The organism is Herbaspirillum huttiense (assembly GCF_047300815.1).
In the GTDB taxonomy this organism is placed as follows: domain Bacteria; phylum Pseudomonadota; class Gammaproteobacteria; order Burkholderiales; family Burkholderiaceae_D; genus Herbaspirillum; species Herbaspirillum huttiense_A.
Genome location: NZ_CP178608.1, coordinates 4,496,617 through 4,724,219, shown reverse-complemented (window position 1 = coordinate 4,724,219; position 227,603 = coordinate 4,496,617). Strand labels below are relative to the sequence as shown.

At 61.2% G+C, this 227,603-nt stretch carries 213 protein-coding genes, 2 tRNA genes and 2 pseudogenes (2 of these 217 only partly in view); 118 read left to right on the top strand and 99 right to left on the bottom strand.

The genetic code is table 11. The features are described from left to right. The 5 genes from ctaD to ACLRDN_RS21635 all read left to right on the top strand — a co-directional run. A protein-coding gene (ctaD, locus tag ACLRDN_RS21655) for a cytochrome c oxidase subunit I (RefSeq protein ID WP_034332709.1) crosses the window boundary here: on the top strand, window positions 1-275 show its final stretch. The gene continues 1,345 nt to the left of window position 1, outside the view; the window shows 275 of its 1,620 coding nt (coding positions 1,346-1,620); its start codon lies beyond the left edge, outside the window; its stop codon occupies window positions 273-275. A 49-nt stretch (window positions 276-324) separates the two neighbouring features. Further along, window positions 325-435 (top strand): cytochrome oxidase small assembly protein, encoded by a 111-nt coding sequence (locus ACLRDN_RS21650; RefSeq protein WP_413457946.1) that lies wholly within the window; start codon window positions 325-327, stop codon window positions 433-435. Beyond that, complete coding sequence (locus ACLRDN_RS21645) at window positions 432-1,004, top strand: cytochrome c oxidase assembly protein (protein ID WP_034332707.1); 573 nt, start codon at window positions 432-434, stop codon at window positions 1,002-1,004. Before ACLRDN_RS21650 ends, ACLRDN_RS21645 begins: the two co-directional genes overlap by 4 nt. A 19-nt stretch (window positions 1,005-1,023) precedes the next feature. After that, complete coding sequence (locus ACLRDN_RS21640; protein WP_413457945.1) at window positions 1,024-1,254, top strand: DUF2970 domain-containing protein; 231 nt, start codon at window positions 1,024-1,026, stop codon at window positions 1,252-1,254. Between the two features lie 138 nt (window positions 1,255-1,392). Next, the gene (locus ACLRDN_RS21635) at window positions 1,393-2,253 is read left to right on the top strand and encodes a cytochrome c oxidase subunit 3 (protein WP_413457944.1); all 861 of its coding nucleotides are present in this window, start codon (window positions 1,393-1,395) and stop codon (window positions 2,251-2,253) included. Between the two features lie 72 nt (window positions 2,254-2,325). Here the strand turns inward: ACLRDN_RS21635 and ACLRDN_RS21630 are convergent, their stop codons facing one another. Then, entirely contained in the window at window positions 2,326-2,526 is a 201-nt protein-coding gene (locus ACLRDN_RS21630) for a twin transmembrane helix small protein (protein WP_006461519.1), read from the bottom strand. Window positions 2,527-2,634: 108 nt separating this feature from the next. Here ACLRDN_RS21630 and ACLRDN_RS21625 point away from each other — a divergent pair, with 108 nt between their 5' ends. Genes ACLRDN_RS21625 through ACLRDN_RS21605 form a run of 5 tightly spaced genes read left to right on the top strand, consistent with a single transcriptional unit; the run spans window position 2,635 to window position 6,662 of the window. After that, window positions 2,635-3,351 (top strand): SURF1 family protein, encoded by a 717-nt coding sequence (locus ACLRDN_RS21625; protein ID WP_413457943.1) that lies wholly within the window; start codon window positions 2,635-2,637, stop codon window positions 3,349-3,351. Beyond that, on the top strand, window positions 3,338-3,988 hold the full coding sequence (locus ACLRDN_RS21620) for an SCO family protein (RefSeq protein ID WP_413457942.1): 651 nt from the start codon (window positions 3,338-3,340) through the stop codon (window positions 3,986-3,988). The genes ACLRDN_RS21625 and ACLRDN_RS21620 overlap by 14 nt, the downstream gene beginning before the upstream one ends. Before the next feature lie 44 nt (window positions 3,989-4,032). Beyond that, window positions 4,033-5,169, top strand: a complete 1,137-nt coding sequence (locus tag ACLRDN_RS21615; RefSeq protein WP_209569341.1) for a COX15/CtaA family protein — start codon at window positions 4,033-4,035, stop codon at window positions 5,167-5,169. Continuing rightward, window positions 5,166-6,059 carry a heme o synthase gene (cyoE, locus tag ACLRDN_RS21610; RefSeq protein WP_134223499.1) on the top strand — a complete coding sequence of 298 codons (894 nt, stop codon included), beginning with the start codon at window positions 5,166-5,168 and terminating at the stop codon, window positions 6,057-6,059. The genes ACLRDN_RS21615 and cyoE overlap by 4 nt, the downstream gene beginning before the upstream one ends. Before the next feature lie 12 nt (window positions 6,060-6,071). After that, on the top strand, window positions 6,072-6,662 hold the full coding sequence (locus ACLRDN_RS21605) for an SCO family protein (RefSeq protein ID WP_413457941.1): 591 nt from the start codon (window positions 6,072-6,074) through the stop codon (window positions 6,660-6,662). An 88-nt stretch (window positions 6,663-6,750) separates the two neighbouring features. Here the strand turns inward: ACLRDN_RS21605 and rpoH are convergent, their stop codons facing one another. The 4 genes from rpoH to ftsY all read right to left on the bottom strand — a co-directional run bounded on the left by rpoH (window position 6,751) and on the right by ftsY (window position 10,972). Then, entirely contained in the window at window positions 6,751-7,650 is a 900-nt protein-coding gene (rpoH, locus tag ACLRDN_RS21600) for an RNA polymerase sigma factor RpoH (protein ID WP_145604896.1), read from the bottom strand. Between the two features lie 556 nt (window positions 7,651-8,206). Continuing rightward, window positions 8,207-9,130: a permease-like cell division protein FtsX gene (ftsX, locus tag ACLRDN_RS21595; RefSeq protein ID WP_413457940.1), complete on the bottom strand. Its 924-nt coding sequence runs from the start codon at window positions 9,128-9,130 to the stop codon at window positions 8,207-8,209. Then, window positions 9,127-9,819: a cell division ATP-binding protein FtsE gene (locus tag ACLRDN_RS21590; RefSeq protein WP_413457939.1), complete on the bottom strand. Its 693-nt coding sequence runs from the start codon at window positions 9,817-9,819 to the stop codon at window positions 9,127-9,129. Before ACLRDN_RS21590 ends, ftsX begins: the two co-directional genes overlap by 4 nt. A 4-nt stretch (window positions 9,820-9,823) precedes the next feature. Beyond that, complete coding sequence (ftsY, locus tag ACLRDN_RS21585) at window positions 9,824-10,972, bottom strand: signal recognition particle-docking protein FtsY (protein WP_413457938.1); 1,149 nt, start codon at window positions 10,970-10,972, stop codon at window positions 9,824-9,826. Between the two features lie 169 nt (window positions 10,973-11,141). Between ftsY and ACLRDN_RS21580 the strand changes: the two genes are divergently transcribed. The 7 genes from ACLRDN_RS21580 (at window position 11,142) to ACLRDN_RS21550 (ending at window position 17,360) form a co-directional block, all read left to right on the top strand. Next, window positions 11,142-12,521: a M16 family metallopeptidase gene (locus ACLRDN_RS21580; RefSeq protein WP_413457937.1), complete on the top strand. Its 1,380-nt coding sequence runs from the start codon at window positions 11,142-11,144 to the stop codon at window positions 12,519-12,521. A 131-nt stretch (window positions 12,522-12,652) separates the two neighbouring features. After that, window positions 12,653-13,312 (top strand): AAA family ATPase, encoded by a 660-nt coding sequence (locus ACLRDN_RS21575; protein ID WP_413457936.1) that lies wholly within the window; start codon window positions 12,653-12,655, stop codon window positions 13,310-13,312. 37 nt (window positions 13,313-13,349) lie between these two features. Beyond that, a complete protein-coding gene (locus ACLRDN_RS21570; RefSeq protein WP_413457935.1) occupies window positions 13,350-14,672 on the top strand; it encodes a M16 family metallopeptidase in 1,323 nt (440 codons plus the stop codon). Between the two features lie 55 nt (window positions 14,673-14,727). Then, on the top strand, window positions 14,728-15,396 hold the full coding sequence (rsmD, locus tag ACLRDN_RS21565) for a 16S rRNA (guanine(966)-N(2))-methyltransferase RsmD (RefSeq protein WP_413457934.1): 669 nt from the start codon (window positions 14,728-14,730) through the stop codon (window positions 15,394-15,396). Window positions 15,397-15,432: 36 nt separating this feature from the next. Continuing rightward, entirely contained in the window at window positions 15,433-15,915 is a 483-nt protein-coding gene (coaD, locus tag ACLRDN_RS21560) for a pantetheine-phosphate adenylyltransferase (RefSeq protein WP_006461533.1), read from the top strand. 94 nt (window positions 15,916-16,009) lie between these two features. Further along, complete coding sequence (locus tag ACLRDN_RS21555; RefSeq protein ID WP_034330680.1) at window positions 16,010-16,270, top strand: YfhL family 4Fe-4S dicluster ferredoxin; 261 nt, start codon at window positions 16,010-16,012, stop codon at window positions 16,268-16,270. Between the two features lie 202 nt (window positions 16,271-16,472). Further along, on the top strand, window positions 16,473-17,360 hold the full coding sequence (locus ACLRDN_RS21550) for a DMT family transporter (RefSeq protein WP_286865930.1): 888 nt from the start codon (window positions 16,473-16,475) through the stop codon (window positions 17,358-17,360). A gap of 8 nt (window positions 17,361-17,368) precedes the next feature. Here the strand turns inward: ACLRDN_RS21550 and ACLRDN_RS21545 are convergent, their stop codons facing one another. From ACLRDN_RS21545 to ACLRDN_RS21485, 13 genes are all read right to left on the bottom strand, one after another. Beyond that, window positions 17,369-18,487 (bottom strand): diguanylate cyclase, encoded by a 1,119-nt coding sequence (locus ACLRDN_RS21545; protein WP_413457933.1) that lies wholly within the window; start codon window positions 18,485-18,487, stop codon window positions 17,369-17,371. Between the two features lie 216 nt (window positions 18,488-18,703). After that, window positions 18,704-19,603 carry a class I SAM-dependent methyltransferase gene (locus ACLRDN_RS21540; RefSeq protein WP_413457932.1) on the bottom strand — a complete coding sequence of 300 codons (900 nt, stop codon included), beginning with the start codon at window positions 19,601-19,603 and terminating at the stop codon, window positions 18,704-18,706. A 198-nt stretch (window positions 19,604-19,801) separates the two neighbouring features. Beyond that, window positions 19,802-21,004 carry a 3-oxoadipyl-CoA thiolase gene (pcaF, locus tag ACLRDN_RS21535; RefSeq protein ID WP_413457931.1) on the bottom strand — a complete coding sequence of 401 codons (1,203 nt, stop codon included), beginning with the start codon at window positions 21,002-21,004 and terminating at the stop codon, window positions 19,802-19,804. 41 nt (window positions 21,005-21,045) lie between these two features. Beyond that, on the bottom strand, window positions 21,046-22,386 hold the full coding sequence (paaK, locus tag ACLRDN_RS21530; RefSeq protein WP_121040464.1) for a phenylacetate--CoA ligase PaaK: 1,341 nt from the start codon (window positions 22,384-22,386) through the stop codon (window positions 21,046-21,048). Between the two features lie 35 nt (window positions 22,387-22,421). Then, a complete protein-coding gene (gene paaI / locus ACLRDN_RS21525) occupies window positions 22,422-22,910 on the bottom strand; it encodes a hydroxyphenylacetyl-CoA thioesterase PaaI (protein WP_413457930.1) in 489 nt (162 codons plus the stop codon). Then, entirely contained in the window at window positions 22,903-24,441 is a 1,539-nt protein-coding gene (locus tag ACLRDN_RS21520) for a 3-hydroxyacyl-CoA dehydrogenase (protein WP_413457929.1), read from the bottom strand. Before ACLRDN_RS21520 ends, paaI begins: the two co-directional genes overlap by 8 nt. A 1-nt stretch (window position 24,442) precedes the next feature. After that, on the bottom strand, window positions 24,443-25,234 hold the full coding sequence (gene paaG / locus ACLRDN_RS21515; RefSeq protein WP_413457928.1) for a 2-(1,2-epoxy-1,2-dihydrophenyl)acetyl-CoA isomerase PaaG: 792 nt from the start codon (window positions 25,232-25,234) through the stop codon (window positions 24,443-24,445). A 61-nt stretch (window positions 25,235-25,295) separates the two neighbouring features. Further along, on the bottom strand, window positions 25,296-26,366 hold the full coding sequence (gene paaE, locus ACLRDN_RS21510; protein WP_121040456.1) for a 1,2-phenylacetyl-CoA epoxidase subunit PaaE: 1,071 nt from the start codon (window positions 26,364-26,366) through the stop codon (window positions 25,296-25,298). Window positions 26,367-26,402: 36 nt separating this feature from the next. After that, window positions 26,403-26,936 (bottom strand): 1,2-phenylacetyl-CoA epoxidase subunit PaaD, encoded by a 534-nt coding sequence (gene paaD / locus ACLRDN_RS21505; protein WP_413457927.1) that lies wholly within the window; start codon window positions 26,934-26,936, stop codon window positions 26,403-26,405. After that, on the bottom strand, window positions 26,933-27,685 hold the full coding sequence (gene paaC / locus ACLRDN_RS21500; RefSeq protein WP_413457926.1) for a 1,2-phenylacetyl-CoA epoxidase subunit PaaC: 753 nt from the start codon (window positions 27,683-27,685) through the stop codon (window positions 26,933-26,935). The genes paaD and paaC overlap by 4 nt, the downstream gene beginning before the upstream one ends. A gap of 12 nt (window positions 27,686-27,697) precedes the next feature. After that, window positions 27,698-27,982 carry a 1,2-phenylacetyl-CoA epoxidase subunit PaaB gene (gene paaB, locus ACLRDN_RS21495; RefSeq protein WP_008332574.1) on the bottom strand — a complete coding sequence of 95 codons (285 nt, stop codon included), beginning with the start codon at window positions 27,980-27,982 and terminating at the stop codon, window positions 27,698-27,700. 93 nt (window positions 27,983-28,075) lie between these two features. Next, window positions 28,076-29,062: a 1,2-phenylacetyl-CoA epoxidase subunit PaaA gene (paaA, locus tag ACLRDN_RS21490; protein WP_039786318.1), complete on the bottom strand. Its 987-nt coding sequence runs from the start codon at window positions 29,060-29,062 to the stop codon at window positions 28,076-28,078. A 127-nt stretch (window positions 29,063-29,189) separates the two neighbouring features. Further along, window positions 29,190-29,792, bottom strand: a complete 603-nt coding sequence (locus tag ACLRDN_RS21485) for a phenylacetic acid degradation protein PaaY (RefSeq protein ID WP_413457925.1) — start codon at window positions 29,790-29,792, stop codon at window positions 29,190-29,192. A 318-nt stretch (window positions 29,793-30,110) separates the two neighbouring features. Between ACLRDN_RS21485 and ACLRDN_RS21480 the strand changes: the two genes are divergently transcribed. The 6 genes from ACLRDN_RS21480 (at window position 30,111) to ACLRDN_RS21455 (ending at window position 37,896) form a co-directional block, all read left to right on the top strand. Further along, window positions 30,111-30,731 (top strand): TetR/AcrR family transcriptional regulator, encoded by a 621-nt coding sequence (locus ACLRDN_RS21480; RefSeq protein ID WP_039786324.1) that lies wholly within the window; start codon window positions 30,111-30,113, stop codon window positions 30,729-30,731. 72 nt (window positions 30,732-30,803) lie between these two features. Next, window positions 30,804-31,949, top strand: coding sequence for an ABC transporter substrate-binding protein (locus ACLRDN_RS21475; RefSeq protein WP_413457924.1), 1,146 nt, complete (start codon window positions 30,804-30,806; stop codon window positions 31,947-31,949). 72 nt (window positions 31,950-32,021) lie between these two features. After that, entirely contained in the window at window positions 32,022-34,082 is a 2,061-nt protein-coding gene (gene paaZ, locus ACLRDN_RS21470) for a phenylacetic acid degradation bifunctional protein PaaZ (protein ID WP_413457923.1), read from the top strand. Between the two features lie 157 nt (window positions 34,083-34,239). Next, window positions 34,240-35,292: a branched-chain amino acid ABC transporter permease gene (locus ACLRDN_RS21465; RefSeq protein ID WP_413457922.1), complete on the top strand. Its 1,053-nt coding sequence runs from the start codon at window positions 34,240-34,242 to the stop codon at window positions 35,290-35,292. 10 nt (window positions 35,293-35,302) lie between these two features. Continuing rightward, on the top strand, window positions 35,303-37,093 hold the full coding sequence (locus ACLRDN_RS21460; RefSeq protein WP_413457921.1) for an ABC transporter permease subunit: 1,791 nt from the start codon (window positions 35,303-35,305) through the stop codon (window positions 37,091-37,093). Continuing rightward, a complete protein-coding gene (locus tag ACLRDN_RS21455) occupies window positions 37,090-37,896 on the top strand; it encodes an ABC transporter ATP-binding protein (protein ID WP_413457920.1) in 807 nt (268 codons plus the stop codon). The genes ACLRDN_RS21460 and ACLRDN_RS21455 overlap by 4 nt, the downstream gene beginning before the upstream one ends. Window positions 37,897-38,018: 122 nt before the next feature. Here ACLRDN_RS21455 and ACLRDN_RS21450 read toward each other — a convergent pair whose 3' ends face one another. From ACLRDN_RS21450 to ychF, 4 genes are all read right to left on the bottom strand, one after another. Next, the gene (locus ACLRDN_RS21450) at window positions 38,019-39,212 is read right to left on the bottom strand and encodes a type VI immunity family protein (RefSeq protein WP_413457919.1); all 1,194 of its coding nucleotides are present in this window, start codon (window positions 39,210-39,212) and stop codon (window positions 38,019-38,021) included. Beyond that, window positions 39,212-40,129, bottom strand: coding sequence for a VRR-NUC domain-containing protein (locus tag ACLRDN_RS21445; RefSeq protein WP_413457918.1), 918 nt, complete (start codon window positions 40,127-40,129; stop codon window positions 39,212-39,214). The genes ACLRDN_RS21450 and ACLRDN_RS21445 overlap by 1 nt, the downstream gene beginning before the upstream one ends. A gap of 71 nt (window positions 40,130-40,200) precedes the next feature. Continuing rightward, window positions 40,201-40,770 carry a PAAR domain-containing protein gene (locus ACLRDN_RS21440; RefSeq protein ID WP_413457917.1) on the bottom strand — a complete coding sequence of 190 codons (570 nt, stop codon included), beginning with the start codon at window positions 40,768-40,770 and terminating at the stop codon, window positions 40,201-40,203. A gap of 494 nt (window positions 40,771-41,264) precedes the next feature. Continuing rightward, window positions 41,265-42,356, bottom strand: coding sequence for a redox-regulated ATPase YchF (ychF, locus tag ACLRDN_RS21435; protein WP_034330723.1), 1,092 nt, complete (start codon window positions 42,354-42,356; stop codon window positions 41,265-41,267). 409 nt (window positions 42,357-42,765) lie between these two features. Between ychF and ACLRDN_RS21430 the strand changes: the two genes are divergently transcribed. The 24 genes and pseudogenes from ACLRDN_RS21430 to tatC all read left to right on the top strand — a co-directional run bounded on the left by ACLRDN_RS21430 (window position 42,766) and on the right by tatC (window position 60,439). Beyond that, on the top strand, window positions 42,766-43,569 hold the full coding sequence (locus ACLRDN_RS21430) for an ABC transporter ATP-binding protein (RefSeq protein ID WP_413460432.1): 804 nt from the start codon (window positions 42,766-42,768) through the stop codon (window positions 43,567-43,569). After that, on the top strand, window positions 43,566-44,345 hold the full coding sequence (mlaE, locus tag ACLRDN_RS21425) for a lipid asymmetry maintenance ABC transporter permease subunit MlaE (protein ID WP_145604865.1): 780 nt from the start codon (window positions 43,566-43,568) through the stop codon (window positions 44,343-44,345). Before ACLRDN_RS21430 ends, mlaE begins: the two co-directional genes overlap by 4 nt. Window positions 44,346-44,419: 74 nt before the next feature. Further along, window positions 44,420-44,896: an outer membrane lipid asymmetry maintenance protein MlaD gene (gene mlaD, locus ACLRDN_RS21420; protein WP_145604864.1), complete on the top strand. Its 477-nt coding sequence runs from the start codon at window positions 44,420-44,422 to the stop codon at window positions 44,894-44,896. 5 nt (window positions 44,897-44,901) lie between these two features. Then, a complete protein-coding gene (locus tag ACLRDN_RS21415; RefSeq protein ID WP_413457916.1) occupies window positions 44,902-45,639 on the top strand; it encodes a VacJ family lipoprotein in 738 nt (245 codons plus the stop codon). Window positions 45,640-45,924: 285 nt separating this feature from the next. Then, window positions 45,925-46,566, top strand: coding sequence for a phospholipid-binding protein MlaC (locus ACLRDN_RS21410; protein WP_413457915.1), 642 nt, complete (start codon window positions 45,925-45,927; stop codon window positions 46,564-46,566). Between the two features lie 46 nt (window positions 46,567-46,612). Beyond that, on the top strand, window positions 46,613-46,906 hold the full coding sequence (locus ACLRDN_RS21405; protein ID WP_413457914.1) for a lipid asymmetry maintenance protein MlaB: 294 nt from the start codon (window positions 46,613-46,615) through the stop codon (window positions 46,904-46,906). Between the two features lie 329 nt (window positions 46,907-47,235). Beyond that, the gene (locus ACLRDN_RS21400) at window positions 47,236-48,156 is read left to right on the top strand and encodes an ABC transporter ATP-binding protein (RefSeq protein ID WP_413457913.1); all 921 of its coding nucleotides are present in this window, start codon (window positions 47,236-47,238) and stop codon (window positions 48,154-48,156) included. Next, entirely contained in the window at window positions 48,153-48,917 is a 765-nt protein-coding gene (locus ACLRDN_RS21395) for an ABC transporter permease (protein WP_413457912.1), read from the top strand. The genes ACLRDN_RS21400 and ACLRDN_RS21395 overlap by 4 nt, the downstream gene beginning before the upstream one ends. Window positions 48,918-48,964: 47 nt before the next feature. Further along, window positions 48,965-49,201: a BolA family protein gene (locus tag ACLRDN_RS21390; RefSeq protein WP_413457911.1), complete on the top strand. Its 237-nt coding sequence runs from the start codon at window positions 48,965-48,967 to the stop codon at window positions 49,199-49,201. Between the two features lie 9 nt (window positions 49,202-49,210). Continuing rightward, complete coding sequence (gene murA, locus ACLRDN_RS21385; RefSeq protein ID WP_413457910.1) at window positions 49,211-50,461, top strand: UDP-N-acetylglucosamine 1-carboxyvinyltransferase; 1,251 nt, start codon at window positions 49,211-49,213, stop codon at window positions 50,459-50,461. Window positions 50,462-50,491: 30 nt separating this feature from the next. Further along, window positions 50,492-51,142 (top strand): ATP phosphoribosyltransferase, encoded by a 651-nt coding sequence (gene hisG, locus ACLRDN_RS21380; RefSeq protein ID WP_413457909.1) that lies wholly within the window; start codon window positions 50,492-50,494, stop codon window positions 51,140-51,142. 39 nt (window positions 51,143-51,181) lie between these two features. Then, entirely contained in the window at window positions 51,182-52,498 is a 1,317-nt protein-coding gene (gene hisD, locus ACLRDN_RS21375) for a histidinol dehydrogenase (RefSeq protein WP_034330743.1), read from the top strand. Window positions 52,499-52,502: 4 nt separating this feature from the next. Continuing rightward, window positions 52,503-53,336 carry a DNA-methyltransferase gene (locus ACLRDN_RS21370; RefSeq protein ID WP_413457908.1) on the top strand — a complete coding sequence of 278 codons (834 nt, stop codon included), beginning with the start codon at window positions 52,503-52,505 and terminating at the stop codon, window positions 53,334-53,336. Then, complete coding sequence (hisC, locus tag ACLRDN_RS21365; protein ID WP_413460431.1) at window positions 53,317-54,423, top strand: histidinol-phosphate transaminase; 1,107 nt, start codon at window positions 53,317-53,319, stop codon at window positions 54,421-54,423. The genes ACLRDN_RS21370 and hisC overlap by 20 nt, the downstream gene beginning before the upstream one ends. Before the next feature lie 72 nt (window positions 54,424-54,495). Next, window positions 54,496-55,092, top strand: coding sequence for an imidazoleglycerol-phosphate dehydratase HisB (gene hisB / locus ACLRDN_RS21360; protein WP_013235995.1), 597 nt, complete (start codon window positions 54,496-54,498; stop codon window positions 55,090-55,092). 61 nt (window positions 55,093-55,153) lie between these two features. Next, window positions 55,154-55,792 (top strand): imidazole glycerol phosphate synthase subunit HisH, encoded by a 639-nt coding sequence (hisH, locus tag ACLRDN_RS21355; protein WP_413457907.1) that lies wholly within the window; start codon window positions 55,154-55,156, stop codon window positions 55,790-55,792. Window positions 55,793-55,870: 78 nt separating this feature from the next. After that, a complete protein-coding gene (gene hisA, locus ACLRDN_RS21350) occupies window positions 55,871-56,668 on the top strand; it encodes a 1-(5-phosphoribosyl)-5-[(5-phosphoribosylamino)methylideneamino]imidazole-4-carboxamide isomerase (protein WP_034330777.1) in 798 nt (265 codons plus the stop codon). A 1-nt stretch (window position 56,669) separates the two neighbouring features. Beyond that, a complete protein-coding gene (gene hisF / locus ACLRDN_RS21345; RefSeq protein ID WP_034330780.1) occupies window positions 56,670-57,434 on the top strand; it encodes an imidazole glycerol phosphate synthase subunit HisF in 765 nt (254 codons plus the stop codon). After that, window positions 57,431-57,814, top strand: a pseudogene (gene hisI, locus ACLRDN_RS21340) (phosphoribosyl-AMP cyclohydrolase); the annotation flags it as partial. The gene hisF and the pseudogene hisI, both read left to right, overlap by 4 nt. A 116-nt stretch (window positions 57,815-57,930) precedes the next feature. Next, window positions 57,931-58,269, top strand: a complete 339-nt coding sequence (locus ACLRDN_RS21335; RefSeq protein ID WP_069374928.1) for a phosphoribosyl-ATP diphosphatase — start codon at window positions 57,931-57,933, stop codon at window positions 58,267-58,269. Between the two features lie 46 nt (window positions 58,270-58,315). Continuing rightward, entirely contained in the window at window positions 58,316-58,696 is a 381-nt protein-coding gene (locus ACLRDN_RS21330; protein WP_034330788.1) for a histidine triad nucleotide-binding protein, read from the top strand. Between the two features lie 71 nt (window positions 58,697-58,767). Beyond that, window positions 58,768-58,977, top strand: coding sequence for a Sec-independent protein translocase subunit TatA (gene tatA / locus ACLRDN_RS21325; RefSeq protein ID WP_039783860.1), 210 nt, complete (start codon window positions 58,768-58,770; stop codon window positions 58,975-58,977). Window positions 58,978-59,099: 122 nt separating this feature from the next. Then, the gene (gene tatB / locus ACLRDN_RS21320; RefSeq protein ID WP_413457906.1) at window positions 59,100-59,624 is read left to right on the top strand and encodes a Sec-independent protein translocase protein TatB; all 525 of its coding nucleotides are present in this window, start codon (window positions 59,100-59,102) and stop codon (window positions 59,622-59,624) included. Between the two features lie 41 nt (window positions 59,625-59,665). Further along, on the top strand, window positions 59,666-60,439 hold the full coding sequence (gene tatC, locus ACLRDN_RS21315) for a twin-arginine translocase subunit TatC (protein WP_329802454.1): 774 nt from the start codon (window positions 59,666-59,668) through the stop codon (window positions 60,437-60,439). Between the two features lie 89 nt (window positions 60,440-60,528). Here the strand turns inward: tatC and ACLRDN_RS21310 are convergent, their stop codons facing one another. Beyond that, complete coding sequence (locus ACLRDN_RS21310) at window positions 60,529-61,218, bottom strand: DUF2461 domain-containing protein (RefSeq protein WP_413457905.1); 690 nt, start codon at window positions 61,216-61,218, stop codon at window positions 60,529-60,531. Window positions 61,219-61,236: 18 nt separating this feature from the next. Then, entirely contained in the window at window positions 61,237-62,418 is a 1,182-nt protein-coding gene (locus ACLRDN_RS21305; protein ID WP_413457904.1) for a Do family serine endopeptidase, read from the bottom strand. Window positions 62,419-62,467: 49 nt separating this feature from the next. Between ACLRDN_RS21305 and ACLRDN_RS21300 the strand changes: the two genes are divergently transcribed. Next, window positions 62,468-63,232, top strand: a complete 765-nt coding sequence (locus tag ACLRDN_RS21300) for a Nif3-like dinuclear metal center hexameric protein (RefSeq protein ID WP_413457903.1) — start codon at window positions 62,468-62,470, stop codon at window positions 63,230-63,232. A 71-nt stretch (window positions 63,233-63,303) separates the two neighbouring features. On the opposite strand, the gene mscL is transcribed toward ACLRDN_RS21300, so the two are convergent. Further along, on the bottom strand, window positions 63,304-63,741 hold the full coding sequence (gene mscL, locus ACLRDN_RS21295; RefSeq protein ID WP_134223459.1) for a large conductance mechanosensitive channel protein MscL: 438 nt from the start codon (window positions 63,739-63,741) through the stop codon (window positions 63,304-63,306). Window positions 63,742-64,033: 292 nt separating this feature from the next. Between mscL and petA the strand changes: the two genes are divergently transcribed. The 7 genes from petA (at window position 64,034) to ACLRDN_RS21260 (ending at window position 70,737) form a co-directional block, all read left to right on the top strand. Beyond that, window positions 64,034-64,642 (top strand): ubiquinol-cytochrome c reductase iron-sulfur subunit, encoded by a 609-nt coding sequence (gene petA / locus ACLRDN_RS21290; RefSeq protein WP_034330802.1) that lies wholly within the window; start codon window positions 64,034-64,036, stop codon window positions 64,640-64,642. A gap of 2 nt (window positions 64,643-64,644) precedes the next feature. Further along, window positions 64,645-66,051: a cytochrome b gene (locus tag ACLRDN_RS21285; RefSeq protein WP_034330803.1), complete on the top strand. Its 1,407-nt coding sequence runs from the start codon at window positions 64,645-64,647 to the stop codon at window positions 66,049-66,051. A gap of 23 nt (window positions 66,052-66,074) precedes the next feature. Continuing rightward, entirely contained in the window at window positions 66,075-66,839 is a 765-nt protein-coding gene (locus tag ACLRDN_RS21280; protein ID WP_413457902.1) for a cytochrome c1, read from the top strand. 98 nt (window positions 66,840-66,937) lie between these two features. After that, window positions 66,938-67,549 (top strand): glutathione S-transferase N-terminal domain-containing protein, encoded by a 612-nt coding sequence (locus tag ACLRDN_RS21275; RefSeq protein ID WP_017453790.1) that lies wholly within the window; start codon window positions 66,938-66,940, stop codon window positions 67,547-67,549. Window positions 67,550-67,670: 121 nt separating this feature from the next. Then, window positions 67,671-68,159: a ClpXP protease specificity-enhancing factor gene (locus ACLRDN_RS21270; protein ID WP_413457901.1), complete on the top strand. Its 489-nt coding sequence runs from the start codon at window positions 67,671-67,673 to the stop codon at window positions 68,157-68,159. Window positions 68,160-68,184: 25 nt separating this feature from the next. After that, a tRNA-Thr gene (locus tag ACLRDN_RS21265) sits at window positions 68,185-68,260 on the top strand. A gap of 260 nt (window positions 68,261-68,520) precedes the next feature. Continuing rightward, window positions 68,521-70,737, top strand: coding sequence for an OsmC domain/YcaO domain-containing protein (locus ACLRDN_RS21260; protein ID WP_413457900.1), 2,217 nt, complete (start codon window positions 68,521-68,523; stop codon window positions 70,735-70,737). 232 nt (window positions 70,738-70,969) lie between these two features. Here ACLRDN_RS21260 and ACLRDN_RS21255 read toward each other — a convergent pair whose 3' ends face one another. The 9 genes from ACLRDN_RS21255 to tssJ form a co-directional block, all read right to left on the bottom strand. Continuing rightward, window positions 70,970-71,797: a hypothetical protein gene (locus ACLRDN_RS21255; RefSeq protein ID WP_413457899.1), complete on the bottom strand. Its 828-nt coding sequence runs from the start codon at window positions 71,795-71,797 to the stop codon at window positions 70,970-70,972. Window positions 71,798-71,891: 94 nt separating this feature from the next. Continuing rightward, window positions 71,892-72,991, bottom strand: a protein-coding gene (locus ACLRDN_RS21250) for an IS3 family transposase (protein WP_413457468.1) whose coding sequence is annotated in 2 segments (ribosomal slippage) — window positions 71,892-72,739 and window positions 72,739-72,991 — 1,101 coding nt in all. Because the reading frame shifts where the segments join, the coding sequence is not laid out codon by codon here. A 138-nt stretch (window positions 72,992-73,129) separates the two neighbouring features. Then, window positions 73,130-73,432, bottom strand: a complete 303-nt coding sequence (locus tag ACLRDN_RS21245) for a hypothetical protein (protein WP_413457898.1) — start codon at window positions 73,430-73,432, stop codon at window positions 73,130-73,132. 275 nt (window positions 73,433-73,707) lie between these two features. Beyond that, window positions 73,708-74,142, bottom strand: a complete 435-nt coding sequence (locus ACLRDN_RS21240; RefSeq protein ID WP_413457897.1) for a hypothetical protein — start codon at window positions 74,140-74,142, stop codon at window positions 73,708-73,710. Next, a complete protein-coding gene (locus ACLRDN_RS21235) occupies window positions 74,139-74,831 on the bottom strand; it encodes a hypothetical protein (RefSeq protein WP_413457896.1) in 693 nt (230 codons plus the stop codon). The genes ACLRDN_RS21240 and ACLRDN_RS21235 overlap by 4 nt, the downstream gene beginning before the upstream one ends. Further along, entirely contained in the window at window positions 74,824-77,721 is a 2,898-nt protein-coding gene (locus ACLRDN_RS21230; RefSeq protein WP_413457895.1) for a type VI secretion system Vgr family protein, read from the bottom strand. Before ACLRDN_RS21230 ends, ACLRDN_RS21235 begins: the two co-directional genes overlap by 8 nt. A gap of 39 nt (window positions 77,722-77,760) precedes the next feature. Further along, window positions 77,761-78,534, bottom strand: a complete 774-nt coding sequence (gene icmH / locus ACLRDN_RS21225; protein ID WP_413457894.1) for a type IVB secretion system protein IcmH/DotU — start codon at window positions 78,532-78,534, stop codon at window positions 77,761-77,763. Between the two features lie 2 nt (window positions 78,535-78,536). Continuing rightward, window positions 78,537-79,883 (bottom strand): type VI secretion system baseplate subunit TssK, encoded by a 1,347-nt coding sequence (gene tssK, locus ACLRDN_RS21220; protein WP_413457893.1) that lies wholly within the window; start codon window positions 79,881-79,883, stop codon window positions 78,537-78,539. Window positions 79,884-79,944: 61 nt separating this feature from the next. After that, window positions 79,945-80,574 (bottom strand): type VI secretion system lipoprotein TssJ, encoded by a 630-nt coding sequence (gene tssJ, locus ACLRDN_RS21215; protein ID WP_413457892.1) that lies wholly within the window; start codon window positions 80,572-80,574, stop codon window positions 79,945-79,947. Between the two features lie 367 nt (window positions 80,575-80,941). Between tssJ and ACLRDN_RS21210 the strand changes: the two genes are divergently transcribed. The 12 genes from ACLRDN_RS21210 (at window position 80,942) to ACLRDN_RS21155 (ending at window position 95,946) form a co-directional block, all read left to right on the top strand. After that, window positions 80,942-81,553, top strand: a complete 612-nt coding sequence (locus ACLRDN_RS21210) for a hypothetical protein (protein ID WP_413457891.1) — start codon at window positions 80,942-80,944, stop codon at window positions 81,551-81,553. Window positions 81,554-81,651: 98 nt separating this feature from the next. Next, window positions 81,652-82,152: a type VI secretion system contractile sheath small subunit gene (gene tssB / locus ACLRDN_RS21205; protein ID WP_145607240.1), complete on the top strand. Its 501-nt coding sequence runs from the start codon at window positions 81,652-81,654 to the stop codon at window positions 82,150-82,152. A gap of 11 nt (window positions 82,153-82,163) precedes the next feature. Next, on the top strand, window positions 82,164-83,657 hold the full coding sequence (gene tssC, locus ACLRDN_RS21200) for a type VI secretion system contractile sheath large subunit (protein ID WP_220406516.1): 1,494 nt from the start codon (window positions 82,164-82,166) through the stop codon (window positions 83,655-83,657). Between the two features lie 34 nt (window positions 83,658-83,691). Next, window positions 83,692-84,183 carry an Hcp family type VI secretion system effector gene (locus ACLRDN_RS21195; RefSeq protein WP_034330822.1) on the top strand — a complete coding sequence of 164 codons (492 nt, stop codon included), beginning with the start codon at window positions 83,692-83,694 and terminating at the stop codon, window positions 84,181-84,183. Window positions 84,184-84,340: 157 nt separating this feature from the next. Then, window positions 84,341-84,829: a type VI secretion system baseplate subunit TssE gene (gene tssE, locus ACLRDN_RS21190; protein ID WP_413457890.1), complete on the top strand. Its 489-nt coding sequence runs from the start codon at window positions 84,341-84,343 to the stop codon at window positions 84,827-84,829. After that, on the top strand, window positions 84,830-86,674 hold the full coding sequence (gene tssF, locus ACLRDN_RS21185) for a type VI secretion system baseplate subunit TssF (RefSeq protein WP_413457889.1): 1,845 nt from the start codon (window positions 84,830-84,832) through the stop codon (window positions 86,672-86,674). Further along, window positions 86,638-87,726, top strand: a complete 1,089-nt coding sequence (gene tssG / locus ACLRDN_RS21180; protein WP_413457888.1) for a type VI secretion system baseplate subunit TssG — start codon at window positions 86,638-86,640, stop codon at window positions 87,724-87,726. The genes tssF and tssG overlap by 37 nt, the downstream gene beginning before the upstream one ends. 71 nt (window positions 87,727-87,797) lie before the next feature. Then, a complete protein-coding gene (tssH, locus tag ACLRDN_RS21175) occupies window positions 87,798-90,473 on the top strand; it encodes a type VI secretion system ATPase TssH (protein ID WP_413457887.1) in 2,676 nt (891 codons plus the stop codon). Between the two features lie 95 nt (window positions 90,474-90,568). Beyond that, a complete protein-coding gene (locus ACLRDN_RS21170) occupies window positions 90,569-93,715 on the top strand; it encodes a type VI secretion system Vgr family protein (RefSeq protein ID WP_413457886.1) in 3,147 nt (1,048 codons plus the stop codon). Next, on the top strand, window positions 93,712-94,857 hold the full coding sequence (locus ACLRDN_RS21165) for a hypothetical protein (protein WP_413457885.1): 1,146 nt from the start codon (window positions 93,712-93,714) through the stop codon (window positions 94,855-94,857). The genes ACLRDN_RS21170 and ACLRDN_RS21165 overlap by 4 nt, the downstream gene beginning before the upstream one ends. A 1-nt stretch (window position 94,858) precedes the next feature. Next, window positions 94,859-95,584: a hypothetical protein gene (locus ACLRDN_RS21160; protein WP_413457884.1), complete on the top strand. Its 726-nt coding sequence runs from the start codon at window positions 94,859-94,861 to the stop codon at window positions 95,582-95,584. Window positions 95,585-95,643: 59 nt separating this feature from the next. Then, window positions 95,644-95,946: a hypothetical protein gene (locus ACLRDN_RS21155; RefSeq protein ID WP_413457883.1), complete on the top strand. Its 303-nt coding sequence runs from the start codon at window positions 95,644-95,646 to the stop codon at window positions 95,944-95,946. A gap of 49 nt (window positions 95,947-95,995) precedes the next feature. On the opposite strand, the gene ACLRDN_RS21150 is transcribed toward ACLRDN_RS21155, so the two are convergent. After that, on the bottom strand, window positions 95,996-96,814 hold the full coding sequence (locus ACLRDN_RS21150) for an IS3 family transposase (protein WP_413460389.1): 819 nt from the start codon (window positions 96,812-96,814) through the stop codon (window positions 95,996-95,998). After that, window positions 96,793-97,155, bottom strand: a complete 363-nt coding sequence (locus ACLRDN_RS21145) for a transposase (RefSeq protein ID WP_209568292.1) — start codon at window positions 97,153-97,155, stop codon at window positions 96,793-96,795. The genes ACLRDN_RS21150 and ACLRDN_RS21145 overlap by 22 nt, the downstream gene beginning before the upstream one ends. Window positions 97,156-97,481: 326 nt before the next feature. Between ACLRDN_RS21145 and tssA the strand changes: the two genes are divergently transcribed. Further along, window positions 97,482-98,609, top strand: coding sequence for a type VI secretion system protein TssA (gene tssA, locus ACLRDN_RS21140; RefSeq protein WP_413457882.1), 1,128 nt, complete (start codon window positions 97,482-97,484; stop codon window positions 98,607-98,609). 91 nt (window positions 98,610-98,700) lie between these two features. Here the strand turns inward: tssA and ACLRDN_RS21135 are convergent, their stop codons facing one another. The 6 genes from ACLRDN_RS21135 to ACLRDN_RS21110 all read right to left on the bottom strand — a co-directional run bounded on the left by ACLRDN_RS21135 (window position 98,701) and on the right by ACLRDN_RS21110 (window position 107,091). Then, the gene (locus ACLRDN_RS21135; RefSeq protein WP_413457881.1) at window positions 98,701-99,507 is read right to left on the bottom strand and encodes an OmpA family protein; all 807 of its coding nucleotides are present in this window, start codon (window positions 99,505-99,507) and stop codon (window positions 98,701-98,703) included. Between the two features lie 3 nt (window positions 99,508-99,510). Next, window positions 99,511-100,497, bottom strand: a complete 987-nt coding sequence (gene tagF / locus ACLRDN_RS21130) for a type VI secretion system-associated protein TagF (RefSeq protein ID WP_413457880.1) — start codon at window positions 100,495-100,497, stop codon at window positions 99,511-99,513. After that, a complete protein-coding gene (gene tssM, locus ACLRDN_RS21125; protein WP_413457879.1) occupies window positions 100,494-104,315 on the bottom strand; it encodes a type VI secretion system membrane subunit TssM in 3,822 nt (1,273 codons plus the stop codon). Before tssM ends, tagF begins: the two co-directional genes overlap by 4 nt. A 29-nt stretch (window positions 104,316-104,344) precedes the next feature. Then, window positions 104,345-105,796, bottom strand: a complete 1,452-nt coding sequence (locus ACLRDN_RS21120) for a hypothetical protein (protein WP_413457878.1) — start codon at window positions 105,794-105,796, stop codon at window positions 104,345-104,347. Window positions 105,797-105,923: 127 nt separating this feature from the next. Continuing rightward, window positions 105,924-106,181, bottom strand: a complete 258-nt coding sequence (locus ACLRDN_RS21115; protein WP_413457877.1) for a PAAR domain-containing protein — start codon at window positions 106,179-106,181, stop codon at window positions 105,924-105,926. A gap of 70 nt (window positions 106,182-106,251) precedes the next feature. Beyond that, window positions 106,252-107,091 carry a M15 family metallopeptidase gene (locus ACLRDN_RS21110; RefSeq protein WP_413460430.1) on the bottom strand — a complete coding sequence of 280 codons (840 nt, stop codon included), beginning with the start codon at window positions 107,089-107,091 and terminating at the stop codon, window positions 106,252-106,254. A gap of 222 nt (window positions 107,092-107,313) precedes the next feature. On the opposite strand from ACLRDN_RS21110, the gene ACLRDN_RS21105 reads away from it, so the two are divergent. The 10 genes from ACLRDN_RS21105 to ACLRDN_RS21060 all read left to right on the top strand — a co-directional run bounded on the left by ACLRDN_RS21105 (window position 107,314) and on the right by ACLRDN_RS21060 (window position 120,212). Next, entirely contained in the window at window positions 107,314-108,210 is an 897-nt protein-coding gene (locus ACLRDN_RS21105) for a hypothetical protein (RefSeq protein WP_413457876.1), read from the top strand. 84 nt (window positions 108,211-108,294) lie between these two features. Then, window positions 108,295-111,240, top strand: coding sequence for a type VI secretion system Vgr family protein (locus ACLRDN_RS21100; RefSeq protein WP_413457875.1), 2,946 nt, complete (start codon window positions 108,295-108,297; stop codon window positions 111,238-111,240). Next, the gene (locus ACLRDN_RS21095) at window positions 111,237-112,187 is read left to right on the top strand and encodes a DUF4123 domain-containing protein (RefSeq protein ID WP_413457874.1); all 951 of its coding nucleotides are present in this window, start codon (window positions 111,237-111,239) and stop codon (window positions 112,185-112,187) included. The genes ACLRDN_RS21100 and ACLRDN_RS21095 overlap by 4 nt, the downstream gene beginning before the upstream one ends. Next, a complete protein-coding gene (locus tag ACLRDN_RS21090; RefSeq protein ID WP_413457873.1) occupies window positions 112,184-112,951 on the top strand; it encodes a hypothetical protein in 768 nt (255 codons plus the stop codon). Before ACLRDN_RS21095 ends, ACLRDN_RS21090 begins: the two co-directional genes overlap by 4 nt. 79 nt (window positions 112,952-113,030) lie before the next feature. After that, window positions 113,031-113,825 carry a hypothetical protein gene (locus ACLRDN_RS21085; RefSeq protein ID WP_413457872.1) on the top strand — a complete coding sequence of 265 codons (795 nt, stop codon included), beginning with the start codon at window positions 113,031-113,033 and terminating at the stop codon, window positions 113,823-113,825. Beyond that, the gene (locus tag ACLRDN_RS21080; protein WP_413457871.1) at window positions 113,822-116,062 is read left to right on the top strand and encodes a hypothetical protein; all 2,241 of its coding nucleotides are present in this window, start codon (window positions 113,822-113,824) and stop codon (window positions 116,060-116,062) included. The genes ACLRDN_RS21085 and ACLRDN_RS21080 overlap by 4 nt, the downstream gene beginning before the upstream one ends. 18 nt (window positions 116,063-116,080) lie before the next feature. After that, complete coding sequence (locus ACLRDN_RS21075) at window positions 116,081-117,010, top strand: DUF4123 domain-containing protein (RefSeq protein ID WP_413457870.1); 930 nt, start codon at window positions 116,081-116,083, stop codon at window positions 117,008-117,010. Then, window positions 117,000-117,434 carry a hypothetical protein gene (locus ACLRDN_RS21070; RefSeq protein ID WP_413457869.1) on the top strand — a complete coding sequence of 145 codons (435 nt, stop codon included), beginning with the start codon at window positions 117,000-117,002 and terminating at the stop codon, window positions 117,432-117,434. Before ACLRDN_RS21075 ends, ACLRDN_RS21070 begins: the two co-directional genes overlap by 11 nt. Window positions 117,435-117,582: 148 nt before the next feature. Next, on the top strand, window positions 117,583-118,035 hold the full coding sequence (locus ACLRDN_RS21065; protein WP_413457868.1) for a DUF3304 domain-containing protein: 453 nt from the start codon (window positions 117,583-117,585) through the stop codon (window positions 118,033-118,035). 20 nt (window positions 118,036-118,055) lie between these two features. Further along, window positions 118,056-120,212 (top strand): phospholipase effector Tle1 domain-containing protein, encoded by a 2,157-nt coding sequence (locus ACLRDN_RS21060; RefSeq protein WP_413460429.1) that lies wholly within the window; start codon window positions 118,056-118,058, stop codon window positions 120,210-120,212. Window positions 120,213-120,305: 93 nt separating this feature from the next. Here the strand turns inward: ACLRDN_RS21060 and ACLRDN_RS21055 are convergent, their stop codons facing one another. Continuing rightward, window positions 120,306-121,829 (bottom strand): methyl-accepting chemotaxis protein, encoded by a 1,524-nt coding sequence (locus ACLRDN_RS21055; protein WP_413457867.1) that lies wholly within the window; start codon window positions 121,827-121,829, stop codon window positions 120,306-120,308. A gap of 287 nt (window positions 121,830-122,116) precedes the next feature. Here ACLRDN_RS21055 and ACLRDN_RS21050 point away from each other — a divergent pair, with 287 nt between their 5' ends. Continuing rightward, entirely contained in the window at window positions 122,117-122,380 is a 264-nt protein-coding gene (locus ACLRDN_RS21050) for a hypothetical protein (RefSeq protein WP_413457866.1), read from the top strand. A 19-nt stretch (window positions 122,381-122,399) separates the two neighbouring features. Here ACLRDN_RS21050 and ACLRDN_RS21045 read toward each other — a convergent pair whose 3' ends face one another. From ACLRDN_RS21045 to ACLRDN_RS20985, 13 genes are all read right to left on the bottom strand, one after another. Beyond that, window positions 122,400-122,885 (bottom strand): MarR family winged helix-turn-helix transcriptional regulator, encoded by a 486-nt coding sequence (locus ACLRDN_RS21045; RefSeq protein ID WP_413457865.1) that lies wholly within the window; start codon window positions 122,883-122,885, stop codon window positions 122,400-122,402. Beyond that, a complete protein-coding gene (locus ACLRDN_RS21040; protein WP_413457864.1) occupies window positions 122,863-124,638 on the bottom strand; it encodes an acyl-CoA dehydrogenase family protein in 1,776 nt (591 codons plus the stop codon). The genes ACLRDN_RS21045 and ACLRDN_RS21040 overlap by 23 nt, the downstream gene beginning before the upstream one ends. 14 nt (window positions 124,639-124,652) lie before the next feature. Then, window positions 124,653-125,204, bottom strand: a complete 552-nt coding sequence (locus tag ACLRDN_RS21035) for a DUF3237 domain-containing protein (RefSeq protein WP_413457863.1) — start codon at window positions 125,202-125,204, stop codon at window positions 124,653-124,655. A gap of 55 nt (window positions 125,205-125,259) precedes the next feature. After that, complete coding sequence (locus ACLRDN_RS21030) at window positions 125,260-126,015, bottom strand: ABC transporter ATP-binding protein (protein WP_413457862.1); 756 nt, start codon at window positions 126,013-126,015, stop codon at window positions 125,260-125,262. Then, window positions 126,012-127,805 (bottom strand): ABC transporter permease subunit, encoded by a 1,794-nt coding sequence (locus ACLRDN_RS21025; protein ID WP_413457861.1) that lies wholly within the window; start codon window positions 127,803-127,805, stop codon window positions 126,012-126,014. Before ACLRDN_RS21025 ends, ACLRDN_RS21030 begins: the two co-directional genes overlap by 4 nt. Further along, on the bottom strand, window positions 127,802-128,842 hold the full coding sequence (locus ACLRDN_RS21020) for a branched-chain amino acid ABC transporter permease (RefSeq protein WP_413457860.1): 1,041 nt from the start codon (window positions 128,840-128,842) through the stop codon (window positions 127,802-127,804). Before ACLRDN_RS21020 ends, ACLRDN_RS21025 begins: the two co-directional genes overlap by 4 nt. Window positions 128,843-128,931: 89 nt before the next feature. Beyond that, a complete protein-coding gene (locus tag ACLRDN_RS21015; RefSeq protein WP_413457859.1) occupies window positions 128,932-130,077 on the bottom strand; it encodes an ABC transporter substrate-binding protein in 1,146 nt (381 codons plus the stop codon). An 84-nt stretch (window positions 130,078-130,161) separates the two neighbouring features. After that, window positions 130,162-130,581 carry an acyl-CoA thioesterase gene (locus tag ACLRDN_RS21010; protein ID WP_039783928.1) on the bottom strand — a complete coding sequence of 140 codons (420 nt, stop codon included), beginning with the start codon at window positions 130,579-130,581 and terminating at the stop codon, window positions 130,162-130,164. Window positions 130,582-130,597: 16 nt separating this feature from the next. After that, window positions 130,598-131,362: an SDR family NAD(P)-dependent oxidoreductase gene (locus ACLRDN_RS21005; protein ID WP_413457858.1), complete on the bottom strand. Its 765-nt coding sequence runs from the start codon at window positions 131,360-131,362 to the stop codon at window positions 130,598-130,600. A gap of 27 nt (window positions 131,363-131,389) precedes the next feature. After that, window positions 131,390-132,643, bottom strand: a complete 1,254-nt coding sequence (locus ACLRDN_RS21000) for a thiolase family protein (protein ID WP_413457857.1) — start codon at window positions 132,641-132,643, stop codon at window positions 131,390-131,392. A gap of 13 nt (window positions 132,644-132,656) precedes the next feature. Further along, on the bottom strand, window positions 132,657-134,519 hold the full coding sequence (locus ACLRDN_RS20995; protein ID WP_413457856.1) for a feruloyl-CoA synthase: 1,863 nt from the start codon (window positions 134,517-134,519) through the stop codon (window positions 132,657-132,659). Window positions 134,520-134,682: 163 nt separating this feature from the next. Beyond that, on the bottom strand, window positions 134,683-135,462 hold the full coding sequence (locus ACLRDN_RS20990; protein ID WP_413457855.1) for a crotonase/enoyl-CoA hydratase family protein: 780 nt from the start codon (window positions 135,460-135,462) through the stop codon (window positions 134,683-134,685). A gap of 304 nt (window positions 135,463-135,766) precedes the next feature. Then, window positions 135,767-136,942 carry an ABC transporter substrate-binding protein gene (locus ACLRDN_RS20985; protein WP_413457854.1) on the bottom strand — a complete coding sequence of 392 codons (1,176 nt, stop codon included), beginning with the start codon at window positions 136,940-136,942 and terminating at the stop codon, window positions 135,767-135,769. Between the two features lie 560 nt (window positions 136,943-137,502). Between ACLRDN_RS20985 and ACLRDN_RS20980 the strand changes: the two genes are divergently transcribed. Further along, the gene (locus tag ACLRDN_RS20980) at window positions 137,503-138,618 is read left to right on the top strand and encodes a porin (RefSeq protein WP_413457853.1); all 1,116 of its coding nucleotides are present in this window, start codon (window positions 137,503-137,505) and stop codon (window positions 138,616-138,618) included. A 144-nt stretch (window positions 138,619-138,762) separates the two neighbouring features. Here the strand turns inward: ACLRDN_RS20980 and ACLRDN_RS20975 are convergent, their stop codons facing one another. Next, window positions 138,763-139,704, bottom strand: coding sequence for an IclR family transcriptional regulator C-terminal domain-containing protein (locus ACLRDN_RS20975; protein WP_413457852.1), 942 nt, complete (start codon window positions 139,702-139,704; stop codon window positions 138,763-138,765). A 360-nt stretch (window positions 139,705-140,064) separates the two neighbouring features. On the opposite strand from ACLRDN_RS20975, the gene ACLRDN_RS20970 reads away from it, so the two are divergent. The 7 genes from ACLRDN_RS20970 to ACLRDN_RS20940 all read left to right on the top strand — a co-directional run bounded on the left by ACLRDN_RS20970 (window position 140,065) and on the right by ACLRDN_RS20940 (window position 146,194). Next, window positions 140,065-140,739 (top strand): 3-oxoacid CoA-transferase subunit A, encoded by a 675-nt coding sequence (locus tag ACLRDN_RS20970; RefSeq protein ID WP_034336231.1) that lies wholly within the window; start codon window positions 140,065-140,067, stop codon window positions 140,737-140,739. Further along, window positions 140,736-141,377, top strand: coding sequence for a CoA transferase subunit B (locus tag ACLRDN_RS20965; protein ID WP_088756063.1), 642 nt, complete (start codon window positions 140,736-140,738; stop codon window positions 141,375-141,377). Before ACLRDN_RS20970 ends, ACLRDN_RS20965 begins: the two co-directional genes overlap by 4 nt. A gap of 36 nt (window positions 141,378-141,413) precedes the next feature. Then, window positions 141,414-142,616, top strand: coding sequence for a 3-oxoadipyl-CoA thiolase (pcaF, locus tag ACLRDN_RS20960; RefSeq protein ID WP_413457851.1), 1,203 nt, complete (start codon window positions 141,414-141,416; stop codon window positions 142,614-142,616). Window positions 142,617-142,865: 249 nt separating this feature from the next. Continuing rightward, window positions 142,866-143,732, top strand: coding sequence for a branched-chain amino acid ABC transporter permease (locus tag ACLRDN_RS20955; protein WP_413457850.1), 867 nt, complete (start codon window positions 142,866-142,868; stop codon window positions 143,730-143,732). Further along, window positions 143,729-144,736, top strand: a complete 1,008-nt coding sequence (locus tag ACLRDN_RS20950; RefSeq protein WP_413457849.1) for a branched-chain amino acid ABC transporter permease — start codon at window positions 143,729-143,731, stop codon at window positions 144,734-144,736. Before ACLRDN_RS20955 ends, ACLRDN_RS20950 begins: the two co-directional genes overlap by 4 nt. After that, window positions 144,733-145,500 (top strand): ABC transporter ATP-binding protein, encoded by a 768-nt coding sequence (locus ACLRDN_RS20945; protein WP_413457848.1) that lies wholly within the window; start codon window positions 144,733-144,735, stop codon window positions 145,498-145,500. Before ACLRDN_RS20950 ends, ACLRDN_RS20945 begins: the two co-directional genes overlap by 4 nt. Then, on the top strand, window positions 145,493-146,194 hold the full coding sequence (locus tag ACLRDN_RS20940; protein WP_413457847.1) for an ABC transporter ATP-binding protein: 702 nt from the start codon (window positions 145,493-145,495) through the stop codon (window positions 146,192-146,194). Before ACLRDN_RS20945 ends, ACLRDN_RS20940 begins: the two co-directional genes overlap by 8 nt. A gap of 3 nt (window positions 146,195-146,197) precedes the next feature. Here ACLRDN_RS20940 and ACLRDN_RS20935 read toward each other — a convergent pair whose 3' ends face one another. After that, window positions 146,198-146,707 carry a MarR family winged helix-turn-helix transcriptional regulator gene (locus tag ACLRDN_RS20935; protein ID WP_413457846.1) on the bottom strand — a complete coding sequence of 170 codons (510 nt, stop codon included), beginning with the start codon at window positions 146,705-146,707 and terminating at the stop codon, window positions 146,198-146,200. Between the two features lie 326 nt (window positions 146,708-147,033). On the opposite strand from ACLRDN_RS20935, the pseudogene ACLRDN_RS20930 reads away from it, so the two are divergent. The 4 genes and pseudogenes from ACLRDN_RS20930 (at window position 147,034) to ACLRDN_RS20915 (ending at window position 151,254) form a co-directional block, all read left to right on the top strand. Then, window positions 147,034-148,083: pseudogene (locus ACLRDN_RS20930) on the top strand (Rieske 2Fe-2S domain-containing protein). Window positions 148,084-148,092: 9 nt separating this feature from the next. Further along, a complete protein-coding gene (locus ACLRDN_RS20925) occupies window positions 148,093-149,049 on the top strand; it encodes a PDR/VanB family oxidoreductase (RefSeq protein ID WP_413457845.1) in 957 nt (318 codons plus the stop codon). A 62-nt stretch (window positions 149,050-149,111) separates the two neighbouring features. Beyond that, on the top strand, window positions 149,112-150,299 hold the full coding sequence (locus ACLRDN_RS20920; RefSeq protein WP_413457844.1) for an ABC transporter substrate-binding protein: 1,188 nt from the start codon (window positions 149,112-149,114) through the stop codon (window positions 150,297-150,299). A gap of 337 nt (window positions 150,300-150,636) precedes the next feature. Next, entirely contained in the window at window positions 150,637-151,254 is a 618-nt protein-coding gene (locus ACLRDN_RS20915; protein ID WP_413457843.1) for a hypothetical protein, read from the top strand. A 352-nt stretch (window positions 151,255-151,606) separates the two neighbouring features. Here ACLRDN_RS20915 and pcaD read toward each other — a convergent pair whose 3' ends face one another. The 4 genes from pcaD to pcaH all read right to left on the bottom strand — a co-directional run bounded on the left by pcaD (window position 151,607) and on the right by pcaH (window position 155,603). Further along, a complete protein-coding gene (gene pcaD / locus ACLRDN_RS20910) occupies window positions 151,607-152,869 on the bottom strand; it encodes a 3-oxoadipate enol-lactonase (RefSeq protein ID WP_413457842.1) in 1,263 nt (420 codons plus the stop codon). Window positions 152,870-152,914: 45 nt separating this feature from the next. Beyond that, a complete protein-coding gene (gene pcaB, locus ACLRDN_RS20905; RefSeq protein ID WP_413457841.1) occupies window positions 152,915-154,279 on the bottom strand; it encodes a 3-carboxy-cis,cis-muconate cycloisomerase in 1,365 nt (454 codons plus the stop codon). A 99-nt stretch (window positions 154,280-154,378) separates the two neighbouring features. Continuing rightward, window positions 154,379-154,891: a protocatechuate 3,4-dioxygenase gene (locus ACLRDN_RS20900; protein ID WP_034336162.1), complete on the bottom strand. Its 513-nt coding sequence runs from the start codon at window positions 154,889-154,891 to the stop codon at window positions 154,379-154,381. Between the two features lie 19 nt (window positions 154,892-154,910). Continuing rightward, window positions 154,911-155,603: a protocatechuate 3,4-dioxygenase subunit beta gene (gene pcaH / locus ACLRDN_RS20895; RefSeq protein WP_134223414.1), complete on the bottom strand. Its 693-nt coding sequence runs from the start codon at window positions 155,601-155,603 to the stop codon at window positions 154,911-154,913. Window positions 155,604-155,855: 252 nt separating this feature from the next. On the opposite strand from pcaH, the gene ACLRDN_RS20890 reads away from it, so the two are divergent. Further along, on the top strand, window positions 155,856-156,653 hold the full coding sequence (locus tag ACLRDN_RS20890; RefSeq protein WP_134223413.1) for an IclR family transcriptional regulator C-terminal domain-containing protein: 798 nt from the start codon (window positions 155,856-155,858) through the stop codon (window positions 156,651-156,653). A gap of 75 nt (window positions 156,654-156,728) precedes the next feature. Here ACLRDN_RS20890 and ACLRDN_RS20885 read toward each other — a convergent pair whose 3' ends face one another. Beyond that, window positions 156,729-157,640 carry a helix-turn-helix domain-containing protein gene (locus ACLRDN_RS20885; protein WP_413457840.1) on the bottom strand — a complete coding sequence of 304 codons (912 nt, stop codon included), beginning with the start codon at window positions 157,638-157,640 and terminating at the stop codon, window positions 156,729-156,731. A gap of 220 nt (window positions 157,641-157,860) precedes the next feature. Here ACLRDN_RS20885 and ACLRDN_RS20880 point away from each other — a divergent pair, with 220 nt between their 5' ends. Then, window positions 157,861-159,027, top strand: coding sequence for a 4-hydroxybenzoate 3-monooxygenase (locus ACLRDN_RS20880; protein WP_413457839.1), 1,167 nt, complete (start codon window positions 157,861-157,863; stop codon window positions 159,025-159,027). 46 nt (window positions 159,028-159,073) lie between these two features. Here the strand turns inward: ACLRDN_RS20880 and ACLRDN_RS20875 are convergent, their stop codons facing one another. Beyond that, on the bottom strand, window positions 159,074-159,394 hold the full coding sequence (locus ACLRDN_RS20875) for a hypothetical protein (RefSeq protein ID WP_413457838.1): 321 nt from the start codon (window positions 159,392-159,394) through the stop codon (window positions 159,074-159,076). 213 nt (window positions 159,395-159,607) lie between these two features. On the opposite strand from ACLRDN_RS20875, the gene ACLRDN_RS20870 reads away from it, so the two are divergent. After that, window positions 159,608-160,174 carry a pyridoxamine 5'-phosphate oxidase family protein gene (locus ACLRDN_RS20870; protein ID WP_413457837.1) on the top strand — a complete coding sequence of 189 codons (567 nt, stop codon included), beginning with the start codon at window positions 159,608-159,610 and terminating at the stop codon, window positions 160,172-160,174. A 12-nt stretch (window positions 160,175-160,186) separates the two neighbouring features. On the opposite strand, the gene ACLRDN_RS20865 is transcribed toward ACLRDN_RS20870, so the two are convergent. Further along, complete coding sequence (locus tag ACLRDN_RS20865; protein WP_413457836.1) at window positions 160,187-161,056, bottom strand: CPBP family intramembrane glutamic endopeptidase; 870 nt, start codon at window positions 161,054-161,056, stop codon at window positions 160,187-160,189. Window positions 161,057-161,203: 147 nt separating this feature from the next. On the opposite strand from ACLRDN_RS20865, the gene ACLRDN_RS20860 reads away from it, so the two are divergent. Beyond that, entirely contained in the window at window positions 161,204-162,082 is an 879-nt protein-coding gene (locus ACLRDN_RS20860) for an AraC family transcriptional regulator (protein WP_413457835.1), read from the top strand. A 26-nt stretch (window positions 162,083-162,108) separates the two neighbouring features. Here ACLRDN_RS20860 and ACLRDN_RS20855 read toward each other — a convergent pair whose 3' ends face one another. After that, the gene (locus tag ACLRDN_RS20855; protein ID WP_413457834.1) at window positions 162,109-162,540 is read right to left on the bottom strand and encodes a hypothetical protein; all 432 of its coding nucleotides are present in this window, start codon (window positions 162,538-162,540) and stop codon (window positions 162,109-162,111) included. Window positions 162,541-162,770: 230 nt separating this feature from the next. On the opposite strand from ACLRDN_RS20855, the gene ACLRDN_RS20850 reads away from it, so the two are divergent. Further along, on the top strand, window positions 162,771-163,292 hold the full coding sequence (locus ACLRDN_RS20850; protein WP_413457833.1) for a response regulator: 522 nt from the start codon (window positions 162,771-162,773) through the stop codon (window positions 163,290-163,292). Window positions 163,293-163,371: 79 nt separating this feature from the next. Here ACLRDN_RS20850 and ACLRDN_RS20845 read toward each other — a convergent pair whose 3' ends face one another. Next, window positions 163,372-163,851: an Lrp/AsnC family transcriptional regulator gene (locus ACLRDN_RS20845; protein WP_006461679.1), complete on the bottom strand. Its 480-nt coding sequence runs from the start codon at window positions 163,849-163,851 to the stop codon at window positions 163,372-163,374. A 308-nt stretch (window positions 163,852-164,159) separates the two neighbouring features. Here ACLRDN_RS20845 and mdeB point away from each other — a divergent pair, with 308 nt between their 5' ends. Together mdeB and ACLRDN_RS20835 are read left to right on the top strand one after the other, a co-directional pair. Beyond that, window positions 164,160-166,841: an alpha-ketoglutarate dehydrogenase gene (gene mdeB / locus ACLRDN_RS20840; RefSeq protein ID WP_413457832.1), complete on the top strand. Its 2,682-nt coding sequence runs from the start codon at window positions 164,160-164,162 to the stop codon at window positions 166,839-166,841. Between the two features lie 161 nt (window positions 166,842-167,002). Continuing rightward, on the top strand, window positions 167,003-167,761 hold the full coding sequence (locus tag ACLRDN_RS20835) for an SDR family oxidoreductase (RefSeq protein WP_088756088.1): 759 nt from the start codon (window positions 167,003-167,005) through the stop codon (window positions 167,759-167,761). An 84-nt stretch (window positions 167,762-167,845) separates the two neighbouring features. Here the strand turns inward: ACLRDN_RS20835 and ACLRDN_RS20830 are convergent, their stop codons facing one another. From ACLRDN_RS20830 to ACLRDN_RS20780, 11 genes are all read right to left on the bottom strand, one after another. Continuing rightward, the gene (locus ACLRDN_RS20830; protein WP_209535180.1) at window positions 167,846-168,271 is read right to left on the bottom strand and encodes a helix-turn-helix domain-containing protein; all 426 of its coding nucleotides are present in this window, start codon (window positions 168,269-168,271) and stop codon (window positions 167,846-167,848) included. Next, window positions 168,259-168,549, bottom strand: a complete 291-nt coding sequence (locus ACLRDN_RS20825; RefSeq protein ID WP_329801841.1) for a type II toxin-antitoxin system HigB family toxin — start codon at window positions 168,547-168,549, stop codon at window positions 168,259-168,261. Before ACLRDN_RS20825 ends, ACLRDN_RS20830 begins: the two co-directional genes overlap by 13 nt. Before the next feature lie 64 nt (window positions 168,550-168,613). Further along, entirely contained in the window at window positions 168,614-169,216 is a 603-nt protein-coding gene (locus tag ACLRDN_RS20820) for a UbiX family flavin prenyltransferase (RefSeq protein WP_413457831.1), read from the bottom strand. Between the two features lie 22 nt (window positions 169,217-169,238). Continuing rightward, window positions 169,239-169,550: a Grx4 family monothiol glutaredoxin gene (gene grxD / locus ACLRDN_RS20815; protein WP_039784040.1), complete on the bottom strand. Its 312-nt coding sequence runs from the start codon at window positions 169,548-169,550 to the stop codon at window positions 169,239-169,241. A gap of 371 nt (window positions 169,551-169,921) precedes the next feature. After that, entirely contained in the window at window positions 169,922-170,284 is a 363-nt protein-coding gene (gene hpf / locus ACLRDN_RS20810; protein ID WP_034331451.1) for a ribosome hibernation-promoting factor, HPF/YfiA family, read from the bottom strand. Between the two features lie 152 nt (window positions 170,285-170,436). Then, entirely contained in the window at window positions 170,437-171,927 is a 1,491-nt protein-coding gene (locus tag ACLRDN_RS20805) for an RNA polymerase factor sigma-54 (protein WP_413457830.1), read from the bottom strand. 68 nt (window positions 171,928-171,995) lie between these two features. After that, window positions 171,996-172,739, bottom strand: a complete 744-nt coding sequence (gene lptB / locus ACLRDN_RS20800) for an LPS export ABC transporter ATP-binding protein (protein ID WP_413457829.1) — start codon at window positions 172,737-172,739, stop codon at window positions 171,996-171,998. A 2-nt stretch (window positions 172,740-172,741) separates the two neighbouring features. Continuing rightward, a complete protein-coding gene (lptA, locus tag ACLRDN_RS20795; protein WP_413457828.1) occupies window positions 172,742-173,380 on the bottom strand; it encodes a lipopolysaccharide transport periplasmic protein LptA in 639 nt (212 codons plus the stop codon). A gap of 51 nt (window positions 173,381-173,431) precedes the next feature. Then, on the bottom strand, window positions 173,432-174,040 hold the full coding sequence (lptC, locus tag ACLRDN_RS20790) for an LPS export ABC transporter periplasmic protein LptC (RefSeq protein WP_413457827.1): 609 nt from the start codon (window positions 174,038-174,040) through the stop codon (window positions 173,432-173,434). After that, window positions 174,037-174,591 carry a KdsC family phosphatase gene (locus ACLRDN_RS20785; protein WP_413457826.1) on the bottom strand — a complete coding sequence of 185 codons (555 nt, stop codon included), beginning with the start codon at window positions 174,589-174,591 and terminating at the stop codon, window positions 174,037-174,039. The genes lptC and ACLRDN_RS20785 overlap by 4 nt, the downstream gene beginning before the upstream one ends. Next, window positions 174,591-175,619: a KpsF/GutQ family sugar-phosphate isomerase gene (locus ACLRDN_RS20780; RefSeq protein ID WP_413457825.1), complete on the bottom strand. Its 1,029-nt coding sequence runs from the start codon at window positions 175,617-175,619 to the stop codon at window positions 174,591-174,593. The genes ACLRDN_RS20785 and ACLRDN_RS20780 overlap by 1 nt, the downstream gene beginning before the upstream one ends. A 361-nt stretch (window positions 175,620-175,980) precedes the next feature. Here ACLRDN_RS20780 and ACLRDN_RS20775 point away from each other — a divergent pair, with 361 nt between their 5' ends. Then, entirely contained in the window at window positions 175,981-177,972 is a 1,992-nt protein-coding gene (locus tag ACLRDN_RS20775; protein ID WP_413457824.1) for a cation:proton antiporter, read from the top strand. Window positions 177,973-178,225: 253 nt separating this feature from the next. After that, complete coding sequence (locus ACLRDN_RS20770; RefSeq protein ID WP_413457823.1) at window positions 178,226-179,857, top strand: methyl-accepting chemotaxis protein; 1,632 nt, start codon at window positions 178,226-178,228, stop codon at window positions 179,855-179,857. Between the two features lie 127 nt (window positions 179,858-179,984). Here ACLRDN_RS20770 and ACLRDN_RS20765 read toward each other — a convergent pair whose 3' ends face one another. The 4 genes from ACLRDN_RS20765 to ACLRDN_RS20750 form a co-directional block, all read right to left on the bottom strand. Then, complete coding sequence (locus tag ACLRDN_RS20765) at window positions 179,985-180,752, bottom strand: phytanoyl-CoA dioxygenase family protein (protein WP_413457822.1); 768 nt, start codon at window positions 180,750-180,752, stop codon at window positions 179,985-179,987. Between the two features lie 163 nt (window positions 180,753-180,915). After that, window positions 180,916-183,783 carry an excinuclease ABC subunit UvrA gene (gene uvrA, locus ACLRDN_RS20760; protein ID WP_209535167.1) on the bottom strand — a complete coding sequence of 956 codons (2,868 nt, stop codon included), beginning with the start codon at window positions 183,781-183,783 and terminating at the stop codon, window positions 180,916-180,918. A 327-nt stretch (window positions 183,784-184,110) separates the two neighbouring features. Then, entirely contained in the window at window positions 184,111-185,865 is a 1,755-nt protein-coding gene (locus ACLRDN_RS20755; RefSeq protein WP_413457821.1) for an ArnT family glycosyltransferase, read from the bottom strand. Beyond that, entirely contained in the window at window positions 185,840-185,998 is a 159-nt protein-coding gene (locus ACLRDN_RS20750) for a hypothetical protein (protein ID WP_413457820.1), read from the bottom strand. The genes ACLRDN_RS20755 and ACLRDN_RS20750 overlap by 26 nt, the downstream gene beginning before the upstream one ends. A gap of 400 nt (window positions 185,999-186,398) precedes the next feature. On the opposite strand from ACLRDN_RS20750, the gene ACLRDN_RS20745 reads away from it, so the two are divergent. From ACLRDN_RS20745 to ACLRDN_RS20715, 7 genes are all read left to right on the top strand, one after another. Beyond that, on the top strand, window positions 186,399-187,640 hold the full coding sequence (locus ACLRDN_RS20745; RefSeq protein WP_413457819.1) for an MFS transporter: 1,242 nt from the start codon (window positions 186,399-186,401) through the stop codon (window positions 187,638-187,640). Window positions 187,641-187,658: 18 nt separating this feature from the next. Beyond that, window positions 187,659-188,186, top strand: coding sequence for a single-stranded DNA-binding protein (gene ssb, locus ACLRDN_RS20740; protein WP_413457818.1), 528 nt, complete (start codon window positions 187,659-187,661; stop codon window positions 188,184-188,186). Between the two features lie 347 nt (window positions 188,187-188,533). Beyond that, window positions 188,534-188,890 (top strand): helix-turn-helix domain-containing protein, encoded by a 357-nt coding sequence (locus ACLRDN_RS20735; protein WP_413457817.1) that lies wholly within the window; start codon window positions 188,534-188,536, stop codon window positions 188,888-188,890. 163 nt (window positions 188,891-189,053) lie between these two features. Next, window positions 189,054-190,379: a tyrosine-type recombinase/integrase gene (locus ACLRDN_RS20730; RefSeq protein WP_413457816.1), complete on the top strand. Its 1,326-nt coding sequence runs from the start codon at window positions 189,054-189,056 to the stop codon at window positions 190,377-190,379. Continuing rightward, window positions 190,376-191,914 (top strand): site-specific integrase, encoded by a 1,539-nt coding sequence (locus ACLRDN_RS20725; protein WP_413457815.1) that lies wholly within the window; start codon window positions 190,376-190,378, stop codon window positions 191,912-191,914. The genes ACLRDN_RS20730 and ACLRDN_RS20725 overlap by 4 nt, the downstream gene beginning before the upstream one ends. Further along, window positions 191,889-193,892: an integrase gene (locus tag ACLRDN_RS20720; RefSeq protein WP_413457814.1), complete on the top strand. Its 2,004-nt coding sequence runs from the start codon at window positions 191,889-191,891 to the stop codon at window positions 193,890-193,892. The genes ACLRDN_RS20725 and ACLRDN_RS20720 overlap by 26 nt, the downstream gene beginning before the upstream one ends. Beyond that, entirely contained in the window at window positions 193,882-194,298 is a 417-nt protein-coding gene (locus tag ACLRDN_RS20715; protein WP_413457813.1) for a hypothetical protein, read from the top strand. Before ACLRDN_RS20720 ends, ACLRDN_RS20715 begins: the two co-directional genes overlap by 11 nt. 385 nt (window positions 194,299-194,683) lie before the next feature. Here ACLRDN_RS20715 and ACLRDN_RS20710 read toward each other — a convergent pair whose 3' ends face one another. Then, window positions 194,684-195,007: a helix-turn-helix domain-containing protein gene (locus ACLRDN_RS20710; protein ID WP_413457812.1), complete on the bottom strand. Its 324-nt coding sequence runs from the start codon at window positions 195,005-195,007 to the stop codon at window positions 194,684-194,686. Between the two features lie 124 nt (window positions 195,008-195,131). Here ACLRDN_RS20710 and ACLRDN_RS20705 point away from each other — a divergent pair, with 124 nt between their 5' ends. Together ACLRDN_RS20705 and ACLRDN_RS20700 are read left to right on the top strand one after the other, a co-directional pair. Then, window positions 195,132-195,596: a hypothetical protein gene (locus ACLRDN_RS20705; protein ID WP_413457811.1), complete on the top strand. Its 465-nt coding sequence runs from the start codon at window positions 195,132-195,134 to the stop codon at window positions 195,594-195,596. A 482-nt stretch (window positions 195,597-196,078) separates the two neighbouring features. After that, on the top strand, window positions 196,079-196,648 hold the full coding sequence (locus ACLRDN_RS20700) for a hypothetical protein (protein ID WP_413457810.1): 570 nt from the start codon (window positions 196,079-196,081) through the stop codon (window positions 196,646-196,648). A 451-nt stretch (window positions 196,649-197,099) separates the two neighbouring features. Here ACLRDN_RS20700 and ACLRDN_RS20695 read toward each other — a convergent pair whose 3' ends face one another. Then, window positions 197,100-198,389: a restriction endonuclease gene (locus ACLRDN_RS20695; protein ID WP_413457809.1), complete on the bottom strand. Its 1,290-nt coding sequence runs from the start codon at window positions 198,387-198,389 to the stop codon at window positions 197,100-197,102. Between ACLRDN_RS20695 and ACLRDN_RS20690 the strand changes: the two genes are divergently transcribed. Continuing rightward, window positions 198,389-199,297: a DUF2971 domain-containing protein gene (locus ACLRDN_RS20690; protein WP_413457808.1), complete on the top strand. Its 909-nt coding sequence runs from the start codon at window positions 198,389-198,391 to the stop codon at window positions 199,295-199,297. The genes ACLRDN_RS20695 and ACLRDN_RS20690 overlap by 1 nt on opposite strands. 14 nt (window positions 199,298-199,311) lie before the next feature. On the opposite strand, the gene ACLRDN_RS20685 is transcribed toward ACLRDN_RS20690, so the two are convergent. The 9 genes from ACLRDN_RS20685 to ACLRDN_RS20645 all read right to left on the bottom strand — a co-directional run bounded on the left by ACLRDN_RS20685 (window position 199,312) and on the right by ACLRDN_RS20645 (window position 210,221). Then, window positions 199,312-199,737: a very short patch repair endonuclease gene (locus tag ACLRDN_RS20685; RefSeq protein ID WP_413457807.1), complete on the bottom strand. Its 426-nt coding sequence runs from the start codon at window positions 199,735-199,737 to the stop codon at window positions 199,312-199,314. 26 nt (window positions 199,738-199,763) lie between these two features. Next, window positions 199,764-202,682, bottom strand: a complete 2,919-nt coding sequence (locus ACLRDN_RS20680) for an ATP-dependent helicase (RefSeq protein ID WP_413457806.1) — start codon at window positions 202,680-202,682, stop codon at window positions 199,764-199,766. 28 nt (window positions 202,683-202,710) lie between these two features. Continuing rightward, a complete protein-coding gene (locus tag ACLRDN_RS20675; RefSeq protein ID WP_413457805.1) occupies window positions 202,711-203,760 on the bottom strand; it encodes a DNA cytosine methyltransferase in 1,050 nt (349 codons plus the stop codon). Between the two features lie 71 nt (window positions 203,761-203,831). Further along, a complete protein-coding gene (locus ACLRDN_RS20670) occupies window positions 203,832-205,643 on the bottom strand; it encodes an ATP-dependent nuclease (RefSeq protein WP_413457804.1) in 1,812 nt (603 codons plus the stop codon). A 96-nt stretch (window positions 205,644-205,739) separates the two neighbouring features. Beyond that, entirely contained in the window at window positions 205,740-206,126 is a 387-nt protein-coding gene (locus ACLRDN_RS20665; RefSeq protein ID WP_413460428.1) for a helix-turn-helix domain-containing protein, read from the bottom strand. A gap of 154 nt (window positions 206,127-206,280) precedes the next feature. Then, a complete protein-coding gene (locus ACLRDN_RS20660; RefSeq protein WP_413457803.1) occupies window positions 206,281-206,757 on the bottom strand; it encodes a hypothetical protein in 477 nt (158 codons plus the stop codon). A 385-nt stretch (window positions 206,758-207,142) separates the two neighbouring features. After that, window positions 207,143-208,294, bottom strand: coding sequence for a branched-chain amino acid ABC transporter substrate-binding protein (locus ACLRDN_RS20655; RefSeq protein WP_413457802.1), 1,152 nt, complete (start codon window positions 208,292-208,294; stop codon window positions 207,143-207,145). Window positions 208,295-208,368: 74 nt separating this feature from the next. Beyond that, window positions 208,369-209,457 carry an ATP-binding protein gene (locus ACLRDN_RS20650; RefSeq protein WP_413457801.1) on the bottom strand — a complete coding sequence of 363 codons (1,089 nt, stop codon included), beginning with the start codon at window positions 209,455-209,457 and terminating at the stop codon, window positions 208,369-208,371. A gap of 23 nt (window positions 209,458-209,480) precedes the next feature. Beyond that, window positions 209,481-210,221, bottom strand: coding sequence for a response regulator (locus ACLRDN_RS20645; protein ID WP_413457800.1), 741 nt, complete (start codon window positions 210,219-210,221; stop codon window positions 209,481-209,483). A 170-nt stretch (window positions 210,222-210,391) separates the two neighbouring features. On the opposite strand from ACLRDN_RS20645, the gene ACLRDN_RS20640 reads away from it, so the two are divergent. Both ACLRDN_RS20640 and ACLRDN_RS20635 read left to right on the top strand, forming a co-directional pair. Then, window positions 210,392-213,502: a multidrug efflux RND transporter permease subunit gene (locus ACLRDN_RS20640; protein WP_413457799.1), complete on the top strand. Its 3,111-nt coding sequence runs from the start codon at window positions 210,392-210,394 to the stop codon at window positions 213,500-213,502. Beyond that, a complete protein-coding gene (locus tag ACLRDN_RS20635; protein WP_413457798.1) occupies window positions 213,499-213,771 on the top strand; it encodes a hypothetical protein in 273 nt (90 codons plus the stop codon). Before ACLRDN_RS20640 ends, ACLRDN_RS20635 begins: the two co-directional genes overlap by 4 nt. Window positions 213,772-213,815: 44 nt before the next feature. Here the strand turns inward: ACLRDN_RS20635 and ACLRDN_RS20630 are convergent, their stop codons facing one another. From ACLRDN_RS20630 to ACLRDN_RS20615, 4 genes are all read right to left on the bottom strand, one after another. Next, on the bottom strand, window positions 213,816-214,121 hold the full coding sequence (locus tag ACLRDN_RS20630; RefSeq protein ID WP_413457797.1) for a hypothetical protein: 306 nt from the start codon (window positions 214,119-214,121) through the stop codon (window positions 213,816-213,818). 207 nt (window positions 214,122-214,328) lie between these two features. Continuing rightward, window positions 214,329-214,405, bottom strand: a tRNA-Arg gene (locus ACLRDN_RS20625). Between the two features lie 82 nt (window positions 214,406-214,487). After that, window positions 214,488-216,116: a glucan biosynthesis protein gene (locus tag ACLRDN_RS20620; protein ID WP_413457796.1), complete on the bottom strand. Its 1,629-nt coding sequence runs from the start codon at window positions 216,114-216,116 to the stop codon at window positions 214,488-214,490. 152 nt (window positions 216,117-216,268) lie between these two features. After that, window positions 216,269-217,336, bottom strand: coding sequence for a type II asparaginase (locus ACLRDN_RS20615; RefSeq protein ID WP_413457795.1), 1,068 nt, complete (start codon window positions 217,334-217,336; stop codon window positions 216,269-216,271). A gap of 566 nt (window positions 217,337-217,902) precedes the next feature. Between ACLRDN_RS20615 and ACLRDN_RS20610 the strand changes: the two genes are divergently transcribed. Further along, the gene (locus ACLRDN_RS20610) at window positions 217,903-219,405 is read left to right on the top strand and encodes an AMP nucleosidase (RefSeq protein ID WP_413457794.1); all 1,503 of its coding nucleotides are present in this window, start codon (window positions 217,903-217,905) and stop codon (window positions 219,403-219,405) included. Window positions 219,406-219,486: 81 nt separating this feature from the next. Here ACLRDN_RS20610 and ACLRDN_RS20605 read toward each other — a convergent pair whose 3' ends face one another. Beyond that, a complete protein-coding gene (locus ACLRDN_RS20605; RefSeq protein ID WP_413457793.1) occupies window positions 219,487-220,710 on the bottom strand; it encodes an MFS transporter in 1,224 nt (407 codons plus the stop codon). Window positions 220,711-220,827: 117 nt separating this feature from the next. On the opposite strand from ACLRDN_RS20605, the gene ACLRDN_RS20600 reads away from it, so the two are divergent. Continuing rightward, complete coding sequence (locus ACLRDN_RS20600; protein ID WP_413457792.1) at window positions 220,828-221,691, top strand: LysR substrate-binding domain-containing protein; 864 nt, start codon at window positions 220,828-220,830, stop codon at window positions 221,689-221,691. A 387-nt stretch (window positions 221,692-222,078) separates the two neighbouring features. Here the strand turns inward: ACLRDN_RS20600 and nhaR are convergent, their stop codons facing one another. Next, window positions 222,079-223,020 (bottom strand): transcriptional activator NhaR, encoded by a 942-nt coding sequence (nhaR, locus tag ACLRDN_RS20595; protein ID WP_413457791.1) that lies wholly within the window; start codon window positions 223,018-223,020, stop codon window positions 222,079-222,081. 166 nt (window positions 223,021-223,186) lie between these two features. Here nhaR and ACLRDN_RS20590 point away from each other — a divergent pair, with 166 nt between their 5' ends. The 4 genes from ACLRDN_RS20590 to ACLRDN_RS20575 all read left to right on the top strand — a co-directional run. Beyond that, a complete protein-coding gene (locus ACLRDN_RS20590) occupies window positions 223,187-223,483 on the top strand; it encodes a zf-TFIIB domain-containing protein (RefSeq protein ID WP_413457790.1) in 297 nt (98 codons plus the stop codon). A 68-nt stretch (window positions 223,484-223,551) separates the two neighbouring features. Beyond that, complete coding sequence (locus tag ACLRDN_RS20585; protein ID WP_413457789.1) at window positions 223,552-224,529, top strand: TerC family protein; 978 nt, start codon at window positions 223,552-223,554, stop codon at window positions 224,527-224,529. Window positions 224,530-224,712: 183 nt separating this feature from the next. Then, complete coding sequence (locus ACLRDN_RS20580; protein ID WP_413457788.1) at window positions 224,713-225,444, top strand: transposase; 732 nt, start codon at window positions 224,713-224,715, stop codon at window positions 225,442-225,444. A 185-nt stretch (window positions 225,445-225,629) separates the two neighbouring features. After that, a protein-coding gene (locus ACLRDN_RS20575; RefSeq protein WP_413457787.1) for a glutamate synthase-related protein crosses the window boundary here: on the top strand, window positions 225,630-227,603 show its start. The gene runs 2,703 nt beyond the window's last position; the window shows 1,974 of its 4,677 coding nt (coding positions 1-1,974); the start codon lies at window positions 225,630-225,632; its stop codon lies beyond the right edge, outside the window.

Sequence of the window (227,603 nt, the reverse complement as noted above, 5' to 3'; positions counted from 1 at the left end):
CCTTCTTCCCGATGCACTTCCTGGGACTGGCGGGCATGCCGCGCCGCTATGCGGATTACCCGGCGCAGTTCACCGACTTCAACATGATCGCCTCCATCGGTGCCTTCGGGTTCGGGCTGTCGCAGGTGTACTTCCTGTTCTTCGTGGTGATCCCCTCGATCAAGGGTGGCAAGAAGGCCGAAGCCAAGCCCTGGGAAGGTGCAGAGGGCCTGGAATGGACCGTGCCCAGCCCGGCCCCTTTCCACACCTTCGAAGAACCGCCGGTGGTGAAGTAAGCGCCTGTGGATAACACAAGTCGTCGCCCCTAATGCAAAGGCAAAGCTCATGACCGAACGCAAGAAACCCAACAACCTGCGCACCGGCCTGCTGCTGGGGATGGTGGCGCTGGCCTTCTTCGTCGGCATCTTCATCAACCGTATCTGGTTCGCCAAATGAGCAGGGATGACGATCAGGCAGAAGAGACGACATCACGCGGCCTGAACCGCGTGATGTTCAGGAAGCTGCTGGTGGTGGCGGTGCTGATGTTCGGATTCGGCTATGCGCTCATCCCGGTCTATCGCAAGATCTGCGAAGTGACCGGCGTGAATTTCCTCACGCCCAAGGATGTGACGGTGGAAGCGCCGGCCAATACGCAGATCGACAAGACGCGCACCATCACCGTGGAGTTCGATGGCAATGCCCAGGGACCGTGGCGCTTCCGTCCAACGGTGGCCAGCATGCAGGTGCATCCCGGCGAGATGACGCAGGTCACCTACGAAGTGGTCAACACCCAGCCGCGCAACGTGGATGCCCAGGCCATCCCGAGCTATGCACCGCTGCAGTCGGCGGCCTTCTTCAAGAAGGTGGAGTGCTTCTGTTTCACGCAGCAGACATTGGGACCGAACCAGGCCAAGCAGATGCCGGTGGTGTTCTACATCGATCCCAAACTGCCCAAGGAAGTGACCACGATCACGCTGTCCTATACCTTCTTCGAGATCAACGGCAAGGCCAAGACGGCGGGCTGACCAGCCCCGGGGAGCGGGTGTGAACGATGAGCTGAAACAGGCGGCGCAGCGCAAGGCCTCCTTCGGCGCGACGATGAAGGCGGTGTTCTGGTCCTTCTTCGGCGTGCGCAAGCGCAAGGATTACGAGTCGGATGCAGCCCGCCTCAATCCGGTCCACGTGATCATCGCCGGCATTCTCGGTGCGGCGATCTTCGTGGCCGTGCTGGTGAGCATCGTCAAGCTGGTGGTGCGCAGCGCGGCAGGCGGATGAGTCTTGCTGAGACTGACCGAAAAAGAGCATTAAGGAAACGTAAACCCTGTATCGCAAGAGCATTCAACGCAGCTTAATGCCCATCTTTGCTGCTCTTGCCCAGGCCAGGACAATCGGATTTCGTACCGGGAGAAGAACATGAGTTCTCAACAAGCCAAGGCACCCCATTATTTCGTTCCAGGCCCGTCGCGCTGGCCGATGATGGCGGGCATTTCCATGCTCATCACCATGATCGGGGCCTCGGCCTGGGTCAATGGCGTCTCGTGGGCGCCCTACGTCAATATCCTCGGCATCCTGATGGTGCTGGTGGTGCTGTACTACTGGTTCGGGGATGCGATCCGCGAATCGGAGTCGGGCCTCTACAGCGAGCGCATTGACCTGTCCTATCGCTGGAGCATGAGCTGGTTCATCTTCTCGGAGGTGATGTTCTTCGCCGCCTTCTTCGGTGCGCTGTTCTATGCGCGCAGCGTCACCATGCCGTGGCTGGCCGATCTGGATCACAAGGTGATCTGGCCCGACTTCGCCGGGCAGTGGGGCAATGTCGGCCCGGCCGGCACGGTGGAGAATTTCACCACCATGGGTCCGTTCCCGATCCCGACCATCAACACCTTGCTGCTGCTGACCTCGGGCGTGACGCTGACCATCTCGCACCACGCCATGCGCGCCGGCCATCGCGCGCAGACGGCTATATGGCTGTTCCTGACCATCCTGCTGGGCGCGGTCTTCATGGGCTTCCAGGCTTATGAATACATCCACGCCTACAGCGAGCTCAACCTCAAGCTCACCTCCGGCATCTACGGCTCGACCTTCTTCATGCTGACCGGCTTCCACGGCTTCCACGTGACCATGGGCGCGATCATGCTGTCGGTGGTGCTCTATCGCGTGCTGCGCGGGCACTTCACGCCCACGCATCACTTCGCCTTCGAAGGCGCGGCGTGGTACTGGCACTTCGTGGACGTGGTGTGGCTGGGCCTGTATGTGGTGGTGTACTGGCTGTAAGGCGGGCACCGTCTGCACAATGACAAAGCCGCACTTCGGTGCGGCTTTTTTGTGGGGTGCGTGCGGATGACATCAGCGGATGCCGGTCGGCTGTATCCAGCCCAGCTTGTAGCTCAGCAGGATGAAGAGGAACAGCGCCACCGAGAAGCCGACCCGCAGCGTCAGCGCCTGGACCGTGCGATTGCTCTTGCCCTTGTCGCGCATCAGGAAGATCAATGCCGAGGCCAGGCTGGCCAGGATCAGGATGAAGGCGATGGCGACGATGATTTTCATGAGGATGGAACCCTGTCTCCGAAGGCGTGCATGCGGTATGCTGCGACGCTGATGTGCAAGATTTTTTCTTGTCCTGTGTGCGCTTCATTGTAAGGCCAAACTTCATCGATGCCGACCCGATTCGTTTTTCGCCTCATCCCGTTTTGCGCCACGCTGGTCGTGGCTGCCGCCGGTATTGCACTGGGCCAGTGGCAGACGCATCGTGCCGAGGAGAAGCTGGCCTTGCAGCAGCGCATGCAGGCGCGGGGCGGCGAGGCTCCTCTGAGTGGGCTGCCAGGTGATGCGAGCGATGCGGAGTTCCGGCATATCCGCCTGCGCGGCCACTATCTTGCGCAGTGGACGCTGTTTCTGGAGAACCGCCCCTACAACGGCGTAGTCGGTTTCCATGTCCTCACGCTGTTCCAGCCCGAGGGCAGTGGACCGGCCGTGGTCGTGGCACGTGGCTGGGCTCCGCGCGATGCTGCCGATCGCACGCGTGTGCCGCAGGTGGCGCCGCCATCGGGTATCACCGAGGTGGAAGGCCTCCTGCGCCGCGATGCCGGGAATGTGCTGCAACTGGGGACGGCCGATGCACCGCGTCCGCAAGCCATCCTGCAGAATCTGGATGTGCCGGCACTGGCCAAGGCCAGCGGCGTGCCGCTGGCACCGCTGGTGATCGAGCAGGGCGGGACGGCGGCCGATACCCTGGTGCGCGACTGGCCCGCGCCTTCATTGGGCATCGATCGTCATCGCGGCTATGCCGTGCAGTGGTATGCACTGGCGGGCATGGCCCTTCTTTTTTTCATCGTGACAGGATTCAAACGTGGTCGTCATGACAAAGCCTGAAGCAGCGCAATCCGCACAATCCGCACAAGCCGCGCAATCCGCATCCGTGGACGAGGCGCGCCGCCGCCGCATCGGCCGCTGGAAGATGCTGGCGGTGGTGGCCGTGTGTGCCGCACCGCTCATTGCTTCCTACCTCACCTATTACGTGATCAAGCCGCAGAGCCGCAACAACTATGGTGCGCTGATCGATCCGCGCCAGTATCCGATTCCGGATCTCGGCAGCAGTGCCATCGATGGCGGTCCGGCCAAGCTGCAGGATTACAAGGGCAAGTGGGTGATGCTGCAGGTCGATCGCGGCGACTGTGGCGAACCCTGCCAGAAGAAACTGCTGACCATGCGCCAGCTGCGGCTGATGCAAGGCAAGGAAATGGAGCGCATCGAGCGCGTGTGGCTGGTCACGGATCGCGCGCCGATTGCGACCTTGCTCCTGCGCGAATTCGACGGAACCGATATCCTTCGGGTTGACGCTGGCAAATTGCAGTCCTGGTTGCCGGCCGATGCCGGCACCTCGGCCGAAGACCACATCTACCTGATCGACCCGCTGGGCAACCTGATGATGCGCTTCCCCAAGGACCCCGACCCCGGCAAGATGAAGAAGGACATTTCCAAATTGCTGCGCGCTTCCTCCATCGGCTGATGCCGATGGATCCCCTGCGCGCAGTGACGCACGTTTGACTCAAGATGAATGCAACGACGCTGATACAACTGGGCCTGACCGGGCTCGTGGTGGCCCTGATTCCCCTGGCGCTGGTGTGGCGCGCACAGGGCGTGGCCAACAAATACCGCAAGCTGGTGTGGGTGACGCTGTTCTTTACCTTCGACCTGATCATGTTCGGGGCCTTCACGCGCCTGACCGATTCGGGCCTTGGCTGTCCGGACTGGCCGGGCTGCTACAGCCACGCCAACCCGCTGCTGGCGCATGAGCACATCAATGCGGCGCAGGAGGCCATGCCGTTTGGTCCGGTGACCTGGGCCAAGGCCTGGATCGAAATGATCCACCGCTATTTCGCCATGGCCGTGGGCTTCCTCATCATCGTGCTGATGGTGGCCGCCTGGCGGCGCTGGATCAAGTCGGGCAAGACCGAACTGCAGTTCCGTCCCTGGTTCCCGACGGCGCTGCTGGGCTTCGTCTGCCTGCAGGGCGCCTTCGGTGCGTGGACCGTGACCATGAAGCTGCAACCGATCATCGTCACCATCCACCTGCTGCTGGGCCTGACGCTCCTGGCCATGCTGGCCTGGCTGGGGGCGCGGCAGGAAGAGCATGTGCCGGTCTCGCCCGCAGGCCGCGCGCTGGTCGTGCCGGCCACCATCGGCGCGGCCTTGCTGGGCTTGCAGATCGCGCTGGGCGGCTGGGTCAGCACCAATTACGCGGCGCTGGCCTGTTCCGACTTCCCGCTGTGCAACGGCAAGCTGGTGCCGGAGATGGACTTCGAACATGGCTTCACGCTCTGGCGCCACCTCGGCATGACCTCCTCGGGCGACTACCTGCCGGTGGAAGCGCTGACCGCGATCCACTGGGTGCATCGCAGTTTTGCCTTTGTCGTCATCTTGTATGTTGTATGGCTGGCACACCGCGCACTGCGTGATGAAGGCTTGCGCAAGACCGCCCGCTGGATGCTGACGGTGCTGGGTTTGCAGCTCTGTACTGGCCTGGCGACCATCTATCTGAACTGGCCGCTGGCCATTGCGGTGATCCACAACGGCGGCGCGGCGCTGCTGGTCATCCTGATGGTCATGTTAAACTACAAGGTCCGTTACGCACCCTCCGGCCTGGCCGCCGCTGCTCCACCAGCATCCGCCCGGCCCGTCACGCCATGACCACATTGACCGCCCAACCCAACCGCATCGCCCAGTACTGGGCACTGACCAAGCCGCGCGTGACGCAGCTGGCAGTGTTCTGTGCCGTGATCGGCATGTTTCTCTCCACGCCTGACCTGCCGGACTGGCACAAGGTCATCTTCGGCACGCTGGGCATCTGGCTGCTGGCCGGCGCGGCCTTCGCCATCAATTGCCTGGTCGAGCGCGAGATCGATTCGCGCATGGCCCGCACCGCCCGCCGTCCGATGGCGCGCGGCGAAATCACGGTAGGCCAGACGCTGGTGTTCTCGGGCGTGCTGGGTGGCCTGGGCATGTGGGTGCTGTACAACCTGGTCAATCCGCTGACCATGTGGCTGACCTTCGCTACCTTCGTCGGCTACGCCATCATCTACACCATCATCCTGAAACCGGCGACCTCGCAGAACATCGTCATCGGCGGCCTGGCCGGCGCCATGCCGCCCGCGCTGGGCTGGGCGGCCATGGCCAATGACGTGCCGATGCAGGCTTGGGTGCTGGTGATGATCATCTTCATCTGGACCCCGCCGCATTTCTGGGCGCTGGCCATGTACCGCCGCGACGACTACGCCAAGTCCGGCCTGCCGATGCTGCCCATCACGCATGGCATGGATGTCACCAAACTGCACATCCTGATGTACACCATTGCGCTCCTGGCGGTGAGCATGCTGCCCTTCGCCATCGGCATGAGCGGCCTGATCTACTTGGGCACGGCCATCGTGCTGGGCGCGATCTTCTTCTGGTATTCGTGGCAGATCTATCGCCACTACACCGACCTGATCGCGCGCAAGGCCTTTGCTTATTCGATCGTCTACCTGTCCATCCTGTTTGCGGTGTTGCTGGTGGACCATTACTTCCTGTTCCGCAGTTTCTGATTCCTTGAACGCATGAAACGATTCCTCTCGGCGCTGCTGCTGGCCGGCTGCGCAACGCTGCTGGCGGCCTGCGGGCCGTCCAAGCCTGAACTGAAATTCAACAATACCGATGTCACCGGGCTGGACTATGCCAAGGACTTTGCGCTGACCGACCACACCGGCAAGCCGCGCACCCTGGGCGATTTCAAGGGCAAGGCGGTGGTGATCTTCTTCGGCTATACCCAATGCCCGGACGTGTGCCCGACCACCATGGTCGAGATGTCCAACGTCATGAAGGAACTGGGGCCGGACGCCGACCGGGTGCAGGTGCTCTTCGTGACCGTCGATCCGGAGCGGGATACCCAGGAAGTGCTGGCGCAATACGTGCCGGCCTTCGACAAGCGCTTCCTCGGCTTGCGCGGCGACCTGCAGCAGACCGAGAAGGTGGCCAAGGAATTCAAGGTGTTCTACCAGAAGGTGCCGGGCAAGCAGCCGGGCAGCTATACGATGGATCACACTGCGGGCAGCTACGTGTTCGATCCGCAGGGTCACATCCGCCTGTTCGTCAAGCACGGACAAGGGCCGCAGACGCTGGCGCATGACATCAAGTTGCTGCTGTCGTGATGGCTTGAAACGATATAAATCGTTTGGATAAAAAGAAAGGCACCCGAGGGTGCCTTTTTCATTGCTGCTGATCTGAACGAGATCTGGATCAGGAATAAGCCTGCAGCGAGGTCTTCATCTTCTTCAGCGCGACTGCTTCGATCTGGCGGATACGCTCGGCCGACACGCCGAACTCGTCAGCCAGCTCATGCAGGGTCGCACCCGAGCCGTCGTCATTGGCCAGCCAGCGGGCTTCGACGATGCGGCGCGAACGGTCGTCCAGCTTGGACAGTGCAGCTTCCAGGCCTTCGGACTGCAGGCGGTCGTACTGCTTGGCTTCGATCACGCGGGTCGGTTCCGAATTGTCGGAGGACAGGTAGGCGATGGGCGCGAACTTGTCATCTTCATCATCGGTGGGCGACTCCAGGGCGATGTCGCGACCGGACAGACGGGTTTCCATCTCGATCACTTCTTCGCGCTTGACGTCCAGGGTCTTGGCCAGGGCTTCGACCTGGGCCGGCGTCATCGCGTCCAGGCCTTCCTTGTGGCTGCGCAGGTTGAAGAACAGCTTGCGCTGGGCCTTGGTGGTCGCGACCTTCACGAGACGCCAGTTCTTCAGGATGTACTCGTGGATCTCGGCCTTGATCCAGTGCATGGCATAGGACACCAGGCGCACGTTCTGGCCCGGGTCGAAGCGCTTGACGGCCTTCATCAGGCCGATATTGCCTTCCTGGATCAGGTCGGCGTGCGGCAGGCCGTAGCCGAGATAGCCACGGGCGATCGACACCACCAGGCGCAGGTGCGACAACACCATCTTCTGGGCGGCGCCCAGGTCGTTCTTTTCACGCAGGTCGCGCGCCAGCTTGACCTCTTCTTCGTGGGTCAGCATGGGCAGGCGGTTCACTGCCGAGATGTACGCGTCGATATTGCCCAGGCTGCCGGAAAAACCCAGCGCGAGTGCATTGGACTCGGCAGGCATGAGTGCAGTGTGTGCAGACGCAGTTTTCATGGATTCTCCTTGGTTCCTTTGCGGAAACAGTATGAAACGGTAGGAAGCAAATGCTTCGGATGCCAGGGGCAATGTTCCCAACTTCCCTGGCGCGGCCTCGGGGCCGCTGCTGTTTGATGCGGTGCTCCGGAAAACTGGAGCAATTCGATAAGGTATTCTAGCACTCGTCACCCGGGAGTGCTAATAGCATGATAGTGAGGGAGTAATAGCGTTAATCTATTGCTGTTCAGCCAATCATTGCATCCCATTCCCTTCATATTAGTCGCCTTTGGGCGACAAAAGTTGCGACAGGGGTCAAAAGGGGGCCAGAAACTTGTAACACTTTTTTGCAGCGCGCCAAGCAAGTGCAAGGCACAGGAAAACGCGGGCACACCGGGTAAAGGGCGAGGGTCCAAGGGCCGGAAAACCTGTCAAATGAAGCAAGATTCCAGTTGAAGACGAACTGACGCCGCTCTTATTGTGTGGGCATCAGGATCAAGTGAATGTTCCTGCCCAAAAAGGAAAGCCCGCATCAGCGGGCTTTCTTGCCTGGAGGAATGATTTGCCGGGCGGGCGCTCAGGCCTTCCTCGCCAACTGCCTGCGCACCGACAGCATCGCCCCGAACAAGCCCAACAAGCCGCTGATGGCCAGCAGCAGGCCGATGGCCATGGGGCTGGGCAGGGCCAGCTGGAATTCCGAGGCATACAGGTGGGCGAAATCCAGGATGGCTTCATTGAGCGGCTGCTGCGCCGCCACCACCAGCCCCAGTGCCACCGCGCCGGCACACAGGCCCAGCAGCGCGCCGGTGTAATAGAACGGACGATAGATGAAGGAATTGGTCGCCCCGAACAGGCGCGAGACCTCGATCTCATCGCGCTGCGTCATTACCTGCAGCCGAATCGTGTTGAAAACGACCGCCACCACCACCGCCCCCAGCGTGATCCCCAGGAACAGCAGCACCAGCCGCAGGATGCGCAGCAGCGCCGCCAGACGCTTGACCCATTCGGAATCGATCTGCACCGTATCCACACCCGGCTGTTTCTTGAGCTGCCCGGCGATGTCGTCCACCCGGCTGGCATTCATGGCGTTCTCGAAGCCGGGCAGGCGCACCACGTAGCTGTCTGGCAGCGGATTGCTGCCCAGCGTGGCCAGCACGTCGGCCAGGCCGGTCTTGCTCTTCATCGCATCGAAGGCCTTCTCGCGCGGGATGAACTCGACCTTGCCGTTGGTGTTGCTGTCCTTCAACACCTGGCTGATGGTCTTGCCCACGGCCTGCGCGGCTTCGCGGCTGGCATCGGGCTTCATGAAGATGCTGATCTCCGGTTCTACCGACATCTGCTCCGAGATCGGACGCACGTTTTCCAGCGCCGAGAGGCCGGCAAAGGGCAGCGCCAGCGCAATCGAGACCACCAGCACGTTCAACAGGAAATTGCCCGGCGAGCGCAGCAGGTGGCGCAGGGCGTCCGCAATGGCGGCGAAATGCTGTCGGAGCCAGTTCATGGCGACACCTCCACGGGATTGGCCACGCCGTTGTGCCAGCCATCGACGATGCGGCCACGGTCCAGGTAGATGATTCGGTCGGCACCGGTGAGGTAATTCTCGTCGTGGGTCGAGATCAGGCAGGTCACGCCCACGCCATGGAAGGATTTCAACGCCGCCAGCACCTTGTTGGCATTGGCCCGGTCCAGGTTGGCCGTCGGTTCGTCGGCCAGGATGATCTGCGGACGGTTGACGATGGCGCGCGCAATGGCCACGCGTTGCTGCTCACCCCCGGACAGTTCCAGCGGCTCGCACATGGACTTTTCCAGCAGGTCGACCTTGTCCAGCGCCGCACGGGCGCGCTTTTCCGCATCCTGGCGGGAAGAGCCGGTCACGATCAGCGGCAGCATCACGTTGGCCAGCAGATTGCGGTCCAGCAACAGCTTCTGCTGCTGGAAGATCAGCCCCAGGTTGCGCCGCAGGTAGGGCAGGCCGGAAGGTTTCAAGCCCGCGATGTCGGTGCCGCTGACGGTGAGCTTGCCCGAAGTGGGCCGCTCGATGGCCGCGATCATCTTCAGCAGCGTGGACTTGCCGGCACCGGAAGGGCCGGCCAAAAAGATCAATTCGCCCTTCTTCACCGACAACGTAATGTCGCGCAGGGCATAGACCTCGCGCGCGTATTGCTTGGAAACCCGGGTAAATTCAATCATCGGTTCAACTCAGGAGGGCATCGACGAATTCGGTGGCGTTGAAGGGCTGCAGGTCTTCGATCTTCTCGCCCACGCCGATGAAATACAGCGGCACCGGGCGGGTCTTGGCGATGGCGGCCAGGATGCCGCCCTTGGCCGTGCCATCGAGCTTGGTCACGACCAACCCGGTCAGCCCCAGCGCATCATCGAAGGCCTTGACCTGGGCCAGCGCATTCTGGCCGGTGTTGCCGTCGATGACCAGCAGCACTTCGTGCGGCGCCGAGTTCATCGCCTTGGCAATGACCCGCTTGATCTTCTTGAGTTCATCCATCAGGTGCAATTGCGTCGGCAGGCGGCCGGCGGTATCGACCATCACCACATGGGTGCCGCGCGCCTGTGCCGAATGCACCGAGTCATAGGCCACGGCGGCCGGATCGCCGGATTCCTGGGCGATCACCTGGACGTTGTTGCGCTCGCCCCAGACCGCCAGCTGCTCGCGGGCGGCCGCGCGGAAGGTGTCGCCGGCGGCCAGCAGCACCGACTGGCCGTGCGCCTGCAGATGCAGGGCCAGCTTGCCGATGGTGGTGGTCTTGCCGGCACCGTTGACGCCGGCAATCATCATCACCATCGGCTTGTCGCGGCCCAGCACCAGCGGGCGCTGCAGCGGCTGCAGCAGGTCGATGAGCAGGGTGCGCAGGGCGGTGCGCACCTGGGCGGCTTCGGTCAGGCGCTCGTTTTTGACTTTTTTCTTCAGTTCAGCCAGCAGCCACTGGGTGGCTTCCACGCCGGCGTCCGATACCAGCAGGGCCGATTCCAGCTCCTCGTACAAGTCTTCATCAATGCGCGCACCGACGAAGAGCGTGGTCAGGTTGCTGGAGGTCTTGGACAGCCCGGCCTTCAGGCGCGAGAGCCAGGAACGCTTGGCCTCGGGCGCAGGTTCCGGCGCGGCGACGATCTCGACTTCTTCAGCCGCAGGCGCTTCGGTGGCGACTGGTTCCGGTTCCGGCGCAGACACCGGCTCCACCGGCGCTATCGGTGCGGGCGCAGGAACAGGCGCCTCAACGGCAGCAGGGGCAACGGAGGGAGCAGGAGCAGGCTGGGGCGCCGGTTCGGCCTGGGGCGGCAGCGCGGGTTGCGCTTCCGGTTTGGGTTTTCTTTTGAAAAAACTGAACATCGGATGGCGGATAGGCTGGATGGTAGCTGCGGCCGGGGCGGGGGAGGGCGGGAAGGCAGGCGCGTGGCTGCCCTGACAACCGCAGTGGACAGGTTACAATTGCCCTTCCACAAGACCCGCGCCTGGCCGCCAGGGTCAATGAATCCAGCATTTTATCAGAGCACAGCCCATGAAATCGAAGATCACAGCCCTCCTGGCCACCGCCCTGCTGAGCCTGCTCGCCACCACGGCGGCGCAGGTGCGGGCCGAGCCGGCGCGCGAATTCGTGCTGGCCAACGGCATGAAAGTGGTCGTCAAGGAAGACCGGCGCGCCCCCACGGCGGTGCAGATGGTCTGGTACAAGGTCGGCAGCATCGATGAACTCAACGGCACCACCGGGGTATCGCACGCGCTGGAACACATGATGTTCAAGGGCACGAAAAACCACAAGGTCGGCGAATTCAGCCGCCTGGTGGCCGAGCTGGGCGGGCAGGGAAACGCCTTTACCGCCAATGACTTCACCGCCTACTTCCAGCAGATCGAAAAGAGCCTCCTGGAAAAGGTGATGGCACTCGAAGCCGACCGCATGGCCAACCTGCAATTCGACGCCAAGGAATTCGCCAAGGAAATCCGCGTCATCATGGAAGAGCGCCGCTGGCGCACCGATGACCAGCCCATGGGGCTGTTGAACGAAGCCCTGAACGTCGCCGCCTGGACCGCCCACCCCTATCACCACCCCGTGGTCGGCTGGATGGACGACCTGCAGCACATGACGGTGCAGGACATCGCCAGCTGGTACCGCCAATGGTACGCCCCCAACAACGCCACGCTGGTGGTGGCCGGCGACGTCGATGCCCAGCGCGTGCTGGCCCTGGCCAAGAAATATTTCGGCAAGATCCCGTCCCACCCCGTGCCCCAGGGCAAGCCGCAGAACGAGCCCGAGCAGCTGGGCTTGCGCCGCGTCACCGTCAAGGCACCGGCCGAGAATCCCTACGTGGTGATGGCGTGGAAGGTCCCGGCACTGCGCAACGTGGAAGCCGACCAGGAAGCCTACGCCCTCGACGTGCTCTCCGCCGTGCTGGATGGCTATGACAATGCCCGCCTGACGGCCAACCTGGTGCGCACCGCCAGCCAGGCCACTGCAGTGGGCGCCAGCTACAGCGGCGTAGCGCGCGGCCCGGTGCTGTTCACGCTGGAAGGCAGCCCGGCCAATGGCGTGACCACCGAACAGCTGGAAGGCCTGCTGCGCGCCGAAGTGCAGCGCATCGCCAGCGAAGGCGTCTCCGAGCAGGAACTGCAGCGCGTGAAGACGCAGCTGATCGCCTCCCAGGTCTACAAGCGCGATTCCGTTTTCGGCCAGGCCATGGAGATCGGCATGATGGAAACCACCGGCCTGGGCCAGAAGAACATCGACCGCATCATCGACCGCTTGAAAAGCGTGACCGCCGCCCAGGTGCAAGCGGTCGCCCGGAAATACTTCAAGGACGATACGCTCACGGTGGCCACGCTGGTCCCGCTGCCGCTGGAGGGCAAGAAGCCCGCCGCACCGCCGCCGGGCCTGTTGCATTGAAGATTGACGTTTTTTGCACCATTAAGCCGGGATGAATGCTGTATCGAACGGCATTAACGCAGGCTTAATGGGTTGTCCAAGTCGCTGAGCTCTTCCTGATCGATCGGCTTCTGTTCTTTACGGAGAAAACCATGCCCGTCATCGTCGTCGCCAATCCCAAGGGAGGCGTAGGCAAGACCACCCTGGCCACCAACCTGGCCGGTTATTTCGCAAGCCTCGGCCATGCCGTCATGCTGGGCGACATCGACCGCCAGCAGTCTTCGCGCGCCTGGCTGTCCATTCGGCCGGAGCAGGCGCGCCCCATCAGCACCTGGGACATCAACGAGGACTACGTCGCCAAGCCCCCCAAGGGCAGCACCCACGTGGTGCTGGACACGCCCGCCGGGCTGCATGGCTGGCGTCTCAACGATACCCTCAAGCTGGCCGACAAGATCCTGGTGCCGCTGCAGCCCTCGATCTTCGACATCCTGGCCACCCAGGATTTCCTGCGCCGCCTGGCCAATGAAAAGGCGGTACGCGATGGCGAGATCGATGTCGGCATCGTCGGCATGCGAGTCGATGCCCGCACTCGCTCGGCCGAGCAGTTGCAGCGCTTCATCGAAGGCCTGAAGCTGCCGGTGCTGGGCCATCTGCGCGATACCCAGAACTATGTGCAACTGGCCGCGCACGGCCTGACCCTGTGGGATATCGCGCCCTCGCGCGTGCAGCGCGATCTCGACCAGTGGCAGCCCATCCTGCGGTGGCTGGGCGGGCAGTCGGCCGCTGAGCCCGACCCTGAACAGAACGCCTGACATCACGCTTGCCCCGTCGCTTTCGATTTCCGTTTCCATGAAAAAAATTCTTCCTCTCCTGCTGCTCCCGCTGGCCTTGCTCTGCAGCGCACCCGCCGCGGCGGCCCTGGCCATCCAGTCCTGGACCCAGCCCGATGGCGCACGCGTGCTGTTCGTGGCCAACCACTCCATTCCCATGCTGGATGTGAGCGTGCAGTTCGATGCCGGCCAGCGCCGTGATCCCGCCGTCAAGGCCGGCCTGGCCGAGCTCACCGTGGCCAGCCTCACGCGCGGCGTGGAGGCGGCCAACGGCGCGCCGGCGCTGACCGAAGCCCAGGTCCTCGACGGCTTTGCCGATGTGGCCGCCCAGCAGCATGGCGGCGCCGGGCAGGACCGCGCCGGCGTGAGCCTGCGCAGCCTGTCCTCGCCCGCTGAACGCGATGCCGCGCTGGGTTTGCTGGGCCGCATGCTGGCCCATCCGGCCTTCCCGCAAGCGGGCCTGGAGCGTGACCGCGCGCTGGCCATCGCCAACCTGAAGGAAGAACTGACCAAGCCTGAAACCATCGCCGAGAAGGCCTTCAAGCAAGCCGCCTACGGCAGCCATCCCTATGCCGTCGAGGCCAGCGAAGCCAGCCTGCAGGCCATCACCCGCGAGGACCTGCTGGCCTTCCATCGCGCCCACTACGTGGCCAACCGCTGCGTCATCGCGATGATCGGCGACATCACCGAAGCGCAGGCCCGCAGCATCGCCAGCGCCCTCACGCGCGATCTGCCGCAGGGCAGCCCCTTGCCGGTCCTGCCGCAGGTGGCCGCACCCAAGGGCGTGGAGCGCCGCATCGCCCATCCGGCTTCGCAATCGCACATCCTCATCGGCGCCCCGGCGATCCAGCGCGGCGACAACGATTTCTTTGCGCTCACGGTCGGCAACTATGTGCTGGGCGGTGGCGGTTTCGTCTCACGCCTGACCGATGAAGTGCGTGAAAAGCGTGGCCTCAGCTACAGCGTCTACAGTTATTTCTCGCCGCTGGCGCAGCCGGGTCCCTTCCAGATCGGCCTGCAGACCAAGAAGGAGCAAACCGCCGAAGCCCTGCGCGTGACCCGCGCCACGCTGGACAAATTCCTGCAGGAAGGCCCGACCGCTGCCGAACTGAAGGCTGCCAAGGACAACCTCGCCGGTGGCTTCGCCCTGCGCATCGACAGCAATGCCAAGCTGCTGGAGAACCTCTCGGTGATCGGCTTCTACGGCCTGCCGCTGGATTACCTGGACCACTGGATCGAGCGCATCCGCGCAGTGAGCGTGCAGGATGTGCGGGCGGCCTTCCGCAAGCATGTGCATCCGGAAGAATTGTCCACCGTCATCGTCGGTGAAGCCGCCGAGTAAATCATTTATCCCATTTGACATCGGCGGCCCCGTGCCGCCCGCAGCAAGGAAAGTCATGCGCAAGAGCAGTCCCCCGCGAACCGGCGCCGTCCACGGTGGCAAGCCGGCCAAGCCCGTCAATCGTGGCCCGCACCAGGTACGCATCATCGGCGGCCAGTGGAAGCGCACGCCGCTGCCGGTGCTGGACGCCGAAGGCCTGCGTCCCACGCCCGACCGCGTGCGCGAGACCGTCTTCAACTGGATCACCCATCTCATCGATGGCGCCTGGGAACAGGTGGCCTGCCTGGATCTCTTCGCCGGCTCCGGCGCCCTAGGTTTTGAAGCTGCCAGCCGTGGCGCGCGCCGTGTGGTGATGGTGGAAAACAGCAGCCCGGCGGTGCGCCAGCTGGAAGCCAACCGCGACAAGCTCAAGGCCGACAAGCTGGCCATCGTCCGTGGCGATGCCCTGGCCGCCGTGCAGAGCGCGGCCCAGCGCGAGCCCGGGGGCTACGGCCTGGTCTTCATCGATCCGCCCTATCACCAGGGCTGGCTGGAAAAAGTGTTGCCGGCGTGCATGCCTTTGCTCACGCCCTCCGGGCTGGTCTATGCCGAAGCCGAATACCCGCTCGATGGCGAGCAGGCTCCCGAATGGATGCAGGACTGGGAAGTGGTCCGCGCCGACAAGGCCGGCATGGTCTTCTATCATTTATTGCAACGCAAAAGCGGCACCCAAATTGAGGCATAATGCGCCTTCTGATTCAATAGCCGGAGAGGAGACACCATGGTCACAGCTGTATATCCGGGGACATTCGATCCGTTGACGCGCGGCCATGAGGACCTGGTCCGCCGCGCTTCCGGACTGTTCGACAAGCTGGTCGTGGGCGTAGCCGACAGCAAGAACAAGAAGCCCTTCTTTTCGCTCGAAGAGCGCCTGTCGATTGCCAACGAAGTGCTGGGGCATTATCCCAATGTGCAGGTGGAGAGCTTCTCGGGCCTGTTGAAGGACTTCGTGCGCCAGAACAATGCGCGCGTCATCGTGCGCGGCCTGCGTGCGGTCTCGGACTTCGAATACGAATTCCAGATGGCCGGCATGAACCGCTACCTGCTGCCGGACGTGGAAACGCTGTTCCTGACCCCGTCTGACCAGTACCAGTTCATCTCCGGCACCATCGTGCGCGAGATTGCGCAACTGGGCGGGGATGTGTCCAAGTTCGTGTTCCCGTCGGTAGAGAAGTGGCTCAAGGAAAAGATCGCCAAGCAATGATGCCGGCGATGCTCAGGATTCAAGCCAGGCAACAGGCAAGCAACAGGCAAGCAAAAGGTAGTGCAATGATGTTTCAAGCAAGCGAGGTGCGGCAATGGCACTGATGATTACCGACGATTGCATCAACTGCGACGTCTGCGAACCGGAATGCCCCAACGAGGCCATCTACATGGGGCCGCAGATCTACGAGATCGATCCGGACAAATGTACCGAATGCGTGGGTCATTTCGAGGAACCGCAGTGCCAGCAGGTCTGCCCGGTGGCCTGCATCCCGTTCAATCCGGCCTGGCGCGAAAGCCGCGAGCAGTTGATGGACAAGTATGAACGCCTGCAGGCCGAGGCCAAGCGCAGCTGATGTTCCGGCTGCGGCCGTGCTGCAATTCAATGCCGTTCAGTGCTGCACTGAACGGCATTTTGATTTTGTTAATGCTCCTTGCTGCGAGCATTAAGCCTGGATTAATACCCGCTATCAGCGCCGGCCACCCATCCGTCTGCGGCTACGCAAGTACATTGGCGTACCTGCCGGATTGACTGACGCGCACCCTCCTGAACAAGACATGCACCCCCTGCCCAAATCCGCCGTCGCCGCCTTGCTGCTCAACACCTTCATCTGGGGCCTGTCCTGGACCGGCACGCGCGCGCTGGAAGGCATGGGCCTGCATCCGGTCTGGGCCACGGCGGCCATCTTCAGCGGCTGTGCGCTCTTGCTGCTGACCCTGCGCCATCGTGAACTGCCGCTGCTGTGGCGCCATCCGGCCCTGCTGGGCGTGGGGCTGGCCACGGGGCTGACCAATGCTTCCTTCAACATGGCGGTGGCCTATGGCGACGTGGTGCGGGTGATCCTGCTGTTCTACCTGATGCCGGTATGGACCGTGATCCTGGCGCGCCTGGTGCTGCATGAAGCCATCACCCCGCGTTCGCTGGCACGCGTGGCCCTGGGATTGGGCGGCGCCTTCATCGTGCTGTACCAGCCGCGCCTGGGCCTGCCGCTGCCGCAGAGCCTGCCGGACTGGATGGCGGTGGCCTCGGGCCTGCTCTTTGCGGTGACCAACGTGCTGCTGCGCCGCCTGCACGGTTTCTCCGATGGCACGCGGGCGGTGGCGATGCTGGTGGGGAGCGGCGTCTTTGCCAGCCTCCTGGGCGTGGTGCTGTCGGCGGCCGGCGTGGTGGCCTGGCCGCTGCCCCTGCCGATGGCGGCTGCGCCCGTGGTGGCGCTGTGGGCGGTGCTGTTCCTGGTATCGAACCTGAGCCTGCAATATGGCGTGGCGCGGCTGCCGGCCAACATCGCGGCCGTCATCATGCTGGCCGAAATCCTGGTGGCAACCTTCTCGGCCTGGATGCTGGGCGCGGCCGAGCTGCGGCCGCAGGATCTCATCGGCGGCGTGCTCATCATCGCCGCACCCTGGATCGTGCGCGATCGCCGGGTGGCGGTGCAGCCGGCCTGATCAGCCTCTTATTCGGCCGGCGCCAGCATGACCCGGTTGCGCCCGGCTTCCTTGGCCTGGTAGAGCGCCTGGTCGGCGGCCTTGAGCATGGCCTGCTTGACCTCGGCGGCGGGACGGCTGCGCTCGGGCGGTGACAGCGAGGCCGCGCCGATGGAGGCGCTGATGCGCAGCGGATCGCGCGAGCCTTCGATCATCACGCCACGGCTGCAGATGCCGGCGCGGATACGTTCGGCGATGCGGGCTGCATCGTCGCGCGTGGCGTGGGTGAGCAGCACCACGAATTCTTCCCCGCCGAAGCGCCCCAGCGCATCCGACAGGCGCAGTTCCTTCTTGATGCGCGCGGCCACTTCCCGCAATACATCGTCTCCGCTCTGGTGGCCGAACTGGTCGTTGACGCGCTTGAAATGGTCGATGTCGATGAACAGGCAAGACAGCGCCGAGCGGTCACGCTGGCTGCGCGCCACTTCTTCCTGCATGCGCTGCTCGATGTAGCGGCGGTTGTTCACGCCCGTGAGCGGATCGGTGAGGCCGATGTGCTTGAGGCGTTCGTTGTTGATGACGTTTTCCAGGCAGATGGCCGCGACAGTGGCCAGGCGCTGGATGAAGTCGGTAGCCAGGCTGCGCGTAAAACGCTCGCCATAGGCGCTGCCCAGCGACAAGTAGCCCAGCAAGCGATGCTGGCGCACCAGCGGCAGCACTGCCACGCTCACCGGCTGGTAATGCGGGAACAGCGCGCCGTGCAGGGCCGGCGCGTACTGGCCCAGGCGCGGTTTTTCATCGTCCAGCGGGCCGTCTTCGTCGATGAAGTGCAGCGGGGCCTTCAGGAACAGCAGCTTGGGGAATTCGTTCACGCCGATCTGCAGGTCGCGCAGGATGCGCTGGATCGCATAATCCCCGTCGATGAGCGACAGCGTCACCGTCTCCAGGCTGAAGACGCCCGGCATGACCGTCAGGATGACGTCGATCAGTTCGCGGAATTCGCTGGCGCCGATCAGTTTCAGGTCGAAGGCCTGGTGGCGTTCGATGATGGACTGGTTGATGTGCGCCTGCTGCAGCAGCTCCTGCAGTTCGCTCCTCAGTTGCTCGTTGTCGGCGATCAGCGATTCCATATCCAAGGTGGCTCTCATGTGCTCATCTGCATTTTCCGGCGTCCGGCCGGCCCCTTGCCCAATCCGGTTGCCCGGTCTCCCTGCGGCCGCGATGTCGCGCGTGCGGCCTGACTGCCTGTGTTGCGATTACCGTGATCCGACGTTATCGGCAGGGACGGCGGCAAATGAAGCCCGTTCTCGCTCCATTCCTGTGCAGCAAGAAGCGTTCCCGTCCGCCTGCCTGCTGGCGCCGGCTCAGGCGGCCAGGGGAGCGAAGAAGCGCTCGCCCATCTCTTCCAGCCCCAGCGTGCGCAGCACTTCCTGCAGGCGCTCGGCCGGACGGCGGCGCGGCAGGTCGCGGTATTGCGCAATGATCAACTCGTTCTTCATCGAATGTTCCCAGCCCACCAGTTCGGTCACGCTGACCTTGTAGCCATGCGCTTCCAGCTGCAGGCAGCGCAGCACGTTGGTGACCTGGCTGCCGAATTCGCGCGTGTGCAGCGGATGGCGCCAGATCTCGGTAAGCGAATTGGCGAGCGACTTGCCCTTGTTGCGATTGAGTACCGAGGCCACCTCGGCCTGGCAGCACGGCACCAGCACCATGAAGCGCGCCTGTTTGGCCAGCGCGAAATGGATGGCGTCATCGGTGGCGGTGTCGCAGGCGTGCAGGGCGGTGACGACGTCAATCTTTTCCGGCAGGCTGGGCGTGGTGATGGAATCGGCCACCGACAGGTTCAGGAAGGACATGCCGCCAAAGCCCAGCCGTGCGGCCAGTTCTTCGGACTTGCGCACCAGCTCTTGGCGCGTTTCGATGCCATAGATGCGCGGTGCACCTTGCAGGCTTTTGAAGAACAGGTCGTAGAGGATGAAACCGAGATAGGACTTGCCCGCGCCATGGTCGACCAGGCTCACGTCGGCATGATCGTCCAGCACTTCCTGCAGCAGCGGTTCGATGAACTGGTAGAGGTGGTAGACCTGTTTCAGCTTGCGGCGGCTGTCCTGGTTCAGCTTGCCGTCGCGCGTCAGGATATGGAGTTCCTTGAGCAGTTCGATGGACTGGCCGGGGCGGATCTCATGCGCCTGCGGGGCGCTCTCGGCGGCGGTTTTGGCCCGGTTCGGCTGGCGGCCGGGGGCGCTGTTGGCTTGCTTGCTCATGGTGCTGCACTGGCGAAGGGCCGGCGCGCAGGCCGGCGGGGTGGATTCGGGGGCAGGGCGGCGAGCTCCGGAGCTCGGCAAAGGCCTGCCGTGGCCGGGCATTTTACCCGATCCCGATGTCAACTTCGTGAAGTGCCGCTGCCGTGCGCGGCATGTTGCAAGCGAGCAAACATGCGCACACGGGCCAGTCTCAAGGGTTCACACCCGTTCGATCACCAGCGCGATGCCCTGGCCCACGCCGATGCACATGGTGCACAGCGCGTAGCGGCCACCGGTGCGCTCCAGCTGGTTCAGGGCGGTCGTCACCAGCCGCGCGCCGGACGCCCCCAGCGGATGGCCGATGGCAATGGCGCCGCCATTCGGATTGACGTGCGCGGCATCGTCGGGCAAGCCCAGGTCGCGCGTCACCGCCAGACCCTGCGCGGCAAAGGCTTCGTTCAGTTCGATCACATCCATCTGCGCCAGCGTCAGCCCGACTTGCGCCAATACCTTGCGTGCTGCCGGGGCCGGGCCGAAGCCCATGATGCGCGGCGCGACACCGGCGGTGGCCATGCCCAGCACGCGCGCACGGGGCTTGAGGCGATACAGGTCGGCCGCCTTGGGCGAGGCCAGCAGCAGCGCGCAGGCCCCGTCGTTGACGCCGGAGGCGTTGCCCGCCGTGACGGTGCCATCCGGACGCACCACGCCCTTGAGTTTGGCCAGCGTGGCCAGGGTGGTGTCCGGGCGCGGATGTTCGTCGGTGCTGACGATGAGCGGATCGCCCTTCTTCTGCGGGATGGCCAGCGGTGCGATTTCGCCCGCGAAGAAACCGGCCTCTTGTGCTGCGGCCCAGCGTTGCTGGCTGCGCAGCGCAAAGGCGTCCTGGTCGGCACGGTTGATGTTGAAATCCGTGGCGACGTTTTCGGCCGTCTCGGGCATGGAGTCGATGCCGTACTGCGCCTTCATCAGCGGATTGACGAAGCGCCAGCCGATGGTGGTATCGAAGATCGCGGCACTGCGCGAGAAGGCCGAGTCCGCCTTGCCCATCACGAAGGGCGCGCGCGTCATGCTCTCCACGCCGCCGGCGATCATCAGCTGCACCTCGCCCGACTTGATGGCGCGTGCGGCCATGCCCACGGCGTCCAGGCTGGAGCCGCACAGACGATTGAGCGTCGTGCCCGGTACCTCGATGGGCAGGCCGGCCAGCAAACCGGCCATGCGGGCCACGTTGCGGTTGTCTTCGCCGGCCTGGTTGGCGCAGCCATAGAGGATGTCGTCGACGCAGCGCCAGTCCACGCCGGGGTTGCGCTCCATGAGGCTGCGAATGGGCGCGGCCGCCAGGTCGTCGGCGCGGACCGCGCCGAGAGCGCCACTGTAGCGGCCGAAGGGCGTGCGGATGGCGTCACAGATCAATGCTTCCATAAGTTCTTTTCTTCCTGGATCAAGGGTTGCAGGGCCGGGCATCAGGCCGGAACGGCCGACGTGGCGGCGGCTTCGGCCTTCTTGCGGTGGTCGATCACGCGTTTGGCCTTGCCCACCGAAGTGCGCTCGATCATGCCGGCCGGCACCACCGTCACCTTGGTCGAAATGCCGACATAGGTCTTGATGCTGTGCTGCAGTTCCTTCTCCAGCGCCTCCACGTGTTCGTTGGAGGCATCCTCGCGCAGCTCGGCGAAGACGCACATGCTGTCCATGTGGCCGTGGCGTTCGATTTGCAACTGGTACTGCGGGGCCAGTTGCGGCAGCTTCAGGATCAGTTCCTCGATCTGGGTCGGGAACACGTTCACCCCACGGATGATGAGCATGTCGTCCGAACGTCCGGTGATCTTGCCGATGCGGCGCATCGCGCGCGAGGTCGGCGGCAACAGGCGCGTGAGGTCGCGGGTGCGGTAGCGGATCATCGGCAGCGCTTCCTTGGTCAGCGAGGTAAAGACCAGTTCGCCTTCAGAGCCATCGGGCAGCACTTCGCCGGTATCCGGGTCGATGATCTCGGGATAGAAGTGGTCTTCCCAGATCACCGGACCATCCTTGCTCTCGATGCATTCGCTGGCCACGCCCGGGCCCATCACTTCGGACAGGCCGTAGATGTCCACCGCATCGATGCCGGCGCGCTGCTGGATCTCGCGGCGCATGGCATCGGTCCAGGGTTCGGCGCCGAAGATGCCGACCTTCAGCGAACTGGCCGCCGCATCCAGTCCCTGGCGCTGGAATTCCTCGATCACGTTGAGCATGTAGGAGGGCGTGACCATGATGATGCTGGGTTTGAAATCACGAATGAGCTGCACCTGCTTCTCGGTCTGGCCGCCCGACATGGGGATGACGGTGCAGCCCAGTTTTTCCGCACCATAGTGCGCGCCCAGGCCGCCGGTGAAGAGGCCATAGCCATAGGAAATCTGCACGATGTCGCCGCGCCGGCCACCGGCGGCGCGAATGGAGCGCGCCACCACGGTGGCCCAGGTATCGATGTCGTTCTGCGTATAGCCCACCACGGTGGGCTTGCCGGTGGTGCCGCTGGAGGCGTGCACCCGCACCACCTGTTCGCGCGGCACGGCAAACATGCCGAAGGGATAGTGGTCGCGCAGGTCCTGCTTGGTGGTGAAGGGGAATTTGGACAGATCCGACAGGCTCTTGAGGTCGTCCGGATGGACCCCGGCCTGGTCGAAGGCATTGCGGTAGTGCGCCACATTGTCATAGGCGTGCTGCAAGGACCATTTCAGGCGTTGCAGCTGCAGCGCCTGCAGTTCGTCGCGGCTGGCCGTTTCGATGGGTTCCAGATCGCCGGGCTGTGGAGTGCGGGTGGTCATGGTGGTCTCCTGTCTCTGTTGGTATTGGTGTTTTTTTATGCGTGGTCCTGTCGTGCCGCCGGCAGTCCGGTGATCACCTCGCCCTTGATGCGATAGGACTTGCCCCGGAACAGCGCGATGATCTTGCCGTCCTGGTTGCTCACGGTGATGTCGTAGACGCCGGTGCGGCCGGCCAGCGTGCGCTCCTGCGCGTCTGCGGTCAGCACGTCGTCGCGCAGGGCCGGTGCCACGTAATCGATGCTGCACCCCGATGCCACGGTGTTGAGATTACGGCTGTTGCAGGCAAATGCAAAGCTGCTGTCGGCCAGCGCGAAGATGAAGCCGCCATGGCAGGTGGCATGGCCGTTGAGCATGTCGCTGCGCACCAGCATGCTCAGGCGCGCGCGGCCGGGTCCGACCTCCAGCACCTTCATCCCCAGGGACTGGGAAGCGTTGTCGCGCGGGTACATGGCACGCACCGTGGCCTCGGCCAGGGCTTGCGGATCCATCTCGGTGGATGGGAATGACAAGACGGTCTCACTCATGGAATTTCCTCCCGGAAGCTTGCAGTCGTTGGAGCAGGGGCGAGACCCGGTAGCGGTCTTCGCCATAGGTGGCACTGAGCTGGCGCAGCACGTTGGCCACCGTGTCCAGGCCGATGGCATCGGCCCAGGCCAATGGGCCGCGCGGATAATTGACGCCCTTCTGCATGGCCATGTCGGCGTCACTCCTGCTGCAGACGCCCTGGTTGACGGCGTCGGCGGCTTCGTTGACGAGCATGCAGACGGTCCGCATGACGGCCATGCCCGGCACGTCCTGCACGGGCGAGAGCGCGAAGCCGCAGCTTTGCAGCACGCCCGCCACGGCCTGGTAGGCGCGGTCGCGGCACTGGTCGGCGCGCGCCAGGCCCAGGCGCGGGGCCTTGGCATAGTCCAGGGCCAGGTCCACCAGCACCACGTCGGGCATGTTGTAGTCATGCGATTGCTGGGTGGCGGTGCGGCCCTCGGTGACGTAGAGGCGCCCGGGCCCGCCCTTCAACAGCAAATTGTCCGCGCGCGGCGCGCAGTATTCCACCCGTCCCTTGTAGCGTGCGCGGACCACTTCCACCAGGGGATGCGTGCCGAACAATTGCAGCGGCACCGTGGGGACGTCGAACACCGGTTCTGTTGCGGGCTGCGGTGTTTCGGCCGCGTCGTCATAGCGATAGAAACCGCGCCCGCTCTTGCGGCCCAGGTAACCGGCGTGCACCAGCTCCTGCTGGATCAGCGAAGGCGTAAAGCGCGGATCGTTGAAGTAGGCCTGGAACACCGATTGCGTGACGGCGAAATTGACGTCATGCCCGATCAGGTCCATCAGCTCGAAGGGGCCCATGCGGAAGCCGCCCGCTTCCCTCAGGAGGGCATCGATGGTGGCCGGCTGCGCACCGCATTCGTTGAGCACGCGCAGGGCTTCGGCGTAGTAGGGGCGCGCCAGGCGATTGACGATGAAGCCCGGCGTGGAACTGGCCAGCACCGGCACCTTGCCCCAGGCGCGCGCGGTGTCCTGCACGCAGCGCGCCACGGCGGCATCGCTGGCCAGGCCCCGGATGATTTCCACCAGCGCCATCTGCGGCACCGGGTTGAAGAAATGCATGCCCACCAGCCGCTCGGGATGGCGCAGCGTGGCGCCAATGTGGGTGATCGAGATCGAAGACGTATTGCTGGCCAGGATGCACTGCGCATCGACGATGGCTTCCAGCTTGCCGAACAGTTCCTGCTTGGCTGCGAGTTGTTCGATGATGGCCTCCACCACCAGGCGTGCGCTGCGCATCTCCTGCAGCGAGCCCGCTACTGCCAGGCGCTCGCTGGCGCCCTCGGCCTGGCCGGCGGTGATCTTGCCCTTGTTGGCCAGGCGGTCGAGGGAGGCGCGGATCTCGGCGATGGCCTTGGCGGCGGCACCGTCGCGGCTGTCGTAGAGCTGCACCGGATGGCCGGCCATGGCCGCCACCTGGGCGATCCCGGCGCCCATGGTGCCGCTGCCGATGACGGCCACCGCTGCCGTGGCGGGCAGGGCGCAAGTGTTCTCTGCTGCGCTCATGTCATTGCCCCGTGAATTGTGGTGCGCGCTTTTCCAGGAAGGCGCTCACGCCCTCGCGGTAATCGCGGCTGTGGCCGAGGGCGCGCATGGTGTCGCGTTCCAGGTCCAGCTGCTGCGGCAGCGTGTTGGCCGGGCTGGCATACAGGGTCGCCTTGGTGGCAGCCAGGCCCTTGGTCGGGGCGCGGGCGAAGTGGGTGGCCATGGCATAGGCTTCTTCCATGAGCTTGTCGTCGTCCACGCACTTCCAGATCAAGCCCCAGCGTTCGGCCTGTTCGGCGCTGATCTTTTCGCCCAGCAGTGCCATGCCCATGGCGCGCGCCGTGCCCACCAGGCGCGGCAGGAAATAGGTGCCGCCGGTATCGGGGATCAGTCCCAGCTTGCAGAACACTTCCACGAAACTGGCCGAACGCGCGGCCAGCACGATGTCGCAGGCCAGCGGCAGGTTGGCGCCAGCACCGGCGGCCACGCCGTTGACGGCACAGATCACCGGGAAGGGCAGCGCACGCAGCGACTTCACCAGCGGCCCGTAGTACTTGTCGATGGACTCGCCCAGGTCGACGGCACCGTCGCCGGGTTTGACGGCGCGGTCGCCCAGGTCCTGGCCGGCGCAGAAGCCGCGTCCGGCACCGGTGAGCAGCAGCACCCGCACGCTGGGGTCGGCCTGCAGCGTGGCGATGGCCTCGCGCAATTCCAGGTGCATGGCCACCGTGAAGCTGTTGAGCTTGTCGGGGCGGTTCAGGGTGATGACGGCGATGCCGTCATGGTTCTCGAAGAGGATGGTGGAGTCGCTCATGGGCTCAGGAAAGTTCAGGGGCTGATCAAAGTGGGGGCCGCATCGTGCGGGCGTGGCCGGCTCAGTTGTCCTGGTCAAAATCCAGCAGCAGCTTGTCGCTGACCGGGAAGGATTGGCAGCTCAGGACGAAGCCGCGCGCGATCTCGTAATCTTCGAGTGCGTAGTTGGCATCCATGTCGACCTTGCCCTCGACCACCTTGCAGCGGCAGGTGGCGCACACGCCGCCCTTGCAGGAGTAGCGCAGGTCGATGCCGTGCTTGAGGCCGGCGTCGAGCACCGATTCCTTTTCCTTGTCCATGGTGAAGACGTTGTGATAACCGTCGACGATCACCGTGACTTCGCATTCCTTCTTGCCCACGACCGGGCGCGAGGCGTGTGCACGCGTGGGCGCGCTGGCGGCGAACAGTTCGGTCTTGATCTGCGCCTTGGGCAGGCCATGCGCCTGCAGCGAATCGGAGACGGCCTGCACCATTTCTTCCGGGCCGCAGAGGAAGGCGGCGTCCACGTCCTTGAGATCGATCCAGGAGGCGAAGAAGGCATCGCACTTGCTGCGGTCGATGCGGCCGTTGAACAATTCCACGTCCTGCTGTTCGCGGCTCATCACCCAGATCACGTTGAGGCGTTCGAGGTAGGCATCCTTGAGGTCGGTGATGTCTTCCTTGAAGATCACCGAGGAGGAAGCGCGATTGGCATAGACCAAGGTGAAGCGGCTGTGCGGCTCGGCCAGCAGGGTGGTCTTGATGATGGAAATCATCGGCGTGATGCCGCTGCCGGCCGCGAAGGCCAGGTAGTGCTTGCGGTTGGCCGCGTCCAGCGGGACGTTGAAGTGGCCCATGGGCGGCATCACTTCGATGCTTTGTCCCGGGACAAAGGATTCATTGGCCCAGTTCGAGAACAGCCCGCCCGGCACGCGCTTGATGGCCACGCGCAGCTGCTTTTCCTGGGTGGCCGCGCAGATCGAATAGGAGCGGCGCAATTCCTCGCCCTCGATGTGCGAGCGCAGCGTCAGGTGCTGGCCTTGCTGGTAGGAAAACGTGTCCTGCAATTCGGGCGGGACGGCGAAGGAGACCACGATGGTATCGCGCGTTTCCTGTTTCACGCCCGAGATGGTCAGTGGATAGAATTTGCTCATGATCTTGTGCCTTGGTTCTGGGACATTGAGCGCGGCTCAATGCGCCTTGAAGTAATCGAACGGCTCGCGGCAGTCCTTGCACTGGTACAGCGCCTTGCAGGAGGTGGAGCCGAACTGGCTCACGCAGACCGTCTGCATGGAACCGCAATGCGGGCATTGCACCTGCGGTGCTGCCTGCCGCCGGAGGCTGATGCCACGGATGTCGACCACCTGCTGCGCCGGGGGCGCGATGCCGTATTGCTGCAGGTTGCGGCGGCCTTTCTCGCTCATCCAGTCGGTGTTCCAGGCCGGTGCCAGCTGCGTGCGGATGGCCACCTCGGCCAGCCCGTGCTGCCTCAGTGCTGCGCTGATGTCCTGCGCGATCACGCCCATGGCCGGGCAGCCGGAGTAGGTTGGGGTGATGACCACGGTGCAGCGTGCCGCTTCGGCATCCGCATCGGAGACCTCGACGGCGCGCACGATGCCCAGGTCCACCACCGAGATGACCGGGATCTCCGGATCGGGAATGGCCTCCAGCCATTCCCAGATGCTCGCCTGCAGCGTCTGCGCGCGGGAGGCCAGCTCGTTCACCAGCTCGCTCCCGGATAGGTGCGCTGCAGGAACTGCATCTCCGCCAGCAGGTAGCCCAGGTGTTCCGTATGCCGTCCCTGTTTGCCGCCGCCCTGCATCCACAGTCCGGCCGCAGGCAGCTGCAGCGTGGCTTCGCGCATCACCTCGGTGACGTGCTGCTGCCACTTCTGCTGAAGTTGTGTGAGATCCGGTGCGATGCCATCGGCCTGCATGGCCTGGTCCAGCGCGTCGGTGGTGAACAGTTCGCCGGTGTACATCCACAGCGCATCGACGGCGTCCTGCATGCGGCGGTGGCTTTCCTCGCTGCCATCGCCCAGGCGGATCATCAGGTCGGTGCTGCGGCGTACGTGATAGGTGACTTCCTTGAAGCACTTCTGCGCGATCTCGGCGATGCGCGCATCGCTGCTTTCACAGAGTCCCTCGAGCAGGAAGTAATGCCACACGTCGAAGAGGAACTGGCGTGCCAGCGTATCGGCATAGCTGCCATTGGGCAGCTCCACCAGCAGCAGGTTGTGGAACTGGTGGGCATCGCGCAGGAAGGCCAGCTGGTCTTCGTTGCGTCCTGCACCTTCCAGTTCGGCGGCGTAGGCCAGCCACAAACGCGCCTGGCCGATCAGGTCCAGCGAGACGTTGATCAGGGCCATGTCTTCTTCCAGGGCCGGGCCCTTGCCGCACCATTCGGAGAGGCGCTGCGAGAGCACCAGGACGTTGTCGCCCAGGCGTCGCACGTAATCGGTTTTGTGGGTCATGATGCGCGCCTCTTACAGGTTCTTCAGTTCAGCCGGCATGGGGAAGAAGGTCGGGTGGCGATACACCTTGCTGTTGGCCGGTTCGAACAGCGGGGCCTTGTCGCCGGGGCTGGAGGAGACGATGTCGGCGGCGCGCACCACCCAGATGCCCACGCCTTCGTTGCGGCGGGTGTAGACGTCGCGCGCATTGTTGATGGCCATCTCGCCATCGGGGGCATGCAGGCTGCCGACGTGTTTATGGGCCAGACCGTGCTGGCTGCGGATGAAGACTTCCCAGAGAGGCCATTCCTTGCTCATGATGCGTTTCCTTGTTGGCGGGCCGCCCGGTGATGTCGGGCGGCCACTGGCAGGTTGTGAGATGAAGCGATTCAGAAACAGACGATGGGCGAATCACGCCGCCTTGCGCGCGGCACGCTTGTCGGCGTGCGCCACCAGCGCATCGCGGAACCAGGCACCGTCGTCATAGGCTTTCTTGCGGGTGGCCAGGCGTTCGCGGTTGCAGGGGCCGTTGCCGCGCAGGACGTTGTGGAATTCGTCCCAGTTGATTTCACCGAAGTCGTAGCGGCCACGTTCTTCGTTCCACTTGAGATCGGGGTCGGGCACGGTCAGGCCCAGGTACTCGATCTGCGGGATGGTCTGGTCGACCATGCGCTGGCGCAGTTCGTCATTGGAGAAGAGCTTGATGCGCCATTGCATCGATTGCGCGCTGTTGACCGATTCCGCATCGGAGGGGCCGAACATCATCAGCGCCGGCCACCACCAGCGGTTCAGTGCATCCTGCGCCATCTGCTTCTGCTCGGGCGTGCCACGGCACAGCGCCAGCATGATGTCGTAGCCCTGGCGGGCGTGGAAGGATTCCTCCTTGCACACGCGCACCATGGCGCGCGAATAGGGCCCATAGGAACAGCGGCACAGCGGGATCTGGTTGATGATGGCCGAGCCATCCACCAGCCAGCCGATGGCCCCCATGTCGGCCCAGCTCAGGGTCGGATAGTTGAAAATGCTGGAGTACTTGGCCTTGCCGGAATGCAGGTCCCCCAGCAGCGCATCGCGCGACACGCCCAGGGTTTCTGCCGCGCTGTAGAGGTAGAGGCCGTGACCGGCTTCGTCCTGGATCTTGGCCAGAAGGATGGCCTTGCGCTCCAGGGTCGGGGCGCGCGTGACCCAGTTGGCCTCGGGCAGCTGGCCGACGATTTCCGAGTGGGCGTGCTGCGAGATCTGGCGCACCAGGGTCTTGCGATAGGCCTCGGGCATCCAGTCCTTGGGCTCGATCTTGACGCCCGCATCGATGCGCGCCTGGAAAGCCTGTTCTTCGGGGGACATGTCATCGGCGCTGCGCACCTTGGCCAGTCCGGTTTCTACGAGTTGTGCATACATGCTGCTTCTCCATGAAGGTGGATCACGCGGAGGCTGGACGAGCGCGGTCCTTGCCGCAGGGACCGGCCCTGCGTCTGCGTGAGGTGTAAGCGTGAATCTTGAAACTGAAAAAATGTGCTGCCGTCTGCTAAGCCCGTCTGGCCGCGATCAGCGGTTCGACGAAGGGCGCGGCCAGGCGCGGCCGGTTCTCTTCGATCTGCGCCAGGGGGCTGACCTCCCGCAGGCTCTTCAGGCTGCGCTTGGCAAGGTCGTGATACGTCTCGGTACCGGCCCGTTTCCAGGCCATCTCTTCTTCCGTCAGGTCGCGCACCACCTTGGCCGGCAAACCGGCCACCAGGGTGCGCGGGGGAATCTGCATGCCGGCGCGCACGAAGGCGCAGGCTGCCACGATGGACTGTGCGCCCACCACTGCCTCATCCATCACCACCGCATTCATGCCCACCAGCGCATCGCGTTCGACGGTGCAGCTGTGCAGCACCGCACCGTGGCCGATGTGGCCGTTCTCGCCCACCACCGTGGCATGGCCGGGGAAGCCGTGGACCACGCAGGTGTCCTGCACGTTGGCACCACGTTCCAGCACGATGCGGCCGAAGTCGCCGCGCAGGCAGGCGGCCGGACCGACGTAGCAATCAGGGCCGACGATGACGTCGCCGATCAGCACCGCCGTGGGATGGACATAGGCGGCCGGGTCGACCACCGGGATCACGCCTTCGATCGAGTAACAGGGCACAGCGTCTCCTTGGCCAGCGCTTTCACTGCAGGCGCCAGCAGCTTGTGGTTGCAGCGTGCCGAACTTTGCTTGTCTTTCCCGGTTGAAACGCGTGGAAAAAAGCATTTGCCTGCCGCTGTTTTTTGAGGAATAATAATTTCGACCGACCGGTTGGTCAATAATGTTTTGAAGATTTTTTCTGACCGTGATCAGGGCGCAGGGAAGTTGAGGCAGGGCAGGGAGGCTGGCAGAGCGGGATGTCTCCGATAAGATGTTTCGTAAGAGTTTTGATTTACGGCACAATCATGACTTTGCGGAAATATCGACGAGGAAGCATTTATGCCACGCAAGCGAGCAGCGGGATACGACAACCAGCGCGAGACCATCATCGAGCAGGCGGCAGCCTTGTTTGCGCGCAATGGGTTCGTGGGCACATCGATGAATGAGGTGGCGCTGGCGTGTGGCCTGTCCAAGGCGTCGCTGTATCACTACTTTGCCGACAAGCACCAGTTGCTGATGCACATCTGCGAAGACCACATCGATCGCCTCTGTGCGCTGGTCGATGAAGTCGCGCAGCAGGAGCTGGACCCTGAGCCGCGCTTGCGCCTCTTGATCCAGCGCTTCGTGGAGGAATACCGCGATGCCCAGAACGAGCATCGCGTGCTGACCGAGGACGTGCGTTTCCTGGAACCGGGAGACCAGAAGCGCATCCTCACCGGCGAGCGCAAGGTGGTCAAGGCGGTGGCCGAGGCCATGTGCGCGGTACGGCCGGAACTGGATCGCAGCCGCATGGCCAAGCCGCTGGCCATGCTGTTGTTCGGCATGATCAACTGGATGTTCATGTGGTTGAAGCCCGATGGCGAACTGACCCATGAACGCATGGCCGTGGTCGTGTCCGATTTGTTGTTTGGCGGAATCGGTGCCGTCAGCCTGGAAGGCACCGGGAAGAAGAAACGATGACGTGAGCCCTTGATCGGTAGCGTCATTGCAGGCATGTAGCACCACAATGACAAAATCATCAAGGAGACCTCCATGCAGTTTGCTCGCCCTTTGCTGGCGCTGGCTTTGGCCGGCTGCGCGCTCGTCGCACACGCCGACATCAACGTCGGTGTCACCGTATCCACCACCGGCCCGGCCGCTTCGCTGGGCATCCCCGAAAAGAACACCATCGCGCTGCTGCCCGCGACCATCGGCGGGCAGAAGATCAACTACATCGTCCTCGATGACGCCTCCGACACCACGCAGGCGGTCAAGAACGCACGCCGCTTCGTCTCCGAAAACAATGTGGATGTGATCGTCGGCTCGTCGGTGAGCCCGAACTCGATCTCGATGATCGAAGTGGCCGCCGAAGCGCAGACGCCGATGATCTCGCTGGCCGCCGCCGCGCGCATCGTCGAGCCCATGGACGCCAAGAAGAAGTGGGTCTTCAAGACCCCGCAGAACGACATCATGATGTCGCTGGCCATCGCCAAGGACATGGTGGCGCGCGGCTACCAGCGCATCGCCTTCATCGGTTATTCCAACGCCTATGGCGAAGGCTGGTACGAAGAATTCAAGAAGGCCGCCGGCCTCAAGAAACTGGAACTGGTGGCCAATGAACGCTTCGCCCCCAACGATACCTCGGCCACCGCGCAAGCCCTGAAGCTGGTGGCGGCCAAGCCGGATGCCATCCTCATCGCGGCCTCCGGCACCCCGGCCGTGGTGCCGCAGCGTGCCTTGAAGGAGCGCGGCTTCAAGGGCCAGATTTACCAGACCCACGGCGTGGCCAATGCCGACTTCCTGCGCGTGGGCGGCAAGATGCTCGACGGCACCCTGCTGCCGGGCGGTCCCGTGCTGGTAGCGGCGCAACTGCCTGCGGCCAACCCCATCCGCAAGGTGGCGCTGGAGTACACCGCCAAGTATGAAGCGGCGCACGGCAAGGACAGCGTCTCGCTCTTCGGCGGCTATGCCTGGGATGCGGGCGTGCTGCTGCAGTCGGCCATTCCGGTGGCATTGAAGCGCGGCAAGCCGGGTACGCCGGAATTCCGCGCCGCCCTGCGCGATGCGCTCGAAGCCACCAAGGAAGTCACCGGTGTGCACGGCGTCTACAACATGTCGGCCACCGATCACCAGGGCCTGGACCAGCGGGCTTCGGTGATGGTCAAGATCGTTGATGGCGCCTGGCAGTACCAGCCCTGATCCACCTTTGTCCGGCGCTGCGCGGCTGCATTGCCCGCAGCGCAGCGTTCACCCTGCCTACAGGAGTTTTCGATGTCCGCCCGTCCCCCTCTGCTCCAGAGTTTCATCGCCGGCCGCTGGTTCGGTGAAAGCCCGGCCCAGGCACTGCACAGCGCAGTCAATGGCCACACCGTTGCCAGCACCCACCAGGAATCCATCGACTTCGGCGAAGCGCTGGAGCACGCCCGCAGGAAGGGCCTGCCGGCGCTGATGCAGCTGGACTTCCAGCAGCGTGCAGCGATCCTCAAGGCACTGGCCAAGTACCTGGTCGAGCACAAGGAAACGCTCTACGCGGTTTCCGCCCATACGGGCGCGACCCGCACCGACAGCTGGATCGACATCGAAGGCGGCAGCGGCACGCTGTTCACCTATGCCAGCATCGGCACCAATGAATTCCCCTCGTCCAACCTGGTCCACGAAGGTCCGGCCATGTCGCTGGGCAAGCAGGGCCGCTTCGCCGGGACGCACATCCTGGTACCGCGTGGCGGCGTGGCGGTGCACATCAATGCCTTCAACTTCCCGGTCTGGGGCATGCTGGAAAAATTCGCCCCCACCTTCCTGGCCGGCATGCCCTGCATCGTCAAGCCGGCCACCGCCACGAGCTATCTGGCTGAAGCGGCAGTGCGCCTGATCCAGCAGTCGGGCCTGTTGCCCGAAGGCAGCCTGCAACTGGTCATCGGCAGCACCGGCGACCTGCTCGACCGCCTGCAGGCGCAGGACGTGGTGACCTTTACCGGCTCGGCCGATACGGCGGCCAAGTTGCGTGCGCATCCCAACCTGATTGCGAATTCGATTCCCTTCAATGCCGAAGCCGATTCGCTGAACTGCGCGATTCTTGGCCCTGACGTCAATGCCGACGATGAAGAATTCGATCTCTTCGTCAAGGAAGTGGCGCGCGAGATGACCACCAAGGCCGGCCAGAAATGTACCGCCATCCGCCGCGCCATCGTGCCGCGCCAGCACTTAGATGCAATTTCGGAAAAACTCGTCGCGCGCCTGTCGAAGACCGTGATCGGCGACCCCGCACTGGAGTCGGTGCGCATGGGGCCGTTGGCCTCACGCGCACAGCAGCGCGATGTGGAAGCGCGCGTGGCCTTGCTGAAACAAAGTGCCGAGCTGATCCTGGGGGCCGGCAGCAGCTTCCAGCCGCAAGGCGACGGCGTGGGCGAGGGTGCGTTCTTCGCGCCGACCCTGCTGCTGGCGCGCGATACCTCCGCTGGCAGCCCGGTGCATGAAGTGGAAGCCTTCGGTCCGGTCAGCACGCTCATGCCCTATGACGATCTCGATGAAGCCCTGGCGCTGGCTGCACGCGGACGCGGCAGCCTGGTGGCCAGCCTGGTCACGCGCAGCCCATCGGTGGCGGCGCGCGCCATTCCTGTAGCGGCTGCATGGCATGGCCGCCTGCTGGTGCTCGATCGCGAAGCGGCACCGGAATCCACCGGCCACGGTTCGCCCCTGCCGCAGCTCAAGCACGGTGGTCCTGGCCGCGCCGGTGGCGGTGAGGAACTGGGCGGCTCGCGCGCCGTGAAGCATTACCTGCAACGCACGGCGGTGCAGGGTTCACCGACCATGCTGGCCGCAGTCGTGGGCGAACACGTGCGGGGTGCGAAGGTGCGCGAATCGGATATCCATCCCTTCCGCCACTACTTCGAGGACCTGCAGATTGGTGATTCGCTGGCTACGCACCGCCGTACCGTCACCGAAGCCGACATCGTCAATTTCGGCTGCCTCTCGGGCGACCATTTCTACATGCACTTCGACGACATCTCGGCACGCCAGTCGCCGTTCGGCAAGCGCATCGCGCATGGCTACTTCGTGCTGTCGGCGGCCGCCGGCCTGTTCGTCTCGCCGGCGCCGGGTCCGGTGCTGGCCAACTACGGGCTCGATACGCTGCGCTTCGTCAAGCCGGTGGGCATCGGCGACACCATCTCGGCGCGCCTGACCTGCAAGCGCAAGATCGACCGCAACAAGAAGGATGCCAACGGCCAGGGGCAGGGCGTGGTGGCCTGGGATGTGGAGGTGAGCAACCAGGAGGGCGAGCTGGTGGCGTCCTACGACATCCTGACCCTGGTGGCCAAGAAGCCGCAGGCTTGAGCCATCGGCCGGTTTGCAGAAAGCTTCATGCCCCATCCGGTAATCCGCGCCACACACAAGAAAGCAGCCCCAAAGGTTCATCCCTGACAAGAACCGGGCCTATCCCGGCCAGTCGCAGCCCCGATCTGCGGCGGCCGGCATCAACAGGAGGAGACAAGTGGATACCAGCATTCTGACCGTGCTGATCCAGGACGGCATCACGACCGGCGCGATCTATGCGCTGCTGTCGCTGGCGCTGGTCCTGGTGTTTTCAGTGACACGGGTGATTTTCCTGCCGCAGGGCGAGTTCGTCGCCTTCGGCGCATTGACCCTGGCGGCCATCCAGAACGGCCATGCCCCCGGCACGGCCTTGCTGCTGGTGGCGCTTGGTGGCGTGACGCTGGCCGTTGAAGGCGGCACCGCGCTGCGCCTGGCCGCGACGCGCGCGCGTTTTCTGCGCCGCCTGCCGTCGCTGCTGGCCATGCACCTCGGCCTGCCGCTGGTGCTCTACGCACTGACGCGCTACGTGGACCTGCAAGCGCTGGCCATGCCCTGGCAGATCCTGCTGACGCTGCTGATCGTGGTGCCGATGGGGCCGATGATCTATCGCGTGGCTTACCAGCCGCTGGCGCATTCGAGCGTGCTGGTGTTGCTGATCGTCTCACTCGGTGTGCATCTGGCCATGGTCGGATTGGGACTGCTGATGTTCGGCCCCGAGGGGACCAACACCAAGCCTTTCACGGAGATGCAATTCAACCTGGGCGAGAGCCCGGTCTCGGGCCAGAGCGTGATCGTGCTGGTGACGGTGGCGGCCCTGATCGCCGTGATCTATGTCTTCTTCGAACGCACGCTGACCGGCAAGGCCCTGCGTGCCACTGCCGTCAATCGTCTCGGTGCGCGGCTGGTGGGGGTGGGGATCAATCAGGCGGGCAAGCTGTCCTTTGCGATGTCAGCCGGGATCGGTGCGCTGTGCGGGATCCTGATTGCGCCCTTCACCATCGTCAACTATGAGTCCGGTTTCATCATCGCCCTGAAAGGCTTTGTGGGAGCCATCTTCGGCGGGCTGGCCAGTTATCCGATTGCGGCATTGGGATCGGTGTCGGTCGGGCTGATCGAGAGTTTTTCTTCCTTCTGGGCCAGTGCCTTCAAGGAGCTGATCGTCTTCACGGTGATCATTCCCATCCTGCTGTGGCGCTCGCTGACCAGCCACCACGTCGACGAAGAAGCCTGAGGACGCCGCCATGACTGCATTCACATCGCATCGCGCCGCCTTGCCGGTGCTGTTCTTCGCCATCGTGCTGGTGCTGCCGCAACTGGGACTGTCGCCGTTCTGGGTCACGCTGCTGTCCTATGTGGGGCTGTATGCCATCGTCGCGCTGGGGCTGGTGTTGCTGACCGGCGTGGCGGGATTGATCTCGTTCGGGCAGGCGGCGTTTGTCGGTATCGGTGCCTACACCACCGCCTATCTCACGACGCAGTTCGGACTCTCGCCCTGGGTCGGTTTGCTGGCGGGGATCGGGCTGACCGGCTTGTCGGCTTTCCTGATCGGCACGCTTACCATGCGCATCTCCGGCCACTACCTGCCGCTGTCCACGATTGCCTGGGGCCTGTCGCTGTACTACCTGTTTGGCAACCTGGAGATGCTGGGCAAGCATGACGGTATCAATGGCATCCCGCCGATTGCCATCGGCCAGTTCACCTTCGGCAATGGGGCCTCGATGTACCTGCTGATCTGGGCCGTGGTGATCCTGGCGCTGGTATCGGTGGTCAATTTCCTCGATTCGCGGGCCGGGCGTGCGGTGCGTGCGCTCAAGTTCGGCACCGTCATGCCGGAGGCAATGGGCGTTGATACGGCCCGGCTGAAGATCGTCATCTTCGTCTACGCGGCCGTGCTGGCGGGCATTTCCGGATGGCTCTACGCGCACCTGCAACAGGCCGTCAATCCCACGCCCTTCGGCTTGAAATACGGCATCGACTACCTGCTGATGGTGGTGGTCGGTGGTGCCGGCCATGTGTGGGGAGCGATCCTCGGTGCGGGCCTGCTGGCGGTGCTGAGCAATTTCCTGCAGGAGTGGTTGCCGGGGGTGCTGGGCACTGGCGGCAATTTCGAGGCCATCGTCTTTGGCATCGCGCTGGTGATCTTTTTGCAGTTCGCCAACGAGGGCTTGTGGCCGCGTCTGCAGGCGCGTTTCGGACGCCGCCTGCCGCGCCAGCTGCCAGCGGATGCGGCGCCCTTGGCGCAGATTCCCAAGCCGGCGCGGGGCGACGTGATCCTCGAAGTGGAGGCGGCGCGCAAGCAGTTCGGTGGACTGGTGGCGGTCAATGATGTGAGCTTTTCGGTGAAGGCCGGGGAGATCGTGGGACTGATCGGGCCCAATGGCGCGGGCAAGTCGACGACCTTCAACCTGGTGACCGGTGTGCTCTCCATCACCAGTGGCAAGCTCAATTACCGCGGGCAGTCGCTGGCGGGCTTGTCCTCGCGCGAGATTTCCAGCCGTGGCATTGCGCGCACTTTCCAGCATGTGCGGCTGGTGCCGGGGATGAGCGTGCTGGAGAACGCGGCCATGGGCGCGTTCCGGCGCGGCGAATTCGCGCCCCAGCGCGGCATCCTGGCTAGCCTGGCGCGGGCCAATCGCAAGGAGGAAGCGCGCATTCTCAGTGAGGCGCGGCGACAGCTGGAGCGTGTCGGCCTGGGTGATCTGATTGACCGGCCTGCGGGCAGCCTGGCGCTGGGCCAGCAGCGCATCCTGGAGATTGCGCGGGCGCTGTGCTGTGATCCGGCGCTGTTGTTGCTGGATGAGCCGGCGGCGGGTCTGCGCCTGAAAGAGAAGCAGGCGCTGGCGGCATTGCTGGACAAGCTGCGCGGCGAGGGCATGGCGGTGCTGCTGGTGGAGCACGACATGGACTTCGTGATGCAATTGACGGACCACATCGTGGTCATGGAATTCGGCACCAAGATTGCCGAGGGCACGCCGGCCCAGATTCAGGTCCACCCGGCGGTGCTGGAAGCTTATCTGGGAGGAGCCCAATGATGACCGCCGCGACCATGATGAACCCTGCCAGTGTGGAATCTGAAGTGCGTGCGGCGAGTGCGCCGCTGTTGCTGGAAGTCAGCGGGCTCGCGGCGCGCTATGGCAAGGTGGCGGCATTGACCGAGGCGGCGCTGTCGCTGCGGGCCGGACAGATCGTCACCGTCATCGGGCCCAATGGCGCGGGCAAGTCGACCTTGCTCAACGCCATGATGGGCGCGATGCCGGCGGGTGCGGCGGCCAGTGGACGGATCGCCTTCCAGGGTGAGGATGTGAGCCAGATGGAGGTGGAGGAGCGCGTGGCGCGCGGGCTGTCGCTGGTGCCGGAAAAGCGTGAATTGTTTACGTCCATGAGCGTGGAGGACAATCTGCTGCTGGGTGCGTACAAGCGGCGGCGCAACGGCGAATCCGGTTATCTGGATCAGCAGGAGTTTGTCTATGCCTTGTTCCCGCGTTTGAAGGAGCGGCGCAAGCAGGCGGCCGGGACGCTGTCCGGTGGGGAGCGCCAGATGCTGGCCGTGGGGCGCGCCTTGATGGCCAAGCCGCAGGTGTTGATGCTGGATGAACCCAGTTTGGGGCTGGCGCCGTTGATTACCAAGGAAATTCTTTCCATCATCAGCCAGTTGCGCAGCACCGGCGTGGCCACCTTGCTGGTGGAGCAGAATGCGCGGGCGGCTTTGCAGGTGGCTGATTACGGGTATGTGCTGGAGATGGGGGAGATCGTTTGTGAAGGGCCGGCGGGGGTGTTGGCGGCGGATAGGAAGATTGTAGAGAGTTATTTGGGGGTGGCGCGGGAGCCGGTGTAGCTGATTCAGCGCAGCCCCAGTCCCACATCGGCCAGCCGGCCCAGCAGTAGGCACTGCACATGACTCACCTCGGCCAGTGGCCGGGCAGGTTTTTTGAGGGCCGCGCTCAGGTTGCCAAGTGTTTAGAGTTCGGCGAGCAGTTCCCATGTGATGGCCTCGCGTCCGAGGAATTCGCCGTGCGGTCCCAGGTTCAGCCAGTAGGGGGCAATGTCGCCGGGCATGAGGATTACGCCGAATTTCTCTGTGCCGGGGCGATGGAAGCGGCCATGGCAGGGGCTGGGCTCGCCTGTTTTCAATCTGATTTTCTTTTTTGAAGTGTTCCCTGCAAGCAGGGACGCTGGATCGAGGGGGAAGACAGGCGGCCATGCATCGCCTTGATCAAAGCGGCGAATCCAAAGATCAGAGGTGAAACGATTGAAGCGCAGCTCGCCCGAATTGGATGCGCTGCCCATGGAATTGTAGGCACCGTCGCGCAAGGGGCGCAGTGCAGCATTGACTCTGGCATAGTCCTCCGATATTGCCTCGTCGACTGGTCCGATTTCCGGCGTCTCTCTTGCGCGCAATACCAGTGAATTTCCGTGACGAATGGATGTGATGCCAAGCTGGCGGCAATACTCTGCGCAGGTGTTGATGCCACCGCAACGCTCGGCCAGAACGTCACCGATGATCGTGATCCAGTCAACGCTCTTTGGGCCGTAGGGCGCTCGCATGAAGTCACCGGCACCGGGAATGTAGAGCGTGCGGTAGCGCGTCGCCAGATCAAAAGCTTCCGGCTCGTAGGGAATACTTTGCTCGGGAAGGACGGCGGCCAGTCCCACTCGGCCATGGAAGGGATTGAGCGTTTCGACCCCGCGCAAAAGCAAGCTGTCAAGTGTCTTGCGATGATGGGGATCGAAAGCGTGACTGCGTGGCAGCTGGAAGTAAAGTTCTGATATGCGGCCCTTGTGCCAGCCTCGTTCGGTCAGGCAGAAGATCGCATATTCCGTGGCCTGCTCGCGATGCTCCCCGGAAGAGAGGTACCACTGGATGCAATCATCTTCATCGAGTTTGGCGGCGTAGTCGCGTAGCTTGGGAAACTTTTTGCCGGCAAGTTTTCTGGTCTGCCAGCTCTCGGGATCGCAACCCCACTTCAATTCGCTTCCGTAGGCTTCTTCGTACACCTCGAACAATTCAATGATTGCTTGGCGTTTCTCCAGTGTATGGCCGCCCCAGAAATAAAGAGAGGCAGTCAGGCCGACGCTTGTGATGATCCGGTCATCGTCCACATACTGAAAATCCGGAAGCAGGGCTTCGATTTTCTCCAAACCATGTTTCATCAGTGTTTATCCTTTTCGTCATTTTGATTCGCATTGGCCGTTCTTGAACCGGCTACCAGTACGACCAACGCCGCGGCGGCAGCACCGGCGGCCTCGAGAGGAAGCGCAGCAATGGCAATGGCACCCACCAGAATCGTGCCGCCGACCACTGCGGCACCTTTGAGATAGTCGGCAAGCGGTATACCTTCGTCTTGCGATGCGACGGGACCGTAGCGGGGCTTGACCGGTTGTGGGGGTGGTATGGGAGCGGGGAGAGGTGGCGTCCGGCTATACCAGTGATCTTTTGCCTTGCGTTCCTGTTCCATTGGTGTGGTGACCGGGGCACGTATGGGATCTTTCACAGGCGCAGATGTATCGCGTTGACAATCGCACTCTGCGATCATGAGCAAGCGAAACTTATCCGGATCCCCTGCGATCGTTTGATAGTCGCTCATTTGTTCTCTGCTCAGTTTGTCGCCCTCAAATTTGATCTCTACCACCCGCTCAATATTCGCCTGCACCGGCATCAGCCGCTTCCAATCAATCTTTCCCGAGGTCCGCATGGCGGCCAGCTCTTCGCCTGTAGTCGCAAGAATGATGCAGTCTGGAATCCTCAATAACCCCTTCTGCGGCTTGCCATCCAGCTGCCATTTGAGCAGCCCATCGGCCATGGCCCGTCCGAGCGGAAACCGGCTGGGACGATTGGGTTGTTCTCGACTCATCAGCGGCGCAGGCGGATGGCTTGCCATGCTGTATCCGACTTCGGCCTTGTAGCGCCAGACCAGCTGGTTGCGCTCTTCGTCATTCCAGATGCTGGCGGTGGTACAGCGCTGCTTCAATGCCCGCCCGAGGCTGTCCCTGAGTTTGGTCCCCTGATTGCACATGCACATCACCGCGCACAGGTAACTCCGATCCATGGGATTGTCGAGCGACAGCACGCGGCCTCTCGGTCCCTGGTGTGTTCCTGATCGCCCGATGGGCCGGGACGATGACGAGATACCTTCTCCCATCAGATATCCTCGCTACGCCACTCCGGCACATGGTAGGGATCAGCGCCACCCATCGGTTTGGGACGCGCGATCACTTGCAGCGGCAGCGGCGAATCAGTCCAGACCACATCGGTGCGGCCTTGGGCATCGGTCTCGCCTTCCACTGTCCGGCCGTCGCCCGTCTTGATCAGGTAGGGCACTCCCGCGAGCGGTTCGCCGGTGGTGTTGTTGCGCAGGACGAAGTGTTCCTGGAAACGCGGTGCCTGGCGGGGGACGTATTGTTCCGGTGGCGTGTTGGTGATCCTGTCGTCATCTGGCGAACCCCATCCAGCGTGATTGTTGTGCCGTGAGTAGAGGATTGCGCCGCAGTCGGTGACGTCCTGGTCATAGACCACCGGCTGGCCGTCATCCATGATCGTCGGGAAGCGGCTGCTGATGATGGTCGCCACGCGCTTGCAACGCGGACAGCTCACCTTGTCGCCGATGCGGGCGATGGGCTGGCCGTCCACTGTCCAGGTCGGATCGCCCGACATCACTACCCCGCCGTGTGAGGTGCGGTCGCCCATCACGATGAAACCGATGATTGCCATGCCTGACTCCTGATCGCTGTCAAAGCGATCGAGGCTAACAATATCGTTTTGGCGGGATAAGCCGTCCCTTCGGGCAAACCTGGCTGGTTGACCTTGAAGCTTTGCGATTCTCGAAAATGTTTCGCGGAATTTGTGGCGGAGGGATTGAACTATGTGGTCCGCTGATGAAAGAAATGGAGAGCAAGCCCAGCGTCATTTCTCGTACCGCTTCCATCCAAGCGGTACGAGCGCATTTCATCCGGCCGGCTTTGACGCGGCGATCGAAAAATGATGGGAGAGCAGAAGGCCGCTCTCATGGACTACGCGTGGCTGCCAGTTGACGTGGCCCCTGCGTTTGCAATCGAATGAGGAAATGATTTAGAGAGTTTCTTCCTGGGGGGCAACCATCCACAAGCGTTTGAGCGGGAGATGGTTGGCCCGCATCTGTGATGCCCAATAAAAAACCCCGAGCTTGGTCGGGGTTCAGGTCATACCAGAATGGGATGAATCGATGTTCAAACATTGAACAAGAAATTCATCACATCCCCATCCTTGACCACATACTCCTTGCCTTCCGCGCGCATCTTGCCCGCTTCCTTGGCACCGGCCTCACCCTTGAAGGCAATGAAGTCCTCAAAGGCAATGGTCTGCGCACGGATGAAGCCGCGTTCAAAGTCGGTGTGGATCACGCCGGCCGCCTGCGGGCCAGTTGCGCCCACCGGCACCGTCCATGCGCGCACTTCCTTGACGCCGGCGGTGAAGTAAGTCTGCAGGCCCAGCAGCTTGAAAGCCGCGCGGATCAGGCGATCCAGGCCCGGCTCTTCCATGCCCATGTCGGCCAGGAAGTCGGCCTTGTCGGCGTCGTCCAGGTCGGCGATCTCGGCTTCGATGGCCGCGCAGATGGCCACGATGGGCGCGTTCTGTTCCTGCGCATAGGCGGTCAACTGGTCCAGCAGCGGGTTGTCGGTGAAGCCGCTGTCGGACACGTTGGCCACATACATCGCCGGCTTGGCCGTGATCAGGCACAGCGGCTTGATCAGCAGCATCTCTTCGGCATCCAGGCCCAGTGCACGCACCGGCTTGGCTTCGTCCAGCGCCGGCATGATGCGTTCCAGCAGGGCCACCAGCTTGGCGGCATCCTTGTCACCGGAACGGGCCTTCTTCTGCTCGCGATGGATGGCCTTCTCGACCGTACCCATGTCGGCCAGCGCCAGTTCGGTCTGGATCACGGCGATGTCGTCCAGCGGGCTCACGCGGCCAGCCACGTGGATCACGTTCGGATCTTCGAAGCAACGCACCACGTTGACGATGGCGTCGGTCTCGCGAATGTGCGACAGGAACTGGTTGCCTAAACCTTCACCCTTGGAGGCACCCGCCACCAGGCCGGCGATGTCCACGAATTCGACCGTCGCCGGCAGGATGCGCTCGGGCTTGACGATCTCGGCCAGCGCCTTCAGACGCGGATCGGGCACTTCCACGATGCCGACATTGGGCTCGATGGTGCAGAACGGATAGTTCTCGGCGGCGATGCCCGCCTTGGTCAGCGCGTTGAAAAGAGTGGACTTACCGACGTTGGGCAGACCCACGATGCCGCATTTGAGGCTCATGACAGATTCTTCCGAAAGCAAAACCGACATTGTAGCAAGCCGCACGCCCCAAGCCCCAGCTTTGCGACGCAGCATCCTTCCGCACCCCCGCGCTGTGGTATCTCCCCATCACTGTCGCCATGCGAGCCTTGATTCGCATCCCGGGAATTGCTTGCAATGCAGCATTCCGTTGCAGGGACGCCACGCAATGAGAATTTATTTTCATATGCAATATTTAAATGACTCATTCGTCATCTAGTTGGCCGCAGGAAATAGTGGTTATTTGTAGTGAACTTGCCGCTAACTTGTAAAGAACGGGGCTTTTCGGCGGCGGTGATTTACAGGCTGTATTGCCTTCTTGAAAGCGATTTGTAAAATTTGCTCTACAATGTCGGTTTTCCCAAATCCTCAACGAATCCCTTTGCCTGCTTTGTCTAATATCGTCGAAATCCGCGATCTGCATTTCCGTTATGGCGACCGGCCTATCCTGACTGGTCTGCAGATGGACTTCCCGCGCGGCAAGGTGGTGGCGGTAATGGGCGGCTCCGGCTCCGGCAAGACCACCATCCTGCGCCTGATCGGCGGGCAGCTGCAGCCACAGGAGGGCAGGGTGGAAGTCGATGGCGAGAACGTGCCATCGCTGGCGACCAGACAACTGTATGTGCTGCGCCGCAAGATGGGCATGCTGTTCCAGAACGGCGCGCTCTTCACCGACATGACGGTGTTCGACAATGTGGCCTTCCCGCTGCGCGAGCATACCGACCTGGATGAAACGCTCATCCGCGACCTGGTGCTCATGAAGTTGAACGCCGTGGGCCTGCGCAATGCCGCGTCCTTGAAGCCGGCCGAGATCTCCGGCGGCATGGCACGCCGGGTGGCGCTGGCACGCGCCATCGCGCTCGATCCGGCCCTGATCATGTATGACGAACCCTTCGCCGGGCTCGATCCGATTTCCATGGGCGTGACCGCCAACCTGATTCGCCGACTCAACGATGCCCTGGGCTCGACCTCGATCCTGGTGTCGCACGACGTCAACGAATCCTTTGCCATTGCCGACTATGTGTATTTCCTGTCGGCCGGCAAGATCGTGGCACAGGGGACACCGCAAGAAATGCGCGAATCCACCGATCCCTATGTGAAGCAATTTGTCCATGCCCAGGCCGATGGTCCGGTGCCCTTCCACTATCCCGGCAAGTCGCTGGCCGAGGACCTGGGCCTGGGAGGTGCGGCATGATCGCCGGTTTCGTCAGCGGCCTGGGCCGCAGCGTGCGCGAGTTCGTGGTCGGCGTGGGTTTTGCTGCGCGCATGTTCATCAACATGCTGGGCGCGTCCCTGGGCCTGCTGCGCCGTCCGCGCCTCATCACCGACCAGATTCACTTCATCGGCAACTATTCGCTGGTGATCATTACGGTATCGGGCCTGTTCGTGGGATTCGTGCTGGGTCTGCAGGGTTATTACACGCTCAACAAGTATGGTTCGGAACAGGCCCTCGGCCTGCTGGTGGCCCTGTCGCTGACCCGAGAACTGGGTCCGGTGGTGACGGCCCTGCTCTTTGCCGGCCGCGCCGGCACCTCGCTGACCGCCGAAATCGGCCTGATGAAGGCCGGCGAGCAACTCTCGGCCATGGAAATGATGGCGGTGAACCCGCTGCAACGCGTGGTGGCCCCGCGCTTCTGGGCTGGCGTGATCGCCATGCCGGTGCTGGCGGCCATCTTCAGCGCCGTCGGTGTGCTGGGCGGCTACGTGGTCGGCGTGCTGCTGATCGGTGTGGATGAAGGTGCTTTCTGGTCGCAGATGCAGGGCGGCGTGGATGTGTGGAATGACATCGCCAATGGCGTGTTGAAGAGCATCGTCTTCGGTATTGCCGTGACCTTCGTGGCACTGTTCCAGGGTTATGAAGCCCAGCCGACGCCCGAAGGCGTGGCACGGGCCACGACCCGGACCGTGGTGATCGCCTCGCTGACCGTGCTGGGCCTGGATTTCCTGCTGACGGCACTGATGTTCAGCTGAGCCGCCGCAGTGCTTGGACAAGCGCCCGGTCGGGGCGCAATGATGTGAATAAAAGGGTAGAAAAAGGGTTCAATATGCAACGTAAATCTCTGGATGCCTGGGTAGGAATCTTCGTGCTGGCCGGCGTGGCCGCGCTGGCGTTCCTGGCGCTGAAGGTCGGCAACATGAGCTCGATGTCCTTCGGCCAGAAGACCTATGCCCTCAAGGCCAATTTTGACAACATCGGCGGCCTGAAGTCGCGCGCGGCCGTCAAGAGCGCCGGTGTGGTGGTGGGTCGGGTCGATTCGATCCGCTTCGATGACCAGACCTTCCGCGCGGTGGTCACGCTGAACATGGAAGAGGGCTACAAATTCCCCAAGGACAGCTCGGCCAAGATCCTCACCTCCGGTCTGTTGGGTGAACAATACATCGGCATCGAGCCAGGCGGCGATACTGCTAACCTGGCCTCGGGCGATACGATTAAGATGACACAATCCGCCATCGTGCTGGAAAACCTGATCGGTCAATTCCTGTACAGCAAGGCGGCAGAGGGAAAGGATGATTCCAAATGAATCAAATGAATAAAAAAACCATCAACACCGCCTACGCAGGTCGCCTCGGCGCCTTCGCCCTGGCGGCCGCCGCCCTGACTGGCTGCGCCAGCACCGCCAACAATGCGAACGATCCGCTGGAAGGCTTCAACCGCACCATGTTCAGCTTCAACGACACGGTCGACCAGGTAGCCCTGAAGCCGGCCGCCCAAGCTTATGACACCGTGGTGCCGACCCCGATCCAGCATGGCGTGGGCAACTTCTTCGGCAACATCGGCGATGTCTGGTCGTCCATCAACCAGCTGCTGCAGGGCCGTATCGAGCAGGGTGTCTCGACCTTCATGCGCGTGGCCATCAACACCACCTTCGGCCTGGGTGGCGTGCTGGACGTGGCGACCGAAGCCCGCCTGCCGCGTGAGAAATCCGATTTCGGCCAGACCCTGGGCAAGTGGGGCGTAGGCTCCGGTCCCTACGTGGTGCTGCCGTTCTTCGGCCCCTCCACGCTGCGCGACACCGCCGGCATGCCGGTGGACCTGTACGGCGACCTGTGGACCTACAAGCGTCCGGCCCGCTGGCGCAACGTCGGTGCGGTGGTGCGCATCGTCGACCGCCGCGCCCAGTTGCTGGATGCCTCGACCCTGCTGGAAGATGCCGCGCTGGACAAGTACGACTTCGTGCGCGATGCCTACCTGCAACGCCGCCAGAGCCAGATCAACGGCGCCTCCGGCGGCCGCGAGCAGAAGGAAGAAGCCATCAAGCCTTGATGGCCGATGGCCTCCCCCTCCGTGCGGCGGGGGAGGCCGCGGTTGCGCTTGCGGCGCCGCAGTCTGGTCTTGAAATGCGGGCCAACTGCCCAATCTGCGCTGTCTGCCCAAGTTTCTCTGTCCTCCTCGGGCAATCTGTAACATCCGTGCCGAACTGTGACGGCGCGGGAACCCCGCTCCCGGGCGGGTTTCGAAGGACTTGCCGGCTGCTGTCGGCGCGCTGCACTACGTGGCGCCCCCAGGCAGCTTTGGCACCTCCTGCTGACTCGAATGGAAAACCGACTTATGAAGATGCTTACCAAACTTTTCGCCATTGCCGCCCTGGCCGTTCCCGCGCTGTCCTTCTCGGGCGCAGCGTCCGCCCAGGAAGCCCCGGATGCGCTGGTCAAGCGCATCAGCTCGGAAGTGCTGGATACCGCCAAGACCGACAAGGACATCCAGGCCGGCAACAACGCCCGCATCATGCAGCTGGTGGAACAGAAGATCCTGCCCTACGTGGACTTCGAGCGCATGACCCAGCTGGCCGCCGGCCGCTACTGGCGCCAGGCCACCCCGGAGCAGCAGAAGGCGTTGATCACCCAGTTCCGCAGCCTGCTGGTGTTCACCTACTCTGGCGCCCTGTCGCAGGTGCGCGACCAGAAGATCGAATTCAAGCCGCTGCGCGCTGCCCCTACCGATACCGAAGTGGAAGTGAACTCGCAGGTGATCTCCTCGCGCGGTGGCGAGCCGATCCAGCTGAGCTATCGCCTGGAAAAGAAGGCCGACGGCTGGAAACTCTATGACGTCAACGTGCTGGGCGCCTGGCTGGTGGAAGCCTACCGCGGCACCTTCTCCAACGAGATCAGCAAGGGTGGCATCGACGGCCTGATCAAGGCGCTGACCGACAAGAACCAGCAGCTGGCCGCACGCGGCAACGGCAAGAAGTAAGCCGTTACCGTTCATCGACCCATTTCCTGAACCGAAAGAACGCATCATGTTCAAGCCCGGCGCCTCGCTGACCTTCTCCAATGCCAGTTCCGTCCTGCGCGAAGGCCTCTCGGCCATCGCTGCCGGCCAGGCCAGCATTGACGTCAGCGAGGTGGCCGTGGTCGATTCCTCGGCCGTGGCAACCCTCCTGGCCTGGCGGCGTGCTGCTGCCGGCCGTGGTGCCGCACTGGACTTCGGTCCCTTGCCGGCCAACCTGCAGAGCCTGGCCGACCTCTACGGCGTGACCGCCCTGCTGCAAGGTGCAGCCGCACCGACCTCCGCTACCGATCGACATCACTGATCGCATTTTTCCCTCGCGGCCCGTGCTCCCGGGTGCCGGGAAGCCCGTGCTACGGCGGCCCGGAATATCGAATTCCCCTATAATCGAAGGTTTTGCAGGCGCGCTGGCGGCGTTGGCAGCGGATCACGTTTCCGCCAGGCACTCTCCCGCCCGTCGGCATCGGCAAAACATTCCGGCTATTTCATAGCGCAACGACAACATGACTGCGTCATACGCTTCCCCCTTTGGGAGGATGGCGCGGCCAAGGCGAGGCGGACAGCGGATTCCCCTGGTGGAACTCCTGGCTCCTTATTTCTTTCTGACAAGTAACGTATTGAACGGGCGAGGCAATGGCCGCTCTCCAAATCACAGACATCAAGAAGCGCTACCAGTCCCTGCAGGCGCTGGGTGGCGTGTCGCTGGCAATCGAAGAAGGTGAATTCTTTGGTCTGCTCGGTCCCAACGGTGCCGGCAAGACCACATTGATTTCCATCATCGCCGGCCTGAACCGGGCCGATTCGGGCTCGGTCACCATCCACGGGCATGACGTGGTCAGCGACTATCGCGGCGCGCGCATGAACCTGGGCGTGGTACCGCAGGAACTGGTCTTCGATCCCTTCTTCACCGTGCGCGAGACCTTGCGCATGCAGTCCGGCTATTTCGGCCTGACCAACAATGACAAGTGGATCGACGAGGTCATGGAAAACCTCGACCTCACCAACAAGGCCGATACCAACATGCGCGCGCTCTCCGGCGGCATGAAGCGGCGCGTGCTGGTGGCCCAGGCGCTGGTGCACAAGCCACCGGTCATCGTGCTCGATGAGCCGACCGCCGGGGTGGACGTGGAACTGCGCCAGACCCTGTGGCAGTTCATCGGCCGCCTCAACCGCGAGGGGCATACCATCGTGCTGACCACGCACTACCTGGAAGAAGCCCAGGCCCTGTGCAATCGCATTGCCATGCTCAAGTTTGGCCGTGTGGTGGCTCTGGATTCAACCGATGCCCTGATCCGCCGCATCTCCGGTTCGCAGATGCTGCTGCGCCTGAAGCGCGGCAGCCTGCCCGATGGCTTGAAGGCGCTGGTCACCCATCCCGAAGAGCTGCTGGCCGGCAATGCCGCCAACAAGTACACGCTGCGCGTGAATGATTACAAGGAAGTCGAACCCATCCTGGCCACGCTGCGCGCCTCTGGCGCGGAGATCGACGACCTGCAATTGCAGCAGGCCGACCTGGAAGACGTCTTCATCCAGATCATGGGAGATGAAAAATGATCGGTTTCCGTACCCTGTTCTACAAGGAAATTCTGCGTTTCTGGAAGGTCGCCACCCAGACCGTCACTGCGCCCATCGTCACGGCCCTGCTGTACCTGCTGATCTTCGGCCACGTGCTGCAGGATCGCGTGCAGGTCTATCCGGGCGTGAACTACACCGGCTTCCTCGTGCCGGGCCTGGTGATGATGAGTGTGCTGCAGAATGCCTTTGCCAACAGCTCATCCTCGCTGATCCAGTCCAAGATTACCGGCAACCTGGTGTTCGTGCTGCTGACCCCGCTATCGCACTGGGAGCTGTTCGGCGGCTATGTGCTGGCGGCCGTGGTGCGTGGCCTGATGGTAGGCGCGGGCGTGTTCGTGGTGACCGTCTGGTTCGGTCACCTGGACTTCGTGGCACCGCTATGGATCCTGGTGTTCGCCCTTCTGGGTGCGGGCATCTTGGGCACCATGGGCCTCATTGCCGGGATCTGGGCAGAGAAATTCGACCAGCTGGCGGCGTTCCAGAATTTCCTGATCGTGCCGCTGACCTTCCTGGCCGGCGTGTTCTATTCGATACACTCGCTGCCCCCGTTCTGGCAGGCGGTATCGCATTTCAACCCGTTTTTTTATATGATCGACGGTTTTCGCTACGGCTTCTTCGGCCAGTCCGACATTCCCCCCATGACCAGCCTCGGTATCGTAGCCGTGTTCTTCGTGGCGCTGTCGACCCTGGCCGTGCGCATGCTCAAGAGCGGCTACAAGCTGCGCGCGGGTTCGCATTGAACATCCTGCGCCCCGCCATCTCCCCCATTCCCGTGAAGAGCCTCAACATGCTACCCACACCTGAACTCGTCAAAAGCTACATCGCCGCCGGCCTCGACTGCCAGCACCTGGAAGTGGAGGGCGATGGCCAGCACTTCACCGCCGTCATCGTCGCCGACGCCTTCGCCGGCAAGCGCCTGATCCAGCGCCACCAGCTGGTCTATGCTGCCCTGGGCGACCGCATGCGTGAAGAAATCCACGCGCTGTCGATGAAGACCCTGACCCCCGAAGAATTCCAGAAATAAGGCAACACGATGGACAAGCTTTTGATCCGTGGCGGCAAGCGCCTCTCCGGTGACGTCACCATTTCCGGTGCCAAGAACGCCGCCCTGCCCATCCTGTGCGCGGGCCTGCTCACCGATGGCGACCTGGTGCTCTCCAATGTGCCGCACCTGCAGGACGTGGTCACCATTACCAAGCTGATGAGCCAGATGGGCCTGCGCGTGCGCGAGAACGGCGAGCAGCTGGTCTTGAACGGCAACGACATCACCCGCCCGGAAGCGCCGTATGAACTGGTCAAGACCATGCGTGCCTCGATCCTGGTGCTGGGCCCCTTGCTGGCGCGCTTCGGCCAGGCCAAGGTGTCGCTGCCCGGCGGTTGTGCCATCGGTTCACGTCCGGTGGACCAGCACATCAAGGGACTGCAGGCGATGGGCGCGGAAATTCATATCGAGGCCGGATACATCCATGCCAAGGCCAAGCGCCTCAAGGGCGCGCGCATCGTCACCGACATGATCACCGTGACCGGCACCGAGAACCTCCTGATGGCCGCCGCCCTGGCCGATGGCGAGACCGTGCTGGAAAACGCCGCGCGCGAGCCGGAAGTGGGCGACCTGGCTCACCTGCTGGTGAAGATGGGCGCCAAGATCGAGGGCATCGGAACCGACCGCCTGGTGATCCAGGGGGTGGAGAAGCTGCACGGTGCCGAGCACGAAGTCATCGCGGACCGCATCGAGACCGGCACCTTCCTGTGCGCTGTCGCGGCCACCGGTGGCGACGTGACCCTGCACCGTACCCGCGCCGGTTTGCTGGATGCCGCACTGGACAAGCTGCGTGACGCCGGTGCCATCCTCACTTCGGGTGAAGACTGGATCCGCATCCAGATGGCGCGCCGTCCCAAGGCGGTGAGCTTCCGCACCACCGAATATCCGGGCTTCCCGACTGACATGCAGGCGCAGTTCATGGCCTTGAACTGCCTGGCCGAAGGCACCAGCCACGTCACCGAGACCATCTTCGAGAACCGTTTCATGCACGTGCAGGAATTGAATCGCCTCGGTGCGGCCATCGATGTGGAAGGCAATACCGCCATCGTCACCGGCGTGGAAAGATTCCTCGGTGCGCCGGTGATGGCAACCGACCTGCGCGCTTCGGCCTCGCTGGTCATTGCCGGGCTGGCCGCGCAAGGCGAGACCGTGGTGGAACGCATCTACCACCTCGACCGCGGCTATGACCGCATGGAAGCCAAGCTGTCGGCCATCGGTGCCGATATCGAACGCATCAAGTAAATTGACGGACCCCAGAAAACGCACACCATCATGACCCAACAACTGACGCTGGCGCTGTCCAAGGGCCGTATCTTCGAAGAGACCCTGCCGCTGCTCAAGGCCGCCGGCATCACCGTGGCCGAGGATCCCGAATCTTCGCGCAAGCTGATCCTGCCGACCAATGACCTCGACGTGCGCGTCATCATCGTGCGCGCCTCGGATGTGCCGACCTACGTGCAATACGGTGCGGCCGATTTCGGCGTGGCCGGCAAGGACGTGCTGATGGAGCACGGCGGTGAAGGCTTGTACCAGCCCATCGACCTGAACATCGCCAAGTGCCGCCTGTCGGTGGCGGTGCAGGAAGGTTTCGACTACGCCAATGCGGTGCGCCAGGGCGCGCGCCTGCGTGTGGTGACCAAGTACGTCAATACCGCGCGCGAGCACTTCGCCGCCAAGGGCGTGCACGTGGACCTGATCAAGCTGTATGGCTCGATGGAACTGGGCCCGCTGGTGGGCCTGTCGGACGCCATCGTCGACCTGGTCAGCACCGGTGGCACGCTGCGCGCCAACAAGCTGGTGGAAGTCGAGCACATCATCGACATCTCCTCGCGCCTGGTGGTGAACCAGGCCGCGCTGAAGTTGAAGCGCGAGCGCCTGCAGCCGATTCTCGATGCCTTCGAGAAGGCTTCCAAGGCCAAGTAATCCCACGACCCCAGATATCTTCGCAGAGCAGGTGAGACCATGAGCATTGCCATCCGAAAACTCGATTCCGCCGAAGCCGGCTTCCGTGACAAGCTGTCGGCCGTGCTGGCCTTCGAAGCCAGCGAAGACGAGGCCATCGACCGCGCTGCAGCGACCATCCTGGCCGATGTGAAGGCGCGCGGCGATGTGGCCGTGCTGGAATACACCCAGCGCTTCGACCGCCTGCAGGCCGCTTCCGTGGCCGGCCTGGAAATCGGCAAGGATGCGCTGCAAGCCGCACTGGCAGGCCTGCCCGAGGCGCGCCGCCATGCGCTGCAGACCGCCGCCGACCGCGTGCGCGCTTATCACGAGCGCCAGAAGAAGGAATGCGGCTCGGATGGTTTCCTGTATCGCGAAGCCGATGGCACCGAACTGGGCCAGAAGGTCACGCCGCTGGATCGCGTGGGCATCTACGTGCCGGGCGGCAAGGCTGCCTATCCTTCGTCGGTACTGATGAATGCGATTCCGGCCAAGGTGGCCGGCGTGCAGGAAGTCATCATGGTCGTGCCGACCCCGGATGGCGTGAAGAATGAACTGGTGCTGGCCGCAGCCGCCATTGCCGGCGTGGACCGTGTCTTCACCATCGGTGGTGCGCAAGCCGTGGGCGCGCTGGCCTATGGCACCGCCACCATCCCGCAGGTGGACAAGATCGTTGGTCCCGGCAATGCCTATGTGGCCGCCGCCAAGCGCCGCGTGTTCGGCGTGGTCGGCATCGACATGATCGCCGGTCCTTCGGAGATCCTGGTGATCTGCGATGGCGCGACCGATCCCGACTGGATCGCCATGGACCTGTTCTCGCAAGCCGAGCACGACGAGCTGGCGCAATCCATCCTGCTGTGCCCGGATGCGGACTACATCGCCAAGGTGGAAGCCTCGATCAACCGCCTGCTGGAAGACATGCCGCGCAAGGACGTGATCCGCACTTCGCTCACCGACCGTGGCGCCCTGGTCAAGGTGCGCGACATGGAAGAAGCCTGCGAGATCGCCAACATGATCGCCGCCGAGCACCTGGAGATTTCCGCCCAGGAGCCGCAGCAGTGGGCGGACCAGATCCGGCACGCCGGCGCCATGTTCCTGGGACGCTTCTCCTCCGAGTCCCTGGGCGACTACTGCGCCGGTCCCAACCACGTGCTGCCGACGTCGCGTACTGCTCGCTTCTCCTCGCCGCTGGGGGTGTATGACTTCCAGAAGCGTTCGAGCATCATCCGTGTCTCGGAAGAGGGCGCGCAGACGCTGGGCAAAATCGCCGCCGAACTGGCTTACGGTGAAGGCTTGCAGGCGCACGCCCGCTCGGCCGAACTGCGGCTCAGGAAGTGACAGGATGACCTCCGCCACCGACTCCCTCGTAGGTGCCGGCTGGCTGGATCGCGTATTCTGCGAGGATGCGCTCTCGGCCACCGTTGGCCTGGCGCGCATTCCCGATGGCAGCGTCGACCTGATGATCGCCGATCCGCCGTATGGGCTGGGCAAGGATTACGGCAACGATTCCGACAAGCTCGATACGGCGGCTTATCTGTGCTGGACCGAACAGTGGATCGATGCCGCGCTGCCCAAGTTGAAGCCCAATGGCAGCCTCTACATCTTCCTGACCTGGCGCAATTCGCCGGAAATCTTCGTGATGCTCAAGCAGCGCATGACCATGGTCAACGAGATCATCTGGGATCGCCGCGTGCCCTCCATGGGCGGCAGCACCCGGCGTTATTCCTCGGTGCATGACACCATCGGGTTCTTCGCGCGGGCCAAGGATTATTTCTTCGACCTCGATGCCATCCGCATCCCCTACGATGCCCAGACCAAGAAGGCACGTTCACGCTCCATCTTCGTCGGGGCCAAGTGGCTGGAAATGGGCTACAACCCCAAGGATGTATGGAGTGTGTCGCGCCTGCATCGTGAACATAAAGAGCGCGCCGACCATCCCACGCAGAAACCCCTGGAAGTGGTTGAGCGCATGGTCAAGGCTTCTTGCCCGCCGGGCGGCGTGGTGCTCGATCCCTTCATGGGCAGCGGCACGACCGCCGTGGCTGCGCGCCGTTGCGGGCGCCACTTCACCGGCTTTGAACTCAATCCCGATTATTGCGAACTGATCCGCCAGCGTCTCGACGCGCTCGATGCGCCGGCACCTGCGAGCCAAGATGATGAATCCCTCCAAGCCTGAGACCGTGGACGACCTGGTAGCCAACGTGATCCGCCCGCTGGTGCGCGGCTGGCAGTCCTATCACGTGCCCTCGGCCGAAGGGATGGTCAAGCTCGATGCAATGGAAAATCCCTACCTGCTGCCGCCGGCCTTGCGTGAGGAACTGGCGCAGCGGCTGGCTGCGCTGGAGTTGAACCGTTATCCGGTGCCGTCCTATACCCGCCTGAAAGCGGCCATCTGCGCGCAACTGGGTGTGCCTGCGGGCTATGACGTCCTGCTGGGCAATGGTTCGGATGAGCTCATCACCATGCTTTCAGTCGCCTGTGCCATTCCGGGGCGGACCATCCTGGCACCGGAACCGGGGTTCGTCATGTATGGTGTCTCGGCAAAAATGGCCGGGCTGGATTATGTGGGCGTACCACTGCGCGCGGACCTGACGCTGGACCTGCCCGCGATGCTGGCGGCCATCGAGCAACACAAGCCCGTCGTCACCTGGCTGGGCTATCCCAACAATCCGACCGGCACGCTTTATCCGATGGCCGACGTGCTGCGCATCATCGAAGCCGCCGCGCCCTATGGGCTGGTGGTGGTGGACGAGGCTTACCAGCCTTTCGCCGCCTCCACGCTCATGCCGGCATTGCCGCAGCACAACAACCTGGTGGTGATGCGCACCGTCTCCAAGCTGGGGCTGGCGGGCATCCGCCTGGGCTACCTGTCGGCGGCCCCGGCGCTGTTGCGCGAATTGGACAAGGTGCGACCGCCCTACAACGTCAACATGCTCACCGAAGCGGCTGCGCTGTTCGTGCTGGAACACCTGCAGGTGCTGGAGGCGCAGGCGGCGCAGCTGCGTGAGGCGCGCAGCGTGCTGGCGGCCGGACTGGCGGCGCTGGAGGGGGTGGAGGTGTTTCCTTCGGCGGCCAATTTCATCCTGATCCGCGTCCCGGACGCCGATAAAGTCTGTGGCGCCTTGCTGGCGCGCAGGGTACTTGTCAAAAATGCCGGTAGAATGCACGTATTGCTGCAAAACTGTTTGCGCATTACCGTCAGTACGGATGAAGAAAACGCCATCTTCCTGACGGCCCTGAAAGATGCACTGCGCGAGCAGTGAAGGTTTGAAGGTCCACCGCAGGCAAGCAGGCATCACGCATTACCAACGATAGAACCCCGTCCAACCCCGACCATGTCTACACCGAGAACCGCCGAAGTCGTCCGCAATACCAACGAGACGCAGATCCGCGTTGCGATCAACCTGGATGGCACCGGCCAGCAGAAGCTGGATACCGGCGTGCCCTTCCTGGATCACATGCTGGACCAGATCGCCCGCCATGGCCTGATCGACCTGGACATCCACGCCAAGGGCGACCTGCACATCGACGCGCACCATACGGTGGAAGATGTGGGAATCACCCTGGGCATGGCCTTTGCCAAGGCCATCGGCGACAAGAAGGGCATCCGCCGCTACGGCCACGCCTACGTGCCGCTGGACGAAGCCCTGTCGCGCGTGGTGATCGATTTCTCCGGCCGTCCCGGCCTGGAATACCACATTCCCTTTACCCGCTCGATGATCGGTTCCTTCGATGTGGACCTGACCAGCGAGTTCTTCCACGGTTTCGTCAATCATGCGCAGGTGACCCTGCACGTGGACAACCTGCGTGGCGTGAATGCCCACCACCAGGCCGAAACCGTGTTCAAGGCCTTCGGCCGCGCGCTGCGCATGGCCGTGGAACTTGATCCGCGCGCTGCGGGTACGATTCCGTCCACCAAGGGCAGCCTGTAAAACGCAGGGTATCGCTAACTCATCTGGGTTTCCCGGCGCGCGAGCGCCGTTCAATGTCGCCATGAATAAAATTGTTGTAGTCGATTACGGCATGGGCAACCTGCGCTCGGTGGCGCAGGCGCTGCGCCATGTCGCGCCTGAAGCCGATGTGCGCATCTCCGGCGAAGTCGCCGATATCCGCGCCGCCGACCGCGTGGTCCTGCCCGGCCAGGGCGCCATGCCCGATTGCATGCGCAGCCTGCGCGAATCGGGCGTGCAGGATGCGGTCCTTGAAGCGTCACGCACCAAGCCGCTGTTCGGCGTATGCGTGGGCGAGCAGATGCTGTTCGACTGGAGTGAAGAAGGCGACACCACCGGCCTGGGCCTGCTGCCCGGCAAGGTCGTGCGCTTCGAGCTCGAAGGCGTGCGCCAGGACGATGGATCGCTGTTCAAGGTGCCGCAGATGGGCTGGAACCATGTGCACCAGACCAGCGCCCATCCGCTGTGGGAAGGCATTGCCGATAACGCCTTCTTCTATTTTGTCCACAGCTATTACGCCGTCCCGGCCGAATCGTCGCAGATCGTTGGCCAAACGCCGTATGGCCGTGACTTCGCCTGTGCCGTGGCCCGCGATAATATCTTTGCAACCCAGTTCCACCCGGAAAAAAGTGCCTCGGCGGGTTTGCAGCTGTATCGGAATTTCGTACACTGGAAACCTTGATTTTTTGCCTTTCAGGCAAGAACCTCGCCGCAGACCGTCGCCAACCCTTCTTTTTTACTGACTAGTCATCCCCTAGCCATGCTGCTCATACCCGCCATCGACCTGAAAGACGGTCATTGCGTACGCCTCAAACAAGGTGATATGGACCAAGCCACCGTTTTCTCCGAAGATCCGGCGGAAATGGCCCTGCACTGGCTCAAGCAGGGCGCGCGCCGCCTGCACCTGGTGGACCTCAACGGTGCCTTCGCCGGCAAGCCCAAGAACGAGGCGGCGGTCAAAGCCATCCTCAAGGCGGTCGCCAGCTTCGCCGAAGAGAACGACGTCGAGGAAATCCCGGTGCAACTCGGTGGCGGCATCCGCGACCTGGACACCATCGAACGCTACCTGGACGATGGCCTCTCCTACATCATCATCGGCACCGCCGCGGTGAAGAATCCCGGCTTCCTGCATGACGCCTGCAGCGCCTTCCCCGGCCAGATCATCGTGGGCCTGGATGCCAAGGACGGCAAGGTTGCCACCGATGGCTGGAGCAAGCTGTCCGGCCACGAAGTGGTGGACCTGGCGCAGAAGTTCGAAGGCTATGGCTGCGAAGCCATCGTCTACACCGACATCGGCCGCGACGGCATGATGGGCGGCGTCAACATCGAGGCCACGGTGCGCCTGGCGCAGGCCGTGACCATTCCCATCATCGCCTCGGGCGGCGTGCACCACGTGGGCGACGTCGAGGCGCTGTGCCGGGTCGAGGATGAAGGCATCGAAGCCGTCATCTGCGGCCGTTCCATCTACGAAGGGACGCTGGACCTGCGCAGCGGCCAGGATCGTGCGGATGAACTGACGCGCGAACTGGAAGCCAACCGCCTCTCCGGCAGCAAATAACATGGCCCTTGCAAAACGCATCATCCCTTGCCTGGACGTGACCGCTGGTCGCGTGGTCAAGGGCGTCAATTTCCTGGAGCTGCGCGATGCCGGCGATCCGGTCGAGATCGCGCGCCGTTACGACGAGCAGGGTGCCGATGAGCTGACCTTCCTCGACATCACCGCGTCCTCCGATGGCCGCGACCTGATCCTGGACATCATCGAGGCCGTGGCCTCGCAGGTCTTCATTCCCCTGACGGTGGGTGGCGGCGTGCGCGCGGTGGAAGATGTGCGCCGCCTGCTCAACGCCGGGGCCGACAAGGTCGGCATCAACACCTCGGCGGTGACCAATCCGCAGCTGGTGGCCGATGCCGCCAACAAATACGGCTCCCAATGCATCGTGGTGGCCATCGACGCCAAGCGCGCCGGCGACGGCAAGTGGGAGGTCTATACCCACGGCGGACGCAAGGCCACCGGCCTGGATGCGGTCGAATGGGCGCGCAAGATGGCGCAGCTGGGTGCGGGCGAGATCCTGCTGACCAGCATGGACCGTGACGGCACCAAGAGCGGTTTCGACCTCGACCTGACGCGTTCGGTCTCGGAAGCCGTGAGCATTCCCGTGATCGCTTCCGGTGGCGTGGGCGGCCTGCAGGACCTGGCTGACGGCATCACCAAGGGCAAGGCTGATGCGGTGCTGGCCGCCAGCATCTTCCACTATGGCCAGCACACCGTGCAGGAAGCCAAGCGCTTCATGGCCGACCAGAACATTTCCATGAGGCTGGCATGAGCATCAGCGCCAAATGGCTCAACAAGGTCAAATGGGACGAAGTCGGCCTGGTGCCGGTGATCGCCCAGGAAGTCGGATCCAATGATGTGCTGATGTTCGCCTGGATGAACCGCGAGGCGCTGGCGCGCACCGTGGAGATCGGCCAGGCGGTCTACTGGAGCCGCTCGCGCAAGAAGCTCTGGCACAAAGGTGAAGAATCAGGTCATTTCCAGAAAGTGCACGAAATCCGCCTGGACTGCGACGAAGACGTGGTGCTGCTCAAGGTCGAGCAGGTGGCCGGCATTGCCTGCCATACCGGCCGTCATTCCTGCTTCTTCCAGAAATTCGAAGGCAGTGCCGACAGCGGCGAATGGGTCACGGTAGAGCCGGTCCTGAAGGACCTGCCACCCGGTGCCGGTGGTGGCCCCGTGGCCGCGGCGGCTGCTGAGCCGGCAGCCAAGCCCAAGCGCGTGCGCAAGACCATCCCCAAGCCCGTGGACAGCGACAAGACCCCATCATGAGTGAAACCCTGAAGCGACTGGCCGAAGTCATCGAGTCGCGCAAGCTGGCCAACGGCGGCAACCCGGAGAAATCCTACGTCGCCAAGCTGTTCTCCAAGGGCGATGACGCCATCCTCAAGAAGATCGGCGAGGAAGCCACCGAAACGGTGATGGCCGCCAAGGATGCCCGCGTCTCGGGCGACAAGTCCAAGGTGCTTTATGAATGCGCCGACCTGTGGTTCCATTCCATGGTCCTGCTGGCGCAGTTCGATCTGAGCCCGCAGGATGTGCTCAACGAACTGGCGCGCCGCGAAGGCCTCTCTGGCCTGGAAGAAAAGGCTGCCCGCAAGGACTGAGCGTCCTGCGCACTTTCCCATCCCCTTGTTTCCCAGGAGTACGGCGTTGGATAATTGTATTTTCTGCAAGATCGCAGCAGGCCAGATTCCCTCGAAGAAGATCTACGAGGACGAGGACCTGATCGCCTTCCACGACATCAATCCGGCCGCGCCGGTGCATTTCCTGATTGTGCCGCGCCAGCATGTGGCAACGCTGGCCGATTGCGGTGAGCAGCATGCTGCCTTGCTGGGCAAGATGCTGGCCCTGGCACCGCGCCTGGCGGCCGAGCAGGGCTGCGGTTATGGCGTCGATGCCGAAGGCAAGCCCACCGGCGGTTTCAAGACCCTGGTCAACACCGGACCGGATGGCGGCCAGGAGGTGTACCATCTGCACATGCACGTGATTGGCGGCCCGCATCCCTGGCGGGTACGGTTCGTGCAACAATAAGGATTCGCCGGCCCGGGGGCTGGCAGGTTTCACTTGTACACAGGGCAGGGATGTCCGCTTAGGAGAAGAGAATGGGTTCGTTCAGTATTTGGCATTGGCTGATTGTTCTGGTGATCGTGATGCTGGTCTTCGGCACCAAGAAGCTCGGCAACATGGGTTCCGACCTGGGCAAGGCAGTCAAGGGCTTCAAGGATGGCGTCAAGGGCGGCGAGGAAGATCCGGCCAAGAAGGACCCGGCCATCGACGTGCAGGCCAAGGAAAAGGACAAGTCCGGCAGCTGATCAGGCCGCCCGCCAGCCCTCCTGGCGGGCATGCAGGGGCCCGCATCGTGATTTGCAGCGGGCACTCCCGTCTTCAAGCGCATGGCGCGCCCGCGTTGTCCTCTTAATGTCCACACAGACTCATGATTGATATCGGCCTTACCAAGCTGGCCTTGATCGGCGTGGTCGCGCTGGTCGTGATCGGCCCCGAGCGCCTGCCCAAGGTGGCGCGCATGGCCGGCACCCTGTTCGGCCGTGCCCAGCGCTACATCAACGACGTCAAGTCCGAAGTCAGCCGCGAGATGGAACTCGACGAGCTGCGCAAGATGCACAAGGATGTGCAGGACGCCGCCAGCGACGTCAGTAACAGCATTCATCAAAGCATGTCCGATACGGAAGCGTCGATCAATGACGCTTGGAACGGCGGCGACGATTCCTCCGTGTCCGACAGCAGCAGTGCCGGCAGCAGCTGGACCCGCACGCCCGACCCCTCCCTGCATGCGATCAAGGCCAAGGCTTTCCGCCGCAAGAAGCTCTCGCGCACCACCGGCGTGCCGTCCTGGTACAAGCACCAGAGCGGTCACAAGACCCGCGTGATCTCGGCCTCGGCCCGCGTGGCCAAGTACCGCCGTCCGGTCGGTGTGGGCAAGTCGGCTGGTTTCTTCTAAATTTGGCGCAGCGCGTCTCACTTCATCAGAATTCCGACCCCATGGCTGAAGAAAACACCCAGGCCGAAGACACCTTCATCTCGCACCTGATCGAATTGCGCAGCCGTATCGTCAAGGCGGCTGCGGTGGTGCTGGTGGTGTTCCTCTGCCTGATGCCGTTCGCGGCCCACATCTTCGACGTGCTGGCCGCGCCGATGATCCATGCGCTGCCCGCCGGCAGCAAGATGATCGCCACCGGCGTGATCACTCCCTTCCTGATCCCCATCAAGGTCACCATGCTGGTGGCCGTGCTGATCGCGCTGCCCTGGGTGCTGTACCAGCTGTGGGCCTTCGTCGCGCCCGGCCTGTATGCGCACGAGAAGCGCCTGATCGCGCCGCTGGTGATCTCGTCCTCGCTGCTGTTTGTGGCCGGGGTGGCATTCTGCTACTTCTTCGTCTTTGGCGTGGTCTTCCCGTTCATCAACAACTTCGCCCCCAAGTCAGTCTCGGTGGCACCGGATATCGACAGCTACGTCGACTTCGTGCTGACCATGTTCGTGGCCTTCGGCGTGACCTTTGAGGTGCCGGTGATCGTGATCGTGCTGGTGCGCATGGGCCTGGTGCCGCTGGCCAAGTTGAAGCAGATCCGTCCCTACGTGATCGTCGGTGCCTTCATCGTTGCCGCCGTCGTCACGCCGCCGGACGTGATGAGCCAGCTGATGCTGGCCGTACCGCTGGTGCTGCTCTACGAAGTGGGCCTGCTGGTGGCACCGATCTTCGAGCGTGCCACGCGTTCGCCGGAGGCGGAACCTGGCAGTTCCGTGCCCACCGAATAAGCCTGGCAATTCACCAAAAAACAAAGCCCGCTCGATGATGAGCGGGCTTTGTCGTTTCTGGCTTCAGGAGAACGTGCCTGATAGACCGTTCACTCTTCGATGGTCACCAGCGGAATCTCGCGCAGCCATTGCACCAGCGGATAGGCATCCTTGAAGCCTTCCAGCACCTGCTTGCCAAGGTCAGCCGGAATCTTCTTGCGGATGTCTTCTTCGGTCCAGACGATGAAACTCTTGAGCTTCACGTACTCGATATTGGGGGTGTCCGGATCGAAGCCCTTGGGCGGGCGCTGCAGCTTTCCTTCGTCCTGCAGGTCGCCATATGTCGCAACAAGCTTCTTGTTCTTGCGCATTTTGGTGAAGCCCGCTGCATCCTCCACCACGCGGTTGCGGATGGCGCGCAGGCGCGGCGTCGGCGGCAGGTATTCACCACCGGCAATGAGCAGTTGTCCCGCTTCATTGATGTGGAAGTAGTAGGCCGGACCGCCGCCCTGGCTGGGCTTCTTGAGCCCGCTGGCCGTGATGGCGGCCGAGAAGTGCGTCTTGTACGGGCGCTTGTCATGGGAGAAGCGCATGTCACGGTTGATGCGGAACAGCGCCTTCTTCGGGTTGCAGCCGGCGATGGCCGGATCGAACTTGCTGATCTCGGCGATGAGCTTGATGGTCAGCGCCAGGAATTCCTCGCGCAGGATGTCATAGCGCGGCTTGTTCATGACGAACCAGGCGCGGTTGTTGTTTTCGGACAGTTCCCCGAGGAACTGGATCAGGTCACGCAGGTGCATGGATCAGATTCTCCTGGCTCATTCTTCGTCGGCATCATCGTTCTTGGGCGGCGGCGGACGCTTGCCCACGGTGATGTTCAGCTTGGTTTCCTGCGCCTTGCGCAGCACCGTCATGGCGATCTGCTGGCCCGGCGTCAATTGCGCGATGACGTTGAGCATCTCGGTGGTATCGGCCACCGGCTTGTCGTCGATGCTCACCAGGATGTCGCCCGGACGCATGCCCGCGCGGTCAGCCGGACCGCCCTTGAGCACGCCGGCGATGATGGCACCGGTTTTCTTGCCCAGGCCGAAGCTCTCGGCCAGTTCCGGCGTGATGTCCTGCGGCTCCACGCCGATCCAGCCGCGCACCACCTGGCCGTGGCTGATGATGGCTTCCATCACCGTCTTGGCGGTGGACATCGGTATCGCAAAGCCGATCCCCAGGTTGCCGCCGGTGCGCGAATAGATGGCCGTGTTGATGCCCAGCAGGTTGCCGTTGGTATCGACCAGCGCACCGCCCGAGTTGCCGGGATTGATGGCGGCATCGGTCTGGATGAAGTTCTCGAAGGTATTGATGCCCAGGTGGTTGCGGCCCAGCGCCGAGACGATGCCCATGGTCACCGTCTGGCCCACGCCGAAGGGGTTGCCGATGGCCAGCACGACGTCGCCCACCGAGCTGTTCTCCGGATGGCCCAGGGTGATGGCGGGCAGGTTGGGCAGGTCGATCTTGATGACGGCGAGGTCGGTCTCGGGATCGATGCCGACCACCTTGGCGCTGCCCTTGCGGCCGTCGGCCAGGGCCACTTCGATCTTGTCGGCGGCTTCCACCACGTGGTTGTTGGTGAGGATGTAGCCCTGCGGGCTGACGATCACGCCCGAACCGAGGCTGGATTGCTTGTCATCCTGCTGCTGTTCATCGAACTGGTCGCCGAAGAACTTGCGGAAGAACGGATCGTTCTGGAAGGGGCTCTTCTGTGGGCGCGCTTCGGTCGTGGTGAAGATATTGACCACCGAGGGCATGGCCTGGCGCGCCGCATGGCGATAGGAGTCCAGGGCGGGCGCGGCGGGTGTGGCTTCCTGCATCTGGATGGTGGACTGGGCAGGGCGTGCACGCGAAGTGAAGGATCCGGACAGCCAGTCCGGCTTCAAGGTCGCTACAATGAACCACACCGCCAGACCCACTGTCACGGTCTGGGCAAACAACAGCCATAAACGTCGCATAAAAGAATTTTTGGTATTTGGATTGAAAATCTGATCGGATGAGGAAGAGATGACCCGCCACATTAGCAGAAACGAGTTCGCAGTCTATCTGGGGCAGACGCTTAACGCGGCGCAATATCGCGATTATTGCCCAAACGGCTTGCAGGTGGAAGGGCGCGCCACCATTGGGCGCGTGGTCAGCGGCGTCACGGCCAGCCTGGCCCTGATCGAGGCGGCAGTGGAATGGCAGGCCGATGCCATCCTGGTCCATCACGGTTACTTCTGGCGCGGTGAAGACATGCGCGTGATCGGGCAGAAGCAGCGGCGGCTGAAGCTGCTGCTGGGGCATGACATCAATCTGTTCGGCTATCACTTGCCGCTGGATTCGCATCCGGAGCTGGGCAACAACGCGCAACTGGCCAAACGACTCGACTTTGACGCCACTGGCCGCTTCGGCGAGAACGACATCGGCTGGATCGGGCGCTGCCATGCGCCTTCCGTCAAGACGGCCGCGGACCTGGCGATGCTGATCGAAAAACGCCTGGGCCGCATGCCGCTGCTCATCGGTGATCCGCAGCAGGCCATCGGACAGGTGGCCTGGTGTACCGGTGCGGCGCAGGGCATGCTGGGCGAAGCCATCGAAGCCGGTGCCACCGCCTACATCAGCGGCGAGATTTCAGAACCGACCGTGCACCTCGCACGCGAAACCGGCACTGTCTATCTCGCTGCCGGCCATCACGCCACCGAGCGCTATGGCATCCAAGCGCTGGGGGAACATGTGGCCAGGCACTTCGGTATCGAGCATCGCTTCATCGATATCGACAATCCCGTTTGAGGCGGGGCCGCGATACGTGTTGCTTCACTTTCCGTGGCGGGTAAGTGAAGCTTTCTGGGGCAGGATGCGCCTCAGCCCTGCTTCTTGAGCGAATCGCGGATTTCGCGCAGCAACAGCACGTCTTCCGGCGTCGGTGCCGGAGCGGCCGGGGTGGCTTCTTCATGCTTGGAGGCCAGGTCGCGCGCCTTGTTGATGGCACGCACCATCTGGAAGATGATGAACGCCAGGATCAGGAAGTTGATGAAGATGGTGAGGAAGTTGCCGTAGGCGAAGACGGCACCGGCCTTCTTGGCTTCGGCCAGCGGCAGGCCATAGGCTTGGCCGTTCAGGGGCAGGTAGTAGTTGGCGAAATCCAGGCCGCCAAAGATCTTGCCGACGATGGGCATGATGATATCCTCGACCAGGGAGCTGACGATCTTGCCGAAGGCCCCGCCGATGATGACACCGACAGCCAGGTCGACCACGTTTCCCTTGATCGCGAAGGCGCGAAAATCCTTGAGCATGCTCATCCCTGGTTTCTCCTTTGAAAGTTGCTGTTTAAACATGAGGCGGGCTTACAACGGGTTATATCCTGCCCGGCAGCAAAAGTAAATCGGACAAGCACTGACGCCGCACTGCAAAAAAACTGAGAACGAGAGCAGATTGACAAGGGGTTGCGCTGCGTCAAATGTTCATTTTCGCAAGCCTGTACCATACCGGCCGTTAGCTACAAAACCCTATTCAGCTTATATATAATCGAAAAGTTGCATGAGGGTCACTTAGAAGGTCCACGCTAACTTACATTTGGAGATTGGGGTCTTTATGACTGACGAGAATCAGGTCGACGCAAGTCGACGAGGTTTGCTTGTTGCGACTTGTGCGGCCGGAGGTGTAGCGGGTTTGGCCACCGCTGGAGCATTCGTCTCCACCCTGCAACCTTCAGAACGCGCCAAGGCAGCAGGCGCACCGGTGGAAGTGGATATTTCTTCACTGGCTCCCGGTGAAATGCGCACCGTTGAGTGGCGCGGCAAGCCGGTCTGGATTCTCAAGCGTACCCCCGAGATGATCGAGTCCCTCAAGAAGACCGATGGCGAGGTGGCCGATCCCAACTCCAAGCGCACCGATTTCTCCGAAACGCCTGATTACGCGCTCAATGAGTGGCGTTCGCTGCGCAAGGACATCCTGGTCGTGGTCGGCATCTGCCCGCACCTCGGCTGCTCCCCGAGTTCCCGCTTCCAGAGCGGCCCGCAGCCTTCGCTGCCGGACGACTGGCATGGCGGCTTCCTGTGCCCCTGCCACGGCTCGACCTTCGACCTGGCCGGCCGCGTGTACAAGAACAAGCCGGCGCCGGACAACCTGCAAGTCCCGCGCTACATGTTTGAAGGCGACAACAAGCTCGTCATCGGCAAGGACGAGAAAGGGGAGGCCTGATCATGGGAGCATTTCACGAAAAGAAGCTGCCGGATGATGCACCGGTAGCAGCCAAGGCCCTGAACTGGGTCGATTCGCGCTTTCCGCTGACGGCCACCTGGAAAGCCCACCTCTCCGAATACTACGCGCCGAAGAACTTCAACTTCTGGTACATCTTCGGCTCGCTGGCACTGCTGGTGCTGGTGATCCAGATCGTCACCGGCATCTTCCTGGTGATGCACTACAAGCCGGACGCCAACCTGGCCTTCGCCTCGGTCGAATACATCATGCGCGATGTGCCCTGGGGCTGGCTGGTGCGCTATATGCACTCCACCGGCGCTTCGGCCTTCTTCATCGTCGTTTATCTTCACATGGTGCGGGGCCTGCTCTACGGCTCCTACCGCAAGCCGCGCGAACTGGTGTGGCTGTTCGGGGTGGGGATCTTCCTCTGCCTGATGGGTGAAGCTTTCTTCGGTTACCTGCTGCCCTGGGGGCAGATGTCCTATTGGGGCGCACAGGTGATCGTGAACCTTTTCGGCGCCATCCCCTTCATCGGCCCGGACCTGTCGCTGCTCATTCGCGGCGACTACGTCGTTTCCGACGCCACGCTGAACCGCTTCTTCTCCTTCCACGTGATCGCCATTCCGCTGGTGCTCATCGGGCTGGTGGCGGCGCACATCATCGCGCTGCACGAAGTGGGTTCCAACAACCCGGATGGGGTGGAAATCAAGGAAAAGACCGACGAACGTGGCGTACCGCTGGATGGGGTTCCTTTCCATCCGTATTACACGGTGCATGACATCTTCGGTGTCTCGATCTTCCTGCTGGTGTTCTCGGCCGTGGTGTTCTTCGCCCCGGAAATGGGCGGTTACTTCCTGGAGTACAACAACTTCATCCCGGCCGATTCGCTCAAGACCCCGCCGCACATCGCACCGGTCTGGTACTTCACGCCGTTCTACTCGATTCTTCGCGCAACGACTGCGGACTTCATGGGCTGGTTGATTGCCGGCGTGGCAGGCTATGTGCTGCTGCTGGTGTTCAAGTCGCGCCTGACGGCCAAGCTGAAGATCGTGGCCATCGTGATCGGCCTGGCCATCATCGCCGGCATGCTGGTGTTCGATGCCAAGTTCTGGGGCGTGGTCCTGATGGGCCTGTCGGTGGTGATCCTGGGCGGCCTGCCGTGGCTGGATCATTCGCAGGTCAAGTCCATCCGCTATCGTCCCAGCTGGCACAAGTATGTGTACCTGGTCTTTGCCATCGCCTTCGTCATCCTTGGCTACCTCGGCGTGCAACCGCCGACGGCCATCGGCACCACCGTCTCGCAGGTGTGCAGCTTCATTTACCTCGGCTTCTTCCTGCTGATGCCGTGGTGGAGTGCTGCCGGTACCTTCAAGCCGGTGCCCGAGCGCGTCGTCTACCATCCGCACTAAGCCAGCCGCCAAAGGACAAGAACATGACATTGCTCAAGAAAGTGATTGCCGCGCTGGCCTTGCTGCCGGCGCTGGCCTGCGCCAACGAAGGGGGCTTCCCGCTGGATCATGCCCCGGACCGTACCAAGGATGTTTCCTCGCTGCAAAACGGGGCCAAGCTGTTCGTCAACTATTGCCTGAACTGCCACTCGGCCTCGGCCATGCGTTACAACCGGCTGCGCGATATCGGCCTGACCGAAGACCAGATCAAGAACAACCTCTTGTTCAGCGGGGAAAAGGTCGGCGACCTGATGAAGATCTCGATGTCGCCGCAGGACGCCAAGGCCTGGTTTGGCGCAACGCCGCCGGACCTGTCGGTGATCGCCCGGGCCAAGGCCTCGGAGGCTGGCAGCGGTCCGGACTGGATTTATACCTACCTGCGCAGTTATTATACGGACGACAGCCGCCCCACCGGCTGGAACAACATGCTCTTCCCCAACGTCGGCATGCCGCACGTGTTGTGGGAATTGCAAGGTATTCGCAAGGCCAAGTTCGTGGAAGAGAAGGATCCTCACGACGCGAACAAGACCATCCACAAGTTTGCCGGCTTCGAGCAAGTCAAGCCGGGCAAGATGAGCACGGCGGAGTATGACAACAATGTCGCCGATCTCGTTGCCTATTTGCAATGGATGGGCGAGCCGGCGCAGAATACGCGCAAGCGGCTGGGTGTCTGGGTACTGTTGTTCCTGGGAATCTTCTCGGTATTGGCGTGGCGTTTGAACGCGTCCTATTGGAAGAACATCAAGTAAAAACGTACAATCACGTATCCGCGCAGTTTTTGCGGAATTGCGTATCGGGGTGAGCGTTATGCGTCTCGCCCCCCTTTTGTTTTTAGGGCTCTGAAAAAATGATGGTTCTCTACTCGGGCACGACCTGCCCATTTTCGCAACGTTGCCGCCTTGTCCTGTTCGAAAAGGGCATGGATTTCGAGATCCGCGACGTTGACCTCTTCAACAAGCCGGAAGACATTTCGGTCATGAACCCGTATGGCCAGGTGCCCATCCTGGTTGAACGCGACCTGGTCCTGTATGAATCGAACATCATCAATGAATACATCGATGAGCGCTTCCCGCATCCCCAACTGATGCCGGCTGACCCGCTCATGCGTGCGCGTGCGCGCCTGATGCTGTTCAACTTCGAGAAGGAACTGTTCGTTCACGTGCACACCCTGGAAAATGAAAAGTCCAAGGCTGCCGAGAAGAACCAGGAAAAGGCCCGCCACGAGATCCGTGACCGCCTGACCCAACTGGCACCGCTGTTCCTGAAGAACAAGTACATGCTGGGCGATGAGTTCTCGATGCTCGACGTGGCCTTGGCCCCGTTGCTGTGGCGTCTGGATCACTATGGCATCGAACTGTCCAAGACGGCGGCACCGCTGATGAAGTATGCCGAGCGCATCTTCTCGCGTCCTGCCTACATCGAAGCACTGACCCCGTCTGAAAAGGTCATGCGCCGTTAAGCTGGTCCGGCTGCACTGCCGCCTGGGCGGCGGTGCAGTTCACAGAAGTTCATATTGCTTTCCACCCCGGCCTTGCCGGCAGATGCGGTCTTTTACCGGCGCATCGCACATCACACCAGTCATGCCAGAAGTCTCCACCAAGCCTTATCTGCTGCGCGCCATTTACGAGTGGTGCACCGACAATGGCTACACGCCGCACATTGCCGTGGTCGTCGACAGCAGCACCCGCGTGCCGATGCAATTCGTCAAGAATGGCGAAATCGTCCTCAACATCAGCTTCGAGGCTACCAGCGGCCTGAAGATGGAGAACGACAACATTCACTTCAGCGCCCGCTTTGGTGGTGTTTCGCGCGATATTCTGATCCCTGTGGAAAACGTGATCGCCATCTACGCCCGTGAAAACGGCCAGGGCATGGCGTTTGAAGCGCCTGCGCCGGCCACGGCCGACGAGGCGCAGCAGCCTCCTGAGCAGGAAAGCAGTGCGCCTGTGCTGTCCTCGGTACCTGTTTCCGAACCGGAAAAGAAGCCGGCTGAAAGTAGCGACAAGGGCGATGATGATCCGGAACCACCGAAAAAGGGTGGCCGTCCTGTACTGACACGCATCAAGTAGGCTATAATCGCCGGCTGAAGTTTTTGCTGGCTTAGCTCATCTGGTAGAGCACCTGACTTGTAATCAGGGGGTGGCGGGTTCAAGTCCTGCAGCCAGCACCAAATACCGAAGCGGCTCACAGCGATGTGAGCCGTTTTTCTTTGGGTCTGCAATCTTGCCTGCCCGTCGTGATGAAGCGCGCTGCGTGCTCAACATGGGCCGGCCACGCTGGTGCAAGCGCACTAGGCTATCATCGAAGCTCTTTTGCGCAACGACTGCCAGACCCGCCCCACGGCCATCGCCGTCGTCGCGACAAACCTGTGGGCCGCTGTCGCTCACACGCCTTACCGCCATCTCTTCGGTTCATTCTCGGAATCTCGCCATGGAAATCAAAGTCAACTTCCTCGACAAGCTGCGTCTTGAAGCCAAGTTCGACGACTTTACCGTCATCGCCGACCAGCCCATCCGCTACAAGGGAGACGGCTCCGCGCCGGGTCCCTTTGATTACTTCCTGGCGTCATCGGCCCTGTGCGCAGCGTATTTCGTGAAGCTGTACTGCAATACGCGCAATATCTCCACCGAGAATATCCGCCTGTCGCAGAACAACATCGTCGATCCGGAAAACCGCTACCAGCAGACGTTCAAGATCCAGGTCGAACTGCCGCCCGACATCGAGGAAGCAGACCGCCGCGGCATCCTGCGTTCCATCGAGCGCTGTACGGTCAAGAAGGTGGTGCAGCAGGGACCGGAATTCATCATCGAGGAAGTGGAGAGCCTGGACGCCGATGCGCAGTCCCTGCTCACGCTCAAGCCCGAGGCTGGCACGAGCACGCATATCCTGGGCAAGGACCTGCCGCTGGAGCAGACCATCGCCAACATGTCCGGCTTGCTGGCTGAGCTGGGCATCAAGATCGAGATCGCTTCGTGGCGCAACATCATTCCCAATGTGTGGTCGCTGCACATCCGCGATGCGCACTCGCCGATGTGCTTCACCAACGGCAAGGGCGCTACCAAGGAAAGTGCACTGGCTTCGGCGCTGGGCGAGTACATCGAGCGCATCAGCAACAACCACTTCTATGCAGGTTCCTACTGGGGCGAGGAGATCGCCAATGCCGAGTTCGTGCATTACCCCAACGAGCGCTGGTTCAAGCCCGGCCGCGGGGACAAATTGCCGAAGGAGATCCTGGACACGTATTGCCTGGAGATCTACAACCCCGATGGCGAGCTGCGTGCCTCGCATCTGGTCGATACCAATTCCGGCAACGCAAAGCGCGGTATCTGCTCGCTGCCTTACGTGCGCCAGTCCGATGGCGAGGTGGTGTATTTCCCCTCCAACCTGGTCGAAAATCTCTTCGTCAGCAATGGCATGAGTGCCGGCAATACCTTGCCTGAGGCGCAGGTGCAGTGCCTGTCGGAGATCTTCGAGCGTGCGGTCAAGCGTGAAATCCTGGAAGGCGAGATTTGCCTGCCCGATGTTCCTCAGGAGGTCCTGGCAAAGTATCCCGGCATCGTGGCCGGTATCAAGGGACTGGAAGAGCAAGGTTTCCCGGTCCTGGTCAAGGACGCCTCGCTGGGCGGCGTCTATCCGGTGATGTGCGTGACCTTGATGAACCCGCGCACCGGCGGCGTGTTTGCTTCTTTCGGCGCACACCCAAGCTTTGAAGTGGCGTTGGAGCGCAGCCTGACGGAACTGCTGCAAGGGCGCAGCTTCGAAGGGCTCAACGATCTGCCGCAGCCGACTTTTGAGAGCAATGCCGTCACGGAACCCAACAACTTCGTGGAGCACTTCATCGATTCGTCCGGCATCGTGTCGTGGCGCTTCTTCAGTGCCAAGGCGGACTACGAATTCGTGGAATGGGATTTTTCCGGCCAGGGCGAAGATTCCAACGCGGAGGAGGCCGCTACGCTGTTCGGCATTCTCGAGGAGATGGGCAAGGAGGCCTATGTCGCTGTCTACGACCAGCTGGGAGCGACCGCTTGCCGCATCCTGGTGCCGGGTTATTCCGAGGTCTATCCGGTCGAGGATCTGATCTGGGACAACACCAACAAGGCGCTGCTGTTCCGCGAGGATGTCCTGAACCTGCATCGTTTGGACGACAAGGCCTTGGCTGCCTTGCTCGATCGTCTGGAAAACAACGAGCTGGATGATTACTCCGACATCGCTACCCTGATCGGTATCGACTTCGATGAGAACACCGAGTGGGGCCAGCTGACCGTCCTCGAGCTGAAGCTGCTGATCAATCTGGCCCTGCAGCAGTTTGAAGAAGCGCATGACCTGGTCGGTGCCTTCCTGCAATACAACGACAACTCGGTGGAACGTGGCCTGTTCTACCAGGCGTTGAATGTCGTGCTGGAAGTGGAGCTGGATGATGAGCTGGAGCTATCCAACTATGAGACCAACTTCCGCCGCATGTTCGGCCACGCGCGCATGGATGCGGCCATCGGATCGGTCAACGGCAGCGTGCGTTTCTTTGGCTTGACGCCGACCAGCATGAAGCTCGAAGGGCTGGATCGCCATCAGCGCTTGCTGGATAGCTATCGCAAGCTGCACAAGGCGCGTGCCTTGTTTGCGCAGGCGGATTCTGCTTCAGCGGCTTGATGTAGTTGTCTGTGGCTGATGATGACGGCTTGGTCGCGTGGGTGATCAGGCCGTTTTTTCTGCGCATCGAAACTGGTTGTTGTCGAAACGAAGGCTGATCACTGAGGTTTCGCCTTATCTCAACTCATGGTTGGAAGGCTGGCTGTTCAGCCATTTGAAATTCTCCCCAACATCCAGGTAATGGATATCGATACCGTTGAGCACATGTCAGCTTTGGAGCCCCCGTTTGTCTTCATTCTTGATTGGAGTCCCATTGCCAGATGGTGGCACCATATTGAGAATGCAGGGTTGGCATGGTCTCTCCGCGCTTGAACTTGCGTCGGGAATCCAGTTGGGCAGGCGTGAAATAATATCCATCCTCCGGGCACAGTTCTCCGCTTGCAACGCGTCGCTGGAAATCCTGCGGTGCGTTTAGTGATATTTTCTTCCGTTGATGGGCGACCTTCTTGACCAGCGTCCATGTACATGGAGCGGTCTGATGCAGAGCTTCTTCGCCGTATTTTTCCGAGGTGCCAGGAATGTAGAGAGATTGGATTCCCAAGAAAATGCTGCATTCGGGTGCCTCATCAATGTCCGGGCCCAGGAACTGAGCACTGGAATTGGATTGGTCCGGAACATAGATGCCTGGTCTTGGTGGTGGCTGTCCTGTTCGCGCGGTGGTCGAAGGATCAAGCGCGTAGCCAGGCCAGGCTTCCGGCGCATCGAGTGGCCCGCGATCCTCCGGCGTATAGCCGGATGACAAGGTTCCGGCCGACCAGTACGCACCGAGAGTAGAAGTGATGTTGCTCGCCCGGACGAGCGCCTGACTCAGCAGGTACCGATACGTACGTACGCTTCCCTCGCCCATCCACTCGGCGGAAAATTCGAGCTGCCCCTTGAAGTCCGACCGCACTCCATGCACGCTGTTAAGTCCACCGAGGTCTCCATGAGACAACTTGATATAGCCGCTGCAGAGGCCGTCGAATGTATCTCGGAAGTTGGGAAGCACCTGCTCTCCCCAAACGATATCAGGCTGTTCAGGTAAAGCACGATTGCGGTAATCGGGAGGCAAGTTTTGCATGAACTGACTCAGCCGTGATTCCACAAATTCAAGTAGCTCTTGCCAGTTGTCTCGCAATTGGCCCAGGTGACCTGCGTCGGTAATTTGTAGCCAGTCAGGCAGTGAGTCGGTTGTCGATCATATTCGATTCCAGCCAAGTTCGACGGACCGTAGCTGGAGGTTGGTAGTTATGTGCGCTATGCGGCCTGCGCTCGTTGTAGAACTGACGCCATCTTTCAATCAGCACTTTCGCCTCTGCCCGGCTGCGGAACCACTCCCGGTTAAGCAGTTCGTCACGCAGTTTGCCATTGAAGCTTTCGACGAATCCGTTCTGCCATGGACTGCCTGGCGCAATGAAGGCGGGACCAACGGAGGCATCCCGCAGCCAGCGCATGACCTTGGCCGCTGTGAACTCGGCTCCATTGTCCGACCGAACGTAGGCCGGCTTTCCATGTAACCGCATCAAGCGCGAGAGCGTCAGGATGACGTCCTGAGAACGCAAATTGGCAGCAACTTCGATGGCCAGGCATTCCCTGGTGTATTCATCGATCACGCACAGCATCTTCAATGAGCGTCCATCCACCATCTGGTCATGAACAAAGTCGTAGCTCCAGACCGAATTGGGCTTGGTTGCTCCAGGTAGCCGAATGTCGTTGCCGCATCGACGCCTGCGAGGCCGCTTTCGGGGGATGCCTAGTTTGAGCGCGCTCCAGAGTCGCCGCACTCGGGACTCGCCCAAGGCCAGCCAGGCAGACATACGCCGATAGCCGAATCGAGGGACCTCTTGCGACGCCGCGATGAGCTGCTGCGTCAGGCTCCGATCCTTTTCTGGTTGTAGCAACTGATAACCCGCTATCCGCCGGCTCAGATCCAGATAGCGACATGCCTTGCGTTGCGACAGCCCCCGACGAGTAAGGACTTCCAGCGCTTCGCGCCGGCCCGCGGAGGTCATCATTTTTTTCGGCTTAACTCCTTCAAGCCATCAATCACCAGCAACTGTTCCGCCACCATGCGTTTGAGCTTGTCGTTCTCGGACTCAAGCTCTCTGAGCCGCCGGGCATCCGAGACATCCATACCGCCAAACTTGTTTCTCCAGCGGTAAAAGGTCTGCTCAGTAATGTTGTGGCGCTTGCACAGATCTACCGTCGCAATCTCCTTGCTCTCTGCTTCTCGCAAGATGCTGATGATCTGTTCGTCCGTAAATCGCTTCTTCATTGAGTTCTCCTTGGCGTTAGCATAAAGAACTCACTTATCCGGTGGCTACAAAATTCGTCTCAGGTCACAGGTATTCAAGAGATGTGTAACGTTCCAAGAGAAAAATCTCTTGTGGATCGAGAGGGCCAGGAGAGTTAATCATTTCTTTTTCGACTCGTACCAATTGTTAGTGAGAACCGGGACACCAACCAGATCGGTCTTTTGACCGAATTCATCATAGCCCCAATGGGCAGGTTGTCGCTTGCTCACCAAGGCGTTCTTCAGGTCATCCTGATTGACCACAATTGGTCTCGTTCCACGTTCAATCCTGATCTGCATCCCATTGTCAGATGGTCGCGCCATACTCGCTATTGAGATCAGGCTTGGTTTCTCCGTTGTTGAAATACTTGCGGGAATCGATCTTGGAGGGCGTGAAGTAATGTCCTGAGCGGCTACAGCCATTATTTGCCCAGTTCTCTGAGGTGTCACGTGCTCCCCAGCGGCTGTTGGTCAGAAGTGGCTCGCGGCCTTGAACCAAGTGTTTACGCCATGCTGCACGTGGATCGGCTGCTGCTTGTCACTGCTTGAAAATATCATCGGTAACCCAGCATTTACTTATGATTCGGCTGTTTGGGGCGAGGACTCCATAGAGCCGAGCCATGGCTGGACTAGCCTTGCGCCGTAGCTCGGACGAAGCGGGTTGCGAGGGAAGGTAGCGATCTTCTTGCATGTAGGTATCATTTCCCACTCGTGAATTCAGAGAGGACTTCCTTGATTTCGTCCTTGGAGAGATAGCCTGAATTGATGATCGCGCGGAGGTCCTCCTTGGAAAGAGGATGATTCCTGAGTAACTTCAGCAGGGCCCCTTGGCTGAAAGCAGTTGCATCTACCGGATCGATCATGCTGGGATCCCGCAGGGTCTCCAGTTCCAATGGCATTCGATCAATGTTGACGTAGATCTTGTAGCGGGAAAATCCTTCGGGGAAGGATGTGTCGTAATAAAGGGTTGTGCCGACTGGCAGCATGCCGTTGGACGCTTGTTCGGTACTGAGCTGCAAAGGTGTGGTGAGGCGGTGAATTTTTGTCATGTTGGATTTCCAGACAAGATGGCCATAAAAAAACAAACTCGCTGTGAAGGTCCCTGCAAGGAAAAAAAGAATCTTGCTTTTCATTTTCCAGATCCGTAAGTATCAATCCGGATGGCTTTATGCGCGGCGCCATCACTCAGAAAGTGTTGCAAATTGGCGGGTAAAAATAGCCGTGATGATCCCCCTGCGGCCTTCAGAGCTATTCGCTCACCAAAACTGAGTGCCTCCTCGGGCCGTATGTACTTATCGCTTCCTCTGTCGAAATCGGTAATTGCAACCTTGGCACCGTCAACGCTGAGGGTCGTGCAATTGGGTCCAAGCGCATGGTAGTCACTCTTCAATTTGAAGGTCTTTTTCACGCCATTGCTTTTATCAGGTAGCGCTTGGCCAGCTGCTATCTGCTTGTCGAAATAGCTGTTGATTGCATCTGCTTGGTACTGAAAGATGGCATAAACAAAGCCGGTCGTTTTGCGATGGAGGCTATTCTCGCCCCTTATGTAGTGATCAAAGGCGATCCACTTGCGAAGGATGCCCTCTCCCGATTCTCCGAAGGTGCCGCTGGTCCTGCCATACCGCCCGAAATCATAAGTAATGTCGGATTGTCGGGTCTTCACGCGAAGGGCCGTATGACCGTAGCGATGCTCTTCCCCATCAGGAGAGGTATAGGGTCCGCCAACCAACACATGCATTTCAGCATCAGGTTTGAGTTTGCTATCAACTACCGACTGCTTGGCTTGAACGGTTCTTGTATTGAATTCGGCATCCTTAGGCATCTGACCGCTGCCTTTCTGAATCAGGCGGCTTTACGCCCCATCTGACAACCACTTCTTCGGGCTGCGCTGTGGCGACTCTAACGGTCTTGCCTTCTTGGTCGGTCACACCATAGTACTGGTTACCTTCACTTGTTACCAGTTCATAAGGAAGTCCAACGATAGGCTCATTGCTTATTTCGTTAACGGCGCGAATTTGCTGGTCAAAAAGCTTCACCTGAGTATCGGGCAAGTTGGAAAAAATTGCCTTGAGCGCGGCCCCACCCGGAAACGCATGCGTCGCCCCCTTCACCGAAAATGTCCCCGGGCAGGCGAACGTGATATTGCCACCCTCCAGCGTCACCGAAGCCTGCCCCGCCTGCAGCACGATCTTCTGGCGCGCCTTGATCTCAATGCCTTCATTGACGCTGATGACGCTCACATCCTTGTCAGCCAGGATCTCCAGCGCATCGGTATGCGCCTGCAAGGAAACCGGGCCATTGCCTGCGAAGGCCTGGATGCCGCCGTCGTGCGCAAAGAACGTGGCCGCCTTGCCGGCCGCGAGGCTGGCGGTATCGGCGGCGGTCCAGTGGGTATCCCCCTGCGTGGTCCAGTGAAGGTTTTCGCCCGCATAGAGCACGGTAGAAGCCGCGCTAGCCCAGTTGACGTTGCTTGGTGACTCCATCAGCACAGCGGCCTTGCTGAACTTTTCGACCGGTTGCGCGCTGTCGCTCTCGCGGGAACCCGCCTGGCTCTTGAATGCGTCCTGTCCATTGACGCTGGCCGGATGCTTGCCCTGATCCTGCGGGTCGATGACGGAGATGAAATCAGTCTTGGCCTGGTAGGCGTCCGCACTGTGCAGCGCCTGCTGCTGTGTGGCGGTCTCGCCCATGGTCTGCGCAAGTTGCCGCGCACCCTTCAATTGCGCCACGGCTTCGTGGGCATCCATCTGCGTGCTGGTGACGCTGGCACCGGCGACAGGACGCGCCGTCGAGGAGATCAGCAAGCCTTCGGCACCGCGCACCACGCCCCAGGCGTCCGTGCGCAGTTCAAAGCCCTGGCCGCGATAGCTGCCACGCTGGGCTCCGGTATCTGCCTGTTCGATCAGATGGCCGAGATTGAGCTGGGATTTGCCCTGGCTTGTGGCCAGACGCATGCGCAGTTGCGACTGCGTGTCGTCCACCACCCATTGATTGAAACCGCTGCCATCGTGCGCCGTGCTGTGCCAACCCGAAATCGTGCCGGCATGGTTGGCGTCAGACTCGGCTCCTGCCGGGAAGGGCGGCACATCATTACCGTTGTAAAGTTGTGCGACCACGACGGGGCGATCAATGTCACCCTCGATGAAATCGACCAGCACTTCGCTGCCGATGCGCGGCGTGAACTGGCTGCCCCAGTTGGGGCCGGACTGCGCTTCTGCCACGCGCACCCAGGTGCCGGAGGCATCGTTGCCGGGGGCATTGCCGTCCTTGTCATCGAGATTGCCGGTCTCGCGCAAGCCGCCTGGATTGGGTGACTTGCCGCGCTGCCAGTGGAACTGGACCTTGACGCGGTGATTGCGGTCGGTGGTAACGGCCGCATCCGGCAGGCCGGTCACCAGCGCAGTCTGGGTGCCACGCGCCGTTGGCTTGAGGCGCTCCGTGATTGCAGCTGGAACGATGGGGACTACCTCACGCACGGCGACGAAGCTGTTGCGGTAGGTCCCTGCCTTCAGGTCGTCATTAGATACGCCGCCCGAGGAGGGCGTCTTGCCGAACAGATTTGCCAGCGAAGCAGGGATGAGCTGCTCGAGGATCTGTGCGATGTTGCTGTCGAAATTGTTGCGGGCGCTGTGGCGCACCGAGAGCAGCTTGAAGCGGTTCTCGCCTTCGGGATAGCGCTCATGCTGGCTCAGCGTGAACTGCGCACCGGCACTGAGCTGGCGTGCCGCCCCCGCGCCTTCAAAACGTTTGTTCTGCATTTCCAAAGCCTGCAGCATCAACTGCGCATGGGCCGCGGCCGCCTGCTGGTCTGCAAAGTCCTGCTGGCCTGTGCCGTCGTAGACCGGTAGGGCAGGGACTTCACCGGCATCCAGGCTGGAGCTCTCTTCAGCCGAAGGTGAAGAAATCTTCTCGGGATGCCAACTGGCCAGCGCCACGGCGTTGGAACGCACGCTGCGCATGGCGCTGAAGTCGGTGATGGCATCGCTGGCCTCGGTGGCGGCGATGCGGTGAAAGCGGATGCGCGTATCGCCGCCCGGCAGATCCGGTGCCTTGGCCTCGCGGTCGAAGATGACCAGCTTGTGTCGCGCCTGTTGCTGGCCGGAGGCCTGGCCTTGCTCACCCTCCTGCTGATGCTCGAAGCGGAAGTTCAGGCCCTCGCTGGCCAGGATGCGGCGCAGGAAGGCGAAATCGCTTTCGCGGTATTGGGTGCAGATGTCTCGCCTGGTGAGCGTCTGGGTGACATCCAGAGCGAAATTGGCTTGCGGGTATTCCTTCAGGACGGCACTGGCGATGTCGGTGACGCTCATGTCCTGAAACAGGAAGCTGTCCCGGCGGCGGTCGAGGAAGGAGAGGAAAGATTCCAGCCTTAGCCGGTAACGTGCCAGCCCGCCATCAGCACCCAGCCATGAAGCCTGCGTGCAGTAGCCATGCCAGGCACGTCGGCTGCCGTCGGCCTGAAGCAGACGCAGGGTCAGCTCGGTCCCGATGAATTGCTTCAGCTCGAGATCGGTGGAAACCGAAAGCGCATCGATGTCGAACTGGAAGTTGTCATTGACACTTTCCTGGCCGTGGAAGCGCTCCACGACCAGGGATTCCGGAAGACCGGCTTCCTGCGCGCTGGCCAGCGTGATCAGGCGCGCGTGTTGCGACAGGCCGGGGCCGAAGAGTTGATTGATGACGCTGGAAAGTGAATCGGGAAAAGGCAGATTCATCTGGGTGGCCTTCCAAGACTATCAAGTGAAAGATCGCGCTCAGGGCAGGGTAATGGTCAGGTTGGCCGTACGTGGCGCCAATTTGACGATATCGGAATAGCCTGCCAGTCCATTTTCGGTGCCGCTGGTCAGCATCCAGTTCAAGCCCAGGTAGGCGAACAGGGCGATGAAGGCAAACAGTGAAGCCACCACCCACAGCGGCACGTCATTGCGCAGCTTGTTGACGATGGCGTCGGGTCTTGCCCAATGCGGCGCGAAGCCGGCGCTCTTGCCCTTGAGATGGGCGATTTCATCCCCCAGCCGTGCGGTCAGATAATTCAGTTTTTCCGGACCTTCCAGCGCGTACTTGCCCTGGAACCCCAGCAACAGGCACATGTGAAACACCTCCAGCGCCTGGATGTGCGCATTGCCACGCACCCGCAAGTCTTCCAGCTGCTTGAAGAAATTTTCACCTGCCAGCTGATCGCCGAACATGGTCAGCTGCAGCGGACGGCGCTCCCAGGCATCGCGGATGCCGAAGCTGGAGCGCAGGATGATTTCATCGACCGAGGCGCAGAAAGCATATTTGGCGGCGTAGACATCTTCGGGCGAGACATCGAGCTTCTTGGCATTGCGCTCCACATCCCCCAGGAACTTTTGCATCTTCACTGCGAAGGAAGCTTCATCCACCGGCGCGCTGCCGTTCTTGAGCATGAAGAGCGCGTAGAAACCGTCATACATCAGATCCAGCAGCGAGCGCGCATTGACCGGTGCGGCCGCCATCTGGGCCGGTGGAAGATGGTCCTGATCGAGCAGGGAGGGGGCTGAAGTCATGTTCATTGCGTCACCGCCAGGAGTTCGAGTTTGAGGTCACGGATGCCGGAAGGTACATAAATGCAGATCGACTGCGCCTGCAGCATCCGCTCGTACATGGCGCCCTTGCTTTCCAGCGTGAAGTAATAGGTATCAGGGCGTACCGGCAGGGCGGCCGGCACTTGCGGCGAGTGCACCAGCTTCACGCCGGGCAGTGCGGCCAGCACGAATTTTTCTACATCGTCTGGGGCGCCGATCTTGAAGCGCAGGGGCACCACGTCCACCAGCTCGATGGCCGGCAGGTCGGCATTGACGGCAAGGTAGAAGCTGGTCTTCTCGTCGATCTTGCCGGAGTCCAGCATCCCCAGGTGGTAAGAGGGTTTGCTCTCGTGCAGGGCGATGGCGAAGTAACGCGAGGAGATGACGGTATCGAGCAGCTCGCGAATGATGCCGTCAAGCCGCGCAAACGGCGGGCCGGGGTCGCGATGATCATAAGGCGGCAGGTCCGCCAGCGCCAGGCTGCGCGAGAAGGTCATCAGCGAGCCGGCCAGTCCGAGCAATTGTTCATACAGGCGCTCGGGATGCAGCTGGGGATTGTTCAGGTAATGCGAGAGGCTGGCATAAGCGGTGCTGGCCGTATGCAGCAGCCAGAAGGAGGTGATGTCGCCGGAACGGAATTCCACCACGCTCTTGCTGGGCTCGCGATGATGACCGTAGAGCGCGCTGACCTTGGCCTGCAAGGCATCCAGCAGGCGGCGCAGGCGCAGGAACAGCAGGGGAGCTGCATGCACCGACAGGCTGGGCGCGACGAAATCAGGATCCAGTTCGAATCCTGATGAGCTTGCCCGGCGCAGGCGCACGATCGGAATGCACACCAGGGAGTCGCGCGGTTCATTCTCCGACACCAGCCTGACCGCTTTCTTCAGGTAGCTCATCTCCGCCTTGGCAGCATCGGTGAAGAGATCGGGTGTCTCGACATTGTCTTGAATATAACGGCTCGACTGATGATTGCCGGTGCCGGAAGCGAAATTGCTGCCGAAGCTCTTCAGTGCCGGCAGGGCCGCATAGAAGGTGACGGATTGCTGCGCCAGCGGGATCTCGGTCAGTTCGATGGGGTCCGGCAGATCGTCGCCATCGGGCGCCTTGTAGATTTCCCCGTCCTGGAAGATGGCCGACAGTTCCAGGATGCGCAGCGTATTGTTGTTCAGTGCATCGCGATCCACCTGAAGCGATGACACGCCCCAGCAATACGGATTGAGTGCCAGCGCCGTCTGGTGCAGGCGCGTTTCATGATAGTGATCCTGGCGCTGGAAATGTTGCGGCCGGAGGAAGAGGCCTTCGCCCCAGAGGACTTTGTTGGAGTGATTCACTTGGATTGCCCCGTCGTGATGATGGTCATGTCGCGATGTCCTGCGAATTGTTGTTTGAGTTTCAATGACACTGAACCGGTGCCAGCATCAGATTTTTTTCTTGCGGCTTTCCCTGCGTATCGATGGCCACGGCACCCGCGCCCACGGTCAGTGAACAGGACTGCAGGCCGACGGTAATGCCGTTCTTCTCCGCCTCATCGGCCTTGAAGGCGACACGCCAGCGCTGCGGCGCCGGATTGACGAACAGCGCCACCACGCCGATGTAGCCGGCTTCATAACTGACCTTTTCGGAAATCTCGTAGCGCTGGCCCGGTACCAGCGTGACCTCCTTGACCTCCAGGAGATCGGTTCCCAAGGCTTCCTTTTCTTTTTGCGCACTCAGGAACGTGTCGTATGACGCCTGTTGGAAACTAATGTTCTGCTTGAGCTTATAAATTTTTACGACCAAGGCCAGCGGGCGCTGCTGCGAATCGACGTTGAGCGCCTTGGAGGCATGCAGCTTGATGGGAACATTGCGCGGCTGTTTCATCGCATCGGGGACCTCCGGGGTGTCCGGCTTTTTCAGGCCCAGCGCCTCCAGCGTCGACTTGGCGGCCTGTGCCACCCCGGATGCCGCGCCGACGGCGGCGCAGCCTGATAGAGAAAAGATGACAACGCCGGTTGTCATGTGACTGATCAATCGTTTATTCAACTTCGCCCCGCGCGGTCTATTGGATTTCTGATGTGCGATTTCTCGCATGCCGAAAAAATTTTAGGAAGTCCTTACAGATTGTGGAACTGCATTTTCCCTTGAAGGTCTATGCGATACATTTGGACGAGCTTAAGTTCAAATTACCTAAAACTATTAAGTCGGGCAACAACCTGATAGTCGTAATTGGAACGTGGCGTGGTTAAAAAGTGCGGTTTTCAAAAGCATCAATTTCGCCCGAAAACTGCCGTCGCATCTCATTCGCAGCCTAAAAATCAGGAATTTCCGGAATTTTTCGGTCCCGACAAACTTGCTTGCGCGATCTCGTGCAAGGCTTTCTCAATGTCAAAAATATAAGGAGTGGTTTCCAATGCGTGCGAGCCAATTGAAGTCAGGTCTGATCATTCCGGCGCTGCTGGCGGTGATGTTGGCGGGTTGCGCCAATACCCAGACCAAGCCCAACCCCGAGGATGAGGCCAAGAACACGCTGGAAAGCGGCGTGGCCCAGGCCAACACCGCGCAGGCTGAAGGCAAGACTGACGAGGCGGTCTCGGTACTGAAGGTCGTAGCAAGCCGCTTCCCTGCCGACAAGACCCCGTGGGTGCGTATCGCCCAGATCCGCTTCGATGCCGGTGACTACAGCGACGCCATCGTCAACGCCCAGGAAGCCCTCAAGCGCGATCCGGCCGACAAGGTCGCCAACAGCATCGTGACCGTATCCGGCCTGCGCCTGGCCACCAAGTCGCTGGGTGACCTGCGCTCGCAGAATGCCCTGAACGGTTCGGTCAAGACCGAAGCCCAGGACCTGACCAAGATCCTGCGCGAGAGCCTCGGCGAGAACACCCTGGTGCCGCCGCCGGCCAAGCCCGTCGCCGCAGCGCGCCAGCGCGGCAAGGTAGTGCGCAAGGCCGCACCGGCGGCGGATGCCGATGCCGGCAGCGGCGGTGGCAGCGGTCCCAATCCGTTTGGCAATCTGAAGTAAGGCGAGCAGCGGGGGCGCTCCGGCTGCTCCCGCCCTTCATGCCGCCTCAGGCGATGGGGCGAGTCACTCAAGTCACTCAATACAGCAGCGGAGCAAACATGGCCAAAAGAGAAAGCATCCAGAAAAAACTGCAGAAAGTGCGTCCCCCACGCGTGCAGATGACCTATGACGTCGAGATCGGTGACGCCATCGAGAAGAAGGAACTGGCCTTCGTCACCGGCGTGGTCGGTGATTTCGGCGGCAACTCGGAGGTGCCGCAGCCGCGCCTGAAGGACCGCAAGTTCATCAATATCGATCCCGACAACTTCGATGAAGTGATGAAGGGCATCGAACCACGCGCCGTCTATCGCGTGCCCAACGAACTCTCGGACAAGGGCGGCGAATTCGCGGTGGAACTGAAGTTCCGCTCGATGGAAGATTTCCGCCCCGAGTCCGTGGTGCAGCAGGTGGAGCCGCTGCGCAAGCTGCTGGAGGCGCGTACCAAGCTGGCCGATCTGCGCAACAAGATCGCCGGCAACGACAAGCTCGAAGACATCCTCAGCGACGTGCTCAATAGCACCGAGAAGCTGGCCGAACTCAGCAAGCAAACCACCAAGTAAAAGAGATCCCCATGTCCGCTCAAGCCAATACCGAAGCTGCCGCAAGTGCTGCGCCTGCCGCCGCCTCCAGCAACCTTCTGGATGACATCGTCGAACAAAGCAAGGTTGCCAAGTCCTCGTCCGAGCATGACCGCGCCAAGGATCTGATTACCGAACTGGTGAGCCAGGTCATGGAAGGGACGGTAGTAGTCTCAGACAACCTGTCTGCCACGCTGGATGCCCGGATCGCCGAACTGGACCATCTGATTTCGAATCAGGTCAGCGCCATCATGCATGCCCCCGAATTCCAGAAGCTCGAAGGCAGCTGGACCGGCCTGAACTACCTGGTGCGCAACACCACCGTGGGCGAAAACCAGAAGATCAAGATCCTCAACGCCACCAAGAAAGAACTGGTCAAGGACTTCAACTCGGCGCTGGAGTTCGACCAGAGTGCCATGTTCAAGAAGGTATATGAAGAAGAATTCGGTACCTTCGGCGGTGCGCCTTTTGGTGCCTTGCTGGGCGATTTCGAGATCACGCGCCAGCCTGAAGACATGTACTTCATCGAGCAGATGTCGCGCATCGCAGCAGCGTCCCATGCCCCCTTCATTACCGCAGCGTCGCCTGAACTGTTTGGCCTGGAGAGCTTCTCTGACCTGGGCAAGCCGCGCGACCTCTCCAAGGTCTTCGATACGGTGGAATACGCCAAGTGGAAGTCCTTCCGCGAATCCGAGGATTCGCGCTACGTCGGCCTGACCCTGCCGCGTTTCCTCGGTCGCCTGCCCTTCAATCCCAAGGATGGCACGACGGTCGAAGGCTTCAACTTCGTCGAGGATGTGGATGGGACGGATCACTCCAAGTACCTCTGGTGCAACGCCGCCTATGCCTTTGGCAGCAAGCTGACCAAGGCCTTCGAGGACTTCGGCTGGTGCGCGGCCATTCGTGGCGTGGAAGGCGGTGGCCTGGTGGAAGACCTGCCCACCCACACCTTCAAGACCGACGAAGGCGAAGTCGCCCTGAAGTGCCCCACCGAAATCGCCATTACGGACCGTCGCGAAAAAGAGCTGTCGGACCTCGGCTTCATCTCGCTGGTTCACTGCAAGAACACGGACTATGCCGCCTTCTTTGGCGCGCAGTCCGCCCAGAAACCCAAGAAATACAACACGGACGCCGCCAATGCCAACGCGGTCCTGTCCTCGCAGTTGCAATACATCTTTGCCGTCTCGCGCATCGCTCACTACATGAAGTCGATGATGCGAGACAAGATCGGCAGCTTTGCTGCCGCCTCTAACGTCGAAGACTTCCTCAATCGCTGGATCGCGCAATACGTACTGCTGGACGACAACGCCACGCAGGAAGCCAAAGCGCAATTCCCGCTGCGCGAAGCTTCGGTACAGGTGTCGGAAGTGCCGGGACGGCCAGGTGTTTATCGCGCCGTGTCGTTCTTGCGTCCGCATTTTCAGTTGGATGAACTGTCCGTGTCGCTCCGGCTGGTTGCGGAGTTGCCGCAGGCAGGTAAATCCTAACTATTTTTCCTCCCTCATGTTTACAGGATAAGTTATGGCAATTGACGTCTATCTGCAAATCGACGGCATCAAGGGTGAATCCACTGATGACCTGCACAAGGATTGGATCGAGTGCAAGACCGTTGACTGGGAAGTCCTGCAGCCGAAATCGGCAACTGCATCGACCGGTGGTGGCCACACCGCTGAGCGCTGCGAACACAAGGACATCGTGTTCACCAAGGTGGCGGATCTGGCTTCGCCGCTGCTGCTGCAAAACTCCTCCTCGGGCAAGACCATTCCGAAGGCCAAGTTCGAATTCATGCGCGCCGACGGCAAGGGCGAGCGCGTGCGCTACTTCGAAATCGAACTGACCAACGTCATGATCAGCAGTGTCGCGCCCTCCATCGAGTCGGGCGAGATCCTGAACGAAGTGGTCGGCCTGAAGTACTCCACCGTCAAGTGGAAGTACACCCAGCAGAAGAAGGATGGCGGGACCGCCGGCAATACCTCGGGCGGTTGGGATCTGTCGACCAACAAGGTCATCTGAGGCAACCTTGCACTGAACGGATGAGCTGTCGTCAGAAGAACAGCCATTCATGAAGCGTATGACGTCCGCCGGTCCTCCGGCGGACTTCCATTTTTCAATACCAGTCGATCCATTCATCCGATAAACCGATCACCGATCACCAGACGGGGTAAAGCACATGAAAGGCTTCGCGCCCAGCCTGTTTGACAAGCTGATGAATGATGGTCCGCGCTCCTCCATCAATCCGGTTGTCAGCCGCCTGTCGATAGAAGAACTCAAGGATGTCGTCGCACGTGACCTGGAAGCGATGCTCAACACGCGCTCGGTTGTGCCCGGGGAGTTGTTGCAGCAATTTCCCGAATGCAGCAACTCCATCATCGCCTACGGTCTCAATGATTTCGCCGGCATGAGCCTGGCCAGCCTGGATGACCGTACGGCGATCTGCCGTTCCCTGGAGCAGGCCATTTCCCGGCATGAGCCGCGATTGCGCAACGTGAAGGCCACGCTGGAGATCCAGGAAGGCGCGATCAACCGCCTCAACTTCGCCATCAGTGCCTTGCTGGTGGTCAATGCTGCCCGCGAGACTGTCAATTTCGATGCAGTGCTGCAGCCGTCGACCCTGCAATATTCGATCAGCAAGTCGCGAACGACCCGCATAGGAGTTTAAGTGCAAGAGCTGCTACCTTATTACGAGCGTGAGCTGAGCTTTCTGCGGCGTTATTCCCGCGAGTTCTCCGAGCGCTACCCAAAGATCGCCGGCAGCCTGCTGATGGCCGGCGAGGTCTGCGAAGATCCGCACATCGAGCGCATGATCCAGTCCTACGCGCTGCTCAACGCGCGTGTCTCCAAGCGGCTCGATGACGACTATCCCGAATTTACGGAGGCCTTGTTCGAGGTCCTCTATCCGCATTACCTGCGGCCTTTCCCGTCCTGCTCTATTGCGCACCTGGATTACTCGGCCGCGGCTGCGCAGCTGACCAGCGCCACGGTGATCCCCCGTGGTACGGCCCTGTCCACCCGGCCCGTCAAGGGCGTGGTGTGCCGTTTCCAGAGCGCGTACGATGTGCCGATCGCTCCCCTCCGGCTGTCGCAGGCGATCTTCTCGCCCATCATCGATGCACCGGAAGCGGTGATGTTGCCGACCTCGGTGACGTCCTCGCTTTCCATCACCATCGAGAGCACCTCCGCGCAGGTGACCCTGGCCAAACTTGGCCTGGCTTCGCTGCGGGTCTTCATCGATGGAGAGGCCTCGTTCTGCGCTGCCCTGCGCGACAGCCTCTTCATGCGCAGTACCGCAGCCTGGGTCGAACTGCCTGGCAGCGGACGCTGGACCGGCTTGCGCAAGCTGCCCCTGGCCGAGGTCGGCTTCGCTGAAGGGGATGCCCTGATCGACTTCCCTTCGCAGTCCCATCCCGCCTATCGCCTGCTGACCGAGTACTTTGCTTTCCCCGAGAAATTCAATTTCTTCGATATTGATCTGTCCGCCATCCTGGCCGTGCTGCCGGCAGGAACAAAAAGCTTCACCTTGCATCTGGGCCTGTCCGGCCTGCGTGCCGATTCGCACATCGCCCGCCAGCTCGGCGGCGTCAGCGCGGCCAATCTGCTGCTGGGCTGCACACCTGTCATCAACCTGTTCAGCCAGCGCGGTGATCCGATCCGGCTGACGCATGCAGGCGCCTCCTATCCAGTCTTGCCGGACGGCCGGCAGGCATTCGGCTTCGAGGTGTATTCGATTGATTCGGTGCAGCTGGTGCGACAAACACCCCAAGGTGAGTCGATCACGCGTTTCCGCCCGTTTTATTCCTTGCACCACGGCCAGACGCCCGAGAGCGATGGCCATTACTGGGCCATGCGCCGTGACGAGCTGGTTGCCCTGAAGAGTCCCGGATACGAAACCGAGATCTCCATCGTCGATATCGATTTCGATCCGGCCAAAGTCGAGACCGATACCTTGAGCATCGAGCTCACCTGCACCAACCGCGACCTGCCCGCCTTGCTGACCTATGGCCTGCCGGGTGGCGACCTGAGTCTCGAAGGCGGCGGCGTGATGCGCACTGCAGCCCTGTTGCGCAAGCCGACACTGCCCTCGCGCTTCGAGCGTGGACGCGGCGCACAATGGCGCCTGATCTCGCATCTCTCGCTGAACCATCTTTCCCTCATGCGAGGCGGGCTGGAAGCCTTCCAGGAGATGCTCACACTCTACGATCAATCCAATTCACCCATCTCGCAGCGCCAGATCAGTGCCATCGCAGCCATCGACCACAAGGCCAGTACCGCCTGGCTGCCGGGCAATCCTTTTGCCAGCCTGGTACGCGGCATTGAGGTCAGGCTGACCGTGGATGAGGAAGGTTTCGTCGGCAGCGGCTTGCACGCTTTCGCCGGCGTCATCGATCGTTTCATGGGCCTGTACGTCCACGCCAACAGCTTCTCGCAGTTGAGCGTGATATCCAAAAGAACCGGGGAGGAACTGCTCAAATGCAAGCCACGCAGCGGAGATTTGAGCCTAGCGTGATTGAGCGGCTCTTTGCCGCTCCTCACCGCTTCCAGTTTTTCCAGGCCGTGCGCATGATCGAACTCTGGTTCAAGCGCAATGGCGTACCGCATGAACGTGCGGTCAGTGATTTCCTGCGCTTCGCCAACCGCACGGTCCTGGGCTTTCCTGCCAGTGAGATCGAGGGCATTGATACCTATCCGCCCCGCAGCGATGAAGCAAGTTCGGTGGCCGAGATGGAGCAGGCCCTGCGCAGCGGGCAGATGAAGTACGTCAGGCTGACGCCGACTTTCATGGGTTTCCTGGGGGGCAGCGGTTCGCTTCCGGCGCATTACACCGAACGCATCGCCCGCTACCAGCTCGAGCAGCGTGATGAAGGACCACGTGCTTTCCTGGATGCCTTCTCCACGCGTTCACTGGCCTTGTTCTACCAGGCCTGGACCAAGTATCGGCTGGCGTTCCAATACGAAGCCGGCCGCCGCGACACCTTCCTGCCGTTGCTGCTGTCGCTCTCAGGCCTGGGCTTCCGCTCCCTGCGCGAGCGCCTGCAGGACCTCTCGGGCAACGGCGTGCGCGACGAATCCCTGGCCCACTTCGCCGGTGCCTTCCGCCACCGTCCGGCTTCGGCGCCATTCATGCAGAAGGTGCTGGGCGAGTATTTCTCGGTGCCGTTGCAGGTCGAGCAGTTCGTCGGCTACTGGTACAAGGTCCCGCGCGAACACCAGACCATGCTGGGCTCGACCAATTCTGCCCTGGGGACCGCCATGGCCGGCGAGCGGGTGTGGCAGCGCGACCTGCGCATGCGCCTGCGCATCGGTCCGCTGGCAATGAAGGATTTCGAGCAGTTCCTGCCGGGCAAGAAGGCTTCCCTGGCCCTGGCGCGCATGTTGGGCATGTTCACCGGTTCCACACTCGAATATGAAGTGCAGATCGTGCTGCGTGCGCAGGATGTCCGCGGGATGGCGCTGGCAGGCACAAATGAAGGAGGACGCCTGGGCTGGGACACCTTCATCGCCACCGCCCCCGAAACACGGGACCGTGGCGATATCCGCTACGAAATTGCCGTTCAGTGATGTGAAAGAAAGCCACAAAACCAAGGCGGCCGCCAAGGCCGTCGCCATTCAAAGCAGGAAGGAAACGCAGCATGGGTATCAACCTCAAATCCCTGATCAGCAAGCTCAACGATTCCGCGCGCCTGGCCACGGAACGTGCGGCCACGCTGTGCATGTCGCGCGGTCAATACGAAGTGGATCTGGAACACCTGTTTCTGGCCCTGCTGGAGCAACCGCAATCTGACTTCAGCCTGATCGCGCGCCGCAGCGGCATCAGTACCGACAGCCTGCAAGCTGATCTGGAACGCGAGATCTCGACCTTCAAGAATGGCAACACCCGCACGCCCGTCTTGTCGCCGCATTTGCAGACGCTGTTCGAGCACGGCTGGCTGATTGCCTCGCTGGACGGCAGCAATCCCGCCATTCGCAGCGGCCACCTGTTGCTGGCTTTGCTGACTCAGAGCGAGCTGTCACAACTGGCCTATCGCGGCTCCAAGCTGTTCGCCAAATTCAAGGTGGATGAACTCAAGCATGATTTGCACAGACTCACCGAGGGCTCCACGGAAACACCAGCGGCGCTGGGTAATGAGGCCGGCCCTGGCGATGACGCGACGGCAGGCGGCGATCCCGTGGGTGAACTCCGGCAGCGCGCTGCCAGCAAGACCCCGGCGCTAGACCAGTACACCACCCAACTGACCCAGCGTGCCCGCGACGGCAAGATCGACCCGGTCATCGGGCGCGATGCCGAGATCCGCCAGGCCGTCGACATCCTGCTGCGCCGCCGCCAGAACAATCCCATCCTGACCGGCGAGGCCGGTGTGGGCAAGACCGCTGTGGTCGAGGGACTGGCGCTGCGCATTGCCCAGGGGGATGTGCCGCAACCCTTGCAGGGCGTGGAGATACATACGCTGGACATGGGCTTGCTGCAGGCCGGCGCCAGCGTCAAGGGCGAGTTCGAGAATCGGCTCAAGAACGTGATCGACGAAGTCAAGAAGAGCCCGCACCCCATCATCCTTTTCATCGATGAGGCGCACACCATGATCGGCGCCGGCGGCCAGGCCGGCCAGAACGATGCGGCCAACCTGCTCAAGCCGGCGCTGGCGCGTGGCGAGCTGCGCACCATCGCTGCAACCACCTGGAGCGAATACAAGAAGTATTTCGAGAAGGATGCTGCGCTGGCCCGGCGCTTCCAGGTCATCAAGGTCGAGGAGCCGACTGAGGAAGTGGCGTGTGCCATGCTGCGCGCCATGGCCCCGCTCATGGAACAGCATTTTGGCGTGCGCGTGTATGACGAAGCCATCACCGAGGCCGTGCGGCTTTCGCACCGCTACATCAGCGGCCGTCAACTGCCGGACAAGGCCATCAGCGTGCTGGATACGGCCTGCGCCAAGGTCGCGTTGGGACAGAACGCCACACCCGCGTTACTGGAGGGCGTCACGCGGCGTTTGGAGCGTCTGGATGCGGAAATCGCCGCGCTCCAACGGGAAACTGCCAGCGGCTCGGAGCACCAGGCGCGATTGGCTGACCTGCAGGCGCAGCACGCTACCGCCCTGGCTGAACAGGGCGAACTGCAAACGCGCTGGGAGCACGAGCGCGGCTTGAATGAAAGCATCCAGCAGGTGCGCGCTGCGCTCGAAGATGCCAACAAGGAAGGCAGTGCCGCCGGCGAGGCTGACACTGCACGTGCCGAACTGAAGCAGCTGCTGGACGAGTTGAAGCGGCACCAGGGCGAAACCCCGATGGTCCCGGTCCAGGTGGATGGCCACGTCGTCGCCGAGATCGTGGCCGGCTGGACCGGCATCCCGCTGGGCAAGATGGTCAAGGACGAGATCAAGACCGTGCTGGGCCTCGATGCCCTGCTGCGCGAACGCGTACTGGGGCAGCCGCAGGCAACTTCTGCCGTGGCGCAGCGCGTGCGCACCTCGCGTGCCAACCTGGATGATCCCGGCAAGCCCAAGGGCGTGTTCCTGTTCGTGGGACCGTCCGGTGTCGGCAAGACCGAGACCGCGCTGGCCCTGGCCGATGTGCTTTATGGCGGCGAACGCAAGCTCATCACCATCAACATGAGCGAATACCAGGAAGCCCACACCGTTTCCGGCCTCAAGGGTTCGCCGCCGGGCTATGTCGGCTATGGCGAGGGGGGCGTGCTGACCGAGGCGGTGCGGCGCAATCCGTACAGCGTGGTCTTGCTCGACGAGGTCGAGAAAGCCCATCCGGACGTGCTGGAGCTGTTCTTCCAGGTCTTCGACAAGGGCGTGATGGATGACGGCGAAGGGCGCGAGATCGACTTCAAGAACACCATCATCATCCTTACCAGCAATGTCGCCTCCTCCCAGATGATGCAGGCTTGCCTGAACAAGACGGCAGAAGACTTGCCGACGCCGGACGAACTCGATGCGCTGATCCGCCCGCAACTGGTGAAGGCCTTCAAGCCCGCTTTCCTGGGGCGCCTCAAGGTGATTCCTTATTACCCGATTGCCGACGAGGTGCTGGTGGAAATCATCAAGCTCAAGCTGGCCCGCATCGCCAAGCGGATCGCCGAGAACCACAAGGCCGAGTTCAGTTACGACAAGGCCTTGGTCGAGGCCGTGCTGGCGCGCTGCACCGAGGTCGATTCCGGCGCCCGCAATGTGGACAACATCCTCAACGGCAGCCTTCTGCCGGAAATCGCTGAAAGCGTGCTGGCGCGCATGGCCGAAGGGCAGGGCCTCAGCCGCATCAAGGTATCGGCCAGCAAGAAGGGCGATTTCAAGTACACCATCCAGTAAGCTCACGAAGTGACCAAGACCATGACGTGTCCATCTCCATTCCTTCATGCAGCCAGTTTCGCCAGTGACGCAACCCGGCCAGACGCGGGGCGGCCATGAACGCCTCAGCCATCGCCGCCCTGGCCGGCGCGTGGAATCAATCCACCCGTGTGATGCGGCTGCACCTGCCTGCGGGCGCGGACTTGGGTGCAGATACGCTGATGGCCGAGAAGCTGCAGGCCGTCGAAGAGATCAGTGCCTTCCACGAAGGCAATGACATCGCCGTGGTTGACGGGGCCATTGCCGGTTATCGCCTGAAGTTGTCTTGCCTCAGCCTGAACGCCGGTATTTCCCTGCGCAAGCTGCTGGGGCAGGCGGTGCTGGTCGAACTGGACACCGATGGCGCAGCGCGCGCCTTCCATGGCCACGTCACTGATTGCCGGATGGAAGGGGCCAACGGCGGCATGGCCCGTTACGTGCTGACCATTGAACCCTGGCTGGCCTTCCTGCGGCATCGCCGCGACGGTGCGTTATTCCAGGACATGACGGTGCCGGAGATCATCGACTCCGTCTTTCGCGACTACCAGGGCCAAGGCAGGCTGCAACCGGCCTGGCGACTGGACTTGCAGGATGCCTCGGTCTACGCCCGGCGCAGTCTGGCAACGCAGTACCAGGAAACCGACCTGGCCTTCGTCAACCGGCTGCTGGCCGAGGAAGGCCTGTTCTACACCATCGAGCACAAGGGCGATGCGAGCAGCGCCAGCCTGGGCACGCATACGGTGGTGATTGCCGACCACAACGGCAGCTTCAGGCCCAATGCACGCGCGCAGATCGCCTTCAGCCAGCCGGGCGCGGTGATGCCGCAAGACAGCATCGATCGCTGGCGCAGCGTGCGCCGCTGGCAGAGCAATGCGGTTGAAATCCTGACGTGGGATTATCGCCAGGCCGCAGTGCGGGAGGCCAGCACCATGAGCAGCGGCGGCGACCACCCCAACGGCAGCCAGGGCGAAACGCCGGGCGGCCTGGTGCTGACCCTGCGCGATGCGCCCGGCGTCTACGCCAACGAGAATCGCGCGCAGGCTGAGCGCCAGGCACGCAACCAGCTGCAGGCCATCGAAGCGCGCAATGAAATCTTCACCGGTACGGGCACCGTGCGCAGCCTGACTCCTGCGACAACGTTCACGCTCACCGGTCATTACGACCATGCTGGTGGCGCCGAGGATCAGTTCGTGCTCCTGCGTGTGGTCCATCAGGCGCACAACAACCTGAACGCCGATCTCAAGGCAGAAGCCATGCGTTTGCTGGGCGAAGCCACCGTGGACCAGGACGCAGCCACGAGCAGCCTGCTGGACGAGGCCTTGAAACCGGCACGAGGAGAAGCCCGGCCGGTCTACCGTAACCGCTTCGAGGCAATCCGCAGCAAAGTGCCATATCGCCCCTTGGTGACTGATGCCGACGGTAATCGCCTCCATCCGAAGCCGGTGGCCAGCGGCCAGCAGACGGCGGTGGTCGTCGGGGCCCAGGGACAAGCGGTGCACACTGATCGCGACAACCGCATCCGCGTGCAATTTCACTGGCAGCGCGGCGAGCGCAGCCATAGCGGCCTGAGTTCACCGGCGCCGGATGGTCACGTCGGCGCACCGGCCAATGAACAATCTGGCACCTGGGTACGCGTGCTGGCGGGCATTGCGCCCACGGCGGGCGCCAATTGGGGCGGCCAGGCCGTGCCACGCGTGGGCCAGGAAGTCCTGATCGATTTCATCGAGGGCGACATCGACCGTCCGGTGGTCATCGGCACCTTGTACAACGGCCGCGGGCAGGACAACGCCCAGGGCAACCAGGCCGGGCAGGGTGCGGGAGCGGCCACCGGCAATGCACCGGCATGGTTCCCGGGAGATGCGGAAGGGCATCAGCATGCGGCGGTGCTCTCCGGTATCAAGACCCAGGCATTGGGCGCCAGCCAGAGCGGTGGTGGCGCGTACAACCAATTGGTGTTTGACGATACCCCCGGCCAGTCGCGCGCCTCGCTGCAACAGCATGCGGATAGCCATGACGGGGCCAGCGAACTGAATCTGGGCTTGCTGCGCCAGCAGACCGACAATCAGCGCCTGGCCACCACCGGTCAGGGCTTTGAGCTGAAGACCCGCTACAGTGCGGCCGTACGTGGAGGGCAGGGATTGCTGCTCTCTACCGAGAAGAGCTCGGGGGCGCAGCTGGATGTGCGGGGAGCGCTTTCGCAGCTGGCCGACAGCGTCGAGAAGCAGAAGCAACTGGCGGAGACCGCGCAGAAGCACAATGCCAAATTCGAAGGCGAGACGGAAGCGGGCAAGTTGCCCGCTGTGGAATCGCTGGCTGAGTCGGTCGATGTACTCAAGGCGAGTGCCACTGCTTCGGCAGGCGGCAGTGGTGGTGACGATGGCGGTGAAGCAGGCTCAAGTGCCGCGACTGCTTTCAGCGCACCGCAGTTGCAGCTCTCCAGTCCGGCCGGTATCGCTGCGGCCACTCCGGCCAGCGCCATCCTGGCTGCGGGTGTGAGCAGCAGCGTCACGGCGGGCAAGGACATCAACCAGATTGCACAAGGCAATCTGCATCATCTGGCCAAATCGGGCGTCAGTCTCTTCACCTATGGCAAGGCCAGTGACGCCAGCAAGCCGGTTCAGGATATTGGCATGGCGCTGCATGCGGCCTCTGGCAAGGTCAGCGTGCAGTGTCAGGCGGGCAAGACGCTCATGACGGCTGCGAAGCAAGTGACGGTGGCCAGCGTGGGGCAGGATGTGCAGATCACGGGCAAGCAGCATGTGCAGCTCAGTGTGCAAGGCGCGTGGCTGAAACTGGAGGGCGGCAATATCGAGGTGCATGGGCCGGGGGCGATGGAGTTCAAGGCTAGTGCCAAGGAGTTGACGGGACCGCAGCGTTCGCTTGCAGCCTATCCCATCCTTCCGCAAGTTCAGCATATCAAGCCGTGGCTAGGCATCGAACGCAAATACTTTGACGGCAGTCCTGTCGAAGGTGCACCTTTCAAGGTGACGTTCGCAGATGGCTCAGTGCAGCGTGGCCGTCTGAACGCCGATGGTAAAGCGAGACTGGACGATGTTCCTTCAGGCCCGGCAAAGATTGAGATTGGAGAAGACGTTCGTTCCTGGAAGCCGGAACATGCAGATCTGCATGTGACCAATCCCGCCTTTGGCAAGGATCTCTCCGCTGAGCAGGCCATTGAATTGGCCAAGTTGATTAATCCGTTTTCATCATCGGAGGCGCTGTGAGCGAGGTTGAGGACGCAATGGACTGGTTTTGGGGTGTTCTCAAAGGCGACTTCGAGGATGAGCAGACAACGGGACAGATCATCGTCGGAACGGCGATCTCGATGATTCCCGTCCTTGATCAGATCGCCGACATTCGCGATCTGATCGCAAATTTGCTGCATATTAGAAAAGACCCCGACGATACCTGGCGATGGGTTGCGTTGGTGATCACCTTGATCGGACTGGTGCCGGTCCTTGGAAGCCTGCTCAAGGGTATATTCAAGATCGTCTTCCGGTTCGTCAAGACTGGCGGAACGGAAGCGGGGAAGGCGATTGAAGCCATATTGGCGCTGTTGCGGGGAGCCGGCAAGGGAGACCCGGTGCGGTTTCTCAAGGAGCTGCCGTACGATGCGTACTTGAAAGATGTGCTCAAACATTTTGATGACATTCTGAATGGTCTGCGAAAGGGCATAGACAAGTCCATTGACTACATGTCGTCGCGATGGCTGAACTGGGCATTGGGCAGCACGGCCCGGCGATTACGCTTGGTGGAACAGGAGCTACAGCGGCTGCAACGCGTGGGTCATGAGAAGATTCCTGACGCAATGAAGGCGCTCAAGGTACAGGTGGACAAGCTCTTGGCGCACGCCAAGCCGGCTGATGTGAAAGGCGATACAAACAAAGTCAATACGTTGGCACATAGCAGCAAGCCTCTGATGCGGCTGGAGTACGAGGTGGCAGTAAAACGAATTGGAGATGATATAGCTGCTATGCGCAAAGCAGGCAAGTCCGAGGAAGAGGTGGCCCGCTGGGCTAATGAGCAGCGTAGAGCAATCGGAAAAAAATTCAAGGACGCGACTGATCCCGACTTGAGAGAAATTATTTACAGGCGCAATACGAAAAAGTTCGGCGATCCCTTAGGTCCTACCTATGAGGATCTTAAGCGAGGATATCGGATCGCTGATGATGGCGAAATTATCAGTATAAGTAAGACCGGCCCAAAAACTGACAGGCAAATCGCTGACTCTGCAGCGTCAGCCGGTGGAGACGATTTTCCTTGGGATAAGATACTAGAGTATTCAAGCGCCAAAAGAACTGGAGATGAGAACGCAATGCGTCGTCTTCTACAAGAAATTGATGAGATAGTGAATAAAGGAAAATAGGATGCTGGTTTTTAATCATGTGACCGGAGACGACATTATCGATTTCGACCCAGCGACCGGGCTATGGCGTTATCCAGAAAAGCCGAGAGTGACGCCTGACCTTGAGATCATGGCAAGGTTCACCCTCCCGGTTCGAGGAAGCTTTACTGAGGTCGATGGAAAGCGTTATTACCTTTATTGGACAGCGGACCGGATCTTGCTCTTCAGACTTCCGGACGGCACCGAATACACCTTGTTCCGCCACCTTTCAGATGCACGTTTTGAAGATCTGCGCGATGGGCTGAAATTCGAGATTGTCTCGGCAGAGAGAAGAGACGGCAGTGCTATTCCCGGATATTCAACAGTGCGGTTGCACGATAAAACTGGCGCGTTATTGCACGAAGTTTCTTATTTTTCGCAACGGTATCTTCAGCTCTACATGATGGATATCACACCCTTTACCGATAGAGATCTTGGGACATGGGATTTCTTTGTTGCGGTCAAAGATGCTGTCGAAAAAATAAGTAAGAAATGCTCAAGCGAGCAGAACGAAAGTCCGCTTGCATCCAGGATACGGGCGAGAACTGGAGAGCGCTGTCCCCTGGATGGTTTTTGGTTGGTAGCTGATTCCGTGGATTATCGGATAGAGGCCAAACAAGGCGAGCTGATGCCCGCCAGTCAGGGCCGCAATGTGAATTGGGAATGGATTTCTCGTGAACTGATTCCTGCGGGCCTTTTCACCGACTAGAACAAATCGAGATATCTCTCACGGCACAGCGCACTTGCGGATCGTTGAGGAAAATAGCAATGCTTGTTTATCAGCACTACACAGGTAGCGAAATCATCGACTTTGATCCAGCAAATGGACTCTGGCGATACCCGGAAGAAGAGCAACGAACCTCCGACCTGGAAATTCTGGGCCGATTTTCGCTGCCCGTTAGAGGAAGCTACACCGAGGTAAATGAAAAACGCTACTACCTCTATTGGACGGCAGATCGCATATTGAATTTGATAACGCCGGACAACAAGACATATCCATTGTTTCGACATCTCAAAGAAGCGCTCTTCGAAGATTTGAGCAATGGCTTGTTGATTTGCATTGAAAACTGACCCACTTTTGGAGTGAACCCCTCGGGCTGGACCAAGGTTGGTCGAGAAACTAAGCCGCTTGCCGAGCAAGTTGTGCTTCGAACTGGTTAGGTGATTGATAGCCCAGCGCCGAGTGCATACGCCGTTCGTTGTAAATCTCTTCGATGAAGTATGGCAGTCTCGCTGCCACGTCGTCGAATTTCTCATATCCGGCCAGATAAACCTCTTCGACCTTAAGCGTCTTCATGAAGCTTTCCGCCTGGGCGTTGTGATATGGATTGGCTGGAGCACTCATCGATCCTATCAGACCAAATTCCTCCAAAGAATCCCGGTATAAGGCACTGGCATATTGGCACCCACGATCCGTATGGTGAATGCAGGTGCCGGGCGCCGGCTTGCGAATTCTGTAGGCGGCCGTCAGCGCGGCCAGGGCCAAAGGCGTGTCTATCCGCTTAGATAAAGCGTAGCCGATTACCTTGCGGCTGCAAGCATCCAAAACAACGGCCAGGTAGATAAAGCCGGATGCTATTCGGATGTAGGTGATATCGGCAATCCAGACACGATCTGGCTCCGTTGGAATGATGTTCTGATAGTGATTAGGAAAGACGGCGACGTCGGTTTCAGTGCCGGCCGCCGGCTTGAACCTGCGCCGATGATGGCCGTATACCTCATGCTCACGCATGATCCTGGCTACGCGCTTGTGATTGACCACATGCCCGCGTGCCCTCAATTCCAACGTGATTCGACGATAGCCATAGCCCGGGAATACATCGTGGATGTCTTCTATCAGATGGGCCAGCTCAGCATCACCGAGTACGGCAGTAGCCGGCCTGGGCTGATAATAGTAGGTGCTACGCGGCAGATCGATCATTTGGCATCCTCGTCGGATGGAGCAGGCTTGGGGCCGCTGATGATCGATGAGTTCTCGCTGTTGCTGACGAGTCGTAGCCGTGGCGTTTTTTTGAGGAGATCCAACTCCATCGTCAGCTGGCCTACCTTCCGTTCCAACGCGGCAATATGTGCTTCGTACTCTGCAACCGTCGACGCAGCAGCATCTTCTGCATCCAGCTCACCGCGATCAAACTGCCCTAGCCACATCTGCATGAGATTGGCCGACAAGTTATGAGTCTTGAGCGCCTCGCGTCGCCCTATCTTGCCGCTGCGAATATCGCTGCATATCTGTATCTTGAATTGCGGGCTGTGCCGCCGATATGGACCTCGTGATGCCATGATGTCGCTCCTCCTGAGAAGGCTCGACAAGCGTATCACTTCATCTCCTAGCCTTGGTCCAGCCCGAGGGTTCACTCCAATCCTGGGTCAGTATTTAGTGCAATAACACAAGATAGCTGCAGGTCGTTTCTGTCGTTCCTCGCCCTTGGCGGGGGGCATCTGCTCATCTCCGCCCGCACAATTTCATACTTATTCATCTGCCACCGCGAACACCCGCCCCCAACCCTTGTCCAACCCCCTCCAAGGCCCGTCACTTGCAGCGCTCGCATGCAGGAACAACGGGGATCATCATGACAAGAAAATAACTGATCGGGATCGCATTGACCATGAAACTGCCCACCCTGAAATCCCTGCTCGGCGTCAAGCCAGCCACCACCGCCGTCGACCAGCTGCTCAAGCCCATCAATGACAACCATCCAGGCGGAGAAGACCTTTCCTTCACCGCCGATCTGGACGCCATCGCCGAGGCCCGGCGCTTCGACGATCCGACCCTGGACCAGGGCGAATGGGTCACCGACATCAAGGAAGCCGACTGGATCTTCGTCGAGCAACGCTGCGCACAACTCATCGAAACCCGAAGCAAAGACCTGCGCCTGGCCGTCTGGTACAGCGAAGCCGCCTGCAAGACGCGCGGCCTGCGCGGTCTGGGGGATGGGTTCCTGCTGTTGGCGGGCCTCTTCGACCAGTTCTGGGACCATCTCTACCCCCTGTCCGAAGACGGGGATCACGACCGTCGCGTCGGCAACCTGACCTGGTTGCTGTCACGCTCGGTGCAAATGTCGCGCGAGATCCCGCTGACCGAAGGCCGGGGCAGCGCCTTCTCCCTGCTCGATTTTGATGCCGCCCGCGCCCGTGCGGCCAATGCAGAGCGTATCGCCAACGAAGGCGGCCAGCCGGAAGAGGGCGTCAAGCTGGCCGTCATGGAATCGGCCCGCAAGCGCAGTTCGCATGCCTTCTATGAAGCCATGCTGGCCGATACCCAATACTGCCTCCAATGCCTGGAACATCTGGAAAAGTCCGTCGATGAACGGCTAGGTGTCGATGGCCCCGGATTCTCCTCCGCCCGCGAGGCGATCACCCTGGTGCACGAGACCCTCGTCCGCTTCGCTGCTGACACGGGGCTGCGTTCGGTGGCCCCCGCAGAGATCGCTGTGGCCGATGAAAATACCGCTGCCGTGGCGGCGCAATTGAGTGAGCCGGGCAGCCCTGTCACCGCGCCGGTCCAGCACCAGGGACCGATTCGTACCCGTGCCGAAGCCATTGCCCAACTGCGCGCAGTGGCAGAGTTCTTCCGCCGCACCGAGCCCCACAGCCCGGTGGCGCACCTGGCCGACAAGGCCGCGCAATGGGGCGAGATGCCTTTGCACGCCTGGCTCAAGACCGTCATCAAGGACAACGCCGCACTGTCCCACGTCGAAGAGCTGCTGGGATTGCAACCGCCGCCACAGGACTGAACACTCCCTGGCGACGCGCCCCAAGAAAAAAGGAACCGCAAAACAGCCGGTTCCTTTTTTCATTCCGGGCCAGATTCGCCCGCGTCTTGTCTTACTTGGCAATACGGAATTCGATCCGCCGATTCTTGGCGCGCCCTTCCGCCGTATTGTTGGAAGCGACCGGACGATCCGGTCCCTGGCCTGAGGTCGTCAACAGGCTCTCATCGACCCCCTTGGCGCTCAGGTACGCCTTGACCGCATCGGCCCGTGCCAGCGACAGCGAGATATTGCTGGCGCGCAGGCCTTCATTGTCGGTGTTGCCGATGATCTCCACGTGCCTGCCCTTGAGCTTGAGCATGGTCGCAGCGATCTCATCGAGGATGCGCTTGCCTTCAGGCGTGAGCGTAGCCTGTCCGCTTTCGAAGGCCACCACGCGGTTGGCCAGGGCGTTGTCCAGCAGCCCCTGTTCCGAGGTGGACACCCGCAAGCCATTGTTCACGGTATAGGACGAATTGAGATTGCTGGCCATGTCGCTGGCGATCTGCTGGCGCTGGGCCTCGTTGGACACCTCACCGGAAATGCTGACGCTGGTGCCATCGATCTTCAGCTGGCCACGGCTGACGGCCTTGAGGTTGGGCGAGATCAACTTTTGCACGTGATTGTTCCAGTTGGCCGGCAGCACCACCTGGCCGACCGCAATCTGGTCGACCACGCGGTCGGCGCCATAGACTTCGCGTAGTCGCGCCAGCGCGGCAGCCTTGCTGGCTTCATCGGGGACAGTGCCCGTCACCAGTACCTGACCGGGTGCGGGCGTGGCGACCGGCGGTGCAACGTTCTGTGCATGAACGATTGAGCAGGTGAGCCAGGCCGCGCTCAACAGTGCCAGCCGACGGGTTTGGGAAAGAATGTTCGTCTTCAAGATTCAGGCTCCGATGAAAGCTTCGCGGAACGAGGCAAGCGCCGAGGTCAGCGAGAGGTCGGGATGGGCCAGGTAGCTGGACAGTTTCTGGATGCCGTAATCACCGCCCACATGTTCTTCCACCCAGTCGGCCTCATCGAAGGGGATGTTGTGCTCGGCGCCGGCCTGGGCATCCATCACCGAATGCAAGGTGCGCGGGGAGGCGCCGGAGAACCCGAGGAACATGGCCGGTTGCTCATCGCGCCGGGTCATGAACAGCGCCAGCTCGAAATCGGCACGCGTGAGGAAGGGCGTGATCAGGTGCATCCAGAAGCTGGCCACCAGACTGCGGTACATCGGGTCGCGCGGCAGCGGCAGGATCAGGTTCTTGTCCAGGCGGCTGGAGGTGCTGGCCATGACCGGTTGCAGCAGCAGGCCCAGGGCCAGCAACAGCTGGCGCAGGTTGCCGCTGAAGCCGGCCTCGGCCAGCATCTGCTGCAGCGAGCCCGTGGTCTGCAGCTCAAGGAAATCGGCGAAGGCCGCGCTGTAGCCGGCACTGTTGATGTCCAGTTCCAGTGTGGTCGCCGCCAGCGTCTGCAGCGGCTGGGCCGGATCGGGCGCGGTCAGGACACCTTGGGTCAGCGACTCCAGGCGCGACCATAGTCGAGAGAGGATCAGTGGACTGTTGCTCACGAAGGCGACCGGGTCCTCGATATCGAAGGCGCTCATCGAAATGAACGGAAAGCGCCGCTGCGACTGGTCGCCGCTGGCACGCAGGTGGCCCGCCACGGCGCGCCGGCTGCGCGGGCCCATGACCACGAAGTGCAGGGGCTTGACGCCGTCATAGATGATTTTCCAGCGCGCATCACGCGAGAGCAGCTCCATGGTCTGCGCCAGCCAGTTGTCCAGCAGCGTGATCAGGGCGGCGTTGTCGGTGGCCTTGATGAAATCCCCGCGAGCCGGAATCTTGCCGAAATAGCCGACCTTGATGGGGGTACCAGATGCGCTCATTGCTTGGCCCCTGTGGTAATGGATTGAGTTTGCGATTGCACTTGCGGCGCCGGCGAGGATGCTTCCGGTGTGCCGCCGGCAATGGTTTCGGGCAGCTTCAGGCCACGCAGGGCCGCCGTGCCGCGTGCGGCGCCATTGCTGTTGCCGGAGACCTCGGCGCTGCTGATGATCTTCAGGTTTACCACCACCGTCACGCCTTCATTGGTCCACGACAGCTCGAAGGCGCCGTTATCCTTGCGCTTGCGCTGGGCGGTATTGATCAGGCGCTCCAGGCCGAAGCGTCCCGGCTGGTTCGCCACTTCCACGGTGCGGCCGTCATAGGTCACGGCCGTCACCTTGGCACCTGGTGCGCCTTGCGGATTGGGCCACACGAAGTTGGTCCACTGGGCCTGGGTGTTGCGGTAGCGCAGTTGCTGGCCATCGATCTCGATGGTGTATTCCAGCGCGCCCGGTGCTGGCTGGGGCTGGATCTGGAACACCGTCTGCGCATCGGCAGCACCGCCACCGCCGCCTGCACCAGCACTGCCCGGAGTGCTGATCCAGTCGGCGAAGCTGGTAGTGATGGCGGGCGACAGGGTGATACCCATGTCGGCCCACTTGCGTGGCGACAGCGTATCGCCCCGGCGTACCACCAGCGGACCCATGGCCGTGGTCACGAACTTGGAGATCGCGCCGTTCTCGCCAAACACGGTACCAATCTCGCCGCTGTTGGCCTCGATCTTGGAGTTGGGCGAGAACGGATACTTGGCGGCCAGGTTGTTCTGGAACGGCTCGTACACCTGGGCGCGCCAGATCTTGTTGACCTCGCCTTCGGTCGGACGCACCAGGGCATTGAAGCCCTGCACCAGCGGACGCACCAGCAGCGGCCGCAGGGTGGTCTTCTGCTGGTCGTTCAGGCCGGGCAGCATTTCTTCATCCACGAACTTGAGCGAATCCGACAGCTCCGAGCCGCTGCCTTCGAGCGTCTGCTGCATCAACTGCTTGGCACCGGGGCCGGTGTCGCCCTGGTTCTTGATGGTGTTCAAGCGGGTCCGCAGCTTGGAGAGATTTTCCATGTAGCCGCGCATGAGCGAATTGCCCTTGTCCTTGCTCACCACGAGACGCGCCACGCCGGCGAATTCTCGACCAACCGGACCCATCGGAATGGCGCTGCTGCCGTCGGTATTGAGCTGGGTCGGCACCGGGACCGGTGCCGGCGAGCGGCGCAGGATGGTTTCCTTGAACCAGCCCATGAAGCCCTTGCTGGCATTGGCCAGGCCGGCATCGACCAGGGACGGGTTGTCCCACGAGGTTTCGTCGTAGACCGTGCTGATCACCTTGTTCAGGGGCGAAGTCAGCGGGTCACCCAGGCGGTTCATGGCGTTGGTGGCATCGTCCAGGTTGCGCAGTTCGACGATGCTTACGCCCTGCAGGAATTTCTGCCACTCGCGCGCGTATTCTGTCTTGTACTGCGACACGAGCGCTTTCTGGATCTGTTCCGGGCTGCCTTCGAGCGTCAGGTCATCCTTGGAGGAGGTCTTGAGCACCCAGTCGGCACTTTGCAGTTCCTTGTTGGCGGCTTCCTTGAAGGCATCCTGCACGAACTTCTCCCAGGCATCACGGGTGAAGGTGCCGGGGATGGCGTAACTGCCCATGACCAGTTCCTTGTCCTTGTCACCGACGATGCGGGCCACGGTCATGGAAGCGAAGCGGGTGGCGGCGCGCGCCTTCACATCGGCGTACACGCGTTCACGCGCCGGCATGCCACGCACCACGCGGCGCAGGTTCTCGCGGGTCTGGTCGACCAGGGTCAGCTTGCTTTCCACGGTGGGCCAGGACGGATCATTGATCTGCTCCAGCGAGAAGCTGATGAGACGCTCGGCGCTGCGGATCATCTGCTCGCGCGGCATGGTGCCGCGGTTGGTCTCCAGCCAGCCGCGCCAGAAGCGGGTGATCTGGTCGCTCAGGTGGCTCGATTCGGCACGCGACTTGTCCGATAGCATCAGGTAAGTCTTGAGCGCATTGTAGGCATCCTCCACGCTGGTGGCCGAGCTGTCCTTGTAGGTGCGCAGGGCATTGGCCGCCTGGGCCGCGTTGTCGGCCACGGTGGTGACACCACCGGCTTGTGGCGGCTTGGCCATCGGTTCCAGCTTGCCGGAATTGGCGTTGACTTCCATCAGGTAGGTCTCGATGTTGGAGGCCACCGGCTTCAACATGATTTCCTTGATGCCGGCGAAGTATTCCTCGCGCAGCTTGCGCTCCAGCAGGTCGCCCTGGTAGAGCCCCAGGCCGACCGAGAAGGGACGGCTGGAGCGATAGCGGTCCAGTTGTTCGATTCGGTCCTGCAGAATTTCCAGTGCCTCGAAACGTGACTGCAGGTCCAGGCGCTTTTCCTGCAGCTTGACGGCCTTGTCCATGTCTGCCTGCACGTTGGCCACCAGCTGGCGGTTGCCCATGTAGGACCAGCTCCAGCCACCCAGCAACGCGCCCAACACAGTCACGGCCGCGAAGAAGGTGATGTAGCGCATGCGGATCTTGTTGCGGCTGGTGTACTGCGCCACCAGTTGCTTGTCCGCGAAGATGACCTGCTTGAACAGGTTGTGCAGGAAAAATCCGTGCTTGGACAAGAGCTCGCGCTGCGGCTTGTGTTCCAGCGTCAGCCCGAAGCGGTCGGCAATGCGCTGCGAGGAGGCGCTTGCCGTGGCGCCTTCCTGCAAGGCGCTGGTGAAATAGAAACCACGGAAAACCGGCTTGAACTGGAAGGGATTTTCCTCGAACAGCGTGGTCACGAAGGAACGCAGCACGCCCTTGATGGCCGAGAATTCCAGCGGAAAGGTCAGTACACCCGGCGCCATGTTCTCGCCGCGCTTGACTGACATGTTGGCCAGGCTCATCTCCTTGAGCCCGGCGTAGAGTTCATCAAAGCGTTCGTCAAAGAAGCTGCTGACTTCCTGCCCGCTGCGCTTGCGGTCATAGGCCAGGGTCGCGCCCCAGACGCGGTCGCGTTCGGTGCGTTCGGTGTCCAGGAAGAACTCGTTGAAGCCGGTGATCAGGTCAGCCTTGGTGAAGACCACATAGACCGGCGCAAAGACTTCCAGCTTCTCGGTCAGCTCCTGCACGCGCTGGCGCAGGTTCTTGGCCAGGTTGATGGCGAACTCGGGACGGTTGCCGGTCAGCTCGGCAATGCTCACGGCGATGATGATGCCGTTGATGGGCGCCTGCTTGCGATAGCGCTTCAACAGGCCCAGGAAGCTGAACCATTCATTGCGGTCTTCTTCGTACACCGAGTAGCGCCCGGCGGTATCGAGCAGGATGCCCTCGGTAGTGAAGAACCAGTCACAGTTGCGTGTACCGCCCACCCCATGGACGATCTTGCCGCCCTCGTCGGCGAAGGGGAACTGCAGCCCGGAATTGGCGATGGCGGTACTCTTGCCGGCCGCAGGATTGCCGATGACCATGTACCAGGGCAGTTCGTACAGGGCAGCGGCGCCCGATTTCTGGCCCAGCTTGGAGGTCTTGATGGTGTTGATGGCGTCCAGCATGCGCTGGCGCAGCGCGGCCACGTCATCGCGACGGGCGCCGTCGCTGCTGGCCGGTGCCGGCTGGGCGGCCTGCTGCTCCAGCACGTTTTCCAGCTTGCTGGCGGCGCGCCGGGCTTTCCAGCGCTTGTAGAGCCAGAATCCCAGCCAGACCAGCAACAGCAGGCCAAGCAGGGCGGCCGCCCAGACCAGCGCAACTTCGAGCTGGTCGGCACCGATGAAGAGGAAGGCGGCCAGGGCAGCGAAGCCCAGGAGGATGAGCACGCGCGTGTCGCTGAGGATTTTCCAGAGTCGTTGCATGATGTGAGCGCTTTGGGGTGGAGTTCTTGTTATGTGGTCGCTGAAGCGGGATCAGGGTGTGAAGCGGCCGCTGCCGCAATGGCCGGCGCACGGCTGAGCGCAACGACGGCGCGCTGCTGCGCGTCTTCGTTGCAGACACAGAGACTGGGCTCGCCACTGTCGTTGGTGGCGGCATGGGCCAGCACCAGGGCTGACAGGGCGGTAGCCAGGCCGGCCGACCCGCAGGTGGCGCCGAGCTTTACGCATTGGCTGCCCAGGTCCAGCTCGGGCAGGACGGCATAGCCCAGCTTCATGATTTCATCGGTGCGGCTGGCCCGGTAGTCGCCGTCACTGACCAGCAGGGCCAGCGCATCCGGGGCAAGCGCGGCGTCGCGCAGGGCGCCTTGCGCCAGCTGGCTCAGCAGTTCGCCATTGACCCGGCGTGCCTGGTCCACAGGCTGCTCATGCTGTCCCAAGCTGGGCCGGTGCAGCAATACGGGGTCGGCGGTGCCCATGGCCAGCGCTTGGGTGGTATCGGCCAGGATCAGGCCGGCTGCGCCTTCGGCCGGTGATTTTCCGATGCTCTGCGGGCCTTGCAGCAGTTGCCTGTCCTGCTGCCAGGCCTGCACGATTTCTGCATCCAGGTTGGACTGGGCTGCAACGACCATGGCCAGGTAGGAGGAGGCCAGGAAAGGGGAGGGTTGCTGTGTGCGCGCATCACGGCTGGTGGCGATCAGGCGGTCCAGGTGCAGCAGGGGATGGGCATTTTCGCCGGCGGCGGCCGGCAGCACGTTGAGCTTTTCCGGCGGCCAGCCTTGCTGGCAGACTTGTTCACCCAGCCAGCGGGCGGCCTGAAGGCGATGCTCGCTGCCCCAGGTGGCCGGCAGCAGCACCAGCAAATGCAGGTGCGGCAAGCCCACTGCCTCCTGGTGGTGGCGCGGGGCTTCGACATATTCCTCCAGCAGGGGATGCCACTGCAGCCGCTCGCCCAGTTCACGGGCGATGTCGGCGGCCAGGGCCAGGCTGCGCCAGTGGGCAGCGCCCAGTGCTGCCAGGTCTTGCCCGGGGTAGTGCTGCTGATGCCAGGCTTGGTAGATTTCGCGCGCTTCTTCACCTGCGATGTCGGCGATGCGGCCGGCGAGGATGGGCAGTTCCTGATCGTTCACCAATTCTGCATCCAAGGGCAGGCGCACGGATTGCGACCTGATCTGTTCGAGCAGACTGGCGGCGTCCTCCCCGAAAGGGCAGCGCAGCGCAGTGGCCACGATGGCCAGGGTCCACTTGCGTTCGGGAGGGTGGCCGGGTGCGCTGCTGGCCGCAGTCGGCGCAGGCACGGCGGCGGCAGCAGCAGCCTTGGCCGCGGCCGCGGCCGCCAGCGTGGTCCTGGCCTTGGCAACGCCCCAGAGCAGCAGCAGGAAGGCTGCCGGCAGCACCAGCAGGTAGAGGATGACATCGCCGCCATCGGGCATGTGATTGGCGCCGGACCAATAGGTGATGAACATCACCCAGGTCACCAAGAAAACTGCGACGGTCAACAGACCCCGCTTTATCCATGTGCTCATCAGCGTTCGCTTTCCGGATTTTTATTGTTGTTGTGAACCCTGCCCCTGTCGTGTTGGATCGCCCGGTTCAGAGCGTCGTGGTGGCCTGGCTGGCGACCAGCACCGCGCCGCACGCGGTCTTGTCGCCATCGCGCGCCACCGGTGCGCCATCCACCAGCAGCGTGGGATCGCCGCTGACGATGGTGGTGGTACCGTGACGCGGGCAACTGACCTTGTCGCCGATGCGCGCCACCAGCTTGTTGCCGACCAGGGTCTGGCCGGAACCCTCGATGACGCTGCCGCCATGCGAGGTCTTGTCTCCGAGGACGATGATCGGCTTGCTCATGGTGGATCCCCTTGTATTTTTTACAGTCTGTCTTTCGCCGGAGCGTCGATCAGCTCCGCGCCGTAAAACCTTACTTTTTCATCACGCCCGGCATGCGGTATTCGGTGTGGCCGAAATCCATCATCTTCCAGCGGCCGCCCCAGGTCAGTCCGACGGATTCGGCGACTTCGCCATAGAGGCGGTAACCCTCCATGGCCCACGGATCCTTCTCGCTGATGACCAGCTTGCCATTGCGCACGAAGGCGCAATCGGCGGCCAGGCCGTATTGGTGATAGCTCTGGAAAGCCGCTGCATTGGTGACGTTGCTTCCCATCCCGGCCAGCATGTTCTGGCGCTCCGGGCTGCGGTAACCCTCGATGAGCGCCATCTCGTAGCCATGCTTTTCCTTCATGATCTTGAAGACCAGGAGCAGGCGTTGGGCGTATTCGGGATTGAGCAGTTCCCAGTTGCGGCTGGCATTGACCAGCATCGGTCGGACCTGCACCACTTCAGCAGTCGTAAACATGTCCGGCGGCAAGGGCGGCGGTGGTACGAGTTGCTCACCTTTTAAAAGTTCCGCGATTTGAGAATTGGTTACGCGCTGGCTGTCATCAAATCCCTGCAGCATCGATTTGCCGCTTAACAGAAATGCAACGATAGCGGGACCGATCAACAAGACCGCGATGGTGGACACAATTACGTAATTATTGCGCACGTAGTTCACACTCGCCGTCAGGGAACTCCGGACATTGGATGTGGTCCCTGCAATCACCGCGTCGCCTGTTCTGTTCCAGCGTTCCCACCGGTGCCGCAGGCCGGCAAGCCGGGCGTGCAGGAAGCGCATCGTCAGGACCCGGCCCGATGGAAACAGCAGCAGCCACATCGCGAAGCCGGTGACCAGCAGATAGGCGGCAATGAGAAGGAACAGCACGAACATTCCCCTTTTTATTCTGGCCGGCGCCGGGTGGTGAAGAAGGGCGGACGCCGACACGTTTCTGGAAATTGCGCCGGCTCGTTGGCGAGTGATCGCGTCGGGCGGCAGGAAACGACAAATCAATAAAAATCAAACAACTTGTTTCAAGTTGGATAACCCAGGAGTACGGCCTTGCAGCCTCCGAACCAAGAGAAACCTGCATCCAGAAGACCGAGCTTGATGCCTGCATCCGACAGTTCGTCTGCGGATGAAGTTCGCATCCTCAATTCGATTTCGGATGGAAAGAGCAAAGCCCGCAGCAGTAGCGGGGGCGCACGCAAGCCGCGCCGCGTGCTGGCGATCGTGCTGCTGCTGTTGCTGGTTGCAGCCGGCGTCACAGTGGCTGCGCTGCGCATGAAAGATCGTGATGGTACGAGCGCGCCCGCTCAGGCCACGTCAGCTGCGCCAGTACCGCCCCTGGCCTCGGCTGCGTCGCCCACTGCCTCCACGCCGACTGGTGTGGCCGAGTCGGCTTCCGCTGCCCCTGCGGCGCCGGCTTCGGCTCCCGCCGATGCTGCGGTCATCAATGACACCAATCCCCCTGCGCCCGACGCTGCATCAACAACGGCCCCGCGCGGCCCGGACCAGCTCACTTCGGCACTGGAGGAGGGCGTCAAGCCACCGCCGGCAGCGCTCAAGAATGCGCTGGAGGCCAAGCCCGCAACATCGGAGAAGCCCGCCAGGCAATCCGCCCAGCATGATGAAAAAAAGAAGAAGCCCGCCAAGGCAGAAACCCGCAACGACAGCGATGTGGATCTGATCAAGGCCTTGGTTGCCCGCTCCGGCGAGGTCGATAAAAAGCGCAGCAACAGCGCCGCCGGCAATGCGAACGGTGGCAATGGCGCCGGTGCGGATGGCGCTCCCCAGAAATCTGCGCAGGCCCACGCCAGCGCTGCCAAATCCAAGGAAGCCCGCAACGTCGACGTGGTCGAACGCAGGAACGGCGAGAGCACCGCATCGCTGCTGCAGCGCTGTCACGCGCTGGGCTTCGTGGAAGGTGAATTCTGCCGCTGGCGCATCTGCTCGGGCCGGTGGGACAGCGATCCCGCCTGCAAGGTGCCCTCCGCAGACAATTAGAAAATCCAGGTGCAGGCCTCCCCGCATGCCAGCTGGCCAATCCTGATCTGAAACCTGTCCTTTATTCTGTACAACCGGTGACCGATGTCTGAGCTGCTCAACCAGCTGGTGCAATTCACCAGCGCGACCCGTCTCTATCGCCTCTCCGTCGGAGAGGGCATCGCTGCCGGCGATCTGCTGGTGGAGGCCTTTGCCGCCTCCGAAGGCCTGCACGCCGTCGGGGTACGTGAGGTGATCGTCCTGAGCCTGGATGCCGGCCTGTCGCTCACTACCCTGATCGGCCAGCGGGCCAGTTTGCAGGTGAGTCTCTCAGATGGTTCCAGTGCCAGTTTCTCCGGCCTGGTCAACCAGGCTGCCAAGCTCGGCAGTGAGGGCGGCTTTGCGCGTTACCGGCTGCGGCTGGTACCCTGGGTCTGGCTGCTGAGCCAATCGCGCAACAGCCGCGTGTGGCAGGACAAGGGGATCACCGAAATCATCGGTGACGTCTTCAGTGCCTATGCCCCGCATGCGAACTGGCAGTGGTCGGATGAAGTGATGCCCTTCCTGCAGGACCTGCCGCCGCGCAGCTACACGGTGCAATACCGGGAAAGCGATCTGGACTTCGTGAGCCGTCTGCTGGCGGCCGAGGGTTTGTCCTGGCGCGTGGAGGAATCTGCCGAGTCTGGCGCCGGACACCGCCTGGTCATCTTTGCCGACTCTTCCCGCACTACCGCCTTCCCTGAAGACGCCAGCAGTGCCGCCGGTCTGGGCGGGCAGGGCATCCGTTTTCATGCCGCCGGCGCGCGCGAGGAGCAGGACAGCATCCAGGCCCTGGCGGCCCGCAGGTCCTTGCAGGCGGCGTCCTTCACGCTGCTTTCCTACGATTACAAGAGCAAGCAGGCCGTTGCCACCAGCATGCCGACCCGCCATGCATTCGGCCATGAGGACGCCCCCCGCCTGGAGAGCTACGACAGCCCCGGCCTCTATGCCTATCGCAACGCGGCCGAAGCGGACCGCTACGTTCGCCTGCACCTGGAAGCCAGCGAAGCCCGCAACAAGCTGTGGCAGGGGCACAGCACGGTGCGCACGCTGCGTCCGGGTACGCGCTTTACGCTCACCGAGGGTCCGCTGGGCCTGGCCGCTGCGACTGGCAAGCCGCCGGAATACGCAGTGTTGTCGGTCCTCAGTGCAGGTGTAAATAATTTACCCAAGGATGCGCTGGAAGGCCTGGCCGAACTGTTCGGCCCGCTGCCACCGCTGCTGGAAGAATGCCTGACTGCATGCCAGGCCTGGCAAGTTGGTGCGCAGGGTAGCCTGCATCCTGATTCCATTGACGTCAGCCATCGCGCCGACCTCGATGCGATGGTCGCCCAGGCCCGCAAGCTCGGTTACGCCAATAGTTTCGAAGCGATCCGCGCCGATGTCGTGTGGCGTCCGGTACTGGCCGACGGCACTGGTCTGGTTCGGCACGCCGGCGCCACCGCCCGCGGCAGCCAGAGCGCCATCGTGGTCGGTCCCAACGGTGAAAGCACGGCCAATGGCGCCGACGAAATCCATTGCGACCGCCTGGGCCGCGTCCGCATCCGCTTCCACTGGCAGGGCCGCAACAATGATGCCGCTGCAACCTGCTGGGTGCGCGTGGCGCAGCGTTCGGCCGGTGGCGGCAATGGCATGCAGTTCCTGCCGCGTATCGGACAGGAAGTGCTGGTGCAGTTTCTGGAAGACGATATCGACCGCCCGGTCATCCTGGGCGCACTCTACAACGGCCAGGGTGAAGGTTCAGCCCCGCCCACGCCCGGCGGCCAAGCTGCGCAGGGCAGCGGCCAGGAGCGCGGCAAGGTCTTCACCAGTGCCAGTGATCTGTCGCCCAGCGGCCAGGGCAACCTGGCGGGCGGCAATGCGCCGACCTGGCACGGTGGCAGCCAGGATGGCGACGGCCATCGCAACGCTGCTGCGCAGTGGGGCATCCGTTCCAAGGAATTCGGTGGCTCCGGCTACAACCAGTTGCTGTTCGACGATACCGACGCCCAGGGCCGCATCCAGCTCAAGACTTCGCAGGCGGCGTCCGAACTCAACCTCGGCCACCTGATCCATGCGGCGGACAACTATCGCGGCAGCTTCCGTGGCACCGGTGCAGAGCTGCGTACCGATGCCTATGGCGCGATACGTGCGGGCAGCGGCATCCTGTTTTCCAGCTACCGCATCGAACACGCGGCGGCCAGCCGCGATCCGGCCGGCGACAATGCCGGCGGCATGGCCCTGCTGAAGCAGGCCGCGCTGCTGGGCAAGACCTTCAATGAAGCGGCGGGGACCCACAAGACCGTCGCCCTGGCCAGCCATGTCGGCCCGGCGCAGGCCAATGCCAGCCTCATCAACGACAATGCCGCGCCCCTCGATGCCATGCGCACGGCGGCATCCGGCATGGTCGATGGCGCAGCCGAGAAGAGCGCCGAGGACGTGGCAGCCGCCAACACGCAGACGGGCGAGGGCAAGGTCCCTCAGAGCACCTCGGCCCTGATCGGCATCGCCGCCAAGAAAGGGCTGGGCGTGGTCGCGGGCCAGCATCTGCAACTGGCCAATGGCGAGACGGTCAGCCTGATGTCCGGCCACGACAGCCAGCACGTGAGCGGCAACCAGTTGCGCATGCGCAGCGGGCAGGCCTTGGGCGTGCTGGCCGGCGCCGTTGCGGCGGGCGAGGGGGGAACGGGTTTGCAGATGATTGCCGCGCAACAGAATATCGATGTGCAGGCACAAGCCGATACGCTGGCGCTACAGGCGCGTGATCAGGTGAGCGTGGTGAGTGCCACTGCCAGTGTAGATTGGGCGGCGGCCAGGAAGATCACGCTGTCCACGGCGGGTGGGGCCAACATCACCATCGAGGGCGGCAATATTACGGTGCAGTGTCCGGGGAAGCTCACCATTCATGCGGCGCAGAAGCTGTTCCAGGGGCCGGTGCGTCAACAGGTGCCGATGCCGACCCTGCCCAATAGCGTTTGCAAGGACTGCATTCTGGCTGCGATGAAGCAGGGTGCGCCGGGAATACTGTTATGACCGATAACCCTGGCCAGCCTCTGCTGGACTGGTGCAGATCGCCTGCGCAGGCTCGGCTTCATCGCTTTGCTCTGCTCGACAGCGCACCAGTGGAAGGCGCGTTCCGACAGCGGCCCTTGCAGGGCCAGCGGTTTGCCTCATTGTTCGAAGGACGACAGGAAGCCGTCCTTCCCGAGATCGCTCCCTTGCTGATCGATCTGGAGAGCGCGCAGGGCAGCAGCTTGCAGCGTCTGTGTGAATGGCTCTGGTCGATGGGGCTTGAGCATCCTTGCCTGTCCTGGATGGCATCACCCTTGCCGCTTGATGCGCTGGCAGCCCATCTGCGGCTGTTCCACACGGTGGATCTGAGTGAGGGACAAACCATGCTGTTGCGTTGGTACGATACCCGCATTCTTCCGCAATGGCTTGGCTGCCTGACGCCGCAGCAACATGCGCAGTTCTGCGCACCGCTGCTCAGCCTGTCCTGCCTGGACCGAACGGCGCGTGTGCAGACATTTTTCCAGGACCGCCAGGCGGAGCGTATTGTGCCCCTGTCCGAACCTCCATTGGGCAGATCATTGGTACAACTCGATGACCGCCAATTTTCGCAGCTGATGCATGCCTCCCAGGTCGATATCCTGATCAATCGTCTGCAGTTGCTGATTGCCCCGGAGCTCGCGCGTGTGGCGCGTGGACGGTTGGCTGCCTTCTTGCAGGCGCATGTCGACCAGCTCTGTGCTGCGGGGATAGACGATACCGATCATCAGCTTCAGTGTCTCTTGCCGGCCTTGTACACCTCGGGTGCTGCCTGGCTGCACCCTGCCTTCGCCTCCTTGCTGCAAGCTCCGCCTGCCGGGTTCAAGGCCTTCGCTGCGGCGATTCAGGCGCTTCCCGATGAGATCTATGCGGGTGATCTTCCCCTGTGGGAGAAGGAAGAGCTTGTTGGCAGACAGGATGCGGCTGCATGAACGTAGTAGTAATCAAAATTGCTGTTGGTGCGCTGCTGGTAGGGCTGGCGGGATGTGATCGATTCTCTTCCGAGCCGACCTATAGTGGCTTGAGTCTTGAGGCGTTCAATTACACGCCCTATAACCTGGACCGCTTTGTGATCAAGGATAAATATGGAAACAAAGGTTCAGGTGGTGGAGATTTGCCACCTGGTTCGGGAGAAGGGAGCTTGTCCTGCTGCCATGAATTAAAGGGGACGGAGTTCGAAGTGGAATGGGATGCGTATGACGCTGATATCGCTTCACGTGATATTTATGCGCCGATCAAGATGATCAAGTCGACTGCAAAGGTACATATTTCTCCGACCAATATCAGAGGAGGGTCAGGTGCCAGGATTCTGGGTTTGCATTTCTATCCGGACGGTCATATCGAGCCTGAATTCAGGAATGACCTCGGCGGATCTCGATTCAACTTTGGCGCAATTGATCAACGCTTGGTGACGAAGTACGGCAATCAGATGAATCCCGATGGTCGCCTGAACCTCTTTGAAGTTTTCAGGCGCACGGCCCGTATCGCAGGACAGGGCTGGGTCAAGTATCGCCTGATAGATGATGCGGACCTGGAGCAGTATGTGTATTTCAATCTGTTGGTAAACAAGAATTTTGATGAACATCCGCAGGTGAAGAAGATCTTGCAAGAAACACAGGGAAAGCCAGGCGCTTTTGCGACGGAGATGAAACAATTGCCTGCCTCGGCTATTGCCGAGATACGCCAGATCCCCTAGCGGAAATTGCAGGCCGGATTGATCATGAAGGTTTCCGCTGAAAAGGCGTGAGCACGAAATTGAGATAACAGGAGATGGGATGAAAAAAATTGGCAGCGCCCTGTTCAGTGCGGTTGCGATGGTGGTGGCGTTGGTAGGGTGTGATGGCCTTTCCTCCGAACCCACCTATAGCGGCTTGAGTCTTGAGGCCTTCAATTACACGTCCTATAACCTATCCAGATTTGTTATTACCGACAAGTATGGAAATCAGGCCAGCGGCGGCGGAGATTTGATGCCGGGCTCTGGTGCGGGCAGACTTAGCTGTTGCTATCAATTGCAAGGCACGGAATTTAGCGTTGAGTGGAAGATGTATGACGCAGATGTCGCCTCCAAGGATCTTTACAAGCCAATTCAATATATTAGTTTTAAAGAAAATATCCATCTTCCTCCGACTAAGTTGGAAGGAAACGCAGGCACCAGAATATTAGGATTACATTTTTACCCGGATGCGCATGTCGAGCCTGAATTCAGGAGTGATTTGGGAGTATCTCGGATCAGTTACCGAACCGTTCATCGAACGCTTCTGCAACAGTATGGGGAAAAAGTTGATCCGGCCGGAAAACTGAATGAAGCCGAATTATTCAGGCGGACGGCACGGATTGCCAGTGAAGCATGGAAAAAATATCGTCTTACGGACTCCGAGGATTTGGTGCAGTTTGTTAAGTTCTATTTATTGGTTAACCCCGACTTTGACCGATTTCCGCAGGTGCAGGAGATTCTAAAAGACACAAAGGGAAAACCGGGTGATTTCGGTAGAGAGATGAAGAGGCTTCCAGAGGCCGTTGTAAATCAAATTAAGACTTTTTCTGTCAGTGGCAAGGAGCAGCACCCATGACTCGCACTACCGGAGAAAGAGATGCTTCGAAACCAAGTCTGGAAGACCGTTCCCCGCCGGACCTTGCTATAAAAATGGCAGGTGCGAGGGCCAAGCAGAAAGAGGCAGAGAAACTTGCCTGCCAAGCTGATATACACGTCGGATTCTTTTTTGACGGCTTCGGCAGAAATCGAGATATGGATGATCCACAGACATCCCGTTATTCAAATATCTGCCGTCTGTGGGAAGCGCACAGAGATAACGAAGATGTTCGTCGGCCAGACAATCAGTTCTGGTATAGCTTCTATTACTCAGGATTAGGGACGCCTCTGAACAAGGATGCAGCTAATCGTGATCTCGTCCGCGCCGCTACCAAGATTGCGAAGAACGCCGGTGGCGCCGCCCTGTCTGCGGCGAGCAAGATTGCAGGCTACGATCGTGTGGCAAAGTCCGTAAAGACAGTAGCTGGTGTTGCGGATCCGATGAAGCTGGGCGGCAAGGTATTGAAGAACTCGTTGACTGAGATGTCTTTCCGCCCAGTGGTCAAGGCTTACAAGGACGTGATCAAGGAAACCAAGGCCTTGCCCGGTAATGCGCGGCGCATGCTGACCATGGCCAGCGGTGACCGTTGGGTCATGCGTGGCAAGGCTTCATTGCGAGGTTTCCTGTATGACCTCAAGAAAAATCCCTTGAAAGCAAGTTGGTCTGCTGCCAAGGTATTGATGGCCGATGTGGTGGCCGATTCCATTCCCATGGTCCGCGATAGTGCCGCCAGTGCCAGTCTCTTCGGAACCGGCGTTGACGTGAGGCTCAGTGCGGCCTTGGACCAGTTCAAGGCTGCCTACGCGGATGCCAAGGGCAAGATCCCCAAGATTCAACGTATGCAGGTCAGTGTGTTTGGTGCCGACCGGGGATGTGTCATCGCGCGAGCATTCGTCAATGAACTCGCTCGCATCTACAAGCGCGCCAATGAGCAGGACTTGGCCATCGACGGTAGCCTGATCGAAATCAAGTTCGTCGGGTTGCTGGATAGTGTCGCTTCGATCATGGAGGAAAACAAACTCATCGGTTTTCTGCCTCTGGTCGGTGTGATCAAGCAAAACTACGGCGATCGTGCTTTGGCAATACCGCCGGCTGTACAGCGTTGCGTACATTTCGCGGCGGCTCATGAACTACGTTTCTATCAACGCCTCGACAGCTTGGAAAAAACTCGCGGAGAACAATATCTTTATCCGGGTACCAGCGAGGACGTCACAGGTGGTTCCCCGGATGGAACGCTCAACTTCCGTGGGGAATTGCAACGAGTTCCTCTCCGGGACATGCTCCATGAGGCTCTGATTTCGGGCGTCATGATGGACCGCATGGAGGATCTTGCAATTTACAAGACTGAGACATTTCAAAAATTCTCCCTGGCGGCCCCCATCGTCGACGAGCAATCCAGCTACCGCATGATGGAACTGGTCAACGCCTATCGCGCCGTCGTCCCGCGCGCGCCAGGCCTGGATTTTCTCAAGCACATGAGCGTCTTCATCTCCTGGCTGGCGGTACGCTACCAGTCCAAGGAATTCCGCGAATCCGTGACCACCCATGCAGACGCCGTGCGCGCCGCCCAGGATCAACGGCGCCAGCGGCGTGAGCGTGCGGAGAAGGCGTTCGCAGAGGCGCGCCGCACGGCCTCGACCGACCGCGAAGGCTATGGCCGGGCGATGGCCGAGTTGTTCGCGGCGCAGGATGATGAAACCCGCAACATGCCAAACACCGTCCTGGAAGTGCATCGCCCCTTTGTCAGCGTCTGGGAGCGTCTGGACAAGGAAGCGCAGGAGGTCATCGCGCAGCGGGCCCGCTATCAGAAGCAGCAGGACGACGAACCCCAGCGCAAGATGATATGGCAGAAGTACGTTGACGAGCATCCGGCCGTGTTCATGGACCCATCGGGCCAGAAACCGACCTACAAGCCGGCACGTCCGTTGATGTCGCCCGGGGAGCTCACGCTGGCCGATGCCTGGATCAATGCCTCCAATGGCAAGAGCCCGCTGCCGGACAAAGTGATGGCCCTGTTCGATCTGCTGGTCCATGACACCATGCTCACCAGCTGGCACGACCATGTTCTCTCTGCCACCTTGTATTTCCAGACGCGCGCCATCGATACCTTCGGCAAAACCGATGCGAAGAAGGAAGAAGAGACCAGGAAGAGCGACGACATGAATGCCGCAGCGGTGCGGCGGCTGCAGGGCAATGCGCTTGTTGTCCCGAACTAGATCACCGGGACTGATGCCATGAGTGATATACCTGATGATCCGTTGGCGCTGGTGCATTGGGCGCAGGCATGTCGTGAACACGGCCACCATGCCTTCCTTCTGCTCGACACGGCGCAGGCCGAGGCGAGCCATCTCAAGCTGCAGTCCATGCACATCCCTTATGCCTCGCTGTTCGAGGGAAAGCGCGAAGAAGCCCTGCCTGAAATCGCGCCCCTGCTGCTTCCGCTTTCGGGGCTGGATGAGCAGCGCGCACGCATGCTGGTGCGCTGGGTGTCTCCGCTCGGTTTTGCCGCCCCCTGCCTGAGCTGGTATGAAAGTACGCTCGGCCTGCACGACTTTGCAGCGCATCTGCGCAACTTCCACCACGTGGGCCTCAGCGATGGGCAGGCCCTGATGATGCGCTGGTATGACACGCGCATCCTGCCGATCTGGATCCAGGCGTTGAGCCAGGATCAACTGGCGCTCTTCACCGGGGGCATGCTCAGCCTGGCTTTCGTGGATCGCTTTGGCGAAGCACGGACGCTCTACCAAAGCGAGCAGGTCCGGCCTCCCAGCCAGGCTTTGCCCTTGGATGCAGCGCTGGTGAGGCTCGATGACCGCCAGTTCGGCCTGCTGGTGGATGCCGGGGATCTCGATGCCCTGCTCACGCATTTGCGCTTCGTGATCCCTGATGAGACCAATGCATTGCCCACGCGCACGCTGGTGGAATTCGTCGCCACTTATCAGCAGCGTGCGCGTGAAGCGGGCGTGGATGATATTGACCGGCAGACGCAGTACGTGTTGCTGGCGCTCTACACCAGCGGTGCCGGCGTTGAGCATCCGGCCGTGAAGGCCTTGATGCAGGATCCGCCGGATTCCCTGGCAGGCTACTTCGATGCCTTGCAGGCCATGCCTGAGGAAGTCTGGGAAGCAGGGCCACCTCTTTGGGAGAACGTGCATGTCGCATGAGCATTGGCAGAAACGGATTGCTTTGCCGCAGTGGGTGCTGCTGTTGGGAGTGGCCTTGCTGCTGGCTATGCCTGGCACCAGCACGCAGGCGCAGACCAATGAAGATCTGAAGGCCCTGGTGGCGCATCTCAAGTTCGTCATTCCCGATGAAACGGCACTGGTCGAACCGAAAAAGCTGGAACGCTTCGTCGCGCAATACCAGAAGCGCGCGGTTTCTGCGGGACTCAAGGATATCGATCGCCAGACCGCCTACGTACTGCTGGCCTTGTACACCTCGGGCAAGGGCGTCGAACAGCCGGAGTTCAAGCAGGTGATGGCGCATCCGCCGGTTTCCCCGGATGCATTCAGCGATGCCCTCATCGGCCTTCCACAACGTGTGTACGATAGCGGGCAGCCCTTGTGGGAGGCGTCCAACGCTCGCTAGCCAGATTGTCTCGCGTGCGCAGAATGGCGCAAATTTCAGGAGGTGTTGCACTGGGTTGGCAGAGTACGGACTCGTACTCTGCCGTCGAAAGGTAACGGAAAAGATGATAAGGCGGTCAATGTTGAAGATCCGATGCTTGTTGAGCGTCATGGCGCTCTTGAGCCTGGGCATGGTTTTTGGATGCAGCAGGGCCGATGCGCCTGCCGCCACGATGACGCTCAATCTGGTGGGCTACAACCACATGCTGGAAGGCATTGCCAACTTCGATGTACAGATCAAGGGGGGCAGCAAGACAGGGGGCGGGTTTCTCGATGCCGGAAGCGGAGGCGGCGGAATGATCTGCTGTGTTTCCGTGCCCGAGAAGTGGCAGCCGGGATTGAGCGCACAAGTCCATGCCGAGGTCTACCGCAACTCTGGCGAAAAATACGACATTGCCAAGGAAGTCCCCATTCCGCAGTACACGCCCGATCAGGCAGGACATGTATCGGTCCATTTCCTGCGCGATGGCGAGGTCAGGATCTTCGTGACCAAATACGCGCTCTGGCATCCGGACTACCCGCTCAAGGGCAGGCAGGCCGAGCTCAAACCGGCAGCCAGGTAAATCAGGAGATATCAGTGAGCATGCTCTATACAGGGCGTCCGGTACCCATCAACGGACATCGCAAGTTCTCGGCCAAGGAGGCCCTGCAGCGCGCCAAGGCCATGCGTTGCCTGCGCGCACGCGGTGAAACGGAATGCAAGGGCCAGGTCTTTGTCGGCCTCTTCTTTGATGGCACCGGCAACAACGACAAGTGGGTAGAGGACGGGCAAACCAAAAACCAGCGACAGCGTAACAAGCACAGCAACGTTGCGCGGCTCTACGATGCGTATCTCGACGATCCGGAAAACGGCTTCTTTCGCGTGTACATGCAGGGAGTGGGCACGCCCTTTGCCGAGATCGGCGACACTTTCAAGCTTGGGACCGACATCGGCGGTAGCGGCTTCGGTTTCATGGGCGCGGACCGCATCAACTGGGGCATCACCTCACTGCTCAACGCAGTATATGGATATGCGACAGGTACCACGTTGTTTTCAGGGAATGAACAGCGCAATCTGGTCAACCTGATGAGCATGGAAATGCTGCTTAACGGTAATGCCAATGCCTTGCCCCCGGACTGGCAGGTTGGTCAATGGACTGTGCCCGGCTATCTCAGTACTGCCCCTGAGAAAGTGCGCCGTCTTGAGATGTACAAGCAGTTCATGGAAAAGCTGGCCACTTCGCTCAAGAGCAGCCAGCGCAAGGTGGTACAGGTCAACGTATCAGTGTTCGGATTTTCTCGCGGCGCTGCCGAGGCGCGTGCGTGCTGCCATTGGCTGCATGAATTGTTTACCCCGTCGGGCGGGGCATTTGAATTGGCAGGCATCCCTGTGCGCATCGGATTCCTGGGAATTTTTGACACCGTGGCTGCCGTTGGTATTGGCGACGTGACGCCGGTCACATTTGGTCATATGGCGTGGGCTGACAAGACGCAAAGCGTGCCCCCGGCGGTAGAACAATGTGCCCACTTCGTTGCATTGCATGAACAGAGAGCGAGTTTCCCGCTGGAGTCCTCCACCGGCTGGACCAATGTCGGCTATCCCGGAATGCACTCGGATGTGGGCGGCGGCTATTTCCCCGGCGAGCAGGGGAAATCCATGCCCTCTTGGGGCCAGTCGCCTCATTTGTCCCAGATCCCGTTGATCGACATGCACTTTACCGCCCTCAAGGCGGGGGTTCCCTTGTTGACCACACGCGAGATCGAGGCGAAGCCGGCCATCTCTGCGAGCTACGCCACTGACCCGCGACTGATCAAGAGCTACAACGATTGGCTCGCCACCAACGGGATCAAGGCAGGTAGCATCCGCGAATATACCGAAGCGCACACTCGCCAGTATCTGCGCTGGCGTGGCTCCCTGCAGGAAGGAAAGGGCGGCCTCATGCTTGGCAAACGCTTCTATCAGGAGGCCGGAACGTCGGACAAGAAGGACCTGCTGGAAGCGGAAGTGGAGTTGGGCAAGATGATTCGCGACTGGCGTACACGTTCCAATCTGAACCTGGATCAGCGCATGGGGCAGATGGCCCAGAAGTATGTGCGCCGTCTGTCACCGCTGACCGGTTTCCTGATCGGACCCTCCCAGGAGCGGCTCACGGCGCAGGAAAAGAAGTTCTACGACATCATGTGCACGGATCCCATGCCACCCTCGGCGTGCGTCACGCTGTTTGAAGATTACGTCCATGATTCTCGCGCAGGGTTTCGGGTAGCGGGCAAGCACGAACCGATTTTCCTGACCGGCGGTTATGCGCGTTTTCGGCATGTGTTTCTTCAGGGCGAAGGCGATTCCGCAGTACGCAAGATCAGCGAGCTGGTCGAGCGCAAGGTGGGCGACCGTACGGCAGAGATGGCTGAAGATGCGCGTGACATCAGGGACTACACCGTGTTGACGTATGACCGTGCGCGGGTGCGTATCGTCAACGGCTATCACGCCGTCGAGGATGCTGCAGCACGTGCCAAGCGCGAGGTCGAGGCAAAGGCATTGGCCGCCCAGCGGGAGATCCAGGCGCAAGCCGATGCCGCCAGAAGACGGCTTCAGAGTGCAGCCGAGGCGGCGCGCAAACGCGCCGTGGACTTGAAAAACAGAACCGTAGCGGAGGTCAGGCGCGAAGCCGACGAAGCACAGCGCATCTATGATGCCGCCCAGCGACACCTCATGAAGAAGTATGAGGAGCTGGGTGCGATGTGGCACAGCATCGTGGATTGACCGGCGCGGAGGTCGGATCGATGGCCTTGATGCGCTTGAAAGCGAACCTGCGCCAGGTCACCAACGATAGTTGCACGGTGCATCTTTCTCCCTTCAAGCCATCCTCCCCACCCCCAGGCGAAACACGCTGACCGACTCCGCCAGCCTGCGCGCCTGTTCCTTGAGCGCTTCGGTGGCTGCGGCCGCTTCTTCCACCAGCGCCGCATTCTGCTGCGTCACTGTATCCATCTGCGCAATGGCCTGGTTGACCTGTTCGATGCCGGCTTCCTGTTCGCCGCTGGCGGCCGAGATATCGCTCATGATCTGCGTCACGCTGCGCACGCTCACCACCAGTTCCTCGATGGTCGCACCTGCGTTCCTGACCAGCTGGCTGCCGGCTTCCACTTTCTCCACGGATGTTCCGATGAGGGTCTTGATTTCCTTGGCTGCCGTCGCCGCCCGCTGGGCCAGGCTGCGCACTTCCGAGGCCACCACCGCAAAGCCGCGCCCTTGTTCACCGGCGCGCGCGGCTTCCACTGCCGCATTGAGCGCAAGGATATTGGTCTGGAAGGCGATGCCATCGATCACGCTGATGATGTCCGCAATCTCGCGCGCCGAGGCCTGGATCTCCTCCATGGTGCTCACCACATCCGTCACCACCAGCCCGCTGCGCGAGGCCACCTCCGACACCGAGCCCGCCATGGCATTGGCCTGGCGCGCATGATCGGCATTGCGGCGCACGGTGGAGGTGATCTGTTCCATCGCCGCCGCCGTCTCTTCCAGCGAACTGGCCTGTTGTTCCGTGCGCGCCGACAAGTCGAGGTTGCCGCCGGCGATCTGGGTCGAGGCCGTCACGATGGTATCGCTGCCGGTGCGCACGCCGCCGACCACGCGCTGCAGGCTGCTGTTCATTTCCTTCAAGGCCTGCAGCAGTTCACCGGTCTCATCCTTGCGCCTGACCTCGATACGGCTGCCCAGGTCGCCTGCCGCCACCGTTTTTGCAATGGTCACCGCCTCGGCAATGGGGCGCGTGATAGAGCGCGTAGCCAAGGTCGCCAGCAGCGCGGCCAGCAGCACCACCACCGCGCCTACGCCCAGTTCGACGGCTTCGCCGTTGCGGATGGCGCTGGAGATTTCCTGGCCGGTGCCATTGGCATTCTCGCGCGCAATCGCCAGCAGTCCCGCAAAGCCCGCCGCCAGGACCTTGTCGGCGCCGCTGATGGACGCATCGATCTCGTTGACCGCTGCCCCGGCGGCCTTCATCGCCTGCGCCTTGGCTACGGCGTCACGATAATTGCGTTCACCCGTGCTGATCTTCTGCAGCAGCTCTTCTTCCTTGGGGTTGTCCACGCCCAGCTTGCGATATTGGGCCATGAGGCGGGCGATGGCATCCATGTCGGCCAGGAAGTGCTTGTCATAGTCCTTGCCGCGCGTCACGTAATTCTTGAAATTCTGTACGCCGTCGCCCAGCTTGATGTAGCCCTGGGTGGCGTAATCCTGCTTGCTCAGCACCGTGCCGGAAAAATCACCCCAGTGCTGGCCGATCCGGGTCAGCGTGAGCAGGGACGCCGTAATGAGTACGCAAGCCAGCAGCGTGACCAGCAGGAAGGAGCCGCCAAGACGGGTGCCGATTTTCATGTCTCTCCCCTGAAAATTATTTATAAGATTTGTTGATTGTCGCGTCAGCCGGCCAGTGAGAAAACCCGATGGAGGCGGGTAAAAGCCGTGCAACTCATCATTTGGTCATACCAGTGCTGACAAATCGACAAGATGCTTGCAGGCATTCTTTCAGCGCGCGCAAAAGAGCATTGCGGGATCCCCGGTTTTTCCCGCAGATAAGAAACAATAAACTTCCCGCATGGGAATGAAGCACTCATAAGCGATACGCACCGTGCAGCATCCGCTTGCATTCCAGGGAGCAGAACATGAACAAGATCTTCACACGCCAAGTCGTCCTGGCCGCCACGCTGGCCGTAGCCGCCATCTCAGCGCAGGCAGCCTATGCCGGCGAACCGGGCAAGGCCGAGCCGACCTCGACCATCAGCATTCCGGCGCAACAAACGCGCACCGCCGCGGCCGAGCAGCAACAACAGCCGGGCCTGACGCGTGCCCAGGTCATCGAAGACCTCAAGCAATACCAGCGCGCGCACGCCAACCCCAGCTACGCCGAGCTGGTCTTCCTGCGTTGAGAATGGAATGAAAGGCCGCTTACTGCGGCAGGAACATCTTCTGCAGCAAGCCGATGAGCTGAGCGCGTTCGCCGTCCGAAAGCATCTCGGTGGCCTTGAGCTCCAGCTCGATGGCGGTCTGTTCAGCCTTGGTGCACATGCGCATGCCCGCTGGCGTGAGCGCCAGTACCTGTGAACGGCGATCCTGCGGATTGCGCTGGCGCACCACCAGGCCGCGCTGTTCCAGCTTGTCCAGCAAGGTCGCCAGGTTGGGCGGGGAGACGTTGATGGCCTTGGACAGGCGCTTCTGGTTGATATTGGGATTGGCCTTGAGCAGACTGAGCACCGTGAAGTCGACTGGCCGCAATTCGAACTTCGCCATCCGTTTTTCGAATAACGGCATGATGGTGATGTAAGCGCGGCGGCAGTTGTAGCCGACCAGGCTCAGCAGCAGTTGCTGGTCCAGCGCCGCGCTCGGCGCTGCATCGTCGTCGGAATCGAAATCAGCCGGCTTCTTGGGCAGCATGGTGGTCCAGGTCGGTAGGAAGGGGCGGCAGCCCGGTTGCCAGGCAGCCTTCGATCACGCTGGACAAGTGGTGGACTTCCGCAAATACAAAGGCGAAATGATAGCACGCGGCATCCCGCTTGCCGCCGTACCAGGCCGGGTCCGAGGCCATGGCCGGGAGCGCCCGGCGGCCGGCGCGCAGCCACATCCAGCCCAGTGCCACATGGCCGGCCAGGCGCAGCATTTCATCGGCAACAAAGTAGGGCAGGGAGGGCGATTGCAGCGCCGCCGTGGCGATACGCGTGGCCAATTCACTTAATTTATCCACAGCGTTGGCCAGCAATCGGGCCTGATCGCCAAACAGACTTCCCTCCTCGATGTCCGCGCGCACCAGCGCGAGGAAATCATTCAGCCGATTCCCCTCATCGCCCAGCACCTTGCGCATCAGGAAATCGATCGCCTGGATCTCGTTGGTCCCCTCATAGATCATGGTGATGCGGGCATCGCGCATGAATTGTTCGATCCCCGTCTCGACCACATAGCCGTGTCCGCCGAAGACCTGCAGCGCACGGCTGGCACACTGGAATCCCTGGTCGGTGAGGAAGGCCTTGATGACCGGTGTGATGAATTCCAGCCGTTCATGATGGCGCCAGCGCTGGGCCGCATCCGGATCATGCTCGGCCAGGTCCAGCAAGAGCCCGGCCCAGCAAGTCAGCAGGCGCGCCCCTTCGATGCGGCAGCGCTGTTCCATCAGCAGTTTCTGCACGGCAGGGTGGCGCACGATCAGGTCGTTGCCGGATGAGCCCGGTGCGCGCGACTGGCGGCGTTCACGCGCATAGGCGCTGGCGCGCTGCCAGGCCGCTTCAGCCAGCCCCAGCCCCTGCGCGCCTACATGCAGGCGCGCCGCATTCATCATCACGAACATCGCCGCCAGGCCGCGTCCCGCTTCACCTACCAGCCACGCCTGCGCCTGCTCGAAATGCAGGCTGCACGTGGCACTGCCATGAATGCCCATCTTGTGTTCGATGCCGGTGCAGTGCACGCCATTGCGGCTGCCATCGTCCAGCACGCGCGGCGCCAGGAACAACGACAGCCCCTTGCTGCCCGGCAGTGCATCCGGCAGTCGGGCCAGTACCAGGTGAATGATGTTGGGCGTCAGGTCGTGTTCGCCCCCTGAGATGAAAATCTTGTCGCCGGTGAGGCGATAGCTGCCATCCTCCTGCGGCACGGCGCGTGTGCGCAATTGCCCCAGGTCGCTGCCGGCCTGCGCTTCCGTCAGGCACATGGTGGCCAGCCATTGGCCGCTGGCGATCTTCTCCAGATAGCGTGCCTGCAGCTCGGGCGAGCCGTGCGCCGCCAGGCAGGCATAGGCCCCATGCAGCAAGCCGGGATACATGGTCCAGCCATGATTGGCTGCGCTGAGCATTTCATAGAGCGCGCAGTCCAGCACATGCGGCAAGCCCTGGCCGCCATGCTCGGGCGCACAGGCCAGCGCCGGCCAGCCGCCCGCGCAGAATTGCGCATAGGCGCGCTCGAATCCGGGGGGCGTGGTGACCGTTCCATTTTCGAGACGGCAACCCTCGCGATCGCCGATACCGTTCAAGGGCGCGACCACGTCAGCGGCGAAGCGTCCGGCTTCTTCCAGCACCTGCATCATCAGTTCGCCATCGATCTCGGCGTGCGCAGGCATGGCGCGCAAGACCTGCGGGGCCTGCAGCACTTCATCCAGGACAAAGGCGAAGTCGCGCAGCGGGGGCGTGTAGTGCATCGTCATCGGCTCCGTCCATCTCAGTTGAGCAGGTAGGCGTCATACACCACCGCATTGCCCAGGCGCATGGCGTAGCCCACACCCATGGCGCGGTTGAGCCAGTCGTACTTCTTGGAGGCGGTCTCGAAGTTCATGAACAGGCGGAAGGTATAGCGCGCAGGATCGACCGGCTTGCCTTTGGCGACCTCGGCCATCACTTCCGGCGGGCCGTAGCGCACGCCACGGGTTTGCAGGTAGACCAGCTCGCCGTCATCGAGCTTGAGCAGGTAGCGGGTATCGATGATGGCCAGGCCATCGGCGGTCACGGTCTGCCAGTCGGCACCGTTGTTGAGGATCTCGCCATTGATGAGCGGTCCCTTGAAACTGCCGCCGGTGATGGGGATGATGCGGCGGCGGCCGAGGTCGGAGGTCTTCCCCAGCTCCCAGATCGGCGCTACCAGGTCCACCGAGAAGCGTGCCAAAAACGCCAGCTTGGGTTGCGGCGGGACCAGCGTGGTGTTGTCGGCGTCGCTGGCCGCATGGGCCTGGAAGGCCAGCGTCAGCGCGGCCAGCAGCAGGAAAAGCTTTTTCATGTTGGTCTCCTCGTTATGTGTTTTTGTCATGCCATGGTGCAGAAAACGTCAAGCCTCAGGAAGCCGCCACCACCTCGGCTTCCGCCTTCTTGCCAAATCCCAGGTAGGCCTGGATCACCTGCGGATCGCCCGCCAGTTTGGCGGACTCGCCCTGCATGGTGACCTTGCCCAGTTCCAGCACATAGCCATAGTCGGCCGTCTGCAAGGCCGCGCGCGCATTCTGCTCCACCAGCAGCACCGAGATGCCGGCCGTGCGCAGTTCGGAAACGATATGCAGGATTTCCTTGACGATGCGCGGTGCCAGACCCAGGCTGGGTTCATCCAGCATCAGCAGTTCCGGCTTGGCCATCATGGCGCGGCCGATGGCCAGCATCTGGCGCTCGCCGCCCGAGAGCGTACCGGCCTGCTGGGCGCGGCGTTCCTTCAATCGCGGGAACAGCTCGAAGACAGTGGCCAACTGATCCAGCGGCTGCGCCTGCCGCAAGCGCAGACGGCGAAATCCCCCCAGCAGCAGGTTGTCTTCCACGCTCATGGTGGAGAACAGTTCGCGCCGCTCCGGCACCAGGGCGATGCCCGCCATCACGCGTTGTTCCAGGCTCCAGCGTTCCACCGGCTTGCCTTGATAACGCACCGTGCCCTGCGCGGGCAGCACACCCATGATGGCGTTGAGCAGCGTGGACTTGCCCGCGCCATTGGGGCCGATCACGGTGGCGATGCTGCCGCGTTCCAGCTTCAGGTGGATGTCGTGCAGCGCCTGCACCTTGCCATAGCTTGCGCGCAGTTGCGCGACGTCGAGGACCAGTTCACTCATTCGATTCCACCCAGGTAGGCTTCGATCACGGCGGGATGCCGCTGGATTTCTTGCGGTGTGCCTTCGGCGATCTTGGTGCCGAATTCCATCACCACGATGTGGTCGGTCAGTTCCATCACGAATTCCATGTCATGTTCCACCAGCAGGATGCTCATGCCATCGGCGCGCAGTTCCTGCAGCACCTTGGAGAGCGCCTGCTTCTCCAGATGGCGCAGGCCCGCAGCCGGTTCATCGAGCAACAGCAGCAGCGGATCGCAGCACAGGGCGCGGGCAATCTCCAGGATGCGCTGCTGGCCCAGTGCCAGGTTGCCGGCCTGCTCATGCATCAGGTGCTGCAGGCCGACGCGATGCAGGGCGCGTGCGGCTTCATCGAGCAGCGCATTCTCTTCGGCGCGTTCCAGATGCAGCATGGCATTGACCGTATTGCTGAGGAAGCTTTGCCGGCTGCGCATGTGCGCACCCAGGGCCACGTTCTCCAGCACCGTCATGCCCGGCAGCAGGCGCACGTGCTGGAAGGTGCGGGCAATGCCCAGCCGTGCGATGGCGCGCGCCGGCAGGCCTGCGATGTCGCGGCCGTTGAAGCTGACGCGTCCGCCGCTGGCATGCAGGAGGCCCGTGACCAGATTGAAGGTGGTGGACTTGCCCGCGCCATTGGGGCCGATCAGGCCGATGATTTCACCGGCCTTGACCTTGAAGGACACGTCATTGACTGCCACCAGTCCGCCGAAGCGCTTGTTGATCTGGGCCACTTCCAGCAGCGGTGCACCCCGCGCCGGGCCGTTGCGCTTGTCCATCGGCGCGGCGCTGGCCATGCGCAGCGGTGCCGGCGCGGCCGGGAAGGCGCGCAGCCACAGCCCGCGTACCCAGGGCCACAGGCCGCCGCGTGCGTATTTCAGCAACAGGATCAGGATCAGGCCGAAGACGATGCTTTCATAACTGCCGCCATCGCCCAGCAGGGCAGGCAACAGCACCTGCAGCTGGTCCGACAGGAGTTTCAATACCCCCGCGCCCAGCAGCGCACCCCAGATATGGGCAATGCCGCCAACGACCACGATGAAGAGATATTCGATGCCCATCGCCAGGCTGAAGGGCGAGGGATTGACGGTGCGCTGCATGTGCGCGAACAGCCACCCCGAGACCGAGGCCAGCAGCGCGGCAAAGACGAAGATGAGGATCTTGTAGCGCCCCGTATCCACACCCATGGCCTCGGCCATCGAACGGCCACCCTTGAGGGCGCGGATGGCACGTCCCGCGCGCGAATCCAGCAGGTTCAGCGAGACCCATGCGGCGGCCAGCACGATGGCCCAGATCAGGTAATACAGGTGGCGTTCCCTGGCCAGGTCCAGCCCCGCCAGTTGCAGCGCGGGGATGCCGGAGATGCCGTCATACTTGCCCAGGAAGTCCACCTTGCCGAACAGGAAGTACAGGCTGATGCCCCAGGCGATGGTGGCCAGCGGCAGGTAGTGGCCGGACATGCGCAGCGTGATGCGGCCCAGTACATAGGCTGAGACACCGGTGATGAGAAGGCCGATCGGCAGCGTCAGCCACGGCGACACGCCGTGCACGGTGCTCAGGTAGGAGGTGGTGTAGGCCCCCATGCCGACGAAGGCCGCCTGCCCGAAGGAGGTCATGCCGCCGATGCCGGTCAGCAGCACCAGGCCGATGGCCACCAGCGCATACAGGCCGATGTAGTTCGCCTGGATCACCCAGAACTGCGGCGTGGGCAGGATGGGGAACAGCGCCAGCACGACCAGCAGCGCGTAGAGAGGGAGTCGTTTGTTCATCATCATTCCTCGTCCTCGTCATGCGCGGGCGTGACCAGCGAGCGCCACAGCAGGATCGGCAGCAGCGCCAGGAACACGATCACCTCCTTGAAGTCACTGGCCCAGAAGGAGCTGAAGGATTCCAGCAGGCCCACCAGCAGCGCGCCCCCTGCGGCCGCCGGGAAACTCGCCAGCGCACCGATGGTGGCGGCGACGAAGCCCTTCAAGCCGATCAGGAAACCCGAGTCATAAAAAATGGTGCTCATCGGGCCGATCAATACGCCCGACAGAGCACCGATAAACGCCGCGACGGCAAACGACAATTTGCCCGCCAGCGTCGTGGAGATTCCCATCAGCCGTGCGCCCAGGCGGTTCACCGCCGTGGCGCGCAGCGCCTTGCCATACAGCGTGCGCCCGGAGAACAGCCACAGCGCCACCAGCAGCGCGGCAGCGGCCAGCACCACCACCACGGTCTGGGCACTCAGGGTGAGCGCGGCCAGGTTCCAGCGTTCATCCCAGAAGGCCGGGGTACGGAAGCCCTCGGCTCCGAAGAACACCAGCCCCAGTCCGGTCATGGCCAGGTGGATGCCGACCGAGACGATCAGCAGTTGCAGCACGCTGGCATCGGCCATCGATTCATAGACCACCTGGTACATCAGCGGTCCGAGCGCGGTAATGAGCAGCAGGGTCAGCAGCACCTGCACCGGCAGTGCGAACTGCTGGGGCGCGGCCCACCAGACGAGCGCGGCAATGGCCAGCGGCACGCCCAGCGTGCTCAGCAGGGTGCGCGGCAACAGCATGGCTTGGCCTGCGCGCAAGAGCTGCGCGGCCTGCATGCCGGCCGCGCATACGGCCAGCACCAGCAAGAGCCACAGCGGACCGGGGCGCTGGCCTTGTTGCAGCATGGCCAGGGTGAGCGCGCCATAGGCGACGAATTCCCCCTGCGGGATGAAGAGGATGCGGGTGACCGTGAAGACCAGCACCAGGGCAATGGCGATCAAGCCATAGACGATGCCGTTGGTCAGGCCATCCAGGGTCAGGATGGCGGCAATGGAGGAGTCCATGTTTCGGGTGTGGTGCAGAAAACGTCAGGCTGGAAAACGGCGGCGCAAGCTGGAGACCTCGCGCCGCCGCGCGGACAGAGCAAGGCGGATTACGGACTGACCGCCTTCCAGTTGCCGTTCTGGATGGTCAGCATGATGCGCGCATCGTCACCCAGCCCGAAGTGATCCTTGGCCGAGTAGTTCAGCGTGCCCTGCGAGATCTGGATCGGGCCGGAGGTTTCCAGCGCTTCCTTCAAGGCGGCACGGAAGGCGGGAGTGCCGGGTTTGGCTTTCTTCAGCGCTTCCGGGACCACCTTCTGCAGCACCAGCTGTGCATCATAGGTATGGGCTGCGAAGAGGTTGCGGGTGCCTGCGCCAAACTGCTTCTCGTAACGCGTGACGAAATCCATGGCCAGTTTCTTGGAAGGATTGCTGTCCGGCAGCGCTTCTGGCACCACGGCCGGGCCGGAGATGACGTAGGAGCCTTCCACATCCTTGCCGCCCAAGCGGATCAGGTCGCGCGAGGCGGCGCTGTGGGTCTGGAAGATCTTGCCCTTGTAGCCGCGCTCGATGAGCGCCTTGTGCGGCATGGCCGCACCGCTGCCGGAGGCCACCACCAGCACCGCATCCGGATTGGAACTGACCACGCGCAGCGCTTGGGCGGTGACGCTGGTGTCAGCCCGCGAGAAGCGCTCCACCGTGCCCATCTTCATGCCGGCGGCGGTGGCCAGGCGCTGCACTTCCTTGAGCCAGTTTTCACCGTAGGAGTCGGAGTAGCCGAGAAAGCCGATGGTCTTCACGCCCATCTTCTTCATCTGCTCCACCACGCCACCGGCCATGACGGCCGTGGATTGCGGCAGGCGGAAGGTCCAGGCGTCTTTTCCTTCAGCGGTCTCGATCGGGGAGATGGCCAGCTGCACCGTCTGCGATTCCAGCGCCACGTCGGCCACGGCCAGCGTGGGCGGCACGGCGGCCGAACCGATGAGCAGGTCGACCTTGTCCTCGGCCACCAGGCGGCGCGCATTCTTGCTGGCCTGGGTGGGATCGGTGGCATCGTCGAGGATGATCATCTTGACCTTCTCGCCGCCGATGGTCTCCGGCCACAGGGCAAAGCCGTTCTTGGCCGGAATGCCCAGGCCCGAGCCCGGACCGGTCAGCGACATCACCACGCCGATGGTCAGCTCGGCCTGTGCGGCCCCTGCACAGGCCAGCATCGCTGCCAGTACGCCTGCCTTGATTGCCAGTTTGGTTTTCATCTCCGTCTCCTTTGTATTTTTCGTTCGAATGCCCGATGTGGGCGCAGGCAGCTTGTTGCCGCCTCTCGCTTGCTGCCGTATTGCTTAACTGCACATCTCCCTGATGTCTTCCGGAATGGGAATAGCCTTGATGCGCGCCGGATCCTCCGGATGGCGAATGGCGAAGACGCGCACATCGCGGCCTTCGCACAGCAGTTCGCCATCGCGCTTGATCTCGTGCTTCATCACGAAGGTCTTGTCATTCCATTCGACGATGGTGGAATGCACTTCGATGCGGTCGCCATAGGTCGCCGGGCGCACGAAGCGCGAGCTGATGTCCACCACGGGCGTGCCGATGATGCCGCGCGTCTTTTCCGTATCCCGCCAGGGCGGCACGCCGCATTCATGGAAAAAGTTGCGCGAGGCCGCGTCATACCAGCGGAAGAAGTTGGGGAAGTACACGATGCCGGCCGGATCGCAATCGCCGAATTCCACGCGCACCGGATGAATGATGGTCTTGCTCATGCGGTCTCCTCGGTGCTCAGCGCGGCGCCAGGCGCAATGCGCCATCGAGCCGGATCACTTCGCCGTTCAGCGAAAGATTGGTGGCGATATGCAAGGCCAGCTGCGCATATTCCTCGGCCTTGCCCAGGCGCTTGGGGAACGGGATGGACGAGGCCAGCGATTGCTGCACTTCTTCCGGCAGCTTGTAGAGCAGGGGCGTGAGGAACAGCCCCGGTGCAATGGTCACCACGCGGATGCCGTGTTGCGCCAGGTCACGCGCCAGCGGCAGGGTCATGGACGTGATGCCGCCCTTGGACGCCGCATAGCCGGCTTGCCCGACTTGCCCGTCGAAGGCGGCTACCGAGGCGGTCGCCACGATCACGCCGCGCTCGTCCTCGGCCAGCGGCTCGGCCGCGGCCATGCGGGCGGCCGCCAGGCGGATGACATTGAAGGTGCCGATCAGGTTGACGTTGACGATGCGGCTGAAATCCTCCAGCGGCATCGGGCTGCCATCCTTGCCCACCATGCGCTTGGCGCCACCGATGCCGGCGCAGTTGATGAGGATGCGCGGTGCGCCGTTGGCCTCTTGTGCCGCATCGAGGGCCGCTGTCACCGACGCGCTGTCGGTGATGTCGCAGCGCGCGGCGTGGCAGCGCAGTTCATCGGCCAGGGCCTGGGCCGCTTCCATGTTGACGTCCAGGATGGAAACGCGGGCCCCGGCCTGTATCAGCTGGCGCGCGGTCTCGGCACCGAGTCCTGAGGCGCCGCCCGTCACCAGGGCAGCTTGTCCTTGCAGTTGCATGAAATGTGTCCTTGTTGAATGAGCGCTTCAGTGGGAGGCCGAGGGGTTTTCCAGCAGCAGGCCGATGCCCTGGCCGCCGCCGATGCAGGCCGATGCCACGCAGTAGCGCGCACCCCGGCGATTCATCTCGCGCGCGGCCGTGATCGACAGGCGCACGCCGGTGGCGGCCAGCGGATGGCCCAGGGCGATGGCACCGCCGTTGACGTTGAGCTTGTCGCGATCGATCCCCAGCGCTCGTTCCACCGCCACGATCTGCGCGCCTTGCGCTTCGTTGATCTCGAAGCAGCCGATGTCAGCCACCGTCAGGCCATTGCGTTCCAGCAGGGTGCGGATGGCCGGCACCGGTCCGATGCCCATGATCTCCGGCGGCACCCCGGCCACAGCGGCCGCGACCACGCGTGCCAGCGGCTGCTTGTCGTTGCGGCGCACGTAATCGCCCGAGGCGACGATGGTGGCGGCCGCCGCATCGACCAGTGCCGAGGAGTTACCACCGGTCTGCACCCCGTCCGGATAGAGCGTGCGCAGCTTGGCCAGCACCTCTACCGGCGACGGGCGCGGATGGGTGTCGGTAGCGGCTTCGCTGATCTTTCCTTGCAGCTTGATGTGACGGTCTTTGTAGCCATCCAGGCGGAAGGTTTCATTGACGACCGGGACGATCTCGCCCGCGTGGAATCCGGCGGCCTGCGCCTTGAGCGCGCGCTCGAAGGAATACGCGGCGTATTCATCGACCTCGGCGCGGGTGATGCCATATTTTTTCGCTAGGTTCTCGGCGGTCTGCGGCATGGTGATGCCGGGGGCCGGATCGACCAGCGCTTCCCACATGTAGTCCTGGAACTCCACCGGCGCGCCCAGCCTGAAGCCGGTGCGATGGCCGAAGGCGGCAATGGGATTGCGCGTCATCGATTCGCTGCCCACGATCAGTGCGGTCTCGGTATAGCCACGCTCGATCTGGTCGCCGGCCTGGCGGATCAGTTCGAAGCCGGTACCGCAGATGCGCTGGACCATGATGGCCGGCGTGCTGATGGGTACGCCCGCATACAAGCCGATGTGACGCGGCAGCATGTACTGGTAGGCATCGCCCGGCGCCATGTTGCCGGCTACCACCGAGCCGATGTCGGCGGCGGCGATGCCGGTGCGGGCCAGTACTTCGCGCGCCACCTTGATGCCCATGTCGGTGGGCGAGAGCTGGCTGAAGCTGGTGCAGTAATCCACCATGGGCGTACGCACGCCGCCGACGAGCCAGATGTCCTTGAAGCCGGAATAGAACGCTGCTTGTGCCATGTCTGTTGCTTCCTCAGTGAGCGGGGGAGAGCGCGGCCTGTGCGGTCAGCACGGCCGGGTCGGTGCCGGCGTAGAGCGCCTCCACCAGGGCGGCGCGATGCGTCAGTACTGCGCGTTGATTGATGGAACCCTTGTCGGTGATTTCGCCACGGTCGAAGGACGGCGGATCGATCAGGACCAGCGCCCGCGCCACGCGGGTTGAACTGCCGGTGGCATGGGTTTGCAGGCGCTCCAGCAGGTCCTGGAAGAAGTCCCGTACCGGCGCCGCATGGAGTATCTCGGCGCGCGATGCATCGGCCGGCAGGTGCGCCAGCTGGCGGCAGCGCTCGATGTTGGGCACGATCAGCATGCCCACTTCATTGCGGTCCTGGCCGGTGATGACGGCATCCTGCAGGTAGGGTGCGCCTTCATGCGCAATCAGCGCACGCAGCGGGCCGACGCTGACCCAGGTGCCGGTGTAGAGCTTGAAGTCTTCGGCTACGCGGCCATCGAACATGAAGCCGCGATCCGGATGCGCCGGGTCCAGCCAGCGCACCGCATCGCCCGAGCGAAAGTAGCCCTCCTCATCGAAAGCCTCGGCCGTCTGTTCCGGTGCGCGCCAGTAACCCGGCGTGACGTTGGGGCCGCGATAGCGGATCTCGATCTTGTCGCCATTGGGGACCAGCTTGATTTCCATGCCCGGCGTGGGGATGCCGATCTGCCCGGCCTGCACTTCCAGGTCGGCCACGAAGAGGGCCGAAGGCGAGGTCTCGGTCATGCCCAGGCCGCAGCACATCACGATGCGTTCGCCACAGGTGGCTTCGGCGGTGGCGTGCAGCTTGTCCCACACCGGTTGCGCCAGCGCTGCGCCGGCATAGAACTGCATGCGCAGGCGGCTGTAGAATTTTTCGCGCAGGGCCTGGTCCTTCTCCAGCGCGTGGGCGATGCCTTCCCAGCCCACCGGCACGTTGAAATACACGGTCGGCGAAATCTCGTGCAGGTTGGCCAGGGTGGTGGCCAGGCCTTGCGGCGTGGGTTTGCCCTCGTCGATGTACATGGTGCCGCCGTTGTAGATGACGATGCCCACGTTGTGGTTGGCGCCGAAGGTGTGGTTCCAGGGCAGCCAGTCGATCAGGATGGGCGGCTCTTCGGACAGGAAGGGGAAGGTCTGCACGATCATCTGCAGGTTGCTGCACATCATGCGCTGGGTGTTGACCACCGCCTTGGGCATCTTGGTGGAGCCCGAGGTGAAGAGGAACTTGACGATGGTATCCGGACCGGTAGCGGCATAGGCACGCTCGACTTCATCGCCCGCGCGGGTGGCTTCCAGTTCCGCATACAGCGTGCATTCGCGCCCGGCAGGCGGGGCTTCGGTGACCACGAATTCGATGTCAGGTGCTACCGCATTGACGGCCGCTGCAAACTTCTCGCCATGGGCGGCGAAGATCAGGCCGGGCGTGAGCAACTGCACCGCATGGCGCAGCTTGGCGTAATCCCTGGAGAGCAGCGAATAGGCCGACGATACCGGCGCATAAGGCACGCCTGCATAGTGGCAGCCCAGTACCAGCATGGCGTGTTCGAGGTCGTTTTCGGACAGGATCAGCAGCGGGCGCTCGGCCGAGAGTCCGCGCTGCAGCAGCGCCTGGCCGATGCGGCGCGCGCTTTGCAGGGCTTCGCCATAGCTGATGCGGCGCCATTGGCCATCCTTGTCGCGGCGGGCCATGTAGGTGCGGTCGGGATCGACGGTGGCCCAGTGGATCAGCTTGTCGGTCAGGCGCGCAGGATAGTCGCCCAGCGGCTGGCGCGTCTTGACGATGGAGATGCCCTCAGCACCCGGCACGACGTCAACGCCGCCGATGCCGAACCTGAAGCTGCGATAGCGAGGAGGAGTGTTCATACATGTCTCTGTTGTGTCACCCGCCCGGTCGTGGCCGGACAGGCGTGTTGTTGTGGTCTTGCGCTGTATTACTGACTTGCTGACTTGCTGGCCGCTGTGGTGGCTCTTGGCCGGCCATGCCTGGCCGATTTTTGTGATGCTTTGTTCGGTATTGCGGTCGTGTTCAGGTCGGCTTGACCTTGTTCTGCTTGTGATCGAGGAAGGCCGCCAGGCGGCCTTTGGTATCGGGATCGCTGCCCGCCACGGCCGCCATGAGCGACTCCGTCATCAGGCCATCCTGGATCGACTGGTCATGGATGCGCGGCAGCACGTGCATGATCCCGTAGTTGGTCATGGGCGCATTGCGGGCGATGCGTTCGGCCAGTTCGCGCGCCTTGTCCAGCCCGCTACCAGCGGCCACGCTGTACTGCGAGATGCCGGCCTGGTGGCCTTCTTCAGCTGTGAGCACGCGGCCGGTCAGCATCATGTCGGCCATGCGGGCCACGCCGATCAGGCGCGAGATGCGCACCGAGCCGCCGCCGCCGACGAAGAGGCCGCGCTGTCCTTCCGGCAGGCCGTAGAAGGCGCTCGGTTCGGCCACGCGGATGTGGGCCGCCGAGGCCAGCTCCAGTCCGCCGCCGATGACTGCGCCATGCAATACCGCGATCACCGGCACGCGCCCGAAGGCGATCTGCTCGAAGGCCGCATGCCACATGCGCGAGTGATGCAGGGATTCGGTGGTGTCGCGCTCGCGCAGCTCGGAGAGATCCAGGCCGGCGCAGAAATGTTCGCCGATGCCGTGGATGATGGCCACCTTCACGCCTTCGGGCAGGTCTTCGAAACAGTCGCGGATGGCGCGTACCAGCGGGTCGTTGAGGGCATTGCGTTTGGCGGCGCGGTTGAGCGCGATCTCGGCAATGGCGCCGTGAACTTGGATGTCGAGGAGGTCGCTGTGCTGGTTCATGCTGTCTCTGGTCATGCCGTGGTCGGCGTTTGAGTTAGTTATAAGTTATAACGTTTATTCAGTATAAGTAAAGTGGAGGTAAACGCAAGCCCCATGTGGCTTGCGCCTTGTGCGAACAAAGTAAAAGCGGGCGATTAGCGAACGAAAAATGCATGAGGAATTCGGACGGAAATTGCTGCGTCGCGTCGAAACGATGACGTCTTCATGACCGATGACGCGCCAGCCTGCACTGCTGCGGGCGCACCAACGAAAAACGCCGGTGTGCACTGCATCACCGGCGTTTCCACGGAGTATCGGCAGGCGATTATTTGCCGGTGTCCTTCATGTTCTCAAACTTGTCGAATTCGACGTTGTAGACCTCATTGCCGACCTTCTCCACCTTGCGCACGTAGACCGTCTGCACGATGTCGCGGGTGGCCGGGTCGATGGCGATGGGGCCGCGCGGGCTGGTGAATTTCATGGTCTTGAGGATGGCCATGGCACGGTCGCCATCGATCTTGCCGTTCAGTTTTTTGCTGACCTCGTAGATGGCGTTCATGCCGTCGTAAGCCGCCACGGCCATGAAGTTGGGCCGGCCCGCGCCGGGATTGGCGGCGGCAAAGCTTTTGAGGAAGGCCTTGTTCTCCGCCGAATCATGCGCGGCCGAATAGTGGAAGGTGGTGATCACGCCCAGCGTGGCATCGCCCATGGCAGGCAGCACGTGGTCGTCGGTGAGGTCGCCGGTGGCGATGACCTTGATGCCGGCCTCGGCCAGTCCGCGTTCGCGATAGCCCTTCATGAAGGCGATGCCCTGTTCGCCCGCCGGCACGAAGATGAACACCGCCTCCGGTTTGGCATCCTTGATGCGCTGGATGTAGGGCGCGAACTCAGGATTGCGCAGCGGCACGCGGATCGATTCCAGTACCTGGCCGCCACCGCCCAGAAGGTTGGTCTTGAAGGCGGTCTCGGCATCGATGCCCGGCCCGTAATCGGCCACCAGCGTGACCACGCGCTTGATGCCGTTCTTGATCGCCCAGGTCGCCATGGGGCCCGAGACCTGTGGCAGCGTCATCGAAAAGCGTGCGATGTAGCCGGACTTGGTGGTGATGACGGAGCTGGCCGCGTTCATGACGATCATCGGCTTCTTCGCTTGTTCAGCGATGGGCGCCACCGCCAGCGCCTCGGGCGTGAGGCCGAAGCCGGCCAGGAAATCCACCTTCTCGCGCACCACCAGTTCCTGTGCCAGGCGCTTGGCGATCTCGGGCGAGGGGCCGGTGGTGTCCTTGATGATGACCTGGATTTTCTTTCCCGCGACCGTGTCGCCATGCTGCGCCATCCAAGCCTTGATGCCGCCTTCCATCTGCTTGCCGTAGTCGGCGAAGGGGCCGGAGAAGGCAGCGATGAGGCCGACCTTGATGGTTTCCTGACCGTGCGCCAGTGATGTCAGCAAGCTGGCGGAGGCCACCATCGCGGCCAGCATTGCGCGTTTTTTCAGCTTCATTTTTCTGTCTCCTTTGTGATTGTGATGAGTGGCGATGCGCGGACGATTCTGCTGCCGTCCTGATTGTCGCATCGCTGGTCCGACTGTTGCGGTCGGACGACGTATCGTTTTCCCTTCCTTGGCTCGCCTTGTTGACAAAGCGTCGGCGCCGACAATAGTATCGCACCATCCGTTCGGTAAACAAACCGATGTTCGTTTACCGAACGGCCAATAAAAGTTATAAAAAATAAGAAACAAGCCAGAAACGAGACGCTTCACCTTGCGGTGCCCGCCTGGAGGCGCCGACCAACTCGCATTTTGAATCTGACGCCGCAGGCGTCGCAAGCAAGCATGCCGATGGCGCTGACCATGGGGCAGGGGGCGTTTTTCGCCCGCGTTCCGGGACATTGCGTGACGGCATCAGGAATTCGCAACAGGCAGTCGCAGTACACCAGAGGGACTGACATTACCGGAAGTCACCCGGCCGGCGAGCGGCGAATCGTTGGGGCATGCCTGGAGGAGGGCGTGCGCCGGCAGCGCACCGGCCATTCACCATTCAATGAAATCAGGAGGAGATGGCAATGACAAGAACAACCACCCTGCGCGCAGTAGCCCTGGCCGCTGCCGCATGTGCAATGACCGCGGGTGCGGCGGGCTCGGCCATGGCGCAGAGTTCGGTGACCATTTACGGCATCATCGATACCGGCGTGGTCTACACCACCAATGCCAATGCCAACGGCAATGCGGTCTTCAAGATGCCGTCGCTGACGGGCAGCTTCCCGTCGCGCATCGGCTTTCGCGGGACCGAAGACCTGGGCGGCGGACTGCAGGCGATCTTCGTGCTGGAGAGCGGCTTTGCTCCCGACACCGGCGCCATGGGGCAGGGCAACCGCATCTTCGGGCGCCAGTCGTATGTGGGCTTGAAGAGCGATTGGGGCCAGGTCACGCTGGGCCGCCAGATCAACATGACCTATATCTCGCAGCTCAAGACGGACGTGATGGGCCCCAACATCTTCGCCATCGGCAGCATCGACCCGTACCTGCCCAATGCCCGCAGCGACAATTCCATCGGCTACCTCGGCAGCTTCAGCGGCTTCACGCTGGGCGCGACCTACAGCTTCGGGCGCGATACCTCGGCCACCGGCGGTCCGGCCGCCACCAACTGTGCCGGCGAAGTGGCCGGCAACAGCAAGGCCTGCCGCCAGGTCACGGGTCTGTTGGGCTATGACGGCAAGGGCTGGGGCGTGACTTCGTCCTATGACATCCTGTATGGCAACACGGGCGCGGCCGGTGGACTCACCAGCAGCAGCAACAGCGACCAGCGCATCACGCTCAACGGCTACTACATGATCGGTGACGTCAAGATCGGCGGCGGCGTGGTGGATCGCCGCACCCGTGCGGCGGCCAACACCAATACCGATTCCGATCTCTATTACCTGGGCGTGAGCTATCCGCTGACCACTACCCTGGTGCTGGATGCGCAGGTTTCGCGCCTGAGCGTGAAGAACAGCCCTAACGACGTGACTCTGTCGGTGGCGCGCCTGACCTACAACCTGTCCAAGCGCACGGCGCTCTACACTTCCTTGGGTTACATCAAGAACGGCGGCACGGCGGCCGTGGCTGTCGACGCCGGTGGATCGGTGGGGGCGGGCAAGAACCAGCTGGGCGTGATGTCGGGCATCCGTCACACCTTCTGATTCCGATCGGTGATGGAAAAGCAGTCTTGAGGAGGATGGCGCACCCGGAGTTCCGAGCGGTGCGCCGACATCCGCAGCATGGCAAAGGCAGGGTCTGCTTTTGTCTTCGGTCCGCCTCCCCGGTGGGGAGTGCGGGCCTGTTTTTCAAGGCAGCAGCACTGACAATTCCTGTGCGCCACGCAGCAGCACCGGCAGGATCTCTTCTTCCATCTGTGCCACCGATACGCGCGCGGCCTGTGCGCCCACGTTCAGTGCGGCCAGCACATTGCCGGAGGCACCGCGCACCGGCACGGCGATGGAGCGCAGGCCGACTTCCAGTTCTTCATCGATGACCGCATAGCCCTGTTCACGCACACCGGCCAGGATATCGCGCAGCCGTTTTTGCGACACCACGGTCTTGTCGGTGAGGGCACGCAGCTTGACCTTCTCGAAGTAGGCTTTGAGCTGTTCATCCGGCAGGTGCGCCAGCATGGCCCGGCCCAGCGAGGTGCAATAGGCCGGCAGGCGGCTACCGGTATTGAGTGCTACCGACATCACGCGCGAGGTGGCCGAGCGTGCGACGTAGAGCACTTCATTGTCATCCAGCACGGCCAGCGAGCAGGACTCGCCGAGCGTGCGGCTGATGTTGTTCAGGTAGGGCTGTGCAGAAACGGTCAGCGGGGTGGACGACAAATAAGAGTAGCCCAGCGTCAGGATCTTGGGGCGCAGCGAAAAATTGTTGACGTCCGAATCGGCATAGCCGAGTTGCTTCAGGGTGTGCAGGCAGCGCCGCACGGCCGCGCGCGGGATGCCGGTCTTCTGGCTGATCTGGGCGATGGTCAGGCTGCGGCGCGAATCACTGAAGGCGCGGATGACCGCCAGGCCCCGGGCCAGCGAGGTCATGAAGCTGGGGTCGGTGAGGGCATCGATTTCCTCGGCGATGGTCAGCTCGCGTTCAGCCTCGGGCGCGCTGGCGGCCGCCTCCTGGTCCCGCGCCTTGCTGCGCCGGTTGGCGGCCGGGGCGGATTTGGGCGGCTTGGCGTCCTTGACGGCAGTGGTGCTCTTGGCGGCGGTCTTGCGGGTCTTGGCAGCAGGGGCGGTGGACATGGGCGCGAATGGGCTCTCTGGTCGGATGGTTCAGGACGATGCATCAGCGGGGCAGCTCGGATTTCCCGCCATACCTCAGTGCGTCAGGATTTTAACGTTTTGTGCGGCAAGCGAACACATCCTGCGGGTTTTTCTTGACGGCCGTCAAGCCGGATCGCTAAACTCTTTTTGTGCGAAAATCAAACATTAGTTCGGTGATCGAACATTCTGGTGCAGAAAACGTCACGCTGCAAATGCCTCCGGAATGCCCGTCCACACCGGCAGAGACGAGTCCCAACCGCCTGGCTGAACGGCAAGACCAAGGTCAGCGAGGCAATCCGCAGGCGCAGCTGGAAGCGCCGCATCTACAGTGAGAGCAACGTGATCAATAAAATTTCTGACTCTTTGGAGCAGGCGGTGGCTGACATCCATGATGGCGCCACCATCATGATCGGTGGCTTCGGCAATGCCGGCATGCCCTCGGCCCTGATCGATGCGCTCATCGCCCAGGGCGCGCGCGACCTGACCATCGTCAACAACAACGCCGGCAACGGCGATACGGGTCTGGCGGCGCTGCTCAAGACCAAGCGCGTCAAGAAGATCATCTGTTCCTTCCCGCGCCAGACCGATTCCCACGTTTTCGATGCACTCTACCGTGCCGGTGAAATCGAACTGGAACTGACCCCGCAAGGCAACCTGGCCGAGCGCATCCGTGCCGCCGGTGCCGGCATCGGCGGTTTCTTCAGCCCGACCGGCTACGGCACCATGCTGGCCGAGGGCAAGGAGACCCGTCTCATCGATGGCAAGCACTATGTGCTGGAGTCGCCCATCCATGCCGACTTCGCGCTCATCAAGGCGCTGCGCGGCGACCGCTGGGGCAACCTGGTGTATCGCAAGACGGCGCGCAACTTCGGTCCCATCATGGCGATGGCGGCCAAGGTCACCATTGCGCAAGTCACCGAGGTGGTGGAACTGGGCCAGCTCGATCCGGAAAACATCATCACGCCCGGCATCTTCGTGCAGCGGATCGTGCAAACCAAGGAGGCACAGCAATGAAGCGCTTTACCCGTGAAGAGATCGCCGCCCGCGTGGCGCAGGACATCCCCGAGGGCGCCTACGTGAACCTGGGCATCGGCCTGCCGACCAAGGTCGCCAACTACCTGCCGGCGGACAAGGAAATCTTCCTGCACAGCGAAAACGGCGTGCTGGGCATGGGCCCGGCCCCGGCCCCCGGCGAAGAAGACGAAGACCTCATCAATGCCGGCAAGCAGCCGGTGACGCTCCTGACCGGCGGTTCCTACTTCCATCACGCGGATTCGTTCTCGATGATGCGCGGCGGCCATCTGGACATCTGCGTGCTGGGCGCCTTCCAGGTCTCGGCCAAGGGTGACCTGGCCAACTGGCACACCGGCGCACCGGACGCCATCCCCGCCGTGGGCGGTGCGATGGACCTGGCCATCGGCGCCAAGCAAGTCTTCGTGATGATGGACCACCAGACCAAGACCGGCGAAAGCAAGCTGGTGGAGGCCTGCTCCTATCCGCTCACCGGCATCGGCTGCGTCAACCGCATCTACACCGACCTGGCCGTCATCGACGTGACCCCGCAAGGCCTGCAGGTGCGCGAGATCGTCGAGGGCCTGTCCTTTGCACAATTGCAGGAACTGACCGGCGCACCGCTGCGCCCGGCCGCCTGATTCTGTGACCCATCTCGTTATCGCTGTGAGGAATGCATGAAAGACGTATTTATCTGTGACGCCATCCGCACCCCCATCGGCCGCTATGGCGGCGCGCTCAAGGATGTGCGCGCCGACGACCTGGGCGCGGTGCCGCTGCGCGCGCTCATGGAGCGCAACCCGCAGGTGGACTGGAAGGCCGTCGATGACGTGATCTTTGGCTGCGCCAACCAGGCCGGTGAAGACAACCGCAACGTGGCACGCATGTCGCTGCTGCTGGCAGGCCTGCCGCAGGAAGTGCCGGGCAGCACCATCAACCGCCTGTGCGGCTCGGGTATGGATGCGCTGGGCACGGCCGCGCGCGCCATCAAGTCCGGCGAGACCCAGTTGATGATCGCCGGTGGCGTCGAATCGATGACCCGCGCCCCCTTCGTGATGGGCAAGGCCGACAGCGCCTTCTCGCGCCAGGCGGCGATCCAGGACACCACCATCGGCTGGCGTTTCGTCAATGCGCTGATGAAGCAGAAGTATGGCGTGGATGCCATGCCGGAGACGGCCGAGAATGTCGCCGTCGATTTCAAGGTCAGCCGCGAAGACCAGGATCAATTCGCCGTGCGCAGCCAGGCCAAGGCCGCCGCTGCGCAAGCCAATGGCAACCTGGCTCAGGAAATCGTGCCGGTGGTGATCCCGCAGAAGAAGGGCGACCCCATCACCGTGACCCAGGATGAACATCCGCGCGCGACCAGCATGGAAGCACTGGCCCGCCTGAAGGGCGTGGTCAGGCCGGATGGCACCGTCACTGCCGGCAATGCGTCCGGCGTCAACGATGGCGCCTGCGCCTTGCTGCTGGCCAGTGCTGACGCCGTGGAGAAATACCAGCTCAAGCCGCGCGCCCGCATCCTGGGCATGGCCACGGCCGGTGTCGCACCGCGCGTCATGGGCATGGGTCCGGCGCCGGCCAGCAAGAAAGTGCTGGCGCAACTGGGCATGACGATCGATCAGATGGACGTGATCGAACTCAACGAAGCCTTCGCCTCGCAAGGGCTGGCCGTGCTGCGCGAACTGGGCGTGGCCGATGATGACGCACGCGTCAACCCGAACGGCGGTGCCATTGCCCTGGGCCATCCGCTGGGCATGAGCGGTGCGCGCCTGGTGACCACTGCCACTTACCAGCTGGAACGCACCGGTGGCCGCTATGCGCTGTGCACCATGTGCATCGGCGTGGGGCAGGGTATCGCGATGGTGATCGAGCGCGTCTGATGCGTTCGGGATGGCGCGGCCGGGCATCCGTGTCGCGCCATCCATGAAGATCGCAAGGGTCTTCGTGAAAATTGATCAAGCATGAATTGAGGCAGGCGCAGCACAATAGAAAAATAATTTATATCGATTCCAAAGCGGCCAAAAAAACAGAGCTGCAGGACAGAAGGAGACCAACCGCATCATGCATCCGCATCATGACTGCGCGCCGCGTTCGGCTGCGCCCGTTCGTCCTTGCCGGGGAGGTATGCCATGCTAGGCAACTTCCTTGGCGTGCTCTTTGATGGCATTGCCTACGGCAGTCTTCTATTCTTAATCAGCGTGGGCCTGTCGGTGACGATGGGGATGATGAACTTCATCAACCTTGCCCACGGTGCCTTCGCCATGCTGGGCGGCTACGTCTGCGTGACGCTGCTCAATCGCATCGGCGTTCCCTTCCTGGCGACCTTGCCGCTGGCCTTCATCTCTGCCGCCGTGGTCGGTCTGATCCTCGAACGTTCCCTTTATCGCCGTCTCTACAAGGCCAGCCACCTGGACCAGGTGCTGTTTTCCATCGGCCTGACCTTCATGGCCGTGGCCGGCGCGACCTGGCAATGGGGGCCGACCCAGCAGCCGGTCGTGCTGCCGGATTGGCTGCGCGGGCAGATCTCGCTGCTGGGCCTGGATGTGGGGGCGTATCGCGTCTTCCTGATCGGCGTGGTGGTGATCGTGACGGTGGCGCTGGGCCTCTTGATCGAGCGCACCCGCTTCGGTGCCCAGATCCGCGCCTCGGTCGACAACCAGGTGGCGGCAGCGGGGCTGGGCATCAACGTCAGCCGCGTGTTCAGCCTGACCTTTGCACTGGGGTCGGGCCTGGCCGGTCTCGGTGGCGGCCTGGGCATTGATGTGCTGGGGCTGGACCCGACCTTCCCGGTCAAGTACATGGTCTACTTCCTGCTGGTGGTGGCCGTGGGGGGAGCCGGCACCATCAAGGGGCCGCTGCTGGCCGCACTGATCCTGGGCGTGTTCGACGTCGCCGGAAAATATTATGTGCCGGAGATCGGCGCCTTCGTCATCTATGGCCTGATGGTGGTGCTGCTGATCCTGTTCCCGGCCGGACTGATGCGGAGGCGCGGATGAGCAGCGTGAGCACTACAACCAGAGCGGCCGCCAAGCCGGTACTGCGGCTGCCCAATGATCGCTGGACGCCGCTGGAGCTCCTCTTCTGGCTGATGCCGGTGGCGGCCTATTTCCTCTTCCCCGATTACCTGGTGCTGATCAGCCAGATCATGATCGTGGGCCTGTTCGCGGTCTCGCTGGACCTGATCCTGGGCTATGCCGGCATCGTCTCGTTGGGACATGCCGCCTTCTTTGGCCTGGGGGCCTACACGGCCGGGCTGCTGGCCGTGCATGGCTGGGGCGAGCCGATCACGGGGCTCGTACTGGCGGCCATCGTGGCGGCTGTCGCCGGTTTCCTCGTGAGCTTCCTGGTGGTGCGCGGAGCGGACCTCACGCGCCTGATGGTCACGCTGGGCATCGGCCTGATGCTGTTCGAGGCGGCCAACAAGGCGGCCTTCATCACGGGTGGCGTGGATGGCCTGTCCGGCATGGTGATGGGCAAGATCTTCGGTGTCTTCGAATTTGATCTCACTGGACGCGTGGCCTATGGCTACAGTTTCGCGGTGCTGATGCTGCTGTTCGTGGTGCTGCGGCGGATGGTGAATTCTCCCTTCGGGCTGGGTCTGCGCGGCATCCGCGAAGGTGGCCGCCGCATGCCGGCCATCGGTGCCGATGTGAATCGTCGCCTGGTCGTCATCTTCACCGTGGCCGCTGCGGTGGCCGGTGTGGCCGGTGCCCTGCTGGCGCAGACCACGCAGTTCGTCGGGCTGGATGTGCTGGGTTTCCCGCGGTCGGCGGAGTTGCTCATCATCCTGGTGCTGGGCGGTACCGGCCGCCTCTATGGCGGACTGGTCGGTGCACTGGTCTACATGCTGGCGCAGGATTACCTGTCCGGCCTCAATCCGGCCTATTGGCAATTCTGGATCGGCCTGCTGCTGATCGTCATCGTTCTCTTTGCACGTGGTGGCCTGCTCGGCGGGCTGGCCGTGCTGCGTGACAAGTTCTTCAAGGGAGGCCGCGCATGAGCCCGCGTCCAGCCGATACCACCTTGCGCACTGAAGGTCTTTGCAAACGCTGGGGCAGCTTCGTGGCCAACAGCGACATCTCGCTGACCTTCACGCCCGGCGCACGCCACGCTTTGATCGGTCCCAATGGCGCAGGCAAGACCACCTTCATCAATCTGCTCACGGGCGGCTTTGCGCCCAGCGGGGGCAAGGTATGGTTTGGCGGCGAGGACATTACCGCGCTGGCCCAGCATGAGCGGGTCAAGCGCGGCATGACGCGCACCTTCCAGATCAATACGCTCTTTGCCGGGCTCACGGTGCTGGAGTCGGTGATCCTGGCGATCCAGGAGCGGCGCGGCCTGCAATACAAGTGGTACCAGACCGTGGCCAGCCAGACCGAGGTCGTGGACGAAGCCATGGCCTTGCTGCAGTCCCTCAAGCTGGCGCAGGAAGCCAACAGCATCACGCGCAGCCTGGCCTATGGCAAGCAGCGGCTGGTGGAAATTGCCCTCGCGCTGGCGACTCAGCCCAAGGTGCTGTTGCTGGACGAACCTGCCGCCGGCATTCCCTCGGCGGAAAGCCGTGAACTGTTCGAAGTGATTGCGCAGCTGCCGCGTGAAGTGACCATCGTCTTCATCGAACATGACATGGGCCTGGTGTTCCGCTTCGCCGAGCGCATCACGGTGCTGGTCGGTGGCAAGGTGCTGGTGGAGGGCACGCCGGCGGAGATTGCGGCTGACCAGCGCGTCAAGGAAGTCTACCTGGGTGAGGCCGAACATGCCTGAGCTGCTGGCACTGGAGAAGGTGAGCGCCGGTTATGGCGACTCCATCGTCCTGGAAGAGGTGTCCTTCTCGATGCAGGAAGGCGAGAGCCTGGCCCTGCTGGGGCGCAATGGCGTCGGCAAGACCAGCCTGTTGATTACGCTCATGGGACTCACGCGCCTGCATGGCGGCAGCATCCACTGGCGGGGCAGCAACATCGCACGGGTGCCGACCCACAAGCGCGCGCACGCCGGCCTGGGCTGGGTGCCGCAGGAGCGTTTCATGTTTCCTTCGCTGTCGGTGGAGGAACACCTGACGGTGGTGGAGCGTGGCGGAAAATGGAACTTGCAGAAGATTTATTCGATTTTTCCCCGCCTGCATGAGCGCCGCCACAACATGGGCAACCAGCTCTCCGGGGGCGAGCAGCAGATGCTGGCCATTGCCCGCGCGCTGATGGTGAGTCCCAGCATCCTCTTGCTGGATGAACCGATGGAAGGGCTGGCCCCGATCATCGTGCAGGAGCTGCTGAAGGTGATCCGCCGCCTGGTCAGTGAAGAAGGTATGTCGGTGATCGTGGTGGAGCAGCATGCACGCATGGCGCTGTCGCTGACGCAGCGGGCCATCGTGCTCGATCGCGGCCGCATCGTGCATGCCTCGGACAGCCAGAGCCTGCTGGACGATGGACAGACATTGGATAGGCTGGTAGCGGTAGCCTGAGGCTCAGTCTTCCTGGCAATCCGGGTCGCGCAAGCGCGCCAGCGGGGCGCGGCTCTGCGGATTGTTCTCGTGCACCAGCTTGTCCAGCAGCAGCATGAACTGTTGCTGCTCGGCTGCATCGAGGGGCGCCAGGATGCGCTTGCGCAGGCGCTGCAGGCCGGGGATCAGTTCTTCCAGCAGCGCTTCGCCGGCCTGCGTGATGCGCAGGGCGCGCTGGCGGCGGTTGTGCGGGATGACTTCACGCACCAGCAATCCCTTTTCTTCCAGCCGGGCGCAGACCGTGGCACCGGTGGAGGTGTCGATGGCGACCAGACCTGACAAGCTCACCTGGTCGATGCCGGGATGGTTCGACAGCATGCGCAGGATCGCGTATTGCACCGGGGTAATGATGCCGCCGGTTTCGTCATGGAAGATCGACACCGAAATCTGCTGCGCCCGCCGCAACAGGTGGCCGGGGTGCTCGTAGAGATCGATGAGCTGGCTTTCGTCCTTGGGTGGCGTGGTCTCTGGCATGGCGGATGAGGTCGGATGCAATCGGGCAATGGATGAGCTGCAGGGTGAAGACAGCGATGCGGCAGTGTACGGTCCGCGCGCTTTTCCCTCAATCAATTGATGCAACGCGCAACGAAAAAAGTCCGCCAGCGCGTTTACTTGCGCTGCGGATTGGCGGATACTTTTCTAACATTCAGTGTACTGAATATTAAAGCAGATAAATGCGAGACCCGACAGGATCTGGATCAAGCCGCCTGCGGAAAAGAACAAGCTGGAGCAGTCCATCAAGAAGGGCACTGGCCTTGGAAGGCCGGTGCCGGTTGAGGAATTCACCCAAGGAGACCGTCATGTTCCCCAAGAATGCCTGGTACGTCGCCTGCACGCCCGACGAAATCGAAAGCAAGCCCTTGGGCCGCCAGATCTGCGGCGAGAAGATCGTGTTCTATCGTGGTGCCGAGGGCAAGGTGGCCGCTGTTGAGGATTTCTGTCCGCATCGCGGCGCTCCGCTATCGCTGGGTTTCGTGCGGGAAGGGCAGCTGGTGTGTGGCTACCACGGCCTGGAGATGGGCTGCGATGGTCATACGCGCAGCATGCCGGGCCAGCGCGTGCGCGGCTTCCCTTGCATTCGCAGCTTCCCGGTGGTGGAGCGTTACGGTTTCATCTGGGTGTGGCCCGGCGACAAGGAGCAGGCCGATCCGGCGCAGATCCATCATCTGGAATGGGCTGAAAATCCCGAGTGGGCCTATGGCGGTGGCTTGTATCACATCAACTGTGACTACCGCCTGATGATCGACAACCTCATGGACCTCACGCACGAGACCTATGTGCACGCCTCCAGCATCGGCCAGAAGGAGATCGATGAAGCGCCGGTCAATACGCGGGTGGAAGGCGAGCAGGTCATCACCAGCCGCTTCATGGAGAACATCATGCCGCCGCCGTTCTGGCGCATGGCCTTGCGAGGCAATGGCCTGGCCGATGAGGTGCCGGTGGATCGCTGGCAGATCTGCCGCTTCTCGCCGCCCAGCCACGTGATGATCGAAGTGGGCGTGGCGCATGCGGGCAAGGGCGGTTACGAGGCCGGGCCGGAGCACAAGGCTTCTTCCATCGTGGTGGATTTCATTACGCCCGAGACTGAAACGTCGCACTGGTATTTCTGGGGCATGGCGCGGCACTTCCGTCCCGAGGACAAGGAGCTGACCGATACCATCCGCGAAGGGCAGGGCAAGATCTTCGGCGAGGACCGCTAGATGCTGGAGCTGCAGCAGGCCAACCTGCTGAAGTATCCCGAGCGCCGCCTGCTGGCCCTCAACATCGATGCCGGTGGGGTGCAATCGCGCAAGGTGCTGGACAAGTGGCTGGCGCGCGAAGCCGATTCCGGCAAGGCTGCCGCGGCCTGAGGAGTGACGATGACGACATTGCAGGTCAAGGTCGCGGAGCGCCGCGAGGAAGCCGACGGCATCGTGGGATTGGAGCTGGTCTCGGTGGATGGTGCGCCCTTGCCGGGTTTTACCGCCGGTGCGCATATCGACGTGCATCTGCCGGGCGGCTTGTTGCGCCAGTATTCGCTGTGCAATGCGCCGCATGAGCAGCATCGCTACCAGATCGGTGTATTGCGCGATGCCAATTCGCGCGGTGGTTCGGTGGCGGTGCACGATGCGTTGAAGGTCGGTGATCTGCTCACCATCGGCGTGCCGCGCAACCAGTTTGCGCTAGTGCCGGCGCAGCACAGCCTGCTGCTGGCCGGCGGCATCGGGGTGACGCCCATCCTCTGCATGGCCGAGGCGCTGGCGGGCTCCGGGGCATCTTTCGAGATGCATTACTGTGCCCGTTCGCCTGCACGCCAGGCGTTTCGCGAGCGCATTGCCGGGTCAGGATTTGCGGACCGCGTGGTGCATCACTATGACGACGGCGATGCGGCGCAGAAGCTCGATCTGGGGGGCTTGCTGTCACAGGCTGATCCGGCTACCCATCTTTACGTCTGTGGTCCTGCCGGCTTCATCGCGCATGTGGTGGAGACGGCGCGGGCGCGCGGCTGGCCGGAGCCGCAGATTCATTTCGAATACTTTGGTGCTGCGCCGGTAACGGCCGATGGCAATGGCGCGTTTGACGTGAAGCTGGCCAGCAGCGGGCAGGTCTATACCATTCCCGCCGACCGCACGGTGATCCAGGTCTTGTGTGAACACGGCGTGGATGTGCCGGTGTCCTGCGAGCAGGGCATCTGCGGGACCTGTCTCACGCGTGTGCTGGAGGGTGAGCCGGATCATCGTGATCAGTACCTGACCGATGAGGAAAGGGCGGCCAATGATCAGTTCACGCCTTGCTGTTCGCGGGCTCGCAGTTCGTTGCTGGTGCTGGATCTGTAATGTTCTGAAGCAGTAATGCCCTAGGTCGTAAATCATTTATACAAATTAAAACGTGAGGAGACATGATGAGCGAGATGATCAATACCCGGCGCCGCCACCTGGTGCTGGCCGGAACTGCATTGGCTGCAGTGGGCATGCCCTTGGTCGCACGGGCAGCTGATGCACTGAAAGTCGGGCTGATCGTGCCGATGTCGGGGCCGTTTGCTTCGACCGGGCGGCAGATCGAGGCAGCGGTAAAGCTGTATCAGCAGAAGTTCGGCGATAGCGTGGCCGGGCGCAAGGTGGAGATCCTGTTGAAGGATGATGGCGGCGTTTCTCCGGACGTGACCAAGCGGCTGGCGCAGGAGCTGGTGGCGCGGGACAAGGCGCAGGTCCTGATGGGCTTCGGGTTGACGCCCCTGGCGCTGGCGGCCGCGCCCATTGCGACGCAGGCCAAGGTGCCGATGATCGTGACGGCGGCCGCGACTTCGATCATTCCGCAGCGTTCTCCTTATATCGTGCGCACCGGCTTTACGCTGGCGCAGGTGACTTCGCCGCTGGCATCCTGGGCTGCAAAGAACGGAATCAAGAGTGTGGTGACCTTTGTTTCCGATTACGGGCCGGGGCTGGATGCTGAAAAAGTATTCGTGAAGACTTTTTCCGAGGCCGGTGGCAAGGTCATGGAGAGCGTGCGCGTGCCCTTGCGCAATCCGGACTACGCGCCCTTCCTGCAGCGGGTGAAGGACGCCAAGCCGCAGGCTTTGTTCGTTTTTGTACCTTCCGGGGAAGGCGCTGCCGTGTTGAAACAGTTCACCGAGCGGGGATTGGCGGCTGCAGGGATTCGTCTCATCTGCACCGGCGATGTGCTCGATGATGACCTGATGGCCGGGATTGGTGCAGCTGCCAAGGATGTGGTGAGCAGTCATCATTATTCGGCGGCGCATCCCTCTGCGGCCAACAAGGAATATGTGGATGCCATGGCCAAGGCCAACAAGGGAATGCGCGCCAACTTCCATTCCGTTGGAGCCTATGACGGGATGCATCTGCTCTACGAATCGCTCAAGAAAACCGGGGGCGATGCGGACGGTGAGAAGCTGCTGGCTGCCATGAAAGGAATGAGCTGGGAGAGCGTGCGGGGGCCGGTTTCCATCGATGCTTCTACTCGCGATATCGTGCAGACGGTTTATATGCGCAAGGCTGAGTTGCGCGGGGCTGAGTTCTATAACGTGGAGTTTGATCAGGTGGAGAAGGTGCGAGATCCTGGGGTTTGAGTTTTTGGATTTTCTTTTGGGTAGTCTGCACGGAATTTCTTCCTGCGCTCTAGCTTAATTCTTATCATTCTCCGGTCGGGAGAACGCGCCGGGAGCGGCCCGGCAGCCGCTCACTTTTCTTGTCTCGCCAAGAAAAGTAAGCAAAAGAAGGCGACCCCAAAGAGCCAGCCCTCCTGCGGCGGCTGGCTCTATGGGGACGGCACCCCCCACGGGCTCGCCTGCGGCATCGCCTCGTCTCCTACTCGCCTTCGGCTTTGGTCGGGTTGGTACGCTTCTCTCGCATTGAGATGGAAATCGACAGATAATCTTTCCTCCCCTCTTTTCGAAAGACCCGATCATGACCCCGACCACCCAACGCTGGGATCTCACCTGGAAAAAATTGGGTCTGGTTTGCCCCGAGACGCACTTGTTTGACTCGGTCCTCAGACACTACCGCGAACCCCATCGCCACTATCACACCCTTCAACACCTCGATGAATGCTTTGCAAAGTGGGAAGAGTTGCGCGCCGAATCCTCCCATCCTGGCGAAGTTGAACTGGCACTCTGGTTTCATGACGTCATCTACGACGTCAAACGTCATGACAACGAAGAGAAGAGCGCTGATTGGGCTCGGCGTTGTCTGATGGACGCGGGCGCATCGGAAGAGATTACGCAGCGCGTGCACGCACTGGTGATGGCAACCCGGTACCATCAGCCCAGCGTGGAGGGTGACGCGTCGTTATTGGTGGATGTGGACTTGTCGATATTGGCCGCGCCACCGGATCGTTTTGAAGAATACGAACGGCAGATTCGTGCGGAATACGACTATGTTCCGCTAGCGTTGTTCATGCAAGAGCGGAAGAAGATTCTGCAAGGTTTCTTGAATCGTCCGAGGATATACAGAACGAAGACCTTTTTCGAACGCTATGAGGCAACAGCGAGAAAGAATTTGGAGAGGGCGCTTGAAGGACTATAGCGAGAAAGTCCGAAGCCGAAGGCGAGTAGTGTCCGCCGCGATGCCGAAGGCGAGCCGTTTCGGCTGTCCGCATCTGCGCCGCCGCTTCAGTACCCAATAAAACGGATCAGAAAAATAACCGGAGCGAAGCGACTTTATTTTTCCCGTTTTATTGGGTACTGAAGCGGGGACCCTCCGAAGGAGGGCGGCGGAGTTGCGGTCGCCTTCTTTTGCTTACTTTTCTTGGCGAGACAAGAAAAGTGAGCGGCTGCCGGGCCGCCCCCGGCGCGTTCTCCCGACCGGAGAGAGATAAGAATTAAGCTAGAGCGCAGGAAGAAATTCCGTGCAGACTACGCCCAAAAACCTAACACCATCAAAGCCCGCCGATAAACCCAAGAACCAATTCAGCAAACGCAACAGGCTGTTCAACAGCACTGACATGAGAGGCATCGGCAATGACCTCAAGCCGGGAGCCAGCGATACCGTCAACCAATGCCTGAGCCATGGCAACCGGCGTCCCCTGATCCAGCTCCCCTGCGATCACCAGCGTAGGGACAAGAATGGCCCCCAACCGGGACGAAGTATCAACAGTCCCGACAGCATGACAGCACCCCACATACCCCACCGCATCGGTAGTGACCAGCCGATGCCGATAGCGCGCCACGGTAGCCGCCTGAGCAGCACGGAATCCCTCATGGAAATACCGCCCCATGACCGCATCCGCAATGACCTCGATCCCTTGACCCCGCACGGTAGCAATGCGCTGCTGCCAAACTTCGCGCGCCGCCTCAGGATAGGCGGAGGTGGTATTGGCCAGGACCAATGCCCGCACCAGCCCCGGATGGCGCAAGGCCAGCTCCTGCCCCACCATGCCCCCCATGGACAAGCCCACCCACACCACCGGCCCCGTATCCAGCTCCCGCAACAAGCGCGCCGCATCATCAGCCAGGTCTGCCATGCTGTAGAGTCCGTCGATCTTCTCCGAACTGCCATGCCCGCGATGATCGTAAGCGATCACCCGGCAATCGGCCGCCAGCAGATTGGCCAGCCCGTCCCACATCATCAGGTCGGTCCCCAGCGCATGCGACAGCACCACCGTATGCCGCGGCGCCTTGCCATTACGCGGCTCCCGCAAGGTGTAATGCAGCGCTGGTGAAGAAGAAGTGCGTCCCTCACGCCCCACCCCCGGATGCACGCTGGCAGCCGGCGCCTGCGGCACCACTGCGTAACCGATCTGCTCGCCCACTTCACGCAAGATTTTCTGCGCATGCGTGAACGCCGTATTGCCCGCTGGCACACCCGCATAGACAGAAGCCTGGATCATCACTTCCTTCATCTCATCCGGCGTCAACCGTGTAGCCGGATCGGCGGTCAGCCCGGCGCGCACGTGCAGTTCAAATTCTTCCCAGCGTCCCAGCGCAATGGTGATGGCCAGCACGATGATGCGCCGGGTTTTGTGGTCCAGCCCGGGACGGCCCCAGATTTCATTCCACGCAAAACGCGTGATCAGGTTCTGGAAATCGGCATTGAAGTTGGTGGCGCTGGCTACCGAACGATCAACCCATTGGTCGCCCAGTACACTGCGGCGATTGCGCATGCCGCGCTCGAAATCATGGTCCAGCGGATCGTAGCTCATGAGGTGCTCTCTTTTGTCTCGTGATGGTGGAGGGAGGTGGAGAAGTCAGTGGTTCAGTGCGCGCAAATGTTCAAGCTGCGCTTCAGCAATGCGGCGCGCAGGCCGCGTTGCCTGCACCGGGTCGAACAAGCCGCGCAACATGGCCAGGTCGATTTCCTTGCCCAGCTGCGCATCGGCCTGCACGGCATCGACCAGCACATCGACCAGTTGCGCACCATCGGCCACGGCCTTGCGCGTGAGCTGCTCCAGCAGGCTGTGCGCACGCGGACGGCCGATCACGCCCGCCAGCGCAATCGATGCGGATTCGGCAAACACCAATCCCTGCAGTGCATCGATATTGCGCAACATGCGCGCCTCGTCAATGACCAGTGCGGCAAACGCATCATTGAGCGCACGCAAGGCCCCGTGCACGCCCAGGAACAAGCCCGGCCATTCGGCCAGTTCGGCCTGCCAGTTGCCCAGCCCCCGTTCGTGCTGCTGCGACATCGCCCCCAGCAGCGCAGCGGCCTGCTGCGGCGCACGGGTGGCAGCAGCCAGGGCGATCATGGACGACACCGGATTGCGCTTGTGCGGCATCGCTGATGACCCGCCACGTCCATTGCCGGAAGGCTCCGCCAGTTCCGCAATTTCGCCCTGCGCCATCAGCGACAGGTCGGTCGCGATCTTGCCCAGGCTGCCGGCCAGCACGGCCATCTCGGTACCCAGCCGTATCCATTCGTCACGCTGGGTATGCCAAGCCGCAGCGGGGGTCTTCAAGTCGAGCGCCTCGGCCATGCGTGCGGCCACGGCCGGACCCTTCTCGCCCAGCACCGCCAGCGTGCCCACTGCGCCGCCCAGTTGCAGCTGCAAGGCGCGTTCGGCCAGTGCCTGCAGTTGCGCGCGTGAGCGCAGCAGGGGCGCGGCCCAGTTGCAGAACTTCAAGCCCAGGCTGGTGACTTGCGCCGGCTGCATCAGCGTGCGCGCCAGCACCGGCGTATCGAGATGGGATTGCGACAAGTCCAGCAAGCGATGCGCCAGCTGGTCCAGTTCGCCATCGACCAGTCGCAGGGCCTCACGCGTGACCAGCACCATGGCCGTATCCAGCACGTCCTGGCTGGTGCTGCCCCAGTGCACGTGGGTGGCGGCTTCCTCGCTGTAGAGGGCGACCGTGCGCTGCAATTCCTTGACCAGCGGAATGGCCAGCGCACCGGCGCGGCGGCCGGCGACGATCAGGGCATTGATGTCGTAGAGCGGGGCGCGGCATACGCTGGCGATGGCACGCGCAGCGGCCTCGGGGATGATGCCCTCGGCGGCTTCGGCCTCGGCCAGGACTTGCTCGAAACGCAGCATGGCTTGTACCACCGCCTGGTCGTCGAACACCGCAATCATGTCGGAAGTGGTGAGGAAGCTGTCGAAGATCGAAACGCTCATGAAGTCTCCATTGCTTGCCCGCGCGGCGCGATCAACGCAAACGGGATCCGGCAGGCCAAAGCCTGCGGATCCCCAAGCGCGTCACGCCGTAACGGGCGTTCAGGTGTAGTCGAAGAATACCGTCTCGCTCGCGCCCTGCATGTGAATATTCCACAGGTAGCTGCCATCGGCTTGCTTGCGGGCGATCAGCGTATGGCGGCGGTCAGCCGGGACCTGCTCCAGCAGTGCCGATTGCGCCAGCGCCGGATCATCTTCCAGGAAGACGGCCGTGAACTGGTGCTTGACCAGGCCGCGCGCAAACACGGTCACGTAAGCCACCGGCTTGCCGGCCGGCGCCTGCGGCTGCGAAATCGAAAATGTGAACCCGCCCTCTTCATTGGTGGGCACGCGGCGATATCCGGGAATGGCATGTGAAGTTTCTGCCGCAGCGCTGCCCGGCAGCCAGGCTTCGGCCCAGGCGTCATTAATGGGGACACCGTCGCCATCAATGATGGCGCCCTTGATCTTGACCTGCGGCGCGCTGCTCTCCACGCGCGAAGTCAGTTCCACGGCCCAGGCCCAGGCTTCGTGCGGGAAGGGGCCGATGGTTTGCGAAGTGGTGATGTTGCTCATGTGGTCTCCTGCCTAGTGTTCAGATGCCCATGGGCGTGGCGTTGCGGCCGCGCAGGACGATGTCGAATTCATAGCCCAGCATCTTGTCGTCCACCGTCTCCTCCAGCGAGAAGCGCGAAATCAGGCGCTGGCGGGCGGCTTCGTCAGGGATGCTCTGGAAGATCGGGTCATAGGCGAACAGCGGATCATTGGGGAAGTACATCTGCGTCACCAGGCGCTGCGCATAGACGTTGCCGAACAGCGAAAAGTGAATGTGCGCCGGACGCCAGGCCTTGTGGTGATTGCCCCAGGGATACGGACCCGGCTTGATCGAGACGAAGCGATAGCGGCCATTGTCATCGGTGAGCATCTTGCCGAAGCCGGTGAAGTTTGGGTCCAGCGGCGCATCGTGCTGGTCCTTCTTGTGGAAGTAGCGGCCGGCGGCATTGCACTGCCAGACTTCCAGCAGGGAATTGCGCACCGGCTTGCCGTCTTCATCGAGCACCCGGCCGGTGACGACGATCTTCTCGCCCAGCGGTTCGCCCTTGCCCTGCTTGGTGAGATCCATGTCGTGCGGCAGGATCAGCTTGGGCGAGGCGAACAGGTTGGTGTTGGTGGCGGTCTCGTCGCGTACGCGCAGCGGCGCTTGCGTGGGGCCGCGCTTGGCGGTGGACTTGTACGGGGGATAGATCAGTTCCGGATAGACACCGGGTTCGATGGCATCGAATTGCATGAGGTCTCCTCAGGTCGACGGGGTGAATGCGGCGTCGTCTTCGGATTCCTTGCCTGCCGGAATGGGCGAATGGCGCGCCGTGCTTGGGTGTGGACAGATAGTAGGCAAGCCGACCCCCGCTCTCAAGGCCAACGCAGCGCAGCATATCCGCCCTGCGCCCGCTTTGTGCGAGAATCGCACAAATGGCCGATTTTCTGCAGCGAACGGGAAACGGTGCGCATCAGCTTGTTTTATCCACAGGGCAGGGAAAGCATGCAGCTAGAACACATCGAGGAAGCAGGAGAGGGCGCAGACGGCCCCCTCAAGCGTGACCTGGTCGCCGGGTTGGAAAAGGGCCTGCAGGTGATCGAAGCGTTTGATCAGGAGCGCTCGCGCCTGACCATCGCCGAGGTGGCGCAACTGACGGGCCTGACCCGCGCCGCCGCGCGCCGCTATCTCATCACGCTCACGCACCTGGGCTACATGCGACACGACAACAAGACCTTCTCGCTCACCCCCATGGTGCTGCGGCTGGGCCAGTCCTACCTGCATTCGGCGCGGTTGCCGCGCATCGTGCAGCCGCTGCTGTACCGGCTGGCGTATTCGCTGGGGGAGGCGGCCTCCTGCGGGGTGCTCGATCACGACCAGCTGGTGTGCGTGGCGGCGGTGAGCGCGGGGCAACTGGTCTCGACGACCTTGCAACCGGGCACGCGGGTACCGGCCTACTGCACCGCCAATGGCCGCATCCTGCTGGCCAACCTGCCGCCGGCGCAGCTCGATGCCATCCTCGCGCGCGCCCAGCCGGAGGCCATCACGGCCCACACCATCACCGACGTCGAACGACTGGGACTGGAAATCGCCCGCGCCCGCGCACAGGGTTATGCCCTGGTGGACCAGGAACTGGAACTGGGCTTGCGCACCATGGCCGTGCCGGTGCGCAACTTCCGTGGCGAGGTGGTGGCGGCGATGAACATCAGCGTGCATGCGGCCCGCATGAAACTGGAAGACATGGTGGAACGCTGCCTGCCGGCCATGCTGAAGATTCAGGTGGAGCTGGGCGCACTGCTGTGAGGCTTGGCTGAGTTTCGAAGATGGCGCACCGGTTTTCGTTTTTGCGCCAACGTCGGAAACGGCACACGGGGACACTTATTCTTCCACATGCGTGCGCCGATATTCCTTGGGCGTCACCCCCAGGTGCCGCTTGAAGAGCCGGCTGAAATACGCCGGATCCTGAAAGCCCAGCTCATAGGCAATCGTCGAGATGCCTGAGGGAACATAGGTCAGCTTGCGGCAAGCCTCCAGGATCAAGCGCTGCTGCGCCAGGTCGAAGGCCGAATGCCCGGCCAGCTTCAGGCACAGGCGATTGAGGCGGCTGGGCGTGATGTGCAGTTTGTCGGCATACACCGCCACCTGCCATTGCTCCTTGAAATGCTGCTCCACCAGCGCGCGAAAACGGCTGAACAATTCAAAGTCGCCGCGTCCGGACAATTCCGCCGAGCGATGATCCGCTTCCAGCCGTACCAGCAAGAGCATGACGCTGCGCGCCAGCCATTCCAGCATCAGCGTGTGGCCTGTGCGCGGCGCGGCCGATTCGGCGATCAGCAGGCGCAGCAGCGTCTCCATGCGCTCGCGCAATTCCGGTACGCGCCCCAGTTCGATGGCCATCGGACGCAGGAACAAGGGCGAGAACAATTCCCCATGCCCCTCGCTGCCGCCTGCCGAAAACACCACGTGCGGATCCACCGTCAGCACGAATCCCACGGCCTGCTCCGAGAAATCGAAACCATGTACCAGGGACGGATGGATGGTGATGACCACCGGACCGTCGACCTCCCAGACCTCTTCTTCCATCAAGGCACTGACGTGCCCGGACATTAAAAAAAGTACCTGAAAAAGTCCGGCATGGGTGTGCGGTGCAATATGCCAGTCATGCACGCGGCTGCGCGTCTCGATCAGTTCGATGTGGACCGGCTCCGCATCCTCCGGCCGGGAAGCCTCGCCATACAAGGAGAATTGCGGTACGTCGCTGGTGCGGGGTTTGCTGCGGGGCAAGGGCATCGGGTCTCCATCCTGTGCGTTGCGGGCGGGCGGCATTGTTGTGCCCTGTAAAAATAGTACAAGCAATTGGCGGGATCATCCATTTTTTATTCGTACACCGCCGTCTAAGATTCCTCTCACACCAAGAACAAGAACAGATCACACTTCACCCGCTTCGGACTCGCACCATTGCGCGCCGGGAACGAAAACGGTGACTGACCTTTATACGGAGACCTCCATCATGCGTACCCAAGTCGCCATCATCGGCGCCGGCCCGGCCGGTTTGTTGCTGTCCCACCTGCTGCACCTGAAGGGCATCGAATCGGTCGTGCTGGAAACCCGCACCCGCGCAGAGATCGAATCCACCATCCGTGCCGGCGTGCTGGAACAAGGCACCATGGACATCCTCACCGAGACCGGCGTGGGAGAGCGCATGAAGCGCGAAGGCGCGCTGCATCACGGCATCGAGCTGGCCTTCGGTGGCCGCCGCCATCGCATCGACCTCACCGAACTGACCGGCAAGGCCATCACCGTCTATGCCCAGCATGAAGTCATCAAGGACCTGGTGGCCGCACGCCTGGCCGCGCAGGGGCAATTGCTCTTTGGTGTGAGCGGCACCACCATCGAAGGCGTCGAGACCAGCAAGCCGCGCGTGCGCTTCCTGCACGAGGGCGAGCAGCATACGCTGGAGGCGGACTTCATCGCCGGTTGCGATGGCTTCCATGGTGTCTCGCGTCCGGCCATTCCGGAAAGCCGCCGCCAGGATTACCAGCGCATCTATCCCTTCGGCTGGTTCGGCGTGCTGGTGGAAGCACCGCCTTCGTCGGACGAACTCATCTATGCCCAGCATGATCGCGGCTTCGTGCTCATCAGCACGCGCTCGCCGACGGTGCAGCGCCTGTATTTCCAATGCGATCCCAAGGACAGCGTGGACAACTGGAGCGATGACCGCATCTGGAATGAATTCCATACCCGCCTGGAAAACGGCGACGGCTGGCGCGTCAAGGAAGGCAAGATCTTCCAGAAGGGCATCATCGGCATGCGCAGTTTCGTCTCTACACCGATGCAGCATGGCCGCCTGTTCCTGGCCGGTGATGCCGCCCACATCGTGCCGCCGACCGGCGCGAAGGGGCTGAACCTGGCCGTCGGCGACGTGAAGCGCCTGGCCCAGGGCATCGAGGATTTCTATCGCAGCGCCAGCGAGGAAGGTCTCGCCTCCTACACCGAGCAAGCCTTGAAGCGCATCTGGCGCGCCGAGTATTTCTCCTGGTGGATGACCAGCATGCTGCATACCTTCGACGATGCTTCTCCCTTCCAGCGCCAGATCCAGCGCGCCGAACTGGAGAATGTGGTCAACTCGCGCGCCCTCTCGACGGCACTGGCAGAGAATTACGTCGGCGCATTCTGAATCGTTCGCCAGCCGCAATTTCCAACGCCCGCGCAAGCGGGCGTTGTCATTGGATGGCTGTTACGTCCGTGCCCTGCGCGTGATCGTTGCCCTTGCGCATGAACAGCCGCCGGCAACGGCGGCGGGCAAGGTAGAGGTAGACCTGGCAATAGCAATGCACGACCGCGCAGGCGGTGACCAGCCCCGCAGGATGGCCCAGGTCCAGGGCGCGTCCCAGGGCCGAGAGCAGCGCGCAGGCCACCAGTGTGAGCCCGGCCTGGCCATGCCGGTGCCAGCGTGAGGAAACGGCCTGCCAGCTTGCCGGGCGCAGCGCGCGGCCAAGGGCGGTGCGTTCAGGAAAATGTTTGAGGGACCAGTTGCGTTTCATGCCAGGCTCCATGTTTTCCCGCCGTGGCGCGGGGAGGGCAAGGTGCTGCGGTCTGGACTTCGATGTTCGATGGATAGTGCGTGCTCATCATCGTGGCACATCGCTCTGACAATGCACTGACGCTGGCCTGACATGAACATGTCGCCGCGCGATTGACGCAAGATTCGCTGTGGCAAGGCTTCTCCTGCCTGCGCCAGGCTCTACAATGCCGGCATGAACTTGCCTGAACTCCACACCCTGATCTGGGATGAACTGCAGCGCGGCGCCAGTCCCACGCGCTCACCTTTTACCATCTGGCAACTGGCCACGCTCGGCCTGGACGGCGCGCCGCAACTGCGTTCCATCGTCTTGCGCGAGGCCGATGCCTCAACGCAGTGCCTGGGTTTTCATACCGACTTGCGCTCCCCCAAACTGGCCGAGATCAGTGCAGACGGCCGCGTGGCGATGCTGGCGGTGGACCTGGAGCGCCATCTGCAGCTGCGCGTGAACGGTGTGGCACAGGTGGTGCAGGATGCCGCGCGCATCCGTGCCATGTGGACGGGCGCCAGGCCGCATACGCTGATCCTGTACAAGACGCCGCATGCGCCGGGCACTCCCATTGCACGTCCCGAGGACGGGCATGTATTGCCGCAGGCCGGTGGTGATGGCGCCGAGAATTTTGCCTTGGTGGATGTGCGGCTGGAGCGTATCGAGTGGCTGGACCTGACGCCCAACCAGCATCGCCGCGCCTGCTTCGAGCGGCTGCAGGATCAATGGCAGGGGCAGTGGATCGCCCCTTGACGGCGGGCCCTGTCAGGCCAGCGCCGGATAGGTGAATCCGAGGAAGTGCACCGCGTTGAGCGTGAAGTGCAGCAGGATCGCCGCTTCGATGTGCCCGGTGCGCTGGAACACCCAGCCATAGCCCGCCCCGGCGAGCGCGGCCAGCGCAGCATAGGCCAGCCCGCCGCCCAGGTGTGCCGCGCCGAACAGCAGCGCTGACAGCATCAGCGCCAGCAATGGTCCCCCGCGCACGGCTTGCAATGCAGTCTGCAGCCGATGCTGGATCACGCCACGGAAGAAGGCTTCTTCGGCCACCACCGTCAGCAGCAGGTTGATGGCCAGGAACTGGAGCGTGAATTCAGGCCATTTCAATGACGGCCTGACCAGCCCTGCAAGCACCCCCAATCCCATCACCAGGAAGATCGTGACCGCGCCCGGCAGCAGGGTGCCGCGCAGGGTCGCGCGCCATTCCCGCCACGCATGGATGCGCGGAGCGAGCAGGGCCAGCAGCAGCAGTCCGGCGGCCCCCTTGTCCAGGTTGGCAAAGAGCATGAACGGCCGCGCATCGGCCGTGATGGCCGCTGACGGGACTACCAGCAGATTGTGGAAGCCCGGCCAGCGATGCACGGCCAGCAGCAGCGCGAGCAACAAAGTGAACGCCAGCAGACTGGTGCGTTGCCATGCGTGCGGCGCATGGGTCGTTCCCCATGCGGCTGCCGCCAGCAAGGCCAGGCCTATGGTGCCGATGGCGTCGACCTGTCCGGCAAGCATGCCCGCAAGGACCGACAGCACCAGCAACGGGACCCACAGCGGAAGCGTCAGGCGGCCGCCGATTGGCAGGCGGGAGAGGGCAGGGAGCCAGACGGCGCAGATGGCCAGCATCAGCAGCAGCGGTGAAGACATGGTGGAAAACCTGAATGGCGGCAAAGGCGGTGTTTTAACATGGCGGGCATCATGGCGGCGCATTTTGCGCCAACGTACGTTGCGCAATTTCGGTCAGGATTTGTGCTGCCATTTCTTGCACAGTATGTCCCGTGAACCGAGGACCCGATGAACGACGACCGCAAAAGCAGCAGCCAGGCACGCTATCAAGCCCGATTCGAGCGCGTGCTCGACCATATTGAAGCGCATCTGCACGCTCCCCTGGAGATGGAGCAGCTGGCCGCCGTCGCGCATTTCTCCCGGTTCCATTTCCAGCGGCAATTTGCCGATTTCACCGGCGTCGGGGTGGCGCGCTACATCCTGCTGATGCGCCTGAAGCACGCCAGCCTGCAACTGGCCTTCCAGCCCAGGCGGCGCATCATCGACATCGCCCTCGAAGCCGGTTTTGAAAATCCGGAATCCTTTACGCGCGCCTTCAGGAGCGCCTTCGGCCAGTCGCCTTCGCAGTTCCGGCGCGCTCCCGACTGGCCTGCCTGGAACGAGCGTTTCGTGTTCCGCATCCCTGAAAGGAAAGTGGACGTGCAAGTCGAGATCGTCAATGTCGAACCCATCCGCATCGCCATGCTCACGCATCGCGGTCCCGTCAACCAGCTCAATGCCACGGTGGCGCGCTTCATCGAATGGCGCAAGGCCACGGGCCTGTCACCGGTGGAGCGCTGCCGTACCTTCGGTTTGGCCTGGGACAATCCCGATACCACGCCGCCGGAGCAATTCCGCTTCGGCATCTGCGGCGAGGTGGAAGGGGAGGTGCCGGACAATGTGCAAGGCGTGGTGCCGCACCAGATTCCCGGCGGGCGCTGCGCACGGGTGCGGCATGCCGGTGCGCATGAGCGGCTGGGCGAGAGCATCTATCCGCTGTATCGCCAGTGGCTGCCGCAGAGCGGCGAGGAGCTGCGGGATTTTCCGCTGTACTTCCACTATTTGAACCTGCTGCCCGATACGCCGCCAGGCGAGCTGCTGACCGATATCTACCTGCCCCTGAAATAGGGGCCTTCAGGAAAAGGGACGAAACTTCACGCCACCAGGGCGCGCGAGAAGTGCGCCATCTGGTGCGAGGGCACCAGCAGCGGGACGAAGGAAGCCTCGTTCACAGCGAGCCAGTAGGACAGGTGCGGGCCGGCATCGAAACCGTAGTTGCTGCCGTCGAGCTGCCAGAAGCGCGGCATCGCCAGCGCGGGACGCACGCGATGCTTGAGCTGGTCCAGGCTGGCCAGGCGCGCGGCGCAGGGCTGGAATGGCGCCAGGGCCGCCGACTCTCCGCTGGCGGCGAAGCCGGCCGTGGCAAACCACTCCAGCACCTTGCGCGGACTGGCATGGACGCTCGCCCAGTCCTGCATGGCATCGGCGCGCCCGGTGATGATGCGGGTGCAACTGCTGACATACAGCTCGACCATGCCCAGCAAGGCGCTGGGAACAGGGACGCGGACTTTGGCGAATGGCGACATCGGCGGGGGTTTCCTTGAGACGGGGACGGGCGATCGGGGGACCGCTGCATTGAAGTTGCCACTGTAGCCATCTTCCCCGCTGCTGACGATCGGGGAAATCCTGACGGTGTGTCAGCTTGCTGGCTGCTGCGCTCAGGAAATTCCCGATGTCCGGCGTGCGCTCAGTCCTGTAAAACGTTTGCTATAGCCTTGGCAGGCGTGTGTACTTTGACAGAAAGTTTCCCGGCAGCATGAGTTTTCCCAGCATCATCATGATCGATCCCAGCCAGGAGGCCGCCGAGTTGGCGCGCTTCGCCTTGTGGCGCGCCGGCTTGCATTGCGACTTCCGCGCTTGCAGCGACCTGGCCACAGCGCGCCGCTGCCTGCTGCAGGGGCGCCGCCAGGCCGATGGCATCGTGCCCAGCCTGATCCTGCTGGAGTCCGAGATGGAATGCGGCGAGGGTCTGCAGCTCTTGCGCGAGCTGCGCGCCAGCCAGCATCTCGCTGGCGCGCCGGTGGTGGTGTTTCCGTCCTACGAGACCGAAGGCGAGCGCGAGGCGCTGGCCGCCGGTGCCACCGAATACCTGCCCAAGCCGGTCGATGGCGAACACTATGCGCGTTGCGTGGTGGAGATGGTGGAGCGCTGGTGCGATGTCAGCGAGGCGGCTGCACCCCTCTCCGAGGGGCTGATCACCGAGGCCCTGGCCGACTTGCCCGGCCACCCGCGCCGACGCCGGGAAGATGGCCTGCCGCGCGGCAGGCGTTCGCACTGAATTTGGCGCGTTGGCGGAAAAACGAACAAAGGGCCGCAAGGCCCTTTTTTCCGCCATCGTCCCGCAGGCTTCATTCAGCTCAGCGCCGCGTCTTGATCTTGGGCGTGGGCAGGGCGGTCTTGTACTTGATCTGCTTGAGCGCAAAGCTGGAGCGGATGTTCTTGATGCCGGGAATCTTGGTGAGGTGGTCGACGATGAAGTGCTCCAGCGTCAGCAGGTCCGGCACCACGATGCGCAGCAGGTAATCCTCGTCGCCGGTCATCAGGTAGACTTCCATCACTTCATCGAAGGCACTGACCGCCGTCTCGAACTGGGCCAGGGCTTCAGCGCCCTGGCGCTCCAGGATCACCTTGACGAACACGTTCACCTTCAGGCCCAGCAGGTGCGGATCGGCCAGCGCCACATAGCGCGAGATGATGCCTTCGGTTTCCAGGCGCTTGACCCGGGCCAGGGTCGGCGAGGGCGAGAGGTTGATGCGGCTGGCCAGCTCCAGATTGCTGATCGAACTGTTCTCCTGCAGGATGTTCAGGATGCGCAAATCGGTGGTGTCGAGTTCCATTATCGAAATTTAATTCTGTCGGTTTCAGTTTCGCAGCACTGGATGCTGAATATTGTACGGCAACTTCCCATCTTAAGTGACTCATGCCGGGGCATCCGGCGTATCGTAGTCCGGTGGTTCCATCACACAGCTAGCCCTCAACGACAACAAGACCGAAAAGGCGTCGGGCGCGGGGAGACGGATGGCGCGGCCTGTGTTTTACCGGCTTTTTGTCTCTTTGCATAGCAGCGATTGCAGTGCCGGCACGTTTTGTGCTGACTGCAAGGCGTGCTGCCCGGCGCGCCCAGACAGGAGAACAGGAAGTGGACATGTCCCGCCCCAGTGACAGCGATATCCCGCAGGATATCGATCTCGATGCCCAGGAAACCCAGGAGTGGCTGCAAGCGCTGCAGAGCGTGCTGGCCGAAGCCGGCCCGGAACGCGCGCGCTTCCTGCTCTCGCGGCTGTCGGCGGCGGCCCAGCAATGGGGCGTGAACTGGCGCGATGCGCGCAATACGCCCTACGTCAACACTATCCGGCCTGAACAGGAACCGCCTTTTCCAGGTGGGTCGGACGCGCAGGCCATCGAGGAGCGCATCGCCAGCATCATGCGCTGGAATGCGCTGGCCATGGTGGTACGCGCCAACCGCGCCTACGGCGAGCTGGGCGGGCACATCGCCAGCTTTGCCTCGGCGGCGGACTTGTTCGAGGTCGGCTTCAATCATTTCTTCCGTGCGCGCGATGCGCAGTTTGCCGGTGACGTCGTCTACTTCCAGCCGCACTCCGCCCCCGGCATTTATGCGCGGGCGTTTCTCGAAGGTGCGTTGAGCGAAGAGGACCTGGCCTACTATCGCCGCGAGATCGAGGCCAAGCGCGTGGGGCGGCAGGGCTTGTCGTCCTATCCGCATCCCTGGCTGATGCCGCATTTCTGGCAGTTCCCTACCGGCTCCATGGGCATCGGTCCCATCAATGCCATCTACCAGGCGCGCTTCCTGCGCTACATGGAGCATCGCGGCCTGCTGCAGGACCAGGGGCGCAAGGTGTGGGGCGTCTTCGGCGATGGCGAGATGGATGAGCCCGAATCGCTGGCCGCACTCTCGCTGGCCTCGCGCGAGAAACTGGACAATCTGATCTTCGTGGTCAACTGCAACCTGCAGCGGCTCGATGGTCCGGTACGCGGCAATGGCCACATCGTCGATGAACTGGAGACGCTCTTTGCCGGTGCCGGCTGGAACGTCATCAAACTGCTGTGGGGCTCGGACTGGGATGGCCTGTTTGCGCGTGACAAGGACGGCGAACTGGTCGATGCGCTGAACCGCACGGTGGACGGGCAATTGCAGACCTTCGCCGCCAATGATGGCGCGTTCAATCGCCAGCATTTCTTCGGCCAGACCCCGGGCACGCGTGCCATCGGTGCCACCCTCACCGATGAGGAAATCAATCGCCTGCGCCGTGGCGGCCATGACATGAAGAAGATCTTCTCGGCCTACCAGGCAGCGGCCAGCCATCGCGGCCAGCCCACGGTGATCCTGGCGCAGACCAAGAAGGGTTACGGCATGGGCGCGGCGGGCGAGGGCAAGATGACCACGCACCAGCAGAAGAAGCTCGATGAAGAAAGCCTGCTGCAATTCCGCGACCGCTTCAAGCTGCCACTGAGCGATGAGCAATGCCGTGAACTGGCTTTCTACAAGCCGGCCGATGACAGCCCGGAGATGAAGCACCTGCATGCACGCCGTGCCGCACTGGGCGGCTACCTGCCGCGCCGCCATGCGGGCGATGCACGGCGTACCGTGCCGCCGCTGGAGGCGCACAGCAAGTTCGCGCTGGAAGCCGACGGTAAGGAAATGTCCTCCACCATGGCGCTGGTGCGCCAGCTCGGCAACCTGCTGAAAGACAAGGACTTCGGCCAGTATGTGGTGCCCATCGTGGCCGATGAGGCGCGCACCTTCGGCATGGCCAACCTGTTCCGCCAGGTCGGCATCTATTCCTCGCAGGGGCAGCTGTATGAGCCGGAGGATATCGGTTCCATCCTCTACTATCGCGAGGCCAAGGATGGCCAGATCCTGGAGGAAGGCATCACGGAGGCGGGTGCGATCTCTTCGTGGACGGCTGCAGCCACCGCGTATTCGGTGCATGGCACGCCGATGCTGCCGTTCTACATCTACTACTCGATGTTCGGTTTCCAGCGCATCGGCGACCTGATCTGGGCGGCGGCGGACCAGCGTGCGCGCGGCTTCCTGATCGGTGCGACTTCGGGCCGCACGACCCTGGGCGGCGAGGGGCTGCAGCACCAGGACGGCAATAGCCTGGTGACGGCAGCATCGATTCCCAACTGTGTGTCGTATGACCCGGCCTATGCCTATGAGCTGGCGGTGATCCTGGATGAGGGCATGCGCCGCATGATGGAACGCGGCGATGACGTCTTCTACTACATCACCGTCACCAACGAGAACGAGGCTCAGCCCAGTCTTCCGGAAGGCATGCGGGACGGCATCCTGCGCGGCATGTACTGCCTCGGCCGGAAGCCCGGGGCGCAAGTGCGGCTGCTGGGTTCGGGGCCGATCCTCAAGGAAGCCGTGGCGGCGGCTGCGCTGCTGCAGCAGCACTGGCGGATCGAGGCCGAGGTGTGGAGCGTGACCAGCTATACCGAACTGGCGCGGGATGGCGTGGCGGCACAACGGGCGCAGCGCTTGTCGGGCAGCGATGGCCAACCCTATGTGAGCGCGCAATTGCAGGGCAATGAGGCTCCCGTGATTGCGGTCAGCGATTACATCCGCAGCTTGCCCGAGAGCATCCGCGCCTTCGTGCCGGCACCCTATGTGACGCTGGGGACGGACGGGTTTGGGCGTAGTGATACGCGGGTGAATTTGCGGGACTTCTTCGAGATCGATGCGCGCTGGATTGCTTATACGGCCCTGTGTGAAGTGTGGGGGGATGAACGTGCGCGGCTGCAAGAAGCGGCGCGTACATTGGGTATCGATACGAACAAGCCCTTGTCGTCCTCAGTATGAAGTGGAGCGATAGATGAACGGCGGCCAGCCGGATTGAAAATCTCTCATCTGGCCCGACGCCGTGTTTGCTATAGTGAAACCGCCCGTGCATCACGGGCGGTTTTTTTATGGCTCCGTGATGCGCATCGTCCATGACCTACAGTGAGTGAGGAGTAAACACGATGGCTGCACCCAAACGTATCGCGCTGGTGACCGGCGCAGGCTCCGGCATCGGCCGGCAGATCACGCTCGCGCTACTGCGCGAAGGCTATGGCGTGGCCCTGGCCGGACGCCGGCAGGATGCGCTGGAAGAGACCGTCAAGCTGGCCGGCGAACATGGTGCCAACGCGCTGGTGGTGGCGGCCGACGTGACTGATCCGGCCTCGGTGAAGCAGCTCTTCGCCAAGACCCGCGAGCGTTTCGGACGGCTGGACATGCTCTTCAACAATGCCGGCATCTTTGCGCCGCCGGTGTCGCTGGAAGAACTGAGCGTGGAGCAGTGGAAGGCGGCGGTGGACATCAACCTGACCGGCGTTTTCCTCTGCACGCAGGAAGCCTTCCGCATCATGAAGGACCAGTCGCCGCGGGGCGGCCGCATCATCAACAACGGTTCGATCTCGGCGCATGCGCCGCGTCCGTTCTCGGCCTCCTATACCGCCACCAAGCACGCCATCACGGGGCTGACCAAGGCCACCTCGCTCGATGGCCGCGCCTATGACATCGCCTGCGGGCAGATCGACATCGGCAATGCCTCCACCGACATGACTACGCTCATGAAGAAGGGCACGCTGCAGGCCGATGGCTCGACCAAGGTCGAGCCGACCATGGATGCCGAACACGTGGCCCGTGCCATCCTTTACATGGACAGCCTGCCGCTGGAGGCCAATGTGCAGTTCATGACGGTGATGGCGACCAAGATGCCGTATATCGGGCGGGGTTGAGTCGGTTTATATTCGCCAGATGAAGAAATGGCCGCAGCGGTGAGCTGCGGCCATTTTTTTTGAGGCGTTGAAAAGCGCGATGCGCTAGCCGATGAACACGGCCGGACCGACACCGAAGCGCTCGGCCAGTGCCTTGACCTGGCGCAGATTCAAATCGCGCTTGCCGCGCAGGATCTCGGAGACCACGCCTTGTGAGCCGATCTCCGGGAGGTCCGATTGCGTCAGCTGATGCTGCTCCATCAGGAATTGCAGGACCTCTATCGGAGAAACCTGCTGCAGCGGGAAGTGCTTGTCATCGTATTCGGCAATGAGGCTGCCGAGCGTGTCGACCAGGTCGGCCAGCGGATGCCGTTCATCGCTGGCACCGGCGTCGAGCAATTGATTCAGCGTGGCGACTGCGCGGTCATAGTCGTCGTCGGAGCGAATCGGCCGCAGCGGGATGAGGGACGACAAGGCCGCAAAGTGCGAGGTGATGTCGTCCATCACGTGCTTTTCCATCAAGGCTTCCATTTGTCGTACTCCCTGTGTGTGAAGACTTCCCGGATGTAGAGTTTCTGGCTGCTGAAGCTCACCAGCGTGACGATCCGGAATTTGTTGCCGCCCACATCGAAGATGATGAAGTCGCCCGCCTTGTCGACGGCGTTGAAGGCTTTCTTCAGTTCAGCAAAATGCTCGAAGCTGCGCGACTCGATGATCTTGCGCCACACCTGCAGCGGCGTGGCCGCTTGCGGATGGCGCAAGGCAAAATCGGTCAGGGCTTTGTTGGAAATGACGCGCATGTCTCGCATGATATCTCAATTTGAGATATTTGCAATCCGGCGTTTGAATCGTGGTGTCGGGATGCGGAGAACGTCAGTCCGAACTACCCTTCATGCCCTGCCACTCCGGCGTCAACTGCATGGAAATCCCGAACATGTCGAGCACGCGTCCCAGTGTGTGGTCCACCATCTCTTCCATGGAAGCAGGGCGCTGGTAGAAACCGGGCAGGGGCGGGAAGATCACGCCGCCCATTTCGGTGACGGAGGTCATGTTGCGCAGATGGGCCAGGTTGAACGGGGTCTCGCGCACCATCAGCACCAGCCGGCGGCGTTCCTTGAGCACCACATCCGCTGCACGGGTGATGAGGTTGTCCGAGAGGCCATGCGCCACGGCGGCCAGGGTCTTCATCGAACAGGGCGCCACCACCATGCCGGTGGAGGCGAAGGAGCCGCTGGCGATGCAGGCGCCGACGTCGCGCACGTTGTGCACCACATCGGCCAGCGCTTCCACATCCTTGCGCCGCATGTCCAGTTCCTGGTGCAGGTTGAGTACACCCGCTTCGGAGACCATCAGGTGCGTTTCCACCTGGCCATGCTTGCGCAGATGCTCCAGCAGCCGCACGCCATAGATGGCACCGGTGGCGCCGGTGATCGCAACAATCAGGCGCTGGCGGGGCTGGCTGGAAGAATTGCTCATGGGACAGTCAGGCCAGTAAAACTCAGCCCTTGATCAGGGTCTGCAGTTCGCCGGACTCGTACATCTCGGTCATGATGTCGGAGCCGCCGACGAATTCGCCCTTCACGTACAGCTGGGGAATGGTCGGCCAGTTCGAGTATTCCTTGATGCCCTGGCGCACGTCCGGGCTTTCCAGCACGTTGACGGTCACGATGTTCTCGGCGCCGCTGGCCTTCAGCAACTGGATGGCCTTGCCGGAAAAGCCGCATTGCGGGAACTGTGCAGTGCCCTTCATGAACAGCACCACGGGGTTTTGGGTCACGGTTTCTTTGATCCAGGATTGGACGTCGCTCATGGCTATGCCTTTAAAAATGGGATTGCCCGACATTATAGGGAAAAGCCGGCGGGCGCGTTGAAAACGGGTAAGCCCCGATCGGCCGTCTGACCGGGCAGGAAATTGCATCCCGGAAATGATTTATATCGTATGCAAGTTCTCGTACCGGAGATGAGGGTGACATGAATACATTCAAGCAGGTCCCTGCATCATGTTCAGCGGCGGCTGTGGAAAAGTTGCCGTGCGTAATGATTTATATCTTTTCCACAGGCTGGCGCCAGTTCGGCGGCAAGAAATGAAAAAGGGCGCTTGCGCGCCCCTTCCTCATGAAATTCGGCTGGCTTTCTCAGCAGCCTTGCGGCTGCGAGGCAGCTTGCCGAGGGTGTCCTGGCTTATGCCGCTCCGGCCACCGCATCCTCCGGCGTTTCGTCCGGCAGGCGCTTGGCCATGGAGTGATGCTCCTGCAACTTGTCCTTGTGCTTGATGACCTGGCGATCGAGCTTGTCGATCAGCGTGTCAATGGCAGCGTAGAGGTCGTGTGCGATGCTTTCCGCATGTAGATCCTTCCCCTTGATGTGGACGTTGATTTCCGCTTTTTGGCGCTTTTCCTTTTCTGTGAGTTTATCTACGCTCAGGATCACGCTGACGTCGATCACGTTGTCGAAATGGCGCTTGATACGCGAGAGCTTGCTTTGCACGTATTCCCGGATGGCGGGGGTCAGTTCGAGGTGGTGTCCACTGATGGTCAGATTCATACAAGACTCCTATCGTGAAGTCACTGGAGGTTCGTGCAATCGATCCTGCTGCAGCTGTACCACGGGCACGGTCTTCGTGTCGGATGGCGCGGGCATCAGTGGGATGCTTGCCTGAACACAGCAACGGTACTGCAGAAAAACTGAGGAAAAACTCAGAGGGACTTGCGGAGATTGACCGGCGGAATCTTCAACACTTCGCGGTATTTGGCGACTGTGCGTCGCGCGACCACCATGCCTTGTTCTGCCAGCATATCCGCAATCTTGCTATCGGATAATGGGGTCTGCGGGTTCTCGGCTCCTATCAACTGTTTGATCAGCGCCCGTATCGCGGTGGAGGAAGCTTCACCTCCGGTTTCAGTCGCGACATGGCTACCGAAGAAGTATTTCAACTCAAACATTCCATGCGGAGTGAGCATGTATTTCTGAGTCGTCACGCGAGAGATAGTGCTCTCGTGTAGACCCAGTGTATCAGCAATTTCACGCAGCACAAGGGGGCGCATGGCCACTGCCCCATGTGAAAAGAAGTTTCTTTGACGTTCCACAATAGCCTGCGCGACACGCAAAATTGTATCGAAACGTTGCCGCATGTTCTTGATGAGCCACTTGGCTTCCTGCAACTGCGACGACAGCGAACCCTCGCCCTTGGCTTGCTTCAAGGCACTGGCATACATCGCATTGACGCGCAGCTTGGGCATGACCTCATGGTTGAGCATGACCTGCCAGCCGTTCTTTGTCTGCTTGACAATCACGTCCGGCACCACATAGTCCGAGGCATCGCGCGCGAATTCCGCGCCCGGATGCGGACGGCACTGGCGGATCACGGCCTGGGCCTCACGCAGGTCTTCGTCATCGCAATCCAGGGCCTTCTTGATCTTGTTGAAATCGCGCTGGGCAAACAGCGGCAGGTAATCCTCAACGATCCTCAGCGCCAGCTTGCGCGTCACGAAGGGGATCTTGGGCAGGCGGCGGATCTGCAAGGCCAGGCATTCGCCGGCACTGCGCGCGCCCACACCGGCCGGGTCCAGGCTCTGCAGCAGCTTGAGCGAGATGGACAGCTCTTCCATGTCGATGCCCAACTCTTCGGGCAGGCGCGCGAGGATGTCTTCCAGCGGCTCTTCCAGATAGCCGCTCTCGTCCAACGCATCGGTGAGCAGCTCCAGCAGCGCACGATCGCGCAGGGTACGCGCGGTCACGCGGATCTGTTCCAGCAGGTGTTCGCGCAGGGTCAGTTCGTGGGCTTCCAGTTGCGGACGGGCATCGTCGTCGTCCGGCGACTTGCCGCTGCGTGCGACATCGTCGAAGCTCCAATCCGCATCGCCGGTGACGCCGTTGTCGGGACTGTTGTCCTGGTACTCGAAACTGGAATCGCCATCGGCCGCCGCCGGTGCGGCTTCGCCGCTGCCTTCGCCGGGCGCCTCGGCCACTCCGCTGGAGGGCGAACTGGAGACGGCGCCATCGGCCAGCAGGCGCACCGAATTGTCGAGCGCATCGTCGAGGCGCTCCAGCAGGGGATTGTCGGAGAGGATCTGTTCCAGTTCCTGGTGCAGTTCCAGCGTCGACAGTTGCAGCAGCCTGATCGACTGCTGCAGTTGCGGCGTCAAGGCGAGGTGCTGCGAGGTACGTAACTGGAGCGACTGTTTCATCTGTCTTTCTGGAAGCGGCGTGGCCCGCTGGTTGCACTGCCTGTCGTGGCGTAAAGTAAATTGCCTGCTTACATGCGGAAGTGTTCGCCCAGGTACACGCGGCGCACCGATTCGTTGGCGATGATCTCTTCCGGATTGCCGCTGGCCAGCACCGTGCCCTGGTTGATGATGTAGGCACGGTCGCAGATGCCCAGCGTCTCGCGCACGTTGTGGTCAGTGATGAGCACGCCGATGCCGCGTTCCTTGAGGAAGCGCACGATGCGCTGGATCTCGATCACGGCAATCGGGTCGATACCGGCAAAGGGTTCATCGAGCAGCACGAAGCGCGGATCGGTGGCCAGCGCGCGGGCGATTTCGACACGGCGGCGCTCACCGCCCGAGAGCGACAGCGCCTGGCTTTCGCGCAGCTTTTCGATCTGCAGTTCGTGCAGCAGGTTGTTGAGTCGGCCTTCGATTTCATCGCGCGAGAGCGGCTTGCCGTCTTCCTGGCGCAGTTCCAGCACGGCGCGGATGTTGTCTTCCACCGTCAGCTTGCGGAATACCGAGGCTTCCTGCGGCAGGTAGGACAAGCCCATGGTGGCGCGCTTGTGGATCGGCATGCGCGAAATGGAGGCGCCATCCAGATCGATCTCGCCACCATCGGAGGGCACCAGGCCCACGATCATGTAGAACGAGGTGGTCTTGCCGGCGCCATTGGGGCCGAGCAAGCCGACCACTTCGCCGCTGCGCACTTCCATGGAGACATCGCGCACCACCTGGCGCGCGCCATAACTTTTCTTCAGGCCGCGAACGACCAGCGAGCTGGCTGCCATCGTCACTGGTCCTTTCCGTTGTCGCGACGCGTTGCAGGCTGCGCGGCATTGTTCTTGCCCGACGGCTGGGCCGCAGGGGCGGCCGGTGCAGCGCTGCCGGCCGGCGGCGGATTCTTGGGCTGGATCACGGCCGTGATGCGGCCCGCGCCCGGCTTGCTCTCGCCGCTGGCGGTATTGTTCACGGAGTAGAACTCGGCGCGGCTGTCGTAGGAGATGAATTCACCATTGACTTCATCGGTGATGCGATTGCCGTCCATGCGCTGGATGTGCGCGCGCTGGAACAGCTTGGAGACTTCGGTCTGCTCCGAATATTCGATACGCTCGGCCTGCCCTTCGATCCACAGGTTGGGACCGCCGTCGCGCTTCTGGCGGAAGTTGGCCAGCGCCCCCGGCGCCGCGTACAGCACCGCGTTTTCATAACCGTACTGGTCGGTCGTCAATACCACCCGGCCCGCCTTGATGATGAGCGTGCCGCGCGTCATGACCACGTTGCCGGTGAAGGTCTTCACCTGGCGCACGTCGTCATACACCATCTGGTCTGCCTCGATGTTGGTGGGCTTGGTGGAGTCCGCCTTCTCGGCGTTGGCCACGCCGCACACGGCAGCCAGCATCAGCATGGGCAGAAAGAGTGAGCGTTTCATTGGTTTCCTGTCTGGTCGTTTCTTGGCGTTCTTTTCCCGGTTTCTACCGGTTTATCGTTTCTTCGGGGTCGGCTCATAATAGCCGCGTACATTGCCGAACAGCTGTACCACCTGGGTCGCGTTGTTGGCCACCATGCCCACGCCGTTCAGGCGCGTGGTGCCCATGGTCATGGCCACCGGCTTGTCGGTCTTGACGATTTCATCGTCGGGCAACAGAAGCAAATATTCCGATACCAGGTGCATCTGCTCGCGCCCCTTGTAGGGGGCGCGAATCGCGTTGGCGTTGCCATACATGTGAATCTGGGTCTGGTCGTCGGTCACGCGTGCGGTATCGGAGTAGAGCTGCATGGGCGCCTGGCCTTGATCCAGGTTGTGCACGACCGGCTTGGTGATCTCGAAGGAATCATCCGTAGGGAAGTGCACCATCTTCGTCCCCGAGACGTCATAGCGCGGCAGGCCGGTCGGGCCCATCCTCACGTAGCTGAAGTTTTCCAGGTAATAGTCGGGCTTGCCGCGCGGACGCTGCACCGGCTGCTTGTCGCCCGAGGCGCGCATGGCCTGCATCACCCAGAAACTGCCCAGCGCGGCGCCGATCAGGATCGCCAGGATCACTGCCACGCGGATGCGTTCGGCCTTGCGTGCCCCGCTGCGCCCGCTCATGCCAGGTACGGCGCCAGCGCCGCCTCGTAGTTGCCTTGCGCGGCCAGCACCAGGTCGCAGATTTCACGCACGGCGCCATTGCCGCCGGTGGCCTGGGTCACGTAGTCACTGCGCGCTTTCACTTCACGGTGGCCATTGGCCACGCAGGCCTTGAATGCCACGCGGGTCAGCACCGGCAGGTCGATGATGTCGTCGCCCAGGTAGCCGCAATCCTGCGGCCCCAGTTGCACCTGCTGCAGCAATTGCTCGAAGGCCTGGCGCTTGTCGTGGATACCCTGGAAGACGTGGGCGATGCTTAGGTCGCGCGCGCGGCGCAGCACGTAGGGCGACTGGCGCGCGGTGATGATGGCGGCGGCCGTGCCGTACTGCTGCATCATCTTGATGCCGTGGCCATCGAGGGCGTTGAAGCGCTTGAAGGCTTCTCCCTCATCGCCGTAGAACAGGCCGCCATCGGTGAGCACGCCGTCCACGTCGAAGATCATGAGGCGGATCGACGCCGCCTTGGCGAGAGCGGCTGCGGGCAGGGAGCTGGCGAAGGCTGGCGCGTTCATCAGATCACCTTGGCGCGAGTGAGATCGTGGATGTGCAGCGCGCCCGTGAGCACGCCGGCGGCATCGGTGACCAGCAACTGGTTGATGCGGAATTGTTCCATCAATTGCACCGCATCCACGGCCAGCTGGTCCTGATTGACGGTCTGCGGATTGGCATGCATCACATCTGCAATACAAAACTTGGCGAAATCCTGCCCACGCTCCAGCAGGCGGCGCAAGTCGCCATCGGTAAAGACGCCGACCGGACGGAATTGCTCATCCACCACGGCGGTCATGGCCATGCCCTTGCGGGTGATTTCCATCAGCGCGGCCGACAGTGACACATCCGGACGTACGGCGGGAATGGCTTCTCCGCTGCGCATGACGTCGCGCACGTGGGTCAGCAGGCGGCGGCCCAGGGCGCCGCCCGGGTGCGAGCGGGCGAAATCTTCTTCGACGAAACCGCGCGCATCCAGCAGCGACACCGCCAGCGCATCTCCCATGGCCAGCGCGGCCGTGGTGCTGGCCGTGGGGGCCAGGTTGAGGGTGCAGGCTTCCTGCGCCACGCCCACGTTGAGGTGGACGGCGGCAAGCTGCGCCAGGCTGGACTGGTCATTGCCGGTCATGGCAATGATCACCGCGCCCATGCGCTTGATGATGGGGACGATGGCCAGCAGCTCGGCCGTTTCACCGGAATTGGAAATGGCGATGAAGACATCGCGCGCCGTCACCATGCCCAGGTCGCCGTGCGCGGCTTCGGCCGGATGCATGAACAGCGCCGGCGTGCCGGTCGAGGCCAGGGTGGCGGCCATCTTGCGGCCAATGTGGCCGGACTTGCCGATCCCGGAAACTACCGCCCGCCCCTCGCACTGCAGCAGGACCTCTACGGCCTGGGCCAGGGGTTCGGCGCTGTCATCGCGCAGGCGGCCTTTCAGGGCCAGGATGGCATCGGCTTCGATCTGCAGGGTCTGGCGTGCCAGGTCGATGGCACGGCGGGCAGCCCCGGCCGAAAAAGATGCAGGCGTAGTTTTGTCATCGGTTACACTCATAACCGAAGTATAAACGAATTAGCAAAGCAAAAAACTTGCCAGATGTAAGGGAATGCAGTCGGATTTGATGTGAAGTGCAGCCCTGCGTCGCGCCGCAGCACGCTGCCACGGGGAGTTCCGGCCTGGACCGGGATCGGGCACGGTATCGCAAGGGAGTGAAAAAGCGCCCCTTCCTGGTGAATGACTCTGCTGTTGCGGCGCCACACGTATGAATTCTACGGCTATTCCGCCCATTGCTGCTCCAAGCTTTCCTTCACACTGCACGCTGGCAAAATGAATTGCCTTTCGCTGGTGCGTTGCCAATTCATTCACATCGAACCCCGCCGCACCCGGCGGCTTTTGACAAGAAACCCCAACAGCAATGTTTTCCGGACTGGAACTGACCCTTTTCCTTCTGGCTGCCGCAGTCCTCGGCGTGGTCGCCTTCCGCATGATGCAGTTGCCGCCCATGCTGGGCTACCTGGTGGTGGGCATCATCATCGGCCCGCACGGCCTGGCCTTTGCCGAAGACAACGAAACCACCCATGCGCTGGCCGAATTCGGCGTGGTGTTCCTGATGTTTTCCATCGGGCTGGAATTTTCGCTCTCCAAGCTTTCGGCCATGCGCCATATCGTCTTCGGCCTGGGCGTGGCGCAGGTGGCCGCCACCATTGCCACCACCATGCTGGTGGCCTGGGGCGCAGCCATGGTGCTGCCGCAGTTCGTCAACGTGACCTGGCAGGCTGCCTTTGCGCTGGGCGGGGCGCTCACCATGTCCTCCACGGCCATCGTCTCCAAGCTGCTCACCGAACGGCTGGAGCTGGAAACCGAACACGGCCGCCGCATCCTCGGCGTGCTGCTGTTCCAGGACCTGGCGCTGGTGCCGCTGCTGATCGTGGTACCGGCGCTGGCCAACCCCTCCGGCAACATCATGGTCACGCTGGGATGGGCGGTGGGCAAGGCGCTGGTGGTACTGGCCCTGCTGCTGTTCTTCGGCAGCAAGCTCATGCGCGGCTGGTTCCGCATCGTGGTCAAGCGGCGTTCGCAGGAACTGTTCATGCTGAACCTGCTGCTCATCACCCTGGGCGCAGCCTGGATCACCGAGAAGGCCGGCCTGTCGCTGGCGCTGGGGGCCTTCATCGCCGGCATGCTCATTTCCGAGACCGAGTTCAAGCACCAGGTGGAAGAAGACATCAAGTCCTTCCGCGATGTGCTGCTGGGCCTGTTCTTCATCACCATCGGCATGCTGCTCAACGTGCGCACGCTGGTGGATCACTGGTTCCTGGTGCTGCTCCTGCTGACCGGGCCGGTGCTGTTGAAGTTTGCCCTCATCGCCGGACTGGCGCGCCTGTTCGGCTCCACCACCGGCGTGGCCCTGCGCGTGGGCCTGGGCCTGGCGCAGGCTGGGGAATTCGGTTTCGTGCTGCTGAGCCAGGCCGGTGGCCTCAAGCTGGTCGATCCCATGCTGATCCAGGTGATCCTGGCCGCGATGGTGCTGTCGATGCTGGCCACGCCCTTCATCCTGGCCAAGTCCGATGCCATCGTCATGAAGCTTTCTGCCAATGAATGGATGCTGCAGTCGCTGGCCCTGACCCAGCTGGCCACCCGCACCATGGGTGTGCAGAAGCACGTGATCATCGCCGGCTTCGGCCGCAGCGGCCAGAGCCTGGCGCGTCTGCTGGAAGAGGAGGGCATCGCCTATCACGCCCTGGAGATGGATCCGGAACTGGTGCAGGACGCCCGCAATGGGGGCGCCAGCGTGTCTTACGGCGATGCGGCGCGGCGCGAGAGCCTGGTGGCCGCCGGCATCCACCGCGCTGCGGCCCTGGTGGTGACCTATGCCAGCACGCCGTCGGCCCTGAAGGTCTTGCACCACGCCCACGAACTGGAACCCGAACTGCCCGTCATCGTGCGCAGCCACGATGATGCCGACCTGGAAAAACTGCTGGCCGCCGGCGCCACCGAGGTCGTCCCGGAAGCCCTGGAAGGCAGCCTCATGCTGGCCTCGCACGCGCTGGTGATGCTGGGCGTGCCGCTGCGCCGGGTGGTGCACCGCGTGCAGGAGGCGCGCGATGAACGTTACGCGTCGCTGCGCGGCTATTTCCACGGCATGTCGGACGCCGAAGCCGATGGCGTGGGCATGAACGTGCGCCTGCAATCGGTGACCCTCATCGGCGGCGCCAGCGCGGTCGGCCATACCCTGGCCGAGATCGACCTGCCGGCACAGTGCGGTGCCGAAGTGGCCATGTTGCGGCGCGGCAAGCAACGTCTGGAATCGGCCCAGGATACCCTGCTGATGACGGGCGACATCGTGGTGCTGCGCGGAAGTTCAGAGAGCATCTTGCGCGCCGAAAAACGCCTGCTCAGCAAGTAGGCGCAACGGGCCGCTGGCAGCCGATGCGCAGCGGCTCGTGAAGCAAACTTCAGCACGTCTGCTCATCATCCCAGCTCCCGCAAAAATAAATGTTCACTTCTCGCATCCCGGACCTGTTCCCCTGGTACGGGAAATGCTAGTGTTTCCGGGTGGCAGTGGCGCGGCCTTATCGGCGCCCGCTGGACGCATCAGGACTACGGGTCCACACAATGAATCCGTTGTAGAGAAAACAAAAGTGAAGTCCGGGAGGAACATGTTCAGCAAATTAACCATCAGGGCACGCCTGATTTTCGTCATCGGATTTTTGGCGCTGCTGCTGGTCGCCTCAGGTGTCCTGGGCCTGGTGGGCCTGCGTTCGACCAATGCGCAGATGCGCTCGCTCTATGAAGACCGCCTGGTCGCCTTCTCCCAGCTCGAACGCATGTCAGCCGCGCTGGATGCGGCGCGCAATGGCATCTCCACCTCCATCGTGGGCGACTCCGGCGACATCGACGCCAACCTGGAGCGCATCGAAAAAGCCATCAAGGCCAACGATGCCGTGGTCAAGCAGTACCAGGAAACCCAGCTCACCAGTGAGGAGCGCACCCTGCTGGACAAGCTCATCCCGCAGCGCCAGAAGTTCGTCACCGAAGGCATCAAGCCGGCGGCCGAAGCCTTGCGCAACCGTGACTTCCAGGGGGCCATCGAACTGTATGGCGGCGTCATGCTCAAGCTCTACGCCGATGCCCATGCCACGCTGGCCCAGCTGATGGACTTGCAGCGCAATGTCGGCCGCGAGCTGCACGAGCAGGCGCAGCAGCGCTACCAGACCTTGCTGGTGGTGATGGGCGTGGCCATGGCCGCCGGCCTGTTCGTGGCGCTGCTGATGGGCGTGCTGCTGGTGCGGGCGATTTCGCGTCCGCTGCAGCGGGCGGTCACGGTGGCGCAGGCCGTGGCTGCGGGTGACCTCACTCAGCAAATCGACGTGCACAGCCAGGATGAAACCGGCCAGCTGATGCAGGCACTGCGGCAGATGAATGAAAACCTGCAGGGCATCGTCGGCCAGGTGCGCCTGAGCACGGACACCATTGCCACCGCCTCCAGCGAGATCGCCCATGGCAACCTCGATCTCTCCTCCCGCACCGAACAGCAAGCCGGGGCGCTCGAAGAAACCGCCTCCGCCATGGAACAGCTGACCTCCACCGTGCGCCACAATGCCGACAGCGCGCAGCAGGCCAAGGAGCTGGCGCAATCTGCCTCCGAAGTGGCGGTGCGCGGAGGCGACGTGGTGCGGCAGGTGGTCGACACCATGAGTTCCATCAACCAGTCTTCCAGCAAGATCGTCGACATCATCAGCGTGATCGACGGCATCGCCTTCCAGACCAACATCCTGGCCCTGAATGCCGCCGTGGAAGCGGCGCGCGCCGGGGAGCAGGGGCGCGGGTTTGCGGTGGTGGCCTCCGAGGTGCGTTCATTGGCCCAGCGTTCTGCGGCAGCGGCCAAGGAGATCAAGGTCTTGATCGATGATTCGGTCGCCCGCGTGGGAACCGGCAGTGCCCTGGTGGCGCAAGCCGGACAAACCATCGATGAAGTGGTCAGGAGCGTGCAGCGCGTGAGCGAAGTGGTGACCGACATCAGTGCGGCCGGGCAGGAACAGAGCCAGGGCATCGAGGAAGTCAACAACGCCATCACGCAGATGGATGAAACCACGCAGCAGAACGCCGCCTTGGTGGAGCAGGCCGCGGCGGCTGCGCAGTCCATGCAGGAGCAGGCGGCGCGCCTGTCGGAAGCGGTCAGCGTGTTCCGCGTGGGTGGCGGCAGTGTGGCCGGGATTCCTGTCGCACAGGCCATGGCCGCACCGGCGGCGCCTTCCTTGCCGGGCAAGGGCAGCCTGCTGCTGCGCTGATCCTGCCGACCTGTCCGCGACGGCTTGGCTGCAGCGGACAGTTCACCGGAACAGTCGCCCGACTGTTCCGGCCCGGTGACTTGAACCTTACCGGTACACCGCTAATTGATCGACCAGTACGGTCGGCTCAACTGTCCAGGGCCACATCTTCCGACGCCGCCGAACGCGTGCCCGGCAAGGGCGGGTTGCTTTTGCCGTGATAGGCGAACACGGCCGAGCACTTCACCCGGTCACTATCGTTACGGCCGGCGGCATGGAACAGGCCGCTATGGAACAGCACCACATCGCCCGGCGCCAGCGACAGCGCCATGCCCTGCTCGAACAGGGCCTGGTTGGCGGGCACGTCCGGACGCAGGAAATCGAGTTCATCCATCTGCTGCGGCTGCAGCTTGAGCTTGTGCGAACCGGGGATGAACTTGAGGGCGCCGTTTTCCGGGGTTTCCGCGCCCAGCGCCAGCCACACCGAAATCAGGTCATTGCGCGGGAAGGACCAGTAGCGGATGTCGCGGTGCCAGCCGGTGGCTGTGCCAAAGGCCGGATGCTTGGTCATGATGCAGTTGTGATGGGCCAGCGTAAGGCAGACCGGTTCTTCGAACAGCTGATGCAGCATGGCCACCAGTTGCGCATCGGCCGCCCATTCGCGATACACCGGATCGCGCTGCCAGGCCGCACGCAGGCGCCGCGCGGTGCGGCCGCCCTCGGCCTCCAGCGAAGCGGGGGCGCCTTCGTAGCCGACCTCGGCTTCGTATTCCAGGGGCGCGACCGCGCGTTGCAGGTGATCTTGCGTGACGGCGAGCAGGCGTTCGCGCAGGGACTCAGGGACCATGCCCTGGAGCAGGAGATAGCCCTGTTCGCGGAAGAAAGCGACCTGGGCGGGGGACAGCGGGTTCGACATGATGGACTTTCGGGGTTGCACGGCAGCCCGTCCATGGCGGACGGGCAAGCCTTCATTGTGCGCCGGATGGCGGCCAGGTGCATGACTGTATGCCATGGCCGGCGCAGCGCAAGATACAGATGGGCAGCAATTCTGTATCGTTTGCGCGCGCGCAAGTCCGGACTTATTTTTCTTGCTTCGTCTTCTTCTTCAGCAGCGGACCCAGGTACTTGCCGGTGACGCTGGCCGGATTCTTGGCCACGTCCTCGGGCGTACCGGCCGCCACGATGCGGCCACCGCCGGCACCGCCTTCGGGACCAAGGTCGATGATCCAGTCGGCGGTCTTGATGACGTCCAGGTTGTGCTCGATGATGGTCACCGTATTGCCCTGGTCGCGCAGGCGATGGATCACTTTCAACAGCAGGTCGATATCGTGGAAGTGCAGGCCGGTGGTGGGTTCATCCAGGATGTAGAGGGTGCGGCCGGTATCGCGCTTGGACAATTCCAGCGACAGCTTCACGCGCTGCGCCTCGCCACCCGAGAGGGTGGTGGCGCTCTGGCCCAGCTTGATGTAGCCCAGGCCCACATCGAGCAGGGTCTGCAGCTTGCGCGCGATCAGCGGCACGGGTTTGAAGAACTCGTGCGCGTCTTCCACCGTCATGTCCAGGATCTCGGTGATGTTCTTGCCCTTGTACTGCACTTCCAGCGTTTCGCGGTTGTAGCGCTTGCCGTGGCAGACATCGCAGGGCACATACACGTCCGGCAGGAAGTGCATTTCCACCTTGATGACGCCATCGCCCTGGCAGGCTTCGCAGCGGCCGCCCTTGACGTTGAAGGAGAAACGTCCGGCGCTGTAGCCGCGTTCCTTGGCCATGGGCACGGTGGCGAACAGGTCGCGGATCGGAGTGAACAGGCCGGTGTAGGTGGCCGGGTTGGAGCGCGGCGTGCGGCCGATCGGGGCTTGGTCCACGGCAATCACCTTGTCGAAGTGTTCCAGTCCGCCGATGGCTTCGTGCTCGGCCGGTTCGGTTTGCGAACCGTACAGGTGGCGTGCCGCCGACAGGTACAGCGTGTCGTTGACCAGGGTCGACTTGCCCGATCCGGAAACACCGGTCACGCAGGTCAGCAGGCCCACCGGCAGTTCCAGGTCCACATTCTTGAGGTTGTTGCCGGTAGCGCCCGTGATGGTCAGCATGCGCGATTCATCGCAGGGCGTGCGCTTCTTGGGCACGGCGATTTCCAGCGAGCCGTTCAGGTACTTGGCGGTCAGCGACTTCTTGTTCTTGAGGATGTCCGGCAGCGAACCATGGGCGATCACGTCGCCGCCATGCACGCCCGCGCCGATGCCCATGTCGACCACGTAGTCGGCGGTGCGGATGGCGTCTTCGTCGTGTTCCACCACCAGCACGGTATTGCCGATGTCGCGCAGGTGCTTCAAGGTATCGATGAGGCGGTCGTTGTCGCGCTGGTGCAGGCCGATGGAGGGTTCATCCAGCACATACATCACGCCGGTCAGTCCCGAGCCGATCTGCGAAGCCAGGCGGATGCGCTGGGCTTCACCGCCCGAGAGCGTATCGGCGCTGCGTTCCAGCGAGAGATAGTCCAGGCCGACGTTGTTGAGGAAGGTCAGGCGCGAGACGATTTCCTTGATGATGCGGTCGGCGATTTCCTTCTTGGCACCGGTCAGCTTCAGGGTCTCGAAGAAGGACAGGGTCTCGCGCAGCGGCGTGGCAGCGACTTCGTAGATGGCACGCTGCTGCTTGCCGCTGCCCACCTTCACATAGCGCGCTTCCACCCGCAGGCGGGCGCCGTGGCAGGACGGGCATTGCTTCTCGTTGATGAACTTGGCCAGTTCTTCCTTGACCGCCATCGAATCGGTTTCGCGATAGCGGCGCTGCAGGTTGTTGACCACGCCTTCGAAGGTATGCTCCTTGACCACCGTGCGGCCACGCTCGTTGACGTAGGCGAACGGAATGGTCTGGCGGCCCGAACCGTAGAGCACCGCTTGCTGGGCCTTGTCGTCGAGCTGCTCGAAGGGCACATCGAGGTCGAAGCCGTAGTAGGCGGCGATGCTGGTCAACATCTGGAAGTAGAACTGGTTGCGGCGATCCCAGCCCTTGATCGCGCCCGAGGCCAGCGACAAATTGGGGAAAGCCACGATGCGCTTGGGATCGAAGAATTCGATATGGCCCAGGCCATCGCACTCGGGGCAGGCGCCCATCGGGTTGTTGAAGGAGAACAGGCGCGGCTCCAGCTCCTGCAGCGAATAGCCGCAGATGGGGCAGGCGAACTTGTTGGAATACAGGTGTTCCTTGCCGCTGTCCATTTCCAGCGCAATGGCGCGGCCATCGGCCAGGCGCAGCGCGGTCTCGAAGCTTTCGGCCAGGCGTTGCTTGATCTCCGCCTTGACCTTGACGCGGTCGATGACCACGTCAATGGTGTGCTTCTCGGTCTTCTTCAGCTTGGGCAGGTCATCGACCTCGTAGACCTTGGCCGACCCGGTGCCGCTCTGGATGCGGAAGCGCACGAAGCCCTGGGCCTGCATCTCCTCGAACAGGTCGGCGTGTTCGCCCTTGCGGTTGGCCACCACGGGGGCCATGATCATCAGCTTGGTGTCTTCCGGCAGCGCCAGCACGGCATCGACCATCTGCGAGACCGATTGCGCCTCCAGCGGATGTTCGGGATGGTCCGGGCAATAGGGCGTGCCGACGCGGGCGTACAGCAGGCGCAGGTAGTCGTGGATCTCGGTGACGGTGCCGACGGTGGAACGCGGGTTGTGCGACGTGGCCTTCTGCTCGATCGAGATGGCCGGGGACAGGCCCTCGATCATGTCGACATCAGGCTTTTCCATCAGCTGCAGGAACTGGCGCGCGTAGGCCGAGAGCGACTCGACGTAGCGGCGCTGGCCTTCGGCATACAAGGTATCGAAGGCCAGCGACGACTTGCCCGAACCGGACAGGCCAGTGATGACGATGAGCTTGTTGCGGGGGAGGTCTAGGTTGATATTCTTGAGATTGTGCGTACGTGCGCCGCGAATGCGAATTTCTTCCATGGATGCCTTCAGCTAGGGGTTGCCTGCCCCCGCGTGCGATCAGCCGATGAGCGATCACGCATTGTGCGGAGCAGCGATGGGGACAACATGTAACTATAACAGGACTGCGAATGGCCGGCAGGCTGGGCTGCAGCGGCAGATCACCCATGTGGGCATGCCTGCGGGAATTGAAAGCGCGACAGTGGAAAAAGCGCTGTCGCTGCAGCGCAAATGCCGCAGGAAATCGTCCGGACAGGCATCCTGAAGTGAAGTTTCTGGCGTAAATAGGCAAGAAAAAGCCGGCCCGGGGGCCGGCATGGATTTTCTTGATGGCCTGGCAATACGATTTCAGCGGGCGCGCTGGTAGACCTTGAACAATTGTCCCTGATCGCCATCGCGGCGGCCCTCCCAGAACAGGGTCCAGTGGCCGTGCGCACGCCGGGTGGCTTCGGGCATTTCCTGGATCAGCCAGCGGCAATGGGTACGGGCGCGGCCCGCCACGGGCTGGTGCAGGATCCCGGTGTAGTAGAACAGCATCGGTGCCTCCGACTCCCCGAGTGCCTGGCTGGCCATGCAATCGCCCTCTTGCCAGAGCGGCCCGATCTGGGCCTTGAGGTCGGTGTAGACATATTCATAGCTCTTGCCGTAGTCGGCCCAGGGCATGAGCAGGGTGAAGGCCAGTCCCCACATCAGGGTCATCCCGCCGAACCAGGAGAAGGCGCCGCGCCATTGGCCCGCGCGGCGCAGCAGGCCCAGCGAGGAAATCCACAGCACGCTCATGGCGCCGGCCGCCAGCACGGCCAGCGGATAGATGGGCGTGACGAAGTCCAGCGGCAGCCACTTGCCCATGAAGCCGATGGCCTGGTGCTGGTCGGCCGGGCCGGTGGAGATGAGGTAGACCGCCCAGATGCCCACTGCCAGGGCGCCGAAGACCAGGCGCGAGCACCAGTCCCACACCAGGCTGACCCGCTGCGGCAGGCGCGGCAGGGCACGCGCGCCCAGCATGGCCAGCGGCAGCAGTACCGGCAGCAGGTAGAGCTGGCGTGCGGTGGCCGAGCTTTGCAGCACGGCCAGGCTGATGGTGCCGAAGGCCAGCGGCAGGGCCACGCGCGCGGTATTGGCCTGGCGCCAGTGGCCGGCGCTCAGCGCCAGCACCGCCAGCAGCGAAACGGGCAGGGCGAAGCCGGCCAAGGCGCGCAGGATCACGGTATGGTCGTTGTCCGACCCCAGTTTCTGGACCGAGAAGCCGAAGAAGCGGCCGACGTTGTTATCCCAGAACCATTCCATGAACAGCGGCATGGAATGCTGGGCCAGCAGCGCGGGCCAGATCACGAAAAAGGGGAGGGAGACCAGCACGGCCGCACCCACCATCTTCCAGTAGGAGCGCGAGCGGCAGGCCGGGACCAGCATGCTCACGGCCAGGGAGGTGGCGGCGAAGGTCAGCGGCACGAACAGCCCCTTGCTCATGAGCGTGATGCCCACACCCAGCCCGAACCAGAAGGCCGCTTTCCGGGAGGGGGTACGCTGCTCCTCGTTCAAGGCGATGAGCAGCAGGCCGTAGGTTGCCATGGCACCGCCGGCCACCAGGGCCACGTCGGTGAACATGTCGTGGGCGTGCTTGACCATGCCGGGCGACCCGGCAAACAGCGCCAGGGTAGCCAGTACCGGCAGGCTCATGAGGCTGTGCTGCTGCCACAGGAGCTTGGCGATCCGGGCCACGAAGACCAGCGTCACCAGGTTGTAGAACACCGTGGCCAGGCGTGCGCCATCGTGATAGGGCAAGAGCGGGTGAAACAGCTTGGCCGTGAGCACAGCGGTCCAGTAGTACAGCGGCGGCTTTTCCATGAAGGGCTGGCCGGCATTGGTCGGCACCAGGTATTGGCCCGACACCAGCATGTGATGGATCATGCCGAAGGAATAGGTTTCGTCCTGCTTCCACGGACCATGGCCGAAGATGCCGGGCAGCAGCCATGCCGCCCCCGCCAGGACCAGCAACAGCCAGGCCAGGCGCGGGGGCAGCGCGCGCATGCCCGGGGTCGCCACCGGGCGCGCAGGAATGAGGGTGCTCGTCTTGCCTTCAGAGAGCGAATCGAACAGGAACATGCTGGATAAACGGATGCAGGCAGCCCGCGCTGCCCGCGCAACAAACAAAAAACTGAAAACCGGGAAGGCAGGCAATGCGCTCATCGGCGGCCGGCACCATGAGTGCAGTGCTGCAGGCCAGCTTCTTCGCCATCCTCTGCGTCCTGGTTTTCTCCCCCCCTGACGCGTGATTGCCTTATTTTTCTTGGCGAGATTATTGCCTCACGGAATTCTTCCTTGGACGGAAGCTGGGCGGCTGTTATAGACACTGCAGAAAAAATGAGCAATGCAATATTTTGGCACAATGTGTGCTCAACATGACAACTTTGTCAGGAATGTTGTAAAGAATCGCGTCATTCCTGCCACGCTGGCGCCGGGCCAACAGCTCCAGGTAGTTGATGCAGGACAGGGAAGTGCATCAATCCCGCAGGATGGGCGCCTCCAGGGGGGGCCGGTGCTGCCGGTGGGCCGGACTATCCTGTTACCATACGTCTTTTGCCCCGGCCGGGTTTTCTTGAGCGGCCGGGCAGCCGTCAACGCCAGCCACGAACCGTATGTCCCACCACACCCGTTCCACCGCACAGCCTGAAAAATCCGGCATGTCGCGCGCCGAGGTGCGCGCCAGCGTTTCCCTTGCCTCCATTTTTTCCCTGCGCATGCTGGGCCTGTTCCTGGTGCTGCCGGTGTTTGCGGTCCATGCCCACAGCCTGCCCGGCGGCGACAGCGACACCCTGGTCGGCATCGCCCTGGGCATCTACGGCCTGGCGCAGGCCTTCGGCCAGATCCCCTATGGCATCGCTTCGGACCGCTACGGGCGCAAGCGCATCATCGTCATCGGGCTGCTGCTGTTTGCGCTGGGTTCCTTCGTGGCGGCGGGTGCCCAGAGCGTGCTGTGGCTGCTGATCGGGCGGGCGCTGCAGGGCTCGGGCGCGATCTCGGCGGCCATCACGGCCTTCATCGCCGATTCCACCCGGGAAGAACACCGTACCAAGGCCATGGCCATGGTCGGTGCCTCCATCGGGGTGACCTTTGCAGTCTCGATGGTGGCCTCGCCGCTGCTCTACAAGTCCATCGGCATGGGCGGCATCTTCGGCCTGACCGGCATCCTCTCGCTGATCGCCATCGCGGTGGTGGTGTGGGTGGTGCCGGCCGCACCGATGGTGCAGGCGCGCCGGGTGTCGCTTTCCGAGGTGGTGCGCCATGCTGAATTGCTGCGGCTCAACTTTGGCGTGTTCACGCTGCACCTGACCCAGGTCGCCATGTTCATGGTGGTGCCGGCGGCCCTGGTGCAACTGGCCGGCATCCCGCTGGGCGAGCACTGGAAGATCTACCTGCCGGTGGTGCTCGCGTCCTTCGTGCTGATGCTGCCGCCGATCTTCGTGGCCGAGAAATATGGCCGCATGAAACCGGTCTTTCTCGGCGCCATCGGACTGATGCTGCTGGTGCAACTGGGCTTCTGGGCGGTGCTCTCGCATCCGCTGGCGCAGGTATGGATGCTGGTGGCGCTGCTGTTCCTGTTCTTCGTCGCCTTCAACATCCTGGAGGCGGCCCAGCCTTCGCTGGTGTCGCGCATTGCGCCGCCGGCCGCCAAGGGCGCCGCGCTCGGTGTCTACAACACCTTGCAGGCGCTGGGACTGTCCTGTGGCGGCGCCTTGGGGGGCTGGCTCAAACAAAATGTGGGGAATTCCGCCGTATTTCTTCTCTCAGCCGCCCTCACCCTGACCTGGCTTATAATCGCGGCTAACATGAAAAACCTGCCGCGCCGCGCTGCGCAGGCGGCGGGTGCAACAGCCTAAACGTATTCAGGAGAAACAATGGCATCGGTCAACAAAGTCATCATCGTCGGCAATCTCGGGCGCGATCCGGAAACCCGCTACATGCCCAACGGCGAAGCCGTCACCAACATCGCCGTCGCCACGACCGAAAGCTGGAAGGACAAGAACACCGGCGAAAAGAAGGAGCTCACCGAATGGCACCGCATCACCTTCTACCGCAAGCTCGCTGAAATCGCCGGCCAGTACCTGAAGAAGGGTTCGCAGATCTACGTCGAAGGCCGCCTGCAGACACGCAAGTGGCAGGACAAGGAAGGCGTTGAACGCTACACCACCGAAATCATCGCTGACACCATGCAGATGCTGGGCGGCCGCCAGGGTGCGGGCGGCGGTGGCGGCGGCATGGACGAAGGCAGCTACGGTGGTGGCGGCGGTGGCGGCAGCTACGGCGGCGGCGCTCCGCGCCAGAGCGCAGGTGGTGGCGCAGCAGGTGGCGGTGCCCCGCGCCAGCAGCCGGCCCAGCGTCCGGCACCGAATTTCTCGGACATGGACGACGATATCCCCTTCTAGAGCGTACCCGTACTAGAGAAGTAATTAAAACCCCATAACTCTTTGAAGTTATGGGGTTTTTTGTCTTTTGCATGATCTCGGACGTAAACAATTTGCCGCCGCTTCTACATACCTCAACGCAACGTAAACAATTTCGTCGGTTTCATCACGTACCGTGTCTTCACTACAACTACTCAGAGAAAAACGTCTTCTTAAGGCAAAGTCAATCACGGCAAGGGACTTCCTCATCTCATTAAAATCATCCTATAACGGAAGTTAAGTAGCCGACAAAAATCCGGTTGAGTCACCAAATTTGGGCAACATTTGGGGCTAAGATTGGTGTATTAAAGCAACCAAAGGATACTGTTGTGACACCGTTCGGATTGTTTTTGCAGGACATCCGCCGTGATAGACGACTGGCTCAGAAGCAGCTTGCAGGGCTGCTTGAGGTCGACCAGTCTTATCTGAGCGGCTTGGAGTCTGGCCGAAAAGGGGTGCCGCCGGTATCTATGGTTGAGCGGCTGAAAGACGGGCTGAAGCTTAATGAAGAAGAAGTTAGGTGCCTGGATAAGGCAGTACTTCAATCCCGCAGGAAGGTTGAGATACCACTTAGAGCGGACCCTGCGGAGTACACCATGATTCATCGTGTGGCTGACAAGCTCGGCCATCTATGCCCGGCGCAGATCAGGGCAATTGAGGAAATCATCAGCATCCGCGAAGCCTAATAAAGAGGAGAACTCTGATGGACAAATAAAAACGGGACAAACCCGAAAGCTTGCCCCGTTCACGGTTAGCTGACGCTAGCCGACTTCGCACTCGCAGTATCGTCAACTCGCCGCGCGCGGTCAAGCCTCCCACATCGCACATTTAACTATCCAGCATTCCAAGATGGACGACCAAAAACGTCCACAGAGTGCTGCGGGAGAGCTCATGCCTACTCTTTGGCGAGAAACGAGAAAACAATTGCAAGAGCCCGCGGAACAGTTTCGCCAAGTCAGAACAATCGTCACCCCTAAGGGCGAGCGCCTACCGTTGCTTATGAGACGTAATGGTGTTCCGGACTATCAATCGACAGCCTTTGTACTGGTTGAAATGCGTGCAAGGAACCTGTCTTGCAGTGCAATTGACAAGGCGCTCAGAGCAATTGCAATTCTCTACCGCTTCCTTCAATCGCGGAATGTAATTCTGCAAACTAGGATACGAAATGGGCGCGTGTTCACGCTTCAGGAATTGGATGCACTCGTCCACCTCTGCCGTACCCATGCAAATGGTGATGCAACTGAAGATACCAACGTGCTGCATTGGGCCCGACCGTTTGGAGGTGCTAGTGGCAGTTCTGGATACCATTCCAAATTCGTGAGCACTGCAGTGACTGCCTATCGTCTTAGCGTCATTCGCGACTTTGTGATTTGGTCAATTAGGACAACGAATTCGCTGGGCGCAGATGGGGAAGCGTTAATCAGTAATTTCAAGAGATTGATTGATAGCCGTTCTCCTCCCGTCCGCGCAAATCTCACTTTGCAACGGGAAGGCTTATCCGCAGAAGACGCACAGTTGTTGCTAGACATTGTGAAACCTGGCGCAGCCAGTAATCCGTGGTCTAACGCGTATGCGCAAACAAGAAATCACCTGATCATTCTCTGGCTACTGCATTTAGGCCTGCGCCGCGGCGAGCTATTGGGAATACGTATTTCAGACATTGATTTTGTGCGTGGGCGGGTAATTATTCATAGGCGCGCGGACGATATTGATGATCCAAGAACTGTCCAGCCTAATGCAAAGACACTTCCCCGAGAACTTGAACTTAAACGCGAATTGCTCGAGCTGACAGAAAACTACGTTCTTACTTATCGCTTGGAGTTTTATGGGTCTCGCCGACACGACTTCTTGTTTGTAGCTTCCAATTCTGGTTTGCCGCTATCCACCTCATCGATTACGAAGATATTTCGCGTCTTGTCTGCACAGCCTGCTATGCAGAAATCACCAATCTGTGCTCACTTGCTGCGGCATACGTGGAATGAGAGGTTTTCTGAGATCGTGGACGAAAGAGGCGTACCTGAAGAGACAGAAAAACGCGTTAGATCTTACTTGATGGGATGGAGCGATGTTTCGAAGAGTGCGGCTTCATATACACGGCGACACATTAGGAGGAGAGCTGCAGACATTTCCGTTGCGTTACAAGAAAGCGCGCTTGCAAGGGGGAGCAAAAAATGAGCATGCAAGAGCGTAAGAAGAGACACGACAGAATGTCGTCTGAAGAATTCCGGACAAGCCGCAGTGGATGGGTCTTCAACGCTGTTGAAGACGTTTGGCTCATTCGCGAAGACGTGCGAGAGTTCTATTTCAGTTTTTCCGATCTATACGCGACACTGAGTAATATCAATTCGTTTAAGCGTGTGATTATTTGGTATGTCGAGAATATATCAGCAGCTGGGGCCAGTAACTATTTTCAGGAATTCAAACGTTTTTTAAATGGTTTGAAAAAATTAGGACACGAACGCCCCGATCAGATTGGACTTCCAGAAATACTTAGTTATCGATCTTCACTCGGTCGAGCTCGTCTCTGGCAGTTGGGGGCTGTATCACGCATTCTGAGGAAATGGCACGCGCTAGGTTTGCCAGGTGTGTCCGAAGCGGTGGTGAATATGCTTGCGGAGCTCACTATTCCAGGAAATGTAAAAGGAAATCCAATTCGGACGATGGATCCCATCATTGGTCCACTCATCGATCTGGAATATGACAGCGTTGTGTCAGAACTCCGTGATCGCTACGACTGCGGCTCACTTTCAACTGAAGATTACGTTCTGGCACTCCTTATAATTTCGCTGGGACCGCGTCCATTGCAACTCGCGGCTCTTAAGCTAAAAGACCTAGTCGTTGATAAAGACTCTGCTGGCTCAGATATCTATCTTCTTCGCGTTCCGAGATCCAAGCAGCCGGGATATCGTTTGCGAAGCATCTTTACGGACCGGTTATTGCATTCGGAGTTAGGGCGTCTTGTGCATAAACATGCCAATTCAGTTCGGCGGCAATATGAAGGGATATTAGAGAAACCCGATGAGGCTCCACTATTTCCAGCTCGTCGTTCGGTCTCAACCTCGGTAGGTTTTGAATTCCACAACTCATCTAATTCAATATCCAAGCAATTCACATTGATCGTTGAAAAATTAAAGCTGAAGTCAGTTCGTACTGGGAAGCTTTTGCGCATTACCCCATATCGTTTCAGAAGAACAGTTGGAACGCGCGCAGCGGCGGAAGGTTTAGGAGAGTTAGTTATCGCCGCAATCCTCGATCATTCAGACACGCAGAATGTTGGCGTGTATGTTGAGAATGTGCCCATGTTCTCTGAACGGATTGATCGAGCTGCAGCATTTCACTTTGCCGCGGTGGCCAATGCCTTTAAGGGAAAGATCATTTCCAGACTGGAGGCATCTCCATCGTCAATGATGGAAGAGATTTGGTCGCCGAGGTTCAGCGAATCTGGAAAATCTTCAGGCGGGTGTGTAGAAAATGGCTCATGCTTAGCGTTGGCTCCGATTGCATGCTACACGTGCCGAAGATTTCGACCATTTTCAGATGGGCCACATCATGCAATCCTTGATCACCTTTTGCAGGAGCGCGAGGCACTCAGAGGGACGGACGAACGGATTTCCAAAATCCTCGACCGAACGATTCTGGCCGTGGCCCAGGTAATTCAGCAATGCGCGTCGCAGGGAAAGGTCCGTGATGACAGTACTGATACTCTTTAGACCGCGCCACGAATTAGACGCGGAGGCGAATGCCGTCGATTTCATTGATATGGCGCGCAACCAACTAAGCGTGTTTGGAAAAGACTTAGACTTTGACGTAGATACCTGGGATGCCACTGAGTGGTTGAACATAAGGTGTCATGGCGCGAAGCGTCAACGAATTGTTTTTGATTCATGGCGCGTCGATGAGAACGGCAATTCGGTGCCACTTGATGATAGATTTCGGCCGTTCGCTAAAGCATATATTCGATACATGCAGGGGCTTCGTCCGACTAAGCTTGTGGCACAGCGTCTCGCTGCACTAAGAGCAATTGAGTCAGCACTTCTTGAAGTAAGACGATCAGCAGATCCAAGCACAATTTGTCCTTCTATTCTGAACCGCGCATGTCAACTTCTTGCAGAACGTTATAGCCAAACTACGGCCTATCGTGTGTCGCAGCAGTTGAACGCGTTCGCAAATTTCATCTCCCGGCACAAGCTCACCCACTCACCTTTCGCTTGGCGCTCATTTATCCATCGTCCTCGCGATGGCATTCGCGTTGGTAAGGAGTTTGACGAGCGTCGAAAGAAAAAATTACCTACAGAAGCGAGTGTGGATGCGTTGGGGCGAATCTTTTGTATCGCGGAAACGCCTAGAGACATTCTGATTTCTGGTATAGCCGCGTTACTGTGCGCGTCACCTGATCGCATTAGTGAAGTGTTGAGCTTGCCGGCGGACTGTGAATTCGAGCAAAAACTGCCGAATGGGAAAGTTGTCTACGGGCTGCGATGGCGGCCATCCAAAGATGCGCCTCCGATGATCAAATGGGTCATCCCATCGATGACATCTGTAGTGAAGAAGGCGCTTTCTCGAATTCGCAAGATAACAAACTCAGCAAGAATTATCTCCGAGTGGTATGAAAGGCATCCAGATAGCCTGTATTTGCCGCCTGGATTGGAATATCTGCGAGATAGAAAATATTTGTCAAGCGAGGAGCTGCGTGATCTTCTAAGGCTAGCGCCGAGAGGACATATAAGCTTCTGTCGGCATCACAAGATTCCGTACACAGGCAGAGGGCTGACATGGAAAGTTCGCTTTTCCGATCTTGAGGATTCTCTATTAAGCAGGCTTCCCGTGGAATTTCCTTTTGTTTCAAAGGAACTGAATCTTCGATTCAGTGAGGCACTCTTCGTGCTGAGGAAGAATGAGCTGCATGTAAGAAGAGCGACTATGCCCGTCATCATTGAAGCATTGGATATTAATAGGGTTAATAGCGAACTAGGTGGCCGCTCATCAAGCGGGATTGCATCAGTCTTCTCAAGGATGGGACTGAAGGAAGAGGATGGAGCACCTATTCGGGTTTCGACTCATCGATTTCGACATCTATTGAATACGGCCGCGCACATGGCCGGTATGTCGAACTTAGATATAGCAAAGTGGTCGGGACGAATCGATATTCGGCAGAACACGGCATATAACCATATGACGGTGGATCAAATGTTGGCGCTTGCCCGTGACGCTGTCGGAGACCAAGGAAAAATGATTGGACCCTTAGCAGATGTGCCATCAAATCTTCCTATCACTCGCGAGCAATTTGCGCAGTTGCGCATGCCAACCGGTCACGTCACTGAGTTAGGCGTGTGCGTTCATGATTTCACGATGTCACCATGCAGCCGTCATCGGGACTGTATTCACTGTGAGGAGCTGGTTTGTATCAAGGGTGACCTTGAGCGCAATTCAATGATTCGTTCAGCGCTCCAAGAAACTGTCAAGCTACTCCGACAAACCGAGGAGGCAGTAGAACAAGGTTTTGCCGGTAGCCGGCGATGGTACGAGCATCACCTTGTTACTGTTGAACGCCTTAGTATTATATGTGCGGCTCTTGAAGATCCAACCGTTCCGGATGGTGCCGTTCTCCATCTGAAACAGGCTGATGAGGCTCAGTCTCGCCCCATCATTTGGCAAAGACAGAAGAGGATTGGTCCGGATGGCTGGTAAACGAGGCAAGAAGCTGACACCTGAAAGAGTCAAAGAGATTGTCCATGTTATTGAGAATTTTGGCGGTGAGATTTCATGGCGGAAGGTAGTCGAGTCGGTTGAGCGCACACTGTTAACTCGTTATACCAGGCAAGCCCTCGCCAGCCACAAAGTTATTCAGAATGCCTTCACTGCTGCGGGGCTTAAGGAAAATATTGCACGCTCTAAAACTTCGGCTGAACGTGGAGCGCGCGGGGGCGCTAGGGCCGAGCGATACAAGGCCGATAATGACCGCCTATTGAAAGAGAATGACCGACTTATAAATTTGCATGTCATTTGGCTGTACAACGCCAACCTCTATGGACTCAGTGAGGAGCAATTGAACATGCCGATGCCGCCTGTTAATCGAGGGCAGACAAAACGCTGAAGTTTGAGATCGGGCGGTGGTGAGTGGTTACGTGACCAGTGGTGTGTCGAGAACGACAAATCCTGGATGCGGAAGGTCATTCTCGATGCAGTAAACGATAACCGCGAAGGCAAACTGCGCATGTCCATCACGTAACCAGTGACGGCACGACCCATGTCTCCGCTGCCACGCCAAAGCTCTTGGCTGTGGTAGTCCTTAAACTCTTAGGTAGCCCATCGTTAGAAAAAATCTCCAGGCGGTCGGCGAATAAGGTGCGAATTAGGATGGCATGATTGATGCGTAGATGTTTTTTTCTATCCCAAGCCAAGGTCACGCAACGACCTTGCAGTCATAAAAATGTCCGCGTCGTGTGTTGGTAGTTGTGCTGACGGATGACGGCTGCAACTCAGCTTTGAATTACGCTCTTTACGGCCTCCGTCATCTTGGCCAAGTTGTCGTAGTCTGCGTTTCTTGCGGTCCGGATAAGGAAGTCCCGCATCTCTTCGGCGCTTGGGCGTTGATCGAAATCGAAAAAATCCTTGAGCTCAACCCCCAGTTCGATACGAACTTTTTCCAGGGTGTCGAGTGACGGGAAATGCGCGCCTCGTTCAAGGCGACTCAGCGATTTTGTGTCGATACCTATTTGGCCCGCCAACTCCTCTTGAGATAGGCCTTTGCGCTTTCTAAGTATTTGAACTCGCTCGCCGACGAGGCGTTTTGGGTCAGGCATCAGACCACCTTCAAAGTAGAATATTGCGAGTTAATCAACTTTGGAGGTTTATTTGAACTACGTGCTACGTTTATAATTACCAAAAGTAATTGTCAAAGGTTTACTTTTGTAAAAAGGCTGGCATATGAATCAGTGGAAAACTGTGGCTGGAGTAGTTCAGCATGTGGGGCAGGTCCAAATAAGCGATGGGCGGGAAGATTGCTGCCTGCTCGATTCTTTGGTTATTCAAGCGAGCGATGGTCAAACTGTTCGAATGGTGAATGTGGTTGTTCCAGGAGCGATCTATGAACTACTTCAGCCCGGTGCTGTAGGGAATTTCGACATACTAATTTTGTACTACCCCAAGCCATTTGGCAGCGTGGCACGCAGCTTCGTCGTTCGGATGAGATCTGCGGAGGCCTACATTGAGGGCATGGAAAACGTGAAGGCTTGGGTGCATAGTTCTAAGGGCGCGGCGTTGCATCTCCTGTGGTACGGCATTTTCCTGATGCCGGCATTCGGATTTGGTCTGTTGCTCTGGATATGCGCGGGCAGACTGCTAGCGTTGCATGTGCCATCAAATATTGCCGCGTTTTCTCAGCGAGGATGAACTTTGTACCTCATCACTGAAAAAGAATGGGAGCTCAAAAACCCATTTTTAAAAGCGTTACCTGACACTGCAAGTAGGCTGTTTTCATGTGTCGAAGTTGATTTGAACGTACCGTTGTGGCACCTCGACCTCCTACTCTCTGCGGGACCTGGTGTTGAATATTGGCGCCGCTTTGTATTGACTTCGCTGGAACAAGCGATCGCTACTGCCGCAGAGTACCCCGGGAGAAGTCAATTGCATTTTCAGAGTGCACGATCATCAAAGGGTAACAAGCGCTATGTCCTTTGGCCTGTCAAGAAAGTGCTTGCCGGCTGTTATTCGGATGGCTTAAACGCACATATGCTGGTATTCCCGCATGGTCGTGAGATTTATCCTAACAGCTGCACGTCGGACACTGAATTCACAAGTACGAAGTGTGTGTATGAATCTAAAAGTCTTGATTCTAGTCCTTAACCGGATTGCCCAGAAGAAATTGGTCCGACTTGAAATTTCAGATGATGAAGAGGAGAGTCAAGGCAACTGGAATGTACCGGCTATTGATAGACACCGCCATTAGCGATTCCACCGTTAATATTCTTGGCCTGGGTTGTATCAAGTCGATAATAAGAAAAGATGAACAAGAAAATCGGGGCAGTTCATCGTTGTTGGCACTAGTTCTCGGAATGGTGTCCGCCTTGTGCTGGTGGCGATCATCCGTAGTGGCGGTACCGCACGCGCACGCAAAAGGATCGGGTCTTTTTTATGATGGAACTGTCGCTGTTGACGGCGCAGATTTGTTCAAGACCCTTCGAGCACAAGCACGCTGGAGCAGATGGGGAGCTACTTTGGCTAACCACTGGAACAACGAGGCACAACGAGATCGCAACAAGGGTGGCACGGAGGTCAACGTCGGACGTATATCCGCAGAGGCAAATGCCGCTTACGACGGCGACCCAATCCGCTATCGCTACGGGAAGCGCGTCCGCGGAGTGGTGGCATCGAAGCTGCAAGCCCACCTCGGTCGTAACGTCGATATCGTACAAGCGTCGCCTGCGTTGAGCGTCAGCGACTGATTTCATCCGGCTGGATGTGTCAAAGTCAATTGTTGGTTCACAACAATGAGCGTGTTTTTGATTGCCATGTCATTGCGACCGATACTGGCGCTGCGCGAGTAAAGGAACAAAAACATCTGGCAGGCATCGGCCGCCATGTTGAGTCATTGATGCTGATCGCCCTAGTTGAAATTCGGAAGATCTGGACAACCAGTTACCGTTACTCGAATAGGAAAAATATGTTCAAGGACACGACGTATGAGATAGCTAGGACGATGAAAATTCCGGTCTCAATATCCAATGCAATTCCGGACGAGCAAGATCGCCTAGCTGCGGTGCTGCGAGATGGCCCCGACGACGAGACGGTTGCCGAGTTACGGTCCGAAGAGGTTCGACTCACATGCGAGGATGGGTGTTGGTTTTTACAGCCGTACGAGGAATAGGAAAACTATGAAAATCGAGATTACAGCCCTTATGTGGCAGCATGGGATTTAACACTTTTTATCCAATGAGACAAAGCAATTGGATCGCCTAGCTGATTCTCAATCAATACCCTGGCAATGTCCCCTCCCGAAACCAATAAAATAGGATGCCGATCTTCAATTAGCTCCTCTTGAACTTGGGGGGCGAAGAAGGAAGTTGTGACAAAAACACCCAGGTCACGATGCTTGAGGCGAGAAATAAGTCTCATCATAGGTTTAACCCCGACAGCGCTTGTCAAATTCCAGCGCTTTGCCTCGATGTAGGCGCTTAACCTAATTTCATGGTTGGGATGACCGACCACATATGTTCCTACGACATCGCGGCCACCGTCGCGCACCGCCTGTGTCACTGTAAGATTCCGGAATCTGCCGTCCATTAGCCGTACGATTTCGGCCGCGGCAAACTCAAACTCTCGTTCGGAAAGACCCGAGTGAACCTCCCGTAAAACGCGGCCTTCATCAGACGTCCACGGTTGTTGGCTTGACTTAGTGCGCGGCAGCGTCTCTCTTTCACACTCCAAAGCCTTATAGATACCCGTGTCTACCCAATATTTCCAATTTCTTGGACAATGTACTGAATCCGCGGGTGCAACGCCAGCAGCCAAGTCATCGAGCCAGGCCTTGGAGGTTATCTCTTCGCGAAGAATGGTGAATACAGCACGGTAGTTCTGAAACCTTTGATCACCCTTAATTCGCCAGATTCCGCCAAGGTCGTCAAGCGCCGATAGCCCTTGGGCCCCAGGACATGCAAGGCCAAGATAGCGCATATAAGTGCCGTCGACTCGCTTTACTTTTTCAAAGCATAAGAATGGAGGAATGTCCTGCCGACGCTGAGAATGGGCTTTCGAAAAAACATCTTGAAGAAGCCTGTTTCCGCCAACCGGAGTCTTATCAATCGCACTTCCTGGCGATCGATTGTCCCCGTAATAGGTAAATAACCCTGTTTCGACATTCAAAGAATCGGGCCACTCAGATTCTTCAAAGTTTGTGACCAAAACACAAAATGCACAGTCCAAAATGTCTGTGCGTCCTGTGTTGGCTTTGCTCTTTGGCCGAAAGCCTGAAGTATTATTGATGCCCTTCCCGTCAGGGAACCTAAAAAATCGGTTGAATTCGTCTTTGGCGTTATTCCAGTTGTTCGTATTCCTGTACAGGCTGTCCACCCTAAGCTGTGTTGTAGCATTCGAAGTGCCCGTTACAGGAATTGCGTCCTTAGAAATTATTGAAGTCGTCATATCGACCTTTGGTGGGTGGATAAAATATTTTATCAGGAGAGCCAATGACGCTCGGGTGGGATAAGGAACTAGTTTCTTCTCTTGGCATGAAGCTTTATAAGTTCCGAGCATTTGGCGAGTATTCGCTTCTGGGACTAACTAAAAACCAAGTGTATTTCTCTGGATTTGGTGGATTTAATGATCCGTTCGAATTCGGCACGCCGTTTACTGATCTCAGAAAATTCTTCCAAGCTGTCCAAGAACGCTTGAAGCAGCGCCACGCCGCCGGCGACTTGGACGAATCGGCACTCCAGCATTTGATGCAAATAACCTCCAACGTGACAGAAGAGAGAATAAATGCTCACAAGGCTGTTCACGCGACTATTCGGAGAAATATGGATCGAATGGGGATACTAAGTTTAAGCGCGGTTCCAGATGAGATACTGCTATGGAGTCATTACGCACGCGACCACACGGGTTTTTGCATAGAGTTCGAGGACTTGCATTCGAATCTGTCTGTGGAGGGAAAAAGAATTAACGTTTCTGGCTTTAACGTCGAGTACAAAGACGAGTTTTCAGATCTAAACGAGCCATCTGAATTGGTCGAATTCTATGTAGAGATGTTTGGCCGCAGTAAGCACCTTGACGACAGGGAGTGGTTCGTCAAGTACAAGGCTTTGGGGGAGAGGTTAAAGGCACAAGACGACGTAAATTTCGCGATGGCTGTAATAACAGACAAATACACTCCGTGGTCCTACGAGAAGGAATTTAGATATGTTACCCGAGACTATATTGGGCCGGTAGAGTTTAATCCGCGTTGTATCAAGCGGATCTTGTTCGGACTACGTACATCTGACGAAAATAAAGCGATGATTATGGATGTCTGCAAAAGGACTGGAAAGCAACATGTGACCTTTTGGCAGGCGGAAAAGAAGATGGACCGATATGGTTTGGAGCTGGTGAAATGGGGATAGCATTTACACCCTGACTAAGAATGGCACGTGTTTGACTCATGGAAAATTTCTTCAATTTTGGGTAACAGCTCGTCTACACTCTTTGTCGAGCATTCCCATACAACGGCGACGCGCCATCCCGATTCTTCCAACGATGCTCGAACTCGAATGTCCCTGTCTCTGTTTTTCTGAAATTTTTCGAGCCAAAATTCTTGATTGGTCGTAGGTATGTTGGCACGCGTACAGTTCCTGTGCTGATGCCAGAAACATCCATGAACAAAAATACATAACCTATACCTAGGTAAGACTATGTCTGGTTTGCCGGGCAAATCCTTCTGATGTAGGCGAAATCGGTATCCCAATGAATGCAGTAATTTTCGCACCTTTATTTCAGGTGACGTGTTCTTCTGTCCAACCGACGCCATGATCTTCGATCGTTGACCAGGCGTCAGTTTGTCCATGTTAATAATTGTCTTGTAATGTCGCTTTACGAATCAGTGAAGTGCGAAAATGCGGAGGCCAGTACTGGGCCGCCTGGCGTGGATATCGGCGGAGGGACGCCTATATCCGAATCGAAACCAGCTGGGGTGCGCGGACAAATCGTTGAAAAATCACATGCCCCACATTTTGCGTCGTGTGGTCTCGCCGGAAACTGGCCACCTAGAATTCCACGAACTGCCCATTCAACGTTTTGCACCGCTGCATCTATCGAAGCATCATCCACCGGTACTTTTATGCGGCGATTGTCCTTCAGAAGATGAACGGAGCCTATCGCCGCATTCTCGCCCAGCACTTCACGCGCGGCTTTCGCGTATAGCTGGACTTGTAGTGATAATGCGGTCCAGTCTAGCTGCTCGTCATTAATTGGGTCTTCTCCAGCTTCCATCGCTTTGAAATCAATGACTTCAGCATCCCGCACAGTTCCTGTCGGCTCTTCCCGGATCAGCAAGTCAATTGCGCCAGTGATTAGACATCCTTGGGCGGGAATTTCAAACCGAGCCTCAATTTGTCGACGATGTGAGAAATCTTCTCCAAATTCCTCAACATAAGCGCCAGCGATCGACGCGGCTTTGGCCTTAGCTCGCTCATATGCGCCAGGACGGCTAACTGGGTCGCCACTGGGAGCGACATGTTTCAGATGAAAAGTTTCATTAGCCGTTGCCGCGGCCTCTTCCTTCGTCGGAGCTGCATTTGGGAATCGTTCGTGCAGTTTCTCAATGGCTACATGTACAGCTCTTCCGAATCCGAACAATTCAGGCACTGGGGGACTGAAACCCCAATTACGGCGGAATCGGTAATCCATCGGGCAGTGTAGGTAATAGCGAACATCGCTGAAGCTTGTCGGCAATGTATTGGCATCTTGTCGCTGCACAGACGGTGCTTTGGGAAAATCACCGAGTTCAACAGCAGTACGCTTTATTTCGGCATCGCGAAGTCGGAGCGAAAATTCGGATGGTCTATTTGCTCTTGTGCCTCCGGGAAGATGCTCCGAACCTGTGACGTAAAGAAATGCTTCGGCACGCGTAAGCGCAGTATAAAACAACCGCGATTCGGCGTTACGGGTGCCAATGTATGCGCCGCGCTGAATCGCAGGTTGAATAAGCTCGGCTGGCAAAAATCCCCGATAGCTAGACCGATTTGCCGGAAATCTTCCAGCTTGGGTGTCAACAATAAAAACAACCGGAAATTCGAGCCCTTTAACGCTATGTACTGTTCCAACCGTAACCGCGTCTGGTCGCAGAGTAACTTCGTCAGTACTTGAGTTATAACCTCCCTCAGCAATAAATTCCAAAAAACGCGCCACTTGTTGGAAGCGTTGAGTTGAATCGACACTGAGGTAGACTGCTTCGACATCCTGGATCATTCGACTGAATAGCCCAATTTCTTGCATCACCTCGGGAGGTGGGCTGTTTTCAGCAACTCGGAAGGCGGCCAGCAATTCAAATAGTAATTTTTGTGGGAAGAGTCGCTGACGAGTACCTCCGGTCGGCGTGTGAATGCGTCGTCCCCAATCAGAAAGAACGGCCGCAAACCGCGGAAAATCGGCGGACGGATATGCCGGGTGAATTGTGCTATCGAAAAATGACCGAGCTTCGGTACGATCAGGCGTGTTAGATGCGAGTAGGGTGAACGTCTCGCGCAATGCGGACACTTGTGGTCGATCAAATGGGCTTCCACCAGCTTCAAGGGTATAACGAATGTTCTCGGCACTTAACCGGGAAGTGAAGGGGAGGTGGCGCGGAAAACCGGCGGCCTCCTGGCCTCGCGTCGAACGCATTAGAATTGCGAAATCGCCGTATGTTAGTCCTCGGACTGTCCCATTCTTTTCGACGAAAGATGTTCCCAATAAGGCTTTAATTCGCTGAGTAACCCATTCTGCCTCTAGGTCTCGGTCGCTAAAGTGGAAGCAATAAAGTTCACGAGAGGTTTGGTCACTTGCGTGGGCGGGGTTCTTCGGAAGCCGTTCGGCGCCTAACTCTTCATGAATGAATTGGGAGGCAGCATGAACGATAGCTCGGGTGCTTCGATAATTAGTCTCGAGGGTATGCGTCGCCGCGGCTGAATACCGCTGGGAGAAACTTAATATATTACTGACGTCGGCTCCCCTCCATGAGTAGATCGCTTGGTCGTCATCGCCCACGACAAAGATACACGCTCCTTGGCTATGTATTGCCCGTATCAAGGCTTCCTGGGACGGTGAGACGTCTTGATATTCGTCCACCAAAAGATGTGTGATTTTGCTGAGTTCCTGCAGCACTGCCACGTTTCCATTCGCGGCCAATTCAACGACCAATCGAATCATGGATCCAAAATCCATGTACTGGTCCCGCTCTAGGGTCTCACGCAACGCCATTAGTGCCTGACCCAATTCGGTGTCGGCGGCGGCTATTGCCTCGACGGCGATACCTTCGTCCTGACATACCTTCCATGCAGACGCCACTTCTCGGATAGTCTCAAAATAGCGTTGCCCATTTGCTCTGGCTCGAAGGGGTTGCAAATGCAGAGTCGGGTAACGCGACATCAGGAATAGGCTCAGTCGATTGTCGTCCAGTACATCGAATTGGCGATATCGGGCATCTGCAGCGCCTAAGATGTTCTGGCAAAACGAGTGAATTGTTCCGACATACATGCGTCCGAGCAAATTGACACTCAGGCCACATGACTCTAGCACTTCTGCAATTCTTCGCTTGATTGACTCCGCTGCCTTCTCCGTGAAAGTGAAGGCCACGATTGATTCTGCACTCACGCCTTCGGAAAGCAACCTTGCTACTCGCGTGGCTAGAGTGCGCGACTTTCCGGAGCCAGCACAAGCGAGACATAAAATTTCCCGACTCGGATCTGCCGCTGCAGCAGCTTGTTGAGAGGTCAGGTGTTTGGCAATAAATTCGGCAACAGAGACAGGCATGGGGCGGATCCGGGTAATATTTAGGTGTTCAAAGCGATCTTCGGAGGGCGCGAGCGTGAGCCTCAATAAAAGGAGGGGGAAGAGCGTTGCCGATCATTAACGCGATCGCTTCTTTTCCGTGACTGACATTGAACTTGTAATTCTTCGGGAATCCTTGCAACATAGCCGCTTCGCGAAGCGTGATTGTGCGGTTTTGCTCGGGATGCAAAAATCGCCCTTTAGACGGGTTATGGCATCCACCAGTAATCGTAGGCGAGACCTCGCTCCATGCCATTCGACCATAAACATCTTTAAATCCAGTTGTGGATTCATGGCACTTTAATCTTAACTCAGCAGGCAGTTGTGAGCGGCTACCGCCATCTAGAGGAATTGCTCTAATGATGGCCTGAACGCGCGGGGTTCGTCGTTCCGGTATGTTGTGAACCGGATCGCGTGAACGGCCCGGTTCGGAAAGATTGCCGATAGTTTGCCGAACATTTTTACGTTTTACGTTCGGAGTTGCAAGCTTTGGCATTAGCTTCTTTGAAGCCACAAGAATAAGCCGTTTGCGACGCTGAGGCACGCCGTAATTTGCAACATCCAAAACCTCAAAATGAACGTAGTACTTCATGGATTTGAGTTGGGCCACAAGGTCGCCGAAGCGATAGTGATCTTCCAATCCAGGAACGTTCTCCATCATGACAAGTTTCGGCTTCAAAACAGTGACAAAGCGTGCGAACTCGTCAATCAACGAATTGCGGTTGTCCCTTGCGGCACGAGTGCGGTTTAGTTTTCTCATGCGAGAAAATCCTTGGCATGGGGGGCAGCCGGCCAAAAGATCCAGCTCTCCTTCCTTGATGCCGAGCTGTTCCATGACCCGAGCAGGATCGACTTCTCTAATATCCTCGCCGGCGAAAATTACTTCCGGATGATTCAACGAATACGTCTCGCGTGCTCGTTCGTCTATTTCAACGGCCGCTAGCACGTTATAGCCCGCGTTTTTGAGCCCAGCCGTTAACCCTCCGCAGCCAGCGAATAAATCGATTCCCGTCGGCTTTCGATGTGATTTTCCCGGTGATTTTGGTAGTTCAGTTGGCATATACGACTTGCAGCTATAAATTGAACATTGTAGCAAGCGAGGCTTTAGGCTAGGGGCCTTTTAGCAAGGTACTACAGCGCGTTTCCGACGTTCGCCCGAATTTCTCTCAAAGTTGTCGCGATTGCTTCGATTTCGGGGACATTAGCTTCCTCGGTCAACTTCCGAGCTAAAAGCGCGATAGCACCCAGTTGCGTTTGTTCATAGGTAGAAGTCGGAATCAGAGCGTCCGACACAGTCTGCTTTAGGCGCTCTTTAGCGTCCGGCATTTTCGCGTCTGCCGGTGCTAATCCTAGGGCGGACAAGATCAACTGTTCTGGAGTCGGTCTAGGTAGGAAGCGAACGCGATCACGCAAATATTTGAGATATTTTTTCTGTAGAGAAATTTTATTGGCTTTTATGGCAGCATCGTTGCCACCATCGGCACCATATTGGATCTTCTGCGTACCTGTACATGCCTTGATAAGGTTATCCAATTCGGGGTATCTATTTTCCGGAATCCCTGCTGGGTCAGGAAATTCTTCGAGTTTGGCGTCCCCGTCGAGAAGAAAATAAATCTGCTCCTGACGATGCATCAATGTGGGAATTCGTAGAGCAAAATAAGTATCCGCGCCTCCAGAAAAATAGCTGACGTCGAATAGAGCGGCGTCTTGTTGAGAAAACGTCTTTTTAATTACCATATCGACGATTAGTTTTGCCAATCTGTCTTCGACGTAGATATTAATTTTTTTCGGCACCGGTTCGCCGAGATGCGCAAACGCTGTGGCGGAAAATACATTTTCGATAATTTCGAATTTGCCGTCTGCATTTTCAGCGAATACTTTGATCGCAGTAGGAGGCAGATGGCGAACCATCGCTGGCGAATGGGTCGAGAACACTACTTGGTGAAATTTTTCGGCGACTTTCGCGAGCACTACTTTTAAAAGGCGCTCTTGTGCCCCGGGGTGCAGCGAAACTTCAGGCTCATCGAGCAGAATTAGCGTTCCCGGCTTAGCGCGGTAGACTTGCGCGATAAATGACACTACGGCCATTTCCCCGCTTCCTGCAAAGGCCTCTGAGTACCTTAATCCATGACGAGTCTTAAAAAGAACACTTACGCCTTGCTCATTGCCATAGACTGAGTGTTCAATAAACTTCGCTGCCTGGTAATTTTTTCCAAGGACATAACTTACTGCGGCGAGCTCATCCGATTGAAGGTCGAAAACGGTGGAAAGTAAGTTTCGGCCACCCTGCCTTCTAAAAATCCTTTTTCTACCGGCTTCCAGTGCTTCAAAGATCAAAGCCGACCATTTCCGAAGGCGGTCTTGCTTGGACCTTAAAGTGGACGTTTGTTTGAGCGTACTGAAGAAAAAATATTTGTCAAACGCACTTAGTTCAGAGCGGAAGTTCAGATACAAAACTTTGCGGATCACAGGGTTCCAACGGTCTTTAGAACGCCCAGCCGGAAGAGGCTTCTTCCCATAGCCGACCGACATTCCATCTTCTACCACTTCTTTCGTCGGCTCCCAGTAGTCAATGTTTTGCCCAACCTGGGCTTTGCGAGTCTCGACGACCGTGTTTAGGTCGGGATGAAAATGCCCGTAGATAAACCGCTGCGGATTATCTTGGCGAGAAATTATTGGATCAAGTGGAGTAGAAAACCAAAAGTCTGACACGGAGGCTCTCTTTGGGGCACCATACAATGCATGCACTACTGAGGTTTTTCCACTTCCGTTTGCTCCGACTAATGCGGTGACGGGAAAATCAAATTCGATTCGCGCCCCAGGGGCAATATTTTTAAAGTTAGGAAAGCGAATGTGTGTAATGTAATTGGCGAGTGGTTTGCCGGGTTTAAATCTACTGATCTTTTCTATGAGATATTCAAACGACTGTTCAGAGTAATGCACCTGACTTCCCCCGTTTTATTTAAGTATTGCCGTTCCTATTCTTGCGACGTTTAAGGCCATATAGCCCGTGCTCACGAGCCAAGTCATATAACTTTTTTAGTAATTTATATCAAATTTTGTTGATATCTGCCATCGGCTGTTGATGTTCTCGCAGATTTGACTCACCTTCCATTGCCTGCTGAAGGCAGCCACCCGGTCATACGACCCCTCGTATCCCAGTTCTCTTAAGTCCAGGAATATCTGTTTCAGGGTCCTTCTTTGCTTCCGAGATTTGACCGCGTCTGCGCGGAGCCAAGCGGAGAGCCTGGCGGTGAAGTCATCGAGCGAGCTTGGCGAACGCCTTGCTGGATAAGCAAGTTCGCTGACATCGGATCGGATGTAGCGGCGAACTGTGTGGCGGGAAATGTCGAGCCTGCGGGCGATTTCCCGAATTGAGATGCGGTCTCTGATGTACCAGCGTCGAATAATTCCAAGTAGGGCCACGTCTATCACTCCGTTCTCCCGCTCGCTGTCATGAGCAGGATTGTGGTCTAAACATGGATCAACTTTTGATGCAAATTTCCTGAGAAAGTGGGTCAGTTTTCAATGCAAATCAACAACTTGCAGCTCGGATATCACGCGAGAAATACTGAACGCATCAACTAGTGACGCTCTGGCGCTCTCGAAATGCATACCGATTTGCTCGGGCATCATAGAGCGCATGATGCTCAGGTAAGTTGTTCTTTTTATGGAAAGAATAACGAAGCAATTCGTTGATATTTCGTGCGATCAACCGAGGACAGCACCAATCCGGAACCCGATAGTCCATTGCGTCATTAAACAAGTCCCAGTCGGTCTGGAAATCAAAACAAATTTCGACTATTCCGCCATCGTGCCGAATGAGATTAAGCCAGCTGAGAATCCTGTGCCTGAGCTCCTCAGAAGGACATTGCGCATTCTCTATTGAGCCAAGCAAGGGGATAACTGCCTCACGAACGAACGCGCTGCAGGCAGCGTCTGGGTAAGGCACCTCCACGTAGAATTCTTCCCCCGTTCCTGCCACCATACCAAGGCTGATTAAGTGACAGTCGAGAAAATCGGTAAATTCAGTATCGATGAAAATTTTACGAGCCATGACATTGCCCAGGAATCTCTATGGTTGGTAATGCTCCGCTGTTGGCTAAGACGCCTTTCCCTTAAGCACCTCTACTCCACTGCCGAACCCGCAGCCTATCCTAGGGCTAATTGAGTCGAGATGTGTGGTCGCCAATTTTGTGCCGATGAAGATTCACATGGCCGATCTATAGTATACGGTTAGTGCGAATTGTTTACATTCGGTGGAAATTGGGATGGACGGCGAAGTCAAGAACGCTCGTGGTTGCAGAATTCTCCAGGTCGTTTACGTAATTGTTTACGTCGGAGGTACGCACAACCATTTTGATCCGGCAGTACCACACCGCACGCAAGCGAAAAAAGGCCCGTTCTGCATGGAACGGGCCTTTTTCATGGGCGCGACGTCGTCACAGGCATTTTTCGTTCTGCCCCGCCCCAGGCGGAAACACCCCCGCCGGTCGCCATTGTCCCTTGTTCTGGTATTGATACAGCCGGAAGCGCGGCGCCGCATTGGCACCGCTGGCCGTAAAGCTGATCGGCCCGCTCAGCCCTGCGTGGCGTAGCTGGCGCAAGCTGGCCGCGATCTTTTCGCCATCGGTCGAGTCGCTTTGCAGGATGGCGGCGATCAACACGCTGGCCGCATCATAGGCATAGTAGGAATAGGGACTGGGTGCGGCGTTGTAGCGCCGCATGTAGGCCTGGGTGAAGGTCTTCCAGCGCGGGCACTGCTCGCGTGCCAGTTCGTATTCCAGCACATAGGCCTGCGGCATCTCGGCCTGGCCGAAGGATAGCGTACTGGCTCCGCCGACCAGCAACACTTTGGCATCCAGACCGGAGCGCCGGACCTCCTCCATGAAGGCCGCCGCCTGTGGAAACAGCGCCAGGAACACCAATACATCCGCCTGGTACTGGCTGGCGGCCTTGACCGTGGCATTGAAGTCCGTGCTGCGCCGGCCGACCAGGTAGCGCGTGGCTGTCAGCCCGGGCCGGTTGACCAGGCGCGAGGTCAGTTCATCGGTGAGCGCATTGCTGTAGGACGAGTCATTGTGGATTACGAAGACGCGCTTGCCCTTCAAGCTGTTGATCACCACCTCGGCCATCGTGGCCCCCACGTCGGCAGTGCCGCCCACGACGCGGAACGGCATGCGATTGCCCTGGCTGGTCCACTGGGTGGTGCCGGCCGTGAAGCTGATCTGCGGGATCCGCGCCGCCTCGTACAGTTCGGCCGTGGCCATGGCGGCATCACTGCTCCAGGGGCCGAGCACGCCGGCGACTTTTTCCTTGATGAAGTAACGGGCGACATTGACGCCGAAATTGGCCGTCCCCTGGTCATCCTGGGCCAGCAGGCGGAAACGCCATGAAGATTTCTTCCTGGCGGCCAGGGCGTTGGCATCATCGACCGCCAGCTCGGCCCCATGCCAGGCACTCTGCACGATGGGCTGCGTGAGCCAGGCGCTCAGGCCCAGCGTGACGGTGCGTGTTTCTTCCGCCCGCGATAAGGTATGAAAGTTCAGCAACAACGCAGTGGCCAGCGCCACCGCTGCATCGAGTCGCCGCATCCTGCCCCCCTTGGCCTTGCCGGCCTTGTCATCTTGTATGTGGCCCTGATGTGAAGAAAATATCACATCCTGCTTCAGCCGGGCCAGCGCAACTCGAAACAGCTGCCGCCCATTCCTGAGGGCAAGCAATCGACCGTACCATGATGCGCACTGGCAATGGCCCGCACCACGGCCAATCCCAGCCCGCTGCCCTTGGCGGCCGCCTCGCCGGTGTGAGGGCCGCGCTGGAAGGCATCGAAGATGCGCTGCGCATCGGCCGCTGCCAGGCCGGGTCCGCTGTCTTCCACCCGCAGGCACTGCTGGCCGTCGCGCTGCATGGTCGCAATGCGCAAGGGGCCGGGCGTGGCGTGCTGCAGGGCGTTTTCCAGGAGGGCCAGCAAGGCCTGGCGTATGCGGACCGGGTCGCAGGCCGAGGCTTGCGGGGCCAGTGTCAGGGTTACCGTAAAGCCTTTCTCCTGCAGCGCCGATTCGCAGGCCTTGAGCACCGTCTTGATCTCCTGCCGCAGATCGGTCTGCTGCAACTGAATACGCAAGTGGCCGCTCTCGGCCAGCCCCACGATGCGCAAGTCCTCGATCAGCCGGCCCAGTCCTTCCACCTGCACCAGCAGGCTGGCAAAGAGCGCCGGATCGGGCTGGAACACGCCATCAGCCAGGCCCTGCAGACGTCCGCGCAGGATCGTCACCGGCGTGCGCAGTTCGTGCGCAATCGCGGCGTTCCAGAAGATGCGTTCCTGCTGTACCCGCTCCAGCCGTTCGGCCATGGCATTGAAGTCGCTGATGAGCTGTGAGGCTTCATCCAGTGGCTGCCGCTCGGCCGCCGCGCGCGCGGCCAGGTCGCCCTGCGCTACACGGCGCAAACTGGTGGCCACCGAATTCAAGGGCGTGAGGATGCGCCGCGACAAGCGGATCGCCACCCACACCGCGATGGCCACGCCAATGAGCGTGGTCACGACGATCCAGCCCCATTCAGCGGGCGAGGGCAGCCAGCTGTCCGGTGCGGACAGTGCCGTGGGCAGGAAGATGAACAGCGTCGAATAAAACGCGTAGGACCCCAGCAGCACCATCAGCATGATGGTCAGCGCCAGGATGGCGATGGAACTGATGATCTGGCGCGCCAGTCCCTTGCCGCGCCAAAGGGTCAGGAGATCGATGCCGGGTTTCATGGAAGCGTATCAGGTGCGTGCATTCAGCCGCCTTGCTGGAAGCGGTAGCCGACCCCGCGAATGCTCACCGGGATACCGGCCAGCCCCAGGTCTTCGAGCTTCTTGCGCAGCTTGCTGACGTGGCTGTCCACGGTGCGTTCCAGGGTATCGCCCTCGGGCAGGCAGGTGGCCAGCAGTTCGGCGCGGCTGAACACGCGGCGCGGGGCGCGCGCCAGTTGTGCCAGCAGCTTGAATTCGGTCAGCGTCAGCACCAGAGTGTGGCTCACGCCCTCGATCTCGGCCACCACCTCATGCTGTTCGAAATCGATCACGAAGGGCGGGGCGCGCAGGATGCGGCGGTCTTCGCGCTCCTCGCGCGGCAGGCTGCGGCGCAGTACCGCTTCCACGCGCGCGACCACTTCGGCCGGATTGAACGGCTTGACCACGTAGTCGTCGGCACCGATGCGCAGGCCCGTGAGCTTGTCCACGTCCTGGTCCAGCGCGGTGAGCAGGATGACCGGCGTGTTGTCGCGCTGGCGGATCTGCGCCAGCACCTGCCAGCCATTGACCTGCGGCATCTGGATATCGAGCAGCACCAGGTCCGGCTTGAGCGAGAGATGCAGCTCCAGTGCCCGCGCGCCATCGGCCGCATGCACGCTGCGCATGCCGCTGCGGGCCAGGTAGGCGGCCAGGATCTCGGCGATCTCGGGTGCATCCTCGGCGATGAGGATCAGCGCGCCCGTGGCCGGTGCGGCCTCGCCGGCTTTCGGTTGGGTTGCCGCCATTCTTGCCATCTCCATCAAAACTCCATCGTTGTATCGCGCAAACCTCACGCGCATGGCCCAGACTCCGCCTTCGCTCGCGATTGTACTGTCGGGCAGCCCGTGCGGCAAAAAAGCTGCGGGTTGACCGGCAGGCGCTGTCCTTCGCGTGTTTCCCCGGATGGAGTTCCTGCATGCCTCGCTTCTTTATCGACCGCCCCATCTTTGCCTGGGTGGTCGCGCTGTTCATCGTGCTCTTCGGCGTGATCGCCATGAGCCAGTTGCCCATTGCCCGCTATCCCTCGGTGGCCCCGCCTAGCGTGACGATCAACGCCACCTATCCGGGGGCCACGCCGCAGACCATGAACGATGGCGTCATCAGCCTGATCGAGCGCGAACTGTCGGGCGTGAAGAACCTGCTCTATTTCGAATCCTCGGCCGATACCTCGGGCAGCGCCCAGATCACCGTGACCTTCAAGCCCGGCACCGATCCGGAACTGGCCCAGGTCGACGTGCAAAACAAGCTCAAGGCCATCGAAGCGCGCCTGCCGCAGACGGTGCGCCAGAACGGCGTGACCGTGGAGTCGGCGGCCTCGGGCTTCCTGCTCATGGTCAGCCTGACCTCGGTGGATGGGCGCCATGATGAAATCCGCCTCAACGATTACCTGGCCCGCAACATCGTCGAAGAACTGCGCCGCGTCGACGGCGTAGGCCGCGTACAACTGTTCGGTGCCGAACAGGCGATGCGGATCTGGATCGATCCCTTCAAGCTCAATGCCTTCGGACTGACCGTGACAGATATCAGTACAGCAATCAGCCAGCAGAACGTACAGATTGCGCCCGGACGCCTGGGCGATACGCCAACTGTACCGGGCCAGCAGATCGCCGTTCCCCTGACAGTACAAGGACAGTTGCAGTCACCGGACCAGTTCACTTCCATCGTGCTCAAGGCCAAGTCCGATGGTTCGCGGGTGCTGCTGGGCGACGTGGCCCGGGTCGAACTGGGCGCGCAATCCTATGCCTTCGCCAACCGTGAAGACGGCAAGCCTGCGGGCGTGGCGGCCGTGCAGCTCTCGCCCGGTGCCAATGCGGTCCGCACGGCTGCAGCGATCCAGGCGCGCATGGAAGAACTGCGCCCCAGCCTGCCGCAGGGCATGCAGTTCTCGCTGCCCTACAACACCGCGCCCTTCGTCAAGATCTCCATCCAGAAAGTGGTGCAGACCCTGATCGAGGCCATGGTGCTGGTGTTCCTGGTGATGTATTTGTTCCTGCAGAACGTGCGCTATACCGTCATCCCGGCCATCGTCGCGCCCATTGTGCTCTTGGGCACGCTGGCGGTGATGCTGGTGGCCGGCTACTCGGTCAACGTGCTGACCATGTTCGGCATGGTGCTGGCCATTGGCATCATCGTCGATGACGCCATCGTGGTGGTGGAAAACGTCGAGCGCATCATGGCCGAGGAGGGCCTGGGTCCGCGCGAGGCCACCATCAAGGCGATGGGGGAGATCACCGGCGCCATCATCGGCATCACCCTGGTGCTGACCGCCGTCTTCATTCCCATGGCGCTGGCCGGGGGATCGGTGGGCGTGATCTATCGCCAGTTCTCGCTGGCCATGGCGGTATCGATCCTGTTCTCGGCCTTCCTGGCGCTGAGCCTGACGCCGGCCCTGTGCGCCACGTTGCTCAAACCGGTGGCCCCCGGCCATCACGAGAAGCGTGGTTTCTTCGGTGCCTTCAACCGTGCCTTCGCACGCCTTACGCGCCGCTATGAATCGCTGCTGGGCCGCTTGATCGCGCGCGGGCTGCGCATGATGCTGCTCTATGGCGCGCTGTCGCTGTTGCTGGTGCTGGGTTTGCGGGCGCTGCCTTCGGCCTTCCTGCCGGAAGAAGACCAGGGCTATTTCATGACCAGCTTCCAGCTGCCCGCCGACGCTACTACCGAGCGCACGGCGCGCGCCGTGGATCAGTTCGAGCGCTATCTGAAAACACGCGAGGATATCGGCGCCAACTTGTCGGTGCTGGGATTCGGTTTCTCCGGTTCCGGTCCCAATGCGGCGATGGCCTTCACCGAACTGAAGGACTGGAGAGAACGCAAGGGTTCCACCGCCGCCATCGAGGCCCAGCATGCGCAGGCGGCCATGGAGAAGGGTGTGGACGGCATGGTCATGAGCCTGCTGCCGCCGGCCATCGAGGAGCTGGGCAATTCCTCCGGCTTTGCCATGCGCCTGCAGGACCGTGCGAACCAGGGCCACGCCGCGCTCAAGGCGGCCGAAGCGCAACTGCTGGCACTGGCGGCGCACAGCCCCAAGCTGGCGGGCGTGTATGCTTATGGCCTGCCACCGGGCGCGAGCCTGCAGCTCAACGTGGATCGCCACAAGGCGGCCGCGCTGGGCGTTTCCTTTGCCAGCATCAGCGATACGCTCTCGGCGGCCATGGGTTCCTTCTATGTCAATGATTTCCCCAATGCGGGCCGCATGCAGCAGGTCATCATCCAGGCCCAGGCGCAGTCGCGCATGCAGATCGAGGATCTGATGAAACTGTATGTCCGCAACCAGAACGGCGGCATGGTGCCGCTCTCGGAAATGGTCCAAGCCCAATGGCAGGTGGTGCCGACCCAATTGCAGCGTTACCAGGGCTTCCCGGCGGTGCGCATCTCCGGCAGTGCTGCGCCCGGCGTGGCCAGTGGCGATGCCATGGCCGAGATGGAAAAGCTGGCGCAGCAACTGCCGCCCGGCTTTGCCGTGGCCTGGACCGGCCAGTCGCTGCAGGAGCGCCTGTCGGCAGCCCAGGCACCGATGCTGATGGCTTTGTCGATGCTGGTGGTGTTCTTGGTGCTGGCGGCCTTGTACGAGAGCTGGCGCATTCCGCTGTCGGTCATGCTGGTGGTGCCATTGGGCCTGATCGGTGCGGTCGCAGCGGTGATCCTGCGCGACATGCCCAATGACGTTTTCTTCAAGGTCGGCATGATTACCGTCATCGGGCTCTCGGCCAAGAATGCCATCCTCATCGTCGAGTTCGCGCGCCAGTTGCGCGCCGAGGGTGCGGGCCTGGTGGAGGCGGCGATCAAGGCGGCAGTGCTGCGGCTGCGTCCCATCCTCATGACTTCGCTGGCCTTTGCGTTGGGCGTGGTGCCGCTGATGCTGGCCTCGGGGGCGAGTGCCGAGACCCAGCGCGCCATCGGCACGGGCGTGTTCGGCGGCATGGTCAGTGCCACGGTGCTGGCGGTCCTGTTCGTCCCCTTGTTCTTCGTGCTGGTGCTGGGGGCGGGGCGCAGCCGCAGCGCACAGCGCGTACGGGAGGCATGATGTGTCCGCGCAGTGATTTGCGGCTCTATGGCCGCCGGCTCCTCAACGACCGCGAGCAGATCCACCACGCCCAATACCGGGGCCACGATATCCGGGTCATTGCCTGCCAGGGACAGCATGGCTGGGAGATGAGCTTGCGCATCTTCCACGAGGGCAGGCGCATCGTGCGTTACCGTCAGGACAGCCGGCTGTATCTTGATTTCGAGCACGCCCGCATCGCCGGCATGCTGCGCGCCTACGAGATCATCGAACGCCGATTGACGCCCTGACGGAAAACTCCCGGGCGCCTGCGAGCGTATTCAATGTCTTGGCTTCATGCACCGACCGGCGGCGCGAAGTCGCCATCCTTGCGCGGCGGGGCATCGACCGCAGCGGCATGGACGGGCGGCGCGCCGGCCGGATCATGGTGCTGCGTGCCGTCAGCCACGATGCTGCTTTCCTGGGCGACGGGCTGCATGTCTTCTTCACCGATGATGGCCGGTTGGCCTGAGGCGGTGTCGGCGGGCGCGGTGCCGGCACGGCGGCGGTTGAGTTCGTCATAGCGGCGCAGTACCGGTTTGGCAGCGGCCAGCATGGCCAGCGAACCGGCGGCCAGCATGAGGAAGGACATCTTTTTCATTGCGGCTCCTGTGGACATCGAGGGAAATCGATGGAATCGGATTCGGGGAGCCTTGATTATCCCCAGCCGAGCTGCGGGCGCCTGTCGGACGATGGCGCAACCCTGCGTCGGCCAGCCTTGGATTTTGATGGATGAGCTGCGCCATGCTGGCGGCAGCAGAAAACAAAAAAGGGCCCATCTTGCGATGGACCCTTTTTCTACTACATATGGTGCGGCTGGCAGGAATCGAACCCACGACCCCTTGGTTCGTAGCCAAGTACTCTATCCAGCTGAGCTACAGCCGCGAAAGAACGAGATTATAAGGAGCTTTTCAAAAAAGTACAAACATTTTTTCGCAGCCCTTCAAAAAAACTATTCCGCCGCGTTTCAATAGACTTCCCGCGCGGCAAACGGATGGTACTGGAACAGCCAGGTCTCGCTCAGTGCCTGGCCCTGATGGCGCAGGAACAGACGCAGCTCGACCGGCTCTTCGCCGCTGGCCGTGAGATCGAACTGCGCGCGCCAGTGGCCGGGCACGCCATTGGGCAGCGCCTCGGTATAGACATAGGAAATGCTGCCGCGCGAAGCCGTGATGACCGCTTCCGGCTTCACGCCGAAGGGCAGCCCCGCCAGCGCCTCTCCCTTGAACTCCACCATGAACTTGCGCACCTGCGGCGGCCTCGGCTGGCCCGGCTGGCCGCCACGGCCCAGGCGCGTGGCCACGCAGCGTGCCAGCGGGGAAGGGAAGGGCTCGTCCTGCTGCCAGTAGAGCCGGTAGCGCAGGCGGTAGGCGTTGCCGGCGCGCGCCGGGGCCTTGGGCACCCACATGGCGACGATGTTGTCGTGGATCTCGTCATCGGTGCGCAGCTCGATCAATTGCACTTCGCCTTCGCCCCAGTCGCCCACCGGTTCTACCCACAGGCTGGGGCGGCGCTCGTAATGCACGCCGTCCAGATAATGATCAAAGTCGCGGTCGCGCTGCAGCAGGCCGAAGCCGCGCAGGTGCTGGTCGCTGAAGGCCGATGCCATCGTGCGCGGCGGATTGTTGAGCGCACGCCAGAGATGTTCGCCTGCGCCGTTCCAGATCGCCAGTCCGTCCGAGTCATGCACCTCCGGCCGCCAGTCGGCGCCGGTGCCCTTCACCGTTTCCGAGAACCAGTACATCGAAGTGGCCGGGGCCAGGCCCAGGCGCGCCACGTCGCGCCGCAGGAACAGCGATTTATCGATCTCCATGTGCACGCCGCCGCCCTGCTTGCGCTGCATGGCGAAGCGATAGGCACCGGTGATGCTGGGCCCGTCGAGCAGGGCATACACCACCACCGTATCGCTGCCCGGGGTGGAGGGCTCGAAGAAGAATTGCGTGAAGTCGGGAAATTCTTCAGGGCGGTCGGCCTGGGCCACATCGATGGCGATGCCGCGCGCCGACAGGCCGTACTGGTACAGGTCGCCGATGGCGCGGAAATAGGAGGCACCGAGGAAGGCCACCCAGTCGTTGGTATGCCAGTCCTTCTCCTTCTGGTCGGCCAGGCGGCTTTCCTGGAAGCGGAAACCGGCGAAGCCGCTGCCTGCCGGAAGCTGATGGGCGGGGCTGTCGGCCGGCATGTCGAAATAGTCATCGCGGTAAGACACTTCGCGCGACTGTACCGGACCAGTGCCATCGCCCTGACCAGCAAGGATGAACATCCGTACCGGTACACGGAAGAACTTGCCGAGGTGGAAGAAGGTCACCGGAAACGCGCCGGGCCCCTGGGCGAAGAGTGCATCGGCAGTCTTGAAGCGGATCTTGCCGTGGGCTTCGTAGTCGATCTGGTCCAGCACCTCGGCCGGCACGGCCGGCGGGGCCTGGTAGGGCGTGCGGGCCATGTCGCGAGCACGCGCGATGAGGCGGTCGAAGGAAAAGGGCTGCGCGTTCCCCAGGCGCAAGCCCTGCGCCGCCAGCGCACGCGGCGAGAGGCCCAGGGCGGCCAATGCCGAAGCGGCACTGGCGGCAGCGAGGAAATGACGGCGGCTGGGCATGCGGTGTTCTCCTGAGGCTGTTCCCGATGGGGTGAACTCTACAGAGTGAGCGCGGCCGGGCTTGGTTCCGCCCATAAAAAAGCCCGCTGCACGGGCAGCGGGCTTTTGCACTGATGCAGGGTCCGGCAGTCGCGACCGCCGGACCGGCAGGATCAGTACTCCCAGAACATCTTCTGGATTTCCTTGCTGTCGGTGGTCTTGGTCAGGGCCAGCATCAAGAGGATGCGCGCCTTCTGCGGGTTCAGCGTATCGGAGACCACGAAGTCCAGCTTGTCGTCGTCGGCTTCGCCGTTGCGCGCCACGATGCCCTGGCCGACGCGGCTGGAACGCACGATCACGACGCCCTTCTTGCGGGCCTCGGTCAGCGACGGCACCACGGTGTTGTTCAGGCTGCCGTCACCCACGCCGGCGTGGATGATGCCCTGCGCGCCAGCGGCCACGAAGGCGTTGAGCGCGATCGGGTTCATGTTGGCGTAGCCGTAGACGATGTCCACTTGCGGCAGCTTGTCCAGGTTCGTGATGTCGAACGGGGTGTCGGCCGTGTTCTTGCGGGTGGACTGGCGATAGAAGTAAGGCTTGCTGCCCTGGATGTAGCCCAGGAAGCCCAGCTCCGGCGTCTTGAAGGTGTCCATGGTGGAGGTGTTGGTCTTGGTCACTTCACGGCCAGCGTTGATCTGGTCGTTCAGGGTCACCAGCACGCCCTTGCCGACGGCTTCCTTGGAGCCGGCCAGCAGCACGGCGTTGTACAGGTTGATCGGGCCGTCAGCGCTGATGGCGGTGGAGGGACGCATGGCGCCCACGATCACCACCGGCTTCTTGCTCTTGACCACCAGGTCCAGGAAGTAGGCGGTTTCTTCGATGGTGTCGGTGCCGTGGGTGATGACGATGCCATCGACGTCACTCTGCGCCAGCAGGGTGTTGACGCGCTTGGCCAACTTCAGCCAGGCGTCGTTGTTCATGTTCTCGCTGGCGATCTGCATGACCTGCTCGCCGCGCACGTTGGCGACCTTCTTGAGTTCAGGAACGGCGGCAATCAGCGCATCTACGCCGACCTTGGCAGCGGTGTAGCCGACGGTGGTGGTGCTGGTGGCGCCGGTGCCGGCGATGGTGCCGCCGGTGGCCAGGATGACGACATTTGGCAGGTTCTGCGCTTGCGCGGCAGCCGCTGCAGCCAGGCAGAGCAGGACCAGCATCTGCTGGAAGATTTTTCTGATGAACATGTTTGCCTCTGAACAAGTGGTTGGATAAATTTTCTTAGTTTTATGGGTGCCCGGCGAAGATGGTTCACGTCTTGCTGCGTGATGGTATCCCGTCAAAAGCGCCGACACGATAGCACCGGCTCGCCTGGCAATCAAAGGTTTTTTTATCTGGTGAGAAAGCCGCATGGGACGGGCCTTTGCGACGGGGGTGCACGCACGTTTGGTGCGTTTTGGCCGGGCAAGGGTGATCGAAAAGGGAAAAATGACTCGCCGCTGACAAGGGGCTGACGTCGTCGCCAGGCCGCGCGGAAGCGAGCCGGGCAGGGAAGAATGCGCGAACGAAAAAATAAGTAAATCGCGGGGGAGAGCTTGGAAGATATCACCGATTCAGGCGGCAGCAAAGCCGGACAAGCGCGACATTGTCCGGCTTGATCGCGGCATGGCGCAACCGCATGGAAAGCGGCGCTCTCAGGTAAGATGGTGCCGCGCACAAGTTCTTTCGATGAATGACCGGTCCAACCGGCCGCGCCGCCCCAGCGCATTGGCTCTCAACCCGGTGCGGCGCGCGGCAATGATGGAGAACCACGATGTTTGCCACAGAAAAATTCACCAACCCCGAAGCCGCCTATGCGCGCGTGCTGGAGATCTACGAACACAACACGGCCATCCTGCGCGATGCCTTCCGCCAGTTTTCCAATGGTCAGGGGATGCCGCAGCGGGTGCGTGCCTGCTATCCCTTCGTGCGCATCACCACCGAAAAATCCACCCACACCGATACCCGCCAGTCCTTCGGTTTCGTGGCCGGTCCCGGCTGCTACGAGACCACGCTCACGCGTCCCAAGCTGTTCCATCAATACCTGCTGGCCCAGTTCAAGCTGGTACTGCAGAACCATGACGTACCGCTGGAAGTGGGCGTGAGCGAGCTGCCGATTCCGGTACACTTCGCCTTCCCCGAAGGCATACACGTGGAAGGCAGCCTGGACCCGGAACACCTGCGCACGCTGCCCGATTACTTCGACCTGCCCGACCTGGCGACCATGGATGACCGCATCGCCAACGGCACCTATGAAGTGGACAACGGTGCCTGGCGCGAAGGGCCGCACCCGCTGGCGCTGTTCACCGGGCCGCGCATCGATTACTCGCTGCATCGCCTGCGCCATTACACGGCGACCTCGCCGGACCAGTTCCAGCGCTACGTGCTCTTCACCAACTACGCCTTCTACGTCGATGAATTCGTGCGCCTGGGCCGGCGCCTGATGGAAGCGACCGATGATCCGGATGAACTGGCCTATCGCCGCCAGTACACTGCCTTCGTCGAGCCCGGTAATGTCACCACCTGGAGTGCCAACCAGACCGGTACAGACACCAGGCCAGTTTCCGGTGTGGCACCAGCACGGCAGCCGCAGATGCCGGCCTATCACCTGCAGCGCGCCGATGGCAGCGGCATCACCCTGGTCAATATCGGCGTGGGCCCGTCCAATGCCAAGACGGTGACCGACCACGTGGCCGTCTTGCGTCCGCACGGCTGGCTGATGCTGGGCCACTGCGCTGGCTTGTCGGCCTCGCAGCGCATGGGCGATTACGTGCTGGCGCACGCCTATGTGCGGGACGATCACGTGCTCGATGACGACCTGCCGCTGTGGGTGCCGATCCCGGCGCTGGCCGAAGTACAGCTGGCCTTGCAGGATGCGGTGGCCAGCATCACCCAGCTCGATGGCTATGAGTTGAAGCGCATCATGCGTACCGGCACCGTGGCCTCGGTCGATGACCGCAACTGGGAACTGCGCGACCATCGCATGCCGCTGCTGCGCTTCTCGCAGAGCCGCGCCATCGCGCTGGACATGGAAAGTGCGACGGTGGCGGCCAACGGTTTCCGCTTCCGGGTGCCCTACGGCACGCTGCTGTGCGTCTCGGACAAACCGCTGCATGGCGAGATCAAGCTGCCCGGCATGGCCAATACCTTCTATGAGCAGCGCGTGGCGCAGCACTTGCAGATCGGCATTCGCGCGCTGGAGCTGTTGCGCAACAATGGCATCGAGCAGGTGCACAGCCGCAAGCTGCGCAGCTTTGCGGAGCCGGCGTTCCGCTGATTCACATTGCCGGTTGCGCCAAAGAGAAACGCCCGTGGCAGTCGATGTCGCGGGCGTTTTTCATGATGCGTCGAAAGCGGATCAGCGCGGCAGGCGATGCGTGATGGTCAGCCGATAGTAGAGCCCGGCACCGATGACCAGCGTCACCGCCGCCACGCTCAGCGAGGGCGTGAAGGAGCCGCTGCCCTTTACCAGGGCGGTAGCCAGTGGCGGACCGGCGATCTGGCCGATGCCGTAGGCGGCGGTCATCAGGGCCATGAGGCTGCTGGCCTGTTCGCGGCGCAGGCGGCGTGCTTCGCGCATGCCGAACAAGGTAATGGCGGTGAAGGGCAGGCCCAGCAGCAGGCAGCTCAGCGCAAAGCCGGGCGCGCTGGGAAACATGATCGACACCAGTACGCCCGCCGCCTGCATCAGGTAAGCCCCGGTCAGCAGCAAGCGCTGGTCGCCCTGCACCGACAAGCGGGTGGCGCTGAAGGCGCCTGCCGCCACCGACAGGCCGAAGATGGGCCAGAAATAATCCGGCCACACCGAGCCCGGCAGCGCCTGGCGCGCGATCACCGGCAGGAAGGTGGCGGTGATGATGTAGCCGAATCCGGCGATGCCGTAGGCAATCACCTGGATCATCACTTCGCGCTTCTGGCTCGCCGATTCCGGCACCGGAACCTGTGCTGCATTGCTGTCATGCGGATGCACGTTGAGGCCGCGTCCGGCATCGAAGCTGAACGACTTCCACACCAGCGCCGTGAGCCCGAGCGCGATGACACCGAAGAGGATCCAGCCACCGGCGGCCAGCCAGCCGGCCGCGATCATGGGGCCCGAGAGCAGGCCGGTCAGCGCGATGCCCAGGCCGGGACCGCAGAAGATCACGCCGCCCAGTTCCGGACGGCCCAGTTGCGTCAGTTGCTGCAGGCACCAGCCGGCGGTATAGACGAACACATAGGCGCTGGCCACGCCCGAGAGAAAGCGCATCCACAGCCAGATCCAGTCCTGATGCAGCACGCCCATGCCCAGCGTGAGCAGGATGGTCACCACCAGCCCGGCGCGCAGCATGGCCACGCCGCGCTTGCTGCGATGGAAGGCGCACAGCATGGCACCGGCGAAGTAGCCCAGGTAATTGGCGGTGGCCAGCCAGCCGCCCATCTGCAGCGAGAGGCTGCCTTCATGCAGCATCATCGGCAACAGCGGCGTGAAGGCGAAGCGGCCGATGCCCATCGCCACCGACAGGGCCACCATGCCGGACAGGCAGACTTTCCAGGCCAGCGCGTGAAGGGAGGCGCTGGGGTGTGAGGCGGCGGGCTGGGTCATGGGCAGGCGCAAAGGCGTGAGGTGAACAGGGGTCTATGCTATCGTCTTTCGGTCATTCCAAAAAATGAATAATCGGGATGACTTCATCTTGATTCGAGAACATCCACAGGAGCAGCCATGGAACTGGCCGAACTGGAAATCTTCCGCACCGTCGTCGCCGAAGGCGGCGTGACCCGCGCCGCCGAGTGGCTCAACCGGGTGCAGTCCAATGTCACCACGCGCATCAAGCAGCTGGAGCAGTCCATCGGTGTGCCGCTGTTCGTGCGTGACCGCAAACGGCTGGTACTCACTGCCTCGGGCGAAGCCCTGCTGGATTACGCCGAACGCATCCTCGACCTGGTGCAGGAGGCGCGCGAGGTGGTCTCGCCCCAGAATCCGCGGGGCCGCCTGCGCATCGGCTCCATGGAAAGCGCCGCCGCCAGCCGCCTGCCGGCGCCCCTGGCCGAATTCCACCAACGCTGGCCGGAAGTGCGGCTGGAGCTCTCGACCGGCCCGACCGATGTGATGATCGCCGGCGTGCGCACCGGCAAGCTTGATGCGGCGCTGGTGGCCGGGCCTATCGAGGATGCGGCCCTCTCGGCCACGCCGCTGTACAAGGAAGAGCTGCTGCTGGTGACGCCGTGCAGCCATCGCCGGGTGCGCTCTCCCGAGGATGTTCAGCTCGATACCCTGATCGTCTTCGAGCAGGGCTGCGCCTACCGCCGCCATGCCGAAAGCTGGTTCGCCGGGCAAGGCCGGGGTGGGGCGCCGGTGCGCACGCTGGAACTGGCCTCCTATCACGCTATCCTCGCCTGCGTGGCCGCCGGGGCCGGGGTGGCGGTGGTGCCGCGCTCGGTGATCGCCATGCAGATGGAACCCCACGGCTTTGTCACCCATTCGCTGGGCCGCGACGGGCGGGTCACCACTTACCTGATCAGCCGGCGCGAACGCAGCACGGCCTCCCTGCTGGCACTGCGGTCTTTACTTGTGGCAAGTCTTTGATATATTGGATTCATACAGGATTGTTTTGATATGCATCCGTCTGCACTAAATATGTTCGCATCTGCAGCATATGAAGAGGGTGTAACCATTTGTAAAAACGGCTGCGACGGGTGGGCTATTTCCCTATATTGAAGTTCCCCCTCCATTCTCCCCCCCGAGAATGGGATTTACCCCACGGCTCGCAAGGGACGTGGGGTTTTTCTTTTGTCCCGCGTCTTCCTTCCCACTTCACAGCTGTCTTTTCCCGTCATTTACGACAGGTCGCCGCCTGAACGGCCAGGTCGTGAGGAATGATGAGTACATATGTCCCAAGGTGCATATATTTTGATGTTTTCCACATTGTTGCCGCTACTTGCCGGATGACATATCCGCATGCCGGCAAGTGACTTATCTTTCGTCCCTGGCGCTGCGCGGTGATGGCGTTTTACTGCCGACGATCAGGTTGCCGCGCGCGGCCGTCTGGATCGCCAGCACGGCCGGGTGGCTGAGCCGGCGTTCGACCGAGATGGCGTAGAACTGCTCGCGGATGGCGTCGGTCTTGCCGATCTCGACCAGGCCGTATTGTTTGCGGATCTGCGCGGCAATGGCTGTCGGGGCGGCAAAAATCCCGGCGCCGGCGTCGCCGAAGGCCAGCAGCAGGGCGCCATCGTCGAATTCACCGGTGATGCGCGGGCGGATGCCTTCCTTCTCGAACCAGCGCAGCAGGCGCGGACGTACTGCCGCATCTTCTCCGGGCATCAGGAAGGGTGCGGTATCCATGCTCTGCGGAAACCCCTTGCGGTAGCGCCTGGCCAGTTCGGGCGTGGCGAAGAAGCTGGTATCGCATTCGCCCAGCAGATGGTGGTAGCCGCGCACGTCCACATTGGGTGGCATGGGGCTGTCGGCGATGATGATGTCCAGCTTGTGGATGGCCAGGTCGGCCAGCAGCACGTCGAGCTTGCCTTCGCGGCAGATGATGCGGATCGGGTCCTGCATGGCCAGTGCGCTTTCCAGCAGCAGGTAGGCAATCGCCTTGGGCACGGCATCGGCCACACCCACGCGCAGTTGCAGCGTGCGTCCGCCGGGGCGCAGGCGCAGCGCTTCTTCCAATTCCTCGCCCAGGCTGAAGATGCGCTCGGCATAGTCAAACACCATGCGGCCTTCATCGTTGAGTTCCAGCCGCCGTCCCACACGCTTGAAGAGCTTGTAGCCAAGGGCTTCTTCGAACAGGCTGATCTGCCCGCTGATGGTCTGGGCCGTCAGGTGCAGCCGCTCGCTGGCGCGCGCCACGCCACCGGTCTTGGCCACGGTCCAGAAATAGTGGAGATGCTTGTAGTTGAGGCTGGCCATGGCAATCACCCTTGTTTGGATACTTCGGTTTTTCCGAAGCATTATCTCAAAATATTCGAATTTTCATTCATCAGACTTTCGCCTAAAGTGACGCCTTGTCCGGTAGTGATCTTGAGTTGTCAGCGCGCCGGACATCGTTGCCAAACCTGACTTTGAGGAGAGCCTGATGAAATGTCCTGTCTGCACATCTCACAACCTGCTGATCTCGGAACGCCAGGGCATCGAGATTGATTACTGCCCGCAATGCCGGGGCGTGTGGCTGGATCGCGGCGAGCTGGACAAGCTGATCGACCGTTCCGCCGCCAGCCAGGCCAGTGCCGCGGCGCCCATGGCCGCGGCGCGGCCGGCGATGCACACGCCGCCGCCACCGGCCTACGATGCCCGCTACGGGCAGGGAGGGCATGGATATGAATACAAACGCAAGAAAAAAGGCTTCCTGGGCGAAATCTTCGACTTCGATTGAAGATGTTTTCCAGAAACCGAAAAACCGATCCCGCCCCTGGCGGATGAACAAGAAGAGAGAGGTCTGACGTGAACGGTGTAGAGAGTTTCGCAAGCCTGCCCATGTGGGGTGGTTTCATCGTCTTCGTGCTGGGGATGCTGGCCGTGGACATGTTCGCCCTGGGCGGACGCAATGCCCACCGGGTCTCGCCCAAGGAGGCGCTGGGCTGGTCGGCGGTGTGGGTGTCGCTGGCCTTCCTGTTCGCCGGCCTGATGTGGTGGTACCTCGATGCCAATGTCGGCCGCGAGTTCGCCAACCAGAAGGGTGCCGAGTTCCTCTCCGGCTACCTGATCGAGAAGGCGCTGTCGGTGGACAACATCTTCGTGTTCCTGATGATCTTCAGCTACTTCGCGGTGCCGGCTGAAATGCAGCGCCGCGTGCTGCTGTACGGTGTCATCGGTGCCATCGTCATGCGCGCCGTGATGATCCTCCTGGGTGCCTGGATGATCGCGCAGTTCAGCTGGATCCTGTATGTGTTCGGTGCCTTCCTGGTATTCACCGGCGTGAAGATGCTGATCTTCGCCGACAAGGAAGCTGATCTGGGCGACAACCCGCTGCTGCGCTGGCTGCGCGGCCATCTGAAGATCAGCAACGACTATGACGGCGAGAAGTTCACCACCCGCATCAATGGCGTGCGCTATTTCACCCCGCTGATGCTGGTGCTGCTGCTGATCGAAATTTCCGACGTGATCTTCGCGGTGGACAGCATCCCGGCGATCTTCGCCATCACCAAGGATCCGTTCATCGTCTTCACCTCGAACATGTTCGCCATCATGGGTCTGCGTGCGCTGTACTTCCTGCTGGCTGATTCGGCAGAGCGCTTCCACCTGCTCAAGTACGGCCTGGCCCTGGTGCTGCTGTTCGTGGGCGGCAAGATGCTGGCGTCCTACTGGTTCCACGTGCCGGTGCTGGTCTCGCTGTCCATCGTCGGTGCCATCCTGGTGATCTCCATCATCGCCAGCCTGGTCCTGACCAAGGGCAAGGAAAAGGAAACCACGGCGGGTTAAGCCGATTTGATGGACATGTGAACAATTCAACGTGGGGTTTGACCGGCTGGAGCGATCTGGCCGGTTTTTTTATGCGCGACTGAATAAATTGGATAAAACGATGCAAATTCGGCATCGCGTGTTTATTGGGGACGGAGTGCATTAGAATGTTGGCTCCCATTCTTCAGGTTTGCAGCGTCCGCCATGGCCCGCCTTCCCCGACTCGTCGTTCCGCACCAGCCGCACCACATCATCCAGCGTGGCCATGATGGCCTGGTCATCTTCGGCGATGCCGAGGACCATCTGGCCTTCCTCGGCTGGCTCAAGGATGCTGCACGGCAATTCAAGGTGGCCGTACATGCCTACGTGCTCATGCCGGATCACCTGCACCTGCTGGCCACCCCGTCCGACGACCAGGGCCTGGCACGGATGATGCAATGGATAGGGCGCCACTACGTCCCGTATTTCAATCAGAAGCATGGACGCAGCGGCACGCTGTGGCAGGGGCGTTACCGCGCCACCGTCATCGACGCCGAGCTCTACCTGCTGGCCATCTGCCGCTACATCGAGCTCAACCCCGTGCGCCGTGGCCTGGCGGCCAGCCCCGGGGAGTATCCGTGGTCCAGCTACATGCATCACATCGGGGCCAAGCAGGATGGCCTGATTACCGACCATCCCCAATATTGGTCGATTGGCAACACTCCCTTTGACCGCGAAATCGCCTATCGCCAGCTCACCGAAGAGGGCCTGGCGCGCGCCGAAGTGGAGCGCATCACCGATGCCACGCTCAAGGGTTGGGCGCTGGGTTCGGAAGAATTCAAGCAGGGGCTGGAGCGCCAGACCCACCGGCGCGTCAGTCCGGCCAAGCGTGGCCGCCCCGCCATCGTTCGCGTCGTGGGCGATGCGGATGAAGTATCCGTCCGGCAAGAATCGTAAGGTTTCAAAAATAAGCCTTTGCAATCAAGGACTTGAGTCCGCATTGCTTTGCTCTGTCCCTAATTTGAAAATCCTGAAAATTTTGGGGATTTTAATTGCACTCAGACCCTAATTATTTTCATTGAACTATTGGGTGCAGTGCACTATTCTTCAAATCCTTACAGTCAATGTGGTGGAGTTCCGTTATGCACGCGCAAGGCCTTTATGACCCAGCAAATGAACATGACGCCTGTGGCGTCGGTTTCATCGCCCACATCAAGGGCAAGAAAACCCATTCCATCGTTGACCAGGGTTTGCTCATCCTGAAGAACCTGGACCACCGGGGTGCTGTCGGTGCCGACCCGTTGATGGGTGACGGTGCCGGTATCCTGATCCAGATCCCCGACCAGTATTACCGTGAAGAGATGGCCAAGCAGGGCGTGGACCTGCCGCCGCCCGGTGAATACGGCGTGGGCATGGTCTTCCTGCCCAAGGAAAACGCTTCCCGCATTGCCTGTGAACAGGAAATCGAACGCGCGGTGCTGGCCGAAGGCCAGATCGTGCTGGGCTGGCGCGATGTGCCGGTGGACCGCGACATGCCGATGTCGCCGACCGTGCGCGAAAAAGAGCCGGTGATCCGCCAGATCTTCATCGGCCGCGGTCCCGACGTGATGGTCACCGACGCGCTGGAACGCAAGCTCTACGTGATCCGCAAGTCTTCCGGCCACGCCATCCAGGCCCTGAACCTGTTGCACGGCAAGGAATTCTTCGTGCCCTCGATGTCGGCCCGTACCGTGGTCTACAAGGGCCTGCTGCTGGCCGACCAGGTCGGCGTGTACTACAAGGACCTGCAGGACGAGCGCTGTGTCTCCGCGCTGGCCCTGGTGCACCAGCGCTTCTCCACCAACACCTTCCCGGAATGGCCGCTGGCCCACCCGTACCGCCTGATCGCCCACAACGGTGAAATCAACACCGTCAAGGGCAACTTCAACTGGATGCGCGCCCGCGAAGGCGTGATGCAGTCGGCTGTGCTGGGTTCGGACCTCAAGAAGCTGTTCCCGCTGATCTATGAAGGCCAGTCCGACACCGCCAGCTTCGACAACGCGCTGGAACTGCTGGTCATGGCCGGCTATCCGCTGCCGCAGGCGATGATGATGATGGTCCCCGAAGCCTGGGAAAACCACACCTCGATGGACGACAACCGCCGCGCCTTCTACGAATACCACGCCGCCATGATGGAACCGTGGGACGGCCCCGCTGCGCTGGCCTTCACCGACGGCCGCCACATCGGCGGCACGCTGGACCGCAACGGCCTGCGTCCGGCGCGCTACATCGTCACCGATGACGACCTGGTGGTGATGGCTTCCGAATCGGGCGTGCTGCCCATTCCCGAATCCAAGATCATCCAGAAGTGGCGCCTGCAGCCGGGCAAGATGTTCCTGATCGACCTGGATGCCGGCCGCATCATCGACGACAAGGAATTGAAGGACACCTACGCCAACGCCAAGCCCTACAAGCAGTGGATCAACTCGGTGCGCGTCAAGCTGGACGAGTTGAAGGAAGAGCCGCGCCAGCCGTCCTCGTCCCTGAAGCTGCTGGACCTGCAGCAGGTCTTCGGCTACACCCAGGAAGACGTCAAGTTCCTGATGGCCCCCATGGCCAGCGGCGGCGAGGAAGCCATCGGCTCCATGGGCAATGACTCGCCGCTGGCGGTCATGTCCAACAAGAACAAGCCGCTGTACAACTACTTCCGTCAGTTGTTCGCGCAGGTGACCAACCCGCCCATCGACCCGATCCGCGAAGCGCTGGTCATGTCGCTGGTGTCCTTCATCGGCCCCAAGCCCAACCTGCTGGACACCAACAACATCAACCCGCCGATGCGCCTGGAAGTGTCGCAGCCGGTGCTGGACTATGACGACATCGCCAAGCTGCGCAACATCAGCGCGCACAGCGGCGGCAAGTTCAAGTCCTACGAACTGAACATCTGCTACCCCGTGGCCTGGGGCAAGGAAGGCATCGAAGCCCGCCTGGCTTCGCTGTGCGCCAAGGCGGTCGATGCGGTCAAGTCGGGCCACAACATCCTGATCATTTCGGACCGCAAGGTCGATGCCGACCAGCTGCCGATCCCGGCACTGCTGGCCACCTCGGCCATCCACCAGCACCTGGTCAGCAAGGGCCTG

Coding starts and splice junctions, on each gene's coding strand:
- ACLRDN_RS21650 (WP_413457946.1), top strand. CDS start 325: ATGACCGAACGCAAGAAACCCAACAACCTGCGCACCGGCCTGCTGCTG.
- ACLRDN_RS21645 (WP_034332707.1), top strand. CDS start 432: ATGAGCAGGGATGACGATCAGGCAGAAGAGACGACATCACGCGGCCTG.
- ACLRDN_RS21635 (WP_413457944.1), top strand. CDS start 1,393: ATGAGTTCTCAACAAGCCAAGGCACCCCATTATTTCGTTCCAGGCCCG.
- ACLRDN_RS21630 (WP_006461519.1), bottom strand. CDS start 2,526: ATGAAAATCATCGTCGCCATCGCCTTCATCCTGATCCTGGCCAGCCTG.
- ACLRDN_RS21625 (WP_413457943.1), top strand. CDS start 2,635: ATGCCGACCCGATTCGTTTTTCGCCTCATCCCGTTTTGCGCCACGCTG.
- ACLRDN_RS21620 (WP_413457942.1), top strand. CDS start 3,338: ATGACAAAGCCTGAAGCAGCGCAATCCGCACAATCCGCACAAGCCGCG.
- ACLRDN_RS21615 (WP_209569341.1), top strand. CDS start 4,033: ATGAATGCAACGACGCTGATACAACTGGGCCTGACCGGGCTCGTGGTG.
- cyoE (WP_134223499.1), top strand. CDS start 5,166: ATGACCACATTGACCGCCCAACCCAACCGCATCGCCCAGTACTGGGCA.
- ACLRDN_RS21605 (WP_413457941.1), top strand. CDS start 6,072: ATGAAACGATTCCTCTCGGCGCTGCTGCTGGCCGGCTGCGCAACGCTG.
- rpoH (WP_145604896.1), bottom strand. CDS start 7,650: ATGAAAACTGCGTCTGCACACACTGCACTCATGCCTGCCGAGTCCAAT.
- ftsX (WP_413457940.1), bottom strand. CDS start 9,130: ATGAACTGGCTCCGACAGCATTTCGCCGCCATTGCGGACGCCCTGCGC.
- ACLRDN_RS21590 (WP_413457939.1), bottom strand. CDS start 9,819: ATGATTGAATTTACCCGGGTTTCCAAGCAATACGCGCGCGAGGTCTAT.
- ftsY (WP_413457938.1), bottom strand. CDS start 10,972: ATGTTCAGTTTTTTCAAAAGAAAACCCAAACCGGAAGCGCAACCCGCG.
- ACLRDN_RS21580 (WP_413457937.1), top strand. CDS start 11,142: ATGAAATCGAAGATCACAGCCCTCCTGGCCACCGCCCTGCTGAGCCTG.
- ACLRDN_RS21575 (WP_413457936.1), top strand. CDS start 12,653: ATGCCCGTCATCGTCGTCGCCAATCCCAAGGGAGGCGTAGGCAAGACC.
- ACLRDN_RS21570 (WP_413457935.1), top strand. CDS start 13,350: ATGAAAAAAATTCTTCCTCTCCTGCTGCTCCCGCTGGCCTTGCTCTGC.
- rsmD (WP_413457934.1), top strand. CDS start 14,728: ATGCGCAAGAGCAGTCCCCCGCGAACCGGCGCCGTCCACGGTGGCAAG.
- coaD (WP_006461533.1), top strand. CDS start 15,433: ATGGTCACAGCTGTATATCCGGGGACATTCGATCCGTTGACGCGCGGC.
- ACLRDN_RS21555 (WP_034330680.1), top strand. CDS start 16,010: ATGGCACTGATGATTACCGACGATTGCATCAACTGCGACGTCTGCGAA.
- ACLRDN_RS21550 (WP_286865930.1), top strand. CDS start 16,473: ATGCACCCCCTGCCCAAATCCGCCGTCGCCGCCTTGCTGCTCAACACC.
- ACLRDN_RS21545 (WP_413457933.1), bottom strand. CDS start 18,487: ATGAGAGCCACCTTGGATATGGAATCGCTGATCGCCGACAACGAGCAA.
- ACLRDN_RS21540 (WP_413457932.1), bottom strand. CDS start 19,603: ATGAGCAAGCAAGCCAACAGCGCCCCCGGCCGCCAGCCGAACCGGGCC.
- pcaF (WP_413457931.1), bottom strand. CDS start 21,004: ATGGAAGCATTGATCTGTGACGCCATCCGCACGCCCTTCGGCCGCTAC.
- paaK (WP_121040464.1), bottom strand. CDS start 22,386: ATGACCACCCGCACTCCACAGCCCGGCGATCTGGAACCCATCGAAACG.
- paaI (WP_413457930.1), bottom strand. CDS start 22,910: ATGAGTGAGACCGTCTTGTCATTCCCATCCACCGAGATGGATCCGCAA.
- ACLRDN_RS21520 (WP_413457929.1), bottom strand. CDS start 24,441: ATGAGCGCAGCAGAGAACACTTGCGCCCTGCCCGCCACGGCAGCGGTG.
- paaG (WP_413457928.1), bottom strand. CDS start 25,234: ATGAGCGACTCCACCATCCTCTTCGAGAACCATGACGGCATCGCCGTC.
- paaE (WP_121040456.1), bottom strand. CDS start 26,366: ATGAGCAAATTCTATCCACTGACCATCTCGGGCGTGAAACAGGAAACG.
- paaC (WP_413457926.1), bottom strand. CDS start 27,685: ATGACCCACAAAACCGATTACGTGCGACGCCTGGGCGACAACGTCCTG.
- paaB (WP_008332574.1), bottom strand. CDS start 27,982: ATGAGCAAGGAATGGCCTCTCTGGGAAGTCTTCATCCGCAGCCAGCAC.
- paaA (WP_039786318.1), bottom strand. CDS start 29,062: ATGTATGCACAACTCGTAGAAACCGGACTGGCCAAGGTGCGCAGCGCC.
- ACLRDN_RS21480 (WP_039786324.1), top strand. CDS start 30,111: ATGCCACGCAAGCGAGCAGCGGGATACGACAACCAGCGCGAGACCATC.
- ACLRDN_RS21475 (WP_413457924.1), top strand. CDS start 30,804: ATGCAGTTTGCTCGCCCTTTGCTGGCGCTGGCTTTGGCCGGCTGCGCG.
- paaZ (WP_413457923.1), top strand. CDS start 32,022: ATGTCCGCCCGTCCCCCTCTGCTCCAGAGTTTCATCGCCGGCCGCTGG.
- ACLRDN_RS21460 (WP_413457921.1), top strand. CDS start 35,303: ATGACTGCATTCACATCGCATCGCGCCGCCTTGCCGGTGCTGTTCTTC.
- ACLRDN_RS21455 (WP_413457920.1), top strand. CDS start 37,090: ATGATGACCGCCGCGACCATGATGAACCCTGCCAGTGTGGAATCTGAA.
- ACLRDN_RS21450 (WP_413457919.1), bottom strand. CDS start 39,212: ATGAAACATGGTTTGGAGAAAATCGAAGCCCTGCTTCCGGATTTTCAG.
- ACLRDN_RS21440 (WP_413457917.1), bottom strand. CDS start 40,770: ATGGCAATCATCGGTTTCATCGTGATGGGCGACCGCACCTCACACGGC.
- ychF (WP_034330723.1), bottom strand. CDS start 42,356: ATGAGCCTCAAATGCGGCATCGTGGGTCTGCCCAACGTCGGTAAGTCC.
- mlaE (WP_145604865.1), top strand. CDS start 43,566: ATGATCGCCGGTTTCGTCAGCGGCCTGGGCCGCAGCGTGCGCGAGTTC.
- mlaD (WP_145604864.1), top strand. CDS start 44,420: ATGCAACGTAAATCTCTGGATGCCTGGGTAGGAATCTTCGTGCTGGCC.
- ACLRDN_RS21415 (WP_413457916.1), top strand. CDS start 44,902: ATGAATAAAAAAACCATCAACACCGCCTACGCAGGTCGCCTCGGCGCC.
- ACLRDN_RS21410 (WP_413457915.1), top strand. CDS start 45,925: ATGAAGATGCTTACCAAACTTTTCGCCATTGCCGCCCTGGCCGTTCCC.
- ACLRDN_RS21405 (WP_413457914.1), top strand. CDS start 46,613: ATGTTCAAGCCCGGCGCCTCGCTGACCTTCTCCAATGCCAGTTCCGTC.
- ACLRDN_RS21400 (WP_413457913.1), top strand. CDS start 47,236: ATGGCCGCTCTCCAAATCACAGACATCAAGAAGCGCTACCAGTCCCTG.
- ACLRDN_RS21395 (WP_413457912.1), top strand. CDS start 48,153: ATGATCGGTTTCCGTACCCTGTTCTACAAGGAAATTCTGCGTTTCTGG.
- ACLRDN_RS21390 (WP_413457911.1), top strand. CDS start 48,965: ATGCTACCCACACCTGAACTCGTCAAAAGCTACATCGCCGCCGGCCTC.
- murA (WP_413457910.1), top strand. CDS start 49,211: ATGGACAAGCTTTTGATCCGTGGCGGCAAGCGCCTCTCCGGTGACGTC.
- hisG (WP_413457909.1), top strand. CDS start 50,492: ATGACCCAACAACTGACGCTGGCGCTGTCCAAGGGCCGTATCTTCGAA.
- hisD (WP_034330743.1), top strand. CDS start 51,182: ATGAGCATTGCCATCCGAAAACTCGATTCCGCCGAAGCCGGCTTCCGT.
- ACLRDN_RS21370 (WP_413457908.1), top strand. CDS start 52,503: ATGACCTCCGCCACCGACTCCCTCGTAGGTGCCGGCTGGCTGGATCGC.
- hisC (WP_413460431.1), top strand. CDS start 53,317: ATGAATCCCTCCAAGCCTGAGACCGTGGACGACCTGGTAGCCAACGTG.
- hisB (WP_013235995.1), top strand. CDS start 54,496: ATGTCTACACCGAGAACCGCCGAAGTCGTCCGCAATACCAACGAGACG.
- hisH (WP_413457907.1), top strand. CDS start 55,154: ATGAATAAAATTGTTGTAGTCGATTACGGCATGGGCAACCTGCGCTCG.
- hisA (WP_034330777.1), top strand. CDS start 55,871: ATGCTGCTCATACCCGCCATCGACCTGAAAGACGGTCATTGCGTACGC.
- hisF (WP_034330780.1), top strand. CDS start 56,670: ATGGCCCTTGCAAAACGCATCATCCCTTGCCTGGACGTGACCGCTGGT.
- ACLRDN_RS21335 (WP_069374928.1), top strand. CDS start 57,931: ATGAGTGAAACCCTGAAGCGACTGGCCGAAGTCATCGAGTCGCGCAAG.
- tatA (WP_039783860.1), top strand. CDS start 58,768: ATGGGTTCGTTCAGTATTTGGCATTGGCTGATTGTTCTGGTGATCGTG.
- tatB (WP_413457906.1), top strand. CDS start 59,100: ATGATTGATATCGGCCTTACCAAGCTGGCCTTGATCGGCGTGGTCGCG.
- tatC (WP_329802454.1), top strand. CDS start 59,666: ATGGCTGAAGAAAACACCCAGGCCGAAGACACCTTCATCTCGCACCTG.
- ACLRDN_RS21310 (WP_413457905.1), bottom strand. CDS start 61,218: ATGCACCTGCGTGACCTGATCCAGTTCCTCGGGGAACTGTCCGAAAAC.
- ACLRDN_RS21305 (WP_413457904.1), bottom strand. CDS start 62,418: ATGCGACGTTTATGGCTGTTGTTTGCCCAGACCGTGACAGTGGGTCTG.
- ACLRDN_RS21300 (WP_413457903.1), top strand. CDS start 62,468: ATGACCCGCCACATTAGCAGAAACGAGTTCGCAGTCTATCTGGGGCAG.
- mscL (WP_134223459.1), bottom strand. CDS start 63,741: ATGAGCATGCTCAAGGATTTTCGCGCCTTCGCGATCAAGGGAAACGTG.
- petA (WP_034330802.1), top strand. CDS start 64,034: ATGACTGACGAGAATCAGGTCGACGCAAGTCGACGAGGTTTGCTTGTT.
- ACLRDN_RS21285 (WP_034330803.1), top strand. CDS start 64,645: ATGGGAGCATTTCACGAAAAGAAGCTGCCGGATGATGCACCGGTAGCA.
- ACLRDN_RS21280 (WP_413457902.1), top strand. CDS start 66,075: ATGACATTGCTCAAGAAAGTGATTGCCGCGCTGGCCTTGCTGCCGGCG.
- ACLRDN_RS21275 (WP_017453790.1), top strand. CDS start 66,938: ATGATGGTTCTCTACTCGGGCACGACCTGCCCATTTTCGCAACGTTGC.
- ACLRDN_RS21270 (WP_413457901.1), top strand. CDS start 67,671: ATGCCAGAAGTCTCCACCAAGCCTTATCTGCTGCGCGCCATTTACGAG.
- ACLRDN_RS21260 (WP_413457900.1), top strand. CDS start 68,521: ATGGAAATCAAAGTCAACTTCCTCGACAAGCTGCGTCTTGAAGCCAAG.
- ACLRDN_RS21255 (WP_413457899.1), bottom strand. CDS start 71,797: ATGCAAAACTTGCCTCCCGATTACCGCAATCGTGCTTTACCTGAACAG.
- ACLRDN_RS21245 (WP_413457898.1), bottom strand. CDS start 73,432: ATGGCTGTAGCCGCTCAGGACATTACTTCACGCCCTCCAAGATCGATT.
- ACLRDN_RS21240 (WP_413457897.1), bottom strand. CDS start 74,142: ATGAAAAGCAAGATTCTTTTTTTCCTTGCAGGGACCTTCACAGCGAGT.
- ACLRDN_RS21235 (WP_413457896.1), bottom strand. CDS start 74,831: ATGCCTAAGGATGCCGAATTCAATACAAGAACCGTTCAAGCCAAGCAG.
- ACLRDN_RS21230 (WP_413457895.1), bottom strand. CDS start 77,721: ATGAATCTGCCTTTTCCCGATTCACTTTCCAGCGTCATCAATCAACTC.
- icmH (WP_413457894.1), bottom strand. CDS start 78,534: ATGACTTCAGCCCCCTCCCTGCTCGATCAGGACCATCTTCCACCGGCC.
- ACLRDN_RS21210 (WP_413457891.1), top strand. CDS start 80,942: ATGCGTGCGAGCCAATTGAAGTCAGGTCTGATCATTCCGGCGCTGCTG.
- tssB (WP_145607240.1), top strand. CDS start 81,652: ATGGCCAAAAGAGAAAGCATCCAGAAAAAACTGCAGAAAGTGCGTCCC.
- tssC (WP_220406516.1), top strand. CDS start 82,164: ATGTCCGCTCAAGCCAATACCGAAGCTGCCGCAAGTGCTGCGCCTGCC.
- ACLRDN_RS21195 (WP_034330822.1), top strand. CDS start 83,692: ATGGCAATTGACGTCTATCTGCAAATCGACGGCATCAAGGGTGAATCC.
- tssE (WP_413457890.1), top strand. CDS start 84,341: ATGAAAGGCTTCGCGCCCAGCCTGTTTGACAAGCTGATGAATGATGGT.
- tssG (WP_413457888.1), top strand. CDS start 86,638: ATGCAAGCCACGCAGCGGAGATTTGAGCCTAGCGTGATTGAGCGGCTC.
- tssH (WP_413457887.1), top strand. CDS start 87,798: ATGGGTATCAACCTCAAATCCCTGATCAGCAAGCTCAACGATTCCGCG.
- ACLRDN_RS21170 (WP_413457886.1), top strand. CDS start 90,569: ATGAACGCCTCAGCCATCGCCGCCCTGGCCGGCGCGTGGAATCAATCC.
- ACLRDN_RS21160 (WP_413457884.1), top strand. CDS start 94,859: ATGCTGGTTTTTAATCATGTGACCGGAGACGACATTATCGATTTCGAC.
- ACLRDN_RS21155 (WP_413457883.1), top strand. CDS start 95,644: ATGCTTGTTTATCAGCACTACACAGGTAGCGAAATCATCGACTTTGAT.
- ACLRDN_RS21145 (WP_209568292.1), bottom strand. CDS start 97,155: ATGGCATCACGAGGTCCATATCGGCGGCACAGCCCGCAATTCAAGATA.
- tssA (WP_413457882.1), top strand. CDS start 97,482: ATGAAACTGCCCACCCTGAAATCCCTGCTCGGCGTCAAGCCAGCCACC.
- tagF (WP_413457880.1), bottom strand. CDS start 100,497: ATGAGCGCATCTGGTACCCCCATCAAGGTCGGCTATTTCGGCAAGATT.
- tssM (WP_413457879.1), bottom strand. CDS start 104,315: ATGCAACGACTCTGGAAAATCCTCAGCGACACGCGCGTGCTCATCCTC.
- ACLRDN_RS21120 (WP_413457878.1), bottom strand. CDS start 105,796: ATGTTCATCACCTATTGGTCCGGCGCCAATCACATGCCCGATGGCGGC.
- ACLRDN_RS21115 (WP_413457877.1), bottom strand. CDS start 106,181: ATGAGCAAGCCGATCATCGTCCTCGGAGACAAGACCTCGCATGGCGGC.
- ACLRDN_RS21105 (WP_413457876.1), top strand. CDS start 107,314: ATGCCTGCATCCGACAGTTCGTCTGCGGATGAAGTTCGCATCCTCAAT.
- ACLRDN_RS21100 (WP_413457875.1), top strand. CDS start 108,295: ATGTCTGAGCTGCTCAACCAGCTGGTGCAATTCACCAGCGCGACCCGT.
- ACLRDN_RS21095 (WP_413457874.1), top strand. CDS start 111,237: ATGACCGATAACCCTGGCCAGCCTCTGCTGGACTGGTGCAGATCGCCT.
- ACLRDN_RS21090 (WP_413457873.1), top strand. CDS start 112,184: ATGAACGTAGTAGTAATCAAAATTGCTGTTGGTGCGCTGCTGGTAGGG.
- ACLRDN_RS21085 (WP_413457872.1), top strand. CDS start 113,031: ATGAAAAAAATTGGCAGCGCCCTGTTCAGTGCGGTTGCGATGGTGGTG.
- ACLRDN_RS21080 (WP_413457871.1), top strand. CDS start 113,822: ATGACTCGCACTACCGGAGAAAGAGATGCTTCGAAACCAAGTCTGGAA.
- ACLRDN_RS21075 (WP_413457870.1), top strand. CDS start 116,081: ATGAGTGATATACCTGATGATCCGTTGGCGCTGGTGCATTGGGCGCAG.
- ACLRDN_RS21070 (WP_413457869.1), top strand. CDS start 117,000: ATGTCGCATGAGCATTGGCAGAAACGGATTGCTTTGCCGCAGTGGGTG.
- ACLRDN_RS21065 (WP_413457868.1), top strand. CDS start 117,583: ATGGCGCTCTTGAGCCTGGGCATGGTTTTTGGATGCAGCAGGGCCGAT.
- ACLRDN_RS21060 (WP_413460429.1), top strand. CDS start 118,056: ATGCTCTATACAGGGCGTCCGGTACCCATCAACGGACATCGCAAGTTC.
- ACLRDN_RS21055 (WP_413457867.1), bottom strand. CDS start 121,829: ATGAAAATCGGCACCCGTCTTGGCGGCTCCTTCCTGCTGGTCACGCTG.
- ACLRDN_RS21050 (WP_413457866.1), top strand. CDS start 122,117: ATGAACAAGATCTTCACACGCCAAGTCGTCCTGGCCGCCACGCTGGCC.
- ACLRDN_RS21045 (WP_413457865.1), bottom strand. CDS start 122,885: ATGCTGCCCAAGAAGCCGGCTGATTTCGATTCCGACGACGATGCAGCG.
- ACLRDN_RS21040 (WP_413457864.1), bottom strand. CDS start 124,638: ATGACGATGCACTACACGCCCCCGCTGCGCGACTTCGCCTTTGTCCTG.
- ACLRDN_RS21035 (WP_413457863.1), bottom strand. CDS start 125,204: ATGAAAAAGCTTTTCCTGCTGCTGGCCGCGCTGACGCTGGCCTTCCAG.
- ACLRDN_RS21030 (WP_413457862.1), bottom strand. CDS start 126,015: ATGAGTGAACTGGTCCTCGACGTCGCGCAACTGCGCGCAAGCTATGGC.
- ACLRDN_RS21025 (WP_413457861.1), bottom strand. CDS start 127,805: ATGATGATGAACAAACGACTCCCTCTCTACGCGCTGCTGGTCGTGCTG.
- ACLRDN_RS21020 (WP_413457860.1), bottom strand. CDS start 128,842: ATGGACTCCTCCATTGCCGCCATCCTGACCCTGGATGGCCTGACCAAC.
- ACLRDN_RS21015 (WP_413457859.1), bottom strand. CDS start 130,077: ATGAAAACCAAACTGGCAATCAAGGCAGGCGTACTGGCAGCGATGCTG.
- ACLRDN_RS21010 (WP_039783928.1), bottom strand. CDS start 130,581: ATGAGCAAGACCATCATTCATCCGGTGCGCGTGGAATTCGGCGATTGC.
- ACLRDN_RS21005 (WP_413457858.1), bottom strand. CDS start 131,362: ATGCAACTGCAAGGACAAGCTGCCCTGGTGACGGGCGGCGCCTCAGGA.
- ACLRDN_RS21000 (WP_413457857.1), bottom strand. CDS start 132,643: ATGGCACAAGCAGCGTTCTATTCCGGCTTCAAGGACATCTGGCTCGTC.
- ACLRDN_RS20995 (WP_413457856.1), bottom strand. CDS start 134,519: ATGAACACTCCTCCTCGCTATCGCAGCTTCAGGTTCGGCATCGGCGGC.
- ACLRDN_RS20990 (WP_413457855.1), bottom strand. CDS start 135,462: ATGAACCAGCACAGCGACCTCCTCGACATCCAAGTTCACGGCGCCATT.
- ACLRDN_RS20985 (WP_413457854.1), bottom strand. CDS start 136,942: ATGAAGCTGAAAAAACGCGCAATGCTGGCCGCGATGGTGGCCTCCGCC.
- ACLRDN_RS20980 (WP_413457853.1), top strand. CDS start 137,503: ATGACAAGAACAACCACCCTGCGCGCAGTAGCCCTGGCCGCTGCCGCA.
- ACLRDN_RS20975 (WP_413457852.1), bottom strand. CDS start 139,704: ATGTCCACCGCCCCTGCTGCCAAGACCCGCAAGACCGCCGCCAAGAGC.
- ACLRDN_RS20965 (WP_088756063.1), top strand. CDS start 140,736: ATGAAGCGCTTTACCCGTGAAGAGATCGCCGCCCGCGTGGCGCAGGAC.
- pcaF (WP_413457851.1), top strand. CDS start 141,414: ATGAAAGACGTATTTATCTGTGACGCCATCCGCACCCCCATCGGCCGC.
- ACLRDN_RS20955 (WP_413457850.1), top strand. CDS start 142,866: ATGCTAGGCAACTTCCTTGGCGTGCTCTTTGATGGCATTGCCTACGGC.
- ACLRDN_RS20950 (WP_413457849.1), top strand. CDS start 143,729: ATGAGCAGCGTGAGCACTACAACCAGAGCGGCCGCCAAGCCGGTACTG.
- ACLRDN_RS20945 (WP_413457848.1), top strand. CDS start 144,733: ATGAGCCCGCGTCCAGCCGATACCACCTTGCGCACTGAAGGTCTTTGC.
- ACLRDN_RS20940 (WP_413457847.1), top strand. CDS start 145,493: ATGCCTGAGCTGCTGGCACTGGAGAAGGTGAGCGCCGGTTATGGCGAC.
- ACLRDN_RS20935 (WP_413457846.1), bottom strand. CDS start 146,707: ATGCCAGAGACCACGCCACCCAAGGACGAAAGCCAGCTCATCGATCTC.
- ACLRDN_RS20925 (WP_413457845.1), top strand. CDS start 148,093: ATGACGACATTGCAGGTCAAGGTCGCGGAGCGCCGCGAGGAAGCCGAC.
- ACLRDN_RS20920 (WP_413457844.1), top strand. CDS start 149,112: ATGATGAGCGAGATGATCAATACCCGGCGCCGCCACCTGGTGCTGGCC.
- ACLRDN_RS20915 (WP_413457843.1), top strand. CDS start 150,637: ATGACCCCGACCACCCAACGCTGGGATCTCACCTGGAAAAAATTGGGT.
- pcaD (WP_413457842.1), bottom strand. CDS start 152,869: ATGAGCTACGATCCGCTGGACCATGATTTCGAGCGCGGCATGCGCAAT.
- pcaB (WP_413457841.1), bottom strand. CDS start 154,279: ATGAGCGTTTCGATCTTCGACAGCTTCCTCACCACTTCCGACATGATT.
- ACLRDN_RS20900 (WP_034336162.1), bottom strand. CDS start 154,891: ATGAGCAACATCACCACTTCGCAAACCATCGGCCCCTTCCCGCACGAA.
- pcaH (WP_134223414.1), bottom strand. CDS start 155,603: ATGCAATTCGATGCCATCGAACCCGGTGTCTATCCGGAACTGATCTAT.
- ACLRDN_RS20890 (WP_134223413.1), top strand. CDS start 155,856: ATGCAGCTAGAACACATCGAGGAAGCAGGAGAGGGCGCAGACGGCCCC.
- ACLRDN_RS20885 (WP_413457840.1), bottom strand. CDS start 157,640: ATGCCCTTGCCCCGCAGCAAACCCCGCACCAGCGACGTACCGCAATTC.
- ACLRDN_RS20880 (WP_413457839.1), top strand. CDS start 157,861: ATGCGTACCCAAGTCGCCATCATCGGCGCCGGCCCGGCCGGTTTGTTG.
- ACLRDN_RS20875 (WP_413457838.1), bottom strand. CDS start 159,394: ATGAAACGCAACTGGTCCCTCAAACATTTTCCTGAACGCACCGCCCTT.
- ACLRDN_RS20870 (WP_413457837.1), top strand. CDS start 159,608: ATGAACTTGCCTGAACTCCACACCCTGATCTGGGATGAACTGCAGCGC.
- ACLRDN_RS20865 (WP_413457836.1), bottom strand. CDS start 161,056: ATGTCTTCACCGCTGCTGCTGATGCTGGCCATCTGCGCCGTCTGGCTC.
- ACLRDN_RS20860 (WP_413457835.1), top strand. CDS start 161,204: ATGAACGACGACCGCAAAAGCAGCAGCCAGGCACGCTATCAAGCCCGA.
- ACLRDN_RS20855 (WP_413457834.1), bottom strand. CDS start 162,540: ATGTCGCCATTCGCCAAAGTCCGCGTCCCTGTTCCCAGCGCCTTGCTG.
- ACLRDN_RS20850 (WP_413457833.1), top strand. CDS start 162,771: ATGAGTTTTCCCAGCATCATCATGATCGATCCCAGCCAGGAGGCCGCC.
- ACLRDN_RS20845 (WP_006461679.1), bottom strand. CDS start 163,851: ATGGAACTCGACACCACCGATTTGCGCATCCTGAACATCCTGCAGGAG.
- mdeB (WP_413457832.1), top strand. CDS start 164,160: ATGTCCCGCCCCAGTGACAGCGATATCCCGCAGGATATCGATCTCGAT.
- ACLRDN_RS20835 (WP_088756088.1), top strand. CDS start 167,003: ATGGCTGCACCCAAACGTATCGCGCTGGTGACCGGCGCAGGCTCCGGC.
- ACLRDN_RS20830 (WP_209535180.1), bottom strand. CDS start 168,271: ATGGAAGCCTTGATGGAAAAGCACGTGATGGACGACATCACCTCGCAC.
- ACLRDN_RS20825 (WP_329801841.1), bottom strand. CDS start 168,549: ATGCGAGACATGCGCGTCATTTCCAACAAAGCCCTGACCGATTTTGCC.
- ACLRDN_RS20820 (WP_413457831.1), bottom strand. CDS start 169,216: ATGAGCAATTCTTCCAGCCAGCCCCGCCAGCGCCTGATTGTTGCGATC.
- grxD (WP_039784040.1), bottom strand. CDS start 169,550: ATGAGCGACGTCCAATCCTGGATCAAAGAAACCGTGACCCAAAACCCC.
- hpf (WP_034331451.1), bottom strand. CDS start 170,284: ATGAATCTGACCATCAGTGGACACCACCTCGAACTGACCCCCGCCATC.
- ACLRDN_RS20805 (WP_413457830.1), bottom strand. CDS start 171,927: ATGAAACAGTCGCTCCAGTTACGTACCTCGCAGCACCTCGCCTTGACG.
- lptB (WP_413457829.1), bottom strand. CDS start 172,739: ATGGCAGCCAGCTCGCTGGTCGTTCGCGGCCTGAAGAAAAGTTATGGC.
- lptA (WP_413457828.1), bottom strand. CDS start 173,380: ATGAAACGCTCACTCTTTCTGCCCATGCTGATGCTGGCTGCCGTGTGC.
- lptC (WP_413457827.1), bottom strand. CDS start 174,040: ATGAGCGGGCGCAGCGGGGCACGCAAGGCCGAACGCATCCGCGTGGCA.
- ACLRDN_RS20785 (WP_413457826.1), bottom strand. CDS start 174,591: ATGAACGCGCCAGCCTTCGCCAGCTCCCTGCCCGCAGCCGCTCTCGCC.
- ACLRDN_RS20780 (WP_413457825.1), bottom strand. CDS start 175,619: ATGAGTGTAACCGATGACAAAACTACGCCTGCATCTTTTTCGGCCGGG.
- ACLRDN_RS20775 (WP_413457824.1), top strand. CDS start 175,981: ATGTTTTCCGGACTGGAACTGACCCTTTTCCTTCTGGCTGCCGCAGTC.
- ACLRDN_RS20770 (WP_413457823.1), top strand. CDS start 178,226: ATGTTCAGCAAATTAACCATCAGGGCACGCCTGATTTTCGTCATCGGA.
- ACLRDN_RS20765 (WP_413457822.1), bottom strand. CDS start 180,752: ATGTCGAACCCGCTGTCCCCCGCCCAGGTCGCTTTCTTCCGCGAACAG.
- uvrA (WP_209535167.1), bottom strand. CDS start 183,783: ATGGAAGAAATTCGCATTCGCGGCGCACGTACGCACAATCTCAAGAAT.
- ACLRDN_RS20755 (WP_413457821.1), bottom strand. CDS start 185,865: ATGTTCCTGTTCGATTCGCTCTCTGAAGGCAAGACGAGCACCCTCATT.
- ACLRDN_RS20750 (WP_413457820.1), bottom strand. CDS start 185,998: ATGGCGAAGAAGCTGGCCTGCAGCACTGCACTCATGGTGCCGGCCGCC.
- ACLRDN_RS20745 (WP_413457819.1), top strand. CDS start 186,399: ATGTCCCACCACACCCGTTCCACCGCACAGCCTGAAAAATCCGGCATG.
- ssb (WP_413457818.1), top strand. CDS start 187,659: ATGGCATCGGTCAACAAAGTCATCATCGTCGGCAATCTCGGGCGCGAT.
- ACLRDN_RS20730 (WP_413457816.1), top strand. CDS start 189,054: ATGGACGACCAAAAACGTCCACAGAGTGCTGCGGGAGAGCTCATGCCT.
- ACLRDN_RS20725 (WP_413457815.1), top strand. CDS start 190,376: ATGAGCATGCAAGAGCGTAAGAAGAGACACGACAGAATGTCGTCTGAA.
- ACLRDN_RS20715 (WP_413457813.1), top strand. CDS start 193,882: ATGGCTGGTAAACGAGGCAAGAAGCTGACACCTGAAAGAGTCAAAGAG.
- ACLRDN_RS20710 (WP_413457812.1), bottom strand. CDS start 195,007: ATGCCTGACCCAAAACGCCTCGTCGGCGAGCGAGTTCAAATACTTAGA.
- ACLRDN_RS20705 (WP_413457811.1), top strand. CDS start 195,132: ATGAATCAGTGGAAAACTGTGGCTGGAGTAGTTCAGCATGTGGGGCAG.
- ACLRDN_RS20690 (WP_413457808.1), top strand. CDS start 198,389: ATGACGCTCGGGTGGGATAAGGAACTAGTTTCTTCTCTTGGCATGAAG.
- ACLRDN_RS20685 (WP_413457807.1), bottom strand. CDS start 199,737: ATGGACAAACTGACGCCTGGTCAACGATCGAAGATCATGGCGTCGGTT.
- ACLRDN_RS20680 (WP_413457806.1), bottom strand. CDS start 202,682: ATGCCTGTCTCTGTTGCCGAATTTATTGCCAAACACCTGACCTCTCAA.
- ACLRDN_RS20675 (WP_413457805.1), bottom strand. CDS start 203,760: ATGCCAACTGAACTACCAAAATCACCGGGAAAATCACATCGAAAGCCG.
- ACLRDN_RS20660 (WP_413457803.1), bottom strand. CDS start 206,757: ATGGCTCGTAAAATTTTCATCGATACTGAATTTACCGATTTTCTCGAC.
- ACLRDN_RS20655 (WP_413457802.1), bottom strand. CDS start 208,294: ATGCGGCGACTCGATGCAGCGGTGGCGCTGGCCACTGCGTTGTTGCTG.
- ACLRDN_RS20650 (WP_413457801.1), bottom strand. CDS start 209,457: ATGAAACCCGGCATCGATCTCCTGACCCTTTGGCGCGGCAAGGGACTG.
- ACLRDN_RS20645 (WP_413457800.1), bottom strand. CDS start 210,221: ATGGCGGCAACCCAACCGAAAGCCGGCGAGGCCGCACCGGCCACGGGC.
- ACLRDN_RS20640 (WP_413457799.1), top strand. CDS start 210,392: ATGCCTCGCTTCTTTATCGACCGCCCCATCTTTGCCTGGGTGGTCGCG.
- ACLRDN_RS20635 (WP_413457798.1), top strand. CDS start 213,499: ATGATGTGTCCGCGCAGTGATTTGCGGCTCTATGGCCGCCGGCTCCTC.
- ACLRDN_RS20630 (WP_413457797.1), bottom strand. CDS start 214,121: ATGAAAAAGATGTCCTTCCTCATGCTGGCCGCCGGTTCGCTGGCCATG.
- ACLRDN_RS20620 (WP_413457796.1), bottom strand. CDS start 216,116: ATGCCCAGCCGCCGTCATTTCCTCGCTGCCGCCAGTGCCGCTTCGGCA.
- ACLRDN_RS20615 (WP_413457795.1), bottom strand. CDS start 217,336: ATGTTCATCAGAAAAATCTTCCAGCAGATGCTGGTCCTGCTCTGCCTG.
- ACLRDN_RS20610 (WP_413457794.1), top strand. CDS start 217,903: ATGTTTGCCACAGAAAAATTCACCAACCCCGAAGCCGCCTATGCGCGC.
- ACLRDN_RS20605 (WP_413457793.1), bottom strand. CDS start 220,710: ATGACCCAGCCCGCCGCCTCACACCCCAGCGCCTCCCTTCACGCGCTG.
- ACLRDN_RS20600 (WP_413457792.1), top strand. CDS start 220,828: ATGGAACTGGCCGAACTGGAAATCTTCCGCACCGTCGTCGCCGAAGGC.
- nhaR (WP_413457791.1), bottom strand. CDS start 223,020: ATGGCCAGCCTCAACTACAAGCATCTCCACTATTTCTGGACCGTGGCC.
- ACLRDN_RS20590 (WP_413457790.1), top strand. CDS start 223,187: ATGAAATGTCCTGTCTGCACATCTCACAACCTGCTGATCTCGGAACGC.
- ACLRDN_RS20580 (WP_413457788.1), top strand. CDS start 224,713: ATGGCCCGCCTTCCCCGACTCGTCGTTCCGCACCAGCCGCACCACATC.